We start from the raw sequence: 215115 nt of genomic DNA on the forward strand, positions 1-215115 counted from the left end.
ACGGTGATGCCCCATGAGGCGGTCGGCCTTCCGCCGATCCGTGACACCTGATCTGCGTCCCGTTTTTGGACACACGCAAGCGTGATCTATGCCTGCGTCACTCCGGCGTGCCCGTGACCTTTGCGTTCCAGGCATCGGCGAGGCGGTGGCAGGCGCGCTTCCGCCGCCGGTCGAAGGTGCGCCGCTGGACGCCGACCTCGGCGCAGTAATCGGTCACGGTGCCGCCCGGGACCTCCCGCAGCAGCCGCAGCCGCCGGTGCCGCCGGATCCGCCGCCGAGCCTTCGACCGGGCCCAGGTGAGGAGCGCGATCCGCTCCGGGCTACCGACCCCCAGGACCTCGGCGGAGAACACGATCCAGTCGAAGGTCGCCCGCATCTCCTGCGGATCGTTCGGCTGGAGCCGGTTCAGCCTGACGCTGAAGATGCCCGAGCTGGTGAAGGCCATGAACGCCGCCACCAGCCACCGCTCCACATCCGCACACGTCATGGCCGGCGGGTCAGGCCCCTCAATCCTCAACGGGTTCGCCATCAGCACCGGGTCAGCGATCCCCTACCGTTCGCCGGAAGAGGCGACGCGCGCCCTCACGGCTTCCCCACGTTGAGCATCGGCAGGGCGCCACCAGGCACCATGGTGGTCGGCAGCTTGCCGTCCCAGCGCTCCGCCTGGGTCAGCGCCACGAGGCCGGGATTCGAGCCCAGCGCCTCGGCGCGGGCCCGGATTGCGCTGGCCTCCGCGTCGCCTCGGAGCTTCGTGGCATCGGCCTCGGCCTGCGCGCGCTGGCGGATCGCGTTCGCCTCGGCGCCGGCCTTGGTGCCGACGATCTCGGCCTGGACCTTCTCGCGCAGCGCATTCTGCTTCAGCCGGTCGACCTCGACGGAGGCCTGCATGCGCTGCTCGATCGACCGCATGTACTCGGGCGAGAACTGGATGTCCTCGATCTGCACGGCCTCGATCACGATGGGCGCGTTCATGCCGCCGATCGCCTCGTGGATGGCCGCCGCCATCTTGGCGTTGAGCTGCACGCGCTCCTGCACGGCCGTGACCGCGTCGAACTGGCCGAAGACGTTCTTCGACTGCTCCAGCACCTTCGGCTCGACGACGCGGTCCTCCAGGTTCGCGGTCGACGTGAACCGACTGTAGACCTCGGACACCCGGTCCGTCGGCACGTGGTAGAGCACGGACAGCTTCATCACCGCCGGCTGCTGGTCGCGGGAATAAGCTTCCATCTTGTCGAACTCGACGCGGTGCGATTCCACGCTGATCGACACGGCCGACTGCACGAACGGCAGCTTCCAGTGCAGACCCGGATCCGCCTCGCCGACCACGGCGCCGTTCGTGAGCAGCACAACCCGCTCGCGCTGGTCGACCGTGTAGAACGAGCCGCCGACGACGGAGAGAGCCACGAGGCCCGCGACGCCGATCAGACCGAGCCGGACGTAGTTCATCTTCTTCGTTCCCCCTTGCCCCGGATCGCGCCCATCGCGCTGCCGTTCGAGCTGTGTGCCTCTGGCCATCGTTCCCTCATCCAGCCGCGCGAGGTGGATTCACGCGGCCTGTTCGACTGTATGCGGAGACACGGGAATCGCCGCCCGCGCCTCGACGATCGCGCGGCAATCCGGATCGGCGCACGACCACATGCCGTCGCTGCGATTCCGGAAGACGCCGAAGCCGAACGAGGCGCCGAACACGCCGCACGACGCGCAGGTGCGCTCGACGGGCGGCTCCCGCTCCGCCTCGGCCGCCTTCCGCGCGGCCTCGCGGTCGCGCAACTCGGCCTTCCAGAGATCGGGGCGCCGGCTCACGACGCACCTCCGCTCTGGCCTTGGCGCTGGTCGAGGCGGGCCATGAGCCGGCCGATGTCCGGACCGTGGCCGGTCGCGCGGAGCCGGGCGAGGTCCTCGTCCAGCTTCACCCGCTGCGCCCGGGCGATCTCGGCCGGCGTCTCGGCGCGGTGCCGCACTGGCTCGGCTTTGCGCATCCGCTGGAGATGCGCCTCGGCCACCTTCGCGACCTCCGCGCGCTGCTCCGCCGTCGGCACGTCGTAGACCTCGGCGTCCAGCAGGCGGCGAATGTGCAGGAGCTGCGTCCGGAGCAGGATCAGGCCCTCGCGCACCTCCGCGGCGAACTCGGCCGGCGAGGGGCGGAAGCGCTTCGACCAAGGCAGGCGCGTCTCGCCCGAGCGGAAGCGCTCGGCCGCCGCGTGAATCGCCGCCAGCGGGAGCCCTTTCACCGCGGAGATGTACTCCGCGATGAGCTTGTCGTTCTCCTCGTCGTCGCGTCCGCGCCCCTGCTCGAATCCGAGCAGCACCCGGGTCACGATCGCATCGACGGCCACGCGGTCCGGCGAGATTGCCTCGCGTCCACGTGCCTCCTCCCGCCAGGGGGCCAGCTCAGCCACCAGCCGCTCGGAGACGTCGCAGAGCGCTCGACGCTCGGCTGTCGTGACCGCCCTGTCCCGCCGCACGCAGTATCGCGTCGGATGGACGGGATGGGCCTCCAGACAGCCATGCAACGCCTCGATCCTCGCCACGGTTGGGCTCGGCAGCGGGGCCGTTAGCGTCGACGGTAGGCGGCTCGACATCGAAAGCTCCCTGCTGGAACTGTTGGTTGAGGCGGATCAGACGGCCGGCGAGGCCGGTGGGGCGATCAGAGGGGCGGCCAAGAACCGGGAGGCGGTCCTGATCCTCGCGGCGCTTCCGCAGGCGGATCTCGACCCAGCTCGAGAAGTCAGCGAGCTCGCGGCCGTCGGCGTCCTCGATGACGCTGAGCACGAAAACCGCCTCGTCCCGGGCGATCGACAGCCAGTGGCCCATGAGCTTGCGGGCGAGGTCGACCGGCCTGGAGGTATTCGAGCAGATCAGCGCCACGCCGCGCTCGACGGCGGCGAAGCGGTCAGCCTTGCCCTTCGCGATCAGGTCGGCATTCGAGCCGGCTGTCTCGCCACCACCGTCCAGCGCTCGCGCACCGCGGGCAGCATCACTGACCTGACGGTTCCCTTGGTGGTTCAGTGACGGTTCAAACGTAGTGAGCCCGGCACCTCGTGCCGGTTGCTTGGAACGAGGTGCCGGTTGATCGGAACGACGTGCCGGTTGCTCACTATCAGCCGGCATCTCGTGCCGGTTGAGCGGGTCGCCCATGCTCAGGACCAAGATGTCCGAGGCCCGGGTGCCGTCCTTGCGGCGACGCTCCCGGCGCTCGACCAGCCCAGCGTCGACCAGGGCGGCGATGGCGTTGCGTACGGCCCGGACCGAGAACTCGGTGTCCTCGGCAAGCTGCTCCTGCGAGGGCCACGCCTGGCCGTTCGCGTCCGCGTAGTCAGCGATTGCCACCAGGACCGCCTTTAGGGTCCCGCTGCCTGTCCGGGCCCGCTTGGCCCATGCGTGTGCCTGTACCGACATGGCCGCTACTCCGCCGCCATCGGCATCGGACCGGGCGCATGGTCGGCCTCGGTGAAGTCTTCCCAGGACATGCGGCTGAGCTGCGTCGGGCCGCGGTGGGAGAGGTCCCAGACGAACCAAGCGAAGGCCATGTTCGAGGAGGCCTTCGGGCCCTCCCAGCCGTCGCGGTGCATCATCGGCAGGCGCTTGCGGAAGCAATACACCCGGGCGAGCGTGCCGGTGTCGAGGATGGAACCGCGCGAGATGCTCTCGTAGAACGAGAACCGCAGCAGCATCATCACGCGCGGGCAGAGCCGCACGGCCTGTTCCACGAAGGCGCGAGCGTCCTTGTAGGGCGGGTTCGTGACGATGCAGTCGATGCCCTCGGGCGCCGCGTCGACCTTCAGGAAGTCGACGTCCGAGACCTGCCCCTTCCAGCCATAGTCGACGAGGTCTGTGGCCAGGACCTCGTGCCCGGCCGCATACAGCTCGCGCACGATGGCGCCGGGCCCGCAGGCCGGCTCCCAGATGCGCCGCGGCATCCACTCGATCGCCATCAGCGCACGCACGGCCACGGCCGGCGTCTCGTAGAGGTCGTTCCCGCGCTCCGAGAGCGCGTGCGCCTTGTTCTCGCGGTGGCTCACGCTGCAGCCCTCCGTCGAAAGGCCGGGACCATCCGCGAGAGCACCAGCATCACGCCGCGATCCAGGCGCGGCGCCAGCTCCGTCCCGTCCGGATGGTAGGAGCGCTCGCAGAGGCGCATGGATTCGGCCGCGTCGAGCGCGTCGCCATAGGTGCCGCGGAACAGCTCGCGGCCCGAGAAGATCAGCACCCATGTCATGCCGCCGCCCTCACGGCCTGCGGCTCCAGCGCCGTGACCTGGATCACCAGCTCGGGCGTCTCGCCGTAGAACTTGCGGACAAGGCCATCGACCACGGAAGCGTCGTCAGCCCACACGACCTGGTTCAGCGCGTCGATGACCTTGGCGATGTTGTCCCAGTCGGGCTTGGTCGTGGGCCGCAGGCGGCGCTCGATCGCGTCCAACCGCTTCCGCTTCGACCAGCTCGCCGGGATCGGCATGGTCGCGAAGATCCGGACCTCCAGCGGTCCGGTGAGGAGGGCGCGCCCGCGCATGGCGGCGCCGGCCGCGAGGCGCAGGGCGCTCTCGTAGGCTTCGGTCTTCTGATCGGGATGAGAGTGGATTCGCGCCACGCCTCCCCGATGGACGAGCTGCGCGCGGTGCCGGCCCTTCCCACGAGGGGCGCCGGGCAGGCGGATGATGACGGTCTCGGACACCGCGCGCCTCCAGGCTCAAGCGTCCGCGGGTTCGCGCGTGCGGCGCGACCGGGTCTCGCGGGCCGGCGGCTCCGGCAGAGGCGAGCGATCGGCTTCGCCCTCGGCGTGGCCCTCGTCGCCCTCACCCTCCTCGTCGCCGTCCTCGGCCTCGTCGCCCTCGTCGATAGGCAGGTCGGGCTGATCCTTGTCCGCGACCGCATCGGCGCGCTGGCCGAAGAAGACGCTCGGCTCGGCCAGGACGAGGACCGCAGGCTTCGCGCCGTGCTCGGCCAGCTTCGTGATGTCGTCGACCGACCCGGAGGCGCCGACCTCGAGCTTGAGGCCGTCCTTCACGGTCCACTTACCGGTCGAGACGACCAGGTGGTCGAAGCCCTGATGCGCGACGACCTTGATGGCCTCGCGCACCGTCTTCCCTGCGACCTCGTCGCAGCGGCCGATCATCAGCCGCTGCTCGTGCTCGGACATCTTGGTCCAGCACGGCATCTGCCGGCAGATGTTGTCGAGGATCCGGTCGCGGATATCGCCGCGCAAGGTCTCGATGCCGAGCTCTACAGCGCCTTCGGCTTGCGCGACCGCGTCTGTTGTGGCTTCCATTGCTCTCTCCATGGATGGGCGCCACGCCCATTCTCTTCAGACCGCCCGGCACCCGCTCCCACAGCAGGCCGGGCGGTTCTCGTTTCAGGGGTGCGGGCGGTTGCCCGGCAGGCGCGGGTCGTGACCGCGGCGCGGGACGAGCGGCTCCTCGACGACGGGCGAGCGGTCGCCGAGCGGCGCGTGGAACTGCTGCTGCGCGGCCGCCGGCGTCATCGCCACCAGCGCGTGCGCCATCGCCTCCGCCCAGCCGAGCAGGGCGATCAGGCCGTTGCGGAGGATTGCGTTCACGGCCGTCTCGGGGACGTGCTCCTCGATGCCCTTGCGCAGGGTCGAGAAGTGGCCGGGCAGAGTGGTGACGAAGGCGCCGACGGACATGGTCAGGCCGCCCGGACCGGATCAGCCTCGGACACCGCGAGCTGGTCGCGGAGCAAATAGCCTTCCAGCGGCCAGAGCTGCCGGAAGGCGTTGTCGTAGGCGTAGCGCTCGCCGACCTGCTGGTCGTAGTTCTCCGGCGCGGCCGGGGCGCTATGCCCCTCGACGAAGAAGCCGTTCCGCAGCGTGATGATGCAGATCGTGAGGTGCCGGACGCGAAAGTACTCGACGTCCGCGATCTTCGCCTTGATCGACGCCTCGGTGACGCGCGGCGCCGTCTTCGTCTCGACGATCGCCTGCGTCTCGCCGAGCGACAGCGCCGGCTCACCGCGGGCGTCGGCCTGCCGCGAGACCGGCGCATACCCGGCCTCGAACACCGCGCGCGGCGAGTGCGAGAGGTAGCCGTCGCTCTGCCCCGGGACCGGCGCGTACCGGACGAGCATGTCGCCCTCGGTCGGCGCGCCGCGCGAGGCGAAGCCGGCCGGCACGTCGATGACGGCCCCGCCCGCCAGGGCGATCCGGCCCGAACCGTCCGACCGGAACTCGGCCGCCGCGATCGGATAGGCCTCGACCTGCTTGTGCGAGACGTGCGTCGGCGAGAACGGCGGCAGGGAGCTGCCGACGACGACGCCCTGATCCGACGGCACGACGTCGCCGCCCAAGTCCTTCGGATCGCACCCCATCGTTCACTCCTCCTCGTTCGCGGCCCGCCACAGCGGCAGGTCCGTCAGGTCCGCCAGAGCCGGCAGGCCCTGGTCAGGCGATCCAGCAGCCACAGCAGCCAGTGCCGGGGCGGGCGACCGTCCTGGACGGCTCGCAGCTGCTCCTTCAGGCGGGCGGCCTGCCGCGCGAAGAACAGCCGCGCTCGCAACCACCGCAGGGTGAGCAGACCCGACGGCGGCGGCGGTGACCTCGACGTCATGGGCGAGCCTCCTGAGTTGCCGCTCGCATTCGGCGGCGTGGGCGGCCTCGATCCGGGACAGGATGTGCGAGGCGATTTCCTTGGGCGGCCGGTAGCGGAGCGCCCACAGCTTCCCGAACGGGATGGCGGCGCGCGTCGCGATCCGGCGCATGGCGTTGGCCGTGTCGCCGGGACCGCGTGTTTCCCAGCGTAGAAGCTCGTTCGAGAGGCTCTGCCCTCTCAGCACGTCAGCATCAGGCATTTGAGCTTTCCGCAAAAACCTTTTGCACATCCACAAATCCACCCGTGGTTACTTGCGACCACGGACGGAGGGAGCCGACATGCAGAGGGAGTTCTTGAGGGTACGCACGACACACAGCGCGACCGGCAGCTTGCAGGCGGAGACGAGCGCGCAGGAGAAGGGACGACCCGGCCGAGGGTCCGAGATTGCGATGGTCTCGGCCGGGTCGCTCGCTGGCGGGAGGCGTGAGCCTGCGACCGCTGCGATGGGAGGAAGCTGTGCACAGCCGCGCGACAGCCAGTAAAGACGAGGGCAGGGCCCGCGCGTTACAGTCTCCGCGGACTGGAGCGGTAGCACTGGCGATGTGCACGGGCAGCGACATTTCAGGCCGCCTTCCGGAAGAAGCGGCCAACCGCGCGAACGACGCGCTTCAGCGCGCCGGCATCGTTCGCCGCGGACCGATGCTGCTCCGGCTGGCGAACGACAACCGCAAGGGGGAGGAGGAGGACGTCGCCGCCGGCGGCGCGATGCGCGAGGTAGGCCTGCAGGTCCGCGTCCGCCGCCTGGCGGTCCAGCTCCTGCGCCGCCTCGTGCATCCCGAGCGCCAGCAGGGCGATGTCCGCGCTCCGGCCCGTCGCCGCTTCCGCGGGACGGCGGCGCTGGATCTGCTCCACCTCAAGGAATAGCCCCGAGGCGCCGAAGCGGAGGATCCGCGCGAGCTGCATCAGGCGGTCGGCGGCGGTGAGGGCTTGCGGCATGGCAGTCGTCCGGAGGGAGACCGCCACCGGGCCGAACGGCCTACGCGCGTGGACGGCAGGGCACGCGGTGGAAAGTGTGGGGGCGGCGCTCACCGGAGCACTCCGCCGCAGACGATCAGCCCGGCGCCGACGACGAGGCCGACGTGGCTCGCGCGGCGTACCAGCCCATCAGACGGACCACCCGAGATCAGGGCGCGCCCCGCGGTGCAGCTCAGGACGATCCATGCGCCGAGGATGAGAGATGAGAGCCCCATCAGCGCCGGCCCTCCACGTCGGGGAGCAGCCGCGCGTCCTCGGTCGCCTCGTCGGCCGAGCAGAGGATGCCCTTCACGATCCGGCCGTCCTCGGTCACGGCCTGGTACCGCACGGCGAAGGGCTCGCCCCACGCACAGGGTCGCCCAGTCAGCGGCGCCCGCGAGAGCGCGATGCCGTGAAAGCCAAGCTCGGTCAGCGTCGCCCGGGCGGCGATCGGGTCGGCCTCGCAGGCGGCGAGCGCCAGCGGCAGCAGGGCCACCAGCGCGGGCCGGAGCATCCGGTGGACACCCGACCCGCGCGGCCTACCATCGGAAGTGCGAAGACCGATGGAGCTGAAGAATTGCCGGACAATCCCGACTGGTTCGCACGTGCCTTGGGCGGCGCGTCGCTGATTACTGCCGGCATCGCGCTGTGGCTCAACTGGCAGAAGAACGAGCGAGATCTCGCAGCCCTGCGTCCCCAAGTGGGTATCAGCGCGGAGCGGCAGGGTGCGCGCGAGTGGAAGATCTGTCTGACCGTGACGAACCCGCTCCTGGTGCCGATCGTCTGGCGCACGGTCCATGTGGAAGGGCCGGAGGGGCTTGGGATCGCGGACGCCGCACGTATCGACAGCGTACGCGCGCATGGGGCGAAGATCCCGATCGCCGACACGGACTACACGCCGTTCCGCCACCTTCCCGAGCCGATCACCATCGAGCCGAAGGGCACGCACGCATGGAACGCCTACGCCCGCATCCATGACCACTACGGCGCGCCGCCGAGCGCATCGCCCGTGCTTCGGGCCGGCATAGACGGCTTTGATCAGAGCCACAGCCGCCTGCGGCGCATGGCCAAGTGGATATGGCCGAGCGCGATTAGGACGTGACCGATGGCGCAGGCGACCAAGAACCAGTCCGTCACGGGCGGTCTCCCCATGCGTGAGATCGGCGCCCATCACGCGGCCGCTCCCTCGGCGGGAGGCTGGGCAACGTCAGAGCCTTCTGGCGCGTCCAGGAAGTCGTTGGGGGTGACGTGCCCGTCGGTCGCTTGAACGATCCGCTTCAGCACGTCCCACTCGGGGCGCCGGTCTCCGGACTTGTATCGCCACAGCGTCATCCGGCTGACGCCGATCGTCTCGGCGAAGTCGGAGTCCTTGATGCCGCGGTCGGCGAGAAAGTCGGCGAGCCTCATACCGCAGAGCATGTAGCCCTTTTGGATACGCGTCAAGAGGCCTGTAGCCGAAACGGATGCTCGTCACGTAACCAAGCTGGTGACAGGGTGCCCGCATGAAGGGCAAGTTTCCAAATGGCCTCGCGGAAGCGATGGCGGAGGCAGGCGTCGGGCCGACAGAGCTTGAGCGTCTGACCGGCATCACGAAGCAGGACATTTACAAGCGCGCCCACCAGAAGGCGCGGCTCACCGCAGAGATGGCGCAAGCGATTGCTCCGCACTTGGGTGTCTCTCCGGCAAAACTTCTCGGCCTGCGCGAGGTCGCGGCCTTCACTGTACCGCTGGGCGGCCGGATCGGTGCCGGCGGTGCGATCGACACTTCCACTGCGCAGGATCAGCCCGGAGTGCAGTACGAGATTGAGACGGCTGTTGAAGTCCGCGATGCGGCAGTAGCGTACCAAGTGATCGGCGATTCCATGTTGCCGATCTTCGAGCAAGACACGGTCATCATCTGCCGTGCGCACACTCAGGACATCCGCCAGCACATCGGTAAGCGGGTCGCCGTGGGTACGCACGAACACGGGCGACAGCTCAAGATCGTCCATCAGGGGTCCAAGCCGGACCTATTCGACCTCATCAGCCTCAACCAAGCCTATCCGACCCTACGCGACGTGAAGGTCGAATGGGTTGCGCGCATCGCGGCGATCATTCCGGCCGATGAATGGAAGATCCTCGAACGTGAGGCGGAGGTTCAAAACCAAATGCGCGAGCGGTTGAAAAAGCCTTCCGAGCGGCGCTCCAAATCTGAGACAGAGGAAGCCTAGATCAATGAAGTGGCTCGTCGGCGCCTCAGTCGCGCTTGCCCTGGCCGGATGCCAGACCGCTTACCAGAAGACCGGCCTAACAGGCGGCTACGATGAGCTTCGACTGTCCGAGAACACCTATCGTGTCTCGGTCAAAGGCAATGGCTTCACGTCGAAGGAGCGCGCCGGCGACATCGCTCTGCTCCGCGCGGCCGAGCTGACGCTGGAGTCCGGCTACGACCGGTTCTCGGTCGTCGGCGGCGAGGGCGTGAGCAGCCAAGTCTCAGGTTTCGATCCGATCCAGACCAATCGCTACGGCAACACGCTCGTGACCACTGGCGGCGATCCGGTATTCAAACCCGGCGGCAACATCGTCGTCCGCATGCTTCGGCCGAAAGACGCCGGATATGCAGACGCTCTGGATGCCACGCTGATCGCAACACAGCTGCGCTCGAAGATCGTGCCCAGCTAAGCCGCAATCAGCTCTAGGCCAAAACCGATACCAACCCCCGCCCAGTGCGGGGTTTTTTATGCCCGCGATCAGCCGGGCTCGGTAACCGCCTGCGAGCCGTAGCCTTTTCCACACCCATCCACACCGGTCCACAACCGTGCGTCAGTCCGCGCGCGGCTCTGCTGTAGCCATTTTGGATATTTTGCGCTTGACGCGTATCCGTATCGGCTACATGATCTGCCCATCGACGCTCACCGAGCCGATGGAGCTCCAGATGCTCACCGCCTACCTCGACAATCTTCAGCACGCCTCGGCCGGCGCCCAGATCACCGGTTGCGTCCTGAGCTTCATGGCTCTTGGCCTTGGTCCGTTCGTGCCCGGCTTCGTCGCCGATCACGTCCGCGCGTACCGGGCGGTGCGGTGATGGCCGACGGTATCGACCTTCGCCCGCTCAATCTCCGCCCGCGTGAGTTGCAGGTCCTGCAATGGGCTCGCCGAGCCTGGGATCTCGTCGAGAACGGCCACGCTCTCGTCTCTCCGAACCAGATCAAATCCGCGCAGCGGCTCATCGACCGCGGCTTTCTGACCAAGGCGGACACGACGTGCTCGCCACCGGCAGACTGGTTCTTCCCTGTCGTGCTGACCCCCGAGAACGTCGAGGCTATCGCCCGCGCCGCGGAGGCCGCCTGACCATGGCACACCTCGACATCCCCGCCGGCTACCAGATCAGCGGCTCTCCCGCCGGCTACGCCGCGCACAGCCCCTACGGCCTGATCCGCGACGACTTCGACTGCTGGGCCGAGGCCTGTTTCGCCGCCCAGGACCACGCCGATTCCCTCGCGCTGGAGGCCGCCGACGAGCTGGCCGCCATCGCGGATTTCGAGGCCGATCAGTTCCGCGAGGCCGCATGAACGCCCAGCACCCTTTCCGCGCGCAGTTCGGCACCCTGGCCGCGCCCGCCGAGCCGCTGCCCAGCGCGTCCGAGGCGCTCGGGCGCCTGGAATCTTCCCTCGCGATCCTCGACGCGATCAGCGAGTCCACGCTTTCGGCGGTCCACCACCTGGAGCGGGCGACGATTGCCGGCGCCGGACAGCGCGCCGACATGGGCCGCCTGGAGGACGTCGCTGCGAAGCTGGCCGCCGCCGCCCGCCGCGCCGAGGCCGCCCGCGCCCGCGTCGCCGACAAGCTGGCGGGTGCGCGATGAGCTGCGCCGTCCGCCCCGCCCCCGACCATCAGGCGTTCATCGCCCTGGTCGACCGCCACGCCGCCGCGTTCGGCGTGCCGAGCTACAGCGAACTGGTCCGCGCCATCCACGCGCAGGACCAGCGCGCTGCCGAGCTTTACGCCGCCCTGCGCACCACCACCGAGCACGCGGCGGCCGCGCAGGTCCTGCTCCTCAACACCGGCTTGGACCAGCCGCGCGAGACGCTGGACTGCGTGCTCGAGGAGGCGCTGGAGCGCGCCACTGCCGGCACCATGGCCGGGAACATCGCGCTCTTCACCGCCGAGACCCGCGTCGACCTCGACGGGCGCGACGACGTCACCGTGCTCGCCGATGCCCGCACCCGGCTCCGGGCCGCCGGGAGGCGCCTGTGACCCTCCCTCCCTTCACCCACACCGAGGCCGTGATGACCCGCTCCGTGCTCCCCTTCGAGATGCGCGAGCCCCGCGCCATCACGCCCGCCCAGCGCGCGACCTTCCTCGGCGTTCGGGCTCCGGTCCGCGTCTGCGAGAGCACCCTGCGCGGCCTCGCCGACGCTGACGGGACGGTGTTCGCGCTGATCCTGTCCACCGGCTCGCCGGGCATGGACCGCGAGCGGGCCGAGATGCTCGCCGCCGCCATCAACGCTGGGCTCGGCGTCGCCGGGCATGCCTCTCCGGCGGAGGCGTGACCGCCATGGCCCTGCTCGCCCCCGACGCACCCGTGCGCCCGTCCACCGTGCGCATCCACGCCGACCTCTACCAGGGCACCGACGAGTGGATCGCGGCCCGCTGCGGGATGCTCACCGCCAGCGAGATGTCGCTGATCCTTACGCCGACCCTCAAGGCGGCCAGGAACGAGAAGGAGCGGGCGCACCTCTACGAGCTGCTCGCCCAGCGCATCACCAAGTTCGTCGAGCCCCGGTACGTCAGCGAAGACATGCTGCGCGGCCGGGACGACGAGGTCGAGGCGCTCACCCTCTACGCGCGGCACTACGCCGAGACCGAGACCGTCGGCTTCATCACCAACGACCGCTGGGGCTTCACGCTCGGCTACTCGCCCGACGCGCTGGTCGGCGCCGACGGCCTCGTCGAGTGCAAGTCGCGCCGGCAGAAGTACCAGGTCGAGACGTTCCTGGTGCACGTCGTCGAGGACACGATCCCGGCCGAGTACGTCCTCCAGATCCAGACCGGTCTCCTCGTCGCCGAGCGGTCGTGGTGTGACCTCGTCTCGTATTCTGGCGGCCTGCCGCTCGCGCGGATCCGCGCCTACCCGGACGAGAAGATCCAGCAGGCGATCGTCGACGCAGCCGGCGACTTCGAGCAGCGCCTCCGCGACGCCCACGACCGCTACCGCGAGGCCATCGCCGGCGCGATCCCGACCCAGCGCATCGAACGGGAGATCATGGCGTGATCGACATCTCGCAGACCTGCGCCCCGAAAAGTGACCAGCTCAACGCTGACGATCTGATCGGCGGCCCGCGCACCATCACGGTCACGCGCGTGTCGAAGATGAAGGAGGCGGACCAGCCGATCGCGATCTACTTCGAGGGCGACGGCGGCAAGCCGTACAAGCCCGGCAAGTCGATGCGCCGCGTGCTCCTGCGGATCTGGGGCCAGGACGGCACCGCATACGCTGGCCGGCGGATGACGCTCTACCGGGACGACGCCGTGCAGTTCGGCGGCGTGGCCGTCGGAGGCATCCGGATCAGCCACATGTCGGGGATCTCCTCGGCGGTGACGATGGCGCTCACCGAGAAGCGCGCGAGCCGCAAGCCATTCACCGTGAAGCCGCTGGCCGAGGAGCGCGCACCGCCGCCGGAGAGGCCGAGGAACGATGCGCCCCCGGCCGGCGACGAGCAGGAGGCCCCGCGCCAGCCGTCCTCGCGCGAGCGCCTGTACGCCGCCGCCCGGACCGAGGCCGCGAAGGGCAGCGACGCCCTGCGTGCCTTCCGCGCCGACCTCGACCCGCGGGCCGACCGCGCCCTCGACGACATCGCCGACGAGCTCGAGCGGATCACCGCCTCAGCGGACGTCGCCGACGACGACGATTTTCCCGGCTTCGCGCCGAACGAAGAGAGGGCGGCGTGATGCTGATCCGTGTCGTTGATCTCGAAACTACCGGGTTCGAGCCGCCCGAGGCCGGTGTCTGCGAGGTGGGTTGGTGCGACCTCGCCGCGGCGAGCCGGGACGAGGCCGGTGCCCCGACCGGCTGGCGTGTCGAGGGCGGCCTGTGGTCCTTCGTGAACCCGGGCCACCCGATCACGCCCGCCACGTCGGCGGTGCACCACATCGTCGACGAGGACGTGGCGGACGCGCGCCCGTGGGAGCGGGTTCTCCCGGGCGTTCTGACGACGGCCGCGCCGATCGTCGCCCTGGCCGCGCACTCGGCGAAGTTCGAGCGGCAGTGGTTCACCGACGAGGTGACCGGCGGCCTGCCCTGGATCTGCACGTACAAGTGCGCCCTGCGGCTGTGGCCGGACGCGCCGCTGCACTCGAACATGGGCCTGCGCTACTGGCGCCGGCCGGAGGGCCTGGACCGCGCCCAGGCTGCGCTCGCGCACCGGGCCTACCCAGACGCCTACGTCACCGCGCACCACCTGCGCGACCTCCTCGCCCTCGCGCCGATGGAGGATCTGATCCGCTGGTCGAGCGAGCCGGCGCTCCAGGTCCGATGCCACATCGGCAAGAACCGCGGCCTGCTCTGGTCGGAGGTCGACTTCAGCTTCCTCCAGTGGGTCGCCGACCGCGACTTCGACGAGGACGTGCTCTTCACGGTCCGCCACGAGATGCAGCGCCGCCGGGCGGCGTGGGCGGCCGAGGAGAAGGCTGAGCGCGAGCGGGAGGGCATCGCCTAATGGCCCGCTACGTCCTCGAAGGCGAATGGTCCGGCTACTCGTCGTCCCAGCGCCGCGTCGTCCACCGCGAGACGATCAACGAACGCCGCCGGGCCCGGTACGAGGGCCGCGCCGGCCTGTTCGCGGTCCGGTTCACGGACGGCACCCTGCTGGAGCTTCGCGTCCGCCCGGTCCGCCGGGGCGAGAAGGTCGAGACGCTCCTCGGCTACGGCTCCCTGATCTGCGAGGCCGAGGCGAGCACGGCGACGTGCTTCCAGGTCCGGCCGATCACCTCCGATGAGGAGGTCGCTTGATGGCCTGCGACTGCATCGACGTCATGGATGCCAAGCTGGCCGAGCACAACACTCGGCTGGTCGGGACCCTCGTGTTCCCGCGCGACGGGTCGCCCAGCTACACGAAGGTCACCCTCAGCACCGAGAAGCTGAACACTCGTAGCCGGGTGGTCGCGACCGCGTGGGCGACCTTCTGCCCGTTCTGCGGCGAGCGGTACGTGCCCCTCACGGCCGTCGCTGAGGAGGCCGCCTGATCATGGCGACCATCTTCTGCGCCGACTGCGGCACCGAATGCGCCCTGGTCGACGGTCGCGACGTCGACGCGCGCGACCCCGAGATCGCCGACGTGTGGGTCTGGGCCTGCCCGGTGTGCCCCGCATCGTGGGCGCACCAGACGAAGGACGGCGGCTGCGTCGGGCTCCCGGCCGGACAGGCGACGGTGAACGCGCGTGCCCTGCTGCGCCTCCAGGTGGTGGTGCCGCTCGTCCGGCAGGCGCCGCCGAACGAGCAGGTCCTGGCCGCGTCCCGGGTCCGCGCCTTCCTCGCCGACCATCTGGATATGGCCGACCAGGAGGGGCTTCTCGCGCACCTCAACCTGGATCAGCTCCGGCAGGCTTGGCGCGTCCTTCACGCGGCGACCTACGACGACGTGCGGATCTGGGCCCGGCAGCACCGCGGTACGAAGCGGCCAGTCCCGGCCACCGGGGAGGGCGTCGCGGCATGACGGTCCGCATCCTCGTCGGCGATGTGCGCGAGCAGCTCCGCGCCCTGCCGGACGCCTACTTCGACAGTGTCGTGACCAGCCCGCCGTATTGGGGGCTGCGCGACTATGGCGTCGCTGGCCAGATCGGGCTTGAGCGGACGCTGGGCGAGCACCTTGCCGTCATGGTCGACGTGTTCCGTGAGGTCCGTCGCGTGCTCAAGCCGCGCGGCACTCTCTGGCTGAACTACGGCGACTGCTACGCCGCGACGCCGAACGGGCGCGCGGCTGCCGACGTGGTCGGTGACGATCGGACCTTCCGGGACAAGCCCTTCTCGACAGTCGGGCCGGTCTACCAAGTCGACGACAGCGAGCGGCAGCAGAGCCGCCGGGGGCGCAGCGGCAATCTCGGGAACGGCGGCATCAACGGCATCGGCATCCCGAACGGGCGCGTGGTCGCCGGCGGCTACCTGAAGCCGAAGGACCTCTGCATGATCCCGAACCGGCTGGCGATCGCCCTGCAGGACGATGGCTGGTGGGTCCGCTCGGAGATCATCTGGCACAAGCCGAACCCGATGCCGGAGTCGGTCTATGACCGGCCCACCACCGCGCACGAGAAGGTCTGGCTCCTCACCAAGAGCGAGGACTACTTCTACAACCACGAGGCCATCCGCGAGCCGGTGACCGGCGGCGCGCACGTCCGCGCGGCGGCCCGCGGTACCGACACGGGTGTCGGCTGGGGACGCCTCGACCGCCTCGACCCGGATCAGCAGGACCGCGGGCGGGATCGCGTGAAGCGGCCCGGGCCGAACAGCAGGCAGAACGTCGATCGAGGGCCGGTTTCGCGAAAGCCCGGCGTCACGCCGAAATCGGCGCCCGAGGACTCCAACATCCGGGCGAAGGGCAGCTTCCACGCCAGCACGACGCAGCTCGTGACCAGCCGCAACGCCCGGAACGTCTGGACGATCGCGCCGAAGGCCTACCGGGAAGCGCACTTCGCCACGTTCCCGCCGGCTCTGGCCGAGCGGTGCATCAAGGCCGGCGTCCCTGCACAGGCCTGCGGGCTCTGCGGCGCCGCCCTCCCGCACCCGCGGTGCGAGGGCCTCTGCCAGTTTGCCGAGCCGGTGCCCGGGCGTGTGCTCGACCCGTTCGGTGGTGCCGGCACGGTCGGGCTGGTCGCGGCCGCGCTCGGCCTCGACGCAACGCTGATCGAGCTGAACCCCGAATACGCCGCCATGGCTGAGCGGCGGGTCGCGGCGGGCCGGGCCCTCCCCCAGTCGGCCGATTCCGGAGAGGCGGCATGAACGCGCCCGCACCGATCCTCCGCGGCTCGCGGCAGCACGACCTCTTCGCGCTGACGGCCGAGCGCCTGGTCTACGACGACGCGATCCAGCTCACGCTCGACTCGATGAAGCTCTACGGCCCCAAGCACGAGCACTGGGCCATCGCGTGGTCGGGCGGCAAGGACTCGACGGCGGTGCTCACCGTCATCGTGCACCTGATCGTGGCCGGCCGGCTCGCGCCGCCGAAGACGCTGACGGTGCTCTACGCCGACACGCGCATGGAGCTGCTGCCGCTCTGGATCGCGGCCGAGGCGATCCGCAAGCAACTCGAAGCCTACCCCTGGATCCGCACCCGAGTCGCGATGGCGCCGATCGACGACCGGCTCCTCGTCTACATGCTCGGCCGGGGCGTGCCGCCGCCCTCGAACACGTTCCGCTGGTGCACCGGCCAGATCAAGGTCGAGCCGATGGAGGCCGCGCTCGAAGAGGTGTTGGCCGGCCTCGACGGCCAAATCCTGCTCATCACCGGCGTGCGGGAGGGTGAAAGCGCGCTGCGCGATCAGCGCATCACGATGTCCTGTTCGAAGGACGGGGCCGAGTGCGGGCAGGGCTGGTATCAGCAAGTCTTGCCGAACGCGAAGGGTGTCCGTGGCCGCCTCGCCGTGCTCGCGCCGATCCTGCATTGGCGGGTGTGCAACGTCTGGGACTGGCTACGGGTCTACGCGCCGATGCGCGCCTATGGCGGCTGGGCCACCGCGGCGATCGCCGACGCCTATGGCGGAGACGAGGCCGAGGAGAAGAACGCCCGGACTGGCTGTATCGGCTGCTCGCTGACCGAGACCGACAAGGCGCTCGACACGGTGATCGCGCTGCCGATGTGGTCGTACCTCGCGCCGTTGAAGCGACTGAAGCCGATCTACCGCCAGCTCCGGCTCCCGAAGAACCGGCTCCGCCAGCCCGGCTGGGAGCGCCGCAAGGACGGGTCGATCGCCGCGAACCCGCAGCGCATGGGCCCGATCACGCTGGACGCCCGGCGCGACGCGCTCGCCCAGGTCCTGGCGATCCAGAGCGAATGCAACGTCGCGGCCCGCCAGCTCGGCCGGCCCGAGGTCGACATCCTCAACCCCGAGGAGGTCGCCCGCATCGAGGAGCTGATCCGGCTGGAGACCTGGCCGCAGGGCTGGACCGGTCGCGAGCCCCGCGCCGACGTCCCGCTCGATGCCGTCTTCCCGGACGGAACCGTGCAGCCGCTTCTCATCACCGACCATCCCGCCTTCACGATCGCGGAGTAGCCCCATGGCCGAGTCCAGCACCATCACGCGCGAGATGATCGAGGCCGGCGCGCGGGCCCTGTACCTGAAGGATCGCGGCGTCCCCGACGATGCATGGGGACGCGACCTCCCCGAGAGCACCATGGAGTTGTGGCGCGGCTATGCCCGCGCCGCGCTGACGGCCTCTGCCGCGGCGATGTTCGGCGCCAAGCGCCAGCCCCACTACACCCACGCCAGCGCCGGCTTGGTGGGCATGTCTGCCACCCTGCACCTCCGCGACGGCTCGCTGGAGCTCGTCTTCAAGGACGAGGAGCTGGACTTCATCAACGAAGAGGGGCGCGACCTCTACGTGGCGCACATCGAGGCGTCCGAGGTGATCCACCTCCGGCAGTGGCTGATCGACTTCCTGCCGGCGTCCGAGGCCGAGATCAGCGCGGGGTATGGCGTGGCGCCGCCCGTGAGCGTCACCGTACCCGCGCCCGGCAGCGAGGAGCGCCTCTTCTGGCTGGAGGCGGCCGAGCAGCACGGCTTCGAGAGCACCAGTGGCGAGGAGGAGTTGCCCGCCTTCGACCCGCCCGCCTACTTCGCCACCGAGGACGAGGTGCTGAAGCTCATGGCCGCGGCCCGCGAGCAGGGTCGGAAGGACGTGCTCCACGCCCTCGCGACGGGCGGCGCCCCGACCTTCCGCGCCGGCGACGTCGTCCGGCACAAACCTTCCGGCGAGACATGGACGGTGGCTTACTCCGATCCGGTCTCGAACAACCTCGCCTGGTGCGGCTGGCCAGACGGGGCCGCGCGGGTCACCGACTGCGAGCTGGTCGAGGCCGCGACCGACGAACAGCACCGCGGCACGCTGCGCGAGGTGATCAAGGCCGGCGGCACCCGCGCGGCGGCGGCGCAGCGGCTCTACGGCGATCCAGACCAGGTGACCGAGGAGGCCGCCCGTGGCTGAGACCTCATCCATCGAGTGGACCGACGCGACTTGGCAGATCGTGACCGGGTGCACCATCGACACCCCGGGCTGCACGAACTGCTATGCGATGAAGCTCGCCGGCACCCGCCTGCGGCATCATCCGTCCCGGTCTGGCCTCACGCGAGAGACCAAGGCTGGGCCGGTCTGGACGGGCGAGGTCCGGTTCAATGAGCAGTGGCTGCTCCAGCCGCTGCTCTGGGCCCGCGGGCGCAACATCTTCGTCGCCGCCCATGGCGACCTCTTCCACCCCGGCGTGGCCGACGAGGTTCTGGACCGGATCTTCGCCGTCATGGCGGCCTCGTCGCAGCACACCTTCCAGGTGCTCACGAAGCGCGCCAGCCGGATGCGGGCGTACCTGTCGGCACCCGACCGCGTGTCGCGGATCATCACTGTGCTTGAGGCGCTCTCCCAGGAGATCGGGCCCGGCAGGAACAGCCGCGACCCGCGGGGCGGCGCGGGCTGGAATTGCTACGCGGCGGCTGAGAACCTGAAGCTCGGGAACGAGCAGAGTTCCTGGCCGCTCTGGCCGCTGAAGAACGTCTGGCTGGGCGTCTCCGCCGAGGATCAGCGCCGGGCTGACGAGCGCGTGCCGGACCTCTTGGCGACGCCGGCCGCGGTGCGGTTCGTGTCGGCCGAGCCGCTGTTAGGACCGATCGACTTCCGCACTCTGAAGCCGGGCCCCGCTGAGATCTCGCTCGACGCACTCACTGGCGCGTTCACGGCGACCGCCTCATTCGCGGGCGGGCTCGCCAATTATCAGGCCGGCCTGGATGCGCTGCCGCCGCTCCCGTCACTGCGCCCCGGCCTCGACTGGATCATCGTGGGCGGCGAGAGCGGCCCCGGCGCGCGGCCGATGCACCCGGACTGGGCGCGCCAGATCCGGGATGCCTGTGCAGCCGCGGGGGTGGCCTTCCTATTCAAGCAACACGGGGCCTGGGCGCCATACGCGCGCGGCACGTATCGCCGGGAGGGCGAGCTGCTGCTGATGGGTGACGTCACCCATGCCGAAATTAAGCGCCTTGACGATGAAGGCGCGATCCAACTCTGGCCAGACGGCGGCACGAACCACGTCATGGCACCCGTCGCGGACAGCACGATCATGCGCCGCGTCGGCAAGAAGGCGGCCGGCCGGCTCCTCGACGGCGTCGAGCACAACGGATTCCCGGAGGTGCGCCCGTGACCCCCGCCCAGAAGCAAGCCCTCCAGCATCTCCACCACCGCGGCGGCGAGGGCGCGATTGACCGGCACGGCTCCGTCGTGGCCGGCGGCGTCCGGCTCCAGTTCCTGGCCGACACGTGGCTGCGGCTGATGACGACCGGCCACGTCGAGCCGCGTGGGCCGATGCGGCTCGGGCTGACGGACCTCGGGCGCGAGGCTGCCTCTCCCGATCCCGTGAAGCTGCCCGGCGGTGGCGGCTTCAGCGGCGGCCACGTGCCATCTCATCCAGGAGCAGAGTGATGGTCGCCTACAGCTTCAAGAAGCAATTCGGCCCGCCGATCCTGGCCGGCACGAAGGCGCAGACGATCCGCGCCGACCGGAAGCGCCACGCCCGGCCGGGCGAGCTTGTGCAACTCTTCACCGGCATGCGGACGCGGCAGTGCCGGCGGCTTGGTGAGAGCCGGTGCGTCGAGGTCCTGCCGGTGCGAATGGCCTTCTCCAAGCGCGGCGCCGCCGAGCTGATGCAGGTCGGCGAGCGCTACCTCGTCACCGGCGGCCAGATGGACGCTTTCGCCCGGGCAGACGGGTTCGCGGACCTTGAGGCCATGGCCCGCTTCTGGTGGGCCGAGCATCCGCCCGAGGGCGGTAACGTCCTCACCTTCGAGGGCATCCTCATCCGCTGGCAACCGCTCGCCCCGGCCGACGCCCTCGACATCGCGGGGGCGGCATGACGAAGCGCGCCCCGAAGCCCCTCCCGCCGCCGACCGACGACGAGCGCCGCCGCGCGGGCGAGGCTGCCCAGGCCCTGCGCGCGGCCATTGCCGACCCGTCGACCATGGGCGCGAAGACCGCGGCGCACGTCGACCTCGCGCGCCCGCGCCGCGGCGAATGGTGGGAGAGCTGGGCGAACCTGCCCGGCTTCCTCCGGATCAACGGGAAGCGCGGCCGCTACATCCACGTCCTGCTGCCCGGCTGGAGCTACACCCAGCGCGAGATCCGCGCCGAGATGATCCCGGACCTCGAGGCGCTGGCAGAGCGCGGCGAGCGGCCGACCGAGGACACGAGCGGGAGGGCCGCATGACGAGCGACGACGCCTTCATGATGCTGGCCGGCGTCCGGTATTGCCTGGGCCGCCACAGCTACGCGCCGAGCCTGTGCTGCGACTGGCTGAAGGCGAAGTGGCCGCAGATCAGCGCGGGCGACCAGGTGCAGATCGTCCGCGAGATCCGCGAGCACATCGCCGGGGTCGAGGAGGGCCGCTGGCACAACGTGCAGGCGGGCTGGGAGAGCGACCTGCGCACGTGGCAGGCCTTCCGCGCCTGGGCGACCGCGGACAGGAGCGGGAGGTCAGCATGAACCGCCGCGTCTACGCCGAGGACACGAAGGTCACGACCGCGCAGAGCCGCGCGCAGATCGAGACCCTGCTGCGGAAGGCGGGCGCCAACCGGATCGTCACCATGGACGAGGCCCTGGAGGCGGTGGTCGCCTTCATGCTGGCCGGCCGGCTGATCCGGCTCCGGATCGAGATCCCGGGCGACGCCAGCGAGCAGAAGCGCTGGGCAATCTGGCGGGCGATCCATCTGGTGGTGAAGGCCAAGATCGAGGCCGTCGCGCAGGGCATCACCACCGTGGAGCAGGAGTGGCTCGCGCACGTCGTTCTGCCCGACGGCAGCACGGTCGGCGACTGGGTCGAGCCGCAGCTCCAGGTCGCCTACGACAAGGGCCAGATGCCGACCGACACGCTGATGCTGGAGGGCCCGCGCTGATGCCCCGAGAGCAGTTGGCCAGCGCCGCCGACCTGGTGCGCGAATTCGGCTTCACCGAACGGCACTGGATCCGTCAGGCTGCAGCCGGGCGAATCCCCGGCGCTCGACAGCCGTTCGGTCCGCGGTCATCGTGGGTATTCGACCTGCGTGCCGTGCGTCAGTGGTGGGATGCTTCGACGAGGACGGTGCCAGAATGGCCGACATCTACCTCCGCGGTAAGACGTGGTGGGGCCGGGTCCAGAAGAACGGCCAGGACATCAGATCTTCCCTCCAGACGCGATCTCAAAGCGTCGCGCGCGAGCGTCTTAAAGTCTGGCTTGACGAGCTAGAGGCGTCGGGCTGGGGCGCGAAGCCCCGGTTGACCTTGAATGCCGTCATGGACGCCTTCCAGATCGAGCACGGTCCGAGCCTGCGCCCAAAGACGCTAAAGCGGTACGGCATCTCGATCGACTGGCTGGACGCGTTCTTCGGCGACAAGCTCCTGCTCGCGCTGCGGCCGGCTGACCTGAAGGATTTCGAGACGGATCGCCGCTCGAAGGGCGCCAGCGCGCCGACGGTCCGCCGAGACCTCGCCACCCTCAGCACGATCTTCAGCTTCGCCATCGAGAAGGAATGGGCGGATTCCAACCCCGTCACGGCCTTCATCAAGCAGCGGTCGAAGCGGGGCCTGCGCGAGAATGAGCCACGCCGGCGGTACCTCACCCGAGCCGAGGAGACGAAGCTCCTGGCCAACGCCATGCCTTACGTGCGCGATGCGATGGTGTTCGCCATCTACTCGGGCCTTCGCACTGAGGAGCAGTTCTCGCTCACCTGGGACCGGGTCAACCTCGACAACCGCGAGGTGGTAATCCCGAAAACGATCGCGAAGGCGAAGCGCGACCGGACCGTGATCCTGCTCGACGAGGCCATTGATGTGTTGAGGCGGACGCCGCGGCACATGCGCAGCACCTACGTCTTCCATCACGGCCTCGCCGTGAAGGCGGCCGGCGCCCAGCAGGTGCGTCTCGTGCGGCCGACCCGGGCAGCCAAGGATGGAGACCGCTTCATCCACCTTCTGCGCGGTCTGAAGGAGGCGGCGCGGCGCGCCGGGATCAAGGACCTCCGCTGGCACGACCTCCGGCGCACACACGGATGCCGGCTCCTCCAGGAGCACGGATGGTCGCTCGAAATGGTCAAGGATCAGCTCGGCCATCAGAGCGTGGTCCAGACCGAGAAGGCCTACGCCTTCCTGGAGGTCGAAAGCCGGCGCGCCGCCGCGTCCCGCACAAAAGTCGGCACAGGTTGATGGGCTATCTTCTCACCCTCTGGGAACCGGTTTGCCGGAAGACGCGCGGCCGCTGTTACTACTGCGGCTGGAAGCAAGCTGCCGTCGTGCGGCCAGGGGAGGGGCTCACCGTCGACCATGTCGTGCCGCGCTGTCGGGGAGGGGGCGACGAGATGGAAAACCTCGTTCCGGCCTGCCGTACCTGCAACTCGATCAAGGGCAAGCGCACGATCGAGGAGGCGCGTCACAACTTCACCATCGCGCAGCTCGGCTGGCCGCCGTTCACGCGGGACATGATCGCCTGGATGACCCAGCGCGGGATGGACCTGCGTCCCTACTTCGAGCATAGGCTCTGGTTCGAGCGCCGCACAAAACCCGGCACATCAGGTGGTGGTACAGATCCAAATATTCAGGCAGCCGAATAGCTTACTGCGTGCGTCTACTGGCTTTTGGTACCGCCATTCCCAGGTTCGAATCCTGGCGCCCCAGCCAAATTTCCCAAGGGAAACAGGACCTTCGGTGCCGGGACTGAGCGGGCCCGCCGGAACGCGCAGTGTCGCCCCGCGGCACGAGAATCCGCACGGTCCCGAACGGCCCGCGGGCCGTCCGGCGCCGGCGCTCCGCACCGTGAGGCCGAGACGACCGCTGTGGAGAGCGAGACCGCGACGGCTGAGCCCATCACGTTCCCGACAGGCCACCACGTCGACGTGGCCGAGGCCATCGAAATGCGCTCTCAGGCGACGAGCCTCCGCGCCGGCGCTGCGCCGCTCGTGGCCGAGAGCGCGATCAACATGAGTTTCCCGAGGACGACATGAGCGACGTGCCCGATCCGAAGCGGAAGACGATCGCCGACAGCGTGCTGGTTCGTCTCAGCACGTTCGCGTTGGGCATCGGCCTGTACGACGGCATCGCCCGGAGCATCGTCGAGAAGGCGGTCGCCGACATGCCGGAGGCCACCGTCGAGCAGATCGCGGCGGCGGCGCGGATGATGATGCTGTTCGTGTCGGGCTGAGAGCGGTACATGGCCGGGACAGCGACCCTGCTGGCGTATCCGGTGAAGGGATGACCGCGTGATCCTGCCTCCCCTCCGCCGGACGGCGGCCGACGCGCGGACGGTGGCCACCGTCGCCCACGACGGCCAGGTCGACAAGGGCGGCAGGCCGTATATCGAGCATCTTGCGCGCGTGGCTGCCGGCGTGCTCGGGCTGTCGGAAGGGTGCCCGTTCTGGTCCGACCTGGAGCGGGACGAGGCGCTGCAGGCCGCGTGGCTGCACGATGTGGTCGAGGACACCCGCTACGGGTTCGGCGACTTGGCCAAGGAGGGATTCAGCGACAACGTGCTGACCTCGGTCGCCATGCTGACGAAGCCCGGAGGTCGCGTCACCTACGCGGCCTGGATCAACAACATCGCGAAAGTGGGCACCCTCCGGGCGACCCTCGTCAAGCTCGCCGACCTCGAGGACAATTCGGATCCCGGGCGTCTGGCGCTCCTGCCCGCGGAGACCCGCGAGCGGCTTCATCTCAAGTACGAGCCGGCCAAGGCAATCCTGCGCGCGGCGGCGGCGGCGAAGGGCTGGCTCGGTTCACCGACGACGGTCGAAGGCAGCGGGCCGCGTTAGCCCCGCGCCTTGCCCATGCGGCGAAGCTTCGCGCGACCGGCACCGTCCCGCTGTCACGGCCGCGGCATGCGCGGCGACCCGCGCCGCGACACCCCTGATAGCTCGGCGCCGAACCGCCCGCGCGCGTGCACCGCAACAGCGAAGCCGCCGTCGACGGTCAGATGGAGAAGCCGCTCGTCCATCTCGGTCAGCATGGTGTCGGGCTTCACGCGATCGACCAGCCCGTCATTGATCGAGGTCGGCCAGACGACGTGCACCTCCCGGAATGTCTCGGCGAACAGGATCGTCAGCATGAACGGCGCCCGGTGGCCGAAGCTGTCCCCGAAGAGCAGCGGCCGCCCGCGACCAAGGCCCGGACAATCGAGGGAAGGTCAAATCATCCTCTTCCCAGATCTTGGACGTGCGCCAGCGCACGCGATTTACAATGCTCGCGGTTCGCGCGCGGATGAAGAGCCGATCATGTGAACGTTAATACAAGGGGCCTCGATCTCTGGGGGCATCGCGTGAGCCGCACGTATCCGAACACTCGCAGAGGGCGAGCTTTGCTGTTCAGCCGTCAAGCTGAGCCGACCATTCGGACGTCGGATCTGGTGGGAGCCACGGCCGGGGTCGCACTCCTGGGCGGCCTGTGCTTGCTGCTCGTGGCCCTGCTCACGAGCGAGGCCCAGGGATTTACGGATCTCACGTCGATCCTCACGGACAGCTAGAGCAATACCCGACCCTGTTGCGGCCGGACGCGCGCGCGCTTCCGGGCCGCGTGACGGAGTCGCGCATCCCGGTCAGGCTGCCGCACCTCGCGCGGGCGGCACCGCTCCCCCGGCGCGGGCTCCGGCGAGGCGCCCGTTCCCGGCAGCGGCGAGGCTGCGGGTTCCAGGTCCCGGCCGTTCGTCCCGCCCCGACCCGCCTCGGCCCTCGACCGCGCGCCGGATTCCTGCACGATGGGCGATCGGGACGCGCGGACGAGGGCAGCGCCCGCTGCCCTGGCGCGGGACAGCACTCCAGAAGACCATCGCGGCTCGGCGGGAGGCGGTTTCGCGGCGCCCGAGGGGCACGCGGCGATCGCCGACGGCGGTTCGCACAGGCGTTCGGTCGGAAGAGCGTTGAATCGCGGCCGCCATTCGGAAAGGCTCGCTCCGCCCGATCCGCATCGCCCCCCGGAGGTGAAGACCCTGTGCCGCACGCGACCGAACTGATCGCCATCATCGCCCTCGGGCTGACCCTCGCCTTCATCTGCGGGATGGTCGCGCAGCGCCTCAGGCTGCCGCCGCTGGTCGGGTACCTGGTCGCGGGCGTCCTCGTCGGCCCCTACACGCCGGGCTTCGTGGGCGACAGCAACCTCACGGGCCAGCTCGCCGAGATCGGCGTCATCCTGCTGATGTTCGGGGTCGGGCTGCACTTCTCGTTCAAGGACCTGATGGCCGTGCGCGCGATCGCCCTGCCCGGAGCGGTGGTGCAGATCGCGGCGGCGACCGCCATGGGGATCGGCCTCGCCTTCGCCTGGGGCTGGACCCTCGGGCAGGGCCTGGTCTTCGGCCTCGCCCTCTCCGTCGCGAGCACGGTGGTCCTGCTCCGCGCGCTGGAGGAGCGCGGCCTCCTCGACACGGACAACGGCCGCATCGCGGTGGGCTGGCTCATCGTCGAGGATCTGGCGATGGTGCTGACCCTCGTGGTCCTGCCCGCCCTCGCGCCCTCGCTCGGGGGCGAGGCCCGGGGCCTCGGGCACGGCACGGCCCACGCCCTCACGGACCTCGTCGCCCAGCTCGTCGGACCGGAGTACGCGCAGAGCCTCGCGCTCACCGTCGTTCTGACGCTCGCCAAGGTCGCGGTCTTCGCGGGGCTGATGCTGGTGGGCGGACGCCGCTTCGTGCCCTGGCTGCTCGACCAGGCGGCGCGCACCGGCTCGCGGGAGCTGTTCACCCTCGCGGTCCTGGCCCTGGCCCTGGGCATCGCCTTCGGCTCGGCGGAGCTGTTCGGGGTCTCCTTCGCCCTCGGGGCCTTCTTCGCCGGGATGGTGCTCGCCGAGTCCGATCTCAGCCATCAGGCGGCCGCCGATTCGCTGCCGCTGCAGGACGCCTTCGCGGTCCTGTTCTTCGTGTCGGTCGGGATGCTGTTCGATCCGGGGATCCTCCTGCGCGCGCCGCTCTCGGTCCTGGCGGTGCTCGGCGTCATCATGGTCGGCAAGTCCCTCGCGGCCGTCGCCATCGTGCTGGCCTTCCGGCACCCGCTGGGCACGGCCCTGACGATCGCCGCGAGCCTCGCCCAGATCGGCGAGTTCTCCTTCATCCTGGTATCGCTCGGCCTGTCGCTGAAGCTGCTGCCCGAGGAAGGGCGCAACCTGATCCTGGGCGGAGCCCTGCTGTCGATCACGCTGAACCCGCTCTTCTTCGCCCTGGCAGCGCGGATCGAGCAGGTCTTCGCCGACCGGCCGGACCTCGCCGCCCGCTTCGCGCGCAAGGGCGCGGCCGACGTCGCCATCTCGGGCGGGGAGCCGCCGCGACGGGACCACGTCGTGATCATCGGCTTCGGGCGCGTCGGCAGCAGCATCGGCGCGACGCTGGAGACCTGGGACCTGCCCTACGTGGTGGTGGAGCGCGACCGGCGCCGCGTGCTGGCCCTGCGCGCGGCCGGCACGCAGGCCGTGTTCGGCGACGCGACCGCGCCCGGCATCCTCGAAGCGGCCGGTATCGGCACCGCGCGCCTGCTCGTCGTCGCCACGCCCGACGCGCATCAGGCCCGTCGCCTCGTCGAGGCCGCGCGCGCCGCCAACCCGGGGATCGACACCGTGGTCCGCACGCACAGCGAGGCGGAACGTCGGCATCTCGAGGAGGACGGCGTCGGCCTCGTGCTGATGGGCGAGCGGGAGCTTGCCCTCGGCATGTCCTTCTACGCGCTGCGCAGTCTCGGCGTGCGCGAAGGCGAGGCGCGCGTCTTCATCGACACGGCGCGCGCGGAGAGCCGGAGCGACGCGGAGGTCACGGTCGGGCCGGTGAAGGGGACCCCCGAGCTGCGCCATCAGCACGACCGCGACGGGGCGGACCTGTCGTGACGCGGGACCGCGGGGGCGGCCCGGTCGTGGCCGCTCCCACACGGGGCCGCGGCGGATGTCGGCAGCCGGGGGGCCGCCGTCAGAGGTAGCTCAGGACCGGCGATGTCGAGGCCCGCTTCAGGCGCACCATGGCGCGGCACGCCAGCCAGAGGGGAACGCTCACGGCGGCCGCGACGAGCCAGAGCGCGAGGGGCGAGCCGGCCTCCACCCGTCCCGACGCCCCGGCGAGGCCCAGCGCCACCGCGCCGTCGTAGAGGACGCGCAGCAGCGCGAGGTGGAGCAGGTAGAAGAACAGCGGCGCGCCGCCGAAGACGCGCAGGCCGCCGAGGAGCCGCTGCGGCATCACCTCGAACAGCGCCAGCAGGCCGAGACCGAGGCCGAGGGTCAGCAGCAGGAAGTCGGCCGAGGGCGGGTACTTGGTCAGGTTGACGAAGGACAGCACCGTGGCGAGCGGCGTGGCCCCCGCCTGCCACGGCACCGGCTCGCCGTAGCCGTTGAGCCCGCGCAGGACGAGGAAGCCGACCAGGGCGGCCGCCCCCAGCCCGAGGAGCCCCGCGCGTCGGCGCGCGGCGTCGACACCGCCGGCGAAGAGCCGCCCCAGGGCGTAGCCGGCCGCGATCACGCCGATCCAGGGCAGGAGCGGGTACGAGGTCCGCGCCAGCCCGCCCCAGGGCAGCGCGATCATCCCGCGCTGGTGCAGGATCGACCAGAGCACGTAGCCGGACTCGTCCGCCCGGATCGCGACCCCGTCCAGCAGGTTGTGGCCGAGCATGAGCACCAGGGCCCCGGCCACGAGGGCGGCCCGCGGCAGCCAGAGCAGGCCGGCCAGCGCCACCATGCAGAGACCGATCACCCAGATCACCTGCAGGTACAGGATCGGCGGCCGGACGCTGCCGGCCCAGGCGACGTTGACGAGCGTCACTTCCAGCAGGATCAGGAGCAGACCGCGCTTGAGCAGGAAGGCGGCGGTCGCCCGCGCGCCGTGCCTCTGCCCGTAGAGGCACGCCGAGAGGCCGGTGAGCAGGACGAAGACCGGCGCGCAGAGGTGCGAGGCAGCCCGTGTCAGGACCAGGTCGGGCGGCGTCGCGGCGAGGTCCATCGGGTCGCGGACCTGCGCGTGAAGGTAGAAGAACTCCCGCACGTGGTCGACGAGCATCAGCAGCATCACCAGCCCGCGCAGGGCGTCGATGGAGCCGACGCGCCGCGATGCCGCCGGACCGCCGGGCGCGGCGGCGGGCGCCCAGGACGATGCGACCATCAGGAGCGCGCCACCGTGCCGAGGGTGCCCCGCGGGGGAGTGCCGATGTCGGCTCGGACACCGCCGGCGATCGCGCGGAATGCCGGCGTCCATCGAGCGGCGCGGTCCTGGCGGCGGCTCGCACGGGCACCGGCCTGCGCGCGGAGGGCCTGCGGATCGGTGATCAGGACGTTCTCCTGCGCGAGGGGCCGTGGCGCGTCGGTCGCGCCGCGGCGGGTGACGGGGTCGAGCGCTCTTCCGTCTGGTAGCCGAACTCGGCTTCGGGGCGAAGGGCCGGCTGGCACCGTCGATGCCGGTGCCGGACCGGAAGGAAGCCGCCTCGCCGTGTCCGGGCCTGGCCCGGGGCTCGTCCGCGGCACGGCCAGCCGGCCCGGATCACGGCACCGGCCGCTCGCGGGCGTACCGGATCGGCGGCCGGCCGACGTGCCGGGCGAAGGCGACGCTGAAGGTACTCGCCGAGCTGTAGCCCACCCGCGCGGCCACCTCGGCCATCCCGACCGCCTCGCGGCGCAGCAGATCCTTCGCCAGCGCCATCCGCCACGCCAGCAGGTACGCCATCGGCGCGACCCCGACCGCGCGGCGGAACCGCTCGAAGAAGGTGGACCGGGAGAGGCCCGCCTCCCGCGCGAGCGCGGCTACCGTCCAGTTCTCCGTCGGCCGATCGTGCATCCGCCGCAGGGCAGCGGCGAGCCGGTCGTCGGCGAGCCCGCGCAGCAGTCCCGAGGGCGCCGCCGGCCCGGCGGTGGCGCGCAGCGCCTCGATCAGCACGACCTCCAGCAGGCGCGCCAGGACCACGTCGCGGCCCGGCCGGTCGGCGCGGGTCTCCTCGTTCACGAGGCCGAGCAGAGTGGTCAGCCGGGCGGCGCCGCGCACGTGGACATACCGGGGCAGCAGCGAGACGAGCAGATCCGCGTCGCTCGACGCGAAGACGCAGTGGCCCACGAGCATCCGGACATTCGGCGGCCCCTCGGCGTCGCCGAGCCGGAACACGCCGGGGCTCACAGCGACGGGACGCTGCGCTGCGCGCCGCGGGGGCGGCGGCTCGAGGCTGGTGGTGGTGAACGCGTGGGCCGCGGGGATGAGGACGAAGTCGCCCTCTCCGAGCACGATCCCGGCCTCGCCGTCGATCGCGAGGCGGCACCCGCCCTCGAGCACGGCGGCGTAGAACGGAAGCCCGGAATCCGTGCGCCGCACCGCCCAGTGACCGGAGCCGGTGACGAGCTTGGACAGCGGGGCGCTCGGCCGGAGGAGGCCGACCACCTGGGTGAGCGGATCGGGCATTCTCGGACGCTCGCCAATGCGAAACGGACTTGCGCACGTATCAGGTCCGGCCCGCGCTCCCTATCACCCCGTTGCCGCTTCTGCACGGGAGTTCCCATGAACACGATCCTGATCACCGGCTGCTCGTCCGGCTTCGGCCTGGAGACGGCCCGCACCTTCCTCGAACGGGGCTGGCGCGTGGTCGCCACGATGCGCGGGCCGCGGAGCGACCTGCTGGCGCCCTCCGATCGTCTGAGCATCCTGCCGCTCGACGTGACCGACCACGACAGCATCGACCGCGCGGTCGCGGCGGCCGGACCGGTCGACGCGCTGGTCAACAACGCCGGCGTCGGGCTCCTGAACGCGCTGGAGGGCGTCTCGATGGACGCCGCGCGGGAGGTGTTCGAGACCAACACCCTCGGCAGCATCGCGATGACCCGGGCCGTGGTGCCGCAGTTCCGGGCGCGCCGCGCGGGCGTCGTCGTCAACGTGACGTCGAGCGTGACGCAGCGCCCGCTGCACCTGCTGTCCGTCTACACGGCGAGCAAGGCGGCGGTGAACGCCTTCACCGAGTCCCTGGCGCTGGAGCTCGAACCGTTCGGAATCCGCGCCCGGCTGGTCATTCCCGGACGGGCCCCGGAGACCGCGTTCGGCGCCAACGCGCGCGCCCGCATGGGCATGGACATCCCCGAAGCCTACGCGGCGGTGGCCGCGAAGGTCTTCGCCGGCATCCAGCAGGCGGACGGGGACCTGACCCGGTCCTCGGACGTGGCGGAGGCGGTGTGGCGCGCGGTGACCGACCCGTCGTGCCCCATGCGTCTGCCGGCCGGCGCCGACGCGGTGGCGTGGGCCAAGGCGGGCTGAGGGCGAGTCGAGAGCTGGCTGAGGGCGGCGGCGAACCGCGCAGGCCCCAGGCCGGAGATCCGGGATCCCGACGCGGGAGCCCGGATTCAGGACGGATCGGCGCGCGCGCCGGCCTTCCGGCGCGGGCCCAGGGCCCGATGCAGAATGCGGCCGAGCTGCTCGGCCGAGTACGGCTTGTGCAGCAGCGTGAAGTCGTGGGTGTCCGACTGCGCGAGCACGTGGCTGTAGCCCGAGGTCAGCACCACGGGCACCTGCGGCGCGCGCCTCCGGAGCTCCTGCGCGAGCGCGACGCCGCCCATGCCGGGCATCACCACGTCCGAGAAGACCAGGTCGTATCGGTTCCCGACTCGGCCGAGCTCCTCCAGCGCCTCCTCGGCGTTGGCCGCCCAGGTCGGCCGGTAGCCCAGATCCTCCAGGATCTGCGTCGCGAACTGCCCGACGCCGACATTGTCCTCCACAACCAGGACGCGCTGCCCGCTCCCGAGCGGCGCGAGATCCGCATCCGGCAGGCGGTCGCCGGCCGGCCGGTCCTCGGACGCCACCTGCGGCAGGTAGAGAGTGAACGCGGTGCCCGCACCGAGGGTGCTGCGCACGTCGACGTCGCCGCCCGACTGCTTGGCGAAGCCGAAGACCTGGGACAGGCCGAGGCCGGTCCCCTTGCCCACCTCCTTGGTGGTGAAGAACGGCTCGAAAATCCGCCCGATCCGCTCGGGCGGGATGCCCGTGCCGGTGTCGATCAGCGACACGGCCGCGAAGGGCTTCCGGGACCCGGCATGGCCGCGGATGGCCGGCAGGGCCGCGCCGCAGGTCACGCGCAGGGTCAGCGTGCCTTCCCCGTTCATGGCGTCGCGGGCGTTGACCGCCATGTTGACGAGCGCGGTCTCGAACTGGCTCACATCCGCCCGGATCAGGCAGGTCGCCTCCGGCACCTCGGTCACGACCTGCACCCGCGCGCCCGTCAGGGTGTCGAGCATGTCGGCGATCGCCCGCACCCTCTGGCCGACCTCGAACACCTCGGGCTTGAGGGCCTGCCGGCGGGCGAAGGCCAGCAGCTGGCCGGTGAGCTTCGCGGCCCGCTCCACGGTCTCGGAGACCGCGTCGAGGTAGCGGCGCTTGCGGACCTCCGGCAAATCGGGCCGGCGCAGGAAGTCGACGGACGAGCGGATGATGGTCAGCAGGTTGTTGAAGTCGTGGGCGACGCCGCCGGTGAGCTGGCCCACCGCCTCCAGCTTCTGCGACTGGCGCAGCGCCTCCTGCGCCTGGGCCAGCTCGGCCTGACCGCGCAGCCGCTCGGTGACGTCCATGACGAACTGGTAGCAGCCCGTGCGCTCGCCCCGTGCGTCGCGCAGGGTGCGGAAGCTGATCTCGTAGGAGGGGCGCGCCCGCTCCGCGTCGCCGAACGCCTCGACCAGGGTGATCTCCTCGCCGGCGAGCCCGCGCCCCCACCCCGCCCGCACCTGCGCCTGATGCTCGGGCTGGTCGGCCAGCAGGTCGAGCATGTTGTCGCCCACCTTCGGCCTCACGCCGTAGATGCGCGCGAACTCGTCCGCATTCGCCTTGTTGATCGCCAGGATGTTGTAGTCGAGATCGGCCGCCATCACCATGATGTCGGTTCTCTCGACGATCGTGGCGAAGAGATTGCGCTCCGCGGTGCGCTCGGAGACCTGCAGCTCCAGGGTCTCGTTCAGGTGCTGAAGGCGGCGCTCGCTCTCGGCGAGCCGCGTCTCGGCCTCCTTGCGCCGGCTGAGATCGGCCGTGACGATCAGCAGGCTCTTGAGCCTGCCGTCCGCGTCGTCGAGGCGCCGGATGCTGCTGCTGGCCCAGATCGCGCTGCCGTCCGGGCGGAGATAGCGCTTGTCGAGGGCGACGTCGCGGTCGGTCTCGAGGGCCCGCGCCAGCGCGGCCGCGCTCGGCGCCCGGTCCGCGGGATCGGTCACGTCGGCGACGCCGAGCCGCAGCAGCGCCTCGGCCGGGCGCCCGAGGATCCGGCACAGCTCGGTGTTGACCCGCAGGAAGCGCCCCGCGGCATCCACCTCGGACAGGCCGACCGAGGCGCCGGCGAAGATCGCCGCCAGGTGCTCCTCGCTCGTGCGCAGGGCCGCCTCGGCGCGGGCACGCTCGATCGCCGCCTTGACGCGCTCGCCGACGTCGCGGATCAGGTTCCCCTCGGCGGTGGTCCAGGCGCGCGGCACCGCGCTCTGCACCGCGAGCAGGCTCACCCACTCCGCGCCGCGGAACAGCACGACGTCGACGAAGGCCGCGACCTCGCGGGATCCGAGGCCGGCGCGCGCCGCCTCGCTGAAGCGGGGATCGGCCGCCACGTCCTCGACCGCGACCACCGTCCCGTCGCGGTAGGCGGCCAGCAGGTCGGGGCCGAACGCCGCCAGGGAATGCTCCCCGACGATCGAGCCGACGCCCCGGACGTATTCCCGCTCGACCTTCATCAGGCTGCCGGCGATCTCGGCGTAGAAGACGCGGCTCGCGCCGACGCGCTCGCCGAGGCGCCGCGAGGCCACCGCGACGATCTCCGCCGACGCGGTCAGCGGACGGAGCGTGTCGCTGAGATCGAGCAGGAAGGATTGCCGCTCCTCGTTGTCCCGGCGCGACGCCTCCGTCTCGCGCGGACGGCGGGCGGCGGCCGCCTGGCCGGCGATCGCCGTGCAGGTCCCGACGAGGCCGGTGACGCGCCCCGCCGTGTCCCGGACCGGCACCAGGGAGAGCGCGAAGCGCGCCGCGTCGGCACCGCCGTCGCCGTGGAGGAGGGGCTCACCCTCCGCCGTGTGGACCGGCCGGCCGGCATAGGCCCTGTCCACGAGGGACGCGAGACCGGCCCCGACCCCGCCCCAGACCGCGAGACAGTCCCGGCCGAGGGCCGCGGGATGCCGGTCGCCGAGGATCTCCGCGTAGAGATCGTTGTACAGGAGCCGCCGCTCGGGGCCCCAGAGGATGAACGTCGGCCGGTTCGCGCCGAACATGACCCCGACGAGGGTCGTCAGCGATTCGGGCCAAGCGAACAGCGCGCCGAGGGGCGTGCTGTCCCAGTCGTGCGCGCGCAGGAGCACGGCCATCGCGCCGCCGTCGGCGAGGAAGGCCGGGTCGCAGATCGGGGCGTCAGATCTCCCGTGCATGGCGTCCTGACGCGGCTTCGACGGGCATCGGGGGTTCCTCGCGCGACGGGGTCTCGGCGACACTCGACCCGGCCCGTTCGATCGTCGAGGCGGCATCGCGCATCCGGCCGCCCGGCATGGCAGACCGGTCCCACGTGACGCCGAGCTTGTCAAAGCCGGGATAGCGCCCGCGTGGCCGGATCGCAGGATCCTGATGCCGCCGGTGCCCTCAGGAGACGGCGGCCGGGCGACGCGCCGGGTCGGCGGAGGCGAGATGGCGCCGCAGCGTCAGCGCCAGGGCGTTCGAGCGCCACGGCCGCCGGACGATGTCGGCGACGGGAACCGCCGCGAGGAGTTCCGGCTGCACCGCGTCGGTCGACGACAGCGAGAGCACGATCGGCCGCCCGGAGATCCGCGCGGCGCGGTGCGCGAAGGCGAGGCCCGAGAGATCGACGAGACGGTTGTCGACGATCAGCAGATCGAACCGCCCCGGCTCCCGCCGCAGGACGGCCAGGGCCGCCTCGGGATCCGCGTAGCCGACCGGCTCGTAGCCGAGCGCCGCCAGCGTCTCCTCGTCGTCCTGGACCGACCGGCGCGTGCGCCCGACCAGCATCACGGTCCCGCCGGCCGCCGCGCCGGCCGCGGCCTGCGGGATCACGGGCAGCCACACCGCGAAGGTGCTGCCGCTGCCCGGCGCGCTGCGCACGTCGAAGGCGCCGTCGTGCTCCTGAACGAACTCGAAGGCGGTGGCGAGCCCGAGGCCGGTCCCGGCCGGTCGGGTGGTGAAGAACGGCTCGAAGATCCGCGCGAGCGTGGCCTCGTCCATGCCGCGCCCGGTGTCGGACACGCGGATCCGGACGTAGGCGCCGGGCCGCAGGGTGCCGTGGGTCAGGGCGCTCGACCGCGGCAGGGCGACGTGGTCGAGTCGCACGTCGACGGCCGCGCCCGGCGCGGAGGCCTGGACGGCGTTGCGGATCAGGTTGTGGACGACCTGCTGCAGCTGTGCCGGCTCGCCGCCGACGCGGGCGCCCGCCGCGGTGCCCGAGAGCGCGATCGTGGCCGGTCCGGCCGTGGAGGCCCGGATCTGCGCCACGGTCTCGTGGACCACCGCGTCCGCCGCGCTGGTGCACTGCGCGGAGCGCGCGGGGCGGCCGAAATCGAGGATCTGGCCGGCGATCTCGCGCGCGCGGCCGCCGGCCTGGACCAGCAGCCCGATATGCTCGGCCGCCCGCCCCGGATGGGCCGGCAGGGCGTCCCCGGCGATCTCGGCGTGGCCCAGCATGACGTTGAGGACGTTGTTGATGTTGTGGGCGACCCCGCTGGCGAAGGTCCCGATGGCCTCGAGCCGCTGGGCGCGGCGCAGCGCCGCCTCGATCTCCCGGCGCTCGGCCCAGACGTGCTGTCGCTCCAGGGCGGCCGCGAAGCTGTCGGCGACGACCTGCAGCAGGCCGCGCGAGTGCCGCAGCCAGGGCGGCAGGCCGGAGGTGGTGCGCTCGAAGCAGAGCAGGCCGACGATCCGATCGCCCCGGCGCAGCCGCGCGCAGGCCCACGAGACGACGCCGCGCTCGGCCAGGGAGCGGCGCAGGGCCGGCGGCCCGGTCTCGTCCGCCACCTCGACGAAGATGAGGTCGCTGGCGGCGGCCGCGACGTCGTGAACGAGGGCCTGCTGCGCCGCCGGCCAGCCGCTCGGCGGCGCGAGGCCGGGCCGGTTCCAGAGATGCACCGCGCCGGTGCCGTCGAGCATGAGAACGTAGCCGTGATCCGTGTCGAGCCCTTCGCCCACCATGGCGAGGACGTCCACGATGCGCGTGTCGGTCTCGTCGGGCTGGATCGCCAGGAAGCGGTTGGCCGCCTGCGCCACGACGGTCTGGAAATCCACGGTCCGGCGCAGGATCCGGGTCCCGGCACGCATCAGCACCCCCACGCGGACCACGAGGGCGAGCAGCGCGAGGGCGACGGCGTAGAGCGCGAGGCGGAATCCGTCCGCCCGGGCCTGGCGCCGGTCGCGGAGGCTTCGCCGGGATTCCAGGAGCGCCTCGCGGGCCGCCTCGCTCGACGAGGCCGGCAGCGAGCGCGTGACCGCGTCGACGTGCGGCAGCAGTTCCAGGAGCTGGCGCCCGTGCAGGACGATGGCGTCGACGTCGCCGGCCCGGGCGGCCGCCCCGTCGGCTTCGTGCAACGTCTCGAGACGGGTGCGGATGTCGGCGAGGCGCGCGGGCGTCGAATCGCGCACGAGTTCCGAGATGCGGATCTGGAGCGCGGCCACCGCGCGCGCGAGGCCGGGGGCGATGTCGGACTCGGACAGCCGGTCGCTGAGCGAGTCGAAATAGGCGATCGAGTTCTGCACCAGGGCGTTGCCGGTCTTGAACCGTTCGACCATCGCGGCCTCCCGCTCCACCGCTTCGGCCAGCGCCTGGACGTCGGGATCCCCGGCATTGCTCGCCTGCAGGTCGGCCGTGGCCTTCTGCATCTCGCGCAGGTGCGCGACGATCGGGTCGTAGTTGCGCAGCAGGCCGGTCCGGGCCCGCAGCACGTCGTGCTGCATGCGCGACTCGGCCAGCGCCAGGGCGTCGACGGTCCGCTGGGTCGCCAGGTAGGCGGCCTCCATCCCGCCGTTGCCGTTGATCAGCAGCCACGTGAGCAGCGCCGCGAGCAGCGCGCCGAGCGTGACGGCCTGCAGGGTCAGTCTCATAGCTGCGGCTTGCCGTCCTGAGAGGCAGCGCCGGGCGCTGGCGGCGCGATCAGGGGCCGGCCCTGGTAGGTGCCTGTCAGGGTCCCGAGGAAGGCGACGATCCCATCGATCTGCGCGGGGGTGAGTTCCCGGCCGAGTTGCGCCCGCGCCATGAGCCGCACCGCCTCGGGGAGCGTGGCGATCCCGCCGTCGTCGAAGTAGGGCGCCGTGACGGCGACGTTGCGCAGGCTGGGCACCCGCAGCACCTCGGCGACCTTGTTGGGGATCGTGACGAAGATGCCGACCTTCTCGAACAGGTTGCCGCCGACATTGACGCCCTGGTGGCAGGACGCGCAGCCGATCCGGCGGAACAGGTCGTAGCCCGCCTGCTCCGCGCCGGTGATGGCGTGGGCGTCACCGCGCAGCCAGCGGTCGAAGCGGCTGTCGGGTGTGAGGAGCGTGCGCTCGAAGCTGTTGATCGCGTCGATCACCGTCTCCCGGTCGGCCGCGCGCCCGTAGGCGGCCTGGAACATCGGGGCGAGCACCGGGTCGCCGCGCACCGTGTCGAGGATCCGGGGCCAGGAACCGCCCAGGAACTCGGGCCGCGTCAGGGCGAGCTCGGCCTGCTCGCGCAGGCTCGGGATGTCGCCGGCCCAGCCCAGCCGGAAGCTGAGCGCCGCATTGAAGGCCGTCGGCGTGTTGCGCGGAACCGGCGTGCCGTCGGCGGTCAGGTTCCGGGGCACCGCGCTCGCGCCGCTGGTGCGGATGTCGTGGCAGGTGATGCAGGCCCGGTCGCCTCCGCGTGACAGCCGCGTGTCGGTGAAGAGCAGGCGGCCGATCGCGGCCCGGGCCGGGTCCGCCTCCAGGGTGTCCGGCACCGGGGTGATCACCCCCAGCGCGTCCGCCGCCTCGGCGGAGAGCGCGGTGTCGGCCGGCCTGTCGTGGCCGGCTGGCCTCTCGTGGGCGGCCGCGGCGAGGAGCGCCGCGGCGCTGCCGAGGAGCGCCGCGACCGCGACGCGCCATCGGCCGGCCCGGAACCGGGTCACGGCTACAGCTTCTCGACGGTCGCGGCGAGGACGTAGCCGACGCCGCGCTCGGTGACGATCAGGCGCGGCGCGCTCGGATCCACCTCCAGCTTGCGCCGCAGCCGCAGGATCTGGACGTCGATGCTGCGATCGAACACGTCCTCGTGGACGCGCGTGGCCTGCAAAAGCTGCTCGCGGCTGAGCGGGCGCTGGGGCGCGTCGAGGAAGGCCACCAGCAGGGCGTACTCGCCCTTGCTGAGCGCGACATCCGCGCCGTCGGGATTGGTGAGGCGCCGGCGACGCCGGTCGAGCACCCAGCCTTCGAAGCGGCTGCGGTGGGATTCCTGGACCCGCGCCGGGGCGGGCGCCACCTCGGCCCGGCGCAGGATGACCCTGACCCGCGCGAGCAGCTCGCGCAGCCCGTATGGCTTCACGAGGTAATCGTCGGCGCCGAGCTCGAGGCCGATCACCCGGTCGACCTCGTCCCGGCGATGGCCGGTGGTGATGATCACCGGCAGGTCGCTCCGGGCCCGCAGGTCGCGCAGCAGGTCGAGCCCGTTCTCCGAGCCCAGCCGCAGGTCCAGCACGACGAGGTCGAATTCGGCCTCCGCGAGCCGCTTCTCCGCCTCCGCCCGGTCGGTCGCCGCCGTCACGGCGACGTCGTGGTCGGCGAAGTGGTCCGAGACGATGCGCTGCATGCCCGCGTCATCCTCGACGAGGAGGATGCGGGTCGTGCCGGCGCGCGCGCTCCGACCCTGACCCCGGTCCAGACTGGATTCGATCATGGCCACCTCCGGTTCGCGGCGGCCCGCCGCGACGGCACGATCTCGACGCGCCGGTTCGGGGAGCGGAGGAGCGTCCGGTCGGGCTGATAGCGCCACCCGGATGTCCTTCGCGTCCGTCGCCGGCCCGCCCCGGCGGCCAATCTGGGCGCGTCCGGTCATCGGGCCTTACACGGCTGAGTTGATACCACGCCCCCTAAAAGATTGCGCGCTCCATATTGTGCGTGACAGCACAGCGCGAGCATTCGTCCCAGCACGTACCGTATCGAACAAACGATATTGCCACCGTTACGACTGTAACCGAGATTATCTTGTGGAGACACCGGGATGTAACCCGCGGGAACCAGGATCGTGCTCTCACAATAGAGAGGTGATCATGACTGACGCCGCGATCCCGGAGATCGGTCCGCACCTTCACCGAAATCTCTGCAAGTCCGAGCCCGACTGTCGGAAGCCCGCCGCTGGTCTTCCCGGGCCGCCGGGACGCCCGGCGCGGGAGCGCGGCGGCCCGGCTTCGTCCCCGATCGCCGCGCCGCGACCGGCGCTCGCCCGCCACGGACGATGGCTGCTCGACGCGCTGGTGGTCAGCTTCGCATTCGGCGGGTGCATTCACAGTATCCACCCGGACTACGTCGATTTCCTGCGCGATATCAGCAGCAGAAATCGGCACCGGACCTGACGCTCCTGCCGTCGATAGCTCCACATCGTCTTTCAGACCGCTCCAGGGAGGTCAGCCGAGTCGCGGCCTCCGCGCGCCTCCGCGCGCGATCATCTCGGGACATCCAGATCATGTCGCTCAACGTCCTCTGCATCTCGTGGGGCACCACCGGCAATCTCAGCCCAGTGCTCACGGCGGCCCGGCAGCTGCGCCGGGCGGGGCACCGCCCGCGCGTCATGGCCGACCCGGCGATGTGCGGGGAGGTCGAGGCGGCGGGCTTCCCGTTCGTCGGCTGGCGCCGCGCCCCGACCGGCCTCGACGCCGACCCGGCCGACTTCTCGGATCTCGCGGACTGGCTGCGGCAGACGATGTTCTCCCCGGCCGGCGCCTACGCGGCCGACACGCTCGACGAGATCCGCCGCCTCCCGACCGATGCCGTCCTGAGCCTCGACCTCCTGCCCGGCTGCGCCCTGGCGGCCGAGGCGGCCGACCTGCCGCACGCGGTCCTGTCGCCGCATATCAGCATCCGCCCGCTCCCCGGCATTCCGCCCGCCGCGAGCGGCCTGACGCCGCCGCGGACCGAGGCGGAGCGGGACGCGGTGGACGCGGCGACCGCCGCGATCGTGTCGGCGATGGAGCGGGGCCGGCCGGCGCTCAACGCCGCGCGGCGCGCCTTCGGGCTGCCGCCGGTCGCCAGCGCCTTCGCCCATTTCGATCGCGCCGACCGCGTCCTGCTGGCCGTCAGCCGCGCCTTCGACTTCGACACGCAGGCGCTGCCCGCCAATTACCGCTACATCGGCCCGCTGCTCGACGAGCCGGGCTGGTCCCGCGGGACGGGGCACGCGTGGTCCGGTACGGGACGGCGGCGGATCCTCGTCGCCGGCAGCACCGGCGCCCAGAACCAGACAGACCTGCTGCGGCGCGTCGCGCGCGCCGTCGGCGCGGTCGAGGCCGAGACCATCGTGACGACCGGCCCGAATGTCGGGCCCGCGGACCTGGCCGCCCCCGCCGCCGTCCGGGTCGTGGCGGCCGCCTCCCACGACGCCCTCATGGCGCAGGCCGACCTGGTGGTGTGCCAGGGCGGTCACGGGACGGTCAGCCGCGCCCTGCTGCACGGCGCGCCGCTGCTGGTGATCCCCCTGGCCCGCGACCAGGCCGACAACGCCGCCCGCGTCGCCCTGCGCGGCGCCGGCCTGCGCCTGCCCGCCGACGCGGGCGAGGCCGAGATCGCCGCGGCGGCGCGCCGGCTCCTGACGGAGCCGGGCTTCCGCAGGGCCGCCGCAGTTCTCGGGGCGGCCGTGCGGGCGGATCTCGACGCGGGCGGCCTCGTCCGCGAGATCGACGCGATGGTGGCGGCGCGCCGGGCCTCCGCGGACCGGGGCGGCGCCCGGGGCGGAGACCGGCTTTGGGCCTGATCCGCGCGCCCGCGCCGGCGCGGCCCCGCATCCGCCCCGGCTCGGCCGCCTTCTCGGCGCTGCTCGGGCTGCTGGCGGCGCTCCCGACCTTCGGGATCGACATGATCCTGCCGAGCCTGTCGGACACGGCGGCCGCGCTGCACGTCCCGGCCACCGCGATGGGCGCGGCCATGGGCGTCTACCTGCTCGGCTTCGGCGGCGCGCTGCTGGTCTTCGGCCCGGTCTCGGACCGGCTGGGCCGCAAGCCGCCGGTCGTCTTCGGCTGCCTCCTCCTCGTCGTGGGCAGCCTCGGCTGCGGCGCGGCGCGGACGCTGCCGGACTTCCTGCTGTTCCGGGCCCTCCAGGGGATCGGCGCGGCGGGACCCGGCATGGCGGTCCTCGCGATGGTCCGCGACCTGTTCGAGGGCGAGGCCGCGCGCGCCCGGATGTCCTTCGTCGTCCTCACCATCAACGTGGTGCCGATGGTGGCCCCGACCGTCGGTGCCGGGCTGATGGATCTCGGCGGCTGGCGCCTGATCCACGCCGCGCCGGTCGCCGCCGCCCTGGCGGCCCTGGTGGCGATCCGGCACATCGACGAGCCCCTGCAGCGGGCCGCGGGCCCCGGGCCGGCCTCGGGGATCCTGCGCGGCTACGGGCGGATCCTGGCGAGCCGGGTCTTCCTCGGCCACGCCCTGTGCAACGCCGCGGCCGGGGGGGCGGTCTTCGCCTACATCACCGGCTCGGCGCTGGTGTTCATCGACGCCCTCGGGCTCAGCCCGCTGGCCTACGGGCTGGTCTTCGGGGCCAGTTCCCTGTCGGTGATGGTCGGCGCCTTCCTGAACGGGCGGCTCGCGGCCCGGGGCGTCCCCCCGCCGCGGGTGATCGCCGCCGGCCTCGTTCTGGCGACCGGCGCGGCTTCCCTGCTCCTCGTCGCGGCGCTCGCCCGGCCGCCCGCGGGCCTGCCGGTGGTCGCCGCGATGGTCGGCGTGGCCCTGGCCTTCGGCCTCGTGTCGCCCAACGCCGTGCACGGCGCGACGGAGCGCAGCCCGGAGGCGTCGGGCGCGGCCAGCGCCGTCGCGGTCTTCTTGCAGATGCTCGGGGCGGCCGTCGCCAGCGACCTCGTCGCCCGGTTCTTCGACGGCCGGTCCGCCCTGTCGATGGCCGCCGTGATGCTCGGCTGCTGCCTCGCGGCCACCGCCGCCCACGCGGGTCTCGCCCGACCGGCGACCCGCGCCCCATCCCAGCCCCACGGAGAACCCGCATGATCTTCGACCCGCCCCCCTGGCCGCCCCTCCACCTGGAGCGCGACGGCGGCCGGCTCGCCCATATCGAGGCCGGGCCGCTCACCCCCGAGGGGCAGCCGCTGCTGCTGATCAACGGCTGGACCGGCGACCACGGCATCTTCACGCCGCAGATCCGGCACTTCTCGCGGACGCGCCGCGTCGTGGCGGTCGACCTGCGCGGTCACGGCGCCAGCGACGCGCCGGAGCGCGACTACACGGTCGCGGGCTTCGCCGAGGACGTCGCGTGGCAGAGCCGGACGCTGGGCCTCGTGAAGCCGATCGTGATCGGCCACAGCTTCGGTGGCGCGGTGGCGCTGGAGCTGTGCGGCCGCCATCCCGACCTCGCCGCCGGCCTCGTCATGATCGACTCGATCGTCCTGCCGTCGGCGGACGCGGCGGGCGGCGCCGCGATCGAGGGGCTGCTGGCGGGCGTCGGCGGCCCGGATTACCGGTCCGTCGTGCGGGAGATGGCCTGGGCGATCGGCGGCGCCTACGACCACCCGGCCCGGCGGAAGGCGATCTTCGAGACCTTCATCCTCGGCCCCTGCCAGCGGACACCGCAGCACGTGGCCTACGCGGCGCTGCGCGACATGGTGCTGGCCCACGATCCCGTCCCGGCCGCGCGCGCCTGCCGGGTCCCGATGGCCTACATCTCGGCGGACGTACCGCTCGTGGCGGAGGCCCGCGACCTCGACCGGCTGCGGGAGCTCTGCCCGCAGCTCGTCACCGCCCAGACGCTGCTGGCGGGCCACTTCAACACGATCGAGGTGGCCGAGCAGGTCAACGCGATGATCGAGCGCTTCCTGGCGGTCGGCCTGCGGCCGCGCGCGCGGTAGCGGGACGCCGCGGGACCAACGCCCGTCAGGCGGGGCGGGCCCCTCCGCGGAGGCCGTCCCGCGACCCGTCGCGCGGGGCGCGTCAGGACGCCCGGCCGGCCTCCGTCCGGTCGCCCAGGAGGCGCCGCGCCGACGAGATGACCTGGAGCGTCTGGGAGCTCAGCTGCTCCTGGCGCGCCCGCTGCTCGTACTGTCTCAGGCGGACGATCAGGCCGTCCTCGTCCGGGATCCCGTGGTCCATACCGCCGATCACGAAGTCCGTGATCGTCCGTCGGAGCAGCGTCTCGAAGACGTCGTCCGTATTCGCCAGCCCTGCAACCATGAGGACTTCTCCTTCTGCGAAGCGGCGCCTTTTTCGAAGGGTCAAGTTACGGCATGATTTCGGAACATCTCACACACCATCCGCGCGGCGACCGGCGTGCTCTTCCGCACAAGGCGGCCGCAGCGGCGACCGGGCCGCCGGCGCGCCGCATGTTATGGCTGTAATGTTCGACCCAGCTCCCGCAATCATCCTGTAGTCCGGGCTTCCCAGAGTTCTCGCGCAACACAGCAGCGAGAACGCACAGATGAATGCGACCGAAGATCTGACGCGACAGGCCGGCCCGCCCGAAGCCCCGACCGGCACCCCGACCCGCGTCCCGACCGGCGTCCCGACGCTCACGGTGGCGGAGCTGGAGGCCGACCCGCACGGCGTCTACCGCGCCTGGCGGCCGCGGTTGCCCTTCGTCGGCCACGAGGTCGCGGGCGTCCTCGTCCTCCGCGCCCGCGACGTCGATCTGCTGATGCGCGACCCCCGCGCCCAAGCCACGGAGACGCTTTATCCGGAGTCGCGCGCGATCCCCGAGGGGGCGCTGTTCGACATCTTCGCGCACGGCATGCTCACGGCCAACGGCGCGGTCCACCGCCGGCGCCGCTCGCCCTTCACCCGCACCTTCGCGGCGCGCCTGATCGAGGGCCTTCGGCCCCGGATCCGCGTCGCCGCGGAGGGCCTCGTCCGCGACTGGCTGGGGGACGGGGAGGTCGACCTCGTCGCGCGCTACACCGCGCAGATCCCGGCCCAGGTCATCGCCGACATCCTCGGCCTGCCGCGCGACGACATCCCGCGGTTCACGCACCTCGCCTACGAGGTCTCCCGGGTGCTGAGCTTCACCTTCGGACCGGAGGACATCCCCGATCTGGAGGCGGCGGCGGTCGCGCTGCAGGACTACGTGGCCGGGATCCTCGCCGCGCGCCGGTCGGCGCCCCGCGCCGATTTCCTGTCGCGCTTCCTCGCGGAGACCGAGGCGGCCGGCGAGCTCACGCAGCAGGAGGTGGTGATCCAGCTCGTGCAGATGATCATCGGCGGCACCGACACGACCCGGGTCGCCGGCGCCATGCAGGTGGCGCTGCTGCTGCAGCATCCCGAGCAGTGGGCGGCGGTCAGCCGCGATCCCGACCTGATCCCGGCCGCGGTGGCGGAGTCGCTCCGCTACGAGCCGAGCGCCGGCTCCGCCGGCCGGGTCGCCCGGGAGGACATTCCCCTCGACGGGCACGTCGTGCCGGCCGGAAGCCTGATGCTGCTCTCGACGCTGTCGGCGATGCGGGACGAGACGGTCTACGCGCGTCCAGACACGTTCGACATCCGGCGCACCGACCTCCCGCGCCTCCACCCGGTCTTCGGCGGTGGCGCGCACCGGTGCATCGGCGAGGCCCTGGCCCGTGTCGAGCTGGAGGAGGGACTGGGCGCCGTGCTGCGCCTCGCCCCGAGCCTGCGCCTGACCGGCGCGATGCCGGTCCTCCGCGGCCACAGCGGCATCCGCCGCATCGACGCGCTGCGGGTCGCCGCCTAGCGCCGTTCCCGACCGGATAGGGACGGCGGCGCTCGCCGAGCCCTTCGCCGCGCGTAGCGAGGTCCCTCTCCCGCACGGAAGGGGGACCAGGGCGCGGCTGCCTCGACCGGATCGCCGCCCCTCCGGACCGCTGCGACCCTGTCGCGCCGTCTCCCGCGCGTCCGACGCGCGCCCGTTGCAGCCGTAGCCGCTTCGGCCCCGCGCCGCAGCGACGCCGTAACGGACCGCTCCCAGCCTCGCTCCCGGACGCCCCGGTGATCGCGCCGCGATCGCGGCGCCCTCACGCCCCCCCACGGAAAGGACAAGCGATGAAGGTCCTCCTCTGCTCGACGCCCGCCACGGGCCATCTGAATCCCCTCCTCGCCATCGCCCACATGCTGATCGCGGACGGCCACGAGGTCATGGTCCTCTCGGGCTCGGCCTTCCGCGACCGCATCGTGGCGGCCGGCGCCCGCTTCATGGCGCTGCCGGGCGCGGCGGATTTCGACGGCCGTGACCTCCGCGCGGTCGTGCCCGAACTGGCCGAGATCGCGCCGGGACCGGACTGGCTGCGCGTCGCCATGGAGCGCGTGTTCGTCGACCGCATCCCCGACCAGGCGCGCGGCCTGCGCGCGGCGCTCCGGGCCTTCCCGACCTCGCTGGTGATCGGCGACGACATGTTCTTCGGCGCCCTGCCGCTGCTGCTGGGGCCGCGCGCGGAGCGCCCCGCCATCGTCCTGTGCGGCACGTCGATCCTGCACTGCGCGCGGCCCGACCGGGCTCCGGCCTTCCTGGGTCTCCCGCCGGCCGAGACGCCCGAGCAGGAGGCCGCCTACGGCCGCATCGCAGAGGCCTACGAGGCGGCGGTCGACCGGCCGGTCGGGCTGAGCCTCGCCGCCAAGCTGGCGGAACTCGGCCGGGCCGCCCCGCCCTGGCCGCTGTTCGACGCGGTGGTCCGGCTCGCCGACACCTACCTGCAGCTCACCGTCCCCAGTTTCGAGTACCCGTTCCCGCTGCCGCCGACGGTGCGCTTCATCGGGGCGCTGCCGATCGTCCCGGGGCAGGCGGCGCTCCCGCCCTGGGCGAGCGACCTCGACGGCGCGCGCAAGGTCGTGCTGGTCACGCAGGGCACGGTCGCGAACCACGATTTCGGCCTGCTCGTCGGCCCCGCCCTCCGGGCCCTCGCCGATGAGCCCGACATCCTGACCGTGGTGACGGGCGGCGGCCGGGGGCTCGACGCGATCCCCGGCCCGATCCCGGCCAACGCGCGGCTCTCGCCCTACCTGCCCTTCGAGTGGCTGCTGCCCCGGGTCGACGCCATGGTGACCAACGGCGGCTACGGGAGCGTGAACCAGGCCCTGAGCCACGGGATCCCCCTCGTCGCCGCCGGCCTCACCGAGGACAAGGCCGACGTGAACGCCCGCATCGCGTGGTCGGGGGCCGGGATCGACCTCGCCGCGAACGACCCGACGCCGGAGGCGATCCGGAAGGCGGTGCGGACCGTGCTCGACGCGCCCGGCCATCGCCGGGAGGCGCGGCGCCTCGCCGCCGAGTTCGCCGCCTACGACGCAAAGGCCGAGATCCTGCGGCTCCTGTCCAGCCACGGCGGCCGCGCGCGCAGCGCCGCCTGAGCGTCCGCCGCACCCGGCGCGGGACCGTCCCGGGACCGTCCCGGCGGGGACGGCCCCCGCATCCGCGCCCATCACGGCACCCGGTCCGGCGGACCGGGTGCCGTTCGCGTGTCGGGGCGACCATTGGGGCGACTGTCGGGGCGACTGTCAGGGCGACGAGCCCGGACCCGGGTCACGACCGTCCCGGCAACGATCCCGCGCCCGCCCGTCGTTCGCGCCGCATGTCTGCTGTCATTGTTTTCCGATCCGCCGAAATCGCGGTGAAAGATCGGATTTTTACTTCGGACGCTCCACCACGAGGAGCACGAGATCATGATCTCACACCGCACACGGGCCGCCGCAGCCACCGCGCTCGGGACGATGCTGACAGTCCTGGCGGCCCCGACCGCCGCGCCGGCGCAGCCAATCCCGCGCTTCGCGCAGCCCGACGTCCCGAGCGTCGCGGCGATCGCCCGGGCACGCCCGTTCCGGACGGATCTAGACCTCCGCTCCCCCGCCGTGGAGCGGGAGCATTCCCGGGCGCAGCGCATCATCGCCCGCGTCTGCTCGCGCTGCTGATGCCCGCGATGGCGCTGCGGGAGCCCCGCGCGGACACGGCGGACGCCTGTTCCGGGCTCGCTGGCGGTGTCGGGCGACGGGCGCGGGCCGTTCCCCTCCGCCGACACCTCGCCGTCGCGGCGGCGGGGCGCGGCCGGCTCCTCGCCGCGGCGCCGCTGCCGCTGCTCCTGGCGCTCGCGGCCACGACGACGCCCGAGCCCGTCACGGTCGGGCTCGGCGGGCTCGCCCTGGCATGGCTCTCGCTGCGGGTGCAGCGCCTGCGCGGGGCCGCGTGCGCCGCGACGCGGCAGCGGAACAACCTCGCGCGCCTGACCGCGCCGACGGTCGCCCGATGGGTCGCCGAGACGGATCGCGCCGCCCGGCGCCCCGGCTGGGAGCAGGAGGCGACGGTGCTCTTCGCCGACATCCGCGGCTTCACCCGCCTCTGCGAGGGCATGGCGCCCGGCGAGGTCGCGGCGTTCCTCGCTGCGTTCCGGTCCCGCGCCGCGCGGGCGATCGAGGCGGCGGGCGGCTTCGTCGACAAGTTCGTCGGCGACGAGGTGATGGCGGTGTTCGGCGTGCCGGACGCGGCGCCCGGGGATGCCGGTCGCGCCGTCGCGGCGGCCCGCGCGCTCGCGGCCGCGATGGCGACCTGGAGCCGGGAGCGCGGGCAGGCCGGCCTGCCACCGGTGCGGGTCGGCATCGGGCTGCATCGCGGCCCGGTCTTCATCGGCGTCATCGGGGCGGAGCGGGTCGAGTTCACGGCAGTCGGCGACACCGTCAACGTGGCCCGTCGGCTGGAACAGATGACCCGCGCGCTGCCCTGCGACTGCCTCGCCTCCGAGGCGGTCGTCCGGGCGGCGCCGTCCGGCGGGGCGCGGATCGTGGCCGTCGGGCCCGTGCGCGGCACCCGCACCGTCCTGCGCCTGTTCACCCTCCGGCTCGATCCGGCCGGGACGCGTGCGGACCGAACCGACGCCTCCTGAAGACCCGGCGGGGCAGGGGGGCGGCGACCGCGGCCCGTCCCGCCGCCATTCCGGATACCGCCCTCAGGCGCGGGGCCGGTCGGCGAGGTCGTCGAGGTCGACGCGCCGGGTGATCCCCAACGCGTCCAGGAAGGCCGCGTCGTGGCTGACGACGAGGAGCGCGCCGTCATAGGCCGCCAACCCGGCCTCGAGGGCCTCGACCGCGTCCAGGTCGAGGTGGTTGGTCGGCTCGTCGAGGATCAGGAGGGGCGGGGGCGCGCGGTTGCCGAGCACGCAGGCGAGGGCGGTCCGGACCTGCTCGCCGCCGCTCAGCGCCGCGACGGGGCGGTCCGCGGCCGCCGCCCGGAACTGGAACCGCGCCAGCGCCGCCCGGCACCCGTTCGCGTCCTCCTCCGGGTTGAGACGCGCGAAGTTCTCCGCCACGGTCCGGTCGCGATCGAGGAGGTCGAGGCGCTGGTCGAGCAGCGCGGCGCGCACCCCGACCGAGACGCGGCCCGACCACGGGCTGAGGCGGCCGGCGACCAGCGCGAGCAGGGTCGACTTGCCCGAGCCGTTCCTCCCGCAGAGGGTGACGCGCTCCGGACCCGTGACCGCGAGGGACACGTCCCGCAGGACCGGCTGACCCGGCCGGTAGCCGACCGTCACGTCGGTGAGCGCGAGGACGCGCCGGTCGGCGTGGAGCCCGCTCGGCGGGAGCGCGATCGCGGCCGGCTTCACCGCCGCGATCCGGTCCCGGGCCTCCGCCAGATCGGCCTCGGCGCCGGCGCGCTGGCGCTCGGTGAGGCGCGCGCTCCCGCCCGCCGTCCGCTCCGCGTTGTCCCGGCGAGCCCCTGCGAGGATCCGGGGCAGGTCGCCCTTCGCGGAGCGGCGGTGCCCGGCCGCGTCGCGGCGCTGCTGGCGCTCGACGCGCTCCTGCGCCCGGCGGGCGAGGTCCGTCGTCCGCTTCTCGGCGACCGCGAGGTCGTGCTCGGCCGCGGCGAGATGCGTCGCCTTGGCCCGCCGGAAGGCGTCGAAATTGCCCCGGTAGCGGGTCGCCTCCGCCGGCGCGAGGTCCACGATCGCGTCCACCGCGTCGAGCAGGGCCCGGTCGTGGCTGACCACGATCGCGCCGGCGCGCCATCCCTGCAGAAGTTCCAGGACCGCCCGCCGCCCGTCGCGATCGAGGTCGTTGGTCGGCTCGTCGAGGAGCAGGACTTCCGGCGCGGCGAAGATCGCCGCCGCCAGCGCCGCGCGGGCGCGCTGCCCGCCGGAGAGGCGCCAGAGCGGCGTGTCGGGGTCCACCGCCACGCCCATCCGCGCCAGCGCTCCCGTCAGGCGCTCCGCGAGCGTCCAGTCGGCGACGGCGAGCTCGTCGGCCTCCGCCGCACCGCCCTCCGCGCGGCGGAGCAGCGCCAAGCCCGCCGTCGCGCCGAACAGGCCGGCGACGGTCTCGTCGGCGGTCGGGCCCGCGAACTGGCGCAGCAGGGCGACCGTGCCGTCGCGGTGGATGCTGCCGCCCGTCGGCGCGAGGCGGCCGGCCAGGAGGTTCAGGAGCGTGCTCTTGCCGGCGCCGTTGCGGCCGACGATGCCGGTCCGCTCCTGCCCGAAGCTGGCGGTGATGCCGGAGAGGACGGCGCGCCCGTCAGGCGCGGTCCACGCGAGGTTCAGGAGGGAGAGCTGTGCTGGCATGCGGAGAGACGGTCCTGGCGGCAAGGCGTGGCGGCGTTGCAGTCAGGGTCAGTCTCATCGGCGTCTCGGCTCCGGCGGGGGGCCTCCGTAGCGCCGGTCGCGGCCTCTCGCAACGCCGCGGCCGTCGCTTTTTGCGGCGGGATGTCACAAACCGGGATGCTGCATCGTCCTGTCACCGACCGGGACGCCGGAGCGGCAGGGTGCCCCTCGGCCCGGTCCGCGCGGGAGACAGACGTCATGAAGATCGTGGTGATCGGCGGCAGCGGGTTGATCGGCCGGCATCTGACGGCCGAGCTGAAGCGCGCGGGCCATGAGGCCGTCCCCGCCTCCCCGAGCACGGGCGTCGACGCCGTGACCGGCGCCGGCTTGGCCCAGGTTCTCGTCGGCGCCGACACCGTGGTCGATGTGGCGAATGCGCCCTCCTTCGAGGAGGCGGCGGTGCGCGACTTCTTCGAGCGCTCGAGCCGCAACCTCCTCGCCGCCGGCCGGCAGGCGGGCGTCAAGCACCACGTCGGCCTCTCGATCGTCGGCGCGGACCGCGCGGACGGCAACGGCTACTTCCGGGCGAAGGTCGCGCAGGAGCGGCTGATCGCGGCGTCGGGCCATCCCTACACCATCGTCCGCGCCACCCAGTTCTTCGAGTTCGTCGCGACGATCGCCGAAGCCTTCGCGGTCGGGGACCGGATCCTCGTGCCGGACGCGGATTTCCAGCCCGTCGCGGCGGCGGACGTGGCCGCGGCGCTCGCCGCGGTGGCCGTCGGCGCGCCCGCCGACGGGAAGATCGACGTCGCGGGGCCGGAGCGGCTGCCGTTCCGGGCGTTCATCGCCCGGCGCGTGGCCGCCGCCGGCGACGGCCGCGCGGTGACGGTCGACGCCGCGGCCCGCTACTTCGGTGCCGCGCTGGCGCGAGGCTCCCTGGTCCCCGACGACGCGGCCGCGGCCCGCCTCGGGGATACGCGCTTCGAGACCTGGCTCGCGACGGCATGACGGGACCCGACCTTCCCCGCGGGCGGGCTCCGCCCCGACGCGATCAGGCCTCCGGTCCGGTCATGCCGCCGGGGCGCGGGGACGGGACCGCCGCCTTCGAGGCCCACCGTCCCCGGCTCCTGCGCATCGCCTACCGCATGCTCGGCTCGCGCAGCGAGGCCGAGGACGTCGTGCAGGACGCGTGGCTGCGCTGGGTCGCGGCCGACCGGAGCGGGGTCGCGGCGCCCGACCGGTTCCTCGCGCGCATCGTGACGCGGCTCTGCCTCGACCAGATCAAGTCGGCGCGCGCGCGCCGGGAGAGCTATGTCGGCCCCTGGCTGCCGGAACCGCTGATCGAGCCGCTGGTCGAGCCGGGGGCGGACGGCGTGGACGAGGACGACCTCACGCTGACGCTGATGCTCGCGCTCGAGCGGCTGTCTCCCTTGGAACGCGCGGCCTTCCTGCTCCACGACGTGTTCGGCCTGCCGCTCGGCGACGTCGCGGAGACGCTCGGGCGAACGGCGCCGGCCGTGCGCCAGCTCGCGGCGCGCGCGCGCCGGAACGTCCGGGCCGCGCGCCCGCGCTTTCCCGTGACCCGCGACGAGGGCGAGCGCGTCGCCCGGGCGTTCTTCGAGGCCTCCGCGAGCGGCGATGTCGCGGGGCTGCGGACGCTGCTCGCCGACCGCGTGACGCTCGCCTCGGACGGGGGCGGCAGGGTGCTCGCCTTCGTCAACCCGATCCGGGGGCTCGAGCGCCTGCTCCGGCTCTACGCGGGCGCGCGGCGCAAGTGGGGCGACGGCCGGGCGGCGCTGGTCGGGTTCGTGTGGATCGACGGGCTTCCGGGCTATGTCACCCGCGAGCGCGGCGGCCTCCTGCAGACGACGGCCCTCGCGATCGAGAACGGCCGGATCGACGCCATCTACATCACGCGCAACCCCGACAAGCTCCGCCACGTCGCGCGCGCCGTCGCGGCCGGCCCGGGACCCGGCGACGCGGGCGGGCCTGCGGCGCGCCGATCTTGACGATCCGCCCCGCGGCGCGGCTTGCATGGCGCGCGGCGGGCCCTCGCGGCGCCGCTGGTGAAACGACCCACGCGGATTGATCAACTATGCCGGCGCGCCCGCTCGTCCTGTTTCCCGATCCCCGCTTGACGCGCCCGGCCGAACCGGTCGACGCGTTCGACGCGGCCCTGCGGGCCCTCGCCGACGACGTCCGGGACACGCTCATGGCCGAGAGCGCCATCGGCCTGACGGCCCCGCATATCGGCGTCCCCGCGCGCCTCGTGGTGGTGCGGATGTCGCCGGACGAGAGCGCCCGCGTCTACGTGAACCCCGTCGTGTCCTGGGCGTCCCCCGACACGGAGGCCCACGACGAGGGCAGCGTCAGCATGCCGGGGGTGCGCGAGCGGGTCACCCGGGCCGCCCGCATCCGCCTGAGCTACCGCGACCTCGACGGGTCCGCCCACGAGGAGGAGACCGAGGGCTTCCCGGCCGCGGTCCTCCAGCACGAGATCGACCAGCTCGACGGCGTGTTCTGGATCGCCCGCCTGTCGCGCCTGAAGCGCGAGCGACTGCTGAAGCGGTTCGGGAAGGGCCGGCCCGCCTGATCCGGTCGGGGCTCGCGGTGGGCGTCGGCACCCCGCCGCGGCGCGCTGGCAGAGCCGGCACGGGGCGGGCTACCATGGGCGCGACCTCGCCGACCCTCCGGGCTCGCCTCCTCTGAACGGACCCTGCGCATGCATCCTGCCGTCGCCGCCGCCAACGCGTTCAGGGCGGTTCATGACGCCGGTCAGGTCCCGGACTACGAGCGCATCCTGCGGCAGGGCTACAGCCGCTTCCTCGCTCCGGGGGATGTCGTCGTCGACGTCGGCGCCCATACCGGGCTCCACCTCGTCGCGTTCGTCGACATCGTCGGCCCGACCGGCAAGGTCCACGCCTTCGAGCCGATCCCGTTCCTGATGGAGGATCTGGTGGGGCGTTTCGGCCGACGACCCGAGGTCGAGCTGCACGACGTCGCCCTCTCCGACGCGGCGGGGCGCACCGATTTCACGGTCGCGAGCGTGCCCGGCGAGAGCGGGCTCCTCGCCCGCTACTTCAGCAGTCCCGCCATCACGTCCAAGACCATCAAGGTCAGGACGGAGAGGCTCGATACCGCCCTCAGTCACGTCCCCGCGGTGGCCTACATCAAGATGGACATCGAGGGCGGGGAGTTGAACGCTCTGAGCGGCGCGGCCCAGCTCCTCCGGCGATGCCGCCCGATCGTCAGCGTGGAGTACGGCTGGGCCGGCTACTCCGCCTACGGGCACGCGCAGGATTCCCTCTACCGGTTCGCCGAGAGCCACGGCTACATCTGCGCGGACATCACCGGAAACCTGATCGACGATGCGAGCACGTGGCTCGCGGTCAGCGACTACGTGACGTGGGATTTCTTCCTCGTCCCGCAGGAGCGTCGAGCCGACTGGGCCGCCCTGTTCGCGCGCCGCCCGGAGCCCGGACCCGCGTGATCCGGACCCGCGTGCTATGGACCCGGGCGGAACGGCGCGGCCGGACCGTCCGCGCGGCGGAACAACGGCTCCGCATGGTGCGTTGCACGCTCCCACCTCTAGGCCGTCCGGCGCGGCCAGCCACCCACCGTGCCCAGTCCCGAAGGTCCACCAGGATCGCGCGCAGGGTATCTCAGATCAACCCGCGTGAAGGGTCGTGACCGTGCCGAACTCGCGGCAGCCGTTTCAATCCTCGTCCGCCGCCAGCGCGCCGCTGGCGAGCCTGCGGCGTGGGTCGGGCCAGCTCTTCGAGAGCGAGCGTCGCCTCAACGCGGTCCTCGACAACGCCTCGGTGTCCATCTTCCTGATGGATGACCGCCAGCACTGCATCTACATGAACCGCGCCGCCGAGCAGTTGACCGGCTGGACGCTGCGGGAAGTCCTCGCCCGCGATTGCCCGCTGCACGACATCGTCCACCACACCTACCCGGACGGAAGGCCCTTCCCGCTGGAGGAGTGCGCGATCGACCGCGCCTTCCCGGAGAACAATCAGGAGCGCGGCGAGGAGGTGTTCGTGCACAGGGACGGGCACTTCTTCCCCGTGGCGTTCACTGCCAGCCCGATCCGCGACGACGCGACCAACATCATCGGGACGATCATCGAGGTCCGCGACATCAGCGAGGAGAAGGCGGCCGCCGAGCGCCAACGCCTGCTGATCAACGAGCTCAATCACCGGGTGAAGAACACTCTCGCCACGGTGCAGTCGATCGCCGCGCAGACCTTCCGCGGGCAGACGGACCAGACGACGCGCGCCGTCTTCGACGCCCGGATGGCGGCCCTGTCCAACGCCCACAACGTGCTGGTCGAGGACAATTGGGAGAGCGCCAGCCTGCGCGGCGTGGTCGAGCGCGCGCTCGCCCCCCACCTTTTGGCAGAGGTCGATGCCGGCCGCTTCCGGTTACAAGGGCCGGACGCGCGACTGCACCCTAAGGTGGCAGTGACGCTGGCAATGGCCCTCCACGAGTTGATGACCAACGCGGCGAAGTACGGCGCCCTGTCGACGCCCGAGGGCGGGGTCGCGGTGACCTGGTCCCTTCACGATCGCGATGACGGCCGTCAGCAGCTCGACCTGCTCTGGGAGGAGCGGGGTGGCCCGCCAGTCACGCCCCCGACCCGGAAGGGGTTCGGCTCGCGGCTCATCGAGCGGCAATTGCCGCTGGAGTTCGACGGCAGCGCGGCGATCACCTTCGCGCCGGCGGGCGCGACCTGCCAGATGCGGATCCCGCTGACCCGGCTCGGCTGGATCGGCCAGGAGGCGGTCGAAGGGCCGCGCGCGCCATGACGCCGCTCGCCGGACGCCGGGTCCTGCTGGTCGAGGACGAGAGCCTCGTCGCCATGCTCGCCGAGGACATGCTGCTCGACCTGGGCTGCGAGGTCGTGGTGGCGATGCGCCTCGAGCAGGCCCTGGCCCATGCCCGGACCGAGGCGTTCGATCTGGCGGTGCTCGACGTGAATCTCGGCGAGGCGCGCAGCTACCCGGTCGCCGACCTGCTGCTGGCGCGCGATACGCCGTTCCTGTTCGCCACCGGGTACGGGCAGCACGGCCTGGACGCCGCCTATCAGGCGGTTCCGGTGCTCCAGAAGCCCTATCAGGCGGCGCCGCTCGAGCATCTTCTGCTGGGCCTGTTGAGCCGTGAGGGGCCGTACCGCACGGGCCCGACCGGTGTGCCACCCGCCTGCCGCTGTCGGGCGTCCGAGCCCGCCCACGGGCAGTTCCGCGCCGATCCGATCCGCTGAGGCGCCCGGGCCGGCGCGGGACCGGAGCGACCGAGTACGGCGCCGACCGGCGCGGAAGGGCACCACCGTGATCGATCTCAACACGGCGACGGCCGAGGAGCTGGACAGCGTTCCGGCACTCAAGGGCCACGGCTTCGAGATCGTGCGCTGCCGGGAGGAGCGCGGCCGGTTCACCAGCCTGCGGCAGCTCGACGAGGTGCCGGGCCTCAGCGGCAAGACCGACGGTGTCGCCGATCAGGTCACGATCGCGGACAGTCCTTAGCGCCGGTCCCGACCGGTCCGGCGCGGATCTCGGTCAGGCCCGAGATCCGTCGGGAGAGGTCTGCTCTCGCGGAGCGCCCGGTCGGGGATCAGGTCCGTCCGGACGAGGCACATCCGGACCCAGCGGCTCCACCACGCGCTCCACCTCGAAGCGTCCTGCCGCTCCCCAACGCCCTCCCGCACGGGGGTGGGGGCACGGCGCGGCTGACATGCTTTCGCCGCCTGTCCGTGTGATGGGCTGCGCGAGCGGCGTGAAAGCCGCGCGGGTCGACGACGCCCGCGCAAGCCCGAGCTTCGAGAAGCAACGATGGACATGCAGGTCGAGAAAGCCCAGGGCCGGCCTCTGAAAGGCATCGACCGGAACAAGGTCATCGCGCAGTCGCTGCGGCAGTTCGCGCGCCTCCCGGGCCTGCCCGACACCAAGAAGGGCGTGCGCTCGTACCAGAGCCACGTCAAAAGCGACCCCTGGCTGCCGCTCCTGTTCGTCGTCTGCTTCGTCCTGCCGACCCTGGCCGCCGGGATCTACTACGGGCTGATCGCCTCCGACCGCTACGTCACCGAGGCGCGGTTCGCGATCCGGCCGACCATCGGCACCGCCGACAAGGCGACGCCCGACACGGTCGGCACGAATGCCGGTGTGATCAAGGCGACCGTCGCCCAGGAAACGCTCATCGCGCAGGAATACATCCACAGCCGGCCCATGGTCGAAGCGGTCGCGGCGGAACTCCCGATCCGTGCGTGGTTCGGTCGGGACGACATCGACATGTTCTCCCGCTTCAACCCGGAGAAGCCGGTCGAGAAGTTCCTGCGGTACTGGCGCCGCCGGGTCGACGTCGACGTCGAAACCGCGTCCGGCATCATGTCGCTGACCGTCGAGGCCTTCGATCCCGACGAGTCGCTCGCCATCACCAAGGCGGTCATGACGGATACGGAGCGGATGCTGAACGACCTCAGCCTGCCGTCCCGGAAGGACGCCCTCGACGTGAGCACGCGCGTCCTGAAGCTCGCGGAGGAGCGCGAGGCCAAGGCCAACGCCGCCCTGAACGAGCTGCGCAACCGCGAGGGCGTGCTCGACGTCATCAAGTCGAACACCGCCACCATCAAGTCGGTGTCGGAGTTGCGGGAGACGCGCACCAAGCTCGCCGTCCAGCTGGCGGTGCTCCAGCGGGACCTCGGCCCGCAATCCCGCAGCATCGTCGACCTGAAGCAGCAGATCGGCGATCTCGACGCGAACATCGCGCGGGTCCAGCAGCAGCTGGCCGGCACCGCGCCGACCGAGAAGCGGCGCCTCTCGGACGCGCTCACGCGGTTCGAGGATCTCGAGCACGAGCGCGAGAACGCCGAGAAGTATCACCGCGACGTGCAGCTGGCCTATGACCGGGCCCGCATCGTGGCCCAGCAGCAGGTCGTGGCCCTGGTGCCGATCGTCGAGCCCATCAAGGCCGGATCCTCGACCGAGCCGCGCCGCATCCTGATGACGAGCATCATCACCGCCGGCGCCGCCGTGCTGTTCGCGGCCGCGATGTTCACCCGCCGCATGCTCATGACCTGATCCCGAGCCGGGTCGGCGCGCGGACGCGGTTGGGACAGCCCGCGGCCCGCCGGCAGCGCCGACGAAAAAGCCCGCCGCGGCGAACCGGGCGGGCTGAGGGAGTGCTTGGGAGGAAGCGCAACCGTACGGCGGACCCTGCTGGCATGCCAGATGCCGTATCGCAGGGCAGGTCTGCGAATTCGGGCGGTCTCCCGATGGAATACTTTTCCTGAAGGCCTCAATGGGCCGGGCCGACGGACTCCGGGGCCGCCCGCGACGATCCTAGGCGGCCGCCGCCCGGGACCGCGTCCGCTCCTCGAGGCCGCGGATCGTCGCGGCGAGCAGGTTGTCCAGGGCGTCGCACGCGTCCGCCCGCTCGGCGCAGGCCGCGTTCCGCGCGTCCTCCTCGATGACGCGCAGCCGCGCCACGAGGACGCGCGCGCCGACATTCGCGCTCATCGACTTGAGGCTGTGCGCGGCCCGGGCGATCGCCGGCTGGTCGGAGGCGGCGAGGGCGGCTCTCAGACCGGCGAGCGCCACCGGACCCTGCGCCCGATACAGGTCGAGGACGCGGTCGAGGAAGGCGCCATCTCCGAGGCCGAGCAGCCCGTCGATCACCTCGGCGTCGATGAGGTCGTCGGCGGCGTTCGCGACGGCCGGCGCGGCGAGCGGAGCGACCGGGGCCGGCGTCACGGTATGCGCCGCGGCGGCAGCCGGCGCGACGCGGAGCGCCGGGACCTGCGCCTGCAGAAGGTCGGCGAGCTGCCGCAGCGTGAAGGGCTTCAGGAGCGTCCCGTCCATGCCGGCCGCCGCCGCGGCGTCGGCGGCCTCGCCGAGGACGTGCGCCGTGAGGGCGACGATCGGGACGCGCCCGCCGGTGGCCGCCTCGCGCTGCCGGATCCGCCGCGCGGCCGCGAAGCCGTCCAGGACCGGCATGCTGCCATCCATCAGGATCAGGTCGAAGCGTTGCGTCTCGGCGGCCGCCACCGCCGCGGCCCCGTCCTCGACGGTCACGACATCGGTCACGCCGCAGCGGGCCAGCGCCTCGAGGGCCACCTCGCGGTTGACCGCGCTGTCGTCGGCGACGAGCACCCGCGCGGCCGGGAATCGCGGGAGCGCCTCGTCCGTGCCGGCGGGCGAGGCCGGGGAGGCGGCCGCGGCGAGGGCGTCGCCCGCGGCCAGCGCTGCCAGGACGGGCTGCCACTCCGCCTGGGTCACCGGCCAGCGCAGCACCGTGTCGGCGAGACCGGCGCGGAGCGCCGCGTCGGCCGCGCCGTCGCCCGGTCCCGCGACCGCGAGCACCCGCACGGCCCGGTCCGGCCGGCGGCCCGCCGCCACGAGGGCGGCCGCGTCGCCGATCCAGTGGTCGGCGGCGCTCCCCGGCGCGACCGGCGCGAAGCCGGCCGTGCGCAGGCCGGCCGCGAGGGCGGCGCGGGTGGCGGGGCCGGCCGTGTCCAGCACGATCGCGGCCGGCACCGCGTCGCGGCGCCGGACCGGGCAGGCCGGCTCGGCGACCGTGACGGGGATGCGCGCCGAGAAGGTCGAGCCCGCGCCGACGCGGCTCGTCACCGCCACGGTGCCGCCCATCGCGGCGACGATCTGCTCGGCGATCGAGAGCCCGAGGCCGGTGCCGCCGAACCGGCGGGTCGTCGACTGGTCGGCCTGCGAGAAGGCCGAGAAGATCGTCGCCAGCTTGTCCTGCGGGATGCCGATCCCGGTGTCGGAGACGGCGATCACGAGGCACCCGTCGGCGGCATCGACCGTCATCCGGACGGCGACGTGGCCAGCCTGGGTGAACTTCAGCGCGTTCGACACGAAGTTGCTCAGCACCTGCCCGAGGCGGACCGGGTCGCCGAGGATCGCCCGCGGCACCTCAGGCCCGACCTCGGCCGCGAGGTCGAGCCCGGCCGTCCGGGCCCGCTCGGCGAAGAGCGTTACCGCGGTGTCGGCGAGCTCTGCGGGGCTCACGGGCACGCGCTCGAGCTCGAGCTTGCCCGCCTCGACCTTCGCGAAGTCGAGGATGTCGTTGATGATCGCCAGGAGCGACCGGCCGGACCGGGCGATGACCTCGGCGTAGCGGCGCTGGCGCGCCGGCAGGTCGGACCCGGCCAGCAGCTCGGCCATGACCAGGACGCCGTTCATCGGGGTCCGGATCTCGTGGCTCATCGTGGCCAGGAAGGCCGACTTGGCGGCGTTGGCGGCGTCGGCGGCCTGCTTGGCCTCGCTCAGGTCGGCCGTCCGGGCGCTGACCTCCGCCTCGAGGTGGGCGCTGTGGGCGGCGAGGCGGTGATCGCGCTCGTTCACCGCGGAGAGCAGGTCGTTGAAGGTCCGCGCCAGCGCGCCGACCTCGTCGTCGCCGCCCACGGGCGCGCGCTGCGCGTAGTCGTGGCGCAGGCGGACCGCCTCCATGGTGCGGGCGAGGGCGGCGAGCGGGCGCGTGACGCTGCGCTGCAGGTAGAGCGACACGCCGACGCCGATCGCGACGGCGAGCAGCGCCGCCAGCGCGGCGTTCTGCGCGGCGGCCCAGAGATGGCCGAGGATGTCGTCGGTCTCGCCGATCAGCACGACCCGGCCGACGGGGACCCCGTTCTCCACGATGGGCGCGGTCGCCTGGAGGCTGCGGGTGGCGAGCAGGTGCAGGAGCGACAGGTCCGCGCCGTCCTGGGCGGCGTCCCGGGTCAGGCGCAGGCCGATCCCCTGCTCGGCGAGCACGGACCCGTCCGGACGCTCGATCGCCCCGTAGACGATGGACGGCACCTTGCCGATCGCCCGCAGCGACGCGTCCGCCCCGTCGGCGTCGCCCGCCGCGGTGGCCCGGGCGCCGCCATGCGCGAAGACCTGAGCGACGGCCTCCAGCGCCGCCTGCTTGTCGGCGGCGTAGCGGGCGACCTCGCGCCAGACCGACAGGGCCGCCGCCAGGACGAGCGCCGCCGTGACGGCGCCGGTCACCGCCAGAGCCAGCCGGCCCGCCAGGGAGCGCCTCGGCCTCAGCCACGCGAGATGCACGCTCGGCTCCTTCAGGTGGCCCGGTCGGGCCCGGTCGCGGGGAGGGACGGGGAGGGGCGGTAGGGCGAGGGTACCGGGGAGCGGATCAGGCGGCGGCGCGCAGGCAGGTCCGCGCCACCGCGTCCCAGCCCGCGAGGAACGCCTCGACGCAGCGCGGGTCGAAGTGGCGGCCGGCTTGGTCCGCCACGAAGGCCCGCGCCCGCTCGAGCGGCCAGGCCGCCTTGTAGGGCCGCTCGGTCACCAGGGCGTCGAACACGTCCGCCACAGCCACGATGCGGCCCGAGAGTGGGATCCCCTCGCCGCGCAGGCCCTTCGGGTAGCCGGTGCCGTCCCAGCGCTCGTGGTGGCTCTCGGCGATCTCGGCGGCGAGCCGCACGACGTCGGAGGTGCTGCCCTCCAGGATCCGCCGGCCGCGCTCGGCGTGCTTCTCCATCTCGGCGCGCTCCTCGGCGGAGAGCGGTCCGGGCTTGAGCAGGATCGCGTCGGGCACGCCGATCTTGCCGACGTCGTGCATCGTGGAGGCGAGCTTCAGGATCCGGATCTCCTCCGGGCCGAAGCCGAGGTTCCGGGCGATGACGCCCACGTAGCCGGCCACCCGGGCGATGTGGTCGCCGGTATCGGTGTCGCGGTGCTCGGCGGCCCGCATCAGCAGGGCGATGATCTCGCGCTCCCGCGCCTCGATGACGGCGACCGCCGCCGCGACCTCGCGGGCGAGCCACGCGGCCCGGTCCTGCTCCTGCCGGTGGGCCGCGCTGATCTTCATCAGGTTGGTGATGCGGGCCTGGATCTCCACGGGATCGCAGGGCTTGCCGAGGAAGTCGGTCGCGCCGGCGCGCAGGGCCTCGTGGCGCAGGCTGCGCTGGTCGAGGCTCGTCACCATCACGATCGGCACGTGCGCGAAGCCTGGGACCGCCCGCGCCGCCGCGATCACCTCGAGGCCCGTCAGGCCGGGCATGTCGTAGTCGGTGACGACGACCCCGATCCGGTCGACATGCGCCCGCAGGAAGTCGAGCGCCGTCACGGGGCACGTGAAGGCGACCGGCTCGCAGTCGGCCACGGGCTTGAGCGCCTGCATGATCAGCAGGTTGTTCATCTCGGAATCGTCGAGGATCAGCGCGAGCACCGTGTCACTCCCAGGCGACGAGTAGTCGACGCAGGATCCGCATCGCGTCCTCCCTACTGGGACAGCAGCAGCTTGCCCGAGAGGGGTCCGACCCCCTTCGGCACCGGCACGCTGGTCCCGTCGTAATTCGCGTTCAGATAGAGGTTCGGGCCCTGGTACAGGTTGACCTGCTGGGCCACGATCACCGTGTAGGCCGACTGGTCGGCGACGGGCTTGTCGGCGTCGATCACCACGCGGCCGGCCGGCAGGTAGAGCGTCCCCAGCATGGTCCGCGCGTTGTCGCTGATGATGCGGTAGGTCCGCATGGGCTTGGTCGCGGCCAGCGGCGGCGGGGTCGGCGGCGGTGGCGGCGGCGCAGGCAGCAGCGGCGTGACGATCTGGTCCACCAGGCCGGCGAGGATCGCCGCGGGGTCGACGGGATCGCTGACCGTGCGCTCTTCCATCATCAGCAGGCCGGCCATGGGGCCGGTGGTCGGCGCCGACAGGCTGATCGTGGTCTTCTTGTCGAAGAGCAGACCGCCCTTGTTGCCGGTGAAGTAGAAGGCGACGTCGGTCCCCGTCATGGCGGCATTCTTGTCGACGATGAGCGGGCCGTCCTTCATCACGTAGATGCCGGCGCGCAGCGTCACGGAGGCGTTCTTGGTGATGTACAGGCCGCCGCAATAGGTGCCCGGATCGAGGGTGACGCTCTGGTCGACGAGGTTGCCGGAGGTGGCGCGCTTGCTGTTCGCCGAGGACGGGATCGCCGTGCACGCGCCGACCGGCGGCGCTGCCCGGTCCTTCAGGGGGTCCTGGATCGGCGGGCAACCCGTCTGCGGCGGCGGCGCGAAGTTCGCGCGGGCGCCGTCGAAGCCGCCCGCCGTGCAGATCGTCTGCGCCCGGGCATAGGCGCTGTCCTTGCCGACCATGCCGCGCGGGCTCTGCGAGTTGCTGTAGAGCGAGCAATCCTGGGCGGTCACCTCGGCGCTCTTCTCCAGCTCGAACGCGCCGGCGGCGAGCGGGTCCAGCGTCAGGAGGCACAGGCGCATCTTGCCGACGACGCGGACCGTCGAGCGGACCGAGACCTTGACGGTGGGCACCCCGACGAAGCCGCCGAAAGCGAGCTTGACGGTCTCGTCGACCGTCGTGGCGACGCTGGTCTTGTCGTCCGCCACGTCGACCCGGAGGGCGTAGGGACTCTCCGGCCGCGGCGCCGCCTGGGCGTGGACCGTGTCGACCACGATGCTCTTGGCCGCCGCCGAGGTCGAGACGGCGAGCTTGAGGTAGTTGCCGGCCGCGAGGACACCGGCATCGGCCGCGTTCTGGAGCTGGCTGCGCCGCGAGGCGAGGCGGGCGTAATCGATGCCGCCCCCGGTCAGGCCGAGCAGCACCACGGCGCTCAGGCCGAAGGTCAGGGCGACCGAGCCGGACCGGTCCGTCAGGGCCCGCGGGCCGGCGCGGAGCACTCTCCAGAACAGGGAAATGGACGCGTCTCCCAGGGCGGGACCGATCGGCGGCTGCGGCGGCACCGGCCACCGAACCGTTGGCCTAAGGCACAGCTCCTAAAAATCCGTGGCGTCCGAGCACCGCGAAGCTATCGCCACGCGATAGAGCCGCCTTTAGCTGTGAACAACTTCTATATGCGGCCGCACAACGCCCGGCACCGTCTCGACGACTGATCGCCTCACCGGCCTGCCGCCGAATGAACACAACAGCACACAACCTCAGGGTGAATTTGCGTCCTCATCACAGATCGCGGCCGCAAAATCTTGCTGAACCCGCAATTTCTACCCAGATTTGAACCGTTTTTAAACGGCCTCATCATAGGGTTATTTCTGTCCGCGCCTCTACGGCCGGACGGCGGCAGGCACGGACCTGCAGAGTTCGTTTGGCATGATGGGCATCTTTCGGCGCGTCGCGACCGTCCGCCGTCCGGGCGGGACCGAGGGCCGCGCCGGCACGGCCGGACGCGTCCGACGGTTCGCCGGCCACCGGACCGGCGCCTCAGCGGTAGAGTTCGCGCTCCTGGCCGCGCCGTTCCTGGCTCTCCTGGGCGTCGTGGCTGAATCCGGCGTCATCGCCATCGAGCAGCAGACGCTGGATATCGCGGTCGACCGGAGCGTCCGGCAGCTGCGAACCGGCACCTTCCAGGACGGCTCCGACGGCAGCGATCCGAGCGAGCGCCTCCGCAGGATCGTCTGCACCGGCCCCTCGGCGCTGTTCCCCTGCGCCGACCTGCGCCTCGACGTCTCCCGGACGCCCTCGTTCTCGACCTCGCAGCCGGCGGAGCCGTTCGACAAGACCACGAAGACCTGGACGCCGGGCTTCGGCCAGCGCTTCGAGTGCCCGCAGGGCGGCGACACCGTCACGGTCCGGGTCGCCGTGCCGGTGATGCGGCTGTTCCAGATGCTCGATTTCACCGGCCGGATCATGGCCGACAAGACTCAGCTGCTGGTCACGACCGAGATCTTCCGGGCCGAGGATTACGAGCCCAAGCCGTGCTGAGCGGTCGCCTGCGCGCCCGCCTGATCCGCCTGATCGGCGACCGGGAGGGCGTGAGCGCGATCGAGTTCAGCGTGATCGCCCCGATCCTGCTGCTGATCCTGATGGGGTCGATCGAGCTGCCCCGCGCCTACATGATCGGGAAGCGGCTCGACAACGCGGCGGCCACGATGGCGGACCTAATCTCGCGCGGCAGCTACGCCGATCTCAAGCCGGTCTTCGCCGCGACGAGCGCCATCTCCAACCCCTACGACGTGAGCCGGGCGAGCATCGTGCTGACGGCGGCGGGCACCTACAGCGACGGCAGCTCGGCGGCGACCAAGGTCTGCTCGAGCGCCGAGTCCAACGGACAGGCCCGCACGGCGGGCTCCTCGCTCGGCGCACCGCCCGCCGGGATGACCCGGAACGGCGACCGCTTCGTCGTGTCGGAAGTCACGATGACCTACCACCCGATCTTCCCGGTCCTCTCGAACCTGACGCGGTGGACCTTCCGGTACAAGAAGATCTGGCCGGTGCGCGGCGGCGAGATCTACAACGGGCAGAGCGAGGTGGTTCTGCCGGGGGGAAAACCCTGCCCGGCCTGACGGCTAGGCTGACGCTTCGTACCGGGCCGGCGCTGCGGCCGGCGCCACCGGATGGCCCGATGACGCCGGATCGCGGACACGCCCCGCCTCAGCGGGCCGGGACCGCGGTGGCGACGACCCGGCGCGAGGCCGGGCTCGCCGGGACGAGACGCGGCGTCGTGGCCAGCTCGGAGGCGGGCCGAACGGCGGCCGTGGGACGCGCCTGCTCGCGATAGAGCGGCGGGGTCAGCGCGATGCTCTCGTCGGCGCGGGCGGCCCCGATCATCGGAACGGCAGCGAGGGCGGCGAGAACGATGGTGCGAACGGTCATGATCAGAAATCCTCTCGTTGTCCGGGGCGTGCCCGGCTTCGAGGGGATATCTACGCTGCAGAGCAACATGATCCAAACAGATGCGATCGATTTCTATTATCGATCTTGTCAATGATGGATCGCCGGTGAAACTGCCGGTCGGCGCCGCCGTCTGCCTGGCTCGCATTCTGCATCCCCGGCCCGCCGAGCGGCCGGCGCGGAGTGGAGGCGTTGCTGGACTCGGACCGTGACCGGGTCGTCCTATGACGGACGGCCCCAGCGGACGGGCCGAGTTAATGAAAAATCAAAACTCCCCCCCGAATGTCGGGCACGCGGTCGAAAATCTTCGAAATGTCAGAGGTTTAGCGCGTAAAATTTTATCTGTTCGCGCGGAAGGAGACGGCCCGTTGCTGGTTGCGGCCCTGCTTTTCGCGGTGGGCATATGGGAGGGCTGGCGGTATCGGGCATCGGTTCTGATCGCCAGCTCGATGCTGGTCACCCTCGGGTGGCTGGCCCTCTCGATCTTCGTCTGGGCCCAGTTCGACGCCGAGAAGGTGCTGCTGCTCTTCGCCTACCTCACCGCCCTCCAGGCCGGCTATCTCGTCGGGGCCTATATCGGCGCCGATACCGGCCCGAGCCGCTGACCGGTCCGGCGGCGCCGCCGGGATTGGAGTCCGGCCGGCAGACGCATACTCGGCGCGGACTCAGTGGCCGAGTGCGACCGGGATGCTGAGATCGACGATCCCGTCCACACCCAGGAGTGCGGTGGGCGGCGCGGGCGCCGGACTGATGCCCTGCACGGCGCGGAGCGCACGCTGATCGAGCTTCGCCGAGCCCGAGCTCTCCTCGATCTCCGCGCCCTGAACCGCACCGTCCGCGGCGATCTGCACGTGGACGACCACGGTTCCGCGGCCACGGCCCGGTCCCGGCCGCGTCCCGGCGCGGTCCGCGGCATCGATCCGCGTGACGAGGTCGGAGAGCCAGGCCCGCGCTGCGGGTCCCGGTGCGGTCCGCGCCGCCACCGCCGCCGACGAAAGGGCGAGGCCGAACACGACGGCAGCGGCGATCACGGCGCGCGGCAGCATGGGGAGCGGCGACATGGGGAACGGCGGCTCCTCGAGCCCGGGATCGGGGATCGACCCTACGCGCAGAGGCGGGTCCCTAGCGACCCCGTCCGCCGGTCGCCGTCACGAGACAGCGGTGGATTTCCGGCCCTTCGGTCCCGCGGCGGCCAGCATGATGTCGTCGCTGCCGACCTCGAGGCCGGTGTAGCCCAGCATCTCGGCGAGCTGCGTCCGAGCCCGCCATACCCGGCTCTTCACCGTGCCGATGCGGCACTGCATGACGGCGGCGGTCTCCTCGTAAGTGAGGTTCTCGATCGCCACGAGCACCAGCGCCTGCCGCATCGGCGGCGCCAGGCGGTCGAGGGCGGCCTGGACGTCGCTCAGGTCGAGATGGCCGCCCTGCTCGGGCAGCGAGACCATCCGCTCCGCCTGCACGCCGTCCTCGTCCTGCACCTCGCGCCCACGCTTGCGGTGCTCGTTGTAGAACTGGTTGCGCATGATGGTGAACAGCCACGCTTCAAGGTTCGTGCCCGGCGCGAAACTCGCGCGCGAGCGCCAGGCCCGGAGGAGCGTGTTCTGCAGGAGGTCGTCGGCACCGACATGGCTGCGCAGGAGCGAGCGGGCGAAGCGCTGCAAGTTCGGCACCAGGGCGAGGAGCGAGGCCTGGAACGCCTTCTCACGCCCGTCCTGCGCCCGGCCGAAGGCGCCGTCGAGCAGCCTCAGCAGTTCGGCGAAGCGATCCGCGATGGGCGGCTCGACGTTGTCCTGCGCGTAGGTCGCCGCGAGCAGATGGCCGAGGTGATACTGCACGCTGTCGGGGAGCCGGGGGCCCTGCGCGTCGATTGTATCAGCGTCGAGCGAGAGTTCGAGCATGATAGCCGATCACCTGAAGGGTATGAAAAATCGCGAGGCGCCATTAATCCCCGATCACGGCGCATCCGCCGCAACATAGATCAGCGGATAGGCGCATATTGGGACCAATATATGCTGGCGTCCGCGACAATCGCGACAGAGATGTCGACGGAAAGAGGGAGTTCGATGAGGTCATACGCACCGGAAAACTGTTCTCCGCGCGGCCGTATCTGCGGCACTGCACGCGGAGGTCTCGCTGCTGCGAATGCCCGTCCTGTGCGGGGCGGGTGCGGGACGCTCTCGACCGCGGGATCGCGCCCATGACACGGCTCTCGGATCTCGAGGACGATCCCGCCTTCCAAGAGGCCGTCCTCGCCGTTCGGGGCGCGGCCAGCACCCTGAGCGGCCGGGCCGTGACCGTCGAGGAGGCCCGGTTCCTCGTCGGCATCGCCCTGACGACCTTCGCGCATGCCGGCGGTCTCGAGGAGCCCAGCCGCAGCCGTCTGGCCCGTTTCTCGGCGCGCATCGGGCCAGGCACCGTCGTCGAGACGCTGACCAAGCACTGAGCGTGGGCGCCGGGGGGTGCGGGCCGGCCGCCCGCGCCTATCCGGCCTCCGCCATGGCCGCCCGCAGAACCCGAAGGAGGTCCGCCATCACCGCCTCCCGGTCCGGATCGCGCGCCGCGAGGCGGAGCCCCGCGGCGACGTGCTGGTCGATGATCAGGAGGCCGACCTCGCGCAGGGCCGCTGTGGCGGCCCGGATCTGCTGGACCTCGTCGAGGCAGTGCCTGTCGGCCTCGACCATCGCCCGCAATCCTCGAACCTGACCCTCGATCCGCGCCAGTCGCCGGACCAGCGGGGCGCGCTCCGCGTCGGTCCGGGCGAGGCAGACACGACCGTCGACGAGCGTGCCGCGTGTCACCGTCCTGCGAGCCACCTGTTCCCGTCCGCGCGCGGGTCGCGGCGCACCGGAGCGCCGCGACCTCGGGTGAGCCGTCCCGGCCGGCGGATCAGCCGATCTGCTGGCTCTCGGCACCGCTGTCGGGCCGGGCCGGGCCGAGCACCGGCTCCTCGCCTATCGGCTGGTTCTGGACGACGCTGAACTCGCCCTTGCCGTCGAGCGACGGGCCCTGGGTCCAGCGCCCGGCCGGCGGCGGCGAACCGTCCGCCGACGTGGAGAAGAAGTTGTAGTTGAACTTCTGGTTCTCCTTCTCCTGCGGGAAGGAGTTCGGGATCGGCAGCGTACCGGCGTGGCCGCCGAGTTCCTCGATCACCGCCAGCCATTGCTGCTGGTGCATCGTGTCGCGGGCGATGAGGAAGCTCCACATGTCGCGCATGCCCGCATCGTTGGTGGCGTTGTAGAGCCGCACCGCCAGGACGCGCCCGGTGCTCTCGGCGGCGACATTGCAGTACATGTCGGCCGCAATGTTGCCGCTGGCGTAGATGTGGCTCATGTCGAAGGACTGGCCGTCGGAATTGCCCGGGAAGGCGGCCATGCCGGTCGACAGCAGCGTCTTGTGCAGCATGCCCTCGGCGATGTGGCGCGGGTTCTCGCCGCCCATCACGGCACCGACGATCGCGTCGGCCGCCCCGGCCTCCTGGACCTTGGTAGGGGCGTTCTCGAGGTTCAGCGCCACCGCGGTCGCGAGCATCTCGATATGGCCGATCTCCTCGGTGGCCGTATTGAGCAGCATGTCACGGTACTTGGTCGTCGGGGCGCGGTTCCCCCAGGCCTGGAAGAAGTACTGGAAGGCGACCCGGATCTCGCCCTCGATGCCGCCAATCGCCTGCTGGAGCATGCGGGCGTAGATCGGGTCGGGGCTGTCGACCTTGACCGGGTACTGAAGCCGCTTGTCGTGATAGTACATGATGTCTGTCCCTCGCGAGAGGCACGGCGTGCTCAAGCCCACCGCACGATCGGCCGTCGGCCCGGTACTCCGTGGGAGCATCGCGCCTCGCACCCTGTCCAACCCCGCTTCGGGACCACGGTTCGATCTTTCGCGAATTTTATAACGATCAATATTTGACCGAACGCATTTTCCCGCGCCGCGCCAGGGTATTGTCGTGAAAATCCACGATCAGGGCCGCGCCTAACCGGCCAGAATTACACAATGTAAGTTAAGGGCGCTTCACCCATGTTAAGGGGGCGCCGCGAATGACCGGATCAGCGGCCCCTTTCTCTGCCCGCGATGCGCCGCGTGAGGGCACTCGGTGGTCGGACAGGGGACAGCTCTCTCGGGATCGCCGGGCGCGCGCGGCGCGGCCGCGGAACGCGCCGCTCTACGGGCGCCTACAGGAGCCCGGTGCGCCGGGCGAGCATGATCCCGAAGGCGAGGCAGGCGGCGAGGCTGACGGCCAGCATGGCGACGTTGGTCCAGAACCGGACCGGTCGGCTGGACCCGTCGATCCCGCTCGCCCGCAGCCGCACCCACGGCACGTAGAGGTAGAGGGCGATCAGCGTCAGGATCAGGAACGCGAAGGTGGCGACCCGCCCGGTGATCAGGGCCGCGCCGGCCAGGACCGCCCATCCGATGACGAGGCCCAGCATGGTGAACAGGGCTGTCGAGTTCACGTCCGCGCGTCCCCTTCAGCGGATGGTGTCGGCCGGGCAGCCGACGCGATCCTCAGTCTGCGACGAGTTCCGCTAGGGAACCGTTAGCATCGTCCGGACTGATTGCGAGATCGGGAAGGTTTCTGGTGCTGCGAGAGAGGATTGAACTCTCGACCTCTTCATTACCAATGAAGTGCTCTACCACTGAGCTACCGCAGCAGGTGACCGGGGCGCTCCCGCGGGGGCGTCTCCGTCCGGCCGAGTGGGGCCATAACGGATCGCCGCCGGGTTGGCAACGCCGTGTTGCGCTTCCGCGCCGTTTTAGGTGCGCGATGCGGCCCGGATCAGGGCGGCGAGCCCGGGCTCGGACACGGCCTCGGCGGCGTCCGAAGGGGTGAACCATCGGAGTTCCCGCTGGCGCGCCTCCGGGAAATGCTTGAGCTGCTTGCGCACCTCCAGCGGAAACACCTTCACCTGGCACAGGACGGTGTCGAGGTTCCTCAGACGCTTCTGGTAGAGGTAAAGCCCGATCGGCCGCTTGCCGACCGCACCGCGCAGGCCGGCCTCCTCGTAGGCCTCCCGCGCGGCCGCCTCGAACGGCTTGCGACCCTTCATCGGCCATCCCTTGGGGATGACCCAGCGGCGGCTCTCCCGGGAGGTCACCAGCAGGATCTTTGTCTTGCCGTCCCGCCCGTGCCGGAACGGCAGGGCCCCGACCTGCCGGCGCGGCTCGCCGTCCTCCTCGAGGACGGTCACGGGCGCACCCGGCGACGCGGGACGCCCCTCCGATCCGACCGGATCGACGGCGCGCGCGGGCTGTGAGCGGGCTGGGGGATGATCGGATCCTCGGTCGGCAGCTCACGACAAGCTACACGGCGCGCCGGCTCGTTCAACTTGCAATAGTCGAACGCCGCGGCGTGTCCGTGACCCCGCGGCGCTCCTGTCATCTCGCGCTCGGACGGCCGGCGCGCCGTGAAACCGGTCACCCGATCCGACGAACCGGCCGCCCACCCGAGCCGGAAGGCGGCAGCGCCGCGGACGCCATCCCGGCCGAGACCGGGTCGGCACCGGCCGCCTTCGAGGCGCTCGCCTTCGCCGGAAGGACGGTCGGGATCGGGCCGGTGGAGGTCGACGCCGCGGACGCGACCGAGGCCGAGGACGCGGCCTGGGCCGACGCGGAGGTCGACGCGGGTGTCGGCGACGGGACCGGAGCAGTCGCGGCGGCGGGGGACACGGTCGGAGGCGACACGGGGACCGATGAAGCGAGCGGTCTGGCGCCCGGCGCCGCGGCGTTCGGGGCCGCCGGCACGAGGGCCGGGCCGGCGGCGTCCGCCTCCGGCTCCACCGCGGCCGCGGCACCGAGCGTGTTCGGGGGCTCGCGCCACGCGAAGGCGTCGAGGCGCCCGGTCACCGGCGAGACCGGCGCCCAGGTATCGGTGGCGATGCCGTCGGCGATCCACACGCGGTCGCGCGGGGCGCGGGCGGCCCGCGCCAGCCACTCGCGGGCCTGACCGGAAGCGGCCCCGTGCTCGGCCTCCTCGATGGCCGCCATCATCAGGCAGGCCCGGGCGGTCGGACGGTCGGAGAGCAGGGGCTTCACGGCCTCGCGGGCCCGCTTGTAGTCCCGCGCGTCGAGGGCGGCCTGGCCCAGGGCGAGGCGGGATTCGGGGTCCCAGACCGACAGCTTGGCCAGGACTTCGGCGCGGGCGAGGCGGTCGCGAACCGAATCGCCGGGACGCAGGCCCAGATAGACCTTCGCGAGGTCGGGATGGGGATTTGCCTTCCAGGCCGCCTCGACGATCCGGGCGGCCTTCTTGACGTCGCCGCGACGGGCCAGGAGGCGGCCGGCGATGCAGGCCGCCGGCACGAGGTCGGGGGCGAGCTTGACCGCCTGCAGGGCCCGCTCCGTGGCGATCTCCGGCTCGCCGGCCTCGCGCTCGCCGGCGATGGCGGTGAGGAGCACAGCCCGCTGGCGCCGGGCCGCGGCCTTGTCGATCAGTCCGAGCGACGAGCGGCGCTCGATCGTCTCCAGGGCGGCCGCCCAGTCGCCGTCGGCGCTCTGCGCCTCCAGAAGGGCCTCGTTGGCCCAGGTCACGCTCGGGGCGAGGCGGGCGGCCTCGGTGGCGTAGGCGCGGGCGGCCGTCTCGTCCTCGCGGCGCCGGGCCTCGACGAACAGGCCGCGCAGGCCCAGGACCCGGGTCTCGGGATCGTCGACCATGCGCTGGAAGGCGCTCTCGGCCGCGTCCCGGTCGCCGGAGATCTGCGCCGCCTGCGCCTTCAGCAGCAGGGTCAGCGGCTCGGTGCCGAGGAGCCGCTCGGCGTCGCCCGCGAAGCGGCGGGCCGCCAGGGGATCGCCCGAGCCCACCGCCACCATGCCGCGGGAGAGGGCCGAGAGGCCCTTGGCCCGGCGCCGCTCGGCCGAGCCGCGGACCAGGGCCTCGGGCAGGCCGATGACACCGCGCACGATCGCCCAGAGGACGCCCAGGACGATCGCCGCCGCGATCACGCCGACGAGGGCGACCGCGAGGCTGGTGCCGATCTGGTAGCCGTTCCAGACGACGGTGACGGTGCCGGGCCTGTCGGCGATCCAGACCGCCCCGAAGGCGGCGAGTGCGAGCAGGGCCAGGAAGGCGAGGGCGCGCCACATGGGGTCAGTATCTCCTGTCGGCGGCCGGCTGGCGGCCGTCGCGGGGTGCGGGAGGAGCGGGGCGCCTGCGCGCCCGCTCGGAGATGGTGCGGCCGCGCAGCGCGCGGATCGGGGCCCTCACCGGCCTAGCGCCCGGGGGCGGCCTGGGCCGGCTGGGCGGCGCCGACCGGCAGGGCCTTGAAGGCGCCGTCGAGCAGCGCGCGCACGGCCTGCTCGGCCTCGGCCCGGGCCTTGAGCTTGGCGCTGAAATCCCCGGCCTGCTCCCGGGCCTCGGCCGGGAGCGCCGCGAAGGCCGCCGAGGCCGCCGGCAGGTCGCCGCGGTCGAGGGCCGCCTGGACCTTGCTCTCCGGATCGTCCGCGGCCTCGGGAGCGGGTGCGTCGGCCTTGCGGATCTGCACGAGACCGTCGGCCATGCTGAGGAGCTTGGTGCGGAAATCGCCGGTCTCGGCCGCGCTCTTGGCCCGCTGCGCCTGCCGCTTGGCCGCGATCCGCTCGGCGATCGGCCGGAACGTGTCGGCAAGATCCCCCGCCGAGGGAGCACCGCCGTCGGCGAAGGGCGCCAGGGCCTTGGCCTGCGCGTCGGTCCCCGGATCGAGCTTGCGCAGGGTCGCGAGCGGCTCGGCGTAGCTCGTCCCGGATTCCAGGGCGGCCGCCACGCGGTCGGCGACGACGACCCGGAGCGCCGCCTGGACGGTGCTGGCCTCGGCGCGCTGCGCGACGCTCTTGTCCAGAGCGGCGATCTGGTCGGCCTGTTCCTGCAGCCGCCGGTCGACCGCCTTCGCGGCCTCCGCGGCCTGGGCCTGTCCGGCCTCGGCGGCGGTGCGGCTCGCCTGGGTCGCCGCCTGGACCGCCTCGGTCGCGGCCTTCACCCGCGCGTCGACGGCCTGCTGCAGCGCGTCGAGGCGCTGCCCCAGGGCCGCGTCGGCCTCGGCGTTCGCCTTGGTCTTCTGCTCCACCTCGCTCTGCAGCGCCGCGACCTTCCGGGCGGCCTCCTCGGCCGCGCCCTTGTTGGCGCCGCCATCCTCCACCGCCTTCAGGCGGGTCTCGAGGTCGGCGATCTGCTTCGCGTTGTCCTGGACCACGCCGAGCTTCGAATCGGCCGGCTGGTCGCGACCGGGCTCCTGACCCGGCTCCTCCTGCAGGGCCGCGACGCGCTGGTCGAGGCTGTCGAGGCGGGCGACGAGATCCGGCGGCACCGCGGGGGCCTGACCGGAGGCCTGACCGGCCGCTTGCCCGTCGGCGGTGGACGCGGGCGCCGCACCGGACTTGTCCAGGGCCTGCTTGGCGCTCGCCTCGGCGGCGGCGACGCGCTTGTCGAGCGCCGTCACGGCGTCGCGCGGGGCCAGCCCGTCGAGACGCTTGTCGAGGGACGCGAGCTGGCCGGAGAGCCTCTGGTCCAGGGCGCTCAGGCGCGGGTCGGGACCGATCCCGGCCTTCTCGGCGCCGAACAGCAGGCCGGCGCCGATCACGCCGCCGAGCAGCCCCGCGGCCGCGAGCGAGCCGAACCCGGCCCGGGCCCGGCCGGCGGGCGCGGCGGCGCTCCTGCTGGGATCGACGGCGGCCACCGCGGGGATCGGGCCCTTCGGCGGCTCCTTGCCGTCCCTGGATGTGTCCTTGGCGGTATCCTTGAAGGTATTCTGGGCGGTGTCCCTGGAAGCGTCCTTGCCCGGCTCCTTGCCGGCGGTCGCCGGATCCGGGATCCGCTTGGCCTTCAGGTCGATGATCGGGCCGGCCGTCACCGCGCTGGCCGCCGCCGGGCCCGCGGCGCCGGGTGCGGGTCCGCCCGGACGGGGACCGCCCTGCGGGCCGGTTCCGGGCTGCGCGGCCTTCGGATCGATCTTCGCGCCGGACGTCCCGGACGCGGCGGTGGAGGCCGTCGACGACGACGAGGGGGACGCTCCGGTCCTGCCGTCGGAGGCCGACGACGCGGCGCCCGCCGTCACGGGATCGGGCTTCGCACCGGCCGACTGGGCGGCCGGGCCGGTCGACGGCTTCAGGCTGTCGGCCCCGGAGGCCAGCTTGCCGGCGTCGGCCTTCGGATCGGTCGTGCCGGGCTTGGCGGTCACGACCGGGTCGGTCGCCGGCCTGGGCGGCGTTCCGGACGCGGATCCCTGCGGCCCCCGCACGCCGCCGGCGGCGGTGGAAGAGGTGGAAGCGGACGTCGAGGCCGACGTGGAGGCTGTGGACGCCGACGTCGCGGCCGGTCGGGACGCGCCACCGGGCGGGCTGGACTGCCCGGGCTTGCCGGGCGCGGCGTCCGGCTTCCGGCCGCCGGGGCCGGGCTTGTCGGCGTCGCTGGGTGGTGGCGTCACGGGCAAGTCCTCCAACTCTTCGGCGTCGCCGCGCCCCCCTAGCACCGCGGCGGCGCCGGGCGCGAGGGCGAGATACGGCGGCCCGGCCTCCCTGTCACCGCGCGGTTAGCCCGGTCGCCCTGTCAGGGCGCCGAGCAGGTCCGCTTCGCGCGGGCGTGCCGCGACGAAATGGACCGGAACACCGGCCGCTTCCAGGGGTGCCGCAACATCCGGCGATAGGCAGTAATGCCTCAGCCGGCGGAAAGCTCCGCCGTGCTCCGATCCATCCGCGAGGGCAAGGGCGACGGCGGCGCTGCGCCGGGAATAGTGAAGGGCCGCCTCGAGGCGGTTCCCGGCGAGCTCGCGGCCGACCGCCGGCGGCAGGCGGTCCAGCGGTTCGGCCCGGTACGCCACGAAGGCCGTGACCCGGAATCCGGCGGCCGTGAGCGTCGCCGCCGGTTCCGGCTTGCGCTCGGCGCCCGTCGCGTGGAGGAGCGGCTGGCCGGGCGGCAGCGTCGCCGCCACCAGGGCGGCGAGGCCCGCGGCGTCGCCCGGCCCCTCCCGGACGGGGCCGAGACCGGCCGCGCGGGCCAGGGCGGCCGTCCGAGCGCCGACGGCGAAGACCGGGAGGCCGCGCAGGGCCGGCGCGTCGCGGATCGCCGGAACCGCGTTGGCGCTGGTCAGCAGCAGCGCGGCGAAGGGTCCCATAGGCGGGGCCGCCGCGGTCGGCCGCACGGCCAGGATCGGCGCCACGAGCGGCGCGTGGCCGAGTTCGGCCAGGGCCGCCCCGGTCCGCGTCGCTCCCGGCTCGGGCCGCGCCACCCAGATCCGCAAAGGCTAGGTCTCCAGCGTCAGGCGGACGCCGTGGCGCGCCGCGGCGCCCGGGGCGAGCAGGCGCTGCGAATCGCGCGCGGCGAGGTCGCCCGCGAAGTCCGACCAGTCGGCGTAGCCGGTCCAGCACTCCAGCGACAGGAAGGGTGCGGTCGGCTTGGTCCAGACCGCCAGGTGGGGGAAATCCGCCATCGCCATGCGGATCGATCGTCCGGGGCCGGTGAAGCGCATCCAGCGGCTGCGGGCGTTCCGGAACACGAAGGCCTCGGTGAAGAGCGCCGGATCGAGGGGCAGCGTGTCCCCGGCGAGGGGGATCGGCTGCTCGTCGCGCAGCAGCAGGCCGCCCGGGCCGACCTGGGGGGCGAAGGGCCGCTCTGCCTCCTCGAAGGCGACCGCGTAGCCGCCGTCGCGGGCGCGGGTGCCGCCCGCGAAGGGCCACGGGAAGGCCGGGTGGAAGCCGAGGGCGTAGGGCAGGGGGGCGGCGCCGGGATTGGCGACGGTCACGTCGAGGTCGAGCCCCGCCGGGCGGACCCGCGCGGCGATGTCGAGCCGGAACGCGAACGGGTAGTGCGCCCGCGTCTCGGGCCCGTCGGTCAGGCGCAGGGTCACCGCGTCGGCGCTCCGATCGACCACCGCGAAGGGCAGGTCCCGGGCGAAGCCGTGCTGGGCCATCGGGTAGCGCTCGGACCCGACCGTCACGTGCCCGCCCGCCGAGGCGCCGACCACCGGGAAGAGCCAGGGCGCGTGGCGGTTCCAGTGCTCGGGATCGCCGCTCCAGAGATACTCGGTCCCGCCGACCCGCCACGAGACCGGCTCGGCCCCGTCAGTCGCGAGCGTCGCGGTGGTGCCGTCCGGTGCGGTCAGCTCGATGCGCGTGGTCACGGTGCTCTCCCGGTCTGCCTCGGTGAGCCGAGGTAACGGAGGCGGGGCCGGACGCAAGGCCCCGGCGCGCGGTTGCTCAGGCCGCCGTTCCGAGCCCCGGCAGGACCGCCTCGGGCGGCCCGGAAGCGACGATCCGGCCGGCCTCCAGGACGTGGACCGCGTCGGCGCCCTCCAGGGTCGAGAGGCGGTGGGCGATCAGGATCAGCGTCCGCCGGCCCGAGAGGGCGCGCAGCGCCCGCATCACGGCCGCCTGCGTCTCGTCGTCGAGGGCCGAGGTCGCTTCGTCGAAGACGATGACGTCCGGGTCGTGGTAGAGGGCCCGGGCGATGCCGACGCGCTGGCGCTGGCCTCCGGACAGCCGCGCCCCGCGCTCGCCGACCCGCTCGGCGTAGCCGTGCGGCAGGGCGGCGACGAAGTCGTGGGCGCCGGCGAGCCGCGCCGCCCGCTCGACGGCGGCGAGGTCCGGCGCGTCGAGGCCGAGCGCGATGTTCTCCGCCACCGTGCCGTCCACCAGGAACACCTCCTGCGGGACGTAGCCGATCCGGTTCTGCCAGGCGGGCAGGGTGTCGGCATCGAGGGCCCGGCCGTCCACGGTGATCCGCCCGGCGGTCGGGCCCAGCACGCCGAGGATCAGGCCCGCCAGCGTCGACTTGCCCGAGCCGGTGCGCCCGGCGAGGCCGACCGTGGCGTTGACCGGGATCGTCAGGTCGATTCCGGCGAGGGCCGGACGGCCGGCGCCGTAATCGAAGCCGAGGCCCTCGAGCCGGATCGCCCGCGCGAAGGGCAGCCGCTCCGCGGTGCGGGGCCGGGGCTCGCGCTCGTCGGCGAGCTCGTCGACGATCACCCGCACCGCCGGCAGGGTGAAGCGCATCAGCGCCACCGAGGTGAAGATGTTCTGGAAGGCCGGCAGCATGCGGTAGCCCGCGAAGGCGAACAGGCCGAGCAGCGGCAGGATGCCGGCGACGTCGAGCCCCTGGGCGAGCGCGAACAGCACCACCACGATCACCCCGCCGAAGGCCAGGGCCTCGATGACGAAGCGCGGCATCTGGCCGGTGAGCTGGCTCGCCGCGGTGGCGAGGGCGTAGGCCCGGGCCGGGGCGTCGAACCGCGACGCGAACGCCTCCGCGCGCCCGTAGAGCTTCAGCTCGGTGAGCGCCCCGAAGGTCTCCTGCACGATCCGGAAGCGGGCCTCGTTGTCGGCGACGGTGCGGCCGCCCAGCCGGGCCAGCCGGGCGCGCATCACCAGGTAGATCCCGACATAGAGGCCGCCGAAGCCGCCCCCCAGGATCAGCGCGAGCTGCGGCGCGTAGGCCAGCAGGAACGCGATCACCGCGAGCGCCGAGCTCGCCCGCGAGGCGAGCACCGTGGCGGGGGTCAGCGCGCCGATCACCAGCCGGTCGGTCTCGGACAGCACGTTCTTGGCGAGCTCGGCGCTGTTGGCCTTCGCGAAGAACAGCCGCTCCCGGTCGAGGTACCGGAACAGCAGCCGCCGGCTGAGGCTGTAGCCGGCCAGGTGCGTGAACCGGAGCTGCGCGTAGGTCAGCCCGGCATTCACCAGCGCGGTGACGAGGATCGCCGCGAGCGCGGCCCCGCCGGTCACCAGCAGGAAGCCGCGCTCGTCGGTCAGGCCGAGGGCGCTCCGGGCCTGGGCCAGATAGGGGATCCGGGTCGCCGCCGACGGGTCCCCGACCAGCGTCAGGAACGGGATCACCGAGGCGACGCCCACCACCTCGAGCAGCGCCGCCGCCGCGAGGCCGAGGGCGATCAGGGCGAGCCGGCGCCGGTCGGCCGACCGCATGGCGCGGACGAGGTCGATCAGCGCGCGCATGGCATCGCGGGGTCTGGCGGGACGGCTCGCATGGTCGGGCCGGGCTTAAGCGCGCCGTCCCGGCCTGTCCACGCCGGGCTCAGTCGAGCTTCTTCAGGGAGCCCAGGTCGACCTCGCCGTCCTGGCCGGTGAAGGTCAGGGTCTTGGCCGCCCCGTCCGCCTGCGCGACGCCGCCGATCCGGTGGTCGCCGCTGTCGTAGGTCGAGACCTGCCCGTCGCGGTCGACGAGGAGGCGGCGCTTGTCCGGGAAGAACGCGTACCTCATCCCGTTCTGCGCGCCGCTGGTCGCGGGCTCGCCGAGATCCTTCGGCCACCAGGGCTCCGCGCCCTCCATCGGTTTCATGGGCTCCATGGGCTCCATGGGCTCCATGGGCTTCATGGGTTCCATCGGCTTCATCGGCTCCACGGCGCGCACCTCCTGTCCGGCGAGAGACAGGAGGACGCGGCAGGCGCGGAAGGGTTGCACGCGGGCCCGCCCGCCCGGGCCCGGCTCAGAGCGGCGGCAGCCCCGGCGCCGGGCGCTCCCGCACCTGGCCGTCGAAGCCGACATGGAGCTGGTGCTCGCGGCCGTCCCGGTCCTTCGCGGCCACCTCGAAATGGCGCGGCCCGCGGCCCGTGACCCGCACGTCGCCGTAGCCCGCCGCCTGGAGCGAGGCGGTCAGGGCGGCCATGTCGGGCTTCGGCCCGAGACCGAGCCGGTCCTTGGCCCAGTCCAGGCTGCCGGTCGGAGGGCCGCCGGCCGGCCCGAGCAGCAGCGTGCGCCCGTCCCCGTGGGTCAGGACCCGGGCGCGCAGGAAGCCGGTCTCGAAGCGGCCCTGCACCGTCACGGTCTCGCCCTTGGCGACGAGGCCGCCGCCCTCGCCCTCGCGGCCCGTCTCCACGAGGGCCCGCCCGGTCCCGTCCTGCACCACGAACTTGTTGCCGAAGATCTCCGCGACCTCACCCTTGATGGCGGTCGCGCCGGAGGGGGCCAGGGCCTGGATCGCCACCGGCGCGACCGGCGTCGGCTGGAACGGCGTTCCCTGCGCCAGGGACAGGCCGACGGCGCCCAGGGCAAGCGGCAGCGCCACCGCGCCCACCACCCAGGTCCGCCGCGGCACCGCCCGCGACGCCGGCTTGGCGGCCTCGGTCTCGCGGACTTCCCGCGCGGTCCCGTCGATGGTCTTGTCGTCGCTCATGATCTCATCCTCTGAAGGGTCCGGATCGGCTCGATCCGATGCCCCTTCCTAGGGAGGCGCCGGCAATCCGGTCTGAACCGCGCGGTTCAGGCCCGGTTAAACGCGCCGCCCTAGAGCGCTCCGTGTGGAACCCGTGCGGGTTCAGAGGCTTGGCAGCGGGCGTTGATGCGGGCCGACAGGTCGGCGCCCGGGCGGCCGTCCCGGGAGCCGACGTGAGACCACGGCCCTAAGTGCCGGCGGCAGCGGGCGAAACCGGCCGGCCGCCGCGGTCCAGACGGGGAGGTGAGACCGGTGAAGATCCTGCTGGTGGAGGACGACGCCGCCCTCGCGGCGGAGGTCGCCAAGGTCCTGCGCGCCGAGAACTTCGTGCTCGACCACGCCGCCACCGGCGAGGACGCCCAGCATCTCGGCGAGACCGAGGGCTACGACGCCGTCGTGCTCGATCTCGGCCTGCCGAAGGGCGACGGCGTCTCGGTGCTGCGGGCCTGGCGCGGGGCCGGCCGGACCCTGCCGGTGCTGGTGCTCACCGCCCGGGACGGCTGGAGCGACAAGGTCGCGGCCTTCAAGGCGGGGGCGGACGACTACCTCGTGAAGCCGGTGCGCGTCGAGGAGCTGGTGATTCGCCTCCGCGCCCTCGTGCGCCGGTCCCAGGGCGGGGGCGCGAGCCGGATCACCTGCGGTCCCCTCAGCTTCGATCCGGGTCTCGGCGCCTTCGAGCACGAGGGCCTGCCGCTCAAGCTCACCGGCCTGGAATGGCGGGTCCTGTCCTGCCTGATGCTGAACCGCGAGACCGTGGTGCCGCGCCCGCACCTGATCGAGCGGGTCTACGAGGGCGACGCCGACGTCGATTCGAACTCCGTCGAGGTGATCATCACGCGCCTGCGCCGGAAGATCGCGCCGGCGCGGATCGAGAGCGTGCGCGGCCACGGCTACCGCCTGCACGCGGAGCCCGCCTGATGGCGGCGACGGCGCGGCGCCGCTCGCTCCGCACACGGCTGCTCGCGGCGGCCCTGGTGATGGTGCTGGCGGCCCTGGTTGTGGCGGGCCTCGCCATCGGGGTGATCCTGCACCGCTTCGTGCGCGGGCAGCTCGACGGCCGGCTCGACGCGCAGATCGTCGCCCTGCGGGCCGGGCTCGAGGCCGGGATCCTCCCGCAGGGTCTCGACGCGCCGCCCTTCGACCGGCCCGGCCCCGGCTGGGCCTGGGAGGTACGCCGCGGCGCCGAGACGATCCGATCCGGCTCTCTGCGGGGCGGGGACATCCGCCTGTCCGATCCCGGACCGGACGACGATCCGGGCCGGCCGCACCCGGCCTCGGGCACGGGGCCGCGCGGCGAGCCCCTCGTCGCCCGCGTGCTGGCCGTGCCCGGGCCCGAGCCGGCAACGATCGTGGTGGCGGCGCCGGAGGGGGAGCTGCGCGGGCCGCTGCGCGAGGCGCTGACGAGCCTCGCCCTGGCGCTCGGCATCCTCGGCCTGTGCCTGCTCGCGGGCCTGGCCTTCCAGGTGCGCCTGGGCCTCGCGCCGCTGACGCGCCTGCGCGCGGACCTCGCGTCGGTCCGGGCAGGGCGGCGCGAGCGCGTGCCGGCGGACCAGCCGGCCGAGATCGCGCCGATGGTGGCGGAACTCAACGCGCTCCTCGACCAGAACGCGCAGAACCTGGAACGCGCCCGCGGCCACGTCGCCAACCTCGCCCACGCCCTCAAGACGCCGCTCGCCACCCTGTCGATGGCCCTCGCGGAGCCGGCCCGCGACCCGGACGGCGCCCTGCGCCGGCAGGTGGACGACATGGACCGGCGGGTGCGCCATCACCTCCGGCGCGCCCGGGCCGCGGCCCTGGCGGGCTCGGCCCGGGGCCGCACGGCCCTGGCGCCCCGGCTGTCGGACCTGCGCGCGGCGCTGACGCGGATCCACGCCGAGAAGGGCGCGGCGATCGACCTCGACGTCCCGGAGACCCTGTCGGTCTCCTGCGAGGGCCAGGATCTCGACGAGATGCTCGGCAACCTCGTGGACAATGCCTGCCGCTGGTGCCGCGGCCGCGTGCGGGTCTCGGCGGCGGCGCGCGACGGCGCGGTGGCCGTAGTCGTGGAGGATGACGGACCCGGCCTCGACCCGGCGGCGGCCTCCGCCGTCATGGCCCGGGGCCGGCGCCTCGACGAGGGCGTGCCGGGCCATGGCTTCGGGCTGCCGATCACCCTGGAGCTCGCCGAGCTGTACGGCGGCGGCCTGAGCCTCGGGCGGTCGGATCTCGGCGGCCTGCGGGCGGAGCTGCGGCTGCCGGCCTGACCGGGCCCCTCAGCCCAGAGCCTCCCGGAGGATCGGCCGGATCCGCGGATCGGCGCAGTGGGCCACGTTGAAGCGCATGTAGCCGTTCCACGCATCCGACAGGCTGAACGAGGTCCCGGGCGCCAGCACCATGCCGCGGGCCAGCGCCCGGCGGGCGACGTCGGCGCCGTCGCGCCCGTCGGGCAGCCGCATCCACAGGAAGAAGCCGCCCCGGGGCTGCGCCCAGGTCTCGAGGCCGCAGGCGCGCAGCTCCGCGGAGGCCTGCACCATCGCGCCGGCGAGCCGGCGGCGGGTCTCGGCGAGGTGCCGCCGGTAGGCGCCCTCGGTGATCAGCGCGTGCACCAGCGCGGCCGTGATGTGGCCGTTGCCGAGGCTGAGGGCGAGCTTGAGATCGACCAGCGGCTCGACCCAGTCGGCCCGGAGCGCGATCCAGCCGCAGCGCGCGGCCGCCGACAGGGTCTTGGAGAAGCTGCCGATCTGGATCACCCGCTCCAGCCCGTCGAAGCCCGCGAGCCGCGGGGCGGCCTCGGGCTCGAGGTCGCCGAAGATCTCGTCCTCGACGATGAGCGTGTCGTGCGCCTCGCACAGCTTGAGGAGCCGGTGCGCAACGGTCGGCGCGAGGCTCGCCCCGGTCGGGTTCTGGAGGGCGGCGTTGGTCAGGTAGAAGCGCGGCCGGTGCTGCTCCAGCAGGGTCGCGAGCGCCTGCAGGTCCGGCCCCTCCGGCGTGATCGGCACGCCGACCACCGCCACGCGCTGCGCGCGCAGCAGCGCCAGGAAGTTGAAGTAGCAGGGATCGTCGACCAGCACGGTGTCGCCGGGCTGGAGCAGGAACCGGCAGACGAGGTCCAGCGCCTGCGTGGCCGATTCGACCAGCACGATCTGGTCGGGCTCGGCGCCGACGCCCTTCTCGCCGACCTTGCGGGCGATCTGGTGGCGCAGGGGCTCGTAGCCCAGGGGCCGGTCATAGTTGGTCATCTCGGCGAGGTCGGCCCGGGCCACCCGGCGCAGGCCCCGGCGGATCGCCTCGTGGGGCATCCAGGAATCGGGCAGCCAGCCGGCCCCGGGCTTCAGCTGGTCGGAGCCGGCCTGCTGCGCCTGACGGGTGATCCAGAGCGGGTCGACGATCCGGTCGAGCCGCGGCCCCATCGCCTGGAGCGAGAGCGGCCGGGTCTTGCCGGCGACGTAGAAGCCCGAGCCCGGCCGCGGCACCACGGCGCCCTCGGCGGCGAGGCGCTCGTAGGCCTCCACGACGGTGGATTTCGAGACGCCCATCGTCTCCGCGAAGGCCCGGACCGAGGGGATCCGCACGCCCGGGACCAGCCGCCGCGCCGCGATCCGCTCGCGGATCTCGCCGACCACGGCCTCGACGCGCGTCCCTGGGCTTCTGACTGCGACCGCCATCCGTACTGCTCTTTCGTCCGGACAATTCTTCTGAACCGTACCGAAGTGTTCCTGTCGCCGCCAGCCCCCGCCCGCCAGGATCGCGACGCCCCGGAACGATGGAGGAGGGGATCCATGACTCAGTGCCTGACAGAGACCGCCGCCCTGGAAACCCGGATCAGATCCCGGATCGGATCCCGGATCAGATCGCGCGGCGGATGGCTCGCCCGGATGGCCGGGCCCGTGCTGACGGTCGCCGCCGAGGTGCGCGCGGGCCTGTCGCGGGCGGCGATGAACCGTCGCGTGCTCCAGCGCCTGTCGACCCTGTCGGACCGGGAACTGAAGGATATCGGCCTGACGCGGCAGGACGTGGCCGATGCCTGCGTGCCCGGCACGGGCGACGCGATCCACCTGCTGGTCGGCCGGCGCGACGAGCGACGCCACGCTCGGGCGGCCGTGCGGCCTTGGTGATGCGGTGGTGACGCGGCGGCGTGCGGCGTAGGGTGCGCGCATGACGCTGCGCGACGGGCTCGCCGCAATCCTGGTGGTCACGATCCTCGGGCTGGCCTTCGTGGCCATCAAGGTCGGCCTGGAGACGGTGCCGCCGCTGATGCTGTGCGCCCTGCGCTTCGGCTTCGCGGCGCTGCCGGCGGCGCTGGTGATCCGGCCGCCCCGGGCCCCCGTCGCCCTGGTGGCGGGGTTCGGCCTCGCCCTCGGGGTCGGCCAGTTCGGGCTGCTCATGACGGCGATCCGCCTCGGCATGCCGGCCGGGCTGTCGTCGCTCCTGATCCAGGTCCAGGTCCCGTTCACCGTGGCGCTCGCCTGGGCGCTGCAGGGGGAGCGCCCGCGCCGACGACAGATCCTGGGCGGCAGCATTGCGCTCCTCGGCGTCGCCGCGGTGGCGCTCGGGCGGGGCGGAGGCGCCCCGCTCGGCCCGCTGATCCTCGTCGTCGGCGCGGCCCTGTCCTGGGCCAGCGCGAACGTCGTCGCGAAGCGGATCGGCCGGGTCGACCGCTTGGCGCTGATGGTCTGGAGCAGCCTCGCCACCACGCCGCCCCTGCTCATCCTGTCGCTGATCGTCGAGGGGCCCGGGGCGCTCACGGCGCTGGCGCATCCGAGCTGGGGGGCGATCGGATCGGTCGCGTTCCAGGCCTACCCGACGACGCTCCTCGCCTTCGGCCTCTGGAACGGGCTCCTGACCCGCTACCCGGCGGCTGCCGTGACCCCCTTCGCCCTGCTGGTGCCGGTGGCCGGCATCCTGAGCACGCATCTCGTCCTGGGCGAACCGCTGAGCGCCGACATCCTGGCCGGGGGAGGCCTGATCCTGACGGGAATCGCCCTCAGCCTGGGCGGGACGCGGCCGGGCGCGGTCGCTCCGCCGAGTCCTTCCCCCGAATCGTCGAAGGTGGCCTGACCGCACGGCCGAGCCATCACCCGTCCCGCTCGGGCACGCGCGACTGCGCGTCGGCACGGTGCACCGCGAGACGAGTTCTGATGGTGATATCGAGGGGACGTGGCGCGGGCGACGGGGCTCGAACCCGCGACCTCCGGCGTGACAGGCCGGCACTCTAACCAACTGAGCTACGCCCGCACGGCGTGGTCGCTTCGAAGGGGCGTTTCGCCCGGCGACGGGGCGGGGTTTATGGGGCGCCCGGTGCCCTGTCAAGCGCGTCCCGCACGGATTCGCATCCGCCTCGATCCGCGACCGCCGCCGCAGGCATACCAGCCCCCCGACTCGGGCCTGCGCGCTTCCGTCGTGTTGCGCCGGCGCCGCGCAAGCCCATCTCGGACATGACCGACAGGACGACCGACAGGATGGCTGACAGCGCGCTTTGTGCGACGCGACAAGCCATTGTCACGGGCCGGCGGCTCGACTAAGCCTCCGGCCGCGCGCATCCTGGCATAAGAACAATTCCACGGGCGGATCCGGGTCGGCGTCGCACCGCGGTTTCACTCGTCTCGCGAGGCCCTGGCATGACCGGATTGTTGGCGGATTACCTGCCGCTCATCGTGTTCATCGGCGTGGCGCTGTTCATCGCCACGGCGCTCCTGGTCGTGCCGTTCCTGGTGGCCTTCAAGAGCCCCGATCCCGAGAAGCTCTCGGCCTACGAGTGCGGCTTCAACGCGTTCGACGATGCCCGCATGAAGTTCGACGTGCGCTTCTACCTCGTCGCCATCCTGTTCATCATCTTCGACCTCGAGGTCGCGTTCCTCTTCCCCTGGGCGATCACCTTCGGGGATCTGGGCTGGTTCGGCTTCTGGTCGATGATCGTCTTCCTGGGCGTGCTGACCGTCGGTTTCGTCTACGAGTGGCGCAAGGGCGCCCTCGAATGGGATTGATTTCCCGCCGCTCGCCGCCCGCACAGAATTCTTGAGTCGCCGATGGCCCTGATCACCGACACCAACCGCGCCCCCGCGATCGCGCCCCAGCCGAAGGGGATCATCGATCCCAACACCGGCCGCCCGATCGGCGCGGACGACCCGACCTTCCTGTCGATCAGCGACGAGCTCGCCGACCGGGGCTTCCTGCTCACCACCACGGACGAGCTGATCAACTGGGCCCGCACGGGCTCGCTGATGTGGATGACCTTCGGTCTCGCCTGCTGCGCGGTCGAGATGATGCAGATGTCGATGCCGCGCTACGATTGCGAGCGATTCGGCTTCGCACCCCGCGGCTCGCCGCGCCAGTCCGACGTGATGATCGTCGCCGGCACGCTCACCAACAAGATGGCCCCGGCTTTGCGCAAGGTCTACGACCAGATGCCGGAGCCGCGCTACGTCATCTCTATGGGCTCCTGCGCCAACGGCGGCGGCTACTACCACTATTCCTACTCGGTGGTGCGCGGCTGCGACCGGGTGGTACCGGTGGACATCTACGTGCCCGGCTGCCCGCCCACCGCCGAGGCGCTGCTCTACGGCGTGCTGCTGCTGCAGAAGAAGATCCGCCGGACCGGCACGATCGAGCGCTGAGGAGCGGCCATGACGAACGGCATCTCGATCCTGCCCCACACCCAGCCGGCCTACGGCGACGACGCCGTCTCGGCCCTGGCCGAGCGCGTCCTCGGCGCCCTCGGGCCAGCGGTCGTGTCCCACACCGTCGCGTTCGGCGAGCTGACGCTGGTGGTCCAGGCCTCCGACATCGTCTACGCGCTGACCTACCTGCGCGACGATCCGGCCTGCGCGTTCCGCAACTTCATCGACATATGCGGCGTGGACTACCCGCAGCGCGAGAAGCGCTTCGACGTGGTCTACCACCTGCTCTCCCTGCGCCATAACCTGCGCATCCGGGTGAAGGTGCAGACCGACGAGGTGACGCCGGTCCCCTCCGTGATCGAGGTCTTCCCGGCGGCCAACTGGTACGAGCGCGAGACCTACGACCTCTACGGGATCCTGTTCTCGGGCCATCCCGACCTGCGCCGCCTGCTCACCGATTACGGCTTCGAGGGGCACCCCCTGCGCAAGGACTTCCCGCTCACCGGCTTCGTCGAGGTCCGCTACGACCAGGACCAGGCCCGGGTCGTCTACGAGCCGGTGCAGCTGACGCAGGAATTCCGGAACTTCGACTTCTTGTCCCCGTGGGAAGGCACCGACTACGTGCTCCCCGGCGACGAGAAGACGTCGGCTTGAGCCGCGGAGAGCGTCCGTGACCGAACACAACATCCGCAACTTCGCGATCAACTTCGGCCCGCAGCACCCGGCGGCGCACGGCGTGCTGCGCCTCGTGCTGGAACTCGACGGCGAGGTGGTCGAGCGGGTCGACCCGCATATCGGGCTGCTCCACCGCGGCACCGAGAAGCTGATCGAGTACAAGACCTACCTGCAGGCGACGCCCTATTTCGACCGGCTCGACTACGTGTCGCCGATGAACCAGGAGCACGCCTTCTGCCTGGCGATCGAGAAGCTCGCCGGGATCGAGGTGCCGCGCCGCGCGCAGCTGATCCGTGTGCTGTTCTGCGAGATCGGCCGCCTGCTGTCGCACCTGCTCAACGTCACCACGCAGGCGATGGACGTCGGCGCCCTCACGCCCCCGCTCTGGGGCTTCGAGGAGCGCGAGAAGCTGATGATCTTCTACGAGCGGGCCTCCGGCGCCCGGCTCCACGCCAACTACTTCCGGCCCGGCGGCGTCCACCAGGACCTGCCGCCGAAGCTCATCGACGACATCGACGCGTTCTGCGACCCGTTCCTGCAGGTCGTCCAGGACCTCGACGACCTCGTCATGGCCAACCGCATCTTCAAGCAGCGCAACGTCGATATCGGCATCGTGTCGGTCGACGAGGCGATGGAGTGGGGCTTCTCGGGCGTGATGGTGCGCGGCTCCGGCATCCCGTGGGACCTGCGCAAGGCGCAGCCCTACGAGTGCTACGAGGAGATGGAGTTCGACATCCCCGTCGGGAAGAACGGCGACACCTACGATCGCCAGGTGATCCGCATGGAGGAGATGCGCGAATCCGTGCGCATCATGAAGCAGTGCGTCGCCAAGCTGCGCGAGCCCGCCGGCCAGGGGCCGATCGCCTCCGTCGACGGCAAGTTCGCGCCGCCGCCGCGCCGGGAGATGAAGCGCTCGATGGAGGCGCTCATCCACCACTTCAAGCTCTACACCGAGGGCTTCCACGTGCCCGAGGGTGAGGTCTACGCCGCGGTCGAGGCGCCGAAGGGCGAGTTCGGCGTGTACCTGGTGTCCGACGGGACCAACAAGCCGTATCGCTGCAAGATCCGCGCGCCGGGCTTCGCGCACCTGCAGGCGATGGACTGGATGTGCCGCGGGCACCTCTTAGCCGACGTGTCCTGCGTGCTCGGCACGCTCGACATCGTGTTCGGCGAAGTGGATCGGTAAGACAGAAGCGATGGCAAACCGCAGACTCGCCCCGGCCTCGGAGCAGCCCGAGAGCTTCGCGTTCTCCCCCGAGAATGCCGAGTGGGCCAAGACCCAGATCGCCAAGTACCCGGAAGGCCGCCAGGCCTCGGCGGTGATCTCGCTCCTGTGGCGGGCGCAGGAGCAGAACGGCGGCTGGCTGCCGCGGGCGGCCATCGAGGCGGTGGCGGCCGAGCTCGGCATGCCGAACATCCGCGTGCTGGAGGTCGCGACCTTCTACACGATGTTCGCCCTCGAGCCCGTGGGCCGCTTCTGGATCCAGGTCTGCGGCACGGTCCCGTGCGATTCCTGCGGCGCGCGGGGCCTCAAGGAGATGCTCCAGGCCCGTCTGGGCCCGGCCGGCCACGTCTCGGCCGACGGCACCTTCTCGTGGCTCGAGGTCGAGTGCCTCGGCGCCTGCTGCAACGCGCCGATGGTGCAGATCAACCAGGATTACTACGAGGACCTGACGCCCGAGTCCCTCGGCCAGCTGATGGACGACCTCGCCGCCGGCCGGCCCGTGAAGGTCGGCTCCCAGACCGGGCGCGTCTCGTCCGAGCCCCAGGACGCCGTGAACACCCTCACCGACCCGACGCTGTTCGACGGCTCGCGGGTCGGCGCGTGGCGCAAGCGCTTCGAGGAGGCCGGCAAGGCGGAGGAGCCGGCCGCCCAGACCGGTGAAGCCGCGTCCAGCACGCAGCAGGCCGCCGAGAACCCGAAGCCGGCCCGGCCCGACGCCGGCCGCCCGGTCGAGCGTCCCGTGAGCGACGCTCCGGCCCAGCGCGCCGCCAACGGCGAGAGCCCGGTGAAGCCCGAGGATCGCGCCGACGCGGCCGAGCGCGGCCGCTCCACCGCCAAGCACGGCGCCGCCCGGCCGGGCGACGCGGACGTGCTCGACACGCCGGCCAAGCGCGTCGCCGAGGGCGAGCCCGCCGCCGGCGAGCAGGGCCACCAGGCGGTGCCGAACCGCGACGCCGTCCCGCAGCAGCCGGAGGCCTCCGGCGCCAGCGAGAGCGAGGTGGCGGCCGAGACCGAGGAGGCGCGCATCGCCGGCGCGCTCGCGGCCCTGCCGAAGGACGCGAGCCCCGAGCAGAAGGCCGACGCCGTGGGCAAGCGGCCGCCGGGGCTGGAGGCCGCCCGCGCCGGCAAGCCGGACGAGCTGACGCGCATCAAGGGCATCGGCCCGGGCAACAGCCAGCGCCTGAACGGGCTCGGCATCTACCATTTCGACCAGATCGCCGCCTGGTCCCGCGACGAGATCGCCTGGGTCGGCACCTACCTCGCGTTCCCGGGTCGCATCGACCGGGAGAACTGGGTGGGGCAGGCCAAGGCCCTGTCGGCGCCGGCTCAGTGAGGACCTGACATGCTGTCGGATCAGGATCGCATCTTCACCAACCTCTACGGCCTGCACTCGCCGGGCCTGGAGGCCGCCAAGAAGCGCGGCGCGTGGGACGGGACCAAGTTCCTGCTGGAGCAGGGCCGCGACTGGATCATCGAGGAGATGAAGGCCTCGGGCCTGCGCGGCCGCGGCGGCGCGGGCTTCCCCACCGGCCTCAAATGGTCGTTCATGCCCAAGAAGTCCGACGGGCGCCCGCACTACCTCGTGGTCAACGCCGACGAGTCGGAGCCGGGCACCTGCAAGGACCGGGAGATCATGCGGCACGACCCGCATCTCCTGATCGAGGGCTGCATGCTGGCCTGCTTCGCGATGAACGCGCATGCCTGCTACATCTACATCCGCGGCGAGTACGTCGCCGAGAAGCACGCCCTCCAGAAGGCCGTGGACGAGGCCTACGCGGCCCGCCTCGTCGGCCAGTCGAACGTCCACGACTACCCGTTCGACATCTACGTCCACCACGGCGCCGGCGCCTATATCTGCGGCGAGGAGACGGCGCTCATCGAGAGCCTCGAGGGCAAGAAGGGCATGCCGCGGCTGAAGCCGCCGTTCCCGGCCAATATGGGCCTCTACGGCTGCCCCACGACCGTGAACAACGTCGAGTCGATCGCGGTCGCCGGCACGATCCTGCGCCGGGGCGGCGCATGGTTCGCCGGCCTCGGCGGCAAGAACAACACCGGCACCAAGCTCTTCTGCGTCTCCGGGCACGTCAACAAGCCGTGCAACGTCGAGGAGGAGCTCGGCATCACCTTCCGCGAGCTCATCGACCGCCATTGCGGCGGGATGCGCGGCGGCTGGGACAACCTGCTGTGCTCGATCCCGGGCGGCTCCTCGGTGCCGCTGGTGCCGGCCGAGCAGATCGTCGACGCCAAGATGGACTTCGATACCCTGCGCAACCTGGGCTCCGGCCTCGGCACCGCGGCGGTGATCGTGCTCGACAAGTCCACCGACATCGTCGCGGCGATCACCCGGATCTCGTACTTCTACAAGCACGAATCCTGCGGCCAGTGCACGCCCTGCCGCGAGGGCACCGGCTGGATGTGGCGCGTCATGCAGCGCATGACCGAGGGTCGCGCGCACAAGCGCGAGATCGACATGCTGTTCGAGGTCACCAAGCAGATCGAGGGGCACACGATCTGCGCGCTGGGCGACGCGGCGGCCTGGCCGATCCAGGGCCTGATCCGGCACTTCCGCCCCGAGATCGAGAAGCGCATCGACCGCTACACCGCCAACCCGCACAGCGAACCTGTGCCGATGGCCGCCGAGTAAGGGCGCTATGCCGGTGTCCAACCCACAGCCTCATCCTGAGGTGCCTGCGTCAGCGGGCCTCGAAGGAGTCCTCCAGAGGTCGCGAGGCGGGCTGGACATCTCCTTCGAGGCTCGGCTGCGCCTCGCACCTCAGGATGAGGGCGTGGGTGGGATCCGGCCTCGCGCGTTTGGGCCAGTTTACGAGACGATCCGATGACAAAAATCCTCGTCGACGGCACCGAGGTCGACGTCCCCGCCGATTACACGCTGCTCCAGGCCTGCGAGGCCGCGGGGGCCGAGATCCCGCGCTTCTGCTTCCACGAGCGCCTGTCGATCGCCGGCAATTGCCGCATGTGCCTCGTCGAGCTGAAGGGTGCGCCGAAGCCCGTGGCCTCTTGCGCCTACGCGGTCAAGGACTGCCGCCCGGGCCCGAACGGCGAGCCGCCGGAGGTGCTGACGCGCTCGCAGGGCACCAAGAAGGCCCGCGAGGGGGTGATGGAGTTCCTCCTTATCAACCACCCGCTCGACTGCCCGATCTGCGACCAGGGCGGCCACTGCGACCTGCAGGATCAGGCCATGGCCTACGGGGTCGATTCGACCCGCTACACGGAGAACAAGCGCGCGGTCGAGGAGAAGCATATCGGTCCGCTGGTGCGGACCGCGATGAACCGCTGCATCCACTGCACCCGCTGCGTGCGCTTCCTCGCCGAGGTGGCGGGCGTGCCCGACCTCGGCGCCATCGGCCGCGGCGAGGACATGGAGATCACCAGCTACCTCGAGCAGTCGATGGCCTCGGAGCTCCAGGGCAACGTCGCCGACCTCTGCCCCGTGGGCGCCCTCGTGCACCGGCCGCAGAGCTACAACGTCCGCCCGTGGGAGCTGAACAAGACCGAGTCGGTCGACGTGATGGACGCGGTCGGCTCGTCGATCCGCATCGACACACGCGGCCGCGAGGTCATGCAGATCGAGCCGCGGATCAGCGAGGAGATCAACGAGGAGTGGATCTCCGACAAGACCCGCTACCACATCGACGGGCTGCGGATGCAGCGCCTCGACCGGCCGTACCTGCGCGAGAACGGCCGGCTGCGGCCCGCCTCCTGGGGTGAGGCCTTCCAGGCCATCGCCGCCAAGGTGAAGGGCGCGGATCCGAAGCGCGTCGGCGCGGTCGTCGGCGACCTCGCGGGCGTCGAGGAGATCTTCGCGCTCCGCGAGCTGATCAGGAGCCTCGGCTCGCCGAACCTCGACTGCCGCCAGACCGACGCCGGCCTCGACCCGGCGCTCGGCCGCGCCTCCTACATCTTCAACCCGACCATCCCGGGCATCGAGGCGGCGGACGCGATCCTGATCGTCGGCGCCAACCCGCGCACCGAGGCCTCGCTGCTGAACGTCCGCATCCGCAAGCGCTGGCGCATGGCCCCGCTGGCGGTGGGCGTGATCGGCGAGCCGGTCGACCTGACCTACCCGAGCCACTACATCGGCGCCGGCCCCGACTCGCTCGCGGCGCTCGCCCGCGGCGAGCACAGCTTCCTCGAGATCCTCAAGGAGGCGAAGGCGCCGCTCGTGATCGTCGGCGCCGATGCTGCACCGGGCATCCTGGCCGCTGCCGCCTCCCTCGCGAAGGAGATCGGCGCGGTCTCGGCCGAGGGGAACGGCTTCGGCGTGCTGCACACGGCCGCGGCCCGGGTCGGCGCGCTCGATCTCGGCTTCGTGCCGGGGGAGGGCGGCCTGACCTTCGCGCAGATGCTGGAGCCGGGCGCGCTCGACGTCCTGTTCAACCTCGGCGCCGACGAGCGCGACGTCGCCCCGGGCGCCTTCGTGGTCTACCAGGGCAGCCACGGCGACCGCGGCGCCGCCCGCGCCGACGTGATCCTGCCGGGGGCCGCCTACAGCGAGAAGTCGGCGACCTGGGTGAACACCGAGGGCCGGGTCCAGATGGGCAACCGCGCCGCCTTCCCGCCGGGCGACGCCCGCGAGGACTGGGCGATCCTGCGCGCGCTCTCGGACGTGCTGGGCAAGCGCCTGCCGTTCGACTCGCTGACCGCGCTCCGCCGCGCGCTCTACGCCGCCCACCCGCATCTCGCGGCGGTCGGCGCCGTCGAGCCGGGCAACGTGACCGAGGCGGTCGACCGGCTCGCCGGCCTCGGCGGCACCGCGACCGGCCCGGCCTTCGCGTCGCCCGTGACCGACTTCTACCTCACCAACCCGATCGCCCGCGCCTCGCGGATCCTCGCGGAGTGCTCGCGCCTCGCCCGGGAGCGCGCTGCCGAGGCGCGGCCCCTCGCGGCGGCCGAGTAGGAGCTCAAGACCGATGACGCCGCTCGAAATCCTCGGGACCGTGCTCCTGATCGTGCTGAAGAGCTTCGTGCTGCTCTCGGCACTGCTCGTCTTCATCGCCTACGCGCTGCTCGCCGACCGCAAGATCTGGGCGGCGGTGCAGCTCCGGCGCGGCCCGAACGTGGTCGGGCCGTTCGGCCTGTTCCAGTCCTTCGCCGACCTGATCAAGTTCGTGATCAAGGAGCCGGTGATCCCGGCGGGCGCCAACAAGGCGATCTACCTGCTGGCGCCGCTGGTCTTCGCGATGCTCGCCCTGTCCAGCTGGGCGGTGATCCCGCTCGCGGACGGCTGGGCGATCGCCGACATCAACGTCGGCATCACCTACATCTTCGCGATCTCGTCGCTCGGCGTGTACGGCGTCATCATGGGCGGCTGGGCGTCGAACTCGAAATACGCCTTCCTCGGCGCGCTGCGTTCGGCGGCGCAGATGATCTCCTACGAGGTCTCGCTCGGCTTCGTGATCATCTGCGTGCTGCTCTGCGCCGGCTCGCTCAACCTCTCGCGCATCGTGATGGCGCAGGACACCAGCCTCGGCCTGTTCGGCTGGTACTGGCTGTGGCTGTTCCCGATGTTCGTGGTGTTCTTCGTCTCGGCGCTCGCCGAGACCAACCGCCCCCCCTTCGACCTGCCGGAGGCCGAGTCGGAGCTCGTGGCCGGTTACATGGTCGAGTATTCCTCGACGCCGTACCTGCTGTTCATGCTCGGCGAGTACGTCGCCATCATGAGCATGTGCGCCCTCGGGACCATTCTGTTCCTGGGCGGCTGGCTGTCCCCGATCCCATTCGCGCCCTTCACCTGGGTGCCGGGCGTGATCTGGTTCACCCTGAAGGCGAGCTTCCTGTTCTTCCTGTTCGCGATGGTGAAGTCCATCGTGCCCCGCTACCGCTACGATCAGCTCATGCGCCTCGGCTGGAAGGTCTTCCTGCCGATCTCCCTGATCTCGGTCGTCGTCGTCGCCTTCGTGCTCAAGCTGACCGGCCTCGCGCCGGGCGCCTGAGCCCCCCTTCGCATCGGAGATCCGGGCATGAAGCTCGATCAGGTCGCCAAGAGCCTCCTCCTGAAGGAGTTCGTGTCCGGGATGATCCTCGGCATGCGCTACTTCTTCAAGCCGAAGGCCACGATCAACTACCCCTTCGAGATGGGCCATCGCGGTCCGCGCTTCCGGGGCGAGCACGCCCTGCGCCGCTACCCGAACGGCGAGGAGCGCTGCATCGCGTGCAAGCTCTGCGAGGCGATCTGCCCGGCGCAGGCGATCACCATCGAGGCGGGCCCCCGGCGCAACGACGGCACCCGCCGCACGACGCGCTACGACATCGACATGGTGAAGTGCATCTACTGCGGCATGTGCCAGGAGGCCTGCCCGGTGGACGCCATCGTGGAAGGGCCGAACTTCGAGTTCTCGGTGGAGACCCGCGAGGAGCTTCTCTACGACAAGCAGAAGCTCCTGCTGAACGGTGACCGCTGGGAGCGCGAGATCGCCCGCAACATCGCGATGGACGCGCCGTATCGCTGAGCCATCGTCCCGGGCACCGGTTGCCGGTGCCCGGCAGAAGATGACGCGAAAACAAGGCTCTAGAGCGTCGCGCCGGTTCCCGGTTCCGGTGCGATGCTCTAGAGCCATGCCGGGGGCGCTGTTGTGCCCCCGTCGACCGGGTTCTATAGACGGGCCGCCCGCCGCGGACCGTCTCCACGCACGGCAGAAGGGGCCGCTCCGGCGGCCGATCCCGATCAGCGCATGACCGCAGCAGCCGCCTTCTTCTATCTGTTCGCGAGCATCACGGTCGCGTCGGGCTTCATGGTGATCGCCTCGCGCAATCCCGTCGCCTCGGTGCTGTTCCTGATCCTCGCCTTCGTGAACGCCGCCGGACTGTTCGTCCTGATGGGCGCCGAGTTCCTCGCGATGATCCTCGTGGTCGTCTACGTCGGCGCGGTCGCGGTGCTGTTCCTGTTCGTGGTGATGATGCTCGACGTCGATTTCGCCGAGCTGCGCCAGGGCTTCCAGCAGTATCTCCCGATCGGCGCCCTGATCGGCGCGATCTTCCTGGTCGAGATCCTGCTGGTCGTCGGCTCGTGGAGCATCGATCCGGGCCTCGTCCAGGCCCCGCTCGGCAACGTCGCCTCGGCCGAGAACCTCACTAACGCCCAGGCGCTGGGCCGCGTGATCTACACGGACTACGCCTACTTCTTCCAGCTCGCCGGCCTGATCCTGCTGGTCGCCATGATCGGCGCCATCGTGCTGACGCTGCGCGACCGGCCGGGCGTCAAGCGCCAGAACATCGCGGTCCAGAACGCCCGCACCCAGGCCATGGCGGTCGAGACCCGCAAGGTCCCCTCGCGCCAGGGTGTCGAGGTCTGATGCGCGCGCTGATGAGAGCCGGAGGAATCGAACGATGATCGGCCTGAGCCACTACCTCACCGTCGCGGCGATCCTGTTCACGCTCGGCGTGCTCGGCATCTTCATCAACCGCAAGAACATCATCGTCATCCTGATGTCGGTCGAGCTGATCCTGCTCTCGGTCAACATCAACCTCGTCGCCTTCTCGACGCAGCTGAACGACATCACCGGACAGGTCTTCGCCCTGTTCGTGCTGACCGTCGCGGCCGCCGAATCGGCGATCGGCCTCGCCATCCTGGTGGTGTTCTTCCGCAACCGCGGCTCGATCGCGGTGGAAGACGTCAGCATGATGAAGGGCTAGGGCCTTCCCCTTCGCGCGCCCCGAGTGACATCCGGACGCCGCCGCTTCGCGGCCGGCCCGGAGGACGGACTGCAAGAGAGCGATGTATCACGCGATCGTCTTCTTCCCGCTCATCGGCTTCCTGATCGCCGGCCTGTTCGGCCGGTACATCGGGGCGCGGGCCTGTGAGTACATCACCACGTCCTTCCTCGCCTTCACGGCGCTGATCGCCTGGGGCGTGTTCATCGACGGCGGGCCGGCCGAGCGCGTGCAGGTGGCGTCCTGGTTCGCGGCCGGCGACCTCCAGGTCGACTGGGCCTTCAAGGTCGACACCCTGACCCGGGTGATGCTGGTCGTCGTGACCACCGTCTCGACCCTCGTGCACCTCTACTCCGTGGGTTACATGGAGGAGGATCCGCACCGGCCGCGCTTCTTCGCCTACCTGTCGCTGTTCACCTTCGCCATGCTGATGCTGGTGACGGCCGACAACCTCGTCCAGATGTTCTTCGGCTGGGAAGGCGTGGGCCTCGCCTCGTACCTGCTGATCGGCTTCTGGTACGAGAAGCCCTCGGCCAACGCCGCCGCCATGAAGGCGTTCATCGTCAACCGCGTCGGCGATTTCGGCTTCTCGCTCGGCATCTTCCTGGTCTTCGTGCTGACCGGCTCAGTGGCGTTCGACGCCGTCTTCGGCAAGGTCGACGCGATCAAGACGCTGAGCTTCCACCTCCTCGGCTACGACTGGAACGCCCTGACGCTGGCCTGCCTGCTTCTGTTCATGGGCGCCATGGGCAAGTCGGCGCAGTTCCTGCTGCACACGTGGCTGCCCGACGCCATGGAGGGCCCGACCCCGGTCTCGGCGCTGATCCACGCCGCCACGATGGTCACCGCCGGCGTGTTCATGGTCGCCCGCCTGTCGCCGCTCTTCGAGGAGGCGCCGAACGCGCTGATCGTCGTGACGGTGATCGGCGGCATCACGTCCCTGTTCGCGGCCACGATCGGCCTCGTGCAGAACGACATCAAGCGGGTGATCGCCTACTCGACCTGCTCGCAGCTCGGCTACATGTTCGTGGCGCTCGGCGTCGGCGCCTACGCGGCCGGCGTGTTCCACCTGTTCACCCACGCCTTCTTCAAGGCGCTGCTGTTCCTCGGCGCCGGCTCGGTCATCCACGCGATGCACCACGAGCAGGACATGCGGAACATGGGCGGCCTGCGCCGCTACATCCCCTACACCAGCGCCATGATGGCGATCGGCTCGCTCGCGCTGATCGGCTTCCCCTACACGGCCGGCTACTACTCGAAGGACGCGATCATCGAGGCGGCCTACGCCTCGACCCGCCCCGGGCACACGCTCGCCTTCCTGTGCACCGTGGTGGCGGCGTTCTTCACCTCGTTCTACTCCTGGCGCCTGTTCTTCATGACCTTCGAGGGCCCGGCCCGCTGGGGCGCCCACGCCGCCCACGACCAGCACCACGCCCCCGCGGTCGCCCACGCGACTACGGCCCACGCGACCATGGCCCACGAGGCCGACGGCGCGCCCGGGCACACCGAGGGCGTCGCCCACGACGACAAGGGCCACGACATCGAGCCGGCCCACAAGAGCGACCTCGTCGCCGACGACCACCACGGGCACGGCCACCACGGCGACCACACGCCCCACGAGAGCCCGCTGGTGATGACGATCCCGCTCGCGGTGCTCGCCTTCGGCGCGCTGTTCGCCGGGATCATCTTCCACAACCGCTTCATCGGCGAGGGGATGGAGGCGTTCTGGGGCCACGCCCTGGCGCACGGCCCGAACAACCACATCATGCACGAGATCCACGACGTCCCGGCGCTGGTCTCGTACTCGCCGCTGATCATGCTGATCCTCGGCTTCGTCGTGGCATACTGGATGTACATCCGCCGGCCGGAACTCCCGGGCGCGCTCGCCGCGCAGCAGCCGTCGCTGTACCGGTTCCTGCTCAACAAGTGGTATTTCGACGAGATCTACGACCGGATCTTCGTCCGCCCGGCCAAGGATTTCGGCCTGTTCCTCTGGAAGCAGGGCGACGGCCGGATCATCGACGGCCTCGGGCCGAACGGGATCGCTGCGCGCGTCGTGGACGTGACCCGCGGGGTGGTCCGTCTCCAGACCGGCTACGTCTACCACTACGCCTTCGTCATGCTCATCGGCGTCGCCGGCCTGATCAGCTGGTACCTGATGTCCGGCCTGCCCAAGGGTGCACACTGACATGCTCGGCCTCGGCATCCTCTCCGGCCTGCTGATCGTGCCGCTCTGCGGCGCGGCCTTCATCCTCACGCTGAACGGCGACGAGGAGTCGGTCGCGCGCAACAGCCGCTGGGCCGCGCTCGCCACCACGATCGTCACCTTCCTGCTCTCCCTGGTGGCGTGGAGCCGCTACGACACCGCCTCGTCGAGCTTCCAGCTCGTGGAGAGCCACGCGTGGCTCACCGAGACGATCCGGTTCAAGCTCGGCGTCGACGGCTTCTCGATGCCGCTGATCCTGCTGACCACGTTCCTGATGCCGTTCTGCATCGGCGCCTCGTGGCACTCGATCCACTTCCGGGTGAAGGAGTACTTCGTCGCCTTCCTCGTCCTCGAGACGACGATGATCGGCGTCTTCGCCGCCCTCGACCTGGTGCTGTTCTACCTGTTCTTCGAGGCCGGCCTGATCCCGATGTTCCTGATCATCGGCATCTGGGGCGGCGCGCGCCGGGTCTACGCCAGCTTCAAGTTCTTCCTCTACACCCTGCTCGGCTCGGTGCTGATGCTGCTCGCCGTGATGGCGATGTACTGGCAGGCCGGCACCACCGACATCCCGACGCTGCTGCAGTACCGCTTCCCGGTGCAGATGCAGACCTGGCTGTGGCTCGCCTTCTTCGCCTCCTTCGCGGTGAAGATGCCGATGTGGCCGGTCCACACCTGGCTGCCCGACGCCCACGTGGAGGCGCCCACCGCCGGCTCGGTGATCCTGGCGGGCATCCTCCTGAAGATGGGTGGCTACGGCTTCATCCGGATCTCGCTGCCGATGCTGCCGGTGGCGAGCCACGACTTCGCGCCCTTCGTGTTCGCGCTGTCGGTGATCGCGATCATCTTCACGTCGCTCACCGCGATGATGCAGACCGACATCAAGAAGCTGATCGCCTACTCGTCGGTGGCCCATATGGGCTTCGTGACGCTGGGCCTGTTCACCCTGAACGAGCAGGGCATCCAGGGCGCGCTGTTCCTGATGATCTCCCACGGCATCGTGTCGGGGGCGCTCTTCCTCTGCGTCGGCGTCGTCTACGACCGGATGCACACCCGCGAGATCTCGGCCTATGGCGGCCTCGTGAAGCGGATGCCGCTCTACGCCGTGGCCATGATGGTGTTCACGATGGCCAATGTCGGCCTGCCGGGCACCTCGGGCTTCGTCGGCGAGTTCCTGGCCATGCTCGGCGCCTTCAAGGCGAACCCGAACGTGGCGTTCTTCTCGACCTTCGGCATCATCCTGTCGGCGGCCTACGCCCTGTGGCTCTACGCCCGGGTGATCTACGGGAAGCTGGAGAAGCCGAATCTCCAGGGCATCCTGGATCTCGACACCCGCGAGAAGATCATCCTGGCGCCGCTGGTCGTCCTGACGATCTACTACGGCGTTCACCCGGCCCCCGTGCTCGACGTGTTCGCGCCCTCGACCGACGCGCTGATGGCGAGCATCAAGACCGCGCTCTCGAACACCCAGACGGCCGCCGCGGCGCTGCCGATCCCGCGCTGAGGCGGACACCATGACAACCGTCCACTCCGTCCTGCCCTCGCTGGCGCCGCTCATGCCCGAGCTGATCCTCGGCGTCGGCGTCATGGGCCTGATCCTCTACGGCGCGTGGCGCGGCGACCGCTCCGCCGAGACCGTGAGCATCGGCGCCCTCGCCCTGCTCCTCGTCGCCCTGTCGGTGGTGATCTCGCAGCCGGTGCACGGCCGGGTCACGACCCTGTCGGGCGCGTTCGTGTCCGATTCCTTCGCCAAGGTGATGAAGTCGCTGGTGCTGCTCGGATCCTCGGCGACGATCCTGCTAGCGCACGACTTCTTCAAGCGCGAGCGCATCGACCGGTTCGAGTTCCCGGTCCTGATCGTGCTCTGCACCATCGGCATGATGGTCATGGTCTCGGCCAACGACCTGATCGCGCTCTACCTGGGCCTGGAACTGCAGTCGCTCGCCGCCTACGTAATCGCCGCCTTCCACCGCGACGACGTGAAGTCCACCGAGGCCGGCCTCAAGTACTTCGTGCTCGGCGCGCTCTCCTCCGGCATGCTGCTCTACGGCGCCTCGCTGGTCTACGGCTTCACCGGCACGGTCTCGTTCCCCGGCATCGTCTCGGCGCTCAACGAGAATGCCGGGTTCGGCATCGTGCTGGGCATCGTGTTCCTGGCGGCCGGCGTGTGCTTCAAGCTGGCGGCCGTGCCGTTCCACATGTGGACGCCCGACGTCTACGAGGGCTCGCCGACCCCGGTGACGGCCTTCTTCGCCTCGGCGCCCAAGATGGCCGCCGTGGCGATGACCGTGCGGGTCTTCATCGGCGCGATGCCGGACGTGACGGCGATCTGGCAGCAGATCTTCATCTTCGTCTCGATCGCGTCGATGGCGCTCGGCTCGTTCGCGGCGATCGGGCAGACCTCGATCAAGCGCCTGATGGCCTACTCGTCGATCGGCAATATCGGCTACGCGCTGATCGGCCTGGCCTCCGGCTCGGAGGAGGGGATCAGCGGGCTCGTCACCTACATGATCATCTACCTCGCGATGACGCTCGGCACCTTCGCGATCATCCTGTCGCTCCGGCGCCGGGACGTGATGTTCGAGAAGATCGAGGACCTGTCGGGCCTGTCGCGGACCCATCCGTGGCTCGCCTTCTGCCTCGCCGCGATGATGTTCTCGCTGGCCGGCATCCCGCCGCTCGCCGGGTTCTTCGCGAAGTTCTACGTCTTCGCCGCCGCCATCAAGGCGGGTCTCGTGACGCTGGCGGTGATCGGCGTGGTGACCAGCGTGGTGGGCGCCTACTACTACCTGCGCGTCGTGCGGATCATGTACTTCGACGAGCCGAAGGAGCCGTACGAGGCGATGGCCCCGGGCCTGCGCATCGTGCTCGCCCTGTCGAGCGTCGTGGTGGTGCTGTTCTTCCTGCTGCCCGGGCCGCTGGTCGGCGCCGCCGGCCGGGCCGCGAAGTCGCTGTTCTAGGACGGCCTTGACCTACCGACTCGGGCCCTCGGCGCGCGCCGAGGGCCACCGCCTGCACGTCCACGACACCCTCGGCTCCACCAACACGGAGGCCGTGGCGCGCGCGCGCGCCGGCGAGACAGGCCCGCTCTGGGTGGTGACGCACCGCCAGGAGGCGGGCCGCGGTCGGCGGGGCAACAGCTGGTCCTCGCTCCCCGGCAACCTCGCGGCGAGCGTGCTCTGGCCGGTCGCCGGGGTCGCGCCGGACCACCTCGCCGAGTTGGGCTTTGTGGCCGGCCTCGCCCTGATCGAGGCGCTGGAGGCGGCCTGCGGCACCCTGCCGGATACCGGATCCGGCGCCGGGGCCCGATCTTTTCAGCTCAAATGGCCGAACGACGTGCTGCTCGGCGGGGCGAAGCTCGCCGGCCTGCTCCTGGAGGCGGAGACGCTCCCGGGCGGGCGGCGCGCCGCGGTCATCGGCTTCGGCGTGAACGTCGCGGCGGCGCCGGAGGGCCTCGGGGCCGCGAGCCTGGCGGCGGCGGGTTACGCGTGCGGCGCCGAGGCGCTACTGGAACATCTCTCGGACCGGGTGGCCGCGCGGGCGCGCGCCTGGGACCGGGGACGGAATTTCGCTGACCTGCGCGCGGCCTGGCTCGCGCGGGCCGCGGGTCTCGGATCGGAGATCGCGGTGCACAGCGGCGGTCACATCCTGCGGGGCGTGTTCGAGACGATCGACGAGGGGGGGCGGCTCGTGATCCTCGCCCCCGACGGGAACCGGCATACCGTGACGGCGGGCGAGGTGCATTTCGGATCGGCCGCGACGGCGGCCTGAGTTTGGACGACGACAGATGGTTAAGGGACAGGAGGAGCTGGTCTTCCTGCCGCTCGGCGGCGTGGGCGAGATCGGGATGAACGCGGCGCTCTACGGGTTCGGCCCGGAGAAGGGCCGGAAGTGGATCATGGTCGATTGCGGCATGGGCTTCGCCGGCGAGGAGCAGATGCCGGGCGTCGACCTGATGTTCCCCGACCTCTCCTTCATCGAGGAGCGGCGCAAGGACCTGCTGGGGATCTTCATCACCCACGCGCACGAGGACCATATCGGCGCGATCTCGGAGCTGTGGCCCCGGCTCAAGGCGCCGGTCTACGCGACCCGCTTCGCCAAGAACCTGCTGGAGACCCGGCGCCTGTCCGAGCCCGGCGCGCCGAAGGTCGAGCTGCGGGAGGTGAAGCCCGGGCGGCGCGTGACCGTCGGGCCGTTCGAGCTCGAGTACGTGCCGGTCTCGCACTCCATCCCGGAATCGAACGCCATCGCCATCCGCACCGCGGCGGGCCTCGTCCTCCACACCGGCGACTGGAAGATCGACCCGACCCCGGTGGCCGGCTCGGTGACGTCGCCGGAGGCGTTCACGGCGCTCGGGGACGAGGGCGTCCTCGCCATCGTCTGCGACTCGACCAACGTCGTGCGCGAGGGCTTCTCGCCGAGCGAGAAGACCGTCGCCGAGACGCTGAAGACGCTGATCGCGGACGCGCCGCACCGGGTCGCCGTGACGACCTTCGCGTCCAACGTGGCGCGCATCCGCGCGGTCGCCGAGGCCGCCGCCGCCTGCGGGCGCGAGGTGATCGCGGTCGGCCGCGCCATGGACCGGGTGATCGACGTGGCCCGCGAGTGCGGCTACCTCGACGGCCTGCCCGAGTTCCGCCGCTCCGATTCGTGGAAGAGCCTGCCGCGGGAGCGCGTCGTCGCGCTGCTCACCGGCTCACAGGGCGAGCCGCGGGCGGCGCTCGCCCGCGTCTCCCGCCGCGACCACCCGGATATCAGCCTCACCGCCGGTGACCAGGTGATCTTCTCCTCGCGCGCCATCCCGGGCAACGAGCGCGATGTCGGCTCGATCATCAACGACCTGATCGAGCAGGGCGTCGAGGTGATCACCGACCGCACCGACCTCGTCCACGTCTCCGGCCACCCGCGCCGGGACGAGATGGTCGAGATGTACCGCTGGACCCGCCCGGGCACCGCGATCCCGGTCCACGGCGAGGCCCTGCACCTCGACGAGCACGCCCGCTTCGCGCGGGCGCAGGGCGTGCAGAACGTGGTCAAGGCCCGCAACGGCAGTCTGATCCGCCTGAGCCCCGGCAAGCCCGAGGTGATCGACCACGTGAAGGCCGGCCGCCTGTTCAAGGACGGCGACGTCCTGATCGACGAGAAGGACCGGGCGATCCCGGAGCGGCGCAAGCTGATGCAGGCCGGCCTGGTCTCGGTGGCGATCGCCATCGACGAGGACGGCGTCGTGCTCGGCGAGCCGGCAGTGGACATCATCGGCCTGCCGAACCGCGGCCGGTCCGGCGAGCCGCTGATCGAGACCGTGGTGGACGCCGTCTCCCGCACCCTGTCGGGGATGTCGCGGGGCAAGCTCAAGGACTCCGAGAGCGTCGAGAAGACGGTCGACCGGGCGGTGCGCACCGCGGTCAACGAGGTGTGGGGCAAGAAGCCGGCCTGCCACGTGCAGGTGGTGGAGGTGTGAGGCTGGCTGCCGATAGCGGTTGGCTGTAATCTAGACGGAGCCGAAGCAGCCGATCATCCGATCGGCTGCCGGACAGGGCCCGGGTTCCCTCTCGCGCACGGGAGAGGGACAGGGTGAGGGGGACAGGTTCTGCCGGAGAGGGCTCGTCCCTCACCCCAACCCTCTGCCGCACGGGAGAGGGGGCCGGTCGCGTCCGCGCGTACGGGCGGAGCCTTCCCCGCGAACGAACGAAGCTCCCGGACAGGGGGCCAGAACGCCGGGGAGGAAACATCATGATCGGCCGTCTCAACCACGTGGCCATCGCCGTGCAGGATCTCGACGCCGCCTGCGCGGTCTACCGCGACACGCTGGGCGCGACGATCACCGCGCCCCTGCCGCAGCCCGAGCACGGCGTCACCGTCGTGTTCGTCGAGCTGCCGAACAGCAAGATCGAGCTGATGTCCCCCCTGGGCGAGGGCTCGCCGATCGAGTCCTTCGTGGCCCGCAACCCGGGCGGCGGCATCCACCACGTCTGCTACGAGGTCGACGACATCCTGGCCGCGCGCGACCAGCTCAAGGCGCAGGGCGCCCGGGTGCTCGGCACCGGCGAGCCGCGGATCGGCGCGCACGGCAAGCCGGTCCTGTTCCTTCACCCCAAGGACTTCCTCGGCACCCTGGTCGAGCTGGAGCAGGTGTGAGCCTGATGATGAACGCGCTGGCCCGCTCGACGCCGGTGACCCTGGCGGCGATCACCGTCCTGATCGCCGCCTTCGTGGCGGCGGCGGTGAGCCTGTTCAAGCTGACGGTGGGCGGGGCGATCGCCCTCTACTTCGTGGTCTGGTGGACGCTGCTCTTCGCGGTCCTGCCCCTGCGCAACCAGCCGGAGACGCGGCCCAGCCACGTGGTGCCGGGCCAGGATCCCGGGGCGCCGGCGGCGCCGCGACTGCGCGAGAAGGCGATCTGGACGACGCTGGTCGCGGGCGCGGCCTTCCTCATCGCCCTGGCGGTGTTCCCGCTGACCGGGCTCTAGGACGGCTCGGAGCGGCGATCCGGGAAGCGCCGCCGCGGCGGGCCACCGCCCGAAACCAGATGGGCGCGGGCCTAGCGGGTGGTTCGACACGGCCGCGCCGACCGGACCCAAGAATAAAAAAAGCAAGGCCCGAGGCCTTGCTTTCAAGCTTCACTGGCTCGACCTTGAAATATCCCTCGCATTGGCTGCGGGGCGGTCGCTTTTCCTCCCGAGACTCGGACCTTGCGCCACCTCTTCCGGGCGTCGCAAACATCGCCGGACGCTTATAGGAACAACAATTCGTGTTGTCACCGGGTCTGCGAGAAAAATCTGCGCTTTCTTGCCGGCAAATGGGCATACCGCTTTCCGCCTAGGCAGCGGCCTCAGCGCGGCCGGGCCGCCGCCTCCGGTTCGCCGCGATTACGCCCCGCCGTGGTCGCGCAGTGCTTGTAATTTGCGTCTCCGGCGTGTTGTGTGCCGGCGCGCCGCGGCTCCTCCCGGCCGATCCTCTTCCAAGACTCTGACGACATGCGTCTCTCCCGCTACTTCATGCCGACCTTGCGCGAGACGCCCAAGGAAGCCGAGATCGTCTCGCACCGGCTGATGCTGCGCGCCGGCCTGGTCCGCCAGGAAGCCGCCGGCATCTACGCCTGGCTGCCGCTGGGCCTGCGGGTGCTGGAGCGCGTCTGCGCGGTGATCCGGCGGGAGCAGGACCGGTCCGGCGCCGTCGAGATCCTGATGCCGACGGTGCAGTCCGCCGAGCTGTGGCGGGAATCCGGCCGCTACGACGCCTACGGCAAGGAGATGCTGCGCCTGAAGGACCGGCACGACCGCGAGATGCTCTACGGCCCCACCGCCGAGGAGATGGTCACCGAGATCTTCCGGGCGAGCGTGCGCTCCTACAAGGACCTGCCCAAGAACCTCTACCAGATCTCGTGGAAGTTCCGCGACGAGGTGCGGCCGCGCTTCGGCACGATGCGCTCCCGCGAGTTCCTGATGAAGGACGCCTACTCGTTCGATTTCGACCAAGCCGGCGCGCGCCACGCCTACAACCGGATGTTCGTGGCGTACCTGCGCACCTTCGCGGGCCTCGGCCTGAAGGCGATCCCGATGCGCGCCGATACCGGCCCGATCGGCGGCGACCTGTCCCACGAGTTCATCATCCTGGCCAAGACCGGCGAGAGCGAGGTCTTCTGCGACAAGGCCTATCTCGACTTCGACATCCCGCCGGCGACCGTCGATTTCGACGACGTCGCCGCCCTCCAGGGCATCGTCGATGCCTGGACCTCGCACTACGCGGCCACCGAGGAGATGCACGAGCCGGCGGCCTTCGCGGAGGTCCCGGAGGACAACCGCATGGCGGCCCGCGGCATCGAGGTCGGGCACATCTTCTACTTCGGCACCAAGTATTCCGAGCCGATGGGCGCCAAGGTCGCCGGTCCGGACGGGATCGAACGGCCGGTCCATATGGGCTCCTACGGCATCGGGCCGAGCCGGCTGGTCGCCGCCATCGTCGAGGCCAGCCACGACGAGGCCGGGATCATCTGGCCGGACTCGGTGGCGCCGTTCGACGTCGCGCTGATCAACCTCAAGGTCGGGGACACGGCCACCGACGCCGCCTGCGCGCAGATCCAGTCCGACCTCGAGACCGCCGGCCTGTCGGTGCTCTACGACGACCGCGACGAGCGCCCCGGCGCGAAGTTCGCCACCGCCGACCTGATCGGCCTGCCCTGGCAGGTGATCGTCGGGCCCAAGGGCCTGGCGGAGGGCAAGGTCGAGCTGAAGCGGCGTGCCGGCGGCGAGCGCGAGAGCCTCGCGACCGTCGATCTGCTGGCACGCATCCGGCGCGTCTGAGGCGTGCCGATGGCCGCCTCAGCGAAGCTGGACCGGGTTCGGACTTTTGCGGCCTCGTTCGCGGCCTCGTTCCGCCAGGGCACCGCGCCCTTCGCGCCGTTCGAGTGGATCCTCGCGGGCCGCTACCTGCGCGCCCGGCGCCGGGGCGGCGGCGTCTCGGTGGTGGCGTTCTTCTCGGTGCTCGGCATCGCGCTCGGCGTCGCCACGCTGATCATCGTCCTGTCGGTGATGAACGGCTTCCGCGCGGAACTGCTGTCGAAGATCGTCGGCATCAACGGCCACCTGTTCGCGACGCCCATCGACCGGCCGTTCAACGACTGGACCGACCTGTCGGAGCGCCTGTCGAAGGTGGCGGGCGTGCGCGCCGCGGTGCCGCTGGTCGAGGGCCAGGCCTTCGCCTCGTCGCAGTACGGCGGATCCGGCGTCATCATCCGCGGCGTGCGGGCGGCCGACCTCGACGCGCTGGCGGCCGTGTCCTCGGCGATCCGCGGCGGCACCCTCGAAGGTTTCGACGACGGCACCGGCGTGCTGATCGGGCGGCGGCTCGCCGACACGCTGGGCCTGCAGGCCGGCGACACGATCACGCTGGTCACGCCCAAGGGCTCGTCGACGCCCTTCGGGACGGCGCCGCGCACCAAGAGCTACACGGTCAAGGCGGTGTTCGAGGTCGGGATGACCGAGTTCGACCAGACCTTCGTGTTCATGCCGCTGGCCGAGGCCCAGGCGTTCTTCAACAAGGACGGCGACGTGAGCATGATCGAGATCTACGTCGACGATCCCGACCATGTCGGCGACATGCGCGAGCCCCTGGAGATGGCGGCCGAGCGCCCGATCCTGCTCACCGACTGGCGCCAGCGCAACCGGACCTTCTTCGGGGCCCTGGAGGTCGAGCGGAACGTCATGTTCCTGATCCTCAGCCTGATCGTCGTGGTGGCGACCCTCAACATCGTCTCCGGCCTGATCCTGCTGGTGCGCGACAAGTCGAGCGACATCGCGATCCTGCGCACCATGGGGGCGACGCCGGGCACGATCATGCGGGTGTTCCTGATCAACGGCGCGCTGATCGGCGTCGTCGGGACGCTCAGCGGGCTCGGCCTCGGCATCCTGATCACGCTGAACATCAAGCCGATCCAGCACGTGCTGTTTCCGGGCGCCTGGGACCCGACGGTGCGGTTCCTCGCCGAGATCCCGGCCCAGATGAACCCGAAGGAGATCACCGCCGTGGTGATCACCTCCCTGCTGCTGTCGCTCGCGGCGACACTGTATCCCTCCTGGCGCGCCGCCCGGCTCGATCCGGTGCAGGCCCTCCGCTACGGCTGACGGGCCGCATCCGATGAGCGATTCGAGCCAGACCGCCGGCGACCAGCCGGTGCCGGCGCTGTTCTTCTCCCGCGTCGAGCGGCGCTACGCCCAGGCCGAGGGTGCCCTCGAGATCCTGCGCGGGGCCGACCTCGCGATCTGGCCGGGGGAGTTGGTCGCGCTGGTGGCGCCGTCGGGTGCCGGCAAGTCGACCCTGCTGCACCTCGCCGGCCTCTTGGAGCGGCCGGACGGGGGCGAGATCTATATCGGCGGTCAGCCCACGGCCGCGATGGCGGATTCCGAGCGCACGCGCCTGCGGCGCGAGGAGATGGGTTTCGTCTACCAGTTCCACCACCTGCTGCCGGAGTTCTCGGCGCTGGAGAACGTGGTGATGCCCCAGCTCATCCGCGGCCTGAAGGCCCCGGAGGCGAAGGCCCGCGCCACGGAACTCCTGAGCTTCCTCGGCCTCAAGGAGCGGCTGCCGCACCGCCCGGCGGAGCTGTCGGGAGGCGAGCAGCAGCGCGTGGCCATCGCCCGGGCGGTGGCCAACGGCCCGCGGCTGCTGCTCGCCGACGAGCCGACCGGCAACCTCGATCCCGGAACGGCGGGCCACGTCTTCTCGATCCTGATGGCCCTGGTCCGCGCCTCGGGGCTCGCCGCCCTGGTCGCGACCCACAACCTGGAATTGGCCGCCCGCATGGATCGGCGGGTCACCATCCGGGACGGGCTGATCACGCAGCTCGACTGAGCGGGCCACCCGCTGAGCAGATCTCCCGTGTGCCGGCGCAGCGACGGCACGCGCGGCGGCGCGCCCCTTACACGCCGCGCCGCGGCAGCCTCGATCAACCACAAGGCGCATCGCTCCCGGCCCGCGACGCCAGCCGGCCCGCGAACCTCCGAGTCCCGCAAGTGCACGCGATCTTTAATCCGTCGCGCCGCGTGCGACGCGTCACGTCGCGGAAGACACCGGGCCCCTATCTTGTGATCACGCAAGACAAAACAGAGCCGAACAACCGGCCTGTACTGCGTTATCTCTGGAGCCTGACCATGAAGACCCGTATCGCCGCAGCCGTCACCGCACTTGTCCTTGGCGTTGCCCCGATCTCGTCCGCTCTGGCGGCCAACGGCGCCCGCTGGACAGGCCTCGCTCCCTACGAGGTCGAGACCACGGGCTCGCTCGGACTGGGGGTCCACGACAATCCCAACTACGTCGGCTGCCCGCTGAGCTCGGCCGCCGAGGGCAACGCCGACCAGCAGACCCGGCCGGTGAAGCAGTACGGCCAGACCTCCGGCGGCTACCGCTGCTGAGCCGACGCGAGGACGGATGAAGCTCAAGGCTCTCTCCTACGTCATGATCGGCGCCTTCGTGAGCGGCCTGCTCATGACGTTCGTCGGTTCGGCCACCGCGCTGCTCGGGCAGTAATCGAAAGGGCGCCGCTTCCGTCGGAGGGGGCGCCCCCCCGCGTTCGGGCAGCCGGCGGGTCAGGACGCGCGGGACGGGCCGGGACCGGACTCGGCGGCCGTCAGCCGCTCGACGTAGTCGCAGGCGTCGAGGACGGCGTCGCGGCCATTGGCCATCCGCGCCCGGGCCGCCGCGCAGGCCCGCGTCACCGCGGGGTCGGCGAGCAGCCGGCCGAGGACCCGCGCCGCCCGCGCGGGCCGGAAGGCGCGGCGGCTCAGGGTGGCGCCGAGATCCCGATCCTTCAGCCGCCGCCCCTCGTCGAAATGGTCGAAGGCCACGGGCACCACCAGCTGCGGGACGCCCGCGGCCAGCGCCTGCGCCACCGTGCCGACGCCGCCGTGGTGGACCAGCGCCGCGCTGCGCGGCAGCAGGGCGCTCAGGGGGGCGTAGGGCAGGTGGATGATCCCGGCCGGCAGCGGCTTCGGGATCTGCCCCCCCTGCGGGGCGAGCAAGACGCCGCGCCGGCCCATGCGCCGGCACAGCCGCACCGCGGTGTCGAAGAAGCCGGCGCCCTGGCGCATGGCCGAGCCGTAGGTGAACACGATCGGCGGGTCGCCCGCCTCGAGGAACGCTTCCAGCTCCGGCGGCATGGACGCCACGTCGCCGAACCGGTCGACCAGCGGGAAGCCGAGCTGCACCGCCTGGCCCGGCCAGTCGGCCTGCGGCTCCGCGTACCAGTCGGGGAACATCAGGAGCATGCCGGTCGGGCTGTTCCACCAGTGCCGCAGCCGGTAGACCGGATCGAGGCCGAGACGCGCCCGCAGGGCGTTCAGCGGCGGGAGGGTGAACGGGCCGACCGCCACCTTGTCGACGCCGAGATTCACGTAGGCCCGCAGGGCGGCCGGCAGGACGCGCGGCAGCGGCAGGCCCGGCAGGCGCGGCGGATCGTACCGGCTCTCGATCAGGAACGGCATGACGTGCAGCGTCGCGGTCGGCAGATCGTAGAGGTCCTGCGCGAGCCGCGCCCCCCAGCCCAGCGGCGAGGCGACCACCCGCAGGTCGATCCCCCGGGCGCGGGTCGCGCCGAGCCACAGGCAGGCCGGCTCGGCCACCCGCAGGGCGTAATCGAACATCGGGCGGAACCCCTGCTGCGGGTGCCACAGATCCGGCTGGCGGATCACCGCCTCGTAATCGGCAACCGTGCCCAGGGGCTGGAAGGCGAGGCCGGCCCGGCGGGCCATCGCCTCGAACGGGGCCGGGGCCGCCAGCGAGACGCCGTGGCCGCGCTTCAGGAGCTCGTGCCCCAGCGCGATGAACGGAAGCACATCGCCGTGTGTGCCGACGGCCACGAGGGCGACGTCGAACCGTTCGACCGTCCGGTGCTCGGGAATGGCTTGCTCCTTCGAACTCCCCAGCCGGTGACGAGCTCGTCTCGAAGGCGGGGGCATGCCAGCCCGCCCGATCCGCATCAAGACACTTTTTACCCTGTCGAAGAAACGGGGCCGCCCTGTGACCCACAGACCCTTTCCATAGAACAAAACATGAACATACTAGGGCCGGAACACAGGAGGCAGGTCGATGCTCAAGCGGGTGATCCTGACCGGAATGGTCGAGTTCATGGCGTTCGGGATGCTGTTCGCGGCGGTGGGCGCCTGGGCGATAGCCTTGGCACCGGTTCGTTAGCCGGATTTTTCCGAAGACTGCCCGGTTCCGTCCGCGGACGGGTTATGCACAGGCGATCGCGCCGCGGGCGCCGATTGTCCACAGGGCCGGGCCGAACTGGTGCTTCCGGGGCACGACCGGTGGATATCGTCCGCCGGCGGCGCGGCGCACGTCGACTTGAGGCCGGCGAGCGGGGATGCTGCCCGACCCCGGAACAAGGTCGGCCATGCCACGCCAGCTCAAGGAGGTCGGATTCGTCCACCTCCACGTCCACTCGTCCTATTCCCTGCTCGAAGGGGCGCTGAAGGTCGGCTCCCTGATCAAGGCGGCGGTCGCCGACAGGCAGCCGGCCCTGGCCCTGACCGACACCAACAACCTGTTCGGCGCGCTGGAATTCTCCGAGAAGGCGGCCGGGGAGGGCGTCCAGCCGATCGCCGGCGTGCAGCTCTCGGTGGCGTTCGAGGCCGCGGACCCGCACCAGCGTCAGGCGCCGACCAGCCACGGCATCGTGCTCCTCGCCCAGGACGAGACCGGCTACGCCAACCTGCTGCGGCTGGCGAGCCGCGCCTATTTCGACACGGCCCTCGGCGAGGCGCCGCGCCTCGATGCCGGAGCGCTCGCGGGCGCCTCCGAGGGGCTGATCGCGCTCACCGGCGGGATGGCGGGCCCCCTCGACGCGGCCTTTCGGGCGGGCCGGCCGGAGCTCGCCCTCAACCGCCTGAAGCGCCTGAAGGAGACGTTCGGCGAGGACCGGCTCTACGTGGAGATCCAGCGCCACGGCCAGTCCGAGGAGGCGCGGATCGAGACCGCGCTCCTCGACCTCGCCGGCCGCCACGGCCTCGGGATCGTGGCGACGAACGAGCCCTACTTCGCCAAGCCCGACGACTACGACGCCCACGACGCGCTGCTCGCCATCGCGGAGGGCCGCCTCGTCTCGGACGAGCGCCGCCGCCGCCTGACACCGAGCCACGCCTTCAAGACCCGGGCCGAGATGGCCGAGCTGTTCCGCGACCTGCCGGACGCGCTCCAGGCGACGGTCGAGATCGCCATGCGCTGCGCCGTCCGTGCGCGGACCCGCAAGCCGATCCTGCCGAATTTCGGCGCCGTGGCGGCCGGCGAGACGCCGCCCATGGCGGAGGCCCTGGCGGAGGCGTCCGACGCGGGCGCGCGGGCGGTCTCGGCCGACGAGCCGACCGAGCTGCGCCGGCAGGCCGAGGCCGGGCTGGAGTTGCGCCTGAAGCAGCACGGCACGGCGCCGGGCTTCTCCGAGGAGGATTACCGCAAGCGCCTCGAGTTCGAGCTCGACGTCATCGTCAAGATGAAGTTCCCGGGCTACTTCCTGATCGTCTCCGACTTCATCAAGTGGGCCAAGGACCACGACATCCCGGTCGGTCCGGGCCGCGGCTCGGGCGCCGGCTCGCTGGTGGCGTGGTCGCTGCTCATCACCGACCTCGACCCGCTCCGGTTCGGCTTGCTGTTCGAGCGCTTCCTCAACCCCGAGCGCGTCTCGATGCCGGATTTCGACATCGACTTCTGCGTCGAGGGCCGCGAGCGGGTGATCCGCTACGTGCAGCAGCGCTACGGCGAGGGGCAGGTCGGGCAGATCATCACCTTCGGCACGCTGCTCGCCCGCGGCGTGCTGCGCGACGTCGGCCGCGTCCTGGAGATGCCCTACGGGCAGGTCGACAAGCTGACCAAGCTCGTGCCGCAGAACCCGGCCAACCCGGTGACGCTCGCCCAGGCCATCGAGGGCGAGCCTAAGCTCCAGCAGGCCATGGAGGAGGAGCCGATCGTCGGCCGCCTCATCGACATCTCCAAGAAGCTGGAGGGCCTGCACCGGCACGCCTCGACCCACGCCGCCGGCGTGGTGATCGGCGACCGGCCGCTCGAGGAGCTGGTCCCGCTCTACCGGGACCCGAAGACCGGCATGCGGGTCACCCAGTTCAACATGAAGTGGGTCGAGCAGGCGGGGCTGGTGAAGTTCGACTTCCTGGGCCTCAAGACCCTGACGATGCTGCGGTGCTGCACCGATCTGCTGAAGCAGCGCGGCATCGACATCGACCTCGCCTCGCTGCCGCTCGACGACCCGAACACCTACGGGCCGATGGGCCGGGGCGAGACGGTCGGCGTGTTCCAGGTGGAATCGGCCGGCATGCGCAAGGCGCTCTGCGAGATGCAGGCCGACCGGCTGGAGGACATCATCGCCCTGGTGGCGCTCTACCGGCCGGGCCCGATGGCCAACATCCCGGTCTATTGCGAGCGCAAGCTCGGCCGCGACGCCGGCAACGAGGCGTCCTGGTACCCGGATCCGAAGCTGGAGCCGATGCTGAAGGAGACCTTCGGCATCATCGTCTACCAGGAACAGGTGATGGAGATCGCCAAGGTGCTCGCCGGCTACTCGCTCGGCGAGGCCGACATGCTCCGGCGCGCCATGGGCAAGAAGATCCGCGCCGAGATGGACGCGCAGCGCGACCGGTTCCTCAAGGGCTGCACCGAGCGCGGCCTGACCAAGGCCAAGGCCAACGAGATCTTCGACCTGCTCGCCAAGTTCGCCGATTACGGCTTCAACAAGAGCCACGCGGCGGCCTACGCGCTGCTGACCTACCAGACCGCCTACCTGAAGGCGAACTTCCCGGTCGAGTTCCTGGCCGCCGCCATGACCCTCGACATCGACAACACCGACAAGCTGGCCGAATTCCGCCAGGACGCGCAGCGCCTGAAGATCGTGGTCGAGCCACCCTCGATCAACACCTCCGGCGAGGTGTTCGCGGTGCGCGACGGCAAGATCTTCTACGCGCTGGCAGCGATCAAGGGCGTCGGCCGCGAGGCGGTGCGGGCGCTGGTGGAGGCCCGCGGCGACCGGCCGTTCAAGGATCTCGCCTGCCTCGCCCGCCGGCTGAACCCGCGGATGATCAACAAGCGCACCCTGGAGAGCCTCGTCCAGGCCGGGGCGCTCGACTGCATCGAGCCCGACCGCGCGCGCGCCTTCGCGGCGGTGGAGCCGATGATGAAGCTCGCCGCCAGCGCGGCGGAGGCGGAGTCGGCCGGCGTCACCGACATGTTCGGCGGCGTGGTGGCGGACGACGTGTCCCTGCGGATCCCGCCGCACGAGATCTGGCCGATGGCCGACACGCTCAAGCGCGAGTACGCGGCGATCGGCTTCTTCATCTCGGGCCATCCGCTCGACGAGTACGGCGACCTCTTGGACAAGCTGCGGGTGCAGAGCTGGACGGATTTCTGCCGCGCCGTGCGGGCCGGGACGTCGAGCGTCGGCCGCGTGGCGGCCTCGGTGCTCGACCGGGCGGAGCGGCGGACCAAGACCGGCAACAAGATGGGCATCGTCACCCTGTCGGACCGGACCGCGCATTTCGAGGCGATCATCTTCTCCGAGGGGCTCGGCCAGTATCGCGACATCCTGGAACCGGGCCGACCGCTGGTTCTGCAGCTCCAGGCGAATCTGGAGGGCGAGGACGTGCGCGCCCGCATCCTCACCGCGGAACCCCTCGATCAAGCGGTCGCCCGCCACCAGAAGGGCATCCGCATCCATCTGAGCGACCCGCGCGGCGTCGCGCCCGTGCAGCAGCGCCTGTCGATGCGGGGCGAGAGCGAGGTCTCGCTGATCCTCAAGCTCGACGGCGGCGAGCGCGAGGTGGAGATCCGGCTGCCGGGCAAGTTCCAGGCGAGCCCGGCGCTCGCCGGCCAGCTCCGGACCGTGCCCGGGGTGGTGCAGGTGGAGGTGAGCTGAGGGGCGGCTGATACCAAGCGCCTGTGGGTTCGGTCGGCCCGCGCCGTCTTCGCGAGCGGAGCGAAGCGATCCAGGGACGCGCCACGCTCGATGAGGGCGCGCGACACGGGGTTGCTTCGCTCCGCTCGCAAGGACGGGTGGGCTTTTGTGAGTTCTGTCGCCGGGAATTGTAGGTGCGTGCCCGTCGAGGCCCTCAGCTCGCCGCCGTCCCGCTGGCTGCCAGCACCACCGCCCGGCTCCCCACCGGCACGCGGGCGTACAGGTCGATGATGTCCTGGTTCAGGAACCGGACGCAGCCCGACGACACCATCGTGCCGATGGTCTGCGGCTCCGTGGTGCCGTGCAGGCGGTAGAGCGTGTCGCCGCCGTCCCGATAGAGGTAGAGCGCCCGCGGACCGAGCGGATTGCCGGCCCCGCCGGGCAGGCCGCCGGCATAGGGCCCGTAGCGCTCGGGCTCCCGCTTGATCATGGCCTGGGTCGGCGTCCAGCGCGGCCATTCGGCCTTGCGGGCGATGACGGCCGCGCCTCGGAAGTTGAACGCCTCATCGCGCCCGACGCCCACGCCGTAGCGGATGGCGCGCCCGCCCTCGCGCACGAGGTAGGCGTAGCGCGCCGAAGGATCGACCACGATCGTGCCCGGCGGCTCGGCCGTGGCGTAGGCCACCTCCCGGCGCAGGAAGCGCGGGTCTATCGCGGACAGGTCCACCGCCGGCACGGGGAAGGGCTCGCCGTCGAGCGCGGCGTAGAGGGCCGTGTAGGCCGGGTCGACGGGCGGGCGCAGCGCGGCGACGGGGCGCGGCTCGCGGGTGACGCAGCCGGCGACGAGCAGGGGCGTGCCGGCGAGCAGGCTGCGGCGGGTCGGAAACATCGATGCTGCGCTCCAAGGTCTGGCGACGACGCACAGAACCGCCACGCGGCCGCCCCGTCCATCGGCTATGGGGTGATCGCACCCATAACCGGATGGCATCCATGGATCTGACGCTGGCCCTGCGCGCGTTCCTCCGGACCGTCGAGCGCGGCTCGATGACCGCGGCCGCACGCGACCTCGCGGTGTCGCAGCCGGCGATCAGCAAGCATCTGCGCAATCTGGAGGCCCAGGTCGGCGCGCGGCTCCTCGAACGGTCCGAGCGGCTGGTGCGTCCGACCCAGCAGGGCCAGCGGCTCTACGCGGCCTGTCAGCCCGCGCTCGCCACGATCGACGCCGCCCTGGAAGATGCCCGCACCGAGGCCGGCCGCATCGAAGGCCGGCTGCGGCTGCACGCGCCCGCCTGCATCGGGGCGGCCCATCTGCACCGGATCGTGGCGGCGTTCCAGGCCGAGAATCCGCGGGTCACGGTCGATCTCGTGCTGGACAACCGGCTGATCGACCTCGTCTACGAGGATTACGACCTCGCGCTCCGCTACGGCCGGCCCCACGGGCAGGACGTCGTGACGCGGCGGCTCGGCTGGGTGCGCCGCATCCTGGTCGCCGCCCCGGCATACTTGGCGCGGGCCGGCGGCATCGACGCGCCCGGGCAGATCGCCGACCGGGCCCTCGTGACGACCACGTCGGCCCTGGACGACCGGAACACGCTCGTGCTCCAGCACGGGCGCGAGACGCTGAGCCTCGCCGTCCGCCCGGCCCTGCGGACCAACAGCGCGGAGGTGCTGTTGGCCGAACTGCGCGCGGGACGGTACATGGGCCCGGTCCAGCACCTGCTGGTCGCCGAGGACTTGGCGGCCGGACACCTCGTCCGCGTCCTGCCCGCGTACGAGGTGCGCTCGACGGACGCCTATCTGGTCTACCCGTCCGTCCGCCACATGCGCCCGGTCGTCCGCGCGTTCACCGACTTCGCCGTGCCGCGCATCCGCGCCATCGAGGGGATCAGCCACGCCGGTTGACCGGCTCCGGCGCGCTGCGGCCGCGACGAACGGGCCGGGGTGGCCGACCGCCGCGATCGCGACCCTAGAACGGCGCCGCGAGGCAGCCGCTCAGGGCGCCCTTCAGCGCGGCGGCGTCGGCCTCCGCCACCGTGAACGTGGCCGTCAGGGTCGAGTCCTCGCCGCGCGGGCTCGCCTGCGTCCAGGTCAGCTTCGTCCCGGGCTGGACGAGGGCCAGGGCGACCCCGCGCAGCGGATCCTCGCCGCGGCGCGCGCCCGCCACCGTCAGCGTGAAGCCCGCATCGGCCCCGGTCGCGGCGCCGCGGACCGGCATGCGCACGGAGCGCACGCTGCCGGCGCTGGAGACCAGGAGGCCGGTCAGGGGCTTCTCGCTGTCGGCCCCTTCGAGGCCCGCGAAATCGAAGCGCGGCGCCAGTTCGGCGAAGCGCGGCACGGTCAGCGCCGCCGACAGGCCGGTGCCGCCCGGATCGCAGGCGACGTGCAGGGTCGCCGGCCGCTGGTCCGCCGCGAGGGTCGCGGTGCCGCTCAAGTCCGCGCTGCCGCCGGGCGCCCGGGCGCTGCCGGCGAGCAGGGGGGTCCGGCCGGTCAGGATGTCGGACAGGCTGTCGCCGCGGCTCAGCGGCCCGGCAAGCAGAGCAACGGCGGCGATGACGACCACCGCCAGGGCCACGCCGATCCGGAGCCGCATCCCATCCTCCGCCTGTGGACATCACGGGCCGGCGGCATAGACGATCGCGGCCGCATCGCAACCCTCCGTTCACCACGTCCGCAGGGAATCGGCCGCCGACGCGTCCGCGTGCACCGCAGCAACTCGGTAAAAACCGATCGTTCCTATGCACCGACGCTCAACCTTGAGCGTCGCCATGCGCACGAAGATCCTGCTCGTCCTCACCCTCCTCGTCTACGTCACCACCGGCCGCGCCCCCGGCATCCGGGAGCCGCGCAATCCGGACGCGGAGCACGGCGGCGGGCGCCTCGTGGTCGCGACCAAGCGGGCTTGGATCTGAACCGCTGCCCGGTCGACGCGACCGTCCTCGCGAGCACGGCTGCACCGACGCGCTCGACAGGAGACGGTCTCACCCCCCGGGCGCGCAGGCCCTGAGGCGCGCGGCCACGAGGGCCTGGAGGCTCCAGAGGTGGCGGTCGCGGATGCCGAGGCGCTCGCAGGCCTCCACGGTCCGGAACAGGTACTCGGCGCTCGGCCCTTTGTGGCCGCAGGCCGCGGCGATCTTCTCGGCGATCTCGGAATCCGAGAGGCGTCCGGCGTAGCGGTCGCTGGCGCGGTTCGCCAGGAAGGTCAGGGCCGGGACGGTCCCGGCCTCGGTGGCGACCGGCAGCCAGCGGGCGACGTAGCCGCGGCCGCGCATCTCGCGGCGCCAGACCGGCATCAGCGCCTCGCGGATCTCCATGCCGGGCAGGCGGAAGGCCACGCCCCGGCACAGGCCGCCGCGGTCCAGCGCCAGGACGAAGCCCGGCCGTTCCGGCGTGCCGCGGAACCGCCGCTGGAGCAGGCAGAAGCGTCGGTGGAAGCCGCGCACCGTCCCGATCCGGCGCTCGGCCACCGGGAATTCCGGGTTCCACATCAGCGAGCCGTAGGCGAAGACCCAGAGGTCGCTGCCCTCGCGCCCGGCGACGATCGCGTCGAGCCCCGGGCGCAACTCGGCGTCCGACAGAACCTCGAGCGCGCTCGGGTCGTCGGGGATCGGGACGGAATGGGCGCGGGCGATCAGGTTGAGGCTGAGGTCGAGGGTGCGGACGGACGCGGCGGGCATGGGCCCTCAACGCCCGGGCCTCACGGCTTGTTGCCCAGCGCGTCGAGTTCGGGGAAGGGCCGGGTGCGGTGTCCGGTGCAGACCTCGTCGTCGTCGAGCACCGTGAGCCGGTCGTTGTCGTAGCGCAGCGCCACCCTCGGGCGCTCGGGCTTGCCGAAGGTCCGGCCGTACATCCGGCCCGACACGCAGTAGATCACCCCGCCCCCCTCGGCGATCGGCCCGGCGATCCGGCTGCCCGCGAACCGCACCGGCAGCAGCGAGACCGCGCCGAAATCGACCTGCCTCAGGGCCAGGGCGGCGATCCGCCGGAGGAGGGCCGGGGAGGGGTCGGCCTCGGCGGCGGGCTCGGCGGCGGGCTTCGGTGCGCGCGGCGCGGCCTGCGCGCCGGCGGCGAGGAGGACCAGCAGGGCGGCGAGGGCGGCGCGGAGCGGCATCGGTCACCGCTACCCGGCCAAGGTTGCCCGAGGCTGGGACCGCGCGGGGCAGCGCCGGCGGCCGCGGCCCCCTATATGAGAGACAGGCGCGAAGCGCGCCTCTCACCCGATCTCTCACACGAAGACGCGACGTTCGATGCAGTGGACCGACGACGCCCTGGTGCTCGGCCTGCGCCGGCACGGGGAGACCGGCGTCATCCTCGAGGCCATGACCGAGGCCCACGGGCGCCATCTCGGCCTCGTGCACGGTGGGCGCTCGCGCCGGATGCAGCCCGTGCTGCAGGCCGGGAACCGGGTCCGCGTGACGTGGCGAGCGCGCCTCGACGAGGGTCTCGGCGCCTACGCGGTCGAGCCCCTGGACTCGCAGGTCTCGCGGCTGATCGGGTCGAGCCTCGCCCTCTACGGCATGAACCACATGGCCGCGCTGCTGCGGCTCCTCCCCGAGCGCGACCCGCATCCGGCGCTCTACGCGGCGGCGGGGATCCTGGTCGAGCACCTCGACGACCCCGCCATCGCCCCGCCCCTGATGGTGCGGTTCGAGCTGGCGATCCTGTCGGAACTCGGCTTCGGCCTCGACCTCACCGCCTGCGCGGCCACCGGCGGCAACGACGCCCTGGCCTACGTGTCGCCGAAGAGCGGCCGGGCGGTCAGCGCCTCGGCCGGCGAGCCCTACCGGGACCGTCTCCTGGCGCTCCCGACCTTCCTGCACGCGGGCGGTTCCCCGGGTCCCGACGGCGTTGCCCAAGGGTTTACCTTGACGGGATACTTCCTCGACCGGCACGTCTGGGGACCCCGCGGCCTCGGGCCGCCCGAGGAGCGGGCGCGATTCGTTGCGCTCGGCCGCGAGGCCGGGTAATGTTCGTGTTCTGTTCTTAATGCCCCGTCGTCGTTCCGGGTGCCGAAGGCGCGCCCGGAATCCAGAACCACCGTCCGCGCGCACGCGCGGGACGTCGGCGGCTCTGGATTCCGGGCCCCGCTGCGCGGCCCCGGAATGACGGCGCGCGGTGAAGACGTTGTAGTGAGGAGCCGTCATGGGCCAGCCCTTCGAGCCGCCGTCCGGCGACGGGATCGAGAGCGTCGAGCTGAAATCCGCGCTGGAGGAGCGCTACCTCGCCTACGCGCTCTCCACGATCATGCACCGGGCCCTGCCGGATGCCCGCGACGGGCTGAAGCCCGTGCACCGGCGCATCCTGTACGGGATGCGGCTGCTGCGCCTCGACCCGACCACCGCGCACAAGAAGTGCGCCAAGATCGTCGGCGACGTGATGGGCGACTTCCACCCCCACGGCGACCAGGCGATCTACGACGCGCTGGTCCGGCTCTCCCAGGATTTCGCCCAGCGCTACCCGCTGGTCGACGGTCAGGGCAATTTCGGCAACATCGACGGCGACGGTCCCGCGGCCTACCGCTACACCGAGGCGCGGCTCACCGAGGTCGCGCGCCTCCTGCTCGACGGGATCGACGAGGACACGGTCGACTTCCGCCCGTCCTACAACGGCGAGAAGGAGGAGCCGATCGTCCTGCCGGCGGCCTTCCCGAACCTGCTCGCCAACGGCAGCCAGGGCATCGCGGTCGGCATGGCGACCTCGATCCCGCCGCACAACGCCGCCGAGCTGTGCGACGCGGCGCTCTACCTGATCAACCACCCCGAGGCGACCTCGGGGCAGCTCGCCAAGTTCGTGCAGGGGCCGGATTTCCCGACGGGCGGCATCCTGATCGACTCGGCCGAGTCGGTCGCCGAGGCCTACCGCACCGGCCGCGGCGCCTTCCGGGTCCGCGCGCGATGGCACAAGGAGGATCTCGGCCGCGGCACGTGGAACATCGTCGTCACCGAGATCCCCTACGGCATCCCGAAGGGCCGGCTGATCGAGAAGATGGCCGAGTTGCTGCAGGAGAAGAAGCTGCCGCTCCTCGCCGACGTGCGCGACGAGTCGGCCGAGGACGTGCGCGTGGTGCTGGAGCCGCGCTCGCGCACGGTCGATCCCGTGATCCTGATGGAATCTTTGTTCCGGCTGACCGAGCTGGAGGCGCGGATCCCGCTGAACCTGAACGTCCTGGTCGGCGGCCTCGTGCCGAAGGTGATCGGGCTCGCGGAGTTCCTGCGCGAGTGGGTCGACCACCGCCGCGTGGTGCTGCAGCGCCGCTCGCGCTACCGCCTCGGCCAGATCGACCGGCGCCTGGAGATCCTGGGCGGGTTGCTCATCGTCTATCTCGACCTCGACGAGGTGATCCGCATCATCCGCGAGGAGGACGAGCCGAAGGCCGCCCTCATGGCCCGGTTCGAGCTGACCGAGATCCAGGCCAACGCCATCCTCGACACCCGCCTGCGCTCGCTGCGCAAGCTCGAGGAGATGGAGCTGAAGCGCGAGTTCGACGCGCTGACCGCCGAGAAGGCCGAGATCGACGCCCTGCTGGCCTCCGAGCCGGCGCAGTGGAAGGCGATCCAGGCGCAGATCCGCGCCGTGAAGAAGACCTTCGGGCCCGAGACCAAGCTGGGCAAGCGCCGCACGACGCTGGCGAGCCCGCCCGATGTCGGCGGCATCGACTTCACGGCGGCCCTGGTCGAGCGCGAGCCGATCACCGTGATCGTCTCGACCAAGGGCTGGATCCGGGCGCTCAAGGGCCACGTCGCCGATCTCTCGGGCGTCGCGTTCAAGGGCGACGACACCCTGAAGATCGCCTTCCCGACCGAGACGACCCAGAAGATCCTGCTGCTCGCCACCAACGGCAAGGTGTTCACGCTCGAGGCCTCGAAGCTGCCGGGCGGCCGCGGCTTCGGCGACCCGGTCCGGCTGATGGCCGACCTCGACGACGGCACCGAGATCGTGGCGGCGCTGCCGTACCGGCCGGAGACCAAGCTGCTGATCGCCGGCTCGGATGGACGCGGCTTCGTGGCGCCCGCCGACGCGCTCGTGGCCAACACCCGCAAGGGCAAGAGCGTGCTCGGCCTCGACGGCGACGCCACGGCCGCCGTGCTGGTGCCGGCCGACGGCGACCACGTGGCGGTCGTGAACACGGAGAAGCTGCTGCTGGTCTTCCCGGTCTCCGAGGTGGCCGAACTCGCCCGCGGCAAGGGGGTCCGGCTCCAGCGCTGCCGCAGCGGGACGCTCCTCGACGCGCACGTGTTCAAGCTCGCCGACGGCCTGCCCTGGCAGGACGGCTCGGCCGAGGGCCGGCTCGCGAACGCGTCGGTGCTGGAGAAGTGGCTCGGCCACCGCGCCGAGGTCGGGCTGATGATGGCGCGCAGCTTCCCGAAATTCGAGCGGTTCGGACGGTGAGGCAGGGGGGTGACGGGCCTCCAACCCGCGCCCTCATCCTGAGGTGCCCGCGTCAGCGGGCCTCGAAGCACGCATTTGAAATGCTCCGGCGCCTCGGGATCAAGAGCGGGTGCGATGAGTCCTGTGTCGGTGCGAACGCTGGTCTAACCAGAGCGCACCCAGGGCCAGCACGCCCCCACCGATCGGGACAGCGAGCAAAAGGAGAAACTGGGCTGTCGTCATGGGCGAAGGTTCCGCAAGGCGTGCCTCACAACCCAATGTATGACGCCACTCATGATCCAGCAAATCGCCATCGCGACGAGTACGGGCGCGAAGTGAGGGCTATCCGATAGCGCAGTCGAGATGAACGGCGCGAAACCACCCACAGCGAAGATCGCGACGGCGAGACCATTGGCGTAGGTCGACGTGAACTTGATGCGCTCGTTCGCGACGAGCTTCTCGCGCGCGTCCTCGTCCCCGTCCGACATCGAATCCGAGCCCCCCGACCGGCACCTGCGTTAGCCCACCCTGGCGATGCGGGGAACGAACGACGCCCCTCGCTTCACCGCCCCTTCACAGCCGCCTCGTCCGCCGCCCAGAGGTGCTGGGCCGCGTAGGCCCGATACGGCCGCCACGCCTCGGCCCGTGCAAGGAGCGCCGCCGGGCTCGGCCGCCCGGAGCCATCCTCCAGCGCCCGCAGAAGGCCGACATCGCCCACCGGCAGGGCGTCGGGCAGCTTGAGCGCCCGCATGGCGATGTACTGCGCGGTCCACGGTCCGATCCCGCGGATTGCCGTGAAGCGCTGAACCGCGTCCTCCAGCGACGCGGCCGGGGCGAACAGCTCCGGATCGGCGAGCGCCGCCGCCGCCAACGCCCGGATCGCCGCACCACGGGCGCGCGGCATGTTCAGGGCCAGCGCGACATCCGCCTCGACGAGATTTTCCGGTGCCGGAAAGATGTGGGTCAAGCCGCCGACAGGCTCGGCGAGCGGCGTCCCGAAGGCCGCGACCAGCTTACCCGCGAGCCCGATCGCGGCGGCCACCGAGACCTGCTGGCCGAGGATCGCCCGGCATCCGGTCTCGAACGGGTCCCAGGCGCCGGGCAGCCGAAGCCCGGACCGCGCGGCCACGAGCGGCGCCAGGATCGGATCCCCGGCGAGGCAGGCCGCGATGGCGACTGGATCCGCGTCGCAGTCGAACAGGCGGCGCAGGCGCGCGGCGACCGCTTCGGCCTGCCTGGCCTCGACGCCGCGGAGTACGACCTGCAGGCAGCCCCCGCCGGGCGCCACGGTCAGGACCCCGTGCCGACCCGCGACGCTGATCGTGCGCGCGTAGGCCGCCGCCGGGTCCGTCGCCTCGACGCCCAGGATCGCCCGCTTGGCCAGGAAGGCGCGGATCGCCACCCAGTCGTAGGGCGGCCGATAGGGCAGGCGGAGTTCGATCGCCCCCTCAAACGCGAAGGGCGGCCTCTCGGCCGCCCCGCTGATCACCGTCTGGGACAGGTCCCGCCTCAGCCGCGCTGGTCCACCGCCACGTAGTCGCGCTGGGCCGGGCCCACGTAGAGCTGGCGCGGACGGCCGATCTTCTGCGACGGGTCCTCGATCATCTCGGCCCACTGGGCGATCCAGCCGACCGTGCGGGCCACCGCGAACAGCACCGTGAACATGTCGGTCGGGAAGCCCATCGCCTTGAGGGTGATGCCCGAGTAGAAATCGATGTTCGGGTAGAGCTTCTTCTCGATGAAGTACTCGTCCTTGAGGGCGATCTGCTCCAGCTCCATGGCGACGTGCAGCAGCGGATCGTCGGTCTTGCCGAGCTCCTTCAGCACCTGGTGGGTGGTGCTCTGCATGATCCGGGCGCGCGGATCGTAGTTCTTGTAGACCCGGTGGCCGAAGCCCATCAGGCGGAACGGGTCGTTCTTGTCCTTGGCCTTGGCGACGTACTTGCTGACATTCTCGGGGGTGCCGATCTCCATCAGCATCTTGAGCGCCGCCTCGTTGGCGCCGCCATGGGCCGGGCCCCACAGGCAGGCGATGCCGGCCGCGATGCAGGCGAAGGGGTTGGCGCCCGAGGAGCCGGCGAGCCGCACCGTCGAGGTCGAGGCGTTCTGCTCGTGGTCGGCGTGCAGGATGAAGATCTTGTCGAGGGCCCGGGCGAAGACCGGGTTCACCTCGTACTCCTCGCACGGCACCGCGTAGCACATGCGCAGGAAGTTCGACGTATAGTCGAGGTCGTTCTTCGGGTAAACGAAGGGCTGGCCGATCGAGTACTTGTAGGCCATCGCGGCGAGCGTCGGCATCTTGGCGATCATGCGGATCGACGCGATCAGCCGCTGGCTCTCGTCCGTGATGTCGGTGGAATCGTGGTAGAAGGCCGAGAGGGCGCCCACCGAGGCGACCATGACGGCCATCGGGTGCGCGTCGCGGCGGAAGCCGGTGAAGAACCGGTTCATCTGGTCGTGCACCATGGTGTGGCGCGTGACCCGGTACTCGAAATCGGCCCGCTGGGCGGCGGTCGGCAGGGCGCCGAACAGCATCAGGTAGCAGGTCTCGAGGAAGTCGCCCTTCTCGGCGAGCTGCTCGATCGGGTAGCCGCGGTAGAGCAGCACGCCCTCGTCACCGTCGATGTAGGTGATCTTCGACTCGCACGAGGCCGTCGAGGTGAAGCCCGGGTCGAAGGTGAAGGCGCCGGTCTGGGCGTAGAGCTTGCCGATATCGATCACGTCCGGCCCGATCGTGCCGGTTTTCACCGGCAGTTCGATCGACTTGCCGTCCACGGTGATGGTGCTGGGTGCGCTCATGGATCGTGGACCCTTCTCTGGCGACGTGGCGGATGCCGGCCTCGGGCTGCCCGAGTCGGTCCCGGGGGCCTGAGCACACGCATTATGCTGCGGGTGCTCACAGCCATGGGTTACCCAAACGGCAGTGCAGCAGCAACGGGGTCGGTGACAACCCGCCCCCGTCGCCAAGCGAATTCCGCCAACCGATTTCCACCCAACGCAATCCGGGTCGGGGCCGGCAGTTCCCTGTCCGCTGCCGGTCCGCGCGCGGCGGTCCCAGCGCCGCCTCGTCCCCGCCTCGTCCCTGCCCTCAGCCCTGCGGCGCCTGATCTCCGAGGCGCGCCAGGGTTTCCTCCCGGCCGAGCACCGCCATCACGTCGAACAGGGGCGGGGAGGTGGTGCGGCCGGTGAGCGCCGCGCGCAGGGGCTGGGCCACCTGCCCGAGCTTGCAGCCGGCCGATTCCGCGTACTGCCGCACCGCGCCCTCGGTGGAGGTCGCGCTCCAGTCGGGCAGAGCCTCGAGCACCGGCCGCACCCCGGCGAGGCGGCCGCGCCCCTCGTCGGAGAGCAGGGCGCGGGCCTTGTCGTCGAGCGCCAGGGGCCGCTGGGCGTAGAGGTAGTAGGCGCTGTCGAGGAGCTCGATCAGCGTCTTGGCCCGCTCCTTCAGGCCCGGCATGGCCTGGACGAGCTTGTCCTTGAGATCGGGCCGCAGCGGCGCCGACAGGCCGCGCTCTGGCCCGACGTTGGGCAGGATGGTCTCGATCGCCGCGACGAGTTCGGAATCGGCGCTGGTGCGGATGTAGAGGCCGTTGAGGTTCGCGAGCTTGGCGAAGTCGAACCGCGCCGCGGAGCGTCCGACCGCGCCGAGGTCGAAGGCCGCGACCATCTCGTCGGTGGAGAAGACCTCCTGGTCGCCGTGGCTCCAGCCGAGCCGCACGAGGTAGTTGCGCAGGGCCGCCGGCAGGTAGCCGAGATCGCGGTAGGCCTCGACGCCGAGCGCGCCGTGGCGCTTCGAGAGCTTGGCCCCGTCCGCCCCGTGGATCAGCGGGATATGCGCCATCCTCGGGATGTCCCAGCCGAGGGCCGAGAAGATCTGGCTCTGGCGCGCCGCGTTGGTGAGGTGGTCGTCGCCGCGGATGATCTGCGTGACGCCCATGTCGTGGTCGTCGACCACGACGGCGAGCATGTAGGTCGGCGTCCCGTCCGAGCGCAGCAGGACGAGGTCGTCGAGGTCCTTGTTGGCCCAGGTCACGCGGCCCTGGACGGCGTCCTCGACCACGGTCTCGCCCTCGGTCGGGGCGCGCAGGCGGATCACCGGCTTGACCCCGGCGGGGGCCTCGGACGGGTCGCGGTCGCGCCAGCGGCCGTCGTAGCGCGGGGCGCGCCCCTCCGCGCGGGCGGTCTCGCGCATCTGCGTGAGCTCCTCGGCGGTGGCGTAGCAGTGATAGGCGCGGCCCGCGGCCAGCAGCTCCTCGGCGACCGCGCGGTGGCGCTCGGCGCGGGCGAACTGGAAGACCACGTCGCCGTCCCAGTCGAGGCCGAGCCAGGAGAGGCCGTCGAGGATCGCGTCGATCGCCCCCTTGGTGGAGCGCTCGCGGTCGGTGTCCTCGATGCGCAGCAGCATCGTGCCGCCGGTGTGGCGGGCGTAGAGCCAGTTGAACAAGGCCGTGCGGGCCCCGCCGATATGCAGGTAACCCGTGGGCGAGGGGGCGAAGCGCGTGACGACGGCTGAGGACATCGGTCCGGTATGTTCCGGGGCTGGTCGCGGACGGGGCGCGACGGACGGCGAAGGGGCGGCGGAGCGGCGAGGGGCTCGACAGGGCGCCCGTAGCACGAAGAACCCGCTGTAGCACGGGCCGGCGGATGCGTTAAGAATCGCCCGCAGAATCGCCCGGCCCCGACGACAGGTCGCGCGGAGCGGGGCGGCGGCGATGCGGCGGAGCGGCGCGAGGCGGGCGGACGGCGCGGTCGCGCTGATCGGCCCGCGCGCCCGACCCCTTCCCGCCGCCCTCCTGGCCGCCCTCCCGGCCGCCCTCCCGGCGCTCCGCGACTGGGTCGTCGCCGGCCTCGCCCGCGAGGCCGAGCAGCGCCGGCTGTTCCCCTGGCTGGCTGTGGCCTTCGGCGGCGGGATCCTGGTCTACTTCGCGGCGGCCGACGGCGCGCCGAGCCTCGCCGCCCCCCTGATCGCGGCCGGCCTCGCGCTGGCGCCGGTCCCCGTCCTCGGCGCGCGGCCGGCGGCCCTGGCGGCGGCGCTCGCGGTGGCGGCCGCGTTCCTCGGCTTCGCGGCGGCGACCTGGCGGGTCTCGCAGGTCGCCGCACCGATCCTCACCCGCACCACGATCGGCCCGCTCGTCGGAACGGTCGAGGCCCTGGACGAGCGCGAGGTGGGCGCCCGGCTGGTGATCCGGGTGGAGAGCTTCGCCGGCCTCGCGCCGGAGGCGCGGCCCGCCCGGGTCCGGGTCTCGTTCCGGAAGACGCCGATCCCGCGTCCCGGGGACGGCGTCGCCGCTACGGCCCGGCTGCTGCCGCCCCCGGAGGCGGCCCGGCCCGGCGGCTACGACTTCGCCCGGGACGCCTATTTCCAGGGGATCGGCGCGGTGGGCTCGCTGATCGGCACCGTCACCGTCCGGGAACCGTCCGGGCCGCCGCCGCTGGGCCTGCGGCTCGCCGCTGCGCTCGACGCGGCGCGCAACGGGCTCACGCGCCGGATCGCGGAGGCCGCCGGCGGCCAGGCGGGTGCGGTGGCGGCGGCCCTGGTGACGGGCAAGCGCGGCCTCATCGGGCCGGCCACCAACGACGCGCTCCGCGCCGCCGGCATCTACCACGTGGTGTCAAACTTGATGAATAACCGGCAGATCGGATAGATCGGCCGTCATGATCGACGACCGAACCTTAGAGGCCACGGCGGCAGGTAGGGCAGCACAGCCCGCCGTGGCCTACTCATACCTGCGCCTGAGTTCGAAGCGACAGCTCGATACAGGCGACGACGGAAAAGGCAGACGCAGGGATGGCCTACGGAGGCAGATCGAACTCCGCGACCGTTACCTCGCCGAGAACCCCCACCTCACATTGGACACCACCCTCGTCCTGGAGGACATCGGAGTATCAGGCTTCACCGGCGCCAACTCCGCTCCCGGAGGAGCGGGCAAGCTCGCGCTGTTCCTGGCGGAGGTGAGGGCAGGCCGGATCCCGGAGGGGTCCTACTTCCTGGTGGAAAGCCTGGACCGAATGTCCCGGCAGCAGGTCAGCCAAGCCCAGGCGGACCTCCTCGCCATCGTGAACGCCGGCATCGTGGTGGTGTCACTGATGGATGGCCAAGTTTACCACAAGGGTGCGTCGCCGACGCAGTTCATCATCTCGATCATGGCGGCGACCCGCGCCCACGAGGAATCGGTGACCAAGTCTTTCCGGCTTCGGAAGACCTGGGAGGAGAAGCGCCGCAACGCCCTGACGACCCCCATCATGGGAAGGGCCCCCGCGTGGCTCGATCGCAAGCCTGATCGGTACGTTCCGAACCGTAAGAAGGTGAAGATCGTCAATGAGATCCTCCGCCTCCTCGCCGATGGGGTCGGTCGCGACACGATCGCCTCCATGCTCAACGCCCGGGACGTGAAGCCCTGGGGGCATGGTCGGAAATGGCACGGCGGCACGATCCAGAAGATCACCGACAACCGCGCCCTGCTCGGGGAATTCCAGCCGCACAAGCTCGATTACGTGGCCAGGAAGGGCATCATGGTGCCCAAGCGCGTACCCGTCGGCGAACCAATCCCGGGGTATTTCCCGCGCGTCGTCGAACAGGAACTGTGGGACGCCGCTCGGCTCGTGGCGAATGCACGCGCGTTGAAGCGCCCCCATAACGGCGCCGGTCGCGTGGGCAGCGTGATTTCCAACCTGTTCGGGACGGTCGCCACCTGCGGGAGTTGCGGCGCCCCGATGAACTTTAGGGATCGCGGGCCGCGCTCCACGCCCGTCCTCCGTTGCTCGTCCGAACGTGCCGGCGCCTGCGATAACGATTATCGGATCCCCTACCCGGACACCGAGAACGCCATCCTGTCGTGGCTGGTCGAACTCGACCTCTCGGGCGGAGCCCCCGGCGAGGCGGCCAAACTCAACGAGGCGTTGGTGGCGAGGATCGCCCGGCAACAGGAGTTGCAGGTTCAGGGCGAAACCATCGTCAGCCATATCGGCCGGGGAACGCGTTTCTCAAAGGCGCCACTGGAGGCGATCGAGCGCGAATTGAGTGAGGTCGAAGCCGAGATCCTCGACCTTTCGGGGCGGCTTCGCGTCTTGAACGAGGGGGGCGCGCGGGAGGACCGCGGAATGGCCGTGGCGGCCCTCATGCAGTTGGCTCGCCGGAAGGCGAAGGCCGAGAACCCCGAGGAGGCGTCGGCGATCGCCGCCGAGACTTTCGCCGTCAGGGCCCGGATCAGGCAGATCATCCGGAACACCTTCCGCGGGATGCGCTGCATGCCGGACGGACACATCGAGATCGAGACGATCGACGGCCGCGGTCACCGTTTCCGCGACGGGTACTGGTGGAATGAGGAGGTGCGGGACTGGATACCCTGGGCCGGAGCCATGTTCGGCGGCGGGTACAGAGCCACGCGAGCAGAACTCGTCAGGCGCCGGATTTGGCTGGAGGAACACCGTCGAAAGCGCGCGGAGGCGCAATAGCAGTTCACATTCGCGTTCGCTACGGCGCGTTCCGAGCCTCGATCCTGAATTCCTCAAGCCGCGCGAGGCGCTCCCGCAGCCGCCCGATCTCCGCCTCCGCCACGTCGAGCCGGGCCAGGGCCTCGTCGAGGATCTCGTCGCCGGCCCGACGCTCCGCGGCCATCCGCTCCCGCTCGACGGTCAGGACCGCCGCCGCCTCGGCCTGCGCCGCCTCCCACAATTCGGCCGCGGCCGCGGCCAACCGGCCCTGAACCCGCTCCGGAAGGTCGCCGCCCTCCAAGCCCGGCCGGTACGATCGTTCGACCTTCCAGTCGCGCAGCAGCGGACCCACGATCCGGTTGGAGCCGCCGGCCCTGAGCTTCGGGATCACGCTTCGCAGCGATACCCGTTCGCCCTTCGCCCGAAGCCGGTCGGCGACCGCGAACACTTCCGTCTTGGTCGGCATCGATCGCCCCGTGGACAATTGCCCGACCCTCGCCCGGGGAGAGTTAACCGTCGGTTCGCTTTGAGGTATCAGATGTCGGGACGCGCTACCCGCGATCCGCTACCGCCGAAGTCGCATTTTCGGCTCGTCGAGCGCGTCGGAATCGACGCCCCCCGCAGGAGCACGCCATGAAACGGATCGGCCGCCCTTCGCCCCCCTGAAACCCGGAGCGCGCGACCCGCCGCGTCGAGCCTCCGCCACCCGCGCGAGGCTCCCATGCCATCCCAAACCCTGTTCTGCGCCGATACCCACTGGTCCCATCGTGCCATTCTGGGACGCCGCTTCGGCCTGAATCGGCCCTTCGCCACCATCGAGGAGCACGACGAGGCGCTGATCGCCCGCTGGAACGCGGCGGTCCGCCCCGGCGACACCGTCTGGCACCTCGGCGACTTCAGCCACCGCTGCCCGGAGGACCGGGCCAGCGCGATCTTCGCGCGGCTCAATGGCCGCCGACGCTACCTCGTCCGCGGCAACCACGACCGCATCGCGGCCCGCCTGCCGTGGGACGGGATCTTCGATGTCGCCCGGGTCGTCGTCCCGCGCCCAGACGGCGCGACCCTAGGCGTATGGTGCTCCCACTACGCCCACCGCGTCTGGCCGGGCCAGCACCGGGGCGACATCCATCTCTACGGCCACTCCCACGGCCGGCTGCCCGGCACCGCGGCCAGCACCGACGTCGGCGTCGATTGCTTCGAATTCCGCCCCGTTGCCATCGACGAGATCCTCGCCCGCCTCGCCGAGAACGCGGGCCCGCAGGGAGGCGACCCGTGACCGACCGTCCGCAGCGCCTCTGGGTCTTCTCGGACCTGCATCAGGAGTGGCCCGAAAACGCCTGGGACCCGGCCGCGCACGCGCCGCCGGGCGGGTTCGACGCGGCCTTGGTCGCCGGCGACGTCCACACGCCCCTGACCCGCGCCCTCGACTGGCTCGCCGAGCGCCTGCCCGGGGTGCCGGTCGTCTACGTGCCCGGCAACCACGATTTCTGGTGGGATCGCGGCGAGGATCGCTACACGATACACGATCAGGTCGCCCGGGGCCGCGATCTCGCCGCCCGCCACGGCATACACCTGCTGATGGACGACGCCGTCACGATCGGGGGGACCCGCTTCGCCGGCGGCACGCTCTGGACCGATTTCCGGCTCGGCTCGACGACCCTGACGCAGGCGATGCGATCCGCCCAAGGGCGGTTCGGCATGGTCGACTACCGCCGGATCCGCACCGGCCCGAGCTCGCGGCACCGGATCGAGCCCGGCGAGGTGCTGGCCCTACACCGGCGCACCCGCGCGTTCCTCGATCGCGTCCTCGCGGAACCGCATCCCGGCCCGACGGTCGTCGTGACCCACCACGCGCCACTTTCCGAGAGCCTGCCCGACCCGCACGCCGACCTGCGCTGGTGCTACGCCTCGGATCTGCGCGACCTGATCCATGCGCGGGGGCCGGACCTTTGGGTCCACGGCCACGTCCACCAAGCCGCCGATTACCGCGTCGGGCCGACCCGGGTCGTCTGCAACCCGCGCGGGCACGTCGAGGAGGCCAGCGGCTTCAATCCCGTCGAGGTCGTGGAAATTGAGACGCACGTGACCTCGACGTGATCCTTCAGACCGACTGCCGCGAAGGCATAGCATTCGGTGGGGTGACGAAGGGCGGGGAGCTAGTCCCCTAGACCCAGGCCCCAACCCGCACCGGTGCCAAGCATCCAAGCTGCTCGAATTGGTCAAGGCGAAGAAGCCATCCCCTCGGATCAACGGCCACGTCGATCCGGCCGTCGCGTGGGGATCAATGGCCGATGGAAGGACGCAGCCTCGCCGCTTCGGTGAGCATACGCAGGTTGTCCAGCAAACGACGCCGAAGGTCGTCCGGCGCCCGCCCGAACGCCGATGCCAATTCGACGAGCGTTCTCGATACGGCGTGCGGTCTGGTCGGTCTTCCCTCCTCCGAAGTGAATGGACCGTCCGTCTCAAGTAGGAGGCGCTCGATCGGCAGCGACCGAACGAGCTTCATGCCGCGTTCGCTGCCGAGCATCTGCCTGTTGATGGAGAAATAGCATCCCAACGCTGAAGCACGCCGCGCCTCGGCCAGGGATCCCGTGAACCAGTGAAGCACCACGGAACCGCGGTCGGCGGGCAGATGCTCATCGACGAGGTCCAGCACTTTCGTCGCGGCTCTCACGCTATGGACAGAAAGGATCTTCCCGCCTTGTGCGGAACACGCGATCAGGACCCGTCGAAACACCTCCGTCTGCCGCTCCAGGCTCCGGAAATGCGCTGGTCCAGCATCGAGCCCGACCTCGCCGACGTAGCGGGTCTCATGGACGTGGCGTTCCCACAGGTCGATCTCGCGCTCGTGCTCGGCAACCAGCTGAGGGTGTAACCCAAGGCCGGCCCGCACGTGGCGCGTGGGGCCGCAGAGGTCCCGATTGCGTGCCCACGCCCGCGGGGTCGTCGTCACGGCGAGCGTGTATATCCCGCGCCGCTCGCAATCGGCGACCAGCTCCTCGAAATCCGGGAAGAGATCCAGGTGGCAGTGGAAGTCGATCAGGCGGTCGGTCAAGGAAGCTCCGGCATGGCGGGGGAGAACGTCTCGACGCCCTGGAGCAGGCGACCGACCTCCACCATACCACGTCCGTAGACCCCCGCGAGGCGCCCCAGGTTGCCCGCATCCTCCCTCAGCGGCCCAGGCTTGTGGATCAGGACCCGCGCGATGTCTGGATCTGCCGCGAGCCTGCCGACGGCGTACTGGAAGCCCCGGACCTGCCGCCCCTCCGACTTCGAGGTACTGAGGGCCCGAGCCGTGAGGTCCTCGCAGCGATATCCCGTCGGGTCGTTGCCCCGTCCCCACGCGCCTTCCACGGCCGCCCGCCGAATCAGGCAAGGGACGCATGTTCCGCAATGCCGCCGCAGATCGCGCTCATAGCGGCCCTGGGACGGGTGCGCGCAGGAGATCGAAAGCGGCGTCAATTCACGAAGCAGCGCGGGAGCAACGCACTCGGCGACCATCTCGCCCTTCGTCCGGTCCCAGTACCGGTTCACGACGGTCCCCTCGATCCCAATCGCGGCGAGTAGCTCGTTCCAGCGTCTTAGGTAGTAGGGATGGGTCGTGCGCGTGCTGTTCGAGCCGAGCCGGGTCGGGTCGAGCGGCACGTTCAGGGCGATCAGGCCGTTCTCGGGGATGCGCAGCTCGAACGGGCGCCTGAGCCCGGACCCGGCCAACGCGCCGATCGCCAGGAACAGGAAGGAGCGCCCCCGGGTCGACTCCTCGCCGCCGACCCCGGGGACGAGGTTCCGAGGGAAGGTCAGCGCGAACCTAAGGCGGGACAGCTTCCGGTTCAGGCGCCGCTCGCCCAACAGGCGCTCGTTCAACCTGTCGAACAGATCGCGCTGGGGACCGCTCACCGCGCCCTCGCCGGCATGGCTGACGAAGAGCGGGTAATGCCCCGTCATCAGGGTGTCGACGGCGCCGATCAAGCTGTCCAGTCCGCCGGAGAAAAGGGCGATCCCGTCGAAATCCGCTATCTCGATGCCAGGGAGATAGGCCGGCGACAGGTTCTCGAAGCCGACGGGCCGGGATCGGAAACGGATCCGCCAGTGGTCCCCCGTCAGGAAGCGCAGCATCCGTTCGAGGACGGGTGCGGCCGCGCTCCACCGGTCGGGCTCCGAGACCGGAACGACGAGGCCGATCTCGCGCGTCCAGCTGTCCTGGGAGGTCGCGATGCGGTTCAGTCGCGTGTCGGCCGCGTGGACGTGCGCGGCGAGGACGATCAAGTCCACGCCGATCTCGGTCGGACGGACCCCGAGGTCGCGCAACGCCCGAAGCGCGGGGCCGATGCCGCGGCCCAGCGACCTTTGCCCCGCGACGAGGTCGAACCGTGTCACGACCTCATCCGCCGCCGCCTCCGGAGCGTAGCGGTCGTCGGGTCCGAGGTGAGCGGCGAGGACATGGCGCGTCATTCGTCTTCCCCTTCGATACGCCCCTCGCCCTCGGCCGCTGCATCGCCTTCCGCGTCGAGGATCCCGATCGCCTGCTCATAGAACTCGTCGATCGAGGCCGTCAGGTCGTCCGCCGGGAACGCATCCCCGGCCTCAGCGAGGGCCTGCTCGACGCAGCCGCGGACGAAGTCCTTCAATCCCTCCTGCAAGGCGGCGACTTCGTCGATGTCGCGCGGAAGGGTCACGAGGTCGTTGGCGATGGCGTTCACGATGCGAAGGTGCACCGCATTGGTGATGTACAGACCGAGCACCGCCCGGATCGTCTCGATCCCGGGGCGTTCGAGGTCGCCGAAGCCGCGACCCATCACCTCGATCACGGCCTCCAGATAAGCCTCGCGCGAATGCGCGTCGTCGAGGTCTCCGTCCGGAGGACAGACGATATCGACGAGGCCGGCGTAAAGATCCTCGATCGGCCCGTCCGCCAAGGCGCCGAGGTCGAGCTGCCGCGCGATCTCCCGGATGCCTCCCGGATCGGTCGAAGCCCTCGCAAGCACCCCGGCGAGCCGGGCGGTGGCCGCCCGCTCGGAGGCCATACGTCGCGCGGTCCGGCCGACCCCGCCGCCGGCGCGGCGGACGAAACCCCGGGCCGCCCGCCCAAGCGCCCGTCCGTCGCCCCCGCCGGACTTGGCGTAGACGTTGAAGCTTCGCCGCGCGGCTTGGTAGCGGGGCGGCTGCGGCGCTCCAGGTTGGGGTCCAGCGGGCGCGACCGGGGCGACCGGATCGGCAGGATTGCCGCCGGGGTCAGGCGCGCCATCCGCCGGATCGGACGCGCCGGGTGGAGCCTCCGGTGGCGCAGGCGGATCGCCCGGATCAGCCGGCGGGGCACCCGGAGGGGCATCGTCGCCACCGGGCAACCAACTCGGCAGGAGAGGGTTCGCGTTCCGACCGCCGCGGTAGGGGGTGGACGTTCCCATCAGGGACGCCCTCCACGTTGACCCCGCCGCCGCCCGGCCGCCCGCATGGCCTCAACGGCACGCTTCAACAGGGCGTTGTCGCTTCGCGCCCAGGTGTCGAAGACGGCGTTGAGCCGCCGAAGGGCCTCCTCGTCTTGGACGAAGCCGTGTACCGACACGACGCCCGGTCCCAGTCGGTCGACAGGGAGCTCGGCCAGAACGTCGACGTAGCGGACCTGCAACCCAGGATGGGCCTGGGTGAGCACCGCCAACCCGGCCATGGCCGGCGGTCGGGCCTGGAACGACTGGGCCGACAGCAACTGCCCGCGCAGGTCCTTGAACACCGCATCGATCTCGGGCGGCGTCAGGGTCCGGACGGCCGACGTCACGTTCGCCGCGTTCAGGTCGCCGCCGGTGAGCCGCGCGACAATGTCCTTCAGCTTGGCCGAGAGCGGGGCCGCGCCGGACAGATAATTGCGGCGGTCCTTGATGACGAACAAGTACGGCTTGAGCGTCTCACCGCCCAGCTTGGGCTTGATACGGGCCCATTCCAGAACCTCGGGGCGGAGCTTCCAGTCCTCCAGCACCGAAGCCAAATCGTCGGCGGCGTTCGGATCCGGTACGGCAGCAGGGGGATCCGCAGTCGGCGCCGGGGCAGTGGCTTCCTCCGCAACCGCCTCGATCCGTGCGATCAAGGGCGAGATCCCGTCGGGAGCCTTCGCCACCAGCGTCGCCATCTGGGTGAAGACGCTCTCGGGCAGGAACATCTCCGCCAGCATGATCTTCGCCAGGCGTGTCGGCTCGATCGCTGCCCCGAAGCCGCGCGCCTCCGCCACGGCCAGGCGGAGGTTCAGGGCGTTCAGGAATCGCTTGATCTGCCGCGGGTTACCCTTCGTGCCGGCCGCCAGTACGGGGCTGATGCGCTCGGCTGTCAGCAGCGCGTTGCGGATCCGCTCCTCAGGCCGCTCGCCAAGTACCGCCTTTAGGTCATCCGACTTGATGCCTTCGCCGTCCCACGGCGTCCGAAGGGCTGCGCGACCGAGTTTAAGCAGATCCTTGAAGCGCTTGTCCTCCTCGCCGAGGACGCTGCCGAGCAGCAGGAGGGTGACGTAGATCCGTGTCTCGGTCTCGCCCAGCGCGGGGATCCGAAACGGCACCTGGAGGAGCTTCTCAAGGTAGGCCCGGGCATAACCCTGGGAGTCCTCCATCTTCGGAAGGTTCGGGAAGTGACGGCCGACGGCGTACTCGATCATGCGTTCGTCGGCCCCCACCACGAACGCCGTCTTGTCGAGGAAAACAAAAAGGCGGATTGCTTCCAGCGTTTCGATCGCCGTTTCAGGTAGGCAGCGGTCCAGGTCGTCGACGAGAACGACGATCCGCTCGACGTTGGCTCGCTCGATGAGCTCCTCGAACGATTTGCGGAACTCTGCGATCTCGCGAGGGACGCTCCGCTTGCCCGACTTCTCGCCTTCCTTCTTCAGTGCCTCCGCCTGTTCAAGAGCCGCCTGGCGCTCCTCGGGATCGGTCACGATCTCCTTGATCTTGTCCGTGATCGCCTCGAACACCTCGCCGACGCCGAAGGCCGGCAGCCCGGTGAAGAAGGTAAAGGCGAGCTTGCCACCCATCTTCGCGGCCTTGAGCACGTCGATGTTCTCGCGGATGCGCGCGACGACGTCCTCGGCCTTTCTCAGGAGCGACCGGTTCTCGATAAGGCCGTTCACCACCCCTTCGATCAGGGCGATCTTGGCATCCTCGAAGCCCTGGAACTGCCAGCCATTGAACTTGATCAGGCAGGTCGTCTTATCCTTCTCAAGAGCCTCCTCGACCATTTTGAGGACGCTCGACTTGCCGGCGCCCCAGTCGCCGTGAACCCCGATCGTGATCGGGTGCTCGGATTTCTGTCGGATGAGATTGAGGACGGTGCTGGCGATCGCCTCGTTGTTGAGGAGATCCACCTTCGTCTCGTGATCGCTGAGGTATGCCAGCCCCGAAACCGCGCCTTCGGACATCCTCGCCCCCTAGACGGACGCGGCCTCCCGATGACAGACGAGAGCCGTTGCTATTCTGTTCCTCTCATCTGGTGACCTTGGCTGTTAGTACAAGCCCCGGTTGAAACGAATGTTTGAGGCCGCCGTCTGCGGCACGGGCTACGTCGAGTTCTACCTGCACGCGGTGCTTCGGGCAGCGTGGGGGACCTCGACCTTCAGGTATGCCTTGCTGGTCGCCTCCAACTTGGGCTGGGATGCCGACACCACCGCCGCGGTCGAAGAATTGATCGCAGGGGCCCTTTGCGGGGCCCGCGCCATCCCGTCCGAATAGCTGGATCGCCTGGCTGGCCGCGGCCGTATCGAAAATCGGAAGGAACTCTTTTTCGATGCGACCGCCGTTCCCCCCGGCTTCGGGTCCTAAACCGGCATTATCTAAGAAGGCATTCCGCCTGCTGCCATGTCCCAATTCTTGAGGAGCAGCGAGTTCGAAGCCGCCGGTTTGTCTATAGGGGAGGGGGGCTGCCGGCCATATTCCATCATTGAGTTGCCTGCGGCCGCAACTTGGCGAGTGATTTTTCACAGGATCGCCCGCGACATGCTGCAATAGGCCCCTCCAGCTTCATGATCGTGTCGGAACGTCCGCAGGTAGGGCACGGTACGTAGTACCAGCATTCGATATTCTGCCGGTTGGATGAATTCGGGGTGCGATTATCGAAGTGGTGGGGCCGCCATTGCTTGACGATGTCGCCCGGAACGAGCCGCCACAGTTCGTCGTGTGCCCTTGCGCCCCCTTCGAGATTGATGGCGATATTCGTCCGGCGGGTGACATTGCTCCGCTCGTTCGTGACGATCGTCGACGTTCCCCTCTTCCGGCCTCCCCCGGCACTCCCTTCGTCTTCGTCGACCGAGTTGGGCGTCGGCAGCGCAAGACCAAAATCGAGGTCGTGGAACTCCGCGCGAACCTCCTCCTTCATGGCAGTTGAGCGCAGAACGACCGTGACGATGTAATCCTGGTCGATCTGAAGGCTGCATTCCAGGCGTTCGACGAGCGGGGTCGCATTCGGGTCGACCGGTAGGCGGGCGACGCACAAGGTGATCCTCGGCGCCCCCGGATCGACCCATCCGATGTCGCGCGGTTTCGCGAATTCGAAGACGGCCACGCCGTTCCGCGGGTCGGCGCAGAAAAGCGTGTTGTCCTTGATCTTCCCAGGATCAACCTTTTCGACGGGGAGCCGATGCCCGGCAGGAACGAGGGGGTGGTAGGAGCCCCGCCCCGATCCATCCGCGACCAAGACCTCGATCGGCTTCGAGAGCGAAAGCTCTAGCCCGTCATGGGCGATCCATGCCGCCCCTTCGGCGATGATCCGATCCCCATGCCGGAGCCTCGGCACGCGCCCTCGGAAGCGCTCGACAAGACCCGCCTGAATGGCGGGCATGTTCACCATTCCGCCGGTGGCGAGACACAGATCGACGTCCTGGGCCGACAATCCGGCTTCTTCGAGCAGCCGGTCGATCAGGGCGAGCCCCTTGGCCACGATGTCGGCACTGATCCGTTCGAGGTCGGCCCGCGTCACGGTCAGGCGGATGGTGCTGCCGGCCCCTTCCGTCCGGAGATAGTCACGGATGAACAGGCTGCGGCTCGCGGTCTCCCGATCCGAAAGACGCTTCTTCATCGTCTCCGCCTCGTTGAGCAATCGGGGCCCCATGCCGGGGTGCTCCAGAGCCGTCACGTCCTCCAAGCCGTGCTCGATCGCGTGCCGCTCGCGGAAATAGTTGCGCAGGCGATGGTCGAAACGATCGCCTCCGATCCCGTTGTCGCCGACGTTGCGGACCTGCATGATGGCTCCGCCCTGGATCCGGCAGAGCGTGAGGTCGAGCGTACCGCCGCCCCAATCGAAGACCAGGACCGATCGACCCTCCAACCGCGCGATCTCCCGGCCACGTTCCGCTTCCGGCATTGATCGAAGGTAGGCGTAGAGCGCCGCGACCGGTTCGTGGACGAACTGGACTACGGCGATGCCGGCCGCTCGGGCCGCCTGTCGGAGCGAACGCCGCTCGATCCCGCCGAAGTCGACGGGAATCGTCATCACCGCGCGATCGAGGGCGAGACTGGTTTTGCGTCGAGCGAAATTGGAGCTGGCGTCCCTCCGGAGGTGCGATAGCACCTCGGTGACCGCGTCGACGGGGTCGATCGGACGCCCATCGACATCGATAGGGCCGCGACGTCTCAAGCTCATCTTCGGCGAGCGCACGAACCCCGAGGGCGCCGAACCTTCGAGATTGTCGAGATGCTGTTTGGCGGCATGGCCGACAACGGTCTCACCGGGCCGATACCACAGCACGGACGGGTGTGGGGCCTGGGTTCCCTCATCGATCAGCGAGAGCGCCTCCTCGTCGGCGATGTAGGATGCGAGACTGTTGGTGGTGCCGAAATCGATCCCGAACGTGATACCGGTCACCTGGCTGCCTCCTTGATGATTGTCAGCGCCTCGCGAACCCGTTCGAGGGCGATGTCCGGGAAAGGCGGATCCCCCGCCAGGGCATCCACTGCGGTATCCAGCAACGGACCGATCTCGCGATCCAGGAGAAGCTTCTGCCTGGCCGAGACCGCAGCCATATCGTTGCCCCAGTGCTGCTGCCGCTCCTCGAAGCGCCGCTCCGCCGCGGAGAGGCGATCGCGAAAGTCGTCACGTTCCGCGGTCAGGGATGCGACTTGAGCCTTCAAGGCCGCTGCCTCGCGCCGGGCGGCCGCCAGTTCGTCCTCGATGCCAAGCCGGCGGCTATGTTCCTTCTCGGCGCGCTCGGTCGCCTCGCTCACCGCCCGCCGAGCAAGTCCCGCGACCGCCGAAGCCTGTCGAATTCCTTTCATCTCGCCGCCGGAGAGCGCCCGAACCACGGCATCCTCGGCGCCGTCCTCATCCGCGAACAGCAGGCCATAGATCTCCTCCAGGGCCTCGCGCGGCTTGAAGGTCGATCGCGGCGTGAGCCAAGTCAGGGCGAGCAACAGGAGGGTTCGCGCTTCAAGGCGCGCATCCGCGAACTCGGACGTCAGCTTGGGGCTGACATCCTCCAAGACGCCCCGGAAGATGGTGGCCGCATCACCGCTCTCCATCTCGAACCGACCTGGCAGGCGTTCCCGCAGGCGGGCCAGCACCGTCGGGCGCACCCATACCGAAAGCGGGGGCGGCAACTTGGGCTGACCAGCCAACGAGAGCAGTCGAGTACCGACCGGATCATTGACCGGCATCGCCGCCATGGCGGCCGCGACGTCGGCGTCCTCGAACCGCTTGCGTCCCGAGTTCCTGACGGCGCCGACGAATGCCGCGGCGCCGATTGGCTTCTCCTCGAAGAACGAGGCAAGCGTCGCCTCGACCTTACGAGGCTGAGCCTTCTTCTTCGACTTGGCGGCGTCAGGCCGCTCGGTCGGGAGCGGTCCCTCGGGTTCGGCCTGGGAATCGATGGGTGGCAGGGCTGTGTCGCTCATGAGGCCATTCTATCGAGACACGGCCGCGCCCACGAGGCGAACGGATAGACCGCAGCGATCCTCGCAAGGGGTTCGGCGGCTTCGGCCGTATGGCCGAGACGCAAAGCCGCCAGCGCCCAGAGCGCAGTTGCCTTCTGCCGATCGACGATATCGAGGCTCAGGGTTTCGGCGACCTGACGACACTCGTCGCGTAGGACCGGGCCCCATCGATCTTCACGGGCGAGACGCGAGGCGAGATCGAGGATGCGACCCGTACCGTGGTCCACGGGGCAGACGCGTCGTAGTGCGGCGGAGGTGTCGTCGGCCGGTTCCGGACATGGCGCGCCCGGGCCGACCAAGATGGCCATCGCGAGATCGAGCTCCCGATACCCGGTCAGGGTGTTGCCGGGCGCGAACGTGTTGAGCGCGAACCTGATCAACATGCACAGGAGGTACGGCAACGGCCGGGCATGGACCGAGAGGCGATCGAGCGCGGCATTGAAGTGCTCGCGGTATCGGGCGAGCGGAGTGGTCACCCGGTCGGGCGACTGTTCCTTGACCAGAACGCCAAGAACGTACGCGGCGAGCCCCTCGGCGTAGTCGCGCCCCCCCGCCCCGCATCTCGGGTCGTTGAGGAAATCGGATACCGACATCGAACGGATATCGTCGATCGTCAAATGGTCCTGGAAGGCGGCCTCGACCGCCGAAAGCTCCCCGATCGACGCGATATGGAGCGACACGCGGTAATCCCGGATCGCCGGCGCCGCACCCCTCACCACCGAATTGACCAGCCGCACCCCGATGGTGCCCCGGGCGACCGTCGACAGGCACCGTCCGACATCCTCGGGCGGGACCTGGACCCAGCCGCGTCGATCGACCTGGACCTCGGCGGTCGTAGCGTTCGCGACAACGACGTCCGACGGCCCCAGGGGCACCCGGATCAGTTGACCCTCGCGCGGTTCTCGGCCTGCGACCACCATGACGGGGGGCGCTACTTGGTGCTGGTCGATGACGTGCGCCTGAAGGTCCCTTCCCGTCTCGAAGGTGTAGTTGCAATGGGGGCAGGCCAGGATCCTGCGGCGGGGGCCCGAAGGATCGGGTGGCCATTCGATCGCTGCCAGGAAGCGATCCCAATCGCCTTCCCGGACCCATCCGTAAGTAGGCATCCGTCGATCCTTACGAGCCGATCAGGCCTCACCGGCAGAATGTTGGGTGGATCTAGGAACGAGCTCGCTTACCGGTCCGGAGCTCGCGACGAGAAGCCGGCGCTTCGCCCTGGTGGCCGAGACGTGTAGGAGCGCCCGCTCGGCATCGAGGATCGATCTCCGGATCGCGGCATCCGGCGCACCCTCCAGGACGAAGCGCGGCGGCACGACGCCGTCGTTGACGTCCACGATCGCGACGGCGGCGAACTCAAGTCCCTTTGCCCGGTGCATCGTCCCGATGCGGATACCCGGCTTGGTTCGATCGTCGGCCTTCTTGCGGGCGAGGCGCCAGACGGGGAGACCGGCGGCCTTCAGGTTCTGCTCTGCCCGAGCCGTGAGATCGTTCGTCCGAGCGAGGACGCAGATCTCGTTCTCCGCGATGCCATCCTGCTTGCACCGGCTGATCCAATCCACCAGGGCCCGATTTCCCGCCTCGGCGGATCCTTCGAGGGCCAACTCCGGCTCCGGTCCGTGGAACAGGCTGCGGGTCCCCTTCATGTCATCGGAGGCATCGTCGAGATCGTCGACGGCAACGCCTTGCATCATCGCCTCGGCGAAGCGTCGGATCTCGTCGGAGGTCCGGTAGCAGATGCGAAGCTTGCGGCTCCTGCCGCGCACATTGATGCCGCAGCGGGACATGGAGGTCTTGCGGCCGTAGATCCGCTGATGCGCGTCCCCGACGATGAGCAAGGAATCGGGAGCGATCGCGCCATCGCGCTTGGGCGCAAGCTCGGCGATGAGGCGGAAAGCCTCGGTCCCGAGATCCTGCGCCTCGTCGACGATCACGGCTCTGTAGGGCAGGAGCGCGGGCTTCGCCTGTAGGATCTCGCGCGCATCGCGATAGGCGTCGTCAGGCTCGGACAGTCCCTCGGCGTCGAGGCGCGTACGATAGGCCGAGAACACGGCCCAGACCTTCTCCTTCGTCTTGCGATCCAATGAGGTGCCGCGGCCGGTCCGCTGCACCCGGAGATAACTCCCGAGGTCGGAGATGCCGTTCGCCTGGACGACCTGACGCCACTCGTTCTTCAGAAAGTCGAGCGTGACGGGCAGCTCGCGACCCTCGGTGTAGTAGGCATGCTCCCATGCCTCCTTCTGTTTGCCTTCGTCCGAGTAGAGGATCTCGCGGGTGTAACCCTGGCGCCGGAGGAAGTCGGTGACCCAGGTGTCGAGGTTCACCACCTCGATGCGCGCCATCTCCTCCGCGGAGCAAAGGTTCGCGAGATCCGCGCGGACGTCCGCCGCGAGGTTCGAGGTGAAGGTGGTGAACAGGATGCGACCACCCGTATCCTCGGTCGCGATCAACTGCTGGGCGAGCCGCCGCGCACGATGCATGGCGACCACCGTCTTGCCCGTGCCGGCTCCTCCGCGGACCAGCGTGGGTCCGTTCCAGTTTTGCTCGACGAGCTTGCGCTGGGACGGGTGCAGGAAGATGCGCCAGAACTCCAACGGCTCGTCGAGCATCTTGAGGAGCTCGTCGTCGTTCTCGACCAGCCAGAAGGTCCGTCGGCTCTCGGGGGTGCGCAGCGCGGCTGCGAAATCGTCCTCCGAGACCTTCGAGCCCTTGCCGCGTTCCAGCTCCTCCATGGTCTCGTCGACCGTGAAGCCCGCGGCCAGGCATACGAGGGCGTCGTAGGCGTCGGCGGGGATCCCGCTGCCGCTCGCTTCCAGCTCGGCCTCCGAGCGCAGGCCACGGACGGCTGGCAGCAGGGCCTCCGGAATGCCGAGACGGATCAGGTCGTCGTCCTTCACCGCCTCGAATAGCGGTCGCGTCGGCTCGCCAACCGCGGCGGGGGCGGCGTCCCGGTACTCGGTCAGGCTGAGATCGGTGACCTGCACCGCCGACGTCGCCGGGTTAACGTCCAGCCCCCTGTTGCGGGCCCAACGGTACGCGTCGTCGTGCTTGTCCATCCACAGCACGATCAGGGCTCCACCGCGATCGTAGACGATCGCCCGGTGCCCCTTATCGATGCGGGCCGATTTCATGTGCCGATCGCGGGCGCCCTCGATGCTCTCGAAGTTGATGCCGTTCGCGCTGGCGTCGTTCTTCAACTGAAGGATGAGCTTCGCCGCCCTGTCTTGCGCGTCGCGCGGCAGGCGGTTCTGCGAGAGCAAGGCGTCGATCATGATGTGGACGTCGCGCTTCCTCGCGGTCATGCCGCCTCTCCCATCGTCTCCGCGTAGATGTCTTCTGTCCCGGTGAAGACCACGACGGTCCAGCCCGGGAACAGCTTGGCTTGGTCCGCTTCGATGACGACCCCAAGCTTTTTGTCCGGCCACGCCAGTTCCAGGTGGCCGGCCACGTCGACGTCCTCATGACCGCAGTCGACCTCGTAGAGCACCTCCGGTGCCGGTACGGGTGGCGTGCGCTTGCGTAAGGTGCGGACCGCGTCGAGAAGCGATGGACTGACCCACTTCTCGGCGGCGTCCCAAGCCTCCGTGTCCTCGGGGCTTTGTCCCCCGGGTACGATGGGAGCCGGAGCGGGCTCCAGGGCCATCCCCTCGGAGCAGCCGACGTAGAACCTGCAGCCGAACTGCAGCAGGTTCAGCAGACGCAGGCCGCCGTTCCACGCCTTGAGCGCACCGGGCGATACCGTCGCCCGATGCTCGAAGCCGACGACGACCGCGGTCCCCACCGGGTCCGGCCAAGCCTGGCCCTTCCAAGAGTTCGGCACGGCGGCCGCGGCGCAACCGAGACCCGACGCGGAGACGAGCCCGAACCTCGATGAGCCGTCCATGTCCTGGAGGGTTTCGCGAGCCCATTCCCCCGCGAAGCCCTCTACGGCATCCAGGACGGCCGGGATGTCCCTGCCTTCCCGCATCCCCATCAGGAAGATGCCGGTCGTGAGGGAGGCCGCTCGCGTCGCCCAGGCTGCCGGATCCGCTTCCCGGACGTAGCGGAGGAATTGCGGGAATGGGTCCTGCGCCATGATGGAGCGAATGTCCGCCATCCGCGCGGCCCCCTCCGGGAGCTTCTCCATCGCGATATCGGGAAAGCCTGCGAGCGGATCCCAGAAATGCTTCGGCCCGCTGCCAGTCGAGGCTTTCTCGACGTCGTTCCAAGTCAGGGACCAGACGAACGCGCGCCCCGAACGGACGATGGCTTGGCGGCTCGCGAGGTCAGCGGCAACCCGATCCGCGTGCCACTCCCACCCGTCGGTGTAAATCGCGACGGGCTTCCGGCTAGGTCCCGGAACCGCCGGCCATAGGACGAAGTCCACGCGCGTCTTGGGAACATCCGGGAATCGCTCGTGGAGATGCACCTGCTGCTCCAGGCGCCATTCGCCGTCGCCGAGTGAGACGAGATATCCCGGCTTGCCGGTGATGACGGTCTTGGTGAACTTGCCGCCCTCTGCCTTCACGGTCTCGCTGAAACGGGCGAGGAACATATGTTCCAGCTCGCTCTCCAGGGCCTTGTTGAGCTTGATCTCGCTCACCGTGGCGATGGCGTGCAGGCCGTCCCATCCGGCAAGGATCTCGGAGAGGATGCCCGAGGCGAGATCGCGCGAGATCTCCCCACGGCCGAAGGTGGCCGCATGCGACCGCAGGCAGCGCGGGCACCCATCCTTGCGCGGATCCTTGTTGCAGACGCAGTCGCGCATGTGGGCCAGGGAGGACGCAAAGACGTCCCTGAACTCATCGGGGTTGTTGGCGAGCTGCTTCAGGTAGCCCGTACCACCCGGAACCGTGTCGTAGACATAGAGGTGACGCCGGCTGAGGGGGCCTTCCTTGGTCTCCACGAGGGAGGAACGGAGATGGTCGACCTTCCCCCGGAAATGCAGGCGCAGGCCAAGGTCGATAGCGGCCCGGAGCGACTTGACCGCGTTGTCGTCGCTGGACTTCGCCAGCGGCAGCAGCATCCGGATCGCCTCGGAGGTGAACTCCCGATAGAGGTAGACCACCGAGACGTATGTATCGTCCTTCTCTGATTTGATCTCCTGGCAGCGAGGGACGTGCAGCCCGAGCTTGGCGCCGTCGCGTCGTATCCGACGGAGCTCCTCAGGATCCTGGACCTTGCCGCAACTGCGGCACATCGAGAACCCGTGGCCATGCCGGTGCTCGCCGGCGACCTTCTGGCCGGACGGGCGGTCCCCGCGCTCGCCGAAGTTGACCTCGCGGAACGTGCAGCGGCGAAGGTGTTCGTAGGCGAACGGGAGGACGGCATCCTCGACCGCGTATGCGACGCCGACCTGATCGCGATCAAAGGCCGGGAGATAATCCCGGTCGAAGAAGTGACGGTCACGCTCGTCGGCGTCGTCCCCGATGCGCGACCGCCGCTCGCTGCCGACCGCCAGAACCTGCTTGAGACGGATCATGGGGCGCCGCGACCCGACGTCGGCCCACATCCCCGATCCGCAGGACGGGCAAGGCGCCTCAGTGGTGGATGCCTCGGCGAGCGCCATGTGGGTGCAGTCCGGGCAGACGCGCCAGTGTTCGATGGGCGAAGCCGATAGGTCGACCTGATCGATCTTCAGCTTCTTGCCGTCGGCGTAAAACACGGAACTCGGCGCGAACTCGGCGAGGGCCGCCGCGGCGGGACGCATGTATTCCGTGATGACCGGTTCGCTCTCCTCCTCCGCCGCCACGTCGGATCGATAGAGGACGGACTTGAGGGTGACGCCCTGCTCGGGGAACGCGTAGTTCGGCAGCACACCCCGATCGGTCAGAAAGCCGAGGTTGTCCCCATCGCGGATCCCATCCCGGATGCGGGCGAGGGCCCGCTTCTCCGCCTTGAGGGCCGCCACGCGCTCGTCGAGGTCGAGTGGGGGAGGGACCATGGCTTTCGCCTTGGCCTCCATCGTGGTGCAGGCGGAGATGCGCTGTTGGACCGAGGCGACCTCGTGGGCGACGTCCGCGTACTCGCTCGCGACGAGGTGGACCAAGCTCTCCTTTTCGCTGCCGACGGCGAAGGCGTGCAGGATCGCGACCGTCTCGGTGTCGTCGCGAACCCGGGGAAAGAGCTGGCAGAACCCCGCGAACAAGCGCTCGGCGTGCGCCTCCACGAAGTCGAACCAGTACAGGGGAAAGGCCGTGCGTTTCCCAGTCTGGATCGCCTTGAGAGCATCGCCGACCTTGCCGTAGCTCCCCATGCCGGAGCCTTGCTCGGCGACCCAACAGTCCAGCGTGTAGGCCGCGAACTGCCTCCGCAGGATGGCGACGGCCTTAAGGTGGACGCCCGGCGTCTTCACCTTTCCCGAGATCATCTCCTGCGGGTCGGCCCAATACCACATGTCGTGTGGCCGCCCGTTTGCGACGGTGACGTTGAGTGAGTTGCCGTCGCGCCGCCCGGTTCGCCCGATGCGCTGGACGTAATTCTGTTGCTCGGGCGGCACCGAGCAGAGAACGAGCGTCGAGAGGTCGCCGATGTTGATGCCCATCTCCAGCGTGGGCGTCGCCGACAGGAGGTTCGGGTACCAGGTGCGGGGCGTACCGGTCATGAACCGGCTCTCGACTCGAAGCCGCTCCTCGCGTCCGAGCAAGCTCGTGTGCTCGGCTGCGATGACGCGCTTGATGCGTCCCTTCGTCAGCAAGGTGGTCCGGAAGCGACCGCGGTCCCCCTCTGCGTCCGGGGCCAGGCCCCCCCCGCATCCGATGCGGGTGCAATGCATGCCCGCCCAAGCGGCCGAGGCGACGACCGGGATCCGGTGATCGTTGCCGCAGGTGTCGCATCGCAGAAGCGTGGTCTCGGAGTAGGCCCGTACCGCCTCGGGCTTGAGGCCCCAGGCCGAGCTCACCGATGCATCGCGGCCGGTGCCGATGGCGACCTTGGCGACCACGCCCTGATGCTCCAACAGACGGAAGAGGAGGGTGTAGGCGTCACGATAGAGGTCGCCCGTCAGGGTGAGCGCATGGTCGAAGCACTTGTGGAACCACGGCACGTACCAACCGCCGTAGGCATCGCTCGCCACCGGCTCGAACCCTTTGAAGACACGGTTCGAAGGGAAGAGCGGGCGAGGCGCCGAGGGGGCGTACTGGGGTAGTGATTTGCCGTTCTTGTGGGTTCGGGTGACCGCGAACCAACTGGCTTCGCGTTGGACGAACAACTCGGTCACGTCGGTGAAGACGGCGCCGCGCGCGCGCATGTGGTCGAGGACGCCGAGGACGAAGCGTCGAACCTCCGGCTCGGTGATATGCGCCGGCATCCCGACTTCGTCGCCCATCCGAGCCATGAAGCCGGCCACCGCCAGCTCGACCGCGTCAGGGGCGACATGGGGCGCCACTAGGCCGGTGCGCTCCACCGTGGCGCCGAGCCGGGACCGGAAGGTGAGTTCCGCGAAGGTTTCCCAGGTCAGACGCTCGTCGAGGTAGCTGGGGAGCTGGCTTTCCGCGGCGAGGGCATCGTCGGAAAGAAGCAGTTGGTAGTCCCGCCGCCACTCCATATCGGCCGGAAGGTACGTCGCCACGAAGTCGTCGGTGTTCTTGTCAAAGCCGATCGCCGTACGCAGGGCGGTCGGGGCCCCGTCGAAAAGGGTTTTAAGATCGGCGTCGACCTCTTCGCAGACGAAGCGCGATAGGCCGGCACGAAAGACGTTCGTGGCGTTCCGCGCTTGGAGAACGGCCGCCCGATGGGCAGCATCCTGCACCGAATCCGAAAAAGTCAGGAGTTTCGGGTCGTCGTTGTGATCCGAGCCAAAGATCGTCCCGGCCATCCCGGAGACGAGCGTCACTGCCTGCGCTCCCAGGATGCCCATGCCGCTCGGGCTGCCGCAGAACGGGCAATCGTGATCGACGCGGAAGCGCTCGTCGGTCAGGCGGCCCGGCCTGTGGATGTAGGCTTGGATCAGCGCGTCGGGCTCGGCCTTGCAGGAGGTGCAACCTCCCTCCGGCTTCGTCTCGGTTTCGGTCGGCACCAGACATCTTGTGCAGAGCCAGACCGGTCTCGTCTGACCGATGACCTTGCGGGTCCTGGAGACCGGCCGTTCGCGGAAAATGAAACGCGAGCGGTCCGAGTAGCCGAAATAGGCCTGATAGATATCCTTCGGTTCGGCGCAGACGGGGCGGCGATCGTCGTTGGCCAGCACCGTGGCCCAACCCGCGCCGCCGCAGGAACGGCAGTGAACCACGGGCAGGGCGCGGCGCTGCTCGTCGAGCCCGAGATCGTCGTAGTGGCGTAGGAGAGGGGTGTCCTCGACCGTCGCCACCATCCGGCGGAGCTCGCGCACCCAGAGCTGGTGGCGCACGCTGAAGAAGGGGAGGGGCACCGGGGGGGCGGAGGCATCGAGCGCGTTCGGAGCCTTGCGACGGGCATGAGCGATCAACGCCGTCAGAGTGTCGATGAGCGCGTCGAGATAGGCGTCCTCGAACGCTCGATAGAGGCGGTTGCCTCGCAGGCCCTCGCGGATCGCTGCGTATGAGGTCGGACGGCCCTGCAGCACCTTGAGGAGGTTCTGGAAGAAGAGATGCTCGTCAATCGCGGTGCCCAGCGCCAAGCGCCCCGAAGTCAGGTCCAGGTCGCTTGGCTCATCGGAACCGAACCAGGCGCGGTAGGCCCGCTTCAGGAGCTCACTCGGCTGGAGGTCGTCGATATCTCGGGCGAGGGCTAGGATCTCGGCTTCGACGGGGACGTCGAAACAGGACACCTGCAAGGGCTGGAGGTACTCCATGACCGACTGCCGGTCCTCCAGCACCACCGACGCACGATCGAAGGGCTCGTCGAAGATCTCCTCCGCGTAACCGACGAGATCGCCCAGGGCCTCCGGGCCCCCGAGGGTCGCCGAGGTGCCGACGCAACAGAGATCGCCCCGTCTCATGCCGAGCCGTGCCTTGAGGCGCCGCACCAGGCTCGCGAGGTCGGTGCCCTGCGCGCCGTCGAAGGTATGCAGCTCGTCCACCACGAGGTAGCGGAGCGTCTCGGGCCCGTTCTGCGACCAGATCTCGCGCTCGTCCGGGCGGACGAGCATGTAGTCGAGCATCTTGTAGTTGGTCAGCAGGATGTCGGGGGGGTCCCTGACCAGCGCCTCGCGGGAATCGATGACGCCTTCACGGGTCATCGTCGACAAAGGCTTCTTGGGCTTCTCGTCGGCGTAGATGCCTACCCGCAGGCCCTTCAGGGCCGGATTATCGGCGACCAGGCGTGCGATGCGCCGGGCTTGGTCTGTCGCCAGCGCGTTCATCGGATAGATGAGGATGGCCTTGATGCCCTTGGTGGGCTTCGCGCGCAGACAGCCGTCGAGGATCGGCAGCAGGAAACACTCGGTCTTGCCCGAGCCGGTGCCGGTCGCCACCAGGGTCGAGAGCGGCCGGGCGGCCGAGAGGCGCTCGAAGGCGCGCTCTTGGTGCTTGTAGGGGCTGAAGCCGAGCGGGATGGCGGGGAAGAACTCTCCTGCTCGCTCGCTGCGCCGAAACGGCATGTCGAGCGACAGCCAGGGCCCCTTAGCGAGGCTCTCCGGCTCACCGACGAACCGTTCGAGGAGCCCACGGAACCCCTTGGTCGAGGGTGAGAACGATGCGCGGAGCTGGTCCTCCATGCCGTTCCGAACCTGCCTGGCAAGGATGGAGGGCAGCATCAGGCGGCCTTTCTTTGCTTGCAGGAAGCAAAAAACGACCAAGCCCTCTGATAGTCTGTTACTCGGCTCTCTTGCGTAAATGGCGCGCGAAAGGCCTGGGGTAAAAGCTCTCCATCGTAAATAATCGGCTGATCTTTGCCAGTTATCAGCATAGCTCCCGCACCTAGCTTAGAGTATGAACTAATCCATTCTTCTTCTGAAGGCTTCTTTCCACGGCTATTCCTCCACCCTAAGCTGGAAATACCCTTCGATTTTGTCCAGACAACATTCCCGCCTTGATCGTACCACGTTCCTCTATCATTCTCATCGTACAAACCAAAACTAGTCTCATAAATTTCAATCAGTTGGTCCAACGAGAGACCCATTGCCTGGGAGACAAGAACATCAATCTCTATCAAAGCATAACGTCGCGCAAACGGAGTGCGTAGCCCGACCCGCGAACTCCATTTTTTCAAAGTCGCATCGCAATGATTAACCTCAAGCTCAAGTCGCGGATCGGTAGATGACCAGTCACAGCATCGAAGAGTAGATGAATGGCGGTTCCACAATTCGCTGTATGCATCCGTGAGGCACGCCAACCTTAATGCTCTATGCTGAGCAGTTTCACCGACATTCACCCAGGGAAAAAACTTGAGCGTAGACTCCCGCAGATGTGTGATACCAGCGGAACGAACCAGAAAATCAAATGGAAGCGAAAGCCATTGCGGGTATGAAGCCACTAAATCCAGTTCGCTCTGGAATGCGAGACTTTCAATAGTGTCGATGTGTGCCACCTCAGGTGGAATAAGCGCAGCAATAAGGGTTCTTTCATTTTTAGGGGGAAGCATATTTCTAAAGGCTATCCGATAGAAATCGGTATGCTTATTGTTGATAGACCAAGTCACACCAGGAAGCATGTCCTTGTAGTCTTTTAGATTCTTAATTATCGAAAAATTACTTTTATGTACAAAGCTGCCGCTCATATTTGAGTGGTCCACGATTATATCCGAGGATCCGACGTAATCCGGCTCTTTGTAAAACGGATTACCAACATAGATTGAGGGTCCAGAAAGAATGCATTCGATCGGGCTAGCTGGTTGTGATATTCTTTCAGCAAGAACCTTCGCCTTTTTGATAGAACCTGTCGCATGCCAAATCGGCTTCATCTGGAAGGCCGAAGCCACCTCAACAAATGAGCTACTTTTTGCCGTAAAGGCCTCGAATATTCTCAATGCATTCTTCGAATAGGGAAACAAGAAGCGCGTTCCTTCCGCCTTAGAAGAGTCGTCTTCGAGCAATCTTGAGAATATTTCTAAAGCATCGCTATCAATAGCGACGATACGGTCGCGATGTCCAAGTTTGTTCCATCCAGACACAGTCCTAATTTTAGGAACCGGACCGACCCCATCGTGCTCATAACAGTTACCGACAGAGCTAGGGTGAAAAAGCGAAGAGCAATGATCGAAATGAATTGCGCCCGGCTTACCGCGATATATATTCAAACTAAAAAAAGTACCATTATCGACCTCAGAAAAGAGATGCTTCTTCTCCTCGTTGCGAAATTGAAAATGATAGGCACATCTCTTGTACCAGTCTCTTCGAAAATCGGTTCCATTAGGATCACTTAAATGGCCGTCTTGGTGAATTAAGCCAATACGACCTCCAGGTCCCACGATCCTAAAACTTAAATCTATAAAACACTTGTATAAATTTGGTTGCCTTCCGCCGGCAAAAGGATAATTGGTCTTTCGGGAAATGAATGATTGAAAGCCGGTATGCTCATTATGTAGTCCAAGGTAATTTGCCGCATATTCTGGATGATTAGCGAGCAATTTTGGCCTTGCATTTTCAACTTCTGCCGCGGTCGCTCCACGTATAGTGAGTTCCGGCGCGGTCTCGCTTAGCGCTGCAGCGTCACTCCACGTCGGCTTAAGCCAAGGGGGATTGCCAATCACAAGATCGAAACCGCCACGTTCGCTCATCACGTCAGCGAACTCTAAATCGAAGTGCAAGAATCCCTGACGTTTAGCGACTTCCATTGCAGTCGGCATCCACGGTGAAGCCGCGATGAGTTTGTCCACGTCGACGTCAACGAAGAGGTCGTCCCGCCTGAGCTCGATCACGCGCTCCTCCGCTCGAAACAGCGCGTCCGAACCCTTATTGGCGGGTAGGGTGACAGTCGCAAAGAGACGGCCCTGTGCGGAGCCCGTCGCGAAGGCATTGATAGTCAGGCTCTGCCCCTCGACGCCTTGCGTCAGGACGAGGTCGAGATCCTGAAAGAACTTAGTGCGGGATGGCAGCAGGCCGGCCTTATCAACGGGCCAGAACCAAAGGGCGCACCATGCGTCCATGGCGGCCCTCAAACGGCGCCATGCCACCGAGTTGCGCACGCCCTGTCCCTGGAAGGTTGCAAGCCGCCGGATCTTCTCCTGGAAGTCGACGTGCCGCTCGTCGGTCCGAGGCGCCGAAGGCCAAATAGTGATGTCATCGTTCACCTCGCAGCGCATTTCGCGCAGCCGGACGGCAACGTCCTTGAACAAGGTGTCGATGGTGGCTGAGAGGCGACGCACGGTGGCCGCCTCGTCGGAGTCGAGTTGACGAATGAACTCCTTTCGCCACTCGACCATCGTCTTCCAATCGTCCGGCGCGAGCGGCCGCACGATGTTGGGGTCGTAGGCGCACATCCCCGGATCGGGCAGCAAGAAGTGCCAGACCTCGTCTGGCGTGCGGGTCTCACCCGACCAGCCGATTTCACGCGGCTTGCGGCTGTACCAACGGTCTTCCTCCTTGCGCGCCGTCAGCGACGAGCCCGGGAACACTGCGCGACGGGCGCCGACGAGCGAGTTGCCGGCATGGACTTGGTCCTCAAACCACGGCGCGAAACCGCCGGCGTGCAGGCAATTCAGCCAGAGGGAGACCTGCCCGAGTTCGACCGCAACCGGGTTGAGGTCGACGCCAAACACGTTCCGGTCTGCGAGGAAGGCCCTGACCTTCTGGCGCTCGTAGGCGTAGTTCTCGTGCGGGATGCGCTGCCCAACCTCGGCCTGCTTCAATTCGAGGTAGCGGTCGGCGAGTTGGTTCACGACCTCGACGAGGAAGGCTGCCGAGCCCATCGCCGGCTCGATCACCTTGAGATCCAGGATTTCGTCGGCCGTCTTGCCAGCAAGCAATTCCTTGAGCGCGTACTTAACCAGCACACGCGCCAGCGGCTCCGGCGTGTAGTAGGAGGCCGAATTCTCGCGGTTGCGTCCGGCCAAGCGGTAGATGAACGTACCGCGCGGATAAGTCCGGGGCACGTTACCGTCATAGACGAACTCACCTTCGAGCGGTGTGGCCCCCTGGACAAAGTCGCCGGCCCGCCGCTTCGGGGCGAAGAAGGCCGCCTCAAGAGGCCCCGGGGCCGGTTTGCCTGCTGGCTTGAGCTCAATCAGGTCTTCGGTGGCGAAGAAGCCCGAGAACGAGAGGAGTGACTCGTAGACGGCGCCGAGCTGCGAGATGCCGAGCTGGGCGTAGGAGATGCGCCCACGGCCCCGTCCGCGTTCCCCACGAGATAGCGACAGGAGTTCGATAATGCGCTGCATGCTCTCGTTACGGAAGCGCAGGCCACTTAGGTAGGTGCCAATGGCGTCGGGGTCGAAAAGGCGCGCGCGGACTGCATGGAAGGTGAAAGCCTCTCCGTCGCTTCGGGCCGCCGGCGTACCGTCGAAGACCAACGCGAACAGGGCTTCCAGCGTGTCCGAGATGTAGTGACCCTGCCGGTCCTCCTCGGTTTCGAGGGGCACCAGTTCGAGTTCACGCAGGCTCTCCAGGCTGTAGCCGGTCCGGTACGCCTTCGCCTTCATCGGCGCGAAGCCGAGCTCCGGGCGCGCCTCGATGAAGAACAGAAACAGCAGGCGGTACATATACCGCAGGCACTCGGTCGTGAGCCGATCGGCGTCGAGCAGGTTCTCACCCGAGAACACGCCCTCCTTGTTGGCGCGACGCTTAGTAACGATGAGATCGGCGGCCTCCCGTCCGAGGATCTCGATCGCCTCTCGTAAGGCGTATTTCAGATCCTGCGACACCCCGAAGGCGTGGCGGTGACTCTCCTCGTCGATGCGGTCGATGAGAGGCGTCCCGGAGCCCGGGGCCAGGTAATCGGCATGCAGCAGGGCTGTAGTCACGCCCAGGGTCGCTCCCTCCGACCGCCCGAAGATCTCGGAGAACCGGAAGCGCAAGAGACGGCTGTCGGCCCACTTGCGCCGGTCAATCAACACCGCCTGCGAGAGACTGAGGAGGATGACGAACCGCGGCGGCTCGGCCAAGCCGAACACCCCGCGCGTCACCGCAACTTCGGCCGTGTCCTTGCGCCGGCGGGCGATGTCGAGGGCTGTCTCAGTGTGTTCGAACTGCTCGCACCGGAACTTGACCTGCAGGGGGTCGGTCTCAAAGTCGGCGCCTACCGGCGACGGGACCTCGACCACCCAGACTTGGTCCTCGCCGCTTCCGAGCGCGCGACGGGCGAGCACCGGAATGAGCTTCTCCTCGGCGTCAGGCATAAGCTCAGACCGCCGCTCGTAGCCGAGGGCGTCCAGGAACTCGTGGGCGAACTCTCGCGCAATCAGAAGGCGCTTCTGATCGGAACGCTCGTCAAGGTACTGGGCGGACAAGCGGCGCCAAGCGGCACCGACCTTTGCGAGCCGTCGGTTCGGGGGCGTAACCCCTTCCTTTTCATCCGCGCGCCAAGCCGCGAAGGTCTCCTCGATGTCGCCCTCGAAGACCGTCGTCAGATAGTGCTCGGAGTAGAACTCGTTCTCGTTGGAGATGCCGGCGAGTTCGATGGGCATGTTTTATCCCCGAAAGACTGCGACGAGGCGCACGTAAGGGTTGGCATTGTCGGGCGTCTCGCGGGTCTGCTTGACCCAGTCCCACCAGCCCTCGAAGGTCTTGCGCAACCTTGCTTCTTGATCGGCCTTCCTCTTCTGCTGAGGGGCCGTCGCCTCCATGCCTTCGAACCGCAGCTGGAGGACCTTGTCATGTCGGGCCCGCAAGGCGTCGTGCCTATCGGCGAGCTCCAGCAACTCGGTATCCATTTCGCCCTGGTAACGCTTGCGGGCGGCGTGGACGAAGTTCTGGGCCTGATGAACCGCCTCGGGCACCAAGGTCTGCAAATCGTCGACTGCCGTCTGGCCGACGTTCGGGATCTCGCCGGTGCCAAGCTTGATACGCGCGATGAAGTCCCGAACCGCCTCAGTGCCTGCGTAGGCGCCGTCCCGGAACGTGACCACAGGCCACTCGTCGACCAGAGGCTGACCCTTGAGGTTCGGAACCACCCCGTTGAAGACAAAGGCCGCTTCGCCCTTGTCGAGGCGGTTGAACAGACGGCCCACTGGAGCGGAGCGACGGCCGAACACGCCCCCGATCTTGTCGGCGAGCCAGTCGACAGCCGGGTGCGCATCCCAGAGATACTGAATATCGGGCCAGCCGCCACCAGCGCCCTGTCGGGAAGTTTTGATCCGGTCATTCATAAGGGACCGATTATCGGTCAGTCGCAGCATCCCGTCCGGGGCCTCGGCCTCCGGAGGCATGAAACGCGCGTTGATGGCGCGAGCCGCCCGGCCGCCGAAATCGGAGCGCTCGCGGAAGTCGTCAGGTATGGGTAGCGCGATCACCCGATCGAGTTTGTCTACTTCGCACCGGAGCGTCGCCCCCATAGCCTCCATGCGTGCGAAGGCGGCCTCGGCGAAGCCGAACGTGTCGGGAAACATGGACGGCCGGCCGGCCTTGCGCTCCGCCGGTCCCGCCGACGCCGGCGCATCCGCCTGCGCCAAGCCGAAGAACGCCTCTAGCGAGGCATAGGGATCCTCCGCATTGACGTCCGCCGTGGCGGCCGCCCGGGCATCCATCTCAGCGGAAAAGACCTCATCCGACTTACCGCTTTCGATCACAGCGGCGACGACATCCTCCTGTTCCTTCTCATCGTTGGTACCGAGGAAAGCGGAAGGATCGCGGATGTTATCCTGGGCGGCGTTGTCCTTCTCGACTAGCCGTTCGAGGACACGCAGGTCGCCGCGGATCTTAGGCTCGGCCGGCTCGGCGACGAGGTACCAGATGTGGGGCTGCCGCTCTTGCCCGTAGCGGTCGATGCGACCGTTCCGCTGCTGGAACGTCAGGAGGGCCCAGGGCAGGTCGAAATGCACCAGCTTGTGCGAGAGGTAGTGCAGGTTAAGCCCTTCGGAGGCCATGTCCGATGCGAGAAGGATCCTGACCGGAGACTTATCCAAGCCGAAGTCGCGCACGAGCTCCTGCGCCTTGCTGTCGGCATCGGGTCCCGACGCGTGCAAGGTGCGGACCTGCTCGTCTGAAAGCCCGAGGTCGCGGCGCAGGTGTTCGCCGAGCCATTCGATCGTGGCGATCCGCTCGGAAAAGACGACGATGCGATCGTCCTTCTTACGGGGCGACCACTTGATGTCCTTCAACAGCCGGAGAAACGTGACGTACTTGGAAAACGTCTGGGCATCGATCGTATCGACCGCGGCGAGCAGGTTCCCGAGGGCCGCCTTGTCTGCGAGGGCCCCGGGCGACGCATCGGCATCCAAAGCCTTCAGCCGCTTCCGCACGGTCTCGGCGCATGCGGCTGGGCTGGAGAACAGCGCCTTTTCCAGAAGCGTCTTGAATAGACGTTGCCCCTTATTCCGGGCGGTCTCGTCCTCGGCCAGGGAGAGCTGGGCCAGCGCTTCGTACGCCGCTTCCTCCTGAGGCGAGGGCGCGAACCCGAGCCGGGATGTTGCCCTATCCTTGACCTTGCTTTTGATCGCGGCCTTGACCGCCGGCGTGGTCCGGAAGCGGCGGACGAAAAGACCCTTGATATCGTCCGGCCCGTAATTCTCAGGATCGGCGATGGACGTCGGATCCAGCATCCGCATCAAGCTGGCGAAGCTGCTGCGCGATCCGTCGTGCGGCGTGGCCGACAGGAGCACCAGGGCGTCCGACCGCGACGCCAGCCTCTCCGCCAACTCGTTCCGCTGGCTACGGCCACCCCCGGCCTTGCGCCGTTCGGCGACATTGTGCGCCTCGTCGATGATGATGAGATCCCACCAAGCCGTCTCAAGGGCGGTCCGGTACTGGAGATCGTTCTTTAGCGTATCGACCGAGATGATGGCTTTGTCGAACTGGTCGAAGGGATTGTGGTTGAGGGGGATCCGGGTCCGGATCTGACGGATCCGAGCACTATCGATGCGGACCAGCGGGATAGAGAACCGGGTCCAGAATTCCTGCTGGAACTGGGTCAGCATCGCTTTCGTGGCGACCACGAGGATACGCTTGGCACGACGGCGAAGCGCCAACTCGGAAGCGAGCAGCCCCGCCTCCAGCGTCTTTCCCAACCCCACATCATCGCCGATCAGGATACGGGCCCTGGGCGCGCCTAGAGCGAGCCTGACGGGGTCGAGCTGAAAGTCGAGATCATCGATGGCGGCCTTCCCCGCCACCTGGATTGCGTCACCGGTTGGTGCCGATTTGCGGAGGGCTGCTTCCAGGTGGAGGATCGTATCGAGGTATGCCGGCGAGCCATCCGCCACGAGCGTCACCTCGGCCGGGTCGATGACCTCGATGCCCCGTCCCCGTTTGCGCTCGATGTCCTCGACGAAAATCGCTTCTTTATCCCGGACGATGCCTGAGAGGCCTGTCGCATGGACCAGGGCCCCAGACACTGCGTTTCGGTCGATGTGGGAAACGACCCATTCCGCATCACGGACACGGATGCGGGCGCCGGCGACGAGCGAACCACGTGGCATGGCAACCAAGGCTAAGCGACTGAATTGGGGAGCGAAAAAGCAACGGCGCGCGCACCTGCACCCGCACGTTCAGTCCGGCTAATCCATGGCTGGCTCAACGCGCTCTCCACCGTGAGGTCGTACCTTCGATCGATGCCGAGTGCCACCGGATTCGTTCAAGAATTGCAACCTGGCGGCGAATTGGATTTCGAATGCGGGCGACCCTTAGCGGCAGAGAGTGAGAACCTCAGGGGTGGACGAGCGCCTTTTCCGGCCGGACCGGACGGCGACTTCGGATGTCCCCGCTGTCCACCGCAGTCATATCGAACCTGTAGAAATTTCGAATTTCGGCGTTGACCGCCGCCGCAATTGTTCATTATCTGTTCCGCATCGCCCGACGGTTCAGGGCGACGTTTCCCGGCATCGTCCGGACCGACTTAGCGCCCTTGAGCCTCGGCTCGGGCACAGCGACGGCCATCCCATGACGAACCAGCACTCCACCCGAAAACGGGCCCCTCGGCGATTCCGCCCCTCGGCGGCGCTCCCGGCCTCGTCCGGGTCGCGCGCGCCATCCCACACCATCGACACGACACCCCCCGGGGCCTGACCGGCGCGCGGATGCGCCCGGCTGCCTCGCGACGGAGGCAGCCATGAGCAAGTCCACTACGACGCAAACGACGCGCGCCGCCCGCGACACGGGCCCCGAGCCCGAACCAGCCGGTTTCATCGTCGACCTCGACGATATCGCGCGGGATCACGTCCCGCCCGACAACGGCCTCCGGCTCCCCCAGGAAGGGCTCGCGCAGATCGCGATCGACGCCGCGATCGGTGCACCCGAGCTACGGCGGATCCGCCGGGACGGCGTCGCCGTGATCGTCGAGATCCCGACACCCGATTGGGCGCCTGAGGTCGAGGCGATCATGCGCTCCCTGGGCTATTTCGAGACGGTTGTAAGCCGCTCCGGTAGCTCCCCGCGCCACGATCGTCCGACCGAGGGCAACGACCGGGTCGCCCAGACGCTCGCTGCGGGTCACGGCGTGCTGGGCATCTCGACGGCGCCGGAACGCTTCCTCCCGGAGGTCCTGGTCTCGGCCGCGGACGTCCGGGTGAAGCTGAGGCCCCCGGGTAACCGGGAACTCGCCACGGTGATCCGCCTGGCGACCGGCCGTAGGCCCCGCAGCCTTCCGCCGGACCTCGCCGCCGGCCTTTCGTACGACGATATCTGCACCGCCATCCGCCTCGGATCGACGCCGGGACAGTGCGTCAGGCGGCTGGTCGCCGCGTCGCGGGCCAAGTTCGGCGGCGACGATCTCCGCGACGTACCACCCCTCGGCGAGCTGCACGGCTATGGCCGGGTCATGACGTGGGCGGAAGCGTTTCTCCGCGACCTGGAGGCTTGGCGAGCCGGAACCCTCAGCTGGGCCGAGGTATCTAGGACATGCTGCATGGCGAGCAGTCCAGGCCTTGGCAAGACCAGCTTCGTGAGGTCTCTGGCGAAGACGGCGCGACTTCCGCTCTTTTCGACCAGTGTCGGCGATTGGTTCAGTAATTCTTCGGGACATCTGGACGCCGTCCTCAAGGAAGCGCTGAGGGTCATATCCTCGGCCGCGGCTCAATCACCGGCCATACTATTCATCGATGAGCTTGACGGCTTGCCGAACCGCAACGAACTGTCGAACAGGGGCAGGGATTATTGGCTTCCGATCATCAACGGCCTGCTGATCAGCCTTGACGGGACGGCTTCCGGGCCAGCGTCGCGGCTCGTCATCATCGGCGCCACGAACCATCCGGAAAGGATCGACCCAGCGCTCCTTCGGCCCGGACGCCTGCATCCTCTGATCGTCATCGAGCCGCCGGATGCGGAGGCCCTGGCGGGGATCATCCGGCAACACCTTGGCGACGATCTCCGCGACACCGACCTCGGCGGCATCGCCCGCCTCGGCGTCGGCGCGACCGGCGCGCAGGCGGCGGGGTGGGTCAAGGGAGCGCGGCAGACGGCAAGGGCCCAGCGCCGGCCGATGGTGCTCGCAGACCTCGCGGCGCAGGTCGCCCCGCCCGACGACCGCCCGCCGGAACTCCTTCGGCTCATTGCCAAGCACGAAGCTGCACATGCCCTCGTGAGCGAAAGCCTCGGGGTCGCGAGGATCAGGATCGTCGACATCACGCTCCGGGCGACATCTGCCGGCGTCACCCGGGGAAGGCTCAACGCGTCGGCGATCATGACGCGAGCCCAACTCGACGACTTCGTTGTGGCGACCCTGGCCGGTCGTGCCCAGGACGCGTTGTCCGGGCAGCCTAACTCCGGTGCCGGCGGCGTCCACGGGAGCGATCTCGCGACCGCGACGATCGTCGTGGCGATGGCCCATACGGCATACGGTCTCGGAGGATCCCTGCTCTTCCGGGGCCGGGCCGAGGACACCTGGCGTCTCCTCGATCTCGACGCGGACCTGCGGGCGAAGGTCGAGGCCGACCTGCGGCGGCTCCACGCGCGTGCGGAGAGCTGCGTCCGCGAACACCAGCCGGCGATCACCGCGATCGCGGACCGCCTCGTGACGGACAGGGTCCTGACGGGCGAGGCCGTACGCGAGATCCTGGCGACCCAGGGCATCCGCCCGCAGGCCATGGCGGGAGGCGTCGATGTCGCTTGAGAACGACACCATGGTCGGCGAGATCTTCCGCCGCCTCGCCGTCCTCCGTGCCGAACTCGGAGAAGATCCCTTCGAGCGGAGCGTGAAGGCGGTCCTCTCGGCGCTCGGCACGGTCGCCCTCGCGGAGGCCGAACGCCGTGCCGCCATGCTGGAGGCACGCGAGCGTCCGCCCACGTCCGGCGTCAGGGTGTCCGCGACCGCGAGGCGGCTCGACGCGGACCTATGGGACCCGGGGGATCCCGAATGATCCCGCCTCCGGAGCATCGGGCGGCGGCTCCGTGGCGGATCCCTGGCCGGCGTCCCGCCGGACGGGGTCCCGCCCCCGGTCGCCCAGGAAACGGCCGGGACGGATCGCGACGCCAAAATCACGCGTTTGTGATCGTGATTTGGCGATCCGCCATCGATCCTTTTGGATGGCACGGACGACCTTCACGGGAAGGAATAGGGCCTCATTCCTTCCCGGCGAAAAAACGCAGTCCCAGCTTGCGGATCGACCGGGTCCGGGCGGTCGGGCAGGAGCCCGCCGGAGGATCCATGGAAGGATAGAGCGCTCTGTCCTTTAAGCGGCTTAAGTACCTGTTTTATTTGGTTTTATTAGCCGCCGCGCAACGGCTTCGACCTCCGCCCAGGGGACTCGACTCCCGTCCCTCGGCCGGCCTAGCAAAGCCTCGGGGCGCCGGGATCTGGCGCCCCGCCCACCGCCGCCAAGTCACCGGCCGGCGGCTCCAGAAGGCCCGCCCTGCGAGGGGCGGCATCCATGCAGACGGTCCCCATGCGGGGACGGACGAGGATAAACGGAAATGTTCGCGATGCAGACGCGTGCGCCTTCGGTGGCGTGCGACGGCGGAGCCTTGCCCGAAGGGCCGGGGCCCCTCCCAGGCGACGAGGTCGCCTTCAACTTCGAGCGGGCCTTCACCCTCGACGAGGTGGCCGAACGGCTCGGCATCTCGCCCCGCCAGGTGGAGATGCACGTGGCCGACGGCAGCCTGGCCGCGGTGAACGTCGGCCGCGGCGCCATGCGTCGCGACTTGAGGGTCCTCGACGAGGACCTCGACCGCTTCGTCGAGGCGCGGAAGGTGGCCGGCGCCTTCGGATCAGGCACCGCGCCGGCACCGCGCCGGAAGGGTGGACGCCTTACGCATGCGCCGCTGACCGGGACCTTCATCGCCCAGCGCCGCGCCCGCGCCGCCGACCGGGGGAGGGACTGACCATGGCTGGGGATGTGCGCAAGGCGAACGTGAAGAAGGCCGGGGCGGGCCACACCAGCGGCGCCACCAAGGGGAAGTGGGTCTACCTGCCCCCCGGCCGGAAGACCTGGGTTTACGATTACGTGCTCTGGGGGACGCGTCACTACGGCGACACCGGGCGTACGCGCAAGGACGAGGCCGAGCGGTACGCCAGGGACCATCGCGAGGAGCAAAAGGTCCTGCACATCCGGGTCCACGGCGGGCCTGGCGTGCCGACGAGGCAGCGGGACGCAACCCTGGAGACCGCGGTCGACCGGTTTTACGCCACGCAGGCCCACCTGGACGTCGGCCGCGACGACACCTTGCGGCGCCTGCACAACCTCGTCGACGTCCTCGGCGAGCGCACGATGCTCAGCGTCATCGACGATGCCGCGGTCGTACGCCTGATCTCCGCCTTGGAAAGCATGGACGCCTGGGGCGATCCGAAGCGCGGCAAGATCAGCGAGGACCGGGTTGACGCCCATGTGAAGACGCTGCGCCGCCTGATGCGGCACGCGGTGTCGGATTGGAAGTTCTACTTGCCCGACATGCCGGACTGGCCGCGGCACACCCTCGCGGACGACCCGCGACGGCGCGAGGCCTCGATCGACGAGCTCGACCGCATCGCCGAGGTCTGGCGCGAGGACCTCTGGCCGGCCCTGGAGTTCCTGTTCGAGAGTGGCCTTCGGCTCACCAACGGCGTCGAGCTCACCTGGGGACAGGTCGACTTCGTGACCGGCGTCATCCGGCTGAAGGTCAAGGCGCCCGCCGGCAGCCGCCGTCGGAAGAGAAAGGATCCGGAGAGGCGGCGCAAGTCGGCGGAGATCCCGATCACGCCGGCCCTGGAGCGGATCCTGCTCACGGAGTGGAACCGCCCCGACCGGCACCCGACCGCGGTCTTCACGCTGGTTGCCCACCGCACGTGTCGTTATCCGCGATACGGAAAGCTCCTGGAGCGCGGGAAGCGTTACCCGCTCAACAACCAAACGTTCCGGGCGTACTGGCGGAGGATCAAGGAGCGGGTCGGCATCAAGGACCTGCGGCTCCACGACCTGCGCCGGACCAGGGGATCCCTGGTGCTGCGCGCGACCAAGGACATCACGAAGGCGCAGAAGCTCCTGACGCACGCGGACATCAAGACGACGGCCGCGGTCTATGCGCACGTGACGACCGACGACCTGCGCGAGGCGATGATCGCGACCAACGCCTACGAGAAGGGCCTGCGCGACCGGCACGACCGCCTGCGCGGCCGGCCTGGCGGCTCGCCACGGGCCCGGTTAGGATTTTCCCGGGCAGTTCCCGGAGAGGAGCCGTCCAAAGGCGTAAACCATTCGGAGGACGCGCCATTCTCGTCCACGTCGCCCACCCGGCCGCGCCGAGAGCCGTATAACGAGGGCGATCCGGCGATCGGAGAGGTACTCAACTTAAGTCACTTTGATGATGGCGGTTTTTTCCGAAAGCCAAGCGTCCTTCAGCCATTTGTCATTCATCTCCATTTCCCTGGAAACGCAGGGATCGGCGCGCTTCCGCACACCGAATCCCGCGAAATTCCCGCGGATCCTGCACAGCCTTTGATCCTTGAAATCCCTGCCACGCCCAGACATTCGGCGGATCTGATCCAGGCCTTCGCGCATGCCATCAGGCTTCGGCCAGCCAAGCGGACGCTCAGGGAGCTCTTCGCATCGTCCTACGATGCGGGAGCGACAGTGGGATCGGTACGAACGGACAAGCTGAAGTCACGCCGTGAAAGACGTCCACGCAATTCACAGCAGCTGCCGGTTATTCACCAACAACGTGGTGTCGATCTCGGGCCTCCACATGGTGCTGGCCGCCGGCGTGGTGTTCTGGCTGGTGCGGGCGCTCCTCGCCGCGGTGCCGCTCTGCGCGCTGCTCTGGCCGATCAAGAAGATCGCGGCCGGCTTCGCCATGGTCGGCGTCACCGCCTACTGCGCCTTCTCGGGCTGGGACATCGCGGCCGAGCGCTCGCTGATCATGACCCTGATCATGCTGGGCGCGATCCTGGTGGACCGGCCGGCCCTGTCGATGCGCAACCTCGCCCTCGCGGCGCTGATCGCGCTCGCCCGGGAGCCGGAGGGCCTGCTCGGCCCGAGCTTCCAGATGTCCTTCGGCGCCGTGGCCGGGCTGATCGCCTGCGCGCGGCTGATCGACGGGCGGCTGCTCGTGCGCCCGGGGGCCGGGCGGATCGGGCGGCTCGTCGGGACCGGCCTGTCGGCGATCACCGGGACCCTGGCCACGACCCTGGTGGCGCAGGTCGCGACGGCCCCCTTCGCCACCTACCACTTCCAGACGGTCCAGCCCTTCGGCCTCGTCGGCAACGCCCTGACCCTGCCGCTCGTCTCCCTGGTGGTGATGCCCGCCGCGGTGATCGGCTGCCTCGCCTATCCCTTCGCCCTCGACCGGCCGGTCTGGTGGCTGATGGGGCAGGCGGTGGCCGGGATGCTGGCGATCTCGGACTGGATCGCCGGGTTCGAGCGGGCGGTCCTGGTGCTGCCGGCCTTCGGCGCCGGGGCGCTAGCCCTGCTGACCGCCGGCCTGCTGCTGGGGACGCTGCCGGCCTCGCGCCTGCGCTGGCTCGCCGTGCCGCCGGTCCTGCTCGGGCTCGTCCTCGCGGCCCGGCCCGACCACTACGACCTCTACGTCGACCGGCAGGGCGCGGGGGCCGCGGTGCGGGGCCCGGACGGGCGGCTCGCGGCCCTCGGCAGCCCTTCGGGCTTCGTCCTCGAGCAGTGGCTGAAGGCGGACGGCGACGGGCGGCGGTCCGCGGCGCTGATCGTCCGGTCGGGCAGCGGGCGCTGCGACCGGCTCGGCTGCACCGCCCGGCTGCCGGACGGGCGGGCGGTCGCCCTGGTCCGGGACCGGCGGGCCTTCCCGGAGGATTGCGCCCGCGCCGCGGTGCTGATCACGGGCCTCGCGGCGCCGCCTACCTGCACGGGGCCGCTGGTGATCGACCGGCGCGTCCTCGCCGCCCGCGGGGCCGTGGCCCTCCGGACCGATGGCGACGGCTTCGCCGCGCGCTACGCCCGGGACGACGGCCGCGCCGTGCCCTGGCGGCCGGCCGCCGGGCGCGGGCCCAGACCGCCGCGGCCGGTCACCGCGGAGCCGGGCGACCGCCCCGCGGAGGACGGGGTCGCCGCGACGCCGGAGGCCGACGCCGCGCCGGGCGGAGACCTCGCCCCCGGCGACGCGCCGGCCGAGCCGCTTCAGTAACGGCGGACGAGGCTCACGAGGCGGCCCTGGATCCGGACCCGGTCGGGCCCGAGCACGCGGGTCTCGTAGGCCGGGTTGGCGGCCTCGAGGGCGATCGACGAGCCGCGGCGGCGCAGGCGCTTGAGCGTCGCCTCCTCGTCGTCGATCAGCGCCACGATGATGTCGCCGGTATTGGCCGTCTCCTGCTTGCGGATGACCACGAGGTCGCCGTCCAGGATGCCCGCCTCGACCATCGAGTCGCCACGCACCTCGAGGGCGTAGTGCTCGCCGCCGGCCACGAAGTCCGGCGACAGGGTGATGGCGTGGCTCTGGTTCTGGATCGCCGAGACGGGCGTACCGGCCGCGATCCGGCCCATGACCGGGATCGAGATGGCGCGGCCGGACTCGTCGATCATCCGCGTGCTCGCCGGGGCCGGCGGCTGCTTGGACTTACCGCCCTCGACCACGCTCGGCGTGAAGCGGCGCGGCTCGGCGGGGGCCTGAGTCGCCGGAGCGGCCTGGGTCAGGCTCTCGGGGATCCGGATCACCTCGATGGCGCGCGCCCGATTCGGGAGGCGCCGGAGGAAGCCGCGCTCCTCGAGCGCCGTGATCAGCCGGTGGATGCCGGATTTCGACTTGAGATCGAGGGCATCCTTCATCTCGTCGAACGACGGCGGGACACCGCATTCCTGCATCCGGCTCTGGATGAATCGCAGGAGGTCCAGCTGCTTGCGCGTGAGCATCGACGGGGGACTCGCGGCTTGGCGGACCGCCACGTGACGGTCTCCGAAACAAATCACGAACAGGTTAAACGTTCCGCAAGTGTTCCGCAAGAGCGGCACCGCTCGGCCCGGCGCTCCGCGGCGCGCCCGCGGGAGAAGGTCGAGAAACGCATTGACGGCGCAAGCGGAGCCGTTTCAATGCATCGCGGCGCCCCGCCGGGAAGGCGGCGGATCCGGGGCGCGGGCTGGGACCCTCTTGGAATGACGAGGATGCGACGACCCGCAGCTCTGCTGCCCCTCGGCCTCGCCGCCCTCGGCCTTGCCGGCTGCACCACCGGATTCTCCTACATCTCGCGGAACTACGTGGCGCTCACTCCCCAGGTCGTCACGATCGGCTGCAAGGAGCCCTACGAGGTCTACGACAACCGGCAGCTGCGCCGGATGCTGATCGTGTCCAACGCCCTGCGCGAGTATACCGGCTGCAACCTGAGCGAGGTCCGGATCGATCCGGAGCCGGGCGCCACCCGGGTGAAGCGCTTCCGCACCGCCGCCCGGGCCTATCTCGACGAGACCGTGCGCGAGGATTGCCGGATCACCGGCGAGACCGTGTTCGATCCGCTGAAGACCGAGTTCGCCTACGCCTGCGACGCGCCGATCGAGAAGCGCGGCACCGTGGTCCCCCGCCTGCCGGGCCGCAATCCGGGCCTCGGCGTGCGCTGACCGGCCGGCGGCGCGTCCTCAGGCGCCCGGCTTCGGGAAGGTCCGCTCCGCGGCGTCGCCGGCGGCGGCCAGCAGGGCGCGGGCGAAGGCCCGGGCCTCCGTCCGGTCGAGCACGATCGCGGCGGTGACCGGCGCACCGCCGAGGTCGGCGAGGGCGAGTTCCAGGCGCACCCCGTCGGGCACGGCGCTCGCCTGAAGGCTCCAGCCGGAGCCCCGGTCCGTGCTCTCCGCCATCGTGTTCCTCCCGCATGCCCGGCACGGCGCCGCGCGCCCACCGGAACGGCCAGGCCCGGGACCGCTCCCGGAGCCACGCTCCGGTCTTCCCTGCCTCGCCTGTCCGCGTTCCTCAAGGCCACAGGCCGCGCAGGGGTTAAGATGCGCGCCGTCGCGGATGCCGGCGGCCGCATCGCGGCGACACGGGGCGGCACGGGGCTGCGCCCGCGCCGCGGCGCGGGCGAGGGCAGGGGCGGCCGGGATGGGGGCCGGCTTCGGGGCGATTGACGCGAGGCCGCCGATGATGTCTCCCGCTGGCTCCGATCAGGTGGAGTTCGAACATGCAAGAGATCTGGTTCCGCACGGGCGAGGCCACGGTGCTGGCGGCCGAGGGCCAGTACACCGACGCCATGCCGGAGGTGCTGATCGGCTCGGTGCGCGGCCCGGTCGGTCAGGCCTTCGCGTCGATGATGGGGCAGGTCCAGGGCCACACGCGGATGTTCGTGGTGCGCGACCTCAACCAGCTCGTGCGCCCGGCCACGATGATGACCACCAAGGTCACGATCCACACGGCCGAGTATGCCGAGCTCCTCGGCGGCGTGGTCCAGGCCGCCACCGGCGACGCGATCGTGGACTGCATCATCGAGGGCATCCTGCCGAAGGACGGGCTCGACGAGCTGTGCATGATCATCATGATCTGGCTCGATCAGCGCTGCGCCGAGGACGACAACCTCGATCAGAAGGACCTCTACCGGACCAACTACGAGGCCACGAAACTCGCCATCGCCCGCGCCCTCAAGGGCGAGCCCACGGTCGACGAGCTGATCGCCAACCGGAAGACCGTGAAGCACTACGCGCTCGACGGCGTGATCGAGTACTGAGCGGCCGCTCGGCGGGGCACGCCGCCCCGTCATCGCGCGGCGAAGCGCGTCGGGGCAGCGCGCGTTCGGTGACCGTGGCGCCGCCTGGATCGCTTCGCTGCGCTGGCAAGGAGGGGGCCAGCCCGGTTCCTTCGATGGTTTGTGGGTCAACCCGGTCCCGACGCACGCCCCACGGGCGTGCGTGCGTAGAGATCGGCCACGGCACACTCGAGGCCGAAGACGGGGAGCGCCAGACGATCATCCCCGGTGAGGCGGGTGCGGGTCCAAGTCTCACCGCTGCGCACGGAAAGAGACAGTGCGCAGCTCCTCTGCTCGATCAGAAGCACGGCCTGACAGAGCGGCAACGCCTCGTAGCCCGCGCGCTTGACGTCGATCTTCGTCCGGTGCGTACCGGGCAGCTTCCGGTGATCGCTCGGCGAGAGGATCTCGGCAGCGAGGTAACAGCCCTCGACCACGTTCTGGTCGGGCTCGATGGTCGCCGCATCGATGACCGCGACATCCGGGACGTAGGTGTGTCCCGTGAGGAACGGCCTGAGGTCGATGGCGGGATCGTGGATGGCGATCCACGACGAGCCCGACCGCTCCAGAGCCGCGTTCAGCAGGCGCTGGAAATTCACGACCACGACCTGATGGATGAGGCTCGGCCGGGCCTGCATCACGATCTGGCCCTCGATGAGCTCCCACTTCTCCTCATCGGGGCGCGTCTCGATGAAGTCCCGGAAGCCCCGATGGGGATCGGTCCTGTGGATGGGCGGGGTCTTGAGAGTCGTCATGGGCAGCCAGGGCCGAGTCGACGGAGATCGAGGATTCCGCCGACGGTTCGCCCGGTCAAGGGCGCCTAACCCGGCGGGATACGCCCCACCGAGCACAGGGTGCGCATCGTGCTGCTGCCCGGGTCGGTGTAGCAGGAGGCCGACCAGCCGTTCTGCTGGATGAACGACTTGCGCCGCTCCGCCAGCGCGGTCCGGTAGGCGCTGGCGATGATCGGCTCGACGGTCGCGGCCGGTTGGCCGACGAGGATCTCGGAGGCCACCGACAGGTCGCGGAAGAAGGTCGCCGAGGGGCTTGGCTCGGCGGAGGTCGCCTGAACGATCGGCTCGGCCCGGCAGGTGACGTCGAACTTGATCGGGCCGGCCACGCGGATGTCGATGCTCGGCCCGGCGCGCTTGCCGACCCGGCCGCCGATCGCGTCGGCGATCTGGCGGGTGAGGTCGTCGCAGCTGTCGGCCCGGGCGGCCTCCGCCAGGAGGGGCAGGGCCGCGCAGGCGGCGAGGAGGAGGCGCGGGACGGCGAAGCTCGACATCGCCGCACTCTACGCGCGGCGCGGGGCCTGTCGAGGGGCTGGTCGAAGTGCCGGCCTCAGTGGAAATCCCGGCTGGGGAACACGCGCCGGTCCGGGGGCACGCCGAAATCCGTGTTCTCGGGCGGCAGCTTCATGCCGGCCTCGCGCAGGTCGCGCAGGGCGGCGGTGAGGTCGCGAAACCCCTCCGCCACGAGGTGGACCACCCCGTCCGCCCGCTGGATCCGGCCGCGCACGGCGAGGAACCGCGCCTGCATGGCGATCCGGCGGTTCGCCTCGAACACGGTCTTCCAGACGATCACGTTGGCGATACCGGTCTCGTCCTCCAGCGTCAGGAAGACCACGCCCTTGGCGGTGCCGGGCCGCTGGCGGATCAGCACGAGCCCCGCCACCGTGACCCGCGCCCCCTGGGGCAGCGCCGGATCGAGATGGGCCCGGGCCGGAATCGCGCCGATCCGGGCGAGCCGCCCCCGGAAGAACGCGACCGGGTGCCCCTGGAGCGACAGGCCGGTGGCGGCGTAATCCTCGGCCACGGCCTCGGACGGGGCCAGGGGCTGAAGGTCCACCGCCGGCTCGTGCCGGAACAGGCCGTCATCGGCGTGCCACGCGAAGAGCGGCAGGGGTGCGTCGAGAAGATGGGCGCGGCGCTCGCTCGCATCGGCCTTGGCGGCCTTGCGGGATGACGTCCCTTCCAGGGTGCGGACCATCCACAGGGCGGCGCGCCGGTCGAGGCCGAGCGAGCGGAACGCGTCCGCCTCCGCCAGCCGCTCCAGGGCGTTGCGGGGCAGGGCGAGGGACGCCTGCAGGCCCTCGATGCTGGCGTAGCCGTTGGCGCGCAGCCGCACGAGCCGGCGCATCGCGGCCTCGGGCAGGCCGCGCACGACGCGCAGACCGATCCGCACGGCGTGCAGCGCCGGATCCCCGGCCGGCTCCAGGGTGCAGTCCCAGTCGCTGGCGTTGACGCAGACGCCCCGCACCTCGACCCCGTGGGCCCGGGCGTCGCGCACCAGCTGGGCCGGCTGGTAGAAGCCCATGGGCTGGGCGTTGAGGATCGCGGCCAGGAAGACGTCGGGGTGCCGGCACTTCATCCAGGCCGAGGCGTAGACGAGGAGCGCGAAGCTCGCCGCGTGGCTCTCCGGGAAGCCGTAGGTCGAGAAGCCCCGGATCTGCGCGAAGCAGCGCTCGGCGAAGTCCTGCGGGTAGCCCCGGCGGGTCATGCCGCCCACGAACTTGTCCGCGAAGCCGCCGATCGACCCGACGTGGCGGAAGGTCGCCATCGCCCGGCGCAGCCCGTCGGCCTCGGCCGGGGTGAAGCCCGCCGCCGTGATGGCGATCTGCATGGCGTGCTCCTGGAACAGCGGCACGCCGTAGGTCTTCTGCAGGACCTCCTTCAGCTCGTCCGCCGGGCCGTGATCCGGGTGCGGGGCCGGGTACTCGACCGGGTCGATCCCGGAGCGTCGCCGCAGGTAGGGATGGACCATGTCGCCCTGGATCGGGCCGGGGCGCACGATCGCGACCTGCACCACGAGGTCGTAGAACTCCCTGGGCTTAAGGCGCGGCAGCATCGACATCTGCGCCCGGCTCTCGACCTGGAACACGCCGACGGAATCGGCCTTCGTCAGCATCGCGTAGGTCGCGGGATCGTCCTGCGGCAGGTCGGCCAGCGTCTCGTAGAAGGTGCCGTGATCCTTCTCCAAGAAATCGAGGCCGCGCTTGAGGCAGGTCAGCATGCCGAGCGCCAGCACGTCGACCTTCATCAGGCCGATCGCGTCGATGTCGTCCTTGTCCCACTCGATGAAGGTGCGGTCCGCCATGGCGCCGTTGCCCACCGGCACGGTCTCGTCGAGGCGGCCGCGGGTCAGCACGAAGCCGCCGACATGCTGCGACAGGTGGCGGGGGAAGCCGATCAGCTGGTGGGCGAGGTCGAGCGCCTGCCGGATCGCCGGGTTCTCCGGGTCGAGCCCGGCCTCGCGCACGTGCTGGTCCGGCATGCCGGTGCCCCAGGAGCCCCAGACCGTGTCGGCGATCGCCGCGGTCACGTCCTCGGTCAGGCCCAGGACCTTGCCGACCTCGCGGATCGCCATGCGGGGCCGGTAGTGGATCACCGTGGCGCAGAGGGCGGCGCGCTCCCGGCCGTAGCGGGCGTAGAGGTGCTGGATCACCTCCTCGCGGCGCTCGTGCTCGAAGTCGACGTCGATGTCGGGGGGCTCGCCGCGGTTCTCCGAGATGAAGCGGGCGAAGAGCAGCCGGTGCTTCGACGGGTCCACCGCGGTGATGCCGAGGCAGAAGCACACGGCGGAATTGGCCGCCGAGCCGCGGCCCTGGCACAGGATGCCCCGGCCGCGGGCGAACTCGACCACGTCGAACAGGGTCAGGAAGTAGCGGGCGTATTTCATCTTGGCGATGAGCCGCAGCTCCTCGCGCAGCGTCGCCGCGACGCCGTCCGGGACCTCGCCGCCGTAGCGCCAGCGCGCCCGTTCCCAGGTCTTCTCCTCCAGGTATTCCTGCGGCGTGCGCCCGGGGGGCACCGGCTCGTCCGGGTACTCGTAGTGCAGCTGCGACAGGCTGAACGCGCAGGCCTGCGCGATCTCGACGGTGCGGGCGAGCGCCTCCGGGTGGTCGGCGAACAGCCGCGCCATCTCGGCGGCGGGCTTCAGGTGGCGCTCGGCATTGGCCTCCAGGCGGTAGCCGGCCTCCCCGATCCGGCAGCCCTCGCGGATGCACGTGACCACGTCCTGCAGCGGGCGTCGCTCGGGATGGTGGTAGAGCGCGTCCGAGACCGCGACCATCGGGGCGCCGGAGGCCGCGCCCAGCTCGGCGAGCAGCCCGAGGCGCCGCCGCTCGTCGCCGCGGCGCGTGTGGCTCGCGCCGAGGAAGGTCCGGCCCGGGGCGGCGGCGGCCAGCGCCTCCAGCCGCGCCCGGAACCCCTCCGGCAGGCGCCGGGCCGGCGGCATCGCGATGAACATCTGCCCCTCGGCGGCCTCCACCATCTCGGCGAAGGAGAAGCGGCACGCGCCCTTGCGGACGCGCCGGTTGCCCAGGGTGAGCAGCCGGCAGAGGCGCCCCCAGGCGCCCCGGCCCATCGGGTAGGTGACGGCCTCGAACCCCTCCTCGGTGACGAGGCGCACCCCCGGCAGGATCCGGATCGGTGTGCCTTCCTGGTCGAGCGCCAGCGCCGCCGCATGCGCCCGGACCACGCCGGCCACGGTGTTGCGGTCGGCGATGCCGATGGCCGCGAGGCCGTAGGACGCCGCCTGCACAACGAAGTCCTGCGGATGCGAGGCGCCGTGCAGGAAGGAGAAGTTCGTGGTGACGGCGAGCTCGGCGTAGGCGGGGCCGCTCACGCGAAGAGCCCGTGGACGTACCACGCGGCCGGGCGATCAGGGGCGTGCGGGCCGTCGCGGTAGAGCCAGAGCCGGTGCCCGGCCTCGCACTCGATGCGGTAGTAATCGCGATCCGCGCCGGGCGCGCGCCACCATTCGGCGGCGATCCGCTCCGGCCCCTCGGCGTGGGCGACGCGGTGGACCCGGGCGCGCCAGCGGAAGCGCCGGGGCGGCCCCTCCGGGACGGTCGAGAGCACGTCGAGGGCGGCCTCGCCGCGGGGGAAGATCACCAGGGGGCGGGGCGGGAGGTGGTCGGGCCAGGGGGACGCGCCGGTGCGTGCCTCCTCTTCCGCCGCTGGGCCGGAAGGCTCAGCCATCACGGTTGAACGCCGACGCTGAAGGAGCGCACCCGCCCCCCGCTCCCGTTCGGGAGCGGGGGGCGGGAGAGGCGCCCGTGGCCGGCCGACGCCTCGATCGGTCGACGGTCCGTGCCCCATTCCGGCAACCCAGACGCGGCTCCGGTCGGCCCGCTCCGGCAGGTGGCTCGCCCGCGGCTCGAGCCGCAGGAGCGCCCGCCCGAGGCGCTGCGCCAGGGCGTCGGCCAGGAACCCGATCCCGTCGCCCGGGGCCGCCGCGCCGAGATCCGTCTGGCGGGCCGGCATGGGGCCGGTCACCGTCACGGCGAGCGCCACCGTCTCGAAGCCGAAGCCGGCGTCGAGGGCGGGGCCCAGCCGGTCGAGGCGCAGGGCGACGAGGGCCGCGACCCGCTCAGGATCGCGCTCGGGGCGGGACAGGCCGAGATCGATCACCCGCAGGGCGCCGTCGACCCGGTGCAGGCCGAGGCGCAGGGCGCAGGCGCCGAGCCCGTCCCGCTCCAGCCGCGGCGCGGTCTCCGCCATCAGGTCCCGGGCGGTCCGGACGATGTCCGACTGCCGCCCGATCGGGTCGAGGAAGCCGCGGGCGGCGGCGTAGGCGGTCGCCTCCGTCAGGGGCGCCAGCGGCTCGGGCCGGCGGCCCAGGGCCTGGTCGAGCCGCAGCAGCAGCGCCGCGCCGAAGCGGCGGGCGAGGGGCCCCCGGGGCAGGGCGTCGAGCTCGCCGATCCGGCGCAGGCCGAGCCGCTTCAGGCCCGCGACCGTGCCGGGATCGAGGCGCAGGGCGTCCACCGGGAGGGCCCGCAGGGCCTGCGAGGCCCCGCCCGGCGGCACCACGACCGGATCAGGCCCGCCCTGCCGCGCCAGCGCGAAGGCGGCGCCGGGCGTGTCGGCCAGCGCGATCCCCGCCGGTACGCGGCTCCGCGCGAGCCGGGCGGCCAGGTCCGCGACGAGATTCGCCTCGCCGCCGCGCAGGTGGCTCGCGCCGGCGACGTCGATGTAGAGCCCGTCCGCCGCCTCGCCCGGCCCGAACGGCGCCACGTGGGGCGCGTAGCCGCTCGCCCAGCGGCAGAGCCGCAGCAGGGCATCCCGGTCGGCCTCCGGGTCGGCCGGGTAGACCTGGAGCGGCACGCCGATCCGCGCCCGGACCCGGCCGAGGGGCTCGCCGACCCGGAGGCCGAGGGCGCGGGCCTCCGGGTCGAGGGCCACGAGCCGCAGCCCGCCGGACCCCTCGGCCGCCACCGCGAGGGGGCCGCGCTCAGGCGCGAGACCGGCCCGCCGCAGCCGCGTCACCGGCCAGTGGCTCAGGCAGATGCAGACGATGCGCGGCATGGTCCCACTCCAGAAGCCAGTCGCCGCCCCGCCCGTTGCGGCAGCGCTCGAGCCGCGCCCGCCAGCGCGGCCTGTCCAGGGTCCCGAACCGGTCCCGCGCCGCCGGCGCGGCGGCGATCCGCCAGCGCGTGGCGGCCCCGTTGGGCAGGCTGGCCGGCGCCGGCCGCAGGATCAGCAGCAGCGGCGGCGCCGGCCCTTCCGCGGCGAGCTGCAGGCGCCGGCCCGGCTTCAGCGGCAGCCCGTCCCGCAGGAGGCCGATCAGGGCCGTGAGCGCCCGCGCGTGCAGGGCCGCCTCCAGGGCGCGGAACACCTCCGCGTCGCTGCCGGCTTCCAGCAGCAGCAGGCGGCCGGGGTCGAGGCCGAGGCCGGCGAGGCCGTGCCCGTAGGGCAGGGGCTGGCCGGGCGCCGCGGCGATCAGCGCTTCCCCCGGCTCCCGGGCGAGCTGGCGGGCGCAGAGCGCCAGGGCGAAGCCCAGGGCCGCGATCGCGTCCGCGGGCTCGGCCGGCGCGATCTCGTGGGGCGGCCCGAGGGCGAGACCGCCGCCCGGCAGGTGCGCGTCGAGATCCGGAACGCCCAGCGGCAGGACCGGGGCCGGATCCCGGCCGCGATCCGGCGGCGCGAGGCGCGCCCGCAGGACCGCCAGCCGGGCCCGGGGATCGCCCCGCGCGATCGCCGCCTCGGTCTCGTCGGCAGGGTCCAGCCCCATCTCCATCGGCTCCGGTCATGCTGGACGATAGGAACATAACAGGAACATGCACAAACGGTTTCCGCGGGGTCCCGGAATCGCACGTGGCGGCAGCGGCTTGGCCTGTGGACGGCTGTGGACGCCTGTGGAATCGGCCGCCCCCGCGGGGTCCGAGGTCGCGGTTGACCGCAATCGCAGGGCGAGACCAATGTCCGGACGCCGCGCGCGTGACGCGGCCGAACCGGACCGCGCATGCGCTCAGCCCTCAGCTCAGCCCTCACCCTGACGCTCCTGCTCGCCCTGCCGGGCGCGGCGCTCGGCCAGCAGGCGGATCCGCCGGGTGCCGCCGCCCCGGATCCGGCCGCGTCCGCCCCCGCGACGGGGCGGGCGCGCCCGGCCCGCCCGCGGGTCCGCCACGCGCAGGCCCCGAGCCAGCCGATCATGGTCTACGACGCGCGGATCGAGGCCGGCGACCTGAGGATCTCGGGCTCCGTGCGCAAGCCCGGCGCGATCGTGGTGCTGGACGACGACATCTCGATCCAGGCCGACCGGCGCGGCCGGTTCACCTTCCGGCTGCCCTACCGGCCCTCGACCTGCGTGGTGACGCTGAAGGCGGAGCCGGACGAGCGCGAGGCGGTCGTGGCGAACTGCGCGCCCGAGGGTCCGCCCGGACCGCCCGGTCCCCAGGGTGCGGCGGGACCGCCCGGCGAGACGGGGGCCAAGGGCGAGACAGGGGCCAGGGGCGAGACCGGTCCCAAGGGGGATCAGGGTCTCAAGGGAGATCAGGGCCTCAAGGGCGATACGGGTCCCCAGGGCGAGCCCGGCCCGAAGGGGGAGCCCGGTGCCACGGGCGCGGCCGGCCCGCAGGGCGCACCGGGCCCGAAGGGCGACACGGGAGCCTCGGGCCCGCCGGGCGCACCGGGCTCGCGGGGGCCGATCGGGCCGCAGGGCGGCCCGGGCCCGAAGGGCGAGGCCGCCAGCCTGCGGCCCGTGCGCAAGTCCGACTGCCCGGGAGGCTGCGCGATCACCTGCGGGACCGGGGAGATGCTGGTCACGGCCCACTGCCTCAAGGGCGGCGCGCCGGTCTACGACGGGGAGGGCGCCAGCTGCCCGGCGGAGGCGACCGGCATCGTCGGGTTCTGCACGCGGCCGTGAGCCGGGCGGGTCAGCCGCCGGTCTCGCGCAGCCAGTCGAGCATCCCGGCGGCGGCCGACCGGCCGCCCGCGAAGGCGCCCTGGAGGAGGTAGCCGCCGGTCGGCGCCTCCCAGTCGAGCATCTCGCCGGCCAGGAACAGGCCGGGATGGGCGCGCAGCATGGACCGCCCGTCCAGCGCGTCGAGCCGGACGCCGCCCGCCGTCGAGATCGCCCGCTCGATCGGCGCGGAGGCGGTGAGGGTGACGGGCGCCGCCTTGATCAGCTCGGCGAGGGCCCCGGGCTCCGCCGGGAGGGCGGCGCCGGCCGCCTCGCGCAGCAGCCCCGCCGCCGCGGGCGCGAGGCCCGCGGCCTTGCGCAGCCGGGTCGCGGCCGAGTCGCCCGGCCGGGCGCCGGACAGGCGGCGGGCGAGGGCATCCCGGGTCAGGTCCGGGCGGAGATCCACGACGAGCCGCGCGCTGCCCCCGGCCGCGATCGCCTCGCGCAGGACGCGCGAGAGGGCGTAGACCGCCCCGCCCTCGAGGCCGGCCTCGGTGATCACGGCCTCGCCCCGCACCGTTGTGCCCGCGCAGGTGAGCGCCACCCGCTTCAGCGGCGCGCCGGAGAACCGCTCCCGGAACAGGTCTGACCACGCCGCCGCGAAGCCGGCATTGGCCGGACGCAGGGGCGACACCGCCACGCCGAGCCCCTCGAGGAGCGGCACCCAGCGCCCGTCCGAGCCGAGGCGCGGCCAGCTCGCCCCGCCCAGCGCCAGCAGGGTGGCGCGCGGCCGGAGGTCCAGGGGACCGTCCGGGGTCTCGAAGCGCAGGCCCCCGGCGATCCCCGTGAGCCGGTGGCGGGTGCGGATCCGGACGCCGAGGCGGTCGAGCCGCGCCAGCCACGCCCGCAGCAGGGGCGAGGCCTTGAAGCTGCGCGGGAAGACGCGCCCGCTCGTGCCGACGAAGGTCGGCTCGCCGAGATCCGCGCACCACGCCCTGAGCGCGTCGGGCGGGAAGGCCGCGATGGCCGCATCGAGGGCGCCGCGCGGATGGTAGCGGGCGAGGAACTCGGCCCGCGCCTCGCCGTGGGTGATGTTGAGGCCGCCGCGCCCGGCGATCAGCAGCTTGCGGGCGACCGACGGCATGCGCTCGTAGACCGTGACCGCGCGGCCGGCCTCGCCCAGCACCTCGGCCGCGGCGAGCCCGGCGGGCCCCCCGCCCACGATGGCGATTGCGTCCCTGTCATCCGGCATGGGGCGGGAGAGCGACAGCCCGGCACCCTCTGTCAAGGGCGAAGGCCGGATCGGCGCCGGGCGCCATGGGCCGGCCTCCGGCGTTGCGCTAGGAAACGGACACGCCCGAACGCACGTTCTTCCCGATCCCGGGCGCCGCGGTTACCGGTGCACCGGCCCGCGACCGCGGCCCGCCCGCGCCCCCCTCATGCCGCCCCAGGCCCCGTCCGTCCCGGACGGTCGGCCGGCACGGTCCGGATCAGAGGCTCTCAGACACGTGGCCAGTCCCGTCGCCGTCACCGAGATCCAGCCGCAGGCCCAGGCGCAGGCCCAGGCGCGGCCCGCCCCGCAGGCCGCGCTCAGCCCCGGCGAGATCCGCGCCATCGTCTACGGGCTGATGACCGCGATGCTGCTCGCGGCCCTCGACCAGACCATCGTGGCGACCGCCATGCCGACCATCGGCCTCGACCTCGGCGACGCCGCGAACCTGCCCTGGATCGTCACCGCCTACCTGCTGGCCTCCACGGCGGTGACCCCGCTCTACGGCAAGCTCAGCGACATCCACGGCCGGCGGGTCATGCTGCTGATCGCCATCGCGACCTTCGTGGTCGGCTCGCTCGCCTGCGCGCTCGCGCCCACGATGGTGGCGCTGGCGCTCGCCCGAGGTCTCCAGGGTGTCGGCGGCGGCGGGCTGATCGCCCTGGCGCAGACCATCCTGGCCGACATCATGTCGCCCAAGGAGCGGGCGCGCTACCAGGTGGTGATCGCGGGCGTGTTCGTGACGGCCTCGGTGGCGGGGCCGCTGCTCGGCGGCCTCTTCGCCCAGCACCTGCACTGGTCCCTGATCTTCTGGATCAACCTGCCGATCGGCGTCCTCGCCTTCGCGCTCACCAACGCCAACCTCAAGCGCCTGCCCCGCCACGAGCGCCGCCACCGGCTGGACTATCCCGGCGCCGCCCTGATGGTGGCGGGCTCCGTCACCCTCCTGCTGGCCCTGAGCTGGGGCGGGGTGCGCTATCCCTGGGACTCGGCGCCGGTCCTCGCCCTCCTCGCCGGGGCGGCCGTGCTGGGCGGCGCCTTCGCGGCGCGGCTCGCCACGGCGGCCGAGCCGCTGATCCCCACGGAGGTGCTCAAGGACCGGGTGGTCTACAGCGCGACGCTGGCCGCGTGCTTCGCCATGGGCACCTTCATCGGGCTCACCATCTACGTGCCGATCTTCCTCGAAGGGGTGATCGGGCTCTCGGCGAGCGAGTCCGGGGTGGCCCTGGTGCCGCTGATGATCGGCACCGTCACGGGCGCGACCCTGTCGGGCCGGTCGATGCTCCATTTCCGGCACTACAAGCGCGTGCCCCTGGCGATGATGTGCGTCAGCCTCGCCTGCTGCGCCACCATCGCCTGGCAGGGCCGGGCGCTGCCCTTCTGGCTCATGGAGGTGCTGTTCGCGCTGCTCTCCATGGGGATCGGGACGATCCTGCCGCTCTCGACCATCTCGATCCAGAACGCGGTGGAGACGCACCAGCTCGGCATCGCCACCGCCGCGATGAACTTCTTCCGCTCCCTCGGCGGGGCGCTGATCGTGGCGGCCTTCGGCACGATCGTGCTCGGCGGCGCCGCCGGCGGGGCGGGGGGAGGGGCCCACGACGTGGAGAGCCTGATCCGCGGCGCGGACCCGGCCCAGCTCGCCCTGACCTTCCGCCACGTCTTCCTGGCCGCCTGCCTCGGCCTGCTCGGGGCCTTCACGTTCCTGGCGCTGATGGAGGAGCGGCCCCTGCGCGAGCGCACGTCGCCCAGGATGGCCGCCGAGACCCCGGAGGCCTCCGCCTGACGGCCTCGCGGCACCGGACGCGTTCCCTCAACCCCCGCGTTCCCGTCCGGGACCGGAGGTCGCCCCGACACGCGCGCCCGCGTCGCATCGGGGCCACGGGGGCCGGAGATCGTCACCGGCCCGCGCACCGCCCGGGCATCTTGCCCTTGATTCGCCCGGATCACCCCTTACGTCGGCCCCATCGGCTGCGGGCCCCTCTGGCGGGCGCTCCTCAGCGCCCGTGATGTCGGAGCCGATGCTTTCCATTTGGAATCAGCATCAGGTCCCGCACATGATGGACGTCCTCACCGTCGAATGGCTCGGCAAGCCGTTGTGGATGTGGCTCGGGTTCCACGTCCTGATCGCCTGCCTGCTCGCCTTCGACCTCGGGCTCCTCCACCGCGACAAGGAGCACGAGATCGGCGTCCGGGAGAGCTTGGCTCTCACCGGCTTCTACCTCGCCCTCGGCCTCGCCTTCGGCGGCTGGATCTGGTGGTATCTCGGGCCGTCTTCCGCCGAGGAGTACGTCACCGGCCTCGTGGTCGAGAAGTCGCTGTCGATGGACAACGTCTTCGTCATCGCCATGATCCTCACGGCCCTGGGCATCCCGCGGGCGGCCCAGCACCGGGTCCTCCTCTGGGGCATCCTGGCGGCCGTGGTGCTGCGCGGCCTGATGATCGGGCTCGGTGCCGCCCTGGTGCACGAGGTGCACTGGGTGCTCTCCCTGTTCGCCGCCTTCCTGATCTACGCCGGCCTGAAGATCCTGATCGCGGGCGACGAGGAGGAGGGCGACTTCCAGAACAGCGCCGTCGTGCGCTGGTTCAAGACGACCTTCCGGGTCACCCCCGACCTGCACGGCCAGCGCTTCACCGTGCGCAAGACCGACCCGAAGACCGGCAAGGTCGCCCTGTACTTCACACCGCTGGCCCTCGCCCTGGTGCTGGTGAACGGCGCCGACGTGATCTTCGCGGTCGACAGCGTGCCGGCGATCTTCGCGATCACCACCGACACGTTCGTGGTCTACACCTCCAACATCTTCGCGATCCTGGGCCTGCGCGCCCTCTACTTCGCCCTCGCCGCGATGGTCGACCGGTTCGCCTACCTGAAGACGGCCCTCGCCTTCATCCTGATCTTCATCGGCGCCAAGATCGTGGTCGCCGACACGTTCGAGCTCGTCCACGTGCAGCCCTGGGTCTCCCTGGTGGTGACCCTGACGCTGCTGGCGGCCGGCGTCGTCTACAGCCTCTGGCGGACCCGGACCGACGCGCCGGTCGCGCCGGCCCCTGAGGCCGGGCACCCCCGTGAGGCCCGGGCCCACCGCGCCTGAGGGGGCCCGGCGGGCGCCCGGCCCTCAGGCCGGCGGCAGCGCCGCGATCAGGTCGCGCAGGGTGGTGATGGTCGAGGCGTCGGCCACGCCGTCCACCCGCGCCGGGCGGAAGTGGCGCTGGAACGCGGTGACCACCGCCTGGGTGCGCGCGTCGAACAGCCCGGTCACCGGCAGGTCGTAGCCGTAGAGCGCGAACATCGCCTGCAGCGCCTCGACGGGCTGGCCGGCATCGCCCCGCGCGAAGAACCGGCCGTCCTGGAGGCGGGCGGGGGGCACGCGGTGGCCCACCCCCGCCGCCGCCAGACGGTCCCATGGAAAGATCTCTCCCGGATCCTCCTTGCGCTCGGGCGCGACGTCGGAATGGGCGAGCACCCGCTCCGGCGGGATCGGCCAGCGGCCGAGGATGTCCCGGGCCAGCGCGATCACCGCCTCGACCTGCGCCTCCGGGTAGGGCGGCAGGCCGCCGGCATGGCCCGGATGGACGATCTCGATCCCGATCGACCGGGAATTGACGTCGGTCTCGCCCTTCCAGGCGCCGGCGCCGGCGTGCCAGGCCCGGCGGGCCTCCGGCACCATCTGGACGATCCCGCCATCCTCGAACACGAGGTAGTGCGCCGAGACCTCGCTCAGCGGGTCGCGCAGGCGCGCGAGGGCGGCGGCCCCGCTGTCCATCCCGGTGTAGTGCAGGATCAGCATATCGAGCGGCCCCGCGCGGCGGGCGCCGTGGTTCGGCGAGGGCGCGACGCGGCGGGCGAGGGGGCTGTCGGGGGTCAGGCTCACCGCAGCCCGCGCTCCTGCGCGATCCGGTCATAGGCGGCGTTGATCGCGGCGAGCCGCCGCGTGGCGATGGCCACCGCCTCCGTCGGCAGGCCGCGGGCGAGCGCCCGGTCCGGGTGGTGCTCGGCCACCAGCGCCCGGTGGCGGGCCTTCACGGCGGCGTCGTCCGCCTCGCGGTCGAGCCCGAGGACGCCGTAGGGATCGTCCGGCAGCCGCACGTGGCGGGCGGCGATGCGCCGGAACGCCGCCTCGTCGAAGCCGAAGATGCCCGAGACCGCGCGCAGGTAGCGCTCCTCGGCCTCGTGCAGCGCCCCGTCGGCGCCGGCGATCTGGAACAGGCCGTCGAGCACGTCCTCGAGGAGCGCCGGCTCGTCGCCGAAGGTGGTCGCCAGCTGCTGGGCGTAGGCCTCGAAGCCGTTCGTGGTCTTCTTGGCGAGGTCGAACAGGCGCTCGACGCCCGCCCGCGCGGACGGCTCCACCTGCACGACCCGGCCGAACGCCTCGACCTCCGAGGGCAGCACGACGCCGTCGGACTTGGCCATCTTGGCGGCGAGCGCCACGAGTCCGGTGGTGAACACGACGTCGCGCGGCGTCCGCCCGAAGGGCGCGCCGACGCGGTCGAGCAGGAAATGACCGGCGACCCCGCCGATCAGCGCCCCGAGGGGGCCGCCGATCGCGAGGCCGAATCCGGCGCCGCCGAGCTTGCCCCAGACGCCCTGAGTCTTGGTCGCCTGATTCATGGGACGACCGGTCCCGGCGCTGATCCTCGGCTCGGCTCTGTCATCGGCGGCGGCGGGGTTCCGGCACCGGGACGGGCCCGGCCGAGCGACGGGATAGCCGCTCCGCACGCCGCGAGGAAGGGCCGGGGCGCGCCCGGCCCTTCCCCTTCAGCTCAGCGGCAGTACACGTTGCCGTAGGCGTCGCGATAGGTGCCGTAGGGGCAGCGCGGCGCGGTCGAGGCGCCCACGATGGCGCCGCCGGCGCCGCCGATCGCGGCACCCGCCAGGGCACCGCCCGCGCGGCCGGTGGCCGCCGCGCCGATCGCGGCACCGGTCAGGGCGCCGAGGCCGGCGCCGCCCAGAGCCCGGTCCTCCGGGGTGTTGCAGCCGGCGAGCGAGAGGGCGGCGATGGTGGCGATGGCGGCGGCCGTCAGCTTCTTCATGGTCCCCAGAACTCCCTTGTGAATCCGGTCCGGCCGGTGGCCGTGATCGTTGCGGATCGGGTCGAGCTTAGCAGGAAAGGAATGTCGGCCATACGGCTAAGGTTCCATCGGCCGCGAGACGCGTTGCCAGACGAGTTGCGCCCGGTTCCCGTCTCGCCCTATGCCACGTTCGGAGGCGCTCCGGCCGCGGTGCCGCGACGCCCTATCCGGCACCACGCCCGGCACCAGTCCGGCACATGTCCGAGGGTCCCATGCCGACAGCCACCACGATCGTCCGCCGGGCCGCGGTCCGCGCCGACCGCGTCGCCGACACGGTGACCCTCGACCGCGCGGGCCGGGCTGCCGTCGCCGGATCCCTGGTCGCCGAGGGCGGCCTCAGCTTCGACGTCGCGCTCACCAAGGCCGCGGCGCTCGAGGACGGCGACGCCCTGCGCCTCGACGACGGCCGGCTCGTCGCGGTGCGGGCGGCCGCCGAGGACCTCCTGGAGGTGCGCGCCGAGAATCCGGCCCGCCTGCTGCGCCTGGCCTGGCAGCTCGGCGGCAGCCACGTGGACGCCGAGATCGGCGCGGACGTGCTCTACGTGCCGGCGACGCCCGCCGCGGCCGAGCTGGTGCGCGGGCAGGGCTGCGTCGCGACCCCGGTCTCCCGTGCCTTCCGTCCCGAGCAGGCCGCCCACGATCACAGCACCTGCGGGCACGATCACGGGCACGACCATCACGCCCACCATCATCACGACCACGGGCATGAGCACGGCCATGAGCACGGCCATGAGCACGGCCATGACCACGGGCATGACCACGGGCATGACCACGCCCACGCGCACGATCATGGGCACAGCCACGATCACGGGCACGAGAAGCACGGCCACGATCATGCCCACGGTCACAGCCATGATCACAGCCATGATCACAGCCATGATCACGGCCATGATCACGAGCACGGGCACCAGAAGCACGGCCACGTGCACGGTCCCGGCTGCGGCTGCGGCCACGATCACTAGCGGTTGAGCCGGGCCCGATCGGGGATCCCGCACCGGGCACACACCGCGGACGGTCCGCCACCGTCACGCGGCCCTCACACAGCCCTACGCGACCGTCACTCTGCCGGGACGAAGCGCAGCGTGCCGGCGCGCCGCGTGGGCTGGCCGGTGTCGTTCGTGTGATTGACGCCGTCCATCACCGGGACCTCCGGAAAGTCGAAGGGACTGACCCCGTCCAGGCAGGCCACGTTGACGGCGTGGACGTTCGGGTCCGACCGTCGCTGATGGTGCGTGTAGACGCCGCAGCGGGAGCAGAAGAAGTGCTGCGCCGCCCCGGTATGGAACCGGTAGGTCGTCAGCGCCTCCGCCCCCTCCAGGATCCTCACCCCGCCCGGCCGCGCCATGACGACGACGGCGCCGCGCATGCGGCAGTAGGAACAAGTGCAGCGTCGGATCGACGCGAGATCGTCGTCGAGGGCCGCCTCGAAGCGCACCGCCCCGCAGTGGCAGCGTCCGGACCAGGTCGTCGCGTCGTCCGCCATGGTGCTGGGCATCCCGTGCGTTTTCCTGCGATCGGGCGCGGTGGCGGAGCCAGCCGGCACACCGGACCCTAAGTTTCCGGCACCGTGCGGACAATCACCATGTCCTCACACGATGTGTCAGGAAAACTCACGCAGGGACTCCGGCGGGCCGAGATCCCTGCCGGTCACAGGCGCTTCGGGACGGGCCTGAGGCAGTAGAGGCGCGACGCCTCGGCGGACAGGCTGTCCTGGGCGGCCACGCACTGGTCGAGGGTGAGGCCGATGCTGGACGCGTAGGGCTCGTTGGGCGACAGCGCCGCGCGGGCGAGGGCCGCCAGGTACAGCAGGAACGCCGCGACCGCGACGACCAGCGCGGCGACGAGGACGCGGTTCAGCAGCATCGCCGGCGACCGCTCACGGGATCCCGACCAGCAGCAGCGCGAGCGCGAGCACCGTGAGTCCCGCTCCGATCAGCGTCACGGCGGTGTAGTCGCGTCCGGACCGCCGCGCGGGCGCGCGACCGGGCCGGATCGTGATCCGCGCCCCGGATCCCTGCGCGGGACCCGGATCCCCGGGCCGGCTCACTGCAGCAGACCCCACAGGCCCGTCGCCAGTCCGAAGGTGAGCGAGAGCATCGCTGCGCAGATCAGGACCCGGTCGATCACGCGGGCGGCCCGATCCTCCGGCTGAACGTCGATCATGGCGGGACCTCCTCTCGGCCAGAGTGACGAGCGGCTGTTGCTGACCTGTGTCGGCCCCTCGCCGGCACACGGGTTCGTGTTGTCCGCGAGGGGGGAGGGGGGCGGGCGGCCTCGAACGGGGCTGTGCCGGCAGGGCGCGGCGCCAGGGCACCGGAACACCCGGGATGCCGTGCGGTTGGACCGGCATCCCCATCGGAGACGACGCGTGACCACGGATCCGCTGCACAAGTATCCCCGCCCGCCCTTCGCGGCGCAGCCCCAGAGCTTCCCCGGCAAGACCGGCCGCATGGAGCCCGAACCCGACCACGGCGAGGCGAGCTACAAGGGCTCGGGCAAGCTGACCGGCCAGGCCGCGCTGATCACCGGCGGCGATTCCGGTATCGGCCGCGCGGTCGCCATCGCCTTCGCCCGGGAGGGGGCCGACATCGCCATCTCCTACCTGCCGGACGAGCAGGCCGACGCGGAGGCGGTCGCCCAGTGGGTCGAGAAGGCGGGTCGGCGGGCGCTGCTCCTGCCGGGTGACCTCAAGGACGCCGCCTACGGGCGCCAGATCGTCGCCCGCACCGTCGAGACGTTCGGGCGCCTCGACGTGCTGGTCAACAACGGCGCGTTCCAGCAGCCGAACGAGGACCTCGCCGCGATCGACGACGCCGTGTTCGAGGACCATTTCCGCACCAACGTGTTCGGCGCGTTCTACGTGACCAAGGCGGCGCTCGCCCATCTGAAGCCCGGCGCCTCGGTGATCTTCACCTCCTCGGTGAATTCCAAGCACCCGATGCCGTCGCTCATGGCCTACAGCGCCACCAAGGGCGCCCTGAGCAACATGGTGCTCAGCTTGGCCCAGCTCCTCGCCGAGAAGGGCGTGCGCGTGAACGGCGTGCTGCCCGGGCCGATCTGGACCCCGTTCATCCCCTCCGGGATGAGCCAGGATTCGGTGAAATCCTTCGGCAGTCAGGTGCCGTTCGGCCGGCCCGGACAACCGGCCGAACTCGCCTCGGCCTACGTGATGCTGGCCTCCGAGGAGAGCAGCTACACGTCGGGCGCGCTCGTCACGGTGGCCGGGGCCATGCCGGTGTTCTGACGCGCCTCTCCCGCGCGTTTCCCGGACAGGCCCGCGGCAGCGGCGCCCGTCCGGGGCGACGGCGCGCTCAGGCGGCGCGCATCTCGACGAGGAAGCGCATCACCTCGGCGCGCAGGGCCTCGGCGCTGCGGCAGACGTCGCCGGCCGCGGCACCGACCTCCCCGGCCACGCGGTGCGTCGCCTCCGCCGCCGACGAGGCCGAGACCACGTTCGCGCTCACCGCGTCGGTCCCCCGGGCGGCCTCGTCGATGTTCTGCGAGATGTGCCCGGTGGCGAACCGCTGCTGCTCGACCGCCGCCGCGATCGCGCTGGCGATCGCGTTCATCGTGTCGACGGTCCTCCCGATCGAGTGGACCGCGCCGACCGCCTCCGTCGTCTCGCCCTGGATCGCCGCGATCTGCGCGGTGATCTCCTCCGTGGCCTTCGCGGTCTGCCCGGCCAAGCCCTTCACCTCGGCGGCGACCACCGCGAAGCCGCGCCCCGACTCGCCCGCCCGCGCCGCCTCGATCGTGGCGTTCAGCGCCAGGAGGTTGGTCTGCTCGGCGATCGCCGAGATGATCCGCACGACTTCCCCGATCCGCTCCGCCGCCCCGGCGAGGCCGCGGATCTGCCGGTCGGTCCGCTCCGCCTCGCTCACCGCCTGACCGGCGATCGCGGCCGACTTGGTGACCTGCCCGCCGATCTCGCCGATCGAGGCGGACAGCTCCTCGGTCGCCGCCGCCACCGTCTGCACGTTGGCGGCGGCCTGCTGCGCCGCCCCGGCGGCCGAGCCGGCCTGCCGCGACGCCTGCGCGGCGGTGTCGGCCATCGCCCGACAGGCCTCCCGCATGCCGGCCGCGGCGGTGTCGACCCGTGCCAGGAGCTGGCTCGCCTCGGTGTCGAAGCTGCGGGTCACCGCCTCCATCCACTGGGCCCGCTCCTGCCGACGCTCCTGCTCGGCGCGCTGCTCGGTCGACAGGGTCCGCGCCTCGATCATGCTGTCCCGGAACACGCCGGCGGCCTCGGCCATCTGGCCGATCTCGTCGCGCCGGCCGAGACCCGGGATGGCGACGTCCGTCGCGCCGCCGGCGAGGCGGCGCAGGGCGGCCGTGAAGGCGCTCAGGGGGCGGGTGATGCTGCGCGCCAGCAGGAACCCGACCAGCCCGATCCCGATCGCGAGGGGGATCAGCCAGAGCAGGGTGGTGACCATCCGCGCCCGGTCCAGGGCGTGGATGTCGTCCACGTACAGGGCCGAATTGATGACCCATTGCCAGGGCTCGTAGGCGAGCGAGTAGGCGACCTTCGGGGCGGGCTCGGTCTCGCCGAGGCGGGCCCAGCGGTACTCGGTGAAGCCGCCGCCCTCCCGGGCGTGCTGGATCATCGTCCAGACGAAGGTCTTCTTCATCGCCGCGTCGTCGCGGGACCGCGTGCCCTCGATCTTGGGATCGGGATGCACGACGTTGCGGCCGATGTTGCCCGGCTCCGAGCTGTAGACGAAGACGTAGTCGCCGCCGTTGTAGCGCATGGCCCGCAGCGCCTCCGCCGCGCGCCGCCGCGCCTCGTCGGCCGAGACGGCGCCGGCCTCCGCCTGCCGGGCGAACGCCGCCACGATGCCGTGCGCCGACTCGACCTGGGCGCGGATGGCGGCCTTGCGCCCCTCCATCATCACCGCGCCGACGGACGAGACCTGGACGCCCACGATCGATATGAATGCCAGAAGGATGCTACTGATAAGACAAAATATCTTTCTACCGATCGACATATCAAATATTCCTAACTATAAATAAAGCTACACCGCGAAGCTCGCGGATCGAATCAACTGTCCTTCGGCGCCGCGCCCGCCGATCATCTGCCGAACATTGGAATAATTCCATTCCGGCCACACATGTGAGATATGCTTCATCGCGCTCCCGGCGGAGCGGTCGGCCGGGACGATCGACCTCGTCGCGGACGGTCTCGTGCCGCCGTCGCACGGCCCGCGGGCGCCGATCGGCGGGCCGGACCGCGAGCGGTCAGGCCAGTCGAAGGCGGCGACGGACGCGCGCATCGCGGCGCCGGAGCGGGCGAGGCAGGAACACGACGTTCGAGAGGTGCACGCCGCGCGACACGCGGCGGGCCAGCGAGCCGCCGGTCGTCCACGCCCGCCCGTCGGCCGCGCTCGACCGGCTGCTCCGGGCGGCCTGCCGCCGGTCCGCTCCCGGGAGTCAGGGCGGGGGAGGCGGATTGCGCGCAGGTCCCGGCGGTGAATCGTCGGACGCTATCACGCCCCGTGGAGCGCGCGGCGCGCGGCCCGACCGCGACATCGATTTCCGGCGTCCCGGCCGAGAGAATGCCCGGGGCTGACCCGGATCGCGCCGGTGCGGCCTCGAACCCGGAGGCTCCGAGCGCGGCGGGCTCAGGGATCGCGGTGCCGCTCGCGGGCGACATGCGCGCGCCGCCGCGCCGTCAGCCTACCGCCTCGGCGCGGCGCGGGCGCTCGGCCCGGTCGCCGGCCACCCGCGCCGCCTCGACACCGCGCGCCGGAAGCGACGCGGCGGCGCGCGGTCCCGCGCGGAGCGCGTGACGCGCCGCGGTGACGTGAGGCGGCATCGACGGCGCTGCGCGCGTCGCGGTCCGACGCGACGCGCCGCTCCGGCGTCAGCGGAGAAGGTTCGGGGGCACCGGCGGGCTCGCGTTGAGCAGCGTGATCGTCACCCGCCGGTTCGGCGCGAGATAGGGATTGTCCGGGAAAACCGGCTCCGTGTCGCCGCGTCCCGACACGGAGGAGAAGTTGTCGTTGGGAACCCCGGCACCCGACAGGACCTCGCGCACGGCGAGGGCACGCCCGGCGGAGAGGTTCCAGGGCTCGCCGGCCCGCGTCGAGCCCGGGCGCGCGACGGCCGTGTAGCCGGTGATCGACAGGCGGTTGGGCAGCCGCCGGATGGCGGGCGCGAGGGCCTCCAGCACGCGACGGGTGCGGTCGTAGGGCTCGACGGACCCCTCGCGGAACATGGAGCGGCCGTCCTGGTCCACGAGGGAGACGTTCACGCCCTCCTTGGTCTGCTCGATCACGATGTTCTTCGACAGTTCGGCGATGTCGGGCATCGTCTGGAGCGCCTGCCGGAGGCTGGCTATGGCGCTGAAATTGGCCTCCACGTTGGCGACCGGGCGGCTGGCATCGACGTCGCTGACGCGCCCCGGGCTGGTCGGGCGCGTGATCTCCTCCCGCTCGGCGGAGCCCCGCTCCGCGTCGCGGGGCGTGGACGGCTTGTTGCCGGACGTGTCGAGGGCGGTCCCGTACAGGATTCCGCCGGCGCCGCTGGTCGCAGGGCTCAGAGCCGCCGGCGAGAAGTACTCCGCCAGGCCGATCTTCTGCTCCTGCGTCGTCATGCTGATCAGCCACATCAGCAGGAAGAACGCCATCATGGCGGTCACGAAGTCCGCGTAGGCGATCTTCCAGGCCCCGCCGTGGTGGGCGTGGGCTGCCTTCTTGACCTTCTTGATGATGATCGTCGCCATGGACTCCCTCCCGGATGTCGGATCAGCTCTGGGCGGGCAGAGCGGCGGTCGCCGCTTCCACTTCGTTGAAGGTCGGGCGGACGTCGCTCATCAGGGACTTGCGGGCGAACTCGACCGCCATCACCGGCGGCTGGCCGGCGATGTGGGCGAGCAGCCCCGCCTTGAGCGAGAGATAGTACTTGGACTCGGCCTCGAAGAGACTCTTGAGCGACTGCGCCATGGGCCCGAAGAAGCCGTAGGCCACGAAGACGCCGAAGAAGGTGCCGACGAGCGCGCCGCCGATCAGGTGCCCCAGCACCTCCGGCGGCTCCTTGATCGCCCCCATCGTCTTGATCACGCCGAGCACGGCGGCGACGATGCCGAGCGCCGGCGTCCCGTCGGCAAGCGACTGCATGGCCGAGACGACGCGCTCCTGCTCCTGATGGTGCGTCTCCAGCTCCTCATCCATGAGCGCGTCGATCTCGTGGACGTTGTTGGCGCCCAGCGTCACCATGCGCATGTAGTCGCAGACGAACTCGACCGCGTGGTGGTTCGCCGCGAAGGTCGGGAAGGCGTTGAACAGCGTCGACTCGCCCGGATCCTCGATGTGCGGCTCGAGCGCCATCGCACCCTTCTGCTTCGCGAGCTTGAACAACGAATACTGCATTCCCAGCAGTTCGACATAGGATTGCTGGTTGTACTTGGGGCCCTTGATCAGCGTGCCCAGCATGGCGGGCACGGCCTTGAGCACCGGCCCGGTGTTGCCGATGACGAAGGCGCCGATCGCCGCACCCAGGATGATGACGAACTCGAACGGCTGCCACAGGACCAGCAGATGGCCGCCCATCGCCGCGTAGCTGCCGAAGACGCAGGCGAAGACGATCACTGTGCCGACGATCAGCCGCATGATGTGCCATCCTTGCGCGGCGGCAGATGCACCCCGCGCGACGCTACCAATGACCTGGGAAATCACTGATCTTGGTTAACGGCGCGTTTAGAGCCGCGGCGGGCGCGCCGGTCGACGGTCCGGGCCCCGCGGTGGACCGTGCCGTCTCTTTTGACGACGGTCCGGGCGTGATACCCCGTCGTCCCGTGCTTCCCGGCGGACTCGACGATAGGCCCCCATCGCGCCCCCCGCGGTGGGACCGGACGGGGCCGAGCAGGCACGGCACAGCCGGATTCCGAGCAGTCCGACGCCCGATGGGGCATCGCCGAGGTACAGCACGAGAGCGACAGCAAGTGATTGCCGCAACGGAAGAACCCCGAACTCTCAGCGGATGGCGCTTCTCCGTCGCCCCGATGATGGACTGGACGGACCGCCACTGCCGGGCGTTCCACCGGTCCCTCTCGGCGCGCGCCCGCCTCTACACCGAGATGGTGACGACCGGCGCGGTGCTGCACGGGCCGCGGGAGCGCCTGCTCGGCTTCGCGGAGATCGAGCACCCGGTGGCGGTCCAGCTCGGCGGCTCGGACCCGGCGGACCTGGCGCGGGCCGCCCGGATCGCCGCGGATCTCGGCTACGACGAGGTCAATCTCAACGTCGGCTGCCCCTCGGACCGGGTGCAGGAGGGCCGCTTCGGCGCCTGCCTGATGCGCGAGCCGGCCCTGGTCGGCGACTGCGTCGCCGCCATGAAGGCCGCGGTCCCCGTGCCGGTGACGGTGAAGTGCCGGATCGGCGTCGACGACCAGGACCCCGAGGCGGCGCTCGACACCCTGGCCGACGCCGTGGTGGCGGCGGGCGTCGACGGGCTGATCGTCCACGCCCGCAAGGCCTGGCTCCAGGGGCTCTCGCCCAAGGAGAACCGGGACGTGCCGCCCCTCGATTACGGCCGCGCCGCGCGGCTGAAGCGGCGGCTTCCCGGCCTGCCGATCGCGGTCAACGGCGGCCTGCGCGACCTGGATTCCGCGCGGGCGCGGCTCGCCGAGGTCGACGGCGTCATGGTCGGCCGCGCCGCCTACACCGAGCCGGCGCTCCTGCTCGGGGTCGATCCCGACCTGTTCGGCGTGCCGGCCCCGGCCCCCGACGCCTTCGCGGCGGTCGCAGCGTTCGAGCCCTACATCGCCGCGTGCCTCGCCCGGGGCGAGCGCCTCCACGCGGTCACCCGGCACATGCTCGGCCTGTTCAACGGCCGGCCGGGCGCGCGGGCCTTCCGGCGCCACCTCTCGACCCACGGGATGCGCCCGGAGGCCGACCTCGCGACCCTGCGGGAGGCGGTGGCGCTGGTCTCCCGCGCCGCCCCCGAGGCCCGCGCCGCCTGAGCGCCTTGCGCGGCGGCCCGGTCAGGGCCGGCGCAGGATCAGGCGGTCGCCCCGGACCTCGTAGCCGGAGAGCCGCGACAGGAAGGTCTGGCCGAGGAGGTTCGCCGAGAGCGCGCCCGGCTTGGCCACCATGGCGTTGACCCGCCGCTCGGTGATCGTCCCGACGCTGAGCGAGTCGAGCTGGGTCGGCGCCGCGTAGGTGATGCCGTTGGCGGTGGAGACGCGGGCGGTGAACTCGGAGGGCGCGGGCGTGAGCCCCAGCGCGGCGGCGTTCTCGGCGGTGAGCACGACGCTGCTCGCCCCGGTGTCGAACAGGAAGGGCTGCACCCGGCCGTTGACCAAGGCGTCGACCCGGAAATCGCCGTCCGCCCGCCGGGTGACGGTGACGGCGCCGTCGCCGCTCGAGGTCGCGCTCCCCGGCCGGAGATCGCCGAGCACCCGGGCGCCGACATCCTGGATCCGGTCGCGGTAGCTGTAGCCGATCACCAGGGCGAGGCCGATCAGCGCCCAGGCCAGGAGCGCCTGCAGGTTCGCGCCGAGCCGGGCCGTGAACTGCCGCCAGAACCCGGCCACCACCAGGAGCAGGATCGTGCCGGTCCAGGCGAGGTTCGCCAACTGGCCGGGCTCGATCACGCCGCCGACGCTGTCGCTGCCGTCGCTGAGGACCAGGGCGACGAGAACCAGGGCGAGGGCCGCGAGGCCGAGATAGATCATGACGGCAGCGGCGCTTCCAGGGGGGTGAGGCCGGCGGCCCGCATCCGGGCGCCGAGCCCCGCCATCACGGCGCGGCGCCGGTCTTCCGACAGCGAGCCCCAGGCGGCGATCTCGTCGCGGGTCCGGCCGCAGCCGCAGCACAGGCCGGTCGCGGCGTCGAGGACGCAGACCTTGGTGCAGGGCGAGGAGGGTTTCGGCGCGGGCGGCATCGGTGATCCTTGGCCGGGGGATCGTGGCCGGGTCAAGACGCGGCGGCCTCCCTCAATCCGCCACGCCCGCCGTCGCCGCCACCAGGGCCAGCAGGGCGGCGATCTCCGCGACCTGCTGGCAGGCGCCGATGACGTCGCCGGTCTGGCCGCCGATCCTGGCGCGCGCCAGCCGGGTCAGGCCCAGGGCCGCGAGGCCGGCGCACAGGATCATCAGAGCGATCCCGCCGACAGGCAGGCCGAGGGGCACGGCGCCGAGCGCCAGCACCGCGCCGAGGCCCAGCGCGGTGGCGAGGCTCGCCCGCCCCGGGCGGCCGACCGAGGCGGAGAGGCCGCCCGGCCGCGCCGGCGCGAGCAGCACCATCGGGGCGAGGGCGGCGACCCGCGACAGGGCGGCCGCCAGGATCAGGCCGGTCACGGCCGCGTGGCCGATCCGGTCGAGGAGCGTCGCCAGGGCGCCGATCCGCAGGGCCAGCGCCAGGACCAGGGCGGCGCCGCCGTAGGCGCCGATCCGGCTGTCGCGCATGATCTCCAGGCGGCGCTCCCGCGTGGCGCCGCCGCCGAACCCGTCGGCGACGTCGGCAAGCCCGTCCTCGTGGAGGGCGCCGGTCGCCACCACGGCGACCGCCACCGCGAGGGTCGCGGCCAGGAACGGCCCGAGCCCGACGGCCCAGCCGGCCGCCAGCACCAGGGCGGCGGGCAGCGCCAGGATCAGGCCGGCCAGCGGCAGCATCCGCGGCAGGGTGGTGAAGTCGGGGCTCCGGTGCGGGTCCGGCTCGCCGGGCAGTTGCGGCACCGGCAGGCGGGAGTAGAAGCGCAGGCACCCGGCGAGGTCGTAGAGGGCGCCGCGCCCGGGCCAGTCGGCCTCCCCGCCGGTCTGCCTGTCCATCGCGGCCTCTCGCATCCGCCCGCCACCGCGCGCCGCTCCCGTATAGTCTCCCCGTCCGGAGGCGCCCACAGGAAATCATCGCCGCCATGACCGATTCGACGACCGCTCCCGAACCCGGCCCCTTCGACGACATCCGCAACCTGCTGAAGGCGATGCCAGGCCCCGACGCGGAGGCGAAGGAAGCCGTCGCGGCCCGGGACGCGACCCTGACGAAGCCCGCCGGTTCGCTGGGGCGCCTGGAGAGCCTCGTGACGTGGCTGGCGGCGTGGCAGGGCAAGGCGCCGCCGACCTTCGACCGGCCGCTGGTCTGCGTCTTCGCCGGCAGCCACGGGGTCACGCGCCGCGGCGTCTCGGCCTTCCCGGACGCGGTCAACCGCCAGATGCTCGACAACTTCGCCGCCGGGGGCGGGGCGATCAACCAGATCTGCGCGGCCTACGGCCTCGGCTTCAAGGTGTTCGACCTCGCCCTCGACATGCCCACCGGCGACATCGCGGAGGGGCCGGCCCTCGACGAGCGCGCCACGGTCGCCACCATGGCGTTCGGCATGGAGGCGGTGGCCGCCGGCACCGACTGCCTCGGCATCGGCGAGATGGGCATCGGCAACACCACGGTGGCGGCCGCCCTCTACGCCGCCCTGTTCGGCGGCGATCCCGCCCACTGGGTCGGGCGCGGCACGGGAGTCGACCGGGACGGCCTGTCCCGGAAGGTCGCGGCCGTGGAGGCGGCGCTCGCGCACCATGCCGGCCACCTCGACGACCCGCTCCAGGTCCTGGCGCGCCTCGGCGGCCGGGAGATCGCCGCCATGGCGGGGGCGATCCTGGCCGCGCGGCTGCAGCGCATCCCGGTGGTGATCGACGGCTACGTGGCGACCGCCGCCGCGGCCGTGCTGCACGCCGCCGACCCGGGCGCCCTCGACCACTGCCTCGCCGGCCACGTCTCGGCGGAGGGCGCCCACGCGGAGGTTCTGGAGCGGCTCGGGCTGGTGCCGCTGCTGGCGCTCGGCATGCGCCTCGGCGAGGCCTCGGGCGCCGGCATGGCGATGGGCCTGCTGAAGGGCGCGCTCGCCTGCCACACCGGCATGGCGACCTTCGCGCAGGCCGGCGTGTCGGGGAAGGGCGCGGGCTGAAGACGCGCGGGCACCTACGCCCTCGCGTCTTTGCGAGCGGAGCGAAGCAATCCAGGGCAGCGGGACGTCGGCAAGCGTAGCGTCGCTGGATTGCTTCGCTGCGCTCGCAAAGACGGACGGTCTTCTGGCCGGCCGTGATCAGCCGGTCTTCTCGATGTTCCAGAAGAACTGCACCGGCGCCATGACCATGCCCTTGAGCTTCGCGCTGACCGCCATCGGCTGCTGCACGAGGCCCGCGGGGGCGTAGGGCACGACCGCGAAGGCCCGCTCCTCGATGCGCGCGGCGAGCGCCTTCTGCTGCGCCTCGTCGCTGGTGGCGATCCAGTCGCTCCGCAGGGTCTCCAAGGTCGGGTCGTCCGGCCAGCCGAACCACGCGGCCTGACCGTTGGCGCGGATCAGCGGGTGGAGCGCCGGGTTCAGCACGTCGGCCCCCGACCACAGCGTGTGGAACAGCGACCAGCCGCCGGCATCGACCGGCCCGCGGTTGCCGCGGCGGGCGATGAAGCTGCCCCAGTCGGTCGAGACCAGATCGACGTTCATGCCGAGCTGCTTGAGCAGGTCCTGGGTCACCAGCGACTGGTTGTAGGCGATCGGCTGGTCGGCCGGGGCCAGCAGCACCACGCGCTCGCCCTTGTAGCCGGCCTTGGCCAGCATCGCCTTGGCCTTGGCGAGGTCCGCCTGCATGGCCGCGGCCCCGCCGGCCCCGGTCGACATCGGCGAGCCCGGGGTGAAGAAGGTCTTGGCCTCCCGGTAGTATTCGGGGCTGCCGACCACCGCCTGCATGTAGTCGTCCTGCTTCATGGCCATCATCACGGCCCGGCGGATCTCGGGATTGTTGAACGGCGGCTGCGTGTGGTTGAACCGCATCAGCAGGATCAGCCCGAGCGGCACGTTGCGGATCTCGATCCCCGGCTTGCCCTTGAGGACGGGGATCAGGTCGATCGCCGGCTGCTCGTACCAGTCGACCGCGCCCTGGATCATCGCGCCCACCGCCGCCGAGGCCTCGGTGATGGCGAGCCACTCGATCCGGTCGACCTTGGCGACCTTGCCGCCGGCCGCCCAGGAGGGCGCCTCCTCGCGGGGTCGGTAGCCCGCGTGGCGGGTGTAGATCGCGTTCTGGCCGGGGATCCATTCCCGCGCCTCGAAGCGCCAGGGCCCGGAGCCCGTGGCGTCGGCGATCGGCTTGGACGCGTCCTGGAGGGCGACGCGCTCCGGCATGATGAAGGGCACGTTCGAGGACAGCTTGCCGAGCGCCGCCGGGAGCAGGGGGAACGGCTTCTTCAGCGCGACCGTGAAGGTCCGCGCGTCCTCCTGGCCGTACCCCTCCACGAAGCCCGCCAGGGTCTGGCCGAACGCGTCCCGCTTGGACCAGCGCGCGATGGACGCGATGCAGTCCTTGGCCTCGACCGGGGAGCCGTCGTGGAACGTGAGGCCGTCGCGGAGATGGAAGGTCCAGCGCAGGCCGTCGGGCGCGGTCTGCCACTCGCTCACCATCTGCGGCTGGATGCGGAAATTCTCGTCGGTGGCGAACAGCGTGTCGTAGACGAGATAGCCGTGATTGCGGATGACGTAGCTCGTGGCGACGATCGGATCGAGGGACGGCAGGGGCGTCGACGGGATGAAGCGCAGCACGCTGCCGCCGCCGGGCTGGGCCCGGACCAGGTGCGGGAGGCCGAGGCCGGCGGCCGCGCCTGCGGTACCGGCCAGGATCTGGCGGCGGGAGAGCGTCATCGCGGGCACCCTTGTCGTGATCGAGCCCGTTGCCCGATTGATTTTATACAATTTCAACACCGGAGCTCCGCCGTCAAGGGTCCTGCGGGGCATCCGGGGTCGACCGGGAGCGAGACGATGAAGAACCGGACCATCGCGGGCTCGATCGGGACCGAGATCCGGCGGCGCATCCTCGACGGCCGCTATCCGGCCGGCTCGCAGCTCCGCCAGGACGGCCTTGCGGCGGAGTTCGGCGCCAGCCGGATCCCGGTGCGGGAGGCGCTGTTCCAGCTCGAGGCCGAGGGCCTCGTGCGGATCCTGCCCCATCGCGGGGCCATGGTGGCGCCGCTCTCGGCGGCCGACGCGGCCGAGGCCCTCGAGCTCCGGGCCGCCCTCGAACCGCGCCTCCTGGCCCTCTCGGCGCCCCGCCTGACCGACGACGACTACGCCCGGGCCGACGCCCTGCTGGAGGAGTACGCCGCGGCCCTGCGGGCGGGCGCGACGGCGCGCTGGGGCGCCCTCAACACGGAGCTGCACCTCCTCCTCTACGGCCGGGCGGAGCGGCCCCGCGCCCTCGGGCTGGTCAGCTCGCTGCTGGCCGAGTGCGACCGCTACACCCGCCTCCAGCTCTCCACCGACAGCGCCGAGCTGGAGCGGGCCGACCGCGAGCACCGCGAGATCGTCCGGCTGTGCCGGAACGGCCACGTCTCGGCCGCCTGTGCCCTCCTGACCGACCATATCGACCACGTCGCCGCTGCGCTGATGGCGTTCCTCGGCGCCGCGCCGGTCCCGGCCCGCGCGACAGAGATTGTATAAAATTCTTGCCAGACTCGCGCGGCGCTGCCATGGAGAGGCGTGCCGCCCCGCGAGGCCCGCGGGGCCGGCCGGGACGATCCCACCTCCCAGCAGGCGAGCCGGCGATGGCCTTCGATCGACACATCTTCTCCGGCACGATCCCGGCCCTGATGACGCCCTGCCGGCCGGACCGGACGCCCGACCTCGACGCCCTCGCGCGCAAGGGGCGGGAGCTCGTCGATGCCGGCATGTCGGCGGTCGTCTACTGCGGCTCGATGGGCGACTGGCCGCTGCTCACCGACGAGGAGCGGATGGCGGGCGTCGAGCGGCTGCTCGCCGCCGGCGTCCGGGTGATCGTCGGGACCGGCGCCCAGAACCCGAAGCGGGCCGCGGCGCTCGCGGCCCACGCCAAGGCGGCCGGCGCCCACGGCCTGATGATCATCCCGCGGGTCCTGTCGCGCGGTGGCTCGGCCGCGGCCCAGGAGGCGCATTTCGGCGGCATCCTGGAGGCGGCCGTCGACCTGCCGTCGGTGATCTACAACAGCCCCTATTACGGGTTCGAGACCCGGGCGGACCTGTTCTTCCGCCTGCGCGCCCGCCACCCGCACCTCGTCGGCTTTAAGGAGTTCGGCGGCGCGGCCTCGCTCACCTACGCGGCCGAGCACATCACCGGCCAGTCGCCCGACATCACCCTGATGGTCGGGGTGGATACCCAGGTGGTGCACGGCTACGTCAATTGCGGCGCCCGGGGCGCCATCACGGGCATCGGCAACGTCCTGCCGCGGGAGGTGCTCCACCTCGTCGCCCTGTGCGAGAAGGCCGCCGCGGGCGACGTCCGGGCCCGGCGCCGGGCCGAGGAACTCGACGCCGCACTGGCGATCCTGTCGAGCTTCGACGAGGGGACCGACCTCGTCCTCTACTACAAGCACCTGATGGTGCTGGAGGGGAACCCGGAATACGCGCTGCACTTCAACGCCACCGACGCGCTCAGCGCCGGTCAGCGCCACTACGCGGAGACGCAGCTGCGCCTGTTCAAGGCGTGGTACGCGCAGTGGTCGGAGGCCGGCGCCGCGGCCTGATCCCCGGGCGCGCCGCCGAACGCAGGGCAGCCCGCCTTTGCGCGGGACCGCCCGTCGGCGCTATGGCGGGGGCGAGATCGGCCATACCCGCGAACCCCCATGAAGATCACCCAAGCCTTCACCTTCGAGGCGGCCCACCGGCTGCCGAACGTGCCCGAGACCCACCGCTGCCACCGGATGCACGGGCATTCCTACCGGGTCGAGCTGACGGTCGCCGGCCCGGTCGATCCCCACACCGGCTGGGTGATCGACTTCTACGACATCGAGTCGATCTTCGGGCCGCTGCTCGCCCGGCTCGACCACCACTGCCTCAACGAGATCGAGGGGCTGGAGAACCCGACCGCCGAGAACATCGCGGCCTGGATCTGGCAGCGCCTCCGGCCGGACCTGCCGGGCCTCGCGCTCGTGCGGGTCGCCGAGACCCCGATGTCCTGGGCCGAGTACGATGGCGAGTGAGACCGCGATCGCCGGGGACCGCGCCGCGCTGGTGCTGTTCTCCGGGGGACAGGATTCGGCCACCTGCCTGGCCTGGGCGCTGGACCGGTTCGACCACGTCGAGACCCTCGGCTTCGACTACGGGCAGCGCCACCGGGTCGAGCTCGACCGCCGCGCGGCCCTGCGGGCGGGCACGACCGCCCTCGATCCCGCCTGGGCGGCCCGCCTCGGCGAGGACCACACGCTCGCCCTCGACGCCCTCGGGCAGGTCTCCGAGACGGCGCTGACCCGTGAGGCCGCGATCGGCTACGAGGCGTCGGGCCTGCCCAACACCTTCGTGCCCGGCCGCAACCTCGTGTTCCTGACCTTCGCGGCGGCGCTCGCCTACCGGCGCGGGCTCCGGCACGTGGTCGGCGGCATGTGCGAGACCGACTATTCCGGCTACCCGGATTGCCGCGACGACACGATCAAGGCCCTGCAGGTGGCGCTCAATCTCGGCATGGAGCGGCGCTTCGTGCTGCACACGCCGCTGATGTGGCTCGACAAGGCGCAGACCTGGGAGCTGGCCGAGAGCCTCGGCGGGCGGGCGCTGGTCGACCTGATCGTCGAGGAGAGCCACACCTGCTACCTCGGCGAGCGCGGGCAGCGGCATCCCTGGGGCTACGGCTGCGGCACCTGCCCGGCCTGCCGGCTGCGGGCGGACGGCTACGCCCGTTTCACTGCGGCCTGAGGCCGTCGACCAGCACCGCCAGCGTCCCCCGGAAGGCGTCGGGGCTCGCGAACAGGCGCTCCATCAGGAGCGCGCCCTCCAGGGTAGCGACGACGTAGCGGGCGAGCGCCGCCGGATCCGCGCCGCCGCGCACGCTGCCGTCCATCTGGCCCGCGCGCAGGATGCCCTCCAGCCACGCGAGATGGTCCGCGAAGAAGGCCGCGACGTCCTGGCGCAGGCGCTCGGGCAGGGCCTCGCCCTCGATGGCCAGCGCCGCGCAGAGGCAGCCGAGCCCCTGCTCGACGCCGCCGAGGTAGAGCCGCCCGTAGGCCTCGACCCGGCCCGGCCCGTCCGGCACGTCCCGGCGGATCGCCTCCAGGGCCGCGGCGTAGCGCGCCGCGTAGGCCGCCACCAGGGCGGCGCCGAGATCGACCTTGGTGGGGAAGTGGTGGTGGATGCTCGCCTTGCGGATGCCCACCGCCGCCGCGAGGTCGGCGTAGCTGAAGCCGGCGAAGCCGCGGCCCCGCACCAGGGTCTCGGCCTGCATCAGCAACTCGGCGCGGGTATCCCTCATCGCGGCGAACGTCGCTCCAAAACGCGCCCTCATCAACGCACGAAGTCACGCGAACGTGCGGCCGCGGCGGGGACCGGCTCCCGGCGGCCCCTTGACGGACGAGTAATCTACCTACTTAATGGTAGACAATCAAGAACGGGCAAGATCGGGAGGTTTCGGCATGACGGCACGCGCCGTCCATCCGCGGAGGCAGGCCGCCGGGCCGACGCGGCGGCACGCCCTCTTCGCGGGGCTCTGCCTGTGCTGCCTGCCGACGCTGGGCCGCGCCGCCGAGAGCTTCACGATGGAGGAGGTCGGGCCCGGCCTGTACGTGCGCAAGGGCCTGATCGCCGACGCCACCCCCGACAACGCCGACGCCATCGCCAATATCGGCTTCCTCGTCGGCAGGACCGGCGTGGTGGTGACCGAGTCCGGCGGCAGCCTCGCCGACGGCCAGTGGCTGCGCGCCGAGATCGCCAAGCGCACGGACAAGCCGATCACCCACGTGGTGCTGACCCACGTCCACCCGGACCACGTCTTCGGGGCAGGGGCCTTCGTCCAGGACAAGCCGGTCTTCATCGGCCACGCCAAGCTCACCGAGGCGCTGGCGGCCCGGGGCGAGTTCTACCGCAAGCGGCTGGTCGACCTGCTCGGCGAGGACCGGACCGGGCCGGTGGTCTATCCGACGATGAGCGTCAAAGACACGGCCGAGATCGACCTCGGCGACCGGCGCCTGACCTTCACGGCGCACGGCCCGGCGCACACCACCTCGGACCTGTCGATGATCGATTCCGGCAGCGGCCTGCTGTTCCCCGCCGACCTGCTGTTCGTGAACCGGATCCCCTCCCTCGACGGCAGCCTCAAGGGCTGGCTCGCTGAGATCGAGCGGCTGAAGGCCGTGGGTCCCGCCCGGGCCGTCCCGGGCCACGGCCCCGTCGCGGTCGACCTCGCCCCGGCGCTCGCCGACCTCTCCGGCTACCTGACCGCCCTGCGCGACGGCACCCGGGCGGCGATCGCCAAGGACGTGCCCATCGAGAAGGCCGTGACCAGCGTCGCGGCGGACCAGCGCGACAAGTGGGCGCTGTTCGACACCTACAACGGCCGCAACGTCACCGTGGCCTACCAGGAACTCGAGTGGGAATAGGTTTTCAGGATCCCCATATCCAAGCCAATCGGGAGGCACGCCATGACGCACAGGATCAGACAGACCTTCATCGGACAGACCTTCTCCAGCCTCGCCCTCGGCCTCGTCCTGGCGACGACGGCGCTGTCGGGACCGCTCGCCGGCGCCGCGCGGGCGGCCGGCGCCTCCGACACCGACCAGGAGCGGGCGGCTCGCTGGCAGGAGATCGCCAAGTCGATCTTCGGCGACCGCCAGATCGCCCCGACCGACAGCCTCGTGAAGATCGAGGCGCCCGCCCGGGCGCTCGACGCCGCCCTGGTTCCGATCACCCTGACCATGCCCAAGGACGGGCAGATCAAGGCGGTCTCGCTGATCATCGACGACAACCCGGCGCCCTACGCGGCCAAGTTCGAGTTCGGGCCGGCCGCCGACCCGGCCGAGCTGAAGCTGCGCGTGCGGGTCAACAACTACACCGACATGCACGCCGTGGTGGAGACCATGGACGGCAAGCTCTACGAGGCCAAGCAGTTCGTGAAGGCCTCCGGCGGCTGCTCGGCCCCGATGGGGATGAGCGACGAGGAGGCCATGAAGGGCATGGGCGACATGCGCATGAAGTTCGCCGAGACGGCGGCCGGCAAGCCCGTGGAGGCGACGCTGATGATCCGCCACCCGAACTTCTCCGGCATGCAGATGAACCAGGTGACCCGCGACTACACGCCGGCGCGCTACATCGACAAGCTCACCGTCTCGGCGGGCGACCGGAAGGTCTTCACCATGACGGGCGACATCTCGATCGCCTCGAACCCGGTGATCAACTTCGCGTTCAAGCCGGACGGCAAGCCGATCCAGGTGGCGGCCTCCGACAACCAGGGCGGCCAGTGGCAGCACAGCTTCACCGCGCCGAGCCCGACGAACTGATCATGCGGCGCCTCCTCCTGACCGGCCGGGCCGCGGCGGCCTGCGCCGCGCTCCTCTGCCTCGCCGCGGCGCCGGCCGATTCGCCGGTGAACGTGCCCGAGCCGGAGGGGCTCTACGCCGGCCCCCCGAAGGGCTACACGCCGCAGACCCTCAAGGGCGCCGCGGTGGTCGACGCCGACGCCGTCGCCGCCCTGATCGCCGGCCCCGACAAGCCGGTGCTGCTCGACGTGGCGGCGCCGGACCGCAAGCCGTCGAACTTCCCGGAGGGCCGCCTCTGGCTGCCGGTGCATCCGTCGATCCCCGGCGCCGTCTGGATGCCGGAGGCCGGCGCCGAGCCCCTGGCGCCGGCGCGCGAGGCGCTCTTCTACGCCCGCGTCGCGGCGCTGACCGGGGGCGACAAGGCGAAGCCCGTCGTGGTGTTCTGCCACGTCGAGTGCTGGGGCAGCTGGAACGCCGCCAAGCGGCTGGTGCTGAAGGGCTATACCGGCGTGCGCTGGTTCCCCGAGGGCGTCGAGGGCTGGCAGGAGATGCACGAGACCGCGAACCTGACGGTCGATCCGGACTGGAAGGCGGGCGCCGAGCCGCAGGCGGGGCGCTGACCCGCATCGCCGGGCATTGTAAGAGACGCCGCGGAACGAGGCTCGCGTGGCGGGGCGCGCGCTCTCCCGGGCGGGAGAGGGGGCCCGCGCCGCGTCCCGAGTGGCGGGAATGAGGTCTGAACCATGTCGCAGGTCGTGCAGTCCCGACGGCTCCGGGCGGTCGATATCGGCAAGCGCAAGGCCGAGGGGCGCAAGATCATCGCGCTCACCGCCTACCACGCCCACACGGCCGGCATCGTCGATCCCTATTGCGACTTCATCCTCGTGGGCGATTCCCTCGGCATGGTGATGCACGGGATGGAATCGACGATCCCCGTGACCCTGGAGATGATGATCCTCCAGGCCCAGGCGGTGATCCGCGGCACGCAGAAGGCGCTGGTCGTGGTCGACATGCCGTTCGGCTCCTACGAGGCGAGCCGGGAGCAGGCCTTCCTCAGCGCCTCCCGGGTTCTCAAGGAGACCGGCGCCGGCGCGATCAAGATGGAGGGCGGCGCCCATTTCGCCGAGACGGTGGCGTTCCTCGTCCAGCGCGGCGTGCCGGTGATGGGCCATATCGGCCTCACCCCGCAGGCGGTGAACACGATGGGCGGCTTCAAGGTCCAGGGCCGGGCCCCCGACGACGAGCGCCGCCTCCTGGAGGATGCCCGCGCCATCTCGGAGGCCGGCGCCTTCGCGATCGTGCTCGAGGGCATCGTCGAGCCGGTGGCGCGGGCGATCGCGACCTCCCCCCAGGTCACCGCCGCCACGATCGGCATCGGCGCCTCGGCGGTCTGCGACGGCCAGATCCTGGTGCTGGAGGACATGCTCGGCCTGTCCGAGCGCACGCCGAAATTCGTGCGCCAGTTCGGGAGCCTGCGGACCCACATCGAGGACGCCGTGAAGGCCTACGCGGACGAGGTCCGGGCCGGCCGGTTCCCGGCCGACGACCACACCTACGGTTAGGGCAGGGCGGCCCATGACGCGCATGATCGGACCGTGGAGGGCGCCCGCCGCGTGGCCTGTCCGCGCGCTCGCGGTCTGCGCCGCCCTTGCCGGATCGGGGCCGGCCCGCGCTCTGGAGAATCCGGCCTCAGCCTTCTGCGCGACGATGGGCGGGCAGACGATCCTCGCGAAGCTGCCCGATGGCGGCACGATCGGGCTCTGCGCCCTTCCGGGGCGGAAGATCGTCGAGGAATGGACGCTGTACCGGATGCTCCGCGGCGTGAAGCCGGCACCCGGCGCCGACCCGTTCCGCTAGCCCGGCCCGGTTCCCGAACAGTCTTCGTCCGTGTCCGTCGGGCCGGCCCGCGCATTCGCGGCGCGGCCCGGGGCGGCGCGATTGATTTCGCCGGCCCGACGATGCCACTCTCGAGGTCCGAGCTCTCTCAGGCGGGATCGACGACTCATGCAGCGGGCCCGATCGCGCCGGCGCCTCGTCGGCGCGTGCCTCGCCCTCGGCCTGATCGCGGCCGGGCCCGGAGCCGGATCCGCCGGGACGCTGACGCGGGCGCAGGTCGAGGCGCAGCTGCCGGCGCTGGAGGCGCTGGCGCGGCGGGCCGTCGACGCGGGCGCGGTGCCGGGCCTCGCGGTCGCGGTCGTCCTCGGCGACGAGACGCTCCTCCTGAAGGGATACGGCCTCAGGCAGGCCGGGAAGCCCGAGCCGGTCGGCCCCGACACGGTCTTCCAGATCGCCTCCCTGTCCAAGCCCGTCACCGCGACGATCGTGGCCGCCCTGGTCGGCGACGGGGTGGTCGACTGGGATTCGCGCGTCGCGGATCTCGATCCCGCCTTCCAGCTGCACGAGCCCTACCCGACCGCGCAGGTCACGGTGCGCGACTTCCTCAACCATCGCAGCGGCCTGCCGGGGACCGCCGGCGACGATCTGGAAGCGATCGGCTTCGGCCGCGACGCGATCCTGCACCGGCTGCGCCTCGCGCCGCCCGCCTCCAGCTTCCGCGCCGGCTACGCCTACAGCAATTTCGGCTTCACCGAGGGCGCGGTCGCCGCCGCGAAGCCGACCGGCCAGCCCTGGGAGGCGGTGGCCCGGGACCGGCTGTTCCGGCCGCTCGGGATGGCCGCTACCGGCACGACCCACGCGGATTTCCTCAGCCGGCCCGACCGCGCGGCGCTCCACGTCCGGGCCGGCGGCGTCTGGACCGCCAAGATCGAGCGCGATCCCGACGCGCAGGCACCGGCCGGCGGCGTCAGCAGCGATGTCCGCGACCTCTCCCGATGGCTGCGGCTCGTGATCGGCAAGGGCCGTTTCGAGGGCGCGCAGCGCGTCGCGGCCCCGGCCCTGGCGCAGACGCACGCCCCGCTCATGGCCCGCGGCCGCAACCCCGTGACCGGCGGCGCGTCCTTCTACGGCCTCGGCTGGAACGTCGAGTACGGCCGCCACGGCCTCGTCTGGGGCCACGCGGGCGCCTTCAGCGTCGGCGCGCAGACGCTCGTCTCGATCCATCCGGAGGCCGGTCTCGGGATCCTCGTCCTGACCAACGCCTTCCCGTCCGGCGTGCCGGAGGGGCTGGCCGACAGCTTCGCCGACCTCGTCTTCGACGGCCGCGTCGGCCGGGACTGGGTGGCGGCCTGGGGCGCGGCCTACGAGAACCTGTTCGCGCCGGGCATCGCCGCCGACAAGGCGGCCTACGGCACGCCGCCGGCGCCGCCCGCCGCGCCCCTGGCGCTCTCGGCCTATGCCGGGCGCTACGCCAACGCCTATGTCGGCGAGGCCGTGGTGGCGGAGGCGGACGGCGCCCTGACGCTGACGGTCGGCCCCGCGGGGGCGCGCCGCTACAGCCTCCGGCACTTCGACCGCGACCTCTTCCTCAGCTTCCCGGACGCCGAGGCGCCCGACCGCCCCTCCGCCGTCCGCTTCGCCATCGGCAGCGACGGCCGGGCCGCCGCCGTGACGGTGGACGCGCTCGACGCGAGCGGGCTCGGCACCCTGCCGCGGCGAGACTGACCGCCGCCGTCACCCCGCCCGCCGCGAGGGCAACCGCAGGCCCGGGGCCGGGCGCTCCAGCAGCACCTCCCGGCGGAAGCGCACCAGCCGCGCCGGCCGGCCGGCGGCGCCGCTGGTCACGCTCTCGGTCTCCTCCACCAGCCCCTGCTGGGCCACGAGGCGCCGGAAGTTCTGCTTGTGCAGCTGCGTCCCTGACAGGGCCTCCACGGTCTTCTGCAGCTGCAGCAGGGTGAATTCCGGTGGCATCAGCTCGAACACCACCGGGCGGTACTTGATCTTGCCCCGGAGCCGGCCGATCGCGGTCGCGAGCACCCGCCGGTGGTCGAACGCCATGGGGACGCCGGTCGGGTCGTTCGGCAGGGCCGGGCCGGGATTGCCCCGCGCCTCCGGGATCAGCCCGGCCTCGAACAGCAGCTCGTAGCGCTCCAGGACGCGCTCCTCGTTCCACGTGCCGCCGTTCATGCCGAAGGTCAGGCCGAGGCGGTCGAGGCGGCGGGTCCGGGTGGCGCAGTCCGCGGGCTCGGACGCCCATTCGGCGAGCCGCGCCTCGATGGCGTCGAGCTGGCGCGGGCGCCCCTGCCGGAAATCCTCGTAGGGCAGGTAGCGGTACCAGTTCTGCCACGCGGCCTCGGCGAGCCCCGCCGGCCGCTCCTCGCGGACGAGCGCCAGATAGGCCACCGAGAGGGAGTGCACCCCCGACAGGGTCGCCGTGCCGGAGCGGTCGCGGTCGCCGAAGGTGTAGAGCTGCTCCACGTAGCCGAGGCGCTGGTGCGTCTGCCGCTCCACCCAGGCGCGCAGGCCCCGCTCCAGCGTGGCGTGCTCGGGGACGAGGGGGCCGGCCGGCAGGCCGTCGCCGCGGCCGGGCGCCTGGTCGGGGACCCGGATCGTCAGGGCGCGCGGCTCCCCCTTGGTCGCGGCGACGATCACCGCGACGAGGCCTACGGAGGAGCGCTCCGGCGGGGCCTGCCCCCCGCGCGCGTCCGTCTGCGCCGCGGCACCCGTCATCGTTCCTCGACCGTCCGTCCCCCGGGATGCGCCGTAGCGGATCCCACCTATAGGGGGACAGGATCGCCGCGCGTCAACGCCGCCGTATGACGGAGCGGGGGGGCCCGTCGACGCACCGCTGTCCACCCGCCGCTTGCCAACGCCGCGAGCCCTGCCCAAACAGGGGTCCGGGTGGGCCGGCACGGGACCGGCCGAGGCGGACCGAGCGACGACAGCGATGCCAGCGAGCGCGACTTCCCCCGCAGATTCCCCCTCGACCCCGACCGGCGGCCGGGCCGTCGACCTGCGGCTCTACGGGCTCCTCGATGTCGGCGTCTGCGGCGCCGACGGGGCGCGGCTGGCGGAGCTCGGCGCCGAGGCGGTGGCGGGGGGCTGCACCCTGCTCCAGTACCGCGAGAAGGACATCGCCGATGCCCGCGCCGCCCTGGCGCGGATCCGGGCGATCCTGGCGGCGGTGGGCGGCCGCGTCCCGGTCCTCGTCAACGACCGCGTCGACCTCGCCCTCGCGGCCGGAGCCGACGGGGTGCATCTCGGCCAGGGCGACCTCCACCCGGCCGACGCGCGCCGGCTGCTGGGGGAGGGCGCGATCATCGGCCTCACCCTGAAGAAGCCCGCCCAGGCCGACGAATTGTACCGGCTGCCCGTCGACTACGCCTGCATCGGCGGGGTGTTCGCCACCACCAGCAAGGACAATCCCGACCCGCCGGTGGGCCTCGACGGCTTCGCCAGCATCGCCTTCCGCGCCCGCCTCGCCCGCGGGGCCGGCCTGCCGCTCGGCGCCATCGCGGGGATCGGGCTCGACAACGCCGCCGCGGTGGTCGCCGCGGGGGCGGACGGCGTCGCGGTGATCACCGCGCTGTTCGGCGCGGAGTCGGTGCGCCAGCGCGCCCGCGACCTGCGCGCGCGGATCGACGGCGCCCTGGCGGAGCGGGCCGGCGCCCGATGAGCGGCCCCGCGCCCATCGCGGTCACGATCGCGGGCTCGGATTCCGGCGGCGGCGCCGGCATCCAGGCGGACCTCAAGACCTTCTCGGCGCTGGGCGTCTACGGCGCCAGCGTGATCACGGCGCTGACCGCGCAGAACACGACGGGGGTCCAGGGCATCCACGACGTGCCGGCGGAGTTCGTCGCCCGGCAGATCGACAGCGTGTTCTCCGACCTCGCCGTGAGGGCGGTGAAGATCGGCATGCTGTCGCAGACCGCGGTGATCGCGGCGGTCGCCGAGGGCCTCGCCCGGCACGCCGGGTCGATCCCGGTCGTCCTCGACCCGGTGATGGTCGCCACCAGCGGCGACCGGCTGATCACCGACGACGCCGTGGCGACGCTCCGCGAGCGGCTGCTCCCGCGGGCCGACCTGATCACCCCCAACCTGCCGGAGGCGGCGGTGCTCCTCGGCGAGCCCGTCGCCGCGGACGCGGCGGCGATCGTGGCCCAGGCGCGGCGGCTGGTCGCCCTCGGCGCCCGGGCGGTGCTGATCAAGGGCGGCCACGGCGCGGGGCGCGAGAGCATCGACCACCTCGTCACGGCGGACGGCACCCTGCGGACCCTGTCGGCGCCGCGGATCGCGACGCGCAACACCCACGGCACCGGCTGCACCCTCTCGGCGGCGGTGGCGGCGGGCCTCGCCCAGGGCCTGGCCCTGCCGGAGGCGGTGGCGGAGGCCAAGGCCTACCTCACGGCCGCCCTCGCGGCGGCGGACAGCCTCGCGGTCGGGACGGGGCACGGGCCGGTCCACCACTTCCACGCCGTCTGGACTTAGAGGCCGATCCGGCCGCCGCTTTCCGGTGCGCACGCCGCCGCGCACGCCGCCCGCCGCCTTGCAACCAGGCGTCGATTGCGTTTGAAGAAGCGTACGATCGTTCGGATAATGGAACGGTGCAGGCGGATCGGGGACGATGCAGGATCAGGCGGAACGGCCCGACCGGGCGCGCGGGCGCGACCTGCTGACCGGCGCGCAGGTGCTCTCCGGCCAGCTCGGCAAGACCATCCAGCGGCTGCGCAAGGCCTACAACCTGTCGCTCTCGGAACTCGCCGAGCAGTCCGGCGTGGCCAAGTCGATCATCAGCCAGATCGAGCGCAACGAGACCAACCCGACGCTGGCGACGATCTGGCGCCTGTCCCAGGCCCTCGACGTGTCGATCGAGCGGGTGCTGGCGGCCGGCGACGAGGAACCGTTCATCGAGAAGACCTCCCGAGCCGACACGCCGATCCTCGTCTCCGAGGACGGGAAGGTGCGGCTGGCGATCATCGGCTGGCTCAAGACGATCGAGTGGCTGCAATGGTACGAGGTCACGGCCGACCCGGGCGGCGTCCTCGACTCGGACCCGCACCAGCGCGGCTCGGTGGAATCGCTCTCGGTCACCGAGGGCGCGTTCGAGGTCGAGATCGGCGGCGTCGTGCAGCGGGCGCGGACCGGCGAGACCCTGCGCTACCGCTGCGACCGGCCCCACCTCGTGCGCTGCACGGACGGCCCGGCCCGGGCCACCATGGTGGTGATCATGAAGGCCGCCGTGATGGAGTGAGGCGGCCCGGTCGGCCCTCCGGCCCACCCTCGGCGCCCCGCGCGAGGGCGCGCACGCGGTAGTCGCGGGGGCTCAGGCCGTAGCGCTCCTTGAAGCGGCGGGAGAAGTGGGACTGGCTGAGGAAGCCGCAGCCATACGCCAAGGTCCCCAGCGGCATGTGGAGGCAGCCCGGATCGGCCAAGCGCTTGGCGGCTGCCTCGAGCCTGCGGTGCCAGATCCAGTCGGAGACGTGCCGGTCCTGCGCGCGGAACAAGGCCTGCAGCCGGCGCAGGGACACGCCGGCCGCGGCCGCGAGCCGGGGCGGGTCCAGGGTCGGATCGTGGAGATGGGCCTCGAGATAGGCCCGGGCGCGCTGCACCACGACGCTGTCCTGGACGGGCCGCTGCGCCTCCCGCGCGAGCCGCTCCGCGAGGCTGGCGACGATGAGGTCGAGCCCCGTGGAGACCATGCTCTCGGCCACCTGGGGCGTCAGCCGGTCGCCCAGGCTGAGCAGGTTGCCCAGGAACGACCGGGTCAGGGTCGCGGTCGGCAGATCGCCGCCGACAGTCACGCCGGCGAACAGGCGTGCGGAGCCCAGAGCCCCCTCCAGCCGCTCCCGCGGGATCCCGATGGCCAGCACCTCGCTGTAGCCGCTGTGCTCGATCGTCCAGGGTGTATTCGTATCCCGGATCGAGAAGTCGCCGACCCGATCCGTGCTCGACCGATCGTACTGATTCGCGCGGACCTGTCCCGAGAGCACGATGCTCATGAACAGGTGGTCGGTCTTGTGGTTTTCATGGCGAAGCGTGCGCGGCGTCGTGGCCGCCCGCAGGTTGCGCAGCGCGAATTTCGTGAAGACCAGGCCGCCGATACTGGCCCCCTCGATCGTCGCGTGAAAGGGCTCGTCGTTGAGACAAGTCTGCGCCATCGGAACCAGGCGATCTTCGCAGACATCTCGCCAAAGGCGAAACTTGTCCTTCTCCAATACACCTTCAGTTGAGAACAGAGTCTGCATCGCGGCAGCCGTATGACCGCGATTGCTGCGAACCGCAACCGCGCCCCGTCCACGCACGCCGCGGCGCCGCGGGACACGGATTGATCGGCAGGAAATCCCGCGCGCCCACGATGGACCGTCGGGCCCGTCCCATCACCCGTGGCGCCTGTCGGGCCGTGGAGCGGATCCGCACGGCTGGCATTCGGAGGACGTTCCGTCGCGAGCGCCCCGCCCCGGCGGGGGCGTCGGCGCGGCCCGGCCGCGGGGCCGTCAGCGCCCGCTGTTCACCCAGCGCACCACGTCGGCCAGCACGATGCTCAGCGCCTGATCGAGGGCGCGGGCGCCGCTGCCGGCATCGATCTTGGACACCGGCACGCGGGCCGTGAAGATCCGCGCCGCCGCCACCCTGCCGGTGCCGTCGGCCACGAGCTTCAGCGACAGGTCGACCACCGCCTCGCCGGTCCCGGACTGCACGTCGAAGGCGCGGATCTCGCTGATCAGCTGGTAGTCGGCCACGACCTTGTCGCCGGGCCGGCTCACCGAGCGGAGCCGCCCGGAATTCTCCAGGCTCTGGATGAGCCGCGTCTGGATCAGGCGCGGCAGCCGGTCGGCCCACTGGCCGCCGCCCAGGAACGACAGGGCGCCGCCGTTCTCGCGGACGATGATCCGGTCGGCCTCGAAGGGCTGGATGCTCACCGGCTCCGAGACCGCGATCGAGCGGCCGGCCGCGATCGGCCGCCCCGCGGCCGGCAGCGCCGCGAGGTCGAAGGTGAGGGGCGCCGCGCCGCCGCAGCCGCCCAGGAGGGCGGCGAGCAGCGCGGCGGCGGCGATGTGGGACGAGCGGACCATACGCATGACCTGAAGGACCCCGCCGGCGAACGGCGGAGCTGTATAAGCTATGCGGTTAAAACTAATCCGCTGCGGCATCCGTGCCGTGCGCCGGGACACATCCGCCCGGCGACGCGGCATTTCACCGGCCACCGTTGTATTCAGGCAACGAAGGCTTGCCGCCGAAGATCACCTGGCTCGGGTCGCGCTCCAGGCTGCGCACCGTGCGGTTGAGGGTGCTCAGCGTCCGCTGCCCGTCGCCCGACAGGGCCTCGACCTCCCGGCGGCCGGTGCCGCTCAGCCGGCCGAAATTGGCCGAGATGCTGGCGGTGCGCTTGTCGAGGTTCTCCGACATGGTCCGGAACGCCTTGCCGGCGTCGCGCACCGAGATCGCCGCGGCGCGGATCTCCGTGAAGGTGCTGGAGCCCTCCTGGCCGGAGGCCGAGCCCAGGAAGCTCTGGGCGCCGTTCAGCACCGCGTCGATCTTGTCGGCCGAGGCGCTGAGCTTGCCGGCGAGCAGCCGGGCGTCGTGCAGGCCGGCCTCGATGTCGGGGCTGGCCTTGGACAGGGCGGCCGAGAAGCGGTCGGCGTTGTCGATCACCCGGCCGAGCTTGGCCCCGTCCACGGCCTTGACCAGCGCCGAGATGTTCGGACCGGCATCGGCCAGCGTCTTCGAGAAGGTCTCGACGTTGGTCAGCGACCGGTTGATCGCCCCCTCGTTGGCGGAGACCAGCCGGTCGAGGCGGACCAGCATGTCGTCGGCCCGCTGCGCCACCTGGCGCGCCAGCGCCATCATGTCCTGCATGTCGGAGGAATCGGCGAAGATCGTCGGCGGCTCGCCGTTGGCCATCGGGGTCAGCACCGGTGCGTCGGCGTTGCCGCCCGACAGGGAGATCACCGAGACGCCGGTGAGCATCGCCGAGTCGAGGCGGGCGCGGGTGTCGGCCCGGAGCGGGGTCGCGGGATCGACCTTGATCGTGGCGAGCACCCGGCGGGGATCCTGCGGGGCGAGGCGGATGTCGGTGACCTCGCCGACCTTGATGCCGTTGAAGTTCACGCTCGAGCCGCGCGACAAGCCCCCGACCGAGCCGGAGAAGACGATGCGGACGAGCTGGCTGACCTGCCGCGAGGAGCCGCCGGAGAGCCACAGCACGGTGCCGAAGCCCGCCAGGATGACGGCGATCGTGAAGGCCCCGATCAGGGCGTAGTTCGCGCGGGTTTCCATGCGCTCAACCTGCGGTTCTGGCCGGCGGAGATCCGGCCGGGCCTGGAGCCCCGGCTCCCGGAGGGGAGCAGGGCGGGATCTGGGTGGGACGGCGGCGATCGGGCATCGGGTCAGGCACGGGATCAGGCATGGGATGAGGCATGGGCCGAGGCGCCCCCCGTCGCGATGGTCCGGGCGCGCTTGCCGTGGAAGTACGAGCGCAGCCAGGGATGGTCGCTCGCCAGCATCTCGTCGATCGTGCCGGCCGCGATGATCTGGCCGTCGCCGAGCGCCGCGATGCGGTCGCAGGCGGTGTAGAGGCTGTCGAGGTCGTGGGTGACCATGAAGACGGTCAGCCCCAGCGTCTCCTTGAGGGTCGAGACGAGGTCGTCGAACTCGCCCGCGCCGATCGGGTCGAGGCCCGAGGTCGGCTCGTCGAGGAACAGGATCTCGGGATCGAGCGCCAGGGAGCGGGCGAGCGCCGCGCGCTTGATCATGCCGCCCGACAGTTCCGAGGGCAGCTTGTCGGCGGCGTCGGGCTTCAGGCCGACCATCTCGATCTTGAGCCGGGCGAACTCGTCGAGCAGGCGCTCGGACAGGTTCAGGTGCTCGCGCATCGGCACCTGGATGTTCTGCTTGACGGTGAGCGCCGAGAACAGGGCGCCCTGCTGGAACAGCACGCCCCAGCGCTGCTCCATCCGGCGCCTTTCCGCGTAGGTGAGTTCGTCGACGTCGCGGCCGAACACCTCGATGGTCCCGGCCCGCTTCGGGTTGAGGCCGAGGATCGTCCGGGTGAGCACCGACTTGCCCTGGCCCGAGGGCCCGACGAAGCCCAGGATCTCGCCGGCGCGGATGTCGAGGCTCAGGCCCTTCAGGATGTTGCGGTCGCGGAAGCCGACCACGAGGTCGCGCACGCGGATGATCGGGGCGGGGCCATTCGGCGAGGCGGTCATCGGGGCATTCATCGCGGCGGCCTCAGAAATCGATCGCGGCGAAGAACACCGCGAACAGGCCGTCGAGGACGATGACCATGAAGATGGACTTCACCACCGACGCGGTGACGTGACGGCCGAGCGATTCCGCGGAGCCCTCGACCGCGAAGCCCTCGATCGTGGCGATCACCCCGATCGTCAGCGCCATGAACGGCGCCTTGATCAGGCCGACCATGACGTGGTGGACGCCCACCGCCGCCTGGAGCCGGACGAGGAACTGGTCGAGGGTCAGGCCGCCGTAGAGCATCGCGGTGAGGCCGCCGCCCGCGAGCGCCGCGAGGTCGCCGATCAGCGTCAGCATCGGCAGGCCGATCATCAGCGCGAGCACCCGGGGCACGATCAGGATCTCGACGGGGTCGAGGCCCATGACCCGGAGCGCGTCCACCTCCTCGCGCATGCGCATGGAGCCGATCTCGGCGGTGATCGCCGAGCCGGAGCGGCCGGCGACCATGATCGAGGTGAGCAGCACGCCCATCTCGCGCAGGATCAGGAGGCCGATCAGGTTGACCACGAAGGTCTGGGCGCCGAAGCGCTGGAGCTGGAAGATGCCCTGCTGGGCGACGATGCCGCCCACGAGGAACGAGATCAGCACGATGATCGGCGTGCCGTTGAGCGCCACCTGCTGGATCTGGTTGATCAGGGCGTTGCCGCGGAACGTGCCGGGCCGCAGGGCGACGCGCCCGCAGGCGGCGATCAGCTCGCCCAGGAACGCGAGGGCGGTGACGAACTCGCGGCCGCCCTGCACGGTCCGGCGCCCGGTGGAGTCGAGCAGGCCGACGACCGGGCCGTGCCGCCGCGGCGGCGGCGCGTCCGGCTCGCGCAGCCGGACCTCGCCCAGCAGGGTGCGGTGCTCCGGGCGGGCGCCGAGATAGGTGAGGGCGCTGCCCGCCTGCTCGATCTCGGCGCGGGTCCGCTCCAGGACCCAGGCGCCGAGCGTGTCGAGGCGCTCGATCCCCGACAGGTCGACCGCCACCGGCCCGGCGCGGCCGGCCGCCGCGATGCGCGCGGCCGCGGCCTCGACGGTCGGGGCCTGGTCGGCGGTCCAGCGGCCGTCGAGCGCCAGGCGGCCGTCGGCCGACCGGTCCCGCAGCGCGGCGCCGGCCAAGGCGCCGGGAACAGTGCCCTCGCTCAGCAACACCCATACTCCTCGATCGAGGCACCACCCTGCCCGGCGGTTATGACGACATTACGGTTGACGATCCGTCTCCAACCTCACCCCCCGCGCGCGGCGGGACGCCAGGGCGAGGCCCAGGCCGGCGGCGGCGAGCGGCGCCATCAGCAGGAAGGCGAGGGGGCCGCCGGCCCGGTAGGCGACCCCGCTCCCCAGGGTCGCGACCACCGAGATCCCGGCATTGACCGCGCTGAGCGTGCCCTGCGCCCGGCCCCGCGCGCCGTCGGGGGCGTAGGCCGAGACCGCCGCCATGGCGCCGAGCTGGGTCGCCCCGAAGGTCAGGCCGTGGAGGCACTGGAGCGGCACCAGCGCGGCGAGGTGGTCGCCGAGGAGGTACATGCCGATCGCCCGCAGGATCGCCGCGACGGCTCCGGCGCCGAGGAGCCGCACCGGGCCGCGCCAGGCGGCGGGCAGGGCGGGGAGGCCGGCGAACAGGGCGATCTCGGCCAGCACCCCGGTCGCCCAGAGCGCGCCGACCCAGGTCGGCGGGATGCCCTGGCCGGTCCAGTAGATGCTGCCGAACCCGTAGATCGCCCCGTGGCTCGCCTGGATCGCGGCCGCCGCGCCAATGCACAGCCAGAGCCGCCGCGGCAGCCGCGTCCGGCCGTCGCCCGCCGCCGACGGCGGCAGGACCGCCACCGCGCGGCTGCGCCACGCCACCAGACCCGCGCCGAGGGCGAGGCCGGTCAGGAGCAGCGGCACGGCGAGCCGGCCGCCGAGCGCCGTCAGCAGCAGCCCGCCCGCGAGGTTCGCCAGCAGGAACGCGATAGAGCCCGCCATCCGGATCCGCGCGTAGGTCAGGCGGGCGTCTTGGCGCACGGCCGCGAGCGTCAGGTAGTCGATGCAGGGCACGAGCGGCGCGCCGGCGACCGCGTTGAGCACGATCAGCCCGGCCAGCAGCGGCCACCCGATCCCGGCCGCGGCGGGCATCAGCGCGTAGGACAGGCTCAGGGCGAGGCTGCCGAGCAGGATCAGCCGCCGGGGCCCGAGGCCGCGGTCGAGGAGGCTCATCAGAGGCGCCGTGGCGGCGATCCGCGTGGCGATCGGCAGGGCGAGGAGGAGACCGATCACCCGGGCATCGAGCCCCAGGGCGTCGAGCCACAGGGGCATGAACGGCATCGCGATGCCGATCTCGGTGAACACCACGGCGTAGAGCAGCGACAGGCGCGCCGGGCCGGACGGGCGGGGCAAGGCGGGTCTCGACGAGCGGGGTGAGCAGGGAGGTGGGACCGGGAGGGCGTCCGTAAGCGCCCGTTAAAGGCCCTCTGTCAAATTCGCCGCGATTGGCGCGCATCGGGGCCGCCGCCGCGCCCGCATTCAGCGTCCAGAGAGGCCCATGTTCGGTTCCGTCAACCCGAGCGCGCACGCTTCGGCCGAGTACGAGGCGATCGAGGCGACGATCAGCGCCAGCGAGCGCGGCCGCTGGTTCCTCGCCGAGTACGCCCGGCGCAACCGGGGCGCCGAGACCGAGGTCCTGCTCGGGGCGATCGCGCGGCTGGAGCGGAGCGTCACCGCCGACCGCGGGCAGGAGGCCTTCGGGCACCTGCGCGGCAATCTCCTCGACATGGCCGACGCGATCAGCCGGACCAAGGGCGAGATCGCGGCGCTCAACACCCCGAACGGCGACGAGACCCGGCTGACGCAGGCGTCCCTCGCCCTCGACGCCATCGTGCGCGAGACCGAGCAGGCCACCTCCGACATCCTCAGCGCCGCCGAGTCGATCCAGGAGGCGGCCTGGACCCTGCGCGAGCACGGGGCCGACGCGCAGGCCTGCGACGCCCTCGACCGCCACGCGACCGCGATTTACACGGCCTGCTCGTTCCAGGACCTCACCGCGCAGCGCACCGCCCGGATCGTCTACACTCTGCGCTACCTGGAGGACCGGGTCTCCGCGATGATCGCCATCTGGGGCGAGGACGCGGTCCGGGTGCCGCCCCACCGGGGCGCGCGGCCGGCCGGCGAGCCGGCCGATCTGAACCAGAGCGACATCGACCGCTACATCGCCATGGACGTGCCGGCCGTCACGGTGGCGGCCCTCGTGGCCCGCCCCGGCAGCCCGGCGCTGCACGAGGATCTGGTGTTCCTGCCGGTCCAGGCGGAGGCCCGGGCGCCGGAGGCCGAGCCGGAGACAGAGGTCGCGGCCGAAGCGCCGGCCGCGCCGGAGCCGGTGGCGGAGGCCGAGCCGGACGCCGTGTCCGAGCCGACGGGAGTGGCCGCGCTGGCATTCGCCCCGGAGCCGGACCTCGCCGCGCCGGGGGACGGGCCGGAGGCCGCACCCGCGGCCGACTTGGAGGCCGGCTTGGAGGCCGGCTCGAAGGCCGATCTGGAAGCGGACTGGGCGGTCGATCTCGAGGCCGCCCCGGAGCCGGAGCCGGCTCCGGAGGTCGCCTCCCTTCCCGTCTCCGATCCGTCCGCCTCGGACGCGCCGGAGCCCACCACCGCGAGCGAGGAGGCGTTCGAGGCGGACGTCGAGGAGGATGTCGCGCGGGACATCGCGCGGGACGTGGCCGACCTCACCTGGGGCGAGACCGTCGGGGCGGCGCCCGCGCCGGCGATGCCGCCGGAGGAGCCGGCCCTGAGCTTCGCCGAGATCGACGCGCTGACGCCGGAGCAGCGGCTCGCGCTCTTCGCCTGACGGGTCCGGCCCGGCGCCGGCGCTCCGGCGCGGTTCGACAGGCGCGCGCCGGCGCGGACCCTGCTATCAGGGGCGCCCCCGGCACCCCCGAGCACGCGCATCCGTGGCCCTGCACCTGATCAAGCTCTGCGTCGGCCCCGCCACCATCGCCGATCTCGAGGCCCGGCAGGCCCGCTTCCGCGCGGAGGCGCTCCGGGACGGACGGCAAGCGGCGCCGTTCCACATCACCCGCACCCTGCCCAAGCGCCACCGGGAGATCACCGGGCAGGGCTCGATCTACTGGGTGATCCGCGGGACGCTGTCCTGCCGGCAGGCGATCACCGCGATCGAGCCGCTCACCGGGGAGGACGGCATCCCGCGCTGCCGGCTGGTCTTCGATCCCCGGCTCGTCCCGGTGGCGCCCCGGCCCTACCGGCCGTTCCAGGGGTGGCGCTACCTGACGGCGCGCGACGCGCCGGCCGATCTCGGGGCCGAGGCCTCGGGGGACCTCGCCGAGATGCCCGAGGCCCTGCGGCGCGAGCTGGTCGGCCTCGGCCTGCTCTGAGCGCGGGGCGGGTCTCGTCGCCCCCGGTCAGGCCCCCGCCGGCGCCGCGAGCGGCCCCGGCGGGATCGGTCCTACGCCCCGTCGAAGCGCCCGCTGGCATGGGCCAGCATGGTGTAGACCTTGCCGGTCTCCGAGGTCAGGTAGGCGTCGGTGCGCTTGGCGTCGCTGTCGTTCTTGACCACGTCGCCGAGCAGGCGCTCGAACTCGCTGACGTAGCGGTCGACGCTGCGGCGGAACTCCGCGTCGGTCCTGTAGCGGCGCTGGATCTCCGCGAAGGTGGCCCGGCCCTGCGGCGTGTAGATCCGCGGGTCGAACAGGTTCGGCTCGCCCCGGCGGTACCGCTCCCACAGGTCGACCGCGGTCCGGTGCTCGATCATCTTGGCGATGTCGGTCGAGATCGTGTCGAGGGCGATCCGCCCGGTCTCGGCGGCCGCCACCGCGGGGCGGCGGGCCGCCGGCGCGGGCGCCGGGGCGGCGGCCGGCGCGTCGGCC

Annotated in this window: 207 protein-coding genes, 2 tRNA genes and 3 pseudogenes (1 of these 212 cut by a window edge); 116 read left to right on the forward strand and 96 right to left on the reverse strand. The window is 71.1% G+C overall.

Translation table 11 applies throughout. From position 1 onward, the window contains the following. The 15 genes from ACLBX8_RS11950 to ACLBX8_RS12020 form a co-directional block, all read right to left on the reverse strand. Positions 1-2 carry a 2-nt sliver of a hypothetical protein gene (locus tag ACLBX8_RS11950; protein ID WP_447715183.1) on the reverse strand. It extends 868 nt beyond the left edge of the window, so a 2-nt sliver of its 870-nt coding sequence is all that appears in the window; only part of the start codon is in view: it crosses the left edge, with 2 bases visible at positions 1-2; its stop codon lies off the left edge, out of view. Between the two features lie 95 nt (positions 3-97). Then, entirely contained in the window at positions 98-487 is a 390-nt protein-coding gene (locus tag ACLBX8_RS11955; protein ID WP_447715184.1) for a hypothetical protein, read from the reverse strand. A gap of 95 nt (positions 488-582) precedes the next feature. After that, positions 583-1446, reverse strand: a complete 864-nt coding sequence (locus ACLBX8_RS11960) for an SPFH domain-containing protein (protein ID WP_447715185.1) — start codon at positions 1444-1446, stop codon at positions 583-585. Between the two features lie 99 nt (positions 1447-1545). Beyond that, on the reverse strand, positions 1546-1770 hold the full coding sequence (locus tag ACLBX8_RS11965; protein ID WP_447715186.1) for a hypothetical protein: 225 nt from the start codon (positions 1768-1770) through the stop codon (positions 1546-1548). Positions 1771-1799: 29 nt separating this feature from the next. Further along, positions 1800-2336, reverse strand: coding sequence for a hypothetical protein (locus tag ACLBX8_RS11970; RefSeq protein WP_447715187.1), 537 nt, complete (start codon positions 2334-2336; stop codon positions 1800-1802). Positions 2337-2391: 55 nt separating this feature from the next. Further along, the gene (locus tag ACLBX8_RS11975; RefSeq protein WP_447715188.1) at positions 2392-3399 is read right to left on the reverse strand and encodes a helix-turn-helix domain-containing protein; all 1008 of its coding nucleotides are present in this window, start codon (positions 3397-3399) and stop codon (positions 2392-2394) included. Between the two features lie 5 nt (positions 3400-3404). Beyond that, positions 3405-4022: a class I SAM-dependent methyltransferase gene (locus ACLBX8_RS11980; RefSeq protein ID WP_440761694.1), complete on the reverse strand. Its 618-nt coding sequence runs from the start codon at positions 4020-4022 to the stop codon at positions 3405-3407. Then, a complete protein-coding gene (locus ACLBX8_RS11985) occupies positions 4019-4219 on the reverse strand; it encodes a hypothetical protein (protein WP_447715189.1) in 201 nt (66 codons plus the stop codon). Before ACLBX8_RS11985 ends, ACLBX8_RS11980 begins: the two co-directional genes overlap by 4 nt. Continuing rightward, complete coding sequence (locus tag ACLBX8_RS11990; RefSeq protein WP_447715190.1) at positions 4216-4674, reverse strand: RusA family crossover junction endodeoxyribonuclease; 459 nt, start codon at positions 4672-4674, stop codon at positions 4216-4218. Before ACLBX8_RS11990 ends, ACLBX8_RS11985 begins: the two co-directional genes overlap by 4 nt. Positions 4675-4689: 15 nt before the next feature. After that, complete coding sequence (locus ACLBX8_RS11995) at positions 4690-5268, reverse strand: hypothetical protein (RefSeq protein ID WP_447715191.1); 579 nt, start codon at positions 5266-5268, stop codon at positions 4690-4692. 84 nt (positions 5269-5352) lie between these two features. Continuing rightward, complete coding sequence (locus ACLBX8_RS12000) at positions 5353-5643, reverse strand: hypothetical protein (protein ID WP_447715192.1); 291 nt, start codon at positions 5641-5643, stop codon at positions 5353-5355. 2 nt (positions 5644-5645) lie between these two features. Continuing rightward, a complete protein-coding gene (locus tag ACLBX8_RS12005) occupies positions 5646-6323 on the reverse strand; it encodes a Gp49 family protein (protein ID WP_447715193.1) in 678 nt (225 codons plus the stop codon). A 3-nt stretch (positions 6324-6326) separates the two neighbouring features. After that, the gene (locus ACLBX8_RS12010) at positions 6327-6803 is read right to left on the reverse strand and encodes a hypothetical protein (RefSeq protein ID WP_447715194.1); all 477 of its coding nucleotides are present in this window, start codon (positions 6801-6803) and stop codon (positions 6327-6329) included. A 362-nt stretch (positions 6804-7165) separates the two neighbouring features. Continuing rightward, on the reverse strand, positions 7166-7540 hold the full coding sequence (locus ACLBX8_RS12015; protein WP_447715195.1) for a hypothetical protein: 375 nt from the start codon (positions 7538-7540) through the stop codon (positions 7166-7168). Between the two features lie 253 nt (positions 7541-7793). Further along, entirely contained in the window at positions 7794-8072 is a 279-nt protein-coding gene (locus ACLBX8_RS12020; protein ID WP_447715196.1) for a hypothetical protein, read from the reverse strand. Positions 8073-8075: 3 nt separating this feature from the next. Here ACLBX8_RS12020 and ACLBX8_RS12025 point away from each other — a divergent pair, with 3 nt between their 5' ends. Further along, entirely contained in the window at positions 8076-8660 is a 585-nt protein-coding gene (locus ACLBX8_RS12025; RefSeq protein ID WP_447715197.1) for a hypothetical protein, read from the forward strand. A 68-nt stretch (positions 8661-8728) separates the two neighbouring features. On the opposite strand, the gene ACLBX8_RS12030 is transcribed toward ACLBX8_RS12025, so the two are convergent. Further along, positions 8729-8965, reverse strand: a complete 237-nt coding sequence (locus tag ACLBX8_RS12030; protein WP_447715198.1) for a helix-turn-helix domain-containing protein — start codon at positions 8963-8965, stop codon at positions 8729-8731. A 95-nt stretch (positions 8966-9060) separates the two neighbouring features. Between ACLBX8_RS12030 and ACLBX8_RS12035 the strand changes: the two genes are divergently transcribed. The 28 genes from ACLBX8_RS12035 to ACLBX8_RS12170 all read left to right on the forward strand — a co-directional run bounded on the left by ACLBX8_RS12035 (position 9061) and on the right by ACLBX8_RS12170 (position 24562). After that, entirely contained in the window at positions 9061-9768 is a 708-nt protein-coding gene (locus tag ACLBX8_RS12035; RefSeq protein ID WP_447715199.1) for a S24 family peptidase, read from the forward strand. Positions 9769-9772: 4 nt separating this feature from the next. Beyond that, positions 9773-10219: a CC0125/CC1285 family lipoprotein gene (locus tag ACLBX8_RS12040; protein ID WP_447715200.1), complete on the forward strand. Its 447-nt coding sequence runs from the start codon at positions 9773-9775 to the stop codon at positions 10217-10219. A gap of 187 nt (positions 10220-10406) precedes the next feature. Continuing rightward, positions 10407-10622 (forward strand): hypothetical protein, encoded by a 216-nt coding sequence (locus ACLBX8_RS12045; protein WP_447715201.1) that lies wholly within the window; start codon positions 10407-10409, stop codon positions 10620-10622. Beyond that, positions 10622-10888, forward strand: coding sequence for a hypothetical protein (locus tag ACLBX8_RS12050; RefSeq protein WP_447715202.1), 267 nt, complete (start codon positions 10622-10624; stop codon positions 10886-10888). Before ACLBX8_RS12045 ends, ACLBX8_RS12050 begins: the two co-directional genes overlap by 1 nt. A gap of 2 nt (positions 10889-10890) precedes the next feature. Next, positions 10891-11109: a hypothetical protein gene (locus ACLBX8_RS12055; RefSeq protein WP_447715203.1), complete on the forward strand. Its 219-nt coding sequence runs from the start codon at positions 10891-10893 to the stop codon at positions 11107-11109. Further along, on the forward strand, positions 11106-11402 hold the full coding sequence (locus ACLBX8_RS12060) for a hypothetical protein (protein ID WP_447715204.1): 297 nt from the start codon (positions 11106-11108) through the stop codon (positions 11400-11402). The genes ACLBX8_RS12055 and ACLBX8_RS12060 overlap by 4 nt, the downstream gene beginning before the upstream one ends. Further along, positions 11399-11794, forward strand: coding sequence for a hypothetical protein (locus ACLBX8_RS12065; RefSeq protein WP_447715205.1), 396 nt, complete (start codon positions 11399-11401; stop codon positions 11792-11794). The genes ACLBX8_RS12060 and ACLBX8_RS12065 overlap by 4 nt, the downstream gene beginning before the upstream one ends. Continuing rightward, positions 11791-12090, forward strand: coding sequence for a hypothetical protein (locus ACLBX8_RS12070; protein ID WP_447715206.1), 300 nt, complete (start codon positions 11791-11793; stop codon positions 12088-12090). The genes ACLBX8_RS12065 and ACLBX8_RS12070 overlap by 4 nt, the downstream gene beginning before the upstream one ends. A 5-nt stretch (positions 12091-12095) precedes the next feature. Then, complete coding sequence (locus tag ACLBX8_RS12075; protein ID WP_447715207.1) at positions 12096-12812, forward strand: lambda exonuclease family protein; 717 nt, start codon at positions 12096-12098, stop codon at positions 12810-12812. Continuing rightward, a complete protein-coding gene (locus tag ACLBX8_RS12080) occupies positions 12809-13489 on the forward strand; it encodes a hypothetical protein (protein ID WP_447715208.1) in 681 nt (226 codons plus the stop codon). The genes ACLBX8_RS12075 and ACLBX8_RS12080 overlap by 4 nt, the downstream gene beginning before the upstream one ends. Beyond that, positions 13489-14256, forward strand: a complete 768-nt coding sequence (locus tag ACLBX8_RS12085; RefSeq protein WP_447715278.1) for a DNA polymerase III subunit epsilon — start codon at positions 13489-13491, stop codon at positions 14254-14256. The genes ACLBX8_RS12080 and ACLBX8_RS12085 overlap by 1 nt, the downstream gene beginning before the upstream one ends. Further along, a complete protein-coding gene (locus ACLBX8_RS12090) occupies positions 14256-14549 on the forward strand; it encodes a hypothetical protein (protein WP_447715209.1) in 294 nt (97 codons plus the stop codon). Before ACLBX8_RS12085 ends, ACLBX8_RS12090 begins: the two co-directional genes overlap by 1 nt. After that, entirely contained in the window at positions 14549-14782 is a 234-nt protein-coding gene (locus ACLBX8_RS12095) for a hypothetical protein (RefSeq protein WP_447715210.1), read from the forward strand. Before ACLBX8_RS12090 ends, ACLBX8_RS12095 begins: the two co-directional genes overlap by 1 nt. A 2-nt stretch (positions 14783-14784) precedes the next feature. Then, positions 14785-15252 (forward strand): hypothetical protein, encoded by a 468-nt coding sequence (locus tag ACLBX8_RS12100; protein ID WP_447715211.1) that lies wholly within the window; start codon positions 14785-14787, stop codon positions 15250-15252. Next, a complete protein-coding gene (locus tag ACLBX8_RS12105; RefSeq protein ID WP_447715212.1) occupies positions 15249-16532 on the forward strand; it encodes a DNA-methyltransferase in 1284 nt (427 codons plus the stop codon). The genes ACLBX8_RS12100 and ACLBX8_RS12105 overlap by 4 nt, the downstream gene beginning before the upstream one ends. Further along, the gene (locus tag ACLBX8_RS12110) at positions 16529-17803 is read left to right on the forward strand and encodes a phosphoadenosine phosphosulfate reductase domain-containing protein (RefSeq protein WP_447715213.1); all 1275 of its coding nucleotides are present in this window, start codon (positions 16529-16531) and stop codon (positions 17801-17803) included. The genes ACLBX8_RS12105 and ACLBX8_RS12110 overlap by 4 nt, the downstream gene beginning before the upstream one ends. A gap of 4 nt (positions 17804-17807) precedes the next feature. Next, the gene (locus tag ACLBX8_RS12115; protein ID WP_447715214.1) at positions 17808-18734 is read left to right on the forward strand and encodes a hypothetical protein; all 927 of its coding nucleotides are present in this window, start codon (positions 17808-17810) and stop codon (positions 18732-18734) included. After that, positions 18727-19935, forward strand: coding sequence for a phage Gp37/Gp68 family protein (locus tag ACLBX8_RS12120; RefSeq protein WP_447715215.1), 1209 nt, complete (start codon positions 18727-18729; stop codon positions 19933-19935). The genes ACLBX8_RS12115 and ACLBX8_RS12120 overlap by 8 nt, the downstream gene beginning before the upstream one ends. Beyond that, positions 19932-20213 (forward strand): hypothetical protein, encoded by a 282-nt coding sequence (locus ACLBX8_RS12125; protein WP_447715216.1) that lies wholly within the window; start codon positions 19932-19934, stop codon positions 20211-20213. The genes ACLBX8_RS12120 and ACLBX8_RS12125 overlap by 4 nt, the downstream gene beginning before the upstream one ends. Beyond that, positions 20213-20644 carry a hypothetical protein gene (locus ACLBX8_RS12130; RefSeq protein ID WP_447715217.1) on the forward strand — a complete coding sequence of 144 codons (432 nt, stop codon included), beginning with the start codon at positions 20213-20215 and terminating at the stop codon, positions 20642-20644. Before ACLBX8_RS12125 ends, ACLBX8_RS12130 begins: the two co-directional genes overlap by 1 nt. Further along, positions 20641-20994, forward strand: coding sequence for a hypothetical protein (locus ACLBX8_RS12135; RefSeq protein ID WP_447715218.1), 354 nt, complete (start codon positions 20641-20643; stop codon positions 20992-20994). The genes ACLBX8_RS12130 and ACLBX8_RS12135 overlap by 4 nt, the downstream gene beginning before the upstream one ends. After that, entirely contained in the window at positions 20991-21269 is a 279-nt protein-coding gene (locus tag ACLBX8_RS12140) for a hypothetical protein (RefSeq protein ID WP_447715219.1), read from the forward strand. The genes ACLBX8_RS12135 and ACLBX8_RS12140 overlap by 4 nt, the downstream gene beginning before the upstream one ends. Next, positions 21266-21679 (forward strand): hypothetical protein, encoded by a 414-nt coding sequence (locus ACLBX8_RS12145; protein WP_447715220.1) that lies wholly within the window; start codon positions 21266-21268, stop codon positions 21677-21679. The genes ACLBX8_RS12140 and ACLBX8_RS12145 overlap by 4 nt, the downstream gene beginning before the upstream one ends. A gap of 193 nt (positions 21680-21872) precedes the next feature. After that, positions 21873-22964, forward strand: coding sequence for a tyrosine-type recombinase/integrase (locus tag ACLBX8_RS12150; protein WP_447715221.1), 1092 nt, complete (start codon positions 21873-21875; stop codon positions 22962-22964). Further along, positions 22964-23368, forward strand: a complete 405-nt coding sequence (locus ACLBX8_RS12155) for an HNH endonuclease (protein ID WP_447715222.1) — start codon at positions 22964-22966, stop codon at positions 23366-23368. The genes ACLBX8_RS12150 and ACLBX8_RS12155 overlap by 1 nt, the downstream gene beginning before the upstream one ends. A gap of 222 nt (positions 23369-23590) precedes the next feature. Next, positions 23591-23758, forward strand: a complete 168-nt coding sequence (locus ACLBX8_RS12160) for a hypothetical protein (RefSeq protein WP_447715223.1) — start codon at positions 23591-23593, stop codon at positions 23756-23758. Then, positions 23755-23955, forward strand: a complete 201-nt coding sequence (locus ACLBX8_RS12165; protein WP_056532440.1) for a hypothetical protein — start codon at positions 23755-23757, stop codon at positions 23953-23955. The genes ACLBX8_RS12160 and ACLBX8_RS12165 overlap by 4 nt, the downstream gene beginning before the upstream one ends. Before the next feature lie 58 nt (positions 23956-24013). Then, complete coding sequence (locus ACLBX8_RS12170) at positions 24014-24562, forward strand: metal-dependent phosphohydrolase (RefSeq protein WP_447699168.1); 549 nt, start codon at positions 24014-24016, stop codon at positions 24560-24562. A 53-nt stretch (positions 24563-24615) separates the two neighbouring features. On the opposite strand, the gene ACLBX8_RS12175 is transcribed toward ACLBX8_RS12170, so the two are convergent. Further along, positions 24616-24855 (reverse strand): hypothetical protein, encoded by a 240-nt coding sequence (locus ACLBX8_RS12175; protein WP_447699167.1) that lies wholly within the window; start codon positions 24853-24855, stop codon positions 24616-24618. A gap of 878 nt (positions 24856-25733) precedes the next feature. Between ACLBX8_RS12175 and ybaL the strand changes: the two genes are divergently transcribed. Further along, positions 25734-27608 carry a YbaL family putative K(+) efflux transporter gene (gene ybaL / locus ACLBX8_RS12180; protein WP_056532444.1) on the forward strand — a complete coding sequence of 625 codons (1875 nt, stop codon included), beginning with the start codon at positions 25734-25736 and terminating at the stop codon, positions 27606-27608. Positions 27609-27687: 79 nt separating this feature from the next. On the opposite strand, the gene ACLBX8_RS12185 is transcribed toward ybaL, so the two are convergent. Together ACLBX8_RS12185 and ACLBX8_RS12190 are read right to left on the reverse strand one after the other, a co-directional pair. Continuing rightward, positions 27688-28866: a DUF1624 domain-containing protein gene (locus ACLBX8_RS12185; protein ID WP_447699166.1), complete on the reverse strand. Its 1179-nt coding sequence runs from the start codon at positions 28864-28866 to the stop codon at positions 27688-27690. 375 nt (positions 28867-29241) lie between these two features. Further along, positions 29242-30147, reverse strand: coding sequence for a cupin domain-containing protein (locus ACLBX8_RS12190; protein WP_447699165.1), 906 nt, complete (start codon positions 30145-30147; stop codon positions 29242-29244). 96 nt (positions 30148-30243) lie between these two features. Between ACLBX8_RS12190 and ACLBX8_RS12195 the strand changes: the two genes are divergently transcribed. Next, complete coding sequence (locus tag ACLBX8_RS12195) at positions 30244-30990, forward strand: SDR family oxidoreductase (protein WP_447681175.1); 747 nt, start codon at positions 30244-30246, stop codon at positions 30988-30990. Positions 30991-31076: 86 nt separating this feature from the next. Here ACLBX8_RS12195 and ACLBX8_RS12200 read toward each other — a convergent pair whose 3' ends face one another. From ACLBX8_RS12200 to ACLBX8_RS12215, 4 genes are all read right to left on the reverse strand, one after another. Beyond that, entirely contained in the window at positions 31077-34118 is a 3042-nt protein-coding gene (locus ACLBX8_RS12200) for a PAS domain-containing protein (protein WP_447699164.1), read from the reverse strand. 208 nt (positions 34119-34326) lie between these two features. Next, the gene (locus ACLBX8_RS12205; RefSeq protein WP_447715224.1) at positions 34327-36789 is read right to left on the reverse strand and encodes a two-component system VirA-like sensor kinase; all 2463 of its coding nucleotides are present in this window, start codon (positions 36787-36789) and stop codon (positions 34327-34329) included. After that, a complete protein-coding gene (locus tag ACLBX8_RS12210; protein ID WP_447715225.1) occupies positions 36786-37814 on the reverse strand; it encodes a cytochrome-c peroxidase in 1029 nt (342 codons plus the stop codon). The genes ACLBX8_RS12205 and ACLBX8_RS12210 overlap by 4 nt, the downstream gene beginning before the upstream one ends. A gap of 2 nt (positions 37815-37816) precedes the next feature. Further along, a complete protein-coding gene (locus tag ACLBX8_RS12215; protein WP_447715226.1) occupies positions 37817-38578 on the reverse strand; it encodes a response regulator in 762 nt (253 codons plus the stop codon). 373 nt (positions 38579-38951) lie between these two features. On the opposite strand from ACLBX8_RS12215, the gene ACLBX8_RS12220 reads away from it, so the two are divergent. From ACLBX8_RS12220 to ACLBX8_RS12235, 4 genes are all read left to right on the forward strand, one after another. Further along, positions 38952-39254, forward strand: coding sequence for a hypothetical protein (locus tag ACLBX8_RS12220; RefSeq protein ID WP_447715227.1), 303 nt, complete (start codon positions 38952-38954; stop codon positions 39252-39254). Between the two features lie 110 nt (positions 39255-39364). After that, positions 39365-40648, forward strand: coding sequence for a glycosyltransferase (locus tag ACLBX8_RS12225; RefSeq protein ID WP_447715228.1), 1284 nt, complete (start codon positions 39365-39367; stop codon positions 40646-40648). After that, the gene (locus tag ACLBX8_RS12230) at positions 40639-41892 is read left to right on the forward strand and encodes a multidrug effflux MFS transporter (protein ID WP_447715229.1); all 1254 of its coding nucleotides are present in this window, start codon (positions 40639-40641) and stop codon (positions 41890-41892) included. Before ACLBX8_RS12225 ends, ACLBX8_RS12230 begins: the two co-directional genes overlap by 10 nt. Continuing rightward, positions 41889-42746, forward strand: a complete 858-nt coding sequence (locus ACLBX8_RS12235; RefSeq protein ID WP_447699158.1) for an alpha/beta fold hydrolase — start codon at positions 41889-41891, stop codon at positions 42744-42746. Before ACLBX8_RS12230 ends, ACLBX8_RS12235 begins: the two co-directional genes overlap by 4 nt. An 82-nt stretch (positions 42747-42828) precedes the next feature. On the opposite strand, the gene ACLBX8_RS12240 is transcribed toward ACLBX8_RS12235, so the two are convergent. Next, positions 42829-43068, reverse strand: a complete 240-nt coding sequence (locus ACLBX8_RS12240; protein ID WP_056532465.1) for a hypothetical protein — start codon at positions 43066-43068, stop codon at positions 42829-42831. A 244-nt stretch (positions 43069-43312) separates the two neighbouring features. On the opposite strand from ACLBX8_RS12240, the gene ACLBX8_RS12245 reads away from it, so the two are divergent. The 4 genes from ACLBX8_RS12245 to ACLBX8_RS12260 all read left to right on the forward strand — a co-directional run bounded on the left by ACLBX8_RS12245 (position 43313) and on the right by ACLBX8_RS12260 (position 47708). Beyond that, positions 43313-44575, forward strand: a complete 1263-nt coding sequence (locus ACLBX8_RS12245; RefSeq protein WP_447699157.1) for a cytochrome P450 — start codon at positions 43313-43315, stop codon at positions 44573-44575. Between the two features lie 308 nt (positions 44576-44883). Beyond that, the gene (locus ACLBX8_RS12250) at positions 44884-46185 is read left to right on the forward strand and encodes a glycosyltransferase (protein ID WP_447699156.1); all 1302 of its coding nucleotides are present in this window, start codon (positions 44884-44886) and stop codon (positions 46183-46185) included. A gap of 312 nt (positions 46186-46497) precedes the next feature. Continuing rightward, positions 46498-46743 carry a hypothetical protein gene (locus ACLBX8_RS12255; protein ID WP_042669809.1) on the forward strand — a complete coding sequence of 82 codons (246 nt, stop codon included), beginning with the start codon at positions 46498-46500 and terminating at the stop codon, positions 46741-46743. Between the two features lie 8 nt (positions 46744-46751). Then, positions 46752-47708, forward strand: coding sequence for an adenylate/guanylate cyclase domain-containing protein (locus tag ACLBX8_RS12260; protein WP_447699155.1), 957 nt, complete (start codon positions 46752-46754; stop codon positions 47706-47708). A 63-nt stretch (positions 47709-47771) separates the two neighbouring features. Here ACLBX8_RS12260 and ACLBX8_RS12265 read toward each other — a convergent pair whose 3' ends face one another. Beyond that, the gene (locus tag ACLBX8_RS12265; protein ID WP_447699154.1) at positions 47772-49376 is read right to left on the reverse strand and encodes an ATP-binding cassette domain-containing protein; all 1605 of its coding nucleotides are present in this window, start codon (positions 49374-49376) and stop codon (positions 47772-47774) included. 237 nt (positions 49377-49613) lie between these two features. Here ACLBX8_RS12265 and ACLBX8_RS12270 point away from each other — a divergent pair, with 237 nt between their 5' ends. From ACLBX8_RS12270 to ACLBX8_RS12305, 8 genes are all read left to right on the forward strand, one after another. Then, positions 49614-50363 (forward strand): SDR family oxidoreductase, encoded by a 750-nt coding sequence (locus ACLBX8_RS12270; protein WP_447699153.1) that lies wholly within the window; start codon positions 49614-49616, stop codon positions 50361-50363. A 62-nt stretch (positions 50364-50425) separates the two neighbouring features. Beyond that, a complete protein-coding gene (locus ACLBX8_RS12275) occupies positions 50426-51364 on the forward strand; it encodes a sigma-70 family RNA polymerase sigma factor (protein WP_447715230.1) in 939 nt (312 codons plus the stop codon). Positions 51365-51450: 86 nt separating this feature from the next. Next, positions 51451-51948, forward strand: a complete 498-nt coding sequence (locus ACLBX8_RS12280) for a peptide deformylase (RefSeq protein WP_447715231.1) — start codon at positions 51451-51453, stop codon at positions 51946-51948. Positions 51949-52077: 129 nt separating this feature from the next. Next, complete coding sequence (locus ACLBX8_RS12285; protein ID WP_447715232.1) at positions 52078-52845, forward strand: FkbM family methyltransferase; 768 nt, start codon at positions 52078-52080, stop codon at positions 52843-52845. 202 nt (positions 52846-53047) lie between these two features. After that, positions 53048-54166, forward strand: a complete 1119-nt coding sequence (locus tag ACLBX8_RS12290; RefSeq protein ID WP_091680433.1) for a sensor histidine kinase — start codon at positions 53048-53050, stop codon at positions 54164-54166. After that, positions 54163-54621, forward strand: a complete 459-nt coding sequence (locus ACLBX8_RS12295; RefSeq protein WP_447715233.1) for a response regulator — start codon at positions 54163-54165, stop codon at positions 54619-54621. The genes ACLBX8_RS12290 and ACLBX8_RS12295 overlap by 4 nt, the downstream gene beginning before the upstream one ends. A 67-nt stretch (positions 54622-54688) precedes the next feature. Further along, positions 54689-54883: a helix-hairpin-helix domain-containing protein gene (locus ACLBX8_RS12300; protein WP_447715234.1), complete on the forward strand. Its 195-nt coding sequence runs from the start codon at positions 54689-54691 to the stop codon at positions 54881-54883. A 306-nt stretch (positions 54884-55189) separates the two neighbouring features. Continuing rightward, the gene (locus ACLBX8_RS12305) at positions 55190-56434 is read left to right on the forward strand and encodes a capsule biosynthesis protein (protein WP_447715235.1); all 1245 of its coding nucleotides are present in this window, start codon (positions 55190-55192) and stop codon (positions 56432-56434) included. 261 nt (positions 56435-56695) lie between these two features. Here the strand turns inward: ACLBX8_RS12305 and ACLBX8_RS12310 are convergent, their stop codons facing one another. The 3 genes from ACLBX8_RS12310 to ACLBX8_RS12320 all read right to left on the reverse strand — a co-directional run bounded on the left by ACLBX8_RS12310 (position 56696) and on the right by ACLBX8_RS12320 (position 61987). Next, entirely contained in the window at positions 56696-59419 is a 2724-nt protein-coding gene (locus ACLBX8_RS12310; RefSeq protein ID WP_447715236.1) for an ATP-binding protein, read from the reverse strand. A gap of 85 nt (positions 59420-59504) precedes the next feature. Continuing rightward, a complete protein-coding gene (locus tag ACLBX8_RS12315; protein ID WP_020092209.1) occupies positions 59505-60542 on the reverse strand; it encodes an HD-GYP domain-containing protein in 1038 nt (345 codons plus the stop codon). Positions 60543-60595: 53 nt separating this feature from the next. Beyond that, positions 60596-61987 carry a TadE/TadG family type IV pilus assembly protein gene (locus tag ACLBX8_RS12320; RefSeq protein WP_447699147.1) on the reverse strand — a complete coding sequence of 464 codons (1392 nt, stop codon included), beginning with the start codon at positions 61985-61987 and terminating at the stop codon, positions 60596-60598. Positions 61988-62414: 427 nt separating this feature from the next. Here ACLBX8_RS12320 and ACLBX8_RS12325 point away from each other — a divergent pair, with 427 nt between their 5' ends. Further along, positions 62415-63026, forward strand: a complete 612-nt coding sequence (locus ACLBX8_RS12325) for a TadE/TadG family type IV pilus assembly protein (RefSeq protein WP_091680321.1) — start codon at positions 62415-62417, stop codon at positions 63024-63026. Next, positions 63020-63607: a TadE/TadG family type IV pilus assembly protein gene (locus ACLBX8_RS12330; protein ID WP_056532499.1), complete on the forward strand. Its 588-nt coding sequence runs from the start codon at positions 63020-63022 to the stop codon at positions 63605-63607. Before ACLBX8_RS12325 ends, ACLBX8_RS12330 begins: the two co-directional genes overlap by 7 nt. 88 nt (positions 63608-63695) lie before the next feature. On the opposite strand, the gene ACLBX8_RS12335 is transcribed toward ACLBX8_RS12330, so the two are convergent. Next, a complete protein-coding gene (locus ACLBX8_RS12335) occupies positions 63696-63917 on the reverse strand; it encodes a hypothetical protein (protein WP_020092213.1) in 222 nt (73 codons plus the stop codon). A 467-nt stretch (positions 63918-64384) separates the two neighbouring features. Here ACLBX8_RS12335 and ACLBX8_RS12340 point away from each other — a divergent pair, with 467 nt between their 5' ends. Beyond that, the gene (locus ACLBX8_RS12340; protein ID WP_447699145.1) at positions 64385-64540 is read left to right on the forward strand and encodes a hypothetical protein; all 156 of its coding nucleotides are present in this window, start codon (positions 64385-64387) and stop codon (positions 64538-64540) included. A 60-nt stretch (positions 64541-64600) separates the two neighbouring features. On the opposite strand, the gene ACLBX8_RS12345 is transcribed toward ACLBX8_RS12340, so the two are convergent. Together ACLBX8_RS12345 and ACLBX8_RS12350 are read right to left on the reverse strand one after the other, a co-directional pair. Beyond that, positions 64601-64996, reverse strand: coding sequence for an energy transducer TonB (locus tag ACLBX8_RS12345; RefSeq protein WP_447699144.1), 396 nt, complete (start codon positions 64994-64996; stop codon positions 64601-64603). Between the two features lie 87 nt (positions 64997-65083). Then, on the reverse strand, positions 65084-65833 hold the full coding sequence (locus ACLBX8_RS12350; RefSeq protein WP_447715237.1) for a sigma-70 family RNA polymerase sigma factor: 750 nt from the start codon (positions 65831-65833) through the stop codon (positions 65084-65086). 299 nt (positions 65834-66132) lie between these two features. Between ACLBX8_RS12350 and ACLBX8_RS12355 the strand changes: the two genes are divergently transcribed. After that, positions 66133-66378 carry a hypothetical protein gene (locus ACLBX8_RS12355; RefSeq protein WP_020092217.1) on the forward strand — a complete coding sequence of 82 codons (246 nt, stop codon included), beginning with the start codon at positions 66133-66135 and terminating at the stop codon, positions 66376-66378. 37 nt (positions 66379-66415) lie between these two features. Here ACLBX8_RS12355 and ACLBX8_RS12360 read toward each other — a convergent pair whose 3' ends face one another. From ACLBX8_RS12360 to ACLBX8_RS12415, 12 genes are all read right to left on the reverse strand, one after another. After that, complete coding sequence (locus tag ACLBX8_RS12360; RefSeq protein ID WP_244526945.1) at positions 66416-66667, reverse strand: metal-sensitive transcriptional regulator; 252 nt, start codon at positions 66665-66667, stop codon at positions 66416-66418. Positions 66668-66821: 154 nt separating this feature from the next. After that, a complete protein-coding gene (locus ACLBX8_RS12365) occupies positions 66822-67679 on the reverse strand; it encodes a manganese catalase family protein (protein ID WP_447715238.1) in 858 nt (285 codons plus the stop codon). A gap of 422 nt (positions 67680-68101) precedes the next feature. Continuing rightward, complete coding sequence (locus ACLBX8_RS12370; RefSeq protein WP_020092220.1) at positions 68102-68383, reverse strand: hypothetical protein; 282 nt, start codon at positions 68381-68383, stop codon at positions 68102-68104. 123 nt (positions 68384-68506) lie between these two features. Continuing rightward, positions 68507-68581, reverse strand: a tRNA-Thr gene (locus tag ACLBX8_RS12375). Between the two features lie 102 nt (positions 68582-68683). Then, positions 68684-69118: an NUDIX hydrolase gene (locus ACLBX8_RS12380; protein ID WP_020092221.1), complete on the reverse strand. Its 435-nt coding sequence runs from the start codon at positions 69116-69118 to the stop codon at positions 68684-68686. 226 nt (positions 69119-69344) lie between these two features. Beyond that, the gene (locus tag ACLBX8_RS12385) at positions 69345-71009 is read right to left on the reverse strand and encodes a heme biosynthesis protein HemY (protein WP_091977260.1); all 1665 of its coding nucleotides are present in this window, start codon (positions 71007-71009) and stop codon (positions 69345-69347) included. Between the two features lie 125 nt (positions 71010-71134). Next, the gene (locus ACLBX8_RS12390) at positions 71135-73075 is read right to left on the reverse strand and encodes a translation initiation factor 2 (protein ID WP_447715239.1); all 1941 of its coding nucleotides are present in this window, start codon (positions 73073-73075) and stop codon (positions 71135-71137) included. A gap of 351 nt (positions 73076-73426) precedes the next feature. Continuing rightward, the gene (locus ACLBX8_RS12395) at positions 73427-74134 is read right to left on the reverse strand and encodes a uroporphyrinogen-III synthase (protein ID WP_447715240.1); all 708 of its coding nucleotides are present in this window, start codon (positions 74132-74134) and stop codon (positions 73427-73429) included. 3 nt (positions 74135-74137) lie between these two features. Continuing rightward, positions 74138-75013, reverse strand: a complete 876-nt coding sequence (locus tag ACLBX8_RS12400; RefSeq protein WP_447715241.1) for an aldose 1-epimerase family protein — start codon at positions 75011-75013, stop codon at positions 74138-74140. A gap of 76 nt (positions 75014-75089) precedes the next feature. After that, complete coding sequence (locus ACLBX8_RS12405; RefSeq protein ID WP_447715242.1) at positions 75090-76841, reverse strand: ABC transporter ATP-binding protein; 1752 nt, start codon at positions 76839-76841, stop codon at positions 75090-75092. A 79-nt stretch (positions 76842-76920) separates the two neighbouring features. Beyond that, positions 76921-77307 carry a hypothetical protein gene (locus ACLBX8_RS12410; RefSeq protein ID WP_447715243.1) on the reverse strand — a complete coding sequence of 129 codons (387 nt, stop codon included), beginning with the start codon at positions 77305-77307 and terminating at the stop codon, positions 76921-76923. 25 nt (positions 77308-77332) lie between these two features. Next, positions 77333-78019 (reverse strand): DNA-binding protein, encoded by a 687-nt coding sequence (locus tag ACLBX8_RS12415; RefSeq protein WP_132367389.1) that lies wholly within the window; start codon positions 78017-78019, stop codon positions 77333-77335. A gap of 291 nt (positions 78020-78310) precedes the next feature. Between ACLBX8_RS12415 and ACLBX8_RS12420 the strand changes: the two genes are divergently transcribed. Together ACLBX8_RS12420 and ACLBX8_RS12425 are read left to right on the forward strand one after the other, a co-directional pair. Next, positions 78311-78976: a response regulator transcription factor gene (locus ACLBX8_RS12420; RefSeq protein WP_020092230.1), complete on the forward strand. Its 666-nt coding sequence runs from the start codon at positions 78311-78313 to the stop codon at positions 78974-78976. After that, positions 78976-80301 (forward strand): sensor histidine kinase, encoded by a 1326-nt coding sequence (locus ACLBX8_RS12425; protein WP_447715244.1) that lies wholly within the window; start codon positions 78976-78978, stop codon positions 80299-80301. The genes ACLBX8_RS12420 and ACLBX8_RS12425 overlap by 1 nt, the downstream gene beginning before the upstream one ends. A gap of 9 nt (positions 80302-80310) precedes the next feature. Here the strand turns inward: ACLBX8_RS12425 and ACLBX8_RS12430 are convergent, their stop codons facing one another. Next, positions 80311-81702, reverse strand: coding sequence for an aminotransferase-like domain-containing protein (locus ACLBX8_RS12430; RefSeq protein ID WP_091977247.1), 1392 nt, complete (start codon positions 81700-81702; stop codon positions 80311-80313). A 210-nt stretch (positions 81703-81912) separates the two neighbouring features. Here ACLBX8_RS12430 and ACLBX8_RS12435 point away from each other — a divergent pair, with 210 nt between their 5' ends. Together ACLBX8_RS12435 and ACLBX8_RS12440 are read left to right on the forward strand one after the other, a co-directional pair. Next, positions 81913-82152, forward strand: coding sequence for a DUF1127 domain-containing protein (locus ACLBX8_RS12435; RefSeq protein ID WP_447699122.1), 240 nt, complete (start codon positions 81913-81915; stop codon positions 82150-82152). A 40-nt stretch (positions 82153-82192) separates the two neighbouring features. Continuing rightward, on the forward strand, positions 82193-83095 hold the full coding sequence (locus ACLBX8_RS12440) for an EamA family transporter (protein WP_447715245.1): 903 nt from the start codon (positions 82193-82195) through the stop codon (positions 83093-83095). 100 nt (positions 83096-83195) lie between these two features. Here ACLBX8_RS12440 and ACLBX8_RS12445 read toward each other — a convergent pair. Further along, positions 83196-83272: transfer RNA gene (locus ACLBX8_RS12445), tRNA-Asp, on the reverse strand. Positions 83273-83655: 383 nt separating this feature from the next. On the opposite strand from ACLBX8_RS12445, the gene ACLBX8_RS12450 reads away from it, so the two are divergent. The 22 genes from ACLBX8_RS12450 (at position 83656) to ACLBX8_RS12555 (ending at position 107341) form a co-directional block, all read left to right on the forward strand. Beyond that, positions 83656-84021 carry an NADH-quinone oxidoreductase subunit A gene (locus tag ACLBX8_RS12450; protein WP_007560754.1) on the forward strand — a complete coding sequence of 122 codons (366 nt, stop codon included), beginning with the start codon at positions 83656-83658 and terminating at the stop codon, positions 84019-84021. Positions 84022-84063: 42 nt separating this feature from the next. Continuing rightward, positions 84064-84651, forward strand: a complete 588-nt coding sequence (locus ACLBX8_RS12455) for a NuoB/complex I 20 kDa subunit family protein (protein ID WP_010686017.1) — start codon at positions 84064-84066, stop codon at positions 84649-84651. Between the two features lie 9 nt (positions 84652-84660). Beyond that, positions 84661-85308 (forward strand): NADH-quinone oxidoreductase subunit C, encoded by a 648-nt coding sequence (locus ACLBX8_RS12460; RefSeq protein WP_056532537.1) that lies wholly within the window; start codon positions 84661-84663, stop codon positions 85306-85308. Positions 85309-85324: 16 nt separating this feature from the next. Continuing rightward, complete coding sequence (locus ACLBX8_RS12465; protein ID WP_020092237.1) at positions 85325-86515, forward strand: NADH-quinone oxidoreductase subunit D; 1191 nt, start codon at positions 85325-85327, stop codon at positions 86513-86515. A 10-nt stretch (positions 86516-86525) separates the two neighbouring features. Continuing rightward, positions 86526-87887 carry an NADH-quinone oxidoreductase subunit NuoE gene (gene nuoE / locus ACLBX8_RS12470; RefSeq protein ID WP_447681210.1) on the forward strand — a complete coding sequence of 454 codons (1362 nt, stop codon included), beginning with the start codon at positions 86526-86528 and terminating at the stop codon, positions 87885-87887. A 9-nt stretch (positions 87888-87896) separates the two neighbouring features. Next, positions 87897-89198, forward strand: a complete 1302-nt coding sequence (gene nuoF / locus ACLBX8_RS12475; protein ID WP_447699120.1) for an NADH-quinone oxidoreductase subunit NuoF — start codon at positions 87897-87899, stop codon at positions 89196-89198. Positions 89199-89390: 192 nt separating this feature from the next. After that, a complete protein-coding gene (gene nuoG, locus ACLBX8_RS12480) occupies positions 89391-91472 on the forward strand; it encodes an NADH-quinone oxidoreductase subunit NuoG (RefSeq protein ID WP_447715246.1) in 2082 nt (693 codons plus the stop codon). 13 nt (positions 91473-91485) lie between these two features. Beyond that, a complete protein-coding gene (gene nuoH, locus ACLBX8_RS12485) occupies positions 91486-92508 on the forward strand; it encodes an NADH-quinone oxidoreductase subunit NuoH (RefSeq protein ID WP_020092240.1) in 1023 nt (340 codons plus the stop codon). A 27-nt stretch (positions 92509-92535) separates the two neighbouring features. Beyond that, positions 92536-93024 (forward strand): NADH-quinone oxidoreductase subunit NuoI, encoded by a 489-nt coding sequence (gene nuoI, locus ACLBX8_RS12490; protein ID WP_007560744.1) that lies wholly within the window; start codon positions 92536-92538, stop codon positions 93022-93024. Positions 93025-93246: 222 nt separating this feature from the next. Then, entirely contained in the window at positions 93247-93867 is a 621-nt protein-coding gene (locus ACLBX8_RS12495) for an NADH-quinone oxidoreductase subunit J (protein WP_020092241.1), read from the forward strand. Between the two features lie 34 nt (positions 93868-93901). Beyond that, positions 93902-94207, forward strand: a complete 306-nt coding sequence (nuoK, locus tag ACLBX8_RS12500) for an NADH-quinone oxidoreductase subunit NuoK (RefSeq protein ID WP_010686008.1) — start codon at positions 93902-93904, stop codon at positions 94205-94207. Between the two features lie 82 nt (positions 94208-94289). Continuing rightward, a complete protein-coding gene (gene nuoL, locus ACLBX8_RS12505) occupies positions 94290-96413 on the forward strand; it encodes an NADH-quinone oxidoreductase subunit L (RefSeq protein WP_091977237.1) in 2124 nt (707 codons plus the stop codon). A 1-nt stretch (position 96414) separates the two neighbouring features. Continuing rightward, positions 96415-97935 (forward strand): NADH-quinone oxidoreductase subunit M, encoded by a 1521-nt coding sequence (locus tag ACLBX8_RS12510; protein WP_020092243.1) that lies wholly within the window; start codon positions 96415-96417, stop codon positions 97933-97935. Positions 97936-97945: 10 nt separating this feature from the next. Then, the gene (nuoN, locus tag ACLBX8_RS12515; RefSeq protein WP_056532553.1) at positions 97946-99391 is read left to right on the forward strand and encodes an NADH-quinone oxidoreductase subunit NuoN; all 1446 of its coding nucleotides are present in this window, start codon (positions 97946-97948) and stop codon (positions 99389-99391) included. Between the two features lie 7 nt (positions 99392-99398). Next, entirely contained in the window at positions 99399-100202 is an 804-nt protein-coding gene (locus ACLBX8_RS12520; RefSeq protein ID WP_091680288.1) for a biotin--[acetyl-CoA-carboxylase] ligase, read from the forward strand. 16 nt (positions 100203-100218) lie between these two features. Beyond that, a complete protein-coding gene (locus ACLBX8_RS12525; protein WP_012319023.1) occupies positions 100219-101892 on the forward strand; it encodes a ribonuclease J in 1674 nt (557 codons plus the stop codon). A 272-nt stretch (positions 101893-102164) separates the two neighbouring features. Beyond that, the gene (gene mce, locus ACLBX8_RS12530; RefSeq protein ID WP_020092246.1) at positions 102165-102569 is read left to right on the forward strand and encodes a methylmalonyl-CoA epimerase; all 405 of its coding nucleotides are present in this window, start codon (positions 102165-102167) and stop codon (positions 102567-102569) included. Between the two features lie 5 nt (positions 102570-102574). After that, the gene (locus ACLBX8_RS12535) at positions 102575-102901 is read left to right on the forward strand and encodes a DUF1467 family protein (protein WP_020092247.1); all 327 of its coding nucleotides are present in this window, start codon (positions 102575-102577) and stop codon (positions 102899-102901) included. Positions 102902-103408: 507 nt separating this feature from the next. Then, positions 103409-104734 (forward strand): proline--tRNA ligase, encoded by a 1326-nt coding sequence (gene proS, locus ACLBX8_RS12540; protein WP_447699118.1) that lies wholly within the window; start codon positions 103409-103411, stop codon positions 104732-104734. Positions 104735-104743: 9 nt separating this feature from the next. Next, the gene (locus ACLBX8_RS12545; protein WP_091680286.1) at positions 104744-106054 is read left to right on the forward strand and encodes a lipoprotein-releasing ABC transporter permease subunit; all 1311 of its coding nucleotides are present in this window, start codon (positions 104744-104746) and stop codon (positions 106052-106054) included. A 13-nt stretch (positions 106055-106067) separates the two neighbouring features. Continuing rightward, positions 106068-106781 carry an ABC transporter ATP-binding protein gene (locus tag ACLBX8_RS12550; protein ID WP_020092250.1) on the forward strand — a complete coding sequence of 238 codons (714 nt, stop codon included), beginning with the start codon at positions 106068-106070 and terminating at the stop codon, positions 106779-106781. Positions 106782-107080: 299 nt separating this feature from the next. Beyond that, positions 107081-107341, forward strand: a complete 261-nt coding sequence (locus ACLBX8_RS12555) for a hypothetical protein (RefSeq protein ID WP_020092251.1) — start codon at positions 107081-107083, stop codon at positions 107339-107341. 174 nt (positions 107342-107515) lie between these two features. Here ACLBX8_RS12555 and ACLBX8_RS12560 read toward each other — a convergent pair whose 3' ends face one another. Further along, positions 107516-108784 carry a glycosyltransferase gene (locus ACLBX8_RS12560; protein ID WP_100252281.1) on the reverse strand — a complete coding sequence of 423 codons (1269 nt, stop codon included), beginning with the start codon at positions 108782-108784 and terminating at the stop codon, positions 107516-107518. 539 nt (positions 108785-109323) lie between these two features. Between ACLBX8_RS12560 and dnaE the strand changes: the two genes are divergently transcribed. Further along, positions 109324-112842: a DNA polymerase III subunit alpha gene (gene dnaE, locus ACLBX8_RS12565; protein WP_447699117.1), complete on the forward strand. Its 3519-nt coding sequence runs from the start codon at positions 109324-109326 to the stop codon at positions 112840-112842. 193 nt (positions 112843-113035) lie between these two features. Here dnaE and ACLBX8_RS12570 read toward each other — a convergent pair whose 3' ends face one another. Then, positions 113036-113710: a L,D-transpeptidase gene (locus ACLBX8_RS12570; RefSeq protein ID WP_020092256.1), complete on the reverse strand. Its 675-nt coding sequence runs from the start codon at positions 113708-113710 to the stop codon at positions 113036-113038. 101 nt (positions 113711-113811) lie between these two features. Between ACLBX8_RS12570 and ACLBX8_RS12575 the strand changes: the two genes are divergently transcribed. After that, positions 113812-114723 carry a LysR family transcriptional regulator gene (locus ACLBX8_RS12575; RefSeq protein ID WP_447699115.1) on the forward strand — a complete coding sequence of 304 codons (912 nt, stop codon included), beginning with the start codon at positions 113812-113814 and terminating at the stop codon, positions 114721-114723. Between the two features lie 64 nt (positions 114724-114787). Here the strand turns inward: ACLBX8_RS12575 and ACLBX8_RS12580 are convergent, their stop codons facing one another. Next, positions 114788-115411, reverse strand: a complete 624-nt coding sequence (locus ACLBX8_RS12580) for a hypothetical protein (protein WP_447699114.1) — start codon at positions 115409-115411, stop codon at positions 114788-114790. Positions 115412-115586: 175 nt separating this feature from the next. Between ACLBX8_RS12580 and ACLBX8_RS12585 the strand changes: the two genes are divergently transcribed. Beyond that, entirely contained in the window at positions 115587-115730 is a 144-nt protein-coding gene (locus ACLBX8_RS12585) for a hypothetical protein (RefSeq protein ID WP_020092259.1), read from the forward strand. Between the two features lie 69 nt (positions 115731-115799). On the opposite strand, the gene ACLBX8_RS12590 is transcribed toward ACLBX8_RS12585, so the two are convergent. Continuing rightward, positions 115800-116495: a gamma-glutamylcyclotransferase gene (locus ACLBX8_RS12590; RefSeq protein ID WP_447699113.1), complete on the reverse strand. Its 696-nt coding sequence runs from the start codon at positions 116493-116495 to the stop codon at positions 115800-115802. 20 nt (positions 116496-116515) lie between these two features. Then, positions 116516-116929, reverse strand: a complete 414-nt coding sequence (locus tag ACLBX8_RS12595) for a hypothetical protein (RefSeq protein WP_091977226.1) — start codon at positions 116927-116929, stop codon at positions 116516-116518. 136 nt (positions 116930-117065) lie between these two features. On the opposite strand from ACLBX8_RS12595, the gene recO reads away from it, so the two are divergent. Continuing rightward, entirely contained in the window at positions 117066-117785 is a 720-nt protein-coding gene (recO, locus tag ACLBX8_RS12600) for a DNA repair protein RecO (RefSeq protein WP_020092262.1), read from the forward strand. A 175-nt stretch (positions 117786-117960) separates the two neighbouring features. Further along, positions 117961-120207, forward strand: a complete 2247-nt coding sequence (gene parC, locus ACLBX8_RS12605; protein WP_447715247.1) for a DNA topoisomerase IV subunit A — start codon at positions 117961-117963, stop codon at positions 120205-120207. Positions 120208-120425: 218 nt separating this feature from the next. Here the strand turns inward: parC and ACLBX8_RS12610 are convergent, their stop codons facing one another. The 4 genes from ACLBX8_RS12610 to gltX form a co-directional block, all read right to left on the reverse strand. Then, positions 120426-120674: an amino acid transporter protein gene (locus ACLBX8_RS12610; protein WP_447681220.1), complete on the reverse strand. Its 249-nt coding sequence runs from the start codon at positions 120672-120674 to the stop codon at positions 120426-120428. 74 nt (positions 120675-120748) lie between these two features. Then, positions 120749-121675, reverse strand: a complete 927-nt coding sequence (locus ACLBX8_RS12615) for a DNA-3-methyladenine glycosylase family protein (RefSeq protein WP_447681221.1) — start codon at positions 121673-121675, stop codon at positions 120749-120751. A 20-nt stretch (positions 121676-121695) separates the two neighbouring features. Further along, positions 121696-122985, reverse strand: coding sequence for a citrate synthase (gene gltA / locus ACLBX8_RS12620; RefSeq protein WP_447699110.1), 1290 nt, complete (start codon positions 122983-122985; stop codon positions 121696-121698). Between the two features lie 289 nt (positions 122986-123274). Further along, positions 123275-124702 carry a glutamate--tRNA ligase gene (gene gltX, locus ACLBX8_RS12625; protein ID WP_447699109.1) on the reverse strand — a complete coding sequence of 476 codons (1428 nt, stop codon included), beginning with the start codon at positions 124700-124702 and terminating at the stop codon, positions 123275-123277. Between the two features lie 193 nt (positions 124703-124895). Here gltX and ACLBX8_RS12630 point away from each other — a divergent pair. Together ACLBX8_RS12630 and ACLBX8_RS12635 are read left to right on the forward strand one after the other, a co-directional pair. After that, positions 124896-125798: pseudogene (locus ACLBX8_RS12630) on the forward strand (DUF4131 domain-containing protein); the annotation flags it as partial. 40 nt (positions 125799-125838) lie between these two features. Then, complete coding sequence (locus tag ACLBX8_RS12635) at positions 125839-127638, forward strand: recombinase family protein (RefSeq protein WP_447715248.1); 1800 nt, start codon at positions 125839-125841, stop codon at positions 127636-127638. A 19-nt stretch (positions 127639-127657) separates the two neighbouring features. Here the strand turns inward: ACLBX8_RS12635 and ACLBX8_RS12640 are convergent, their stop codons facing one another. After that, positions 127658-128083 carry a DNA-binding protein gene (locus ACLBX8_RS12640; RefSeq protein ID WP_447715249.1) on the reverse strand — a complete coding sequence of 142 codons (426 nt, stop codon included), beginning with the start codon at positions 128081-128083 and terminating at the stop codon, positions 127658-127660. Positions 128084-128338: 255 nt separating this feature from the next. Here ACLBX8_RS12640 and ACLBX8_RS12645 point away from each other — a divergent pair, with 255 nt between their 5' ends. Then, positions 128339-128893, forward strand: coding sequence for a metallophosphoesterase (locus tag ACLBX8_RS12645; RefSeq protein ID WP_447715250.1), 555 nt, complete (start codon positions 128339-128341; stop codon positions 128891-128893). After that, positions 128890-129714: a metallophosphoesterase gene (locus ACLBX8_RS12650; protein ID WP_447715251.1), complete on the forward strand. Its 825-nt coding sequence runs from the start codon at positions 128890-128892 to the stop codon at positions 129712-129714. Before ACLBX8_RS12645 ends, ACLBX8_RS12650 begins: the two co-directional genes overlap by 4 nt. 184 nt (positions 129715-129898) lie before the next feature. On the opposite strand, the gene qatD is transcribed toward ACLBX8_RS12650, so the two are convergent. The 4 genes from qatD to qatA are packed head-to-tail and all read right to left on the reverse strand — an operon-like array spanning position 129899 to position 135010. Further along, positions 129899-130672: a Qat anti-phage system TatD family nuclease QatD gene (gene qatD, locus ACLBX8_RS12655; RefSeq protein WP_447715252.1), complete on the reverse strand. Its 774-nt coding sequence runs from the start codon at positions 130670-130672 to the stop codon at positions 129899-129901. Beyond that, positions 130669-132069 (reverse strand): Qat anti-phage system QueC-like protein QatC, encoded by a 1401-nt coding sequence (qatC, locus tag ACLBX8_RS12660; protein WP_447715253.1) that lies wholly within the window; start codon positions 132067-132069, stop codon positions 130669-130671. The genes qatD and qatC overlap by 4 nt, the downstream gene beginning before the upstream one ends. Then, positions 132066-133022: a Qat anti-phage system associated protein QatB gene (qatB, locus tag ACLBX8_RS12665; RefSeq protein ID WP_447715254.1), complete on the reverse strand. Its 957-nt coding sequence runs from the start codon at positions 133020-133022 to the stop codon at positions 132066-132068. Before qatB ends, qatC begins: the two co-directional genes overlap by 4 nt. Next, a complete protein-coding gene (qatA, locus tag ACLBX8_RS12670) occupies positions 133022-135010 on the reverse strand; it encodes a Qat anti-phage system ATPase QatA (protein ID WP_447715255.1) in 1989 nt (662 codons plus the stop codon). The genes qatB and qatA overlap by 1 nt, the downstream gene beginning before the upstream one ends. A 109-nt stretch (positions 135011-135119) precedes the next feature. Between qatA and ACLBX8_RS12675 the strand changes: the two genes are divergently transcribed. Next, entirely contained in the window at positions 135120-135320 is a 201-nt protein-coding gene (locus ACLBX8_RS12675) for an ADP-ribosylglycohydrolase family protein (RefSeq protein WP_447715256.1), read from the forward strand. A 205-nt stretch (positions 135321-135525) separates the two neighbouring features. Here ACLBX8_RS12675 and ACLBX8_RS12680 read toward each other — a convergent pair whose 3' ends face one another. Genes ACLBX8_RS12680 through ACLBX8_RS12710 form a run of 7 tightly spaced genes read right to left on the reverse strand, consistent with a single transcriptional unit; the run spans position 135526 to position 155915 of the window. Next, complete coding sequence (locus tag ACLBX8_RS12680) at positions 135526-137448, reverse strand: Hsp70 family protein (protein WP_447715257.1); 1923 nt, start codon at positions 137446-137448, stop codon at positions 135526-135528. Then, positions 137445-138473: a hypothetical protein gene (locus ACLBX8_RS12685; protein WP_447715258.1), complete on the reverse strand. Its 1029-nt coding sequence runs from the start codon at positions 138471-138473 to the stop codon at positions 137445-137447. Before ACLBX8_RS12685 ends, ACLBX8_RS12680 begins: the two co-directional genes overlap by 4 nt. Continuing rightward, positions 138470-139618, reverse strand: a complete 1149-nt coding sequence (locus ACLBX8_RS12690) for a hypothetical protein (protein WP_447715259.1) — start codon at positions 139616-139618, stop codon at positions 138470-138472. Before ACLBX8_RS12690 ends, ACLBX8_RS12685 begins: the two co-directional genes overlap by 4 nt. Before the next feature lie 21 nt (positions 139619-139639). Further along, positions 139640-141811, reverse strand: coding sequence for a UvrD-helicase domain-containing protein (locus ACLBX8_RS12695; RefSeq protein ID WP_447715260.1), 2172 nt, complete (start codon positions 141809-141811; stop codon positions 139640-139642). Then, positions 141808-148161 carry a DEAD/DEAH box helicase gene (locus ACLBX8_RS12700; RefSeq protein ID WP_447715261.1) on the reverse strand — a complete coding sequence of 2118 codons (6354 nt, stop codon included), beginning with the start codon at positions 148159-148161 and terminating at the stop codon, positions 141808-141810. Before ACLBX8_RS12700 ends, ACLBX8_RS12695 begins: the two co-directional genes overlap by 4 nt. Next, the gene (locus tag ACLBX8_RS12705) at positions 148161-152966 is read right to left on the reverse strand and encodes a hypothetical protein (protein WP_447715262.1); all 4806 of its coding nucleotides are present in this window, start codon (positions 152964-152966) and stop codon (positions 148161-148163) included. The genes ACLBX8_RS12700 and ACLBX8_RS12705 overlap by 1 nt, the downstream gene beginning before the upstream one ends. 3 nt (positions 152967-152969) lie before the next feature. Continuing rightward, positions 152970-155915 carry a helicase-related protein gene (locus tag ACLBX8_RS12710; RefSeq protein ID WP_447715263.1) on the reverse strand — a complete coding sequence of 982 codons (2946 nt, stop codon included), beginning with the start codon at positions 155913-155915 and terminating at the stop codon, positions 152970-152972. Between the two features lie 629 nt (positions 155916-156544). Here ACLBX8_RS12710 and ACLBX8_RS12715 point away from each other — a divergent pair. The 5 genes and pseudogenes from ACLBX8_RS12715 to ACLBX8_RS12735 all read left to right on the forward strand — a co-directional run. Continuing rightward, a complete protein-coding gene (locus ACLBX8_RS12715) occupies positions 156545-158542 on the forward strand; it encodes an AAA family ATPase (protein ID WP_447715264.1) in 1998 nt (665 codons plus the stop codon). Positions 158543-158552: 10 nt separating this feature from the next. Continuing rightward, complete coding sequence (locus ACLBX8_RS12720; protein WP_447715265.1) at positions 158553-158789, forward strand: hypothetical protein; 237 nt, start codon at positions 158553-158555, stop codon at positions 158787-158789. A gap of 553 nt (positions 158790-159342) precedes the next feature. Then, the gene (locus ACLBX8_RS12725) at positions 159343-159750 is read left to right on the forward strand and encodes a helix-turn-helix domain-containing protein (RefSeq protein ID WP_447715266.1); all 408 of its coding nucleotides are present in this window, start codon (positions 159343-159345) and stop codon (positions 159748-159750) included. Positions 159751-160316: 566 nt separating this feature from the next. Further along, positions 160317-160925 (forward strand): annotated as a pseudogene (locus tag ACLBX8_RS12730) (tyrosine-type recombinase/integrase); the annotation flags it as partial. 634 nt (positions 160926-161559) lie between these two features. Next, positions 161560-162996 (forward strand): annotated as a pseudogene (locus ACLBX8_RS12735) (ComEC/Rec2 family competence protein); the annotation flags it as partial. Here ACLBX8_RS12735 and lexA read toward each other — a convergent pair. Then, positions 162990-163718, reverse strand: coding sequence for a transcriptional repressor LexA (gene lexA, locus ACLBX8_RS12740; RefSeq protein ID WP_020092270.1), 729 nt, complete (start codon positions 163716-163718; stop codon positions 162990-162992). The pseudogene ACLBX8_RS12735 and the gene lexA sit on opposite strands and share 7 nt — an antisense overlap. A gap of 249 nt (positions 163719-163967) precedes the next feature. Between lexA and ACLBX8_RS12745 the strand changes: the two genes are divergently transcribed. After that, complete coding sequence (locus ACLBX8_RS12745) at positions 163968-164417, forward strand: hypothetical protein (RefSeq protein WP_026604787.1); 450 nt, start codon at positions 163968-163970, stop codon at positions 164415-164417. A gap of 18 nt (positions 164418-164435) precedes the next feature. Here the strand turns inward: ACLBX8_RS12745 and ACLBX8_RS12750 are convergent, their stop codons facing one another. Beyond that, on the reverse strand, positions 164436-164651 hold the full coding sequence (locus ACLBX8_RS12750; protein ID WP_020092272.1) for a hypothetical protein: 216 nt from the start codon (positions 164649-164651) through the stop codon (positions 164436-164438). Positions 164652-164971: 320 nt separating this feature from the next. Here ACLBX8_RS12750 and fae point away from each other — a divergent pair, with 320 nt between their 5' ends. Next, positions 164972-165511, forward strand: a complete 540-nt coding sequence (gene fae, locus ACLBX8_RS12755; protein WP_020092273.1) for a formaldehyde-activating enzyme — start codon at positions 164972-164974, stop codon at positions 165509-165511. Between the two features lie 146 nt (positions 165512-165657). Here the strand turns inward: fae and ACLBX8_RS12760 are convergent, their stop codons facing one another. The 5 genes from ACLBX8_RS12760 to ACLBX8_RS12780 form a co-directional block, all read right to left on the reverse strand. Further along, positions 165658-166284, reverse strand: coding sequence for a Uma2 family endonuclease (locus ACLBX8_RS12760; protein ID WP_042675400.1), 627 nt, complete (start codon positions 166282-166284; stop codon positions 165658-165660). A 65-nt stretch (positions 166285-166349) separates the two neighbouring features. After that, positions 166350-166814 (reverse strand): hypothetical protein, encoded by a 465-nt coding sequence (locus ACLBX8_RS12765; protein WP_447699107.1) that lies wholly within the window; start codon positions 166812-166814, stop codon positions 166350-166352. Positions 166815-166870: 56 nt separating this feature from the next. Beyond that, positions 166871-170155 (reverse strand): error-prone DNA polymerase, encoded by a 3285-nt coding sequence (locus ACLBX8_RS12770; protein WP_447699106.1) that lies wholly within the window; start codon positions 170153-170155, stop codon positions 166871-166873. Then, complete coding sequence (locus ACLBX8_RS12775) at positions 170152-171837, reverse strand: Y-family DNA polymerase (RefSeq protein WP_447699105.1); 1686 nt, start codon at positions 171835-171837, stop codon at positions 170152-170154. The genes ACLBX8_RS12770 and ACLBX8_RS12775 overlap by 4 nt, the downstream gene beginning before the upstream one ends. Beyond that, complete coding sequence (locus ACLBX8_RS12780) at positions 171764-172549, reverse strand: ImuA family protein (RefSeq protein WP_427507976.1); 786 nt, start codon at positions 172547-172549, stop codon at positions 171764-171766. Before ACLBX8_RS12780 ends, ACLBX8_RS12775 begins: the two co-directional genes overlap by 74 nt. Before the next feature lie 225 nt (positions 172550-172774). Here ACLBX8_RS12780 and ACLBX8_RS12785 point away from each other — a divergent pair, with 225 nt between their 5' ends. Beyond that, the gene (locus tag ACLBX8_RS12785) at positions 172775-173677 is read left to right on the forward strand and encodes a collagen-like protein (RefSeq protein ID WP_447699104.1); all 903 of its coding nucleotides are present in this window, start codon (positions 172775-172777) and stop codon (positions 173675-173677) included. A gap of 10 nt (positions 173678-173687) precedes the next feature. Here ACLBX8_RS12785 and ACLBX8_RS12790 read toward each other — a convergent pair whose 3' ends face one another. After that, complete coding sequence (locus ACLBX8_RS12790) at positions 173688-174905, reverse strand: TIGR03862 family flavoprotein (protein ID WP_447699207.1); 1218 nt, start codon at positions 174903-174905, stop codon at positions 173688-173690. Between the two features lie 256 nt (positions 174906-175161). Here ACLBX8_RS12790 and ACLBX8_RS12795 point away from each other — a divergent pair, with 256 nt between their 5' ends. Both ACLBX8_RS12795 and ACLBX8_RS12800 read left to right on the forward strand, forming a co-directional pair. Continuing rightward, entirely contained in the window at positions 175162-176709 is a 1548-nt protein-coding gene (locus ACLBX8_RS12795) for an MDR family MFS transporter (RefSeq protein WP_447699103.1), read from the forward strand. A 271-nt stretch (positions 176710-176980) separates the two neighbouring features. Continuing rightward, positions 176981-178015 carry a TerC family protein gene (locus tag ACLBX8_RS12800; RefSeq protein ID WP_100252268.1) on the forward strand — a complete coding sequence of 345 codons (1035 nt, stop codon included), beginning with the start codon at positions 176981-176983 and terminating at the stop codon, positions 178013-178015. Positions 178016-178039: 24 nt separating this feature from the next. Here ACLBX8_RS12800 and ACLBX8_RS12805 read toward each other — a convergent pair whose 3' ends face one another. From ACLBX8_RS12805 to ACLBX8_RS12815, 3 genes are all read right to left on the reverse strand, one after another. Continuing rightward, positions 178040-178795 (reverse strand): N-acetylmuramoyl-L-alanine amidase, encoded by a 756-nt coding sequence (locus ACLBX8_RS12805; RefSeq protein ID WP_447696651.1) that lies wholly within the window; start codon positions 178793-178795, stop codon positions 178040-178042. Further along, positions 178792-179532 (reverse strand): TerB family tellurite resistance protein, encoded by a 741-nt coding sequence (locus ACLBX8_RS12810; RefSeq protein ID WP_447681231.1) that lies wholly within the window; start codon positions 179530-179532, stop codon positions 178792-178794. The genes ACLBX8_RS12805 and ACLBX8_RS12810 overlap by 4 nt, the downstream gene beginning before the upstream one ends. Positions 179533-179684: 152 nt before the next feature. Continuing rightward, positions 179685-179954 (reverse strand): hypothetical protein, encoded by a 270-nt coding sequence (locus ACLBX8_RS12815; protein ID WP_012318984.1) that lies wholly within the window; start codon positions 179952-179954, stop codon positions 179685-179687. 251 nt (positions 179955-180205) lie between these two features. Here ACLBX8_RS12815 and ACLBX8_RS12820 point away from each other — a divergent pair, with 251 nt between their 5' ends. Further along, the gene (locus tag ACLBX8_RS12820; RefSeq protein WP_447715267.1) at positions 180206-180955 is read left to right on the forward strand and encodes an urease accessory protein UreE; all 750 of its coding nucleotides are present in this window, start codon (positions 180206-180208) and stop codon (positions 180953-180955) included. Positions 180956-181050: 95 nt separating this feature from the next. On the opposite strand, the gene ACLBX8_RS12825 is transcribed toward ACLBX8_RS12820, so the two are convergent. The 3 genes from ACLBX8_RS12825 to ACLBX8_RS12835 all read right to left on the reverse strand — a co-directional run bounded on the left by ACLBX8_RS12825 (position 181051) and on the right by ACLBX8_RS12835 (position 182040). Beyond that, complete coding sequence (locus ACLBX8_RS12825) at positions 181051-181476, reverse strand: GFA family protein (protein ID WP_447699206.1); 426 nt, start codon at positions 181474-181476, stop codon at positions 181051-181053. A gap of 164 nt (positions 181477-181640) precedes the next feature. Continuing rightward, a complete protein-coding gene (locus ACLBX8_RS12830; protein ID WP_447699100.1) occupies positions 181641-181856 on the reverse strand; it encodes a hypothetical protein in 216 nt (71 codons plus the stop codon). Positions 181857-181869: 13 nt separating this feature from the next. Beyond that, entirely contained in the window at positions 181870-182040 is a 171-nt protein-coding gene (locus ACLBX8_RS12835; RefSeq protein WP_447699099.1) for a hypothetical protein, read from the reverse strand. A 321-nt stretch (positions 182041-182361) separates the two neighbouring features. On the opposite strand from ACLBX8_RS12835, the gene ACLBX8_RS12840 reads away from it, so the two are divergent. Beyond that, positions 182362-183237, forward strand: coding sequence for an SDR family oxidoreductase (locus tag ACLBX8_RS12840; protein WP_091680254.1), 876 nt, complete (start codon positions 182362-182364; stop codon positions 183235-183237). A gap of 67 nt (positions 183238-183304) precedes the next feature. Here ACLBX8_RS12840 and ACLBX8_RS12845 read toward each other — a convergent pair whose 3' ends face one another. The 3 genes from ACLBX8_RS12845 to motA form a co-directional block, all read right to left on the reverse strand. Continuing rightward, positions 183305-184915: a methyl-accepting chemotaxis protein gene (locus ACLBX8_RS12845; RefSeq protein WP_234082880.1), complete on the reverse strand. Its 1611-nt coding sequence runs from the start codon at positions 184913-184915 to the stop codon at positions 183305-183307. A 938-nt stretch (positions 184916-185853) separates the two neighbouring features. After that, on the reverse strand, positions 185854-186714 hold the full coding sequence (locus tag ACLBX8_RS12850) for a flagellar motor protein MotB (protein ID WP_056532644.1): 861 nt from the start codon (positions 186712-186714) through the stop codon (positions 185854-185856). A gap of 22 nt (positions 186715-186736) precedes the next feature. Next, positions 186737-187600, reverse strand: a complete 864-nt coding sequence (gene motA / locus ACLBX8_RS12855) for a flagellar motor stator protein MotA (protein WP_020092314.1) — start codon at positions 187598-187600, stop codon at positions 186737-186739. A 293-nt stretch (positions 187601-187893) separates the two neighbouring features. On the opposite strand from motA, the gene dusA reads away from it, so the two are divergent. Next, on the forward strand, positions 187894-188952 hold the full coding sequence (gene dusA / locus ACLBX8_RS12860; protein WP_447699098.1) for a tRNA dihydrouridine(20/20a) synthase DusA: 1059 nt from the start codon (positions 187894-187896) through the stop codon (positions 188950-188952). Positions 188953-188973: 21 nt separating this feature from the next. Here dusA and ACLBX8_RS12865 read toward each other — a convergent pair whose 3' ends face one another. The 3 genes from ACLBX8_RS12865 to cobS are packed head-to-tail and all read right to left on the reverse strand — an operon-like array spanning position 188974 to position 190761. Further along, positions 188974-189666: a retropepsin-like aspartic protease family protein gene (locus ACLBX8_RS12865; protein WP_447699097.1), complete on the reverse strand. Its 693-nt coding sequence runs from the start codon at positions 189664-189666 to the stop codon at positions 188974-188976. Beyond that, a complete protein-coding gene (locus ACLBX8_RS12870) occupies positions 189663-189875 on the reverse strand; it encodes a DUF1289 domain-containing protein (protein ID WP_020092317.1) in 213 nt (70 codons plus the stop codon). The genes ACLBX8_RS12865 and ACLBX8_RS12870 overlap by 4 nt, the downstream gene beginning before the upstream one ends. Positions 189876-189927: 52 nt before the next feature. Then, on the reverse strand, positions 189928-190761 hold the full coding sequence (gene cobS, locus ACLBX8_RS12875) for an adenosylcobinamide-GDP ribazoletransferase (RefSeq protein ID WP_091925884.1): 834 nt from the start codon (positions 190759-190761) through the stop codon (positions 189928-189930). 86 nt (positions 190762-190847) lie between these two features. Here cobS and cobT point away from each other — a divergent pair, with 86 nt between their 5' ends. Then, positions 190848-191888, forward strand: coding sequence for a nicotinate-nucleotide--dimethylbenzimidazole phosphoribosyltransferase (gene cobT / locus ACLBX8_RS12880; protein ID WP_100251971.1), 1041 nt, complete (start codon positions 190848-190850; stop codon positions 191886-191888). Positions 191889-192026: 138 nt separating this feature from the next. On the opposite strand, the gene ACLBX8_RS12885 is transcribed toward cobT, so the two are convergent. Further along, positions 192027-193619, reverse strand: a complete 1593-nt coding sequence (locus tag ACLBX8_RS12885) for an ABC transporter substrate-binding protein (protein WP_447699096.1) — start codon at positions 193617-193619, stop codon at positions 192027-192029. 117 nt (positions 193620-193736) lie between these two features. Between ACLBX8_RS12885 and ACLBX8_RS12890 the strand changes: the two genes are divergently transcribed. The 4 genes from ACLBX8_RS12890 to queC all read left to right on the forward strand — a co-directional run bounded on the left by ACLBX8_RS12890 (position 193737) and on the right by queC (position 196637). Beyond that, positions 193737-194414 (forward strand): GntR family transcriptional regulator, encoded by a 678-nt coding sequence (locus ACLBX8_RS12890; protein ID WP_447699095.1) that lies wholly within the window; start codon positions 193737-193739, stop codon positions 194412-194414. A 104-nt stretch (positions 194415-194518) separates the two neighbouring features. Then, positions 194519-195472: a dihydrodipicolinate synthase family protein gene (locus ACLBX8_RS12895; protein ID WP_447715268.1), complete on the forward strand. Its 954-nt coding sequence runs from the start codon at positions 194519-194521 to the stop codon at positions 195470-195472. A gap of 99 nt (positions 195473-195571) precedes the next feature. Continuing rightward, the gene (queD, locus tag ACLBX8_RS12900; protein WP_020092323.1) at positions 195572-195928 is read left to right on the forward strand and encodes a 6-carboxytetrahydropterin synthase QueD; all 357 of its coding nucleotides are present in this window, start codon (positions 195572-195574) and stop codon (positions 195926-195928) included. Next, positions 195918-196637, forward strand: a complete 720-nt coding sequence (gene queC, locus ACLBX8_RS12905) for a 7-cyano-7-deazaguanine synthase QueC (RefSeq protein WP_427508016.1) — start codon at positions 195918-195920, stop codon at positions 196635-196637. Before queD ends, queC begins: the two co-directional genes overlap by 11 nt. On the opposite strand, the gene ACLBX8_RS12910 is transcribed toward queC, so the two are convergent. Next, positions 196624-197190 (reverse strand): TetR/AcrR family transcriptional regulator, encoded by a 567-nt coding sequence (locus tag ACLBX8_RS12910; protein WP_447715269.1) that lies wholly within the window; start codon positions 197188-197190, stop codon positions 196624-196626. The two genes, queC and ACLBX8_RS12910, sit on opposite strands and share 14 nt — an antisense overlap. Positions 197191-197350: 160 nt before the next feature. Here ACLBX8_RS12910 and ACLBX8_RS12915 point away from each other — a divergent pair, with 160 nt between their 5' ends. The 6 genes from ACLBX8_RS12915 to ACLBX8_RS12940 all read left to right on the forward strand — a co-directional run bounded on the left by ACLBX8_RS12915 (position 197351) and on the right by ACLBX8_RS12940 (position 202750). Further along, positions 197351-198313 carry a quinoprotein relay system zinc metallohydrolase 2 gene (locus ACLBX8_RS12915; protein ID WP_447715270.1) on the forward strand — a complete coding sequence of 321 codons (963 nt, stop codon included), beginning with the start codon at positions 197351-197353 and terminating at the stop codon, positions 198311-198313. A gap of 42 nt (positions 198314-198355) precedes the next feature. Continuing rightward, positions 198356-199210 carry a quinoprotein dehydrogenase-associated SoxYZ-like carrier gene (locus ACLBX8_RS12920; protein ID WP_447715271.1) on the forward strand — a complete coding sequence of 285 codons (855 nt, stop codon included), beginning with the start codon at positions 198356-198358 and terminating at the stop codon, positions 199208-199210. A 2-nt stretch (positions 199211-199212) separates the two neighbouring features. Next, entirely contained in the window at positions 199213-199809 is a 597-nt protein-coding gene (locus ACLBX8_RS12925) for a rhodanese-like domain-containing protein (protein WP_020092328.1), read from the forward strand. A 123-nt stretch (positions 199810-199932) separates the two neighbouring features. Further along, complete coding sequence (gene panB / locus ACLBX8_RS12930; RefSeq protein ID WP_020092329.1) at positions 199933-200751, forward strand: 3-methyl-2-oxobutanoate hydroxymethyltransferase; 819 nt, start codon at positions 199933-199935, stop codon at positions 200749-200751. Between the two features lie 13 nt (positions 200752-200764). After that, positions 200765-201046: a DUF333 domain-containing protein gene (locus ACLBX8_RS12935; RefSeq protein ID WP_020092330.1), complete on the forward strand. Its 282-nt coding sequence runs from the start codon at positions 200765-200767 to the stop codon at positions 201044-201046. Between the two features lie 147 nt (positions 201047-201193). Further along, complete coding sequence (locus ACLBX8_RS12940; protein ID WP_447715272.1) at positions 201194-202750, forward strand: serine hydrolase; 1557 nt, start codon at positions 201194-201196, stop codon at positions 202748-202750. 9 nt (positions 202751-202759) lie between these two features. Here ACLBX8_RS12940 and ACLBX8_RS12945 read toward each other — a convergent pair whose 3' ends face one another. Beyond that, positions 202760-203755 carry an NUDIX hydrolase gene (locus tag ACLBX8_RS12945; protein ID WP_020092332.1) on the reverse strand — a complete coding sequence of 332 codons (996 nt, stop codon included), beginning with the start codon at positions 203753-203755 and terminating at the stop codon, positions 202760-202762. Positions 203756-203972: 217 nt separating this feature from the next. Between ACLBX8_RS12945 and thiE the strand changes: the two genes are divergently transcribed. The 3 genes from thiE (at position 203973) to ACLBX8_RS12960 (ending at position 206276) form a co-directional block, all read left to right on the forward strand. Continuing rightward, the gene (thiE, locus tag ACLBX8_RS12950) at positions 203973-204701 is read left to right on the forward strand and encodes a thiamine phosphate synthase (RefSeq protein WP_447715273.1); all 729 of its coding nucleotides are present in this window, start codon (positions 203973-203975) and stop codon (positions 204699-204701) included. Beyond that, positions 204698-205513, forward strand: coding sequence for a bifunctional hydroxymethylpyrimidine kinase/phosphomethylpyrimidine kinase (gene thiD, locus ACLBX8_RS12955; protein WP_056532690.1), 816 nt, complete (start codon positions 204698-204700; stop codon positions 205511-205513). The genes thiE and thiD overlap by 4 nt, the downstream gene beginning before the upstream one ends. A gap of 136 nt (positions 205514-205649) precedes the next feature. Further along, positions 205650-206276 carry a helix-turn-helix domain-containing protein gene (locus tag ACLBX8_RS12960; RefSeq protein WP_447715274.1) on the forward strand — a complete coding sequence of 209 codons (627 nt, stop codon included), beginning with the start codon at positions 205650-205652 and terminating at the stop codon, positions 206274-206276. Here the strand turns inward: ACLBX8_RS12960 and ACLBX8_RS12965 are convergent. The 6 genes from ACLBX8_RS12965 to ACLBX8_RS12990 form a co-directional block, all read right to left on the reverse strand. After that, positions 206251-207270, reverse strand: coding sequence for a helix-turn-helix domain-containing protein (locus ACLBX8_RS12965; protein WP_447715275.1), 1020 nt, complete (start codon positions 207268-207270; stop codon positions 206251-206253). The two genes, ACLBX8_RS12960 and ACLBX8_RS12965, sit on opposite strands and share 26 nt — an antisense overlap. A gap of 249 nt (positions 207271-207519) precedes the next feature. Beyond that, positions 207520-208098 carry an ABC-type transport auxiliary lipoprotein family protein gene (locus ACLBX8_RS12970; protein ID WP_020092337.1) on the reverse strand — a complete coding sequence of 193 codons (579 nt, stop codon included), beginning with the start codon at positions 208096-208098 and terminating at the stop codon, positions 207520-207522. Between the two features lie 121 nt (positions 208099-208219). Further along, the gene (locus ACLBX8_RS12975; protein WP_447699085.1) at positions 208220-209302 is read right to left on the reverse strand and encodes an MlaD family protein; all 1083 of its coding nucleotides are present in this window, start codon (positions 209300-209302) and stop codon (positions 208220-208222) included. A 122-nt stretch (positions 209303-209424) separates the two neighbouring features. Then, positions 209425-210246: an ABC transporter ATP-binding protein gene (locus ACLBX8_RS12980; protein WP_447699084.1), complete on the reverse strand. Its 822-nt coding sequence runs from the start codon at positions 210244-210246 to the stop codon at positions 209425-209427. 10 nt (positions 210247-210256) lie between these two features. Next, the gene (locus tag ACLBX8_RS12985) at positions 210257-211411 is read right to left on the reverse strand and encodes an ABC transporter permease (protein WP_026604795.1); all 1155 of its coding nucleotides are present in this window, start codon (positions 211409-211411) and stop codon (positions 210257-210259) included. Between the two features lie 48 nt (positions 211412-211459). Further along, a complete protein-coding gene (locus tag ACLBX8_RS12990; RefSeq protein WP_447699083.1) occupies positions 211460-212635 on the reverse strand; it encodes an MFS transporter in 1176 nt (391 codons plus the stop codon). A gap of 145 nt (positions 212636-212780) precedes the next feature. Between ACLBX8_RS12990 and ACLBX8_RS12995 the strand changes: the two genes are divergently transcribed. Both ACLBX8_RS12995 and ACLBX8_RS13000 read left to right on the forward strand, forming a co-directional pair. Then, complete coding sequence (locus ACLBX8_RS12995; protein WP_447699082.1) at positions 212781-214079, forward strand: hypothetical protein; 1299 nt, start codon at positions 212781-212783, stop codon at positions 214077-214079. 103 nt (positions 214080-214182) lie between these two features. Next, complete coding sequence (locus ACLBX8_RS13000; RefSeq protein WP_447699081.1) at positions 214183-214623, forward strand: DUF1489 family protein; 441 nt, start codon at positions 214183-214185, stop codon at positions 214621-214623. Positions 214624-214694: 71 nt separating this feature from the next. Here ACLBX8_RS13000 and ACLBX8_RS13005 read toward each other — a convergent pair. Continuing rightward, positions 214695-215115 (reverse strand): hypothetical protein (locus tag ACLBX8_RS13005; RefSeq protein WP_447715276.1); only part of this gene is annotated, 421 nt, incomplete at its 5' end.

This window comes from Methylobacterium sp. D48H (genome assembly GCF_053345715.1).

What these genes read in the sequence shown, in the direction of transcription:
- ACLBX8_RS12095 (WP_447715210.1), top strand. Translation starts at nt 14,549, where the DNA reads ATGGCCTGCGACTGCATCGACGTCATGGATGCCAAGCTGGCCGAGCAC.
- ACLBX8_RS12155 (WP_447715222.1), top strand. Translation starts at nt 22,964, where the DNA reads ATGGGCTATCTTCTCACCCTCTGGGAACCGGTTTGCCGGAAGACGCGC.
- thiD (WP_056532690.1), top strand. Translation starts at nt 204,698, where the DNA reads ATGAGCGGCCCCGCGCCCATCGCGGTCACGATCGCGGGCTCGGATTCC.
- ACLBX8_RS12050 (WP_447715202.1), top strand. Translation starts at nt 10,622, where the DNA reads ATGGCCGACGGTATCGACCTTCGCCCGCTCAATCTCCGCCCGCGTGAG.
- nuoI (WP_007560744.1), top strand. Translation starts at nt 92,536, where the DNA reads ATGAAGCTCGATCAGGTCGCCAAGAGCCTCCTCCTGAAGGAGTTCGTG.
- ACLBX8_RS12060 (WP_447715204.1), top strand. Translation starts at nt 11,106, where the DNA reads ATGAACGCCCAGCACCCTTTCCGCGCGCAGTTCGGCACCCTGGCCGCG.
- ACLBX8_RS12790 (WP_447699207.1), bottom strand. Translation starts at nt 174,905, where the DNA reads ATGCCGGATGACAGGGACGCAATCGCCATCGTGGGCGGGGGGCCCGCC.
- ACLBX8_RS12975 (WP_447699085.1), bottom strand. Translation starts at nt 209,302, where the DNA reads ATGGAAACCCGCGCGAACTACGCCCTGATCGGGGCCTTCACGATCGCC.
- ACLBX8_RS12720 (WP_447715265.1), top strand. Translation starts at nt 158,553, where the DNA reads ATGGTCGGCGAGATCTTCCGCCGCCTCGCCGTCCTCCGTGCCGAACTC.
- nuoG (WP_447715246.1), top strand. Translation starts at nt 89,391, where the DNA reads ATGACAAAAATCCTCGTCGACGGCACCGAGGTCGACGTCCCCGCCGAT.
- dnaE (WP_447699117.1), top strand. Translation starts at nt 109,324, where the DNA reads ATGCCACGCCAGCTCAAGGAGGTCGGATTCGTCCACCTCCACGTCCAC.
- ACLBX8_RS12140 (WP_447715219.1), top strand. Translation starts at nt 20,991, where the DNA reads ATGACGAGCGACGACGCCTTCATGATGCTGGCCGGCGTCCGGTATTGC.
- ACLBX8_RS12970 (WP_020092337.1), bottom strand. Translation starts at nt 208,098, where the DNA reads ATGGTCCGCTCGTCCCACATCGCCGCCGCCGCGCTGCTCGCCGCCCTC.
- ACLBX8_RS12175 (WP_447699167.1), bottom strand. Translation starts at nt 24,855, where the DNA reads ATGCTGACGATCCTGTTCGCCGAGACATTCCGGGAGGTGCACGTCGTC.
- ACLBX8_RS12640 (WP_447715249.1), bottom strand. Translation starts at nt 128,083, where the DNA reads ATGCCGACCAAGACGGAAGTGTTCGCGGTCGCCGACCGGCTTCGGGCG.
- qatC (WP_447715253.1), bottom strand. Translation starts at nt 132,069, where the DNA reads ATGACGCGCCATGTCCTCGCCGCTCACCTCGGACCCGACGACCGCTAC.
- ACLBX8_RS12495 (WP_020092241.1), top strand. Translation starts at nt 93,247, where the DNA reads ATGACCGCAGCAGCCGCCTTCTTCTATCTGTTCGCGAGCATCACGGTC.
- ACLBX8_RS12935 (WP_020092330.1), top strand. Translation starts at nt 200,765, where the DNA reads ATGACGCGCATGATCGGACCGTGGAGGGCGCCCGCCGCGTGGCCTGTC.
- ACLBX8_RS12545 (WP_091680286.1), top strand. Translation starts at nt 104,744, where the DNA reads ATGGCCGCCTCAGCGAAGCTGGACCGGGTTCGGACTTTTGCGGCCTCG.
- nuoN (WP_056532553.1), top strand. Translation starts at nt 97,946, where the DNA reads ATGACAACCGTCCACTCCGTCCTGCCCTCGCTGGCGCCGCTCATGCCC.
- nuoF (WP_447699120.1), top strand. Translation starts at nt 87,897, where the DNA reads ATGCTGTCGGATCAGGATCGCATCTTCACCAACCTCTACGGCCTGCAC.
- ACLBX8_RS12695 (WP_447715260.1), bottom strand. Translation starts at nt 141,811, where the DNA reads ATGACCGCGAGGAAGCGCGACGTCCACATCATGATCGACGCCTTGCTC.
- nuoE (WP_447681210.1), top strand. Translation starts at nt 86,526, where the DNA reads ATGGCAAACCGCAGACTCGCCCCGGCCTCGGAGCAGCCCGAGAGCTTC.
- thiE (WP_447715273.1), top strand. Translation starts at nt 203,973, where the DNA reads ATGCCAGCGAGCGCGACTTCCCCCGCAGATTCCCCCTCGACCCCGACC.
- ACLBX8_RS12325 (WP_091680321.1), top strand. Translation starts at nt 62,415, where the DNA reads ATGATGGGCATCTTTCGGCGCGTCGCGACCGTCCGCCGTCCGGGCGGG.
- ACLBX8_RS12830 (WP_447699100.1), bottom strand. Translation starts at nt 181,856, where the DNA reads ATGCTGCTGAACCGCGTCCTCGTCGCCGCGCTGGTCGTCGCGGTCGCG.
- ACLBX8_RS12425 (WP_447715244.1), top strand. Translation starts at nt 78,976, where the DNA reads ATGGCGGCGACGGCGCGGCGCCGCTCGCTCCGCACACGGCTGCTCGCG.
- ACLBX8_RS12245 (WP_447699157.1), top strand. Translation starts at nt 43,313, where the DNA reads ATGAATGCGACCGAAGATCTGACGCGACAGGCCGGCCCGCCCGAAGCC.
- ACLBX8_RS12235 (WP_447699158.1), top strand. Translation starts at nt 41,889, where the DNA reads ATGATCTTCGACCCGCCCCCCTGGCCGCCCCTCCACCTGGAGCGCGAC.
- ACLBX8_RS12435 (WP_447699122.1), top strand. Translation starts at nt 81,913, where the DNA reads ATGGCCGGGCCCGTGCTGACGGTCGCCGCCGAGGTGCGCGCGGGCCTG.
- ACLBX8_RS12915 (WP_447715270.1), top strand. Translation starts at nt 197,351, where the DNA reads ATGACGGCACGCGCCGTCCATCCGCGGAGGCAGGCCGCCGGGCCGACG.
- ACLBX8_RS12995 (WP_447699082.1), top strand. Translation starts at nt 212,781, where the DNA reads ATGTTCGGTTCCGTCAACCCGAGCGCGCACGCTTCGGCCGAGTACGAG.
- ACLBX8_RS12910 (WP_447715269.1), bottom strand. Translation starts at nt 197,190, where the DNA reads ATGAGGGATACCCGCGCCGAGTTGCTGATGCAGGCCGAGACCCTGGTG.
- ACLBX8_RS12405 (WP_447715242.1), bottom strand. Translation starts at nt 76,841, where the DNA reads ATGCGCGCGCTGATCGACCTCGTCCGCGCCATGCGGTCGGCCGACCGG.
- gltA (WP_447699110.1), bottom strand. Translation starts at nt 122,985, where the DNA reads ATGAGCGCACCCAGCACCATCACCGTGGACGGCAAGTCGATCGAACTG.
- ACLBX8_RS12340 (WP_447699145.1), top strand. Translation starts at nt 64,385, where the DNA reads ATGCTGGTCACCCTCGGGTGGCTGGCCCTCTCGATCTTCGTCTGGGCC.
- ACLBX8_RS12145 (WP_447715220.1), top strand. Translation starts at nt 21,266, where the DNA reads ATGAACCGCCGCGTCTACGCCGAGGACACGAAGGTCACGACCGCGCAG.
- ACLBX8_RS12365 (WP_447715238.1), bottom strand. Translation starts at nt 67,679, where the DNA reads ATGTACTATCACGACAAGCGGCTTCAGTACCCGGTCAAGGTCGACAGC.
- ACLBX8_RS12890 (WP_447699095.1), top strand. Translation starts at nt 193,737, where the DNA reads ATGAAGAACCGGACCATCGCGGGCTCGATCGGGACCGAGATCCGGCGG.
- ACLBX8_RS12030 (WP_447715198.1), bottom strand. Translation starts at nt 8,965, where the DNA reads ATGAGGCTCGCCGACTTTCTCGCCGACCGCGGCATCAAGGACTCCGAC.
- recO (WP_020092262.1), top strand. Translation starts at nt 117,066, where the DNA reads ATGCAGTGGACCGACGACGCCCTGGTGCTCGGCCTGCGCCGGCACGGG.
- ACLBX8_RS12020 (WP_447715196.1), bottom strand. Translation starts at nt 8,072, where the DNA reads ATGCTCCGGCCCGCGCTGGTGGCCCTGCTGCCGCTGGCGCTCGCCGCC.
- panB (WP_020092329.1), top strand. Translation starts at nt 199,933, where the DNA reads ATGTCGCAGGTCGTGCAGTCCCGACGGCTCCGGGCGGTCGATATCGGC.
- ACLBX8_RS12980 (WP_447699084.1), bottom strand. Translation starts at nt 210,246, where the DNA reads ATGAATGCCCCGATGACCGCCTCGCCGAATGGCCCCGCCCCGATCATC.
- ACLBX8_RS12850 (WP_056532644.1), bottom strand. Translation starts at nt 186,714, where the DNA reads ATGGCGACGATCATCATCAAGAAGGTCAAGAAGGCAGCCCACGCCCAC.
- ACLBX8_RS12055 (WP_447715203.1), top strand. Translation starts at nt 10,891, where the DNA reads ATGGCACACCTCGACATCCCCGCCGGCTACCAGATCAGCGGCTCTCCC.
- ACLBX8_RS12575 (WP_447699115.1), top strand. Translation starts at nt 113,812, where the DNA reads ATGGATCTGACGCTGGCCCTGCGCGCGTTCCTCCGGACCGTCGAGCGC.
- ACLBX8_RS12775 (WP_447699105.1), bottom strand. Translation starts at nt 171,837, where the DNA reads ATGCCGCGCATCGTCTGCATCTGCCTGAGCCACTGGCCGGTGACGCGG.
- ACLBX8_RS12385 (WP_091977260.1), bottom strand. Translation starts at nt 71,009, where the DNA reads ATGTGGCGCGCCCTCGCCTTCCTGGCCCTGCTCGCACTCGCCGCCTTC.
- ACLBX8_RS12280 (WP_447715231.1), top strand. Translation starts at nt 51,451, where the DNA reads ATGCCGGCGCGCCCGCTCGTCCTGTTTCCCGATCCCCGCTTGACGCGC.
- nuoK (WP_010686008.1), top strand. Translation starts at nt 93,902, where the DNA reads ATGATCGGCCTGAGCCACTACCTCACCGTCGCGGCGATCCTGTTCACG.
- ACLBX8_RS12115 (WP_447715214.1), top strand. Translation starts at nt 17,808, where the DNA reads ATGGCCGAGTCCAGCACCATCACGCGCGAGATGATCGAGGCCGGCGCG.
- cobS (WP_091925884.1), bottom strand. Translation starts at nt 190,761, where the DNA reads ATGGACAGGCAGACCGGCGGGGAGGCCGACTGGCCCGGGCGCGGCGCC.
- ACLBX8_RS12750 (WP_020092272.1), bottom strand. Translation starts at nt 164,651, where the DNA reads ATGGCGGAGAGCACGGACCGGGGCTCCGGCTGGAGCCTTCAGGCGAGC.
- ACLBX8_RS12335 (WP_020092213.1), bottom strand. Translation starts at nt 63,917, where the DNA reads ATGACCGTTCGCACCATCGTTCTCGCCGCCCTCGCTGCCGTTCCGATG.
- fae (WP_020092273.1), top strand. Translation starts at nt 164,972, where the DNA reads ATGCAAGAGATCTGGTTCCGCACGGGCGAGGCCACGGTGCTGGCGGCC.
- ACLBX8_RS12510 (WP_020092243.1), top strand. Translation starts at nt 96,415, where the DNA reads ATGCTCGGCCTCGGCATCCTCTCCGGCCTGCTGATCGTGCCGCTCTGC.
- ACLBX8_RS12780 (WP_427507976.1), bottom strand. Translation starts at nt 172,549, where the DNA reads ATGGAGATGGGGCTGGACCCTGCCGACGAGACCGAGGCGGCGATCGCG.
- cobT (WP_100251971.1), top strand. Translation starts at nt 190,848, where the DNA reads ATGACCGATTCGACGACCGCTCCCGAACCCGGCCCCTTCGACGACATC.
- motA (WP_020092314.1), bottom strand. Translation starts at nt 187,600, where the DNA reads ATGCGGCTGATCGTCGGCACAGTGATCGTCTTCGCCTGCGTCTTCGGC.
- mce (WP_020092246.1), top strand. Translation starts at nt 102,165, where the DNA reads ATGATCGGCCGTCTCAACCACGTGGCCATCGCCGTGCAGGATCTCGAC.
- ACLBX8_RS12075 (WP_447715207.1), top strand. Translation starts at nt 12,096, where the DNA reads ATGGCCCTGCTCGCCCCCGACGCACCCGTGCGCCCGTCCACCGTGCGC.
- ACLBX8_RS12690 (WP_447715259.1), bottom strand. Translation starts at nt 139,618, where the DNA reads ATGCCTACTTACGGATGGGTCCGGGAAGGCGATTGGGATCGCTTCCTG.
- ACLBX8_RS12945 (WP_020092332.1), bottom strand. Translation starts at nt 203,755, where the DNA reads ATGACGGGTGCCGCGGCGCAGACGGACGCGCGCGGGGGGCAGGCCCCG.
- ACLBX8_RS12450 (WP_007560754.1), top strand. Translation starts at nt 83,656, where the DNA reads ATGACCGGATTGTTGGCGGATTACCTGCCGCTCATCGTGTTCATCGGC.
- lexA (WP_020092270.1), bottom strand. Translation starts at nt 163,718, where the DNA reads ATGCTCACGCGCAAGCAGCTGGACCTCCTGCGATTCATCCAGAGCCGG.
- ACLBX8_RS12100 (WP_447715211.1), top strand. Translation starts at nt 14,785, where the DNA reads ATGGCGACCATCTTCTGCGCCGACTGCGGCACCGAATGCGCCCTGGTC.
- ACLBX8_RS12200 (WP_447699164.1), bottom strand. Translation starts at nt 34,118, where the DNA reads ATGCACGGGAGATCTGACGCCCCGATCTGCGACCCGGCCTTCCTCGCC.
- ACLBX8_RS12455 (WP_010686017.1), top strand. Translation starts at nt 84,064, where the DNA reads ATGGCCCTGATCACCGACACCAACCGCGCCCCCGCGATCGCGCCCCAG.
- ACLBX8_RS12305 (WP_447715235.1), top strand. Translation starts at nt 55,190, where the DNA reads ATGGACATGCAGGTCGAGAAAGCCCAGGGCCGGCCTCTGAAAGGCATC.
- ACLBX8_RS12105 (WP_447715212.1), top strand. Translation starts at nt 15,249, where the DNA reads ATGACGGTCCGCATCCTCGTCGGCGATGTGCGCGAGCAGCTCCGCGCC.
- ACLBX8_RS12015 (WP_447715195.1), bottom strand. Translation starts at nt 7,540, where the DNA reads ATGCCGCAAGCCCTCACCGCCGCCGACCGCCTGATGCAGCTCGCGCGG.
- ACLBX8_RS12550 (WP_020092250.1), top strand. Translation starts at nt 106,068, where the DNA reads ATGAGCGATTCGAGCCAGACCGCCGGCGACCAGCCGGTGCCGGCGCTG.
- ACLBX8_RS12745 (WP_026604787.1), top strand. Translation starts at nt 163,968, where the DNA reads ATGCGACGACCCGCAGCTCTGCTGCCCCTCGGCCTCGCCGCCCTCGGC.
- ACLBX8_RS12085 (WP_447715278.1), top strand. Translation starts at nt 13,489, where the DNA reads ATGCTGATCCGTGTCGTTGATCTCGAAACTACCGGGTTCGAGCCGCCC.
- ACLBX8_RS12610 (WP_447681220.1), bottom strand. Translation starts at nt 120,674, where the DNA reads ATGTCGGACGGGGACGAGGACGCGCGCGAGAAGCTCGTCGCGAACGAG.
- ACLBX8_RS12925 (WP_020092328.1), top strand. Translation starts at nt 199,213, where the DNA reads ATGCGGCGCCTCCTCCTGACCGGCCGGGCCGCGGCGGCCTGCGCCGCG.
- ACLBX8_RS12065 (WP_447715205.1), top strand. Translation starts at nt 11,399, where the DNA reads ATGAGCTGCGCCGTCCGCCCCGCCCCCGACCATCAGGCGTTCATCGCC.
- ACLBX8_RS12585 (WP_020092259.1), top strand. Translation starts at nt 115,587, where the DNA reads ATGCGCACGAAGATCCTGCTCGTCCTCACCCTCCTCGTCTACGTCACC.
- ACLBX8_RS12885 (WP_447699096.1), bottom strand. Translation starts at nt 193,619, where the DNA reads ATGACGCTCTCCCGCCGCCAGATCCTGGCCGGTACCGCAGGCGCGGCC.
- queD (WP_020092323.1), top strand. Translation starts at nt 195,572, where the DNA reads ATGAAGATCACCCAAGCCTTCACCTTCGAGGCGGCCCACCGGCTGCCG.
- ACLBX8_RS12260 (WP_447699155.1), top strand. Translation starts at nt 46,752, where the DNA reads ATGGCGCTGCGGGAGCCCCGCGCGGACACGGCGGACGCCTGTTCCGGG.
- ACLBX8_RS12570 (WP_020092256.1), bottom strand. Translation starts at nt 113,710, where the DNA reads ATGTTTCCGACCCGCCGCAGCCTGCTCGCCGGCACGCCCCTGCTCGTC.
- ACLBX8_RS12285 (WP_447715232.1), top strand. Translation starts at nt 52,078, where the DNA reads ATGCATCCTGCCGTCGCCGCCGCCAACGCGTTCAGGGCGGTTCATGAC.
- ACLBX8_RS12965 (WP_447715275.1), bottom strand. Translation starts at nt 207,270, where the DNA reads ATGCAGACTCTGTTCTCAACTGAAGGTGTATTGGAGAAGGACAAGTTT.
- ACLBX8_RS12825 (WP_447699206.1), bottom strand. Translation starts at nt 181,476, where the DNA reads ATGGCGGACGACGCGACGACCTGGTCCGGACGCTGCCACTGCGGGGCG.
- ACLBX8_RS12265 (WP_447699154.1), bottom strand. Translation starts at nt 49,376, where the DNA reads ATGCCAGCACAGCTCTCCCTCCTGAACCTCGCGTGGACCGCGCCTGAC.
- ACLBX8_RS12635 (WP_447715248.1), top strand. Translation starts at nt 125,839, where the DNA reads ATGATCGACGACCGAACCTTAGAGGCCACGGCGGCAGGTAGGGCAGCA.
- ACLBX8_RS12525 (WP_012319023.1), top strand. Translation starts at nt 100,219, where the DNA reads ATGGTTAAGGGACAGGAGGAGCTGGTCTTCCTGCCGCTCGGCGGCGTG.
- ACLBX8_RS12195 (WP_447681175.1), top strand. Translation starts at nt 30,244, where the DNA reads ATGAACACGATCCTGATCACCGGCTGCTCGTCCGGCTTCGGCCTGGAG.
- ACLBX8_RS12240 (WP_056532465.1), bottom strand. Translation starts at nt 43,068, where the DNA reads ATGGTTGCAGGGCTGGCGAATACGGACGACGTCTTCGAGACGCTGCTC.
- ACLBX8_RS12190 (WP_447699165.1), bottom strand. Translation starts at nt 30,147, where the DNA reads ATGCCCGATCCGCTCACCCAGGTGGTCGGCCTCCTCCGGCCGAGCGCC.
- ACLBX8_RS12700 (WP_447715261.1), bottom strand. Translation starts at nt 148,161, where the DNA reads ATGCTGCCCTCCATCCTTGCCAGGCAGGTTCGGAACGGCATGGAGGAC.
- dusA (WP_447699098.1), top strand. Translation starts at nt 187,894, where the DNA reads ATGGGGCATCGCCGAGGTACAGCACGAGAGCGACAGCAAGTGATTGCC.
- ACLBX8_RS12725 (WP_447715266.1), top strand. Translation starts at nt 159,343, where the DNA reads ATGTTCGCGATGCAGACGCGTGCGCCTTCGGTGGCGTGCGACGGCGGA.
- ACLBX8_RS12710 (WP_447715263.1), bottom strand. Translation starts at nt 155,915, where the DNA reads ATGCCACGTGGTTCGCTCGTCGCCGGCGCCCGCATCCGTGTCCGTGAT.
- nuoH (WP_020092240.1), top strand. Translation starts at nt 91,486, where the DNA reads ATGACGCCGCTCGAAATCCTCGGGACCGTGCTCCTGATCGTGCTGAAG.
- ACLBX8_RS12130 (WP_447715217.1), top strand. Translation starts at nt 20,213, where the DNA reads ATGGTCGCCTACAGCTTCAAGAAGCAATTCGGCCCGCCGATCCTGGCC.
- ACLBX8_RS12810 (WP_447681231.1), bottom strand. Translation starts at nt 179,532, where the DNA reads ATGAATCAGGCGACCAAGACTCAGGGCGTCTGGGGCAAGCTCGGCGGC.
- ACLBX8_RS12535 (WP_020092247.1), top strand. Translation starts at nt 102,575, where the DNA reads ATGATGAACGCGCTGGCCCGCTCGACGCCGGTGACCCTGGCGGCGATC.
- ACLBX8_RS12255 (WP_042669809.1), top strand. Translation starts at nt 46,498, where the DNA reads ATGATCTCACACCGCACACGGGCCGCCGCAGCCACCGCGCTCGGGACG.
- ACLBX8_RS12705 (WP_447715262.1), bottom strand. Translation starts at nt 152,966, where the DNA reads ATGCCCATCGAACTCGCCGGCATCTCCAACGAGAACGAGTTCTACTCC.
- queC (WP_427508016.1), top strand. Translation starts at nt 195,918, where the DNA reads ATGGCGAGTGAGACCGCGATCGCCGGGGACCGCGCCGCGCTGGTGCTG.
- ACLBX8_RS12685 (WP_447715258.1), bottom strand. Translation starts at nt 138,473, where the DNA reads ATGAGCGACACAGCCCTGCCACCCATCGATTCCCAGGCCGAACCCGAG.
- ACLBX8_RS12165 (WP_056532440.1), top strand. Translation starts at nt 23,755, where the DNA reads ATGAGCGACGTGCCCGATCCGAAGCGGAAGACGATCGCCGACAGCGTG.
- ACLBX8_RS12250 (WP_447699156.1), top strand. Translation starts at nt 44,884, where the DNA reads ATGAAGGTCCTCCTCTGCTCGACGCCCGCCACGGGCCATCTGAATCCC.
- ACLBX8_RS11955 (WP_447715184.1), bottom strand. Translation starts at nt 487, where the DNA reads ATGACGTGTGCGGATGTGGAGCGGTGGCTGGTGGCGGCGTTCATGGCC.
- ACLBX8_RS12110 (WP_447715213.1), top strand. Translation starts at nt 16,529, where the DNA reads ATGAACGCGCCCGCACCGATCCTCCGCGGCTCGCGGCAGCACGACCTC.
- ACLBX8_RS12815 (WP_012318984.1), bottom strand. Translation starts at nt 179,954, where the DNA reads ATGAAGAAGCTGACGGCCGCCGCCATCGCCACCATCGCCGCCCTCTCG.
- ACLBX8_RS12895 (WP_447715268.1), top strand. Translation starts at nt 194,519, where the DNA reads ATGGCCTTCGATCGACACATCTTCTCCGGCACGATCCCGGCCCTGATG.
- ACLBX8_RS12870 (WP_020092317.1), bottom strand. Translation starts at nt 189,875, where the DNA reads ATGCCGCCCGCGCCGAAACCCTCCTCGCCCTGCACCAAGGTCTGCGTC.
- ACLBX8_RS11960 (WP_447715185.1), bottom strand. Translation starts at nt 1,446, where the DNA reads ATGAACTACGTCCGGCTCGGTCTGATCGGCGTCGCGGGCCTCGTGGCT.
- ACLBX8_RS12205 (WP_447715224.1), bottom strand. Translation starts at nt 36,789, where the DNA reads ATGAGACTGACCCTGCAGGCCGTCACGCTCGGCGCGCTGCTCGCGGCG.
- ACLBX8_RS12765 (WP_447699107.1), bottom strand. Translation starts at nt 166,814, where the DNA reads ATGTCGAGCTTCGCCGTCCCGCGCCTCCTCCTCGCCGCCTGCGCGGCC.
- nuoL (WP_091977237.1), top strand. Translation starts at nt 94,290, where the DNA reads ATGTATCACGCGATCGTCTTCTTCCCGCTCATCGGCTTCCTGATCGCC.
- ACLBX8_RS12000 (WP_447715192.1), bottom strand. Translation starts at nt 5,643, where the DNA reads ATGTCCGTCGGCGCCTTCGTCACCACTCTGCCCGGCCACTTCTCGACC.
- ACLBX8_RS12595 (WP_091977226.1), bottom strand. Translation starts at nt 116,929, where the DNA reads ATGCCGCTCCGCGCCGCCCTCGCCGCCCTGCTGGTCCTCCTCGCCGCC.
- ACLBX8_RS12345 (WP_447699144.1), bottom strand. Translation starts at nt 64,996, where the DNA reads ATGTCGCCGCTCCCCATGCTGCCGCGCGCCGTGATCGCCGCTGCCGTC.
- ACLBX8_RS12225 (WP_447715228.1), top strand. Translation starts at nt 39,365, where the DNA reads ATGTCGCTCAACGTCCTCTGCATCTCGTGGGGCACCACCGGCAATCTC.
- ACLBX8_RS12820 (WP_447715267.1), top strand. Translation starts at nt 180,206, where the DNA reads ATGCCGACAGCCACCACGATCGTCCGCCGGGCCGCGGTCCGCGCCGAC.
- ACLBX8_RS12760 (WP_042675400.1), bottom strand. Translation starts at nt 166,284, where the DNA reads ATGACGACTCTCAAGACCCCGCCCATCCACAGGACCGATCCCCATCGG.
- proS (WP_447699118.1), top strand. Translation starts at nt 103,409, where the DNA reads ATGCGTCTCTCCCGCTACTTCATGCCGACCTTGCGCGAGACGCCCAAG.
- ACLBX8_RS12460 (WP_056532537.1), top strand. Translation starts at nt 84,661, where the DNA reads ATGACGAACGGCATCTCGATCCTGCCCCACACCCAGCCGGCCTACGGC.
- ACLBX8_RS12645 (WP_447715250.1), top strand. Translation starts at nt 128,339, where the DNA reads ATGCCATCCCAAACCCTGTTCTGCGCCGATACCCACTGGTCCCATCGT.
- ACLBX8_RS12785 (WP_447699104.1), top strand. Translation starts at nt 172,775, where the DNA reads ATGCGCTCAGCCCTCAGCTCAGCCCTCACCCTGACGCTCCTGCTCGCC.
- gltX (WP_447699109.1), bottom strand. Translation starts at nt 124,702, where the DNA reads ATGTCCTCAGCCGTCGTCACGCGCTTCGCCCCCTCGCCCACGGGTTAC.
- ACLBX8_RS12555 (WP_020092251.1), top strand. Translation starts at nt 107,081, where the DNA reads ATGAAGACCCGTATCGCCGCAGCCGTCACCGCACTTGTCCTTGGCGTT.
- ACLBX8_RS11975 (WP_447715188.1), bottom strand. Translation starts at nt 3,399, where the DNA reads ATGTCGGTACAGGCACACGCATGGGCCAAGCGGGCCCGGACAGGCAGC.
- ACLBX8_RS12090 (WP_447715209.1), top strand. Translation starts at nt 14,256, where the DNA reads ATGGCCCGCTACGTCCTCGAAGGCGAATGGTCCGGCTACTCGTCGTCC.
- ACLBX8_RS12940 (WP_447715272.1), top strand. Translation starts at nt 201,194, where the DNA reads ATGCAGCGGGCCCGATCGCGCCGGCGCCTCGTCGGCGCGTGCCTCGCC.
- ACLBX8_RS12275 (WP_447715230.1), top strand. Translation starts at nt 50,426, where the DNA reads ATGCCGCCGGGGCGCGGGGACGGGACCGCCGCCTTCGAGGCCCACCGT.
- ACLBX8_RS12715 (WP_447715264.1), top strand. Translation starts at nt 156,545, where the DNA reads ATGAGCAAGTCCACTACGACGCAAACGACGCGCGCCGCCCGCGACACG.
- ACLBX8_RS12010 (WP_447715194.1), bottom strand. Translation starts at nt 6,803, where the DNA reads ATGCCTGATGCTGACGTGCTGAGAGGGCAGAGCCTCTCGAACGAGCTT.
- ACLBX8_RS11985 (WP_447715189.1), bottom strand. Translation starts at nt 4,219, where the DNA reads ATGACATGGGTGCTGATCTTCTCGGGCCGCGAGCTGTTCCGCGGCACC.
- ACLBX8_RS12270 (WP_447699153.1), top strand. Translation starts at nt 49,614, where the DNA reads ATGAAGATCGTGGTGATCGGCGGCAGCGGGTTGATCGGCCGGCATCTG.
- ACLBX8_RS12960 (WP_447715274.1), top strand. Translation starts at nt 205,650, where the DNA reads ATGCAGGATCAGGCGGAACGGCCCGACCGGGCGCGCGGGCGCGACCTG.
- ACLBX8_RS12440 (WP_447715245.1), top strand. Translation starts at nt 82,193, where the DNA reads ATGACGCTGCGCGACGGGCTCGCCGCAATCCTGGTGGTCACGATCCTC.
- ACLBX8_RS12185 (WP_447699166.1), bottom strand. Translation starts at nt 28,866, where the DNA reads ATGGTCGCATCGTCCTGGGCGCCCGCCGCCGCGCCCGGCGGTCCGGCG.
- ACLBX8_RS12590 (WP_447699113.1), bottom strand. Translation starts at nt 116,495, where the DNA reads ATGCCCGCCGCGTCCGTCCGCACCCTCGACCTCAGCCTCAACCTGATC.
- qatB (WP_447715254.1), bottom strand. Translation starts at nt 133,022, where the DNA reads ATGGGAACGTCCACCCCCTACCGCGGCGGTCGGAACGCGAACCCTCTC.
- ACLBX8_RS12215 (WP_447715226.1), bottom strand. Translation starts at nt 38,578, where the DNA reads ATGATCGAATCCAGTCTGGACCGGGGTCAGGGTCGGAGCGCGCGCGCC.
- ACLBX8_RS12800 (WP_100252268.1), top strand. Translation starts at nt 176,981, where the DNA reads ATGATGGACGTCCTCACCGTCGAATGGCTCGGCAAGCCGTTGTGGATG.
- ACLBX8_RS12135 (WP_447715218.1), top strand. Translation starts at nt 20,641, where the DNA reads ATGACGAAGCGCGCCCCGAAGCCCCTCCCGCCGCCGACCGACGACGAG.
- qatA (WP_447715255.1), bottom strand. Translation starts at nt 135,010, where the DNA reads ATGTCCGAAGGCGCGGTTTCGGGGCTGGCATACCTCAGCGATCACGAG.
- ACLBX8_RS12005 (WP_447715193.1), bottom strand. Translation starts at nt 6,323, where the DNA reads ATGGGGTGCGATCCGAAGGACTTGGGCGGCGACGTCGTGCCGTCGGAT.
- ACLBX8_RS12415 (WP_132367389.1), bottom strand. Translation starts at nt 78,019, where the DNA reads ATGAGCGACGACAAGACCATCGACGGGACCGCGCGGGAAGTCCGCGAG.
- ACLBX8_RS12035 (WP_447715199.1), top strand. Translation starts at nt 9,061, where the DNA reads ATGAAGGGCAAGTTTCCAAATGGCCTCGCGGAAGCGATGGCGGAGGCA.
- ACLBX8_RS12150 (WP_447715221.1), top strand. Translation starts at nt 21,873, where the DNA reads ATGGCCGACATCTACCTCCGCGGTAAGACGTGGTGGGGCCGGGTCCAG.
- ACLBX8_RS12355 (WP_020092217.1), top strand. Translation starts at nt 66,133, where the DNA reads ATGACACGGCTCTCGGATCTCGAGGACGATCCCGCCTTCCAAGAGGCC.
- ACLBX8_RS12295 (WP_447715233.1), top strand. Translation starts at nt 54,163, where the DNA reads ATGACGCCGCTCGCCGGACGCCGGGTCCTGCTGGTCGAGGACGAGAGC.
- ACLBX8_RS12350 (WP_447715237.1), bottom strand. Translation starts at nt 65,833, where the DNA reads ATGCTCGAACTCTCGCTCGACGCTGATACAATCGACGCGCAGGGCCCC.
- ACLBX8_RS12580 (WP_447699114.1), bottom strand. Translation starts at nt 115,411, where the DNA reads ATGCGGCTCCGGATCGGCGTGGCCCTGGCGGTGGTCGTCATCGCCGCC.
- ACLBX8_RS11995 (WP_447715191.1), bottom strand. Translation starts at nt 5,268, where the DNA reads ATGGAAGCCACAACAGACGCGGTCGCGCAAGCCGAAGGCGCTGTAGAG.
- ACLBX8_RS12675 (WP_447715256.1), top strand. Translation starts at nt 135,120, where the DNA reads ATGTTTGAGGCCGCCGTCTGCGGCACGGGCTACGTCGAGTTCTACCTG.
- ACLBX8_RS12040 (WP_447715200.1), top strand. Translation starts at nt 9,773, where the DNA reads ATGAAGTGGCTCGTCGGCGCCTCAGTCGCGCTTGCCCTGGCCGGATGC.
- ACLBX8_RS12865 (WP_447699097.1), bottom strand. Translation starts at nt 189,666, where the DNA reads ATGATCTATCTCGGCCTCGCGGCCCTCGCCCTGGTTCTCGTCGCCCTG.
- ACLBX8_RS12220 (WP_447715227.1), top strand. Translation starts at nt 38,952, where the DNA reads ATGACTGACGCCGCGATCCCGGAGATCGGTCCGCACCTTCACCGAAAT.
- ACLBX8_RS12430 (WP_091977247.1), bottom strand. Translation starts at nt 81,702, where the DNA reads ATGGCGGTCGCAGTCAGAAGCCCAGGGACGCGCGTCGAGGCCGTGGTC.
- parC (WP_447715247.1), top strand. Translation starts at nt 117,961, where the DNA reads ATGGGCCAGCCCTTCGAGCCGCCGTCCGGCGACGGGATCGAGAGCGTC.
- ACLBX8_RS12920 (WP_447715271.1), top strand. Translation starts at nt 198,356, where the DNA reads ATGACGCACAGGATCAGACAGACCTTCATCGGACAGACCTTCTCCAGC.